Annotated in this window: 193 protein-coding genes, 4 tRNA genes, 2 pseudogenes and 2 riboswitches (1 of these 201 cut by a window edge); of the genes and pseudogenes, 108 read left to right on the top strand and 91 right to left on the bottom strand. The window is 65.2% G+C overall.

Features of this window, described 5'->3' with window-relative positions:
- The 21 genes from G7Y54_RS07025 to G7Y54_RS06925 all read left to right on the top strand — a co-directional run.
- Window positions 1-985: the 3' portion of a nucleotidyltransferase family protein gene (locus tag G7Y54_RS07025; RefSeq protein ID WP_165078584.1), read on the top strand. It extends 143 nt beyond the left edge of the window; the window shows 985 of its 1128 coding nt (coding positions 144-1128); its start codon lies off the left edge, out of view; the stop codon is at window positions 983-985.
- Window positions 975-2084 carry a hypothetical protein gene (locus tag G7Y54_RS07020; RefSeq protein ID WP_165078583.1) on the top strand — a complete coding sequence of 370 codons (1110 nt, stop codon included), beginning with the start codon at window positions 975-977 and terminating at the stop codon, window positions 2082-2084. Before G7Y54_RS07025 ends, G7Y54_RS07020 begins: the two co-directional genes overlap by 11 nt.
- A gap of 38 nt (window positions 2085-2122) precedes the next feature.
- On the top strand, window positions 2123-2602 hold the full coding sequence (locus tag G7Y54_RS07015; RefSeq protein ID WP_165078582.1) for a PqqD family protein: 480 nt from the start codon (window positions 2123-2125) through the stop codon (window positions 2600-2602).
- 62 nt (window positions 2603-2664) lie between these two features.
- Complete coding sequence (locus G7Y54_RS07010) at window positions 2665-3702, top strand: glycosyltransferase family 2 protein (protein WP_165078581.1); 1038 nt, start codon at window positions 2665-2667, stop codon at window positions 3700-3702.
- Between the two features lie 182 nt (window positions 3703-3884).
- Window positions 3885-5720, top strand: coding sequence for a rhamnan synthesis F family protein (locus G7Y54_RS07005; RefSeq protein WP_165078580.1), 1836 nt, complete (start codon window positions 3885-3887; stop codon window positions 5718-5720).
- Window positions 5721-5845: 125 nt separating this feature from the next.
- Window positions 5846-6826, top strand: a complete 981-nt coding sequence (locus G7Y54_RS07000) for a methyltransferase domain-containing protein (RefSeq protein WP_165078579.1) — start codon at window positions 5846-5848, stop codon at window positions 6824-6826.
- A gap of 85 nt (window positions 6827-6911) precedes the next feature.
- A complete protein-coding gene (locus G7Y54_RS06995; RefSeq protein ID WP_165078578.1) occupies window positions 6912-7994 on the top strand; it encodes a glycosyltransferase family 2 protein in 1083 nt (360 codons plus the stop codon).
- Window positions 7995-8015: 21 nt separating this feature from the next.
- Window positions 8016-9281: a glycosyltransferase gene (locus tag G7Y54_RS06990; protein WP_165078577.1), complete on the top strand. Its 1266-nt coding sequence runs from the start codon at window positions 8016-8018 to the stop codon at window positions 9279-9281.
- Window positions 9282-9620: 339 nt separating this feature from the next.
- Window positions 9621-10850 carry a glycosyltransferase gene (locus G7Y54_RS06985; RefSeq protein ID WP_165078576.1) on the top strand — a complete coding sequence of 410 codons (1230 nt, stop codon included), beginning with the start codon at window positions 9621-9623 and terminating at the stop codon, window positions 10848-10850.
- 184 nt (window positions 10851-11034) lie between these two features.
- The gene (gene asnB, locus G7Y54_RS06980) at window positions 11035-12831 is read left to right on the top strand and encodes an asparagine synthase (glutamine-hydrolyzing) (RefSeq protein WP_165078575.1); all 1797 of its coding nucleotides are present in this window, start codon (window positions 11035-11037) and stop codon (window positions 12829-12831) included.
- A 34-nt stretch (window positions 12832-12865) separates the two neighbouring features.
- Window positions 12866-14293 carry a glycosyltransferase gene (locus G7Y54_RS06975; RefSeq protein ID WP_165078574.1) on the top strand — a complete coding sequence of 476 codons (1428 nt, stop codon included), beginning with the start codon at window positions 12866-12868 and terminating at the stop codon, window positions 14291-14293.
- A 15-nt stretch (window positions 14294-14308) separates the two neighbouring features.
- Window positions 14309-15283, top strand: a complete 975-nt coding sequence (locus G7Y54_RS06970) for an FkbM family methyltransferase (protein WP_165078573.1) — start codon at window positions 14309-14311, stop codon at window positions 15281-15283.
- A 37-nt stretch (window positions 15284-15320) separates the two neighbouring features.
- Window positions 15321-16310, top strand: a complete 990-nt coding sequence (locus G7Y54_RS06965) for a radical SAM protein (RefSeq protein ID WP_165078572.1) — start codon at window positions 15321-15323, stop codon at window positions 16308-16310.
- The gene (locus G7Y54_RS06960; RefSeq protein ID WP_165078571.1) at window positions 16307-17110 is read left to right on the top strand and encodes a class I SAM-dependent methyltransferase; all 804 of its coding nucleotides are present in this window, start codon (window positions 16307-16309) and stop codon (window positions 17108-17110) included. Before G7Y54_RS06965 ends, G7Y54_RS06960 begins: the two co-directional genes overlap by 4 nt.
- 294 nt (window positions 17111-17404) lie before the next feature.
- Entirely contained in the window at window positions 17405-18535 is a 1131-nt protein-coding gene (locus tag G7Y54_RS06955; RefSeq protein WP_165078570.1) for an FkbM family methyltransferase, read from the top strand.
- A 176-nt stretch (window positions 18536-18711) separates the two neighbouring features.
- Complete coding sequence (locus G7Y54_RS06950) at window positions 18712-19395, top strand: glycosyltransferase family A protein (protein WP_165078569.1); 684 nt, start codon at window positions 18712-18714, stop codon at window positions 19393-19395.
- A gap of 88 nt (window positions 19396-19483) precedes the next feature.
- A complete protein-coding gene (locus tag G7Y54_RS06945; RefSeq protein ID WP_241159403.1) occupies window positions 19484-21427 on the top strand; it encodes an ABC transporter ATP-binding protein in 1944 nt (647 codons plus the stop codon).
- A complete protein-coding gene (locus tag G7Y54_RS06940; protein WP_165078568.1) occupies window positions 21400-22233 on the top strand; it encodes a glycosyltransferase family A protein in 834 nt (277 codons plus the stop codon). Before G7Y54_RS06945 ends, G7Y54_RS06940 begins: the two co-directional genes overlap by 28 nt.
- A complete protein-coding gene (locus G7Y54_RS06935; protein WP_165078567.1) occupies window positions 22233-23381 on the top strand; it encodes a glycosyltransferase family 4 protein in 1149 nt (382 codons plus the stop codon). Before G7Y54_RS06940 ends, G7Y54_RS06935 begins: the two co-directional genes overlap by 1 nt.
- A gap of 110 nt (window positions 23382-23491) precedes the next feature.
- Entirely contained in the window at window positions 23492-23953 is a 462-nt protein-coding gene (locus G7Y54_RS06930) for a transcriptional repressor (RefSeq protein WP_165078566.1), read from the top strand.
- A 228-nt stretch (window positions 23954-24181) separates the two neighbouring features.
- Window positions 24182-24361 carry a FeoB-associated Cys-rich membrane protein gene (locus G7Y54_RS06925; protein ID WP_165078565.1) on the top strand — a complete coding sequence of 60 codons (180 nt, stop codon included), beginning with the start codon at window positions 24182-24184 and terminating at the stop codon, window positions 24359-24361.
- A gap of 367 nt (window positions 24362-24728) precedes the next feature.
- Here G7Y54_RS06925 and G7Y54_RS06920 read toward each other — a convergent pair whose 3' ends face one another.
- Window positions 24729-25034: a Dabb family protein gene (locus G7Y54_RS06920; RefSeq protein ID WP_165078564.1), complete on the bottom strand. Its 306-nt coding sequence runs from the start codon at window positions 25032-25034 to the stop codon at window positions 24729-24731.
- 41 nt (window positions 25035-25075) lie between these two features.
- Window positions 25076-26911 carry a translational GTPase TypA gene (gene typA / locus G7Y54_RS06915; RefSeq protein ID WP_165078563.1) on the bottom strand — a complete coding sequence of 612 codons (1836 nt, stop codon included), beginning with the start codon at window positions 26909-26911 and terminating at the stop codon, window positions 25076-25078.
- A 278-nt stretch (window positions 26912-27189) separates the two neighbouring features.
- Here typA and glpQ point away from each other — a divergent pair, with 278 nt between their 5' ends.
- Entirely contained in the window at window positions 27190-28572 is a 1383-nt protein-coding gene (glpQ, locus tag G7Y54_RS06910; protein ID WP_165078562.1) for a glycerophosphodiester phosphodiesterase, read from the top strand.
- A 505-nt stretch (window positions 28573-29077) separates the two neighbouring features.
- Here glpQ and G7Y54_RS06905 read toward each other — a convergent pair.
- The 6 genes from G7Y54_RS06905 to G7Y54_RS06880 form a co-directional block, all read right to left on the bottom strand.
- The gene (locus G7Y54_RS06905) at window positions 29078-29812 is read right to left on the bottom strand and encodes an NTP transferase domain-containing protein (protein WP_165078561.1); all 735 of its coding nucleotides are present in this window, start codon (window positions 29810-29812) and stop codon (window positions 29078-29080) included.
- A complete protein-coding gene (locus tag G7Y54_RS06900; protein ID WP_165078560.1) occupies window positions 29809-31455 on the bottom strand; it encodes a cytidine 5'-phosphate N-acetylneuraminic acid synthetase in 1647 nt (548 codons plus the stop codon). Before G7Y54_RS06900 ends, G7Y54_RS06905 begins: the two co-directional genes overlap by 4 nt.
- An 18-nt stretch (window positions 31456-31473) precedes the next feature.
- Complete coding sequence (locus tag G7Y54_RS06895) at window positions 31474-32661, bottom strand: DegT/DnrJ/EryC1/StrS family aminotransferase (protein WP_165078559.1); 1188 nt, start codon at window positions 32659-32661, stop codon at window positions 31474-31476.
- Between the two features lie 30 nt (window positions 32662-32691).
- Window positions 32692-33774 (bottom strand): iron-containing alcohol dehydrogenase family protein, encoded by a 1083-nt coding sequence (locus tag G7Y54_RS06890; protein ID WP_165078558.1) that lies wholly within the window; start codon window positions 33772-33774, stop codon window positions 32692-32694.
- A 92-nt stretch (window positions 33775-33866) separates the two neighbouring features.
- Complete coding sequence (locus tag G7Y54_RS06885; RefSeq protein WP_165078557.1) at window positions 33867-34745, bottom strand: DMT family transporter; 879 nt, start codon at window positions 34743-34745, stop codon at window positions 33867-33869.
- 189 nt (window positions 34746-34934) lie between these two features.
- On the bottom strand, window positions 34935-35663 hold the full coding sequence (locus G7Y54_RS06880; RefSeq protein WP_165078556.1) for a septal ring lytic transglycosylase RlpA family protein: 729 nt from the start codon (window positions 35661-35663) through the stop codon (window positions 34935-34937).
- A 569-nt stretch (window positions 35664-36232) separates the two neighbouring features.
- Between G7Y54_RS06880 and G7Y54_RS06875 the strand changes: the two genes are divergently transcribed.
- From G7Y54_RS06875 to eno, 6 genes are all read left to right on the top strand, one after another.
- Window positions 36233-36778, top strand: coding sequence for a cyclin-dependent kinase inhibitor 3 family protein (locus G7Y54_RS06875; RefSeq protein ID WP_165078555.1), 546 nt, complete (start codon window positions 36233-36235; stop codon window positions 36776-36778).
- A gap of 71 nt (window positions 36779-36849) precedes the next feature.
- Window positions 36850-37671: a hypothetical protein gene (locus G7Y54_RS06870; protein WP_165078554.1), complete on the top strand. Its 822-nt coding sequence runs from the start codon at window positions 36850-36852 to the stop codon at window positions 37669-37671.
- Between the two features lie 180 nt (window positions 37672-37851).
- Complete coding sequence (locus G7Y54_RS06865; protein WP_165078553.1) at window positions 37852-38664, top strand: hypothetical protein; 813 nt, start codon at window positions 37852-37854, stop codon at window positions 38662-38664.
- Window positions 38665-38821: 157 nt separating this feature from the next.
- Window positions 38822-40129, top strand: coding sequence for an RsmB/NOP family class I SAM-dependent RNA methyltransferase (locus G7Y54_RS06860; protein ID WP_165078552.1), 1308 nt, complete (start codon window positions 38822-38824; stop codon window positions 40127-40129).
- A 69-nt stretch (window positions 40130-40198) separates the two neighbouring features.
- The gene (locus G7Y54_RS06855) at window positions 40199-41023 is read left to right on the top strand and encodes a type III pantothenate kinase (RefSeq protein WP_165078551.1); all 825 of its coding nucleotides are present in this window, start codon (window positions 40199-40201) and stop codon (window positions 41021-41023) included.
- 2 nt (window positions 41024-41025) lie between these two features.
- Window positions 41026-42321, top strand: a complete 1296-nt coding sequence (gene eno / locus G7Y54_RS06850; protein ID WP_165078550.1) for a phosphopyruvate hydratase — start codon at window positions 41026-41028, stop codon at window positions 42319-42321.
- A 188-nt stretch (window positions 42322-42509) separates the two neighbouring features.
- Here the strand turns inward: eno and G7Y54_RS06845 are convergent, their stop codons facing one another.
- Window positions 42510-42776, bottom strand: a complete 267-nt coding sequence (locus tag G7Y54_RS06845; protein WP_165078549.1) for an RNA-binding protein — start codon at window positions 42774-42776, stop codon at window positions 42510-42512.
- A gap of 392 nt (window positions 42777-43168) precedes the next feature.
- Between G7Y54_RS06845 and G7Y54_RS06840 the strand changes: the two genes are divergently transcribed.
- Together G7Y54_RS06840 and G7Y54_RS06835 are read left to right on the top strand one after the other, a co-directional pair.
- Window positions 43169-44131, top strand: a complete 963-nt coding sequence (locus tag G7Y54_RS06840; protein ID WP_165078548.1) for a spidroin-2 — start codon at window positions 43169-43171, stop codon at window positions 44129-44131.
- A gap of 14 nt (window positions 44132-44145) precedes the next feature.
- A complete protein-coding gene (locus G7Y54_RS06835; protein WP_165078547.1) occupies window positions 44146-44712 on the top strand; it encodes a protoporphyrinogen oxidase in 567 nt (188 codons plus the stop codon).
- A 351-nt stretch (window positions 44713-45063) separates the two neighbouring features.
- Here the strand turns inward: G7Y54_RS06835 and thiC are convergent, their stop codons facing one another.
- On the bottom strand, window positions 45064-46359 hold the full coding sequence (thiC, locus tag G7Y54_RS06830; RefSeq protein WP_165078546.1) for a phosphomethylpyrimidine synthase ThiC: 1296 nt from the start codon (window positions 46357-46359) through the stop codon (window positions 45064-45066).
- Between the two features lie 51 nt (window positions 46360-46410).
- Window positions 46411-46539: riboswitch (TPP riboswitch) on the bottom strand.
- Between the two features lie 38 nt (window positions 46540-46577).
- A complete protein-coding gene (locus G7Y54_RS06825; protein ID WP_241159402.1) occupies window positions 46578-47387 on the bottom strand; it encodes a YgjP-like metallopeptidase domain-containing protein in 810 nt (269 codons plus the stop codon).
- A gap of 171 nt (window positions 47388-47558) precedes the next feature.
- Between G7Y54_RS06825 and G7Y54_RS06820 the strand changes: the two genes are divergently transcribed.
- Both G7Y54_RS06820 and rbr read left to right on the top strand, forming a co-directional pair.
- Window positions 47559-48023 carry a FlxA-like family protein gene (locus G7Y54_RS06820; RefSeq protein WP_165078544.1) on the top strand — a complete coding sequence of 155 codons (465 nt, stop codon included), beginning with the start codon at window positions 47559-47561 and terminating at the stop codon, window positions 48021-48023.
- Between the two features lie 142 nt (window positions 48024-48165).
- Window positions 48166-48741 carry a rubrerythrin gene (gene rbr, locus G7Y54_RS06815; protein ID WP_165078543.1) on the top strand — a complete coding sequence of 192 codons (576 nt, stop codon included), beginning with the start codon at window positions 48166-48168 and terminating at the stop codon, window positions 48739-48741.
- A 355-nt stretch (window positions 48742-49096) separates the two neighbouring features.
- Here the strand turns inward: rbr and G7Y54_RS06810 are convergent, their stop codons facing one another.
- The gene (locus tag G7Y54_RS06810; protein ID WP_165078542.1) at window positions 49097-49960 is read right to left on the bottom strand and encodes a neutral zinc metallopeptidase; all 864 of its coding nucleotides are present in this window, start codon (window positions 49958-49960) and stop codon (window positions 49097-49099) included.
- A 169-nt stretch (window positions 49961-50129) separates the two neighbouring features.
- Here G7Y54_RS06810 and G7Y54_RS06805 point away from each other — a divergent pair, with 169 nt between their 5' ends.
- Genes G7Y54_RS06805 through purN form a run of 3 tightly spaced genes read left to right on the top strand, consistent with a single transcriptional unit; the run spans window position 50130 to window position 53847 of the window.
- Window positions 50130-51635: a leucyl aminopeptidase gene (locus G7Y54_RS06805; protein WP_165078541.1), complete on the top strand. Its 1506-nt coding sequence runs from the start codon at window positions 50130-50132 to the stop codon at window positions 51633-51635.
- Complete coding sequence (cobA, locus tag G7Y54_RS06800; protein ID WP_165078677.1) at window positions 51635-53161, top strand: uroporphyrinogen-III C-methyltransferase; 1527 nt, start codon at window positions 51635-51637, stop codon at window positions 53159-53161. Before G7Y54_RS06805 ends, cobA begins: the two co-directional genes overlap by 1 nt.
- A gap of 11 nt (window positions 53162-53172) precedes the next feature.
- Complete coding sequence (purN, locus tag G7Y54_RS06795; protein ID WP_165078540.1) at window positions 53173-53847, top strand: phosphoribosylglycinamide formyltransferase; 675 nt, start codon at window positions 53173-53175, stop codon at window positions 53845-53847.
- A gap of 123 nt (window positions 53848-53970) precedes the next feature.
- Here purN and G7Y54_RS06790 read toward each other — a convergent pair whose 3' ends face one another.
- Together G7Y54_RS06790 and G7Y54_RS12635 are read right to left on the bottom strand one after the other, a co-directional pair.
- Complete coding sequence (locus tag G7Y54_RS06790) at window positions 53971-55188, bottom strand: MvaI/BcnI family restriction endonuclease (protein WP_165078539.1); 1218 nt, start codon at window positions 55186-55188, stop codon at window positions 53971-53973.
- A gap of 151 nt (window positions 55189-55339) precedes the next feature.
- A complete protein-coding gene (locus G7Y54_RS12635; RefSeq protein WP_241159401.1) occupies window positions 55340-55702 on the bottom strand; it encodes a helix-turn-helix transcriptional regulator in 363 nt (120 codons plus the stop codon).
- A gap of 834 nt (window positions 55703-56536) precedes the next feature.
- Here G7Y54_RS12635 and dcm point away from each other — a divergent pair.
- Entirely contained in the window at window positions 56537-58099 is a 1563-nt protein-coding gene (gene dcm / locus G7Y54_RS06775; protein ID WP_165078537.1) for a DNA (cytosine-5-)-methyltransferase, read from the top strand.
- 369 nt (window positions 58100-58468) lie between these two features.
- Here dcm and G7Y54_RS06770 read toward each other — a convergent pair whose 3' ends face one another.
- Both G7Y54_RS06770 and G7Y54_RS06765 read right to left on the bottom strand, forming a co-directional pair.
- On the bottom strand, window positions 58469-59020 hold the full coding sequence (locus tag G7Y54_RS06770; RefSeq protein WP_165078536.1) for a GNAT family N-acetyltransferase: 552 nt from the start codon (window positions 59018-59020) through the stop codon (window positions 58469-58471).
- Between the two features lie 91 nt (window positions 59021-59111).
- A complete protein-coding gene (locus tag G7Y54_RS06765; protein ID WP_165078535.1) occupies window positions 59112-60821 on the bottom strand; it encodes a 30S ribosomal protein S1 in 1710 nt (569 codons plus the stop codon).
- Window positions 60822-60931: 110 nt separating this feature from the next.
- Window positions 60932-61233: riboswitch (cobalamin riboswitch) on the top strand.
- Window positions 61234-61276: 43 nt separating this feature from the next.
- Between G7Y54_RS06765 and G7Y54_RS06760 the strand changes: the two genes are divergently transcribed.
- Window positions 61277-62209 carry a sirohydrochlorin cobaltochelatase gene (locus G7Y54_RS06760; protein WP_165078534.1) on the top strand — a complete coding sequence of 311 codons (933 nt, stop codon included), beginning with the start codon at window positions 61277-61279 and terminating at the stop codon, window positions 62207-62209.
- Between the two features lie 42 nt (window positions 62210-62251).
- Here the strand turns inward: G7Y54_RS06760 and G7Y54_RS06755 are convergent, their stop codons facing one another.
- The 3 genes from G7Y54_RS06755 to G7Y54_RS06745 are packed head-to-tail and all read right to left on the bottom strand — an operon-like array spanning window position 62252 to window position 64011.
- Entirely contained in the window at window positions 62252-62446 is a 195-nt protein-coding gene (locus G7Y54_RS06755; RefSeq protein ID WP_165078533.1) for a hypothetical protein, read from the bottom strand.
- A gap of 49 nt (window positions 62447-62495) precedes the next feature.
- Window positions 62496-63005: a hypothetical protein gene (locus tag G7Y54_RS06750; RefSeq protein ID WP_165078532.1), complete on the bottom strand. Its 510-nt coding sequence runs from the start codon at window positions 63003-63005 to the stop codon at window positions 62496-62498.
- 49 nt (window positions 63006-63054) lie between these two features.
- The gene (locus tag G7Y54_RS06745; protein WP_165078531.1) at window positions 63055-64011 is read right to left on the bottom strand and encodes a DUF362 domain-containing protein; all 957 of its coding nucleotides are present in this window, start codon (window positions 64009-64011) and stop codon (window positions 63055-63057) included.
- A 104-nt stretch (window positions 64012-64115) separates the two neighbouring features.
- Between G7Y54_RS06745 and G7Y54_RS06740 the strand changes: the two genes are divergently transcribed.
- The gene (locus tag G7Y54_RS06740; protein WP_165078530.1) at window positions 64116-65753 is read left to right on the top strand and encodes an NFACT RNA binding domain-containing protein; all 1638 of its coding nucleotides are present in this window, start codon (window positions 64116-64118) and stop codon (window positions 65751-65753) included.
- 9 nt (window positions 65754-65762) lie between these two features.
- Here the strand turns inward: G7Y54_RS06740 and G7Y54_RS06735 are convergent, their stop codons facing one another.
- From G7Y54_RS06735 to G7Y54_RS06710, 6 genes are all read right to left on the bottom strand, one after another.
- Window positions 65763-66722, bottom strand: coding sequence for a carbohydrate kinase family protein (locus G7Y54_RS06735; protein ID WP_165078529.1), 960 nt, complete (start codon window positions 66720-66722; stop codon window positions 65763-65765).
- A gap of 80 nt (window positions 66723-66802) precedes the next feature.
- Window positions 66803-67174: a divalent cation tolerance protein CutA gene (cutA, locus tag G7Y54_RS06730; RefSeq protein WP_165078528.1), complete on the bottom strand. Its 372-nt coding sequence runs from the start codon at window positions 67172-67174 to the stop codon at window positions 66803-66805.
- The gene (locus G7Y54_RS06725; protein ID WP_165078527.1) at window positions 67171-69936 is read right to left on the bottom strand and encodes a response regulator; all 2766 of its coding nucleotides are present in this window, start codon (window positions 69934-69936) and stop codon (window positions 67171-67173) included. Before G7Y54_RS06725 ends, cutA begins: the two co-directional genes overlap by 4 nt.
- A 2-nt stretch (window positions 69937-69938) precedes the next feature.
- Window positions 69939-70289, bottom strand: a complete 351-nt coding sequence (locus tag G7Y54_RS06720; protein ID WP_165078526.1) for an Hpt domain-containing protein — start codon at window positions 70287-70289, stop codon at window positions 69939-69941.
- Window positions 70290-70295: 6 nt separating this feature from the next.
- Complete coding sequence (locus G7Y54_RS06715) at window positions 70296-71417, bottom strand: HD domain-containing phosphohydrolase (RefSeq protein ID WP_165078525.1); 1122 nt, start codon at window positions 71415-71417, stop codon at window positions 70296-70298.
- Window positions 71418-71850: 433 nt separating this feature from the next.
- Complete coding sequence (locus G7Y54_RS06710; protein WP_165078524.1) at window positions 71851-72261, bottom strand: hypothetical protein; 411 nt, start codon at window positions 72259-72261, stop codon at window positions 71851-71853.
- A 162-nt stretch (window positions 72262-72423) separates the two neighbouring features.
- Here G7Y54_RS06710 and G7Y54_RS06705 point away from each other — a divergent pair, with 162 nt between their 5' ends.
- From G7Y54_RS06705 to G7Y54_RS06695, 3 genes are read left to right on the top strand one after another with little or no spacing between them, the layout of a single operon-like run.
- Window positions 72424-73710 (top strand): IMP cyclohydrolase, encoded by a 1287-nt coding sequence (locus G7Y54_RS06705; protein ID WP_165078523.1) that lies wholly within the window; start codon window positions 72424-72426, stop codon window positions 73708-73710.
- A gap of 13 nt (window positions 73711-73723) precedes the next feature.
- The gene (locus G7Y54_RS06700; protein WP_165078522.1) at window positions 73724-75304 is read left to right on the top strand and encodes a cobyrinate a,c-diamide synthase; all 1581 of its coding nucleotides are present in this window, start codon (window positions 73724-73726) and stop codon (window positions 75302-75304) included.
- 11 nt (window positions 75305-75315) lie between these two features.
- Window positions 75316-76599: a glycosyltransferase family 2 protein gene (locus tag G7Y54_RS06695; RefSeq protein ID WP_165078521.1), complete on the top strand. Its 1284-nt coding sequence runs from the start codon at window positions 75316-75318 to the stop codon at window positions 76597-76599.
- Here G7Y54_RS06695 and G7Y54_RS06690 read toward each other — a convergent pair.
- The 15 genes from G7Y54_RS06690 to G7Y54_RS06620 all read right to left on the bottom strand — a co-directional run bounded on the left by G7Y54_RS06690 (window position 76520) and on the right by G7Y54_RS06620 (window position 97433).
- Window positions 76520-77872, bottom strand: a complete 1353-nt coding sequence (locus G7Y54_RS06690) for an McrC family protein (protein WP_165078520.1) — start codon at window positions 77870-77872, stop codon at window positions 76520-76522. The two genes, G7Y54_RS06695 and G7Y54_RS06690, sit on opposite strands and share 80 nt — an antisense overlap.
- On the bottom strand, window positions 77862-80021 hold the full coding sequence (locus G7Y54_RS06685; protein ID WP_206214919.1) for an AAA family ATPase: 2160 nt from the start codon (window positions 80019-80021) through the stop codon (window positions 77862-77864). The genes G7Y54_RS06690 and G7Y54_RS06685 overlap by 11 nt, the downstream gene beginning before the upstream one ends.
- A gap of 82 nt (window positions 80022-80103) precedes the next feature.
- Window positions 80104-81207, bottom strand: coding sequence for a TRAP transporter substrate-binding protein (locus tag G7Y54_RS06680; protein ID WP_165078519.1), 1104 nt, complete (start codon window positions 81205-81207; stop codon window positions 80104-80106).
- 86 nt (window positions 81208-81293) lie between these two features.
- On the bottom strand, window positions 81294-82598 hold the full coding sequence (locus tag G7Y54_RS06675; RefSeq protein ID WP_165078518.1) for a TRAP transporter large permease: 1305 nt from the start codon (window positions 82596-82598) through the stop codon (window positions 81294-81296).
- Window positions 82598-83155 carry a TRAP transporter small permease gene (locus G7Y54_RS06670; protein ID WP_165078517.1) on the bottom strand — a complete coding sequence of 186 codons (558 nt, stop codon included), beginning with the start codon at window positions 83153-83155 and terminating at the stop codon, window positions 82598-82600. The genes G7Y54_RS06675 and G7Y54_RS06670 overlap by 1 nt, the downstream gene beginning before the upstream one ends.
- Window positions 83156-83278: 123 nt before the next feature.
- Complete coding sequence (locus G7Y54_RS06665) at window positions 83279-84283, bottom strand: TRAP transporter substrate-binding protein (protein ID WP_165078516.1); 1005 nt, start codon at window positions 84281-84283, stop codon at window positions 83279-83281.
- A gap of 113 nt (window positions 84284-84396) precedes the next feature.
- The gene (locus tag G7Y54_RS12755) at window positions 84397-87537 is read right to left on the bottom strand and encodes an NAD(P)(+) transhydrogenase (Re/Si-specific) subunit beta (RefSeq protein WP_165078515.1); all 3141 of its coding nucleotides are present in this window, start codon (window positions 87535-87537) and stop codon (window positions 84397-84399) included.
- Between the two features lie 49 nt (window positions 87538-87586).
- Window positions 87587-87868: an NAD(P) transhydrogenase subunit alpha gene (locus G7Y54_RS06655; RefSeq protein WP_165078514.1), complete on the bottom strand. Its 282-nt coding sequence runs from the start codon at window positions 87866-87868 to the stop codon at window positions 87587-87589.
- Window positions 87869-87964: 96 nt separating this feature from the next.
- Window positions 87965-89134, bottom strand: coding sequence for an NAD(P) transhydrogenase subunit alpha (locus G7Y54_RS06650; RefSeq protein ID WP_165078513.1), 1170 nt, complete (start codon window positions 89132-89134; stop codon window positions 87965-87967).
- A 76-nt stretch (window positions 89135-89210) separates the two neighbouring features.
- Window positions 89211-90587: an aminotransferase class III-fold pyridoxal phosphate-dependent enzyme gene (locus tag G7Y54_RS06645; protein ID WP_165078512.1), complete on the bottom strand. Its 1377-nt coding sequence runs from the start codon at window positions 90585-90587 to the stop codon at window positions 89211-89213.
- 383 nt (window positions 90588-90970) lie between these two features.
- Entirely contained in the window at window positions 90971-92608 is a 1638-nt protein-coding gene (locus G7Y54_RS06640; RefSeq protein ID WP_165078511.1) for a lactate permease LctP family transporter, read from the bottom strand.
- A 325-nt stretch (window positions 92609-92933) separates the two neighbouring features.
- On the bottom strand, window positions 92934-94064 hold the full coding sequence (locus tag G7Y54_RS06635; protein ID WP_165078510.1) for an MFS transporter: 1131 nt from the start codon (window positions 94062-94064) through the stop codon (window positions 92934-92936).
- A gap of 176 nt (window positions 94065-94240) precedes the next feature.
- A complete protein-coding gene (locus G7Y54_RS06630; protein WP_165078509.1) occupies window positions 94241-95317 on the bottom strand; it encodes a BMP family ABC transporter substrate-binding protein in 1077 nt (358 codons plus the stop codon).
- A 39-nt stretch (window positions 95318-95356) separates the two neighbouring features.
- Window positions 95357-96040 (bottom strand): hypothetical protein, encoded by a 684-nt coding sequence (locus G7Y54_RS06625; RefSeq protein WP_165078508.1) that lies wholly within the window; start codon window positions 96038-96040, stop codon window positions 95357-95359.
- 85 nt (window positions 96041-96125) lie between these two features.
- Window positions 96126-97433 (bottom strand): amidohydrolase, encoded by a 1308-nt coding sequence (locus G7Y54_RS06620; protein ID WP_165078507.1) that lies wholly within the window; start codon window positions 97431-97433, stop codon window positions 96126-96128.
- Between the two features lie 27 nt (window positions 97434-97460).
- Between G7Y54_RS06620 and G7Y54_RS06615 the strand changes: the two genes are divergently transcribed.
- A complete protein-coding gene (locus G7Y54_RS06615) occupies window positions 97461-98321 on the top strand; it encodes an alpha/beta hydrolase (RefSeq protein ID WP_165078506.1) in 861 nt (286 codons plus the stop codon).
- A 19-nt stretch (window positions 98322-98340) separates the two neighbouring features.
- On the opposite strand, the pseudogene G7Y54_RS06610 reads toward G7Y54_RS06615, so the two are convergent.
- The 10 genes and pseudogenes from G7Y54_RS06610 to G7Y54_RS06565 all read right to left on the bottom strand — a co-directional run.
- A pseudogene (locus G7Y54_RS06610) lies at window positions 98341-98847 on the bottom strand (metallophosphoesterase family protein); the annotation flags it as partial.
- Window positions 98848-98859: 12 nt separating this feature from the next.
- Window positions 98860-99024, bottom strand: coding sequence for a metallophosphoesterase (locus G7Y54_RS06605; protein WP_165078504.1), 165 nt, complete (start codon window positions 99022-99024; stop codon window positions 98860-98862).
- A 144-nt stretch (window positions 99025-99168) separates the two neighbouring features.
- Window positions 99169-99843: a protein phosphatase CheZ gene (locus G7Y54_RS06600; RefSeq protein WP_165078503.1), complete on the bottom strand. Its 675-nt coding sequence runs from the start codon at window positions 99841-99843 to the stop codon at window positions 99169-99171.
- 55 nt (window positions 99844-99898) lie between these two features.
- Window positions 99899-100885: a tol-pal system protein YbgF gene (ybgF, locus tag G7Y54_RS06595; RefSeq protein ID WP_165078502.1), complete on the bottom strand. Its 987-nt coding sequence runs from the start codon at window positions 100883-100885 to the stop codon at window positions 99899-99901.
- 11 nt (window positions 100886-100896) lie between these two features.
- Window positions 100897-101097: a PLDc N-terminal domain-containing protein gene (locus G7Y54_RS06590; protein WP_165078501.1), complete on the bottom strand. Its 201-nt coding sequence runs from the start codon at window positions 101095-101097 to the stop codon at window positions 100897-100899.
- A complete protein-coding gene (gene lspA, locus G7Y54_RS06585; protein WP_165078500.1) occupies window positions 101094-101618 on the bottom strand; it encodes a signal peptidase II in 525 nt (174 codons plus the stop codon). Before lspA ends, G7Y54_RS06590 begins: the two co-directional genes overlap by 4 nt.
- Complete coding sequence (gene ileS / locus G7Y54_RS06580) at window positions 101615-104440, bottom strand: isoleucine--tRNA ligase (RefSeq protein WP_165078499.1); 2826 nt, start codon at window positions 104438-104440, stop codon at window positions 101615-101617. Before ileS ends, lspA begins: the two co-directional genes overlap by 4 nt.
- Before the next feature lie 192 nt (window positions 104441-104632).
- Window positions 104633-105508, bottom strand: coding sequence for an MBL fold metallo-hydrolase (locus G7Y54_RS06575; RefSeq protein ID WP_165078498.1), 876 nt, complete (start codon window positions 105506-105508; stop codon window positions 104633-104635).
- Between the two features lie 141 nt (window positions 105509-105649).
- The gene (locus tag G7Y54_RS06570) at window positions 105650-106090 is read right to left on the bottom strand and encodes an HNH endonuclease (RefSeq protein WP_165078497.1); all 441 of its coding nucleotides are present in this window, start codon (window positions 106088-106090) and stop codon (window positions 105650-105652) included.
- 103 nt (window positions 106091-106193) lie between these two features.
- Window positions 106194-106484 carry a thioredoxin family protein gene (locus G7Y54_RS06565; RefSeq protein ID WP_165078496.1) on the bottom strand — a complete coding sequence of 97 codons (291 nt, stop codon included), beginning with the start codon at window positions 106482-106484 and terminating at the stop codon, window positions 106194-106196.
- Window positions 106485-106760: 276 nt separating this feature from the next.
- Between G7Y54_RS06565 and G7Y54_RS06560 the strand changes: the two genes are divergently transcribed.
- Both G7Y54_RS06560 and G7Y54_RS06555 read left to right on the top strand, forming a co-directional pair.
- Window positions 106761-107381 carry a DUF6198 family protein gene (locus G7Y54_RS06560; RefSeq protein ID WP_165078495.1) on the top strand — a complete coding sequence of 207 codons (621 nt, stop codon included), beginning with the start codon at window positions 106761-106763 and terminating at the stop codon, window positions 107379-107381.
- A 209-nt stretch (window positions 107382-107590) separates the two neighbouring features.
- Window positions 107591-108064, top strand: a complete 474-nt coding sequence (locus G7Y54_RS06555) for a hypothetical protein (RefSeq protein ID WP_165078494.1) — start codon at window positions 107591-107593, stop codon at window positions 108062-108064.
- A 9-nt stretch (window positions 108065-108073) separates the two neighbouring features.
- On the opposite strand, the gene G7Y54_RS06550 is transcribed toward G7Y54_RS06555, so the two are convergent.
- The gene (locus G7Y54_RS06550; RefSeq protein WP_165080207.1) at window positions 108074-108592 is read right to left on the bottom strand and encodes a hypothetical protein; all 519 of its coding nucleotides are present in this window, start codon (window positions 108590-108592) and stop codon (window positions 108074-108076) included.
- Window positions 108593-108669: 77 nt separating this feature from the next.
- Between G7Y54_RS06550 and G7Y54_RS06545 the strand changes: the two genes are divergently transcribed.
- Both G7Y54_RS06545 and G7Y54_RS06540 read left to right on the top strand, forming a co-directional pair.
- The gene (locus G7Y54_RS06545; RefSeq protein ID WP_165078492.1) at window positions 108670-108927 is read left to right on the top strand and encodes a ribbon-helix-helix protein, CopG family; all 258 of its coding nucleotides are present in this window, start codon (window positions 108670-108672) and stop codon (window positions 108925-108927) included.
- Window positions 108924-109217 (top strand): type II toxin-antitoxin system RelE/ParE family toxin, encoded by a 294-nt coding sequence (locus G7Y54_RS06540; protein ID WP_165078491.1) that lies wholly within the window; start codon window positions 108924-108926, stop codon window positions 109215-109217. Before G7Y54_RS06545 ends, G7Y54_RS06540 begins: the two co-directional genes overlap by 4 nt.
- Window positions 109218-109237: 20 nt before the next feature.
- On the opposite strand, the gene G7Y54_RS06535 is transcribed toward G7Y54_RS06540, so the two are convergent.
- Together G7Y54_RS06535 and G7Y54_RS06530 are read right to left on the bottom strand one after the other, a co-directional pair.
- Window positions 109238-109480: a hypothetical protein gene (locus tag G7Y54_RS06535; RefSeq protein WP_165078490.1), complete on the bottom strand. Its 243-nt coding sequence runs from the start codon at window positions 109478-109480 to the stop codon at window positions 109238-109240.
- A gap of 486 nt (window positions 109481-109966) precedes the next feature.
- Window positions 109967-110422 carry a helix-turn-helix transcriptional regulator gene (locus tag G7Y54_RS06530; protein WP_165078489.1) on the bottom strand — a complete coding sequence of 152 codons (456 nt, stop codon included), beginning with the start codon at window positions 110420-110422 and terminating at the stop codon, window positions 109967-109969.
- Window positions 110423-110811: 389 nt separating this feature from the next.
- On the opposite strand from G7Y54_RS06530, the gene G7Y54_RS06525 reads away from it, so the two are divergent.
- The 11 genes and pseudogenes from G7Y54_RS06525 to G7Y54_RS06475 all read left to right on the top strand — a co-directional run.
- Window positions 110812-113751, top strand: a complete 2940-nt coding sequence (locus G7Y54_RS06525; RefSeq protein WP_165078488.1) for a glycosyltransferase — start codon at window positions 110812-110814, stop codon at window positions 113749-113751.
- The gene (locus tag G7Y54_RS06520; RefSeq protein ID WP_165078487.1) at window positions 113739-114149 is read left to right on the top strand and encodes an FdtA/QdtA family cupin domain-containing protein; all 411 of its coding nucleotides are present in this window, start codon (window positions 113739-113741) and stop codon (window positions 114147-114149) included. Before G7Y54_RS06525 ends, G7Y54_RS06520 begins: the two co-directional genes overlap by 13 nt.
- Window positions 114130-114561 (top strand): acyltransferase, encoded by a 432-nt coding sequence (locus G7Y54_RS12750; protein ID WP_206214918.1) that lies wholly within the window; start codon window positions 114130-114132, stop codon window positions 114559-114561. Before G7Y54_RS06520 ends, G7Y54_RS12750 begins: the two co-directional genes overlap by 20 nt.
- Window positions 114561-115733, top strand: coding sequence for a DegT/DnrJ/EryC1/StrS family aminotransferase (locus G7Y54_RS06510; protein WP_165078485.1), 1173 nt, complete (start codon window positions 114561-114563; stop codon window positions 115731-115733). Before G7Y54_RS12750 ends, G7Y54_RS06510 begins: the two co-directional genes overlap by 1 nt.
- The gene (locus G7Y54_RS06505; RefSeq protein ID WP_165078484.1) at window positions 115717-116664 is read left to right on the top strand and encodes a glycosyltransferase; all 948 of its coding nucleotides are present in this window, start codon (window positions 115717-115719) and stop codon (window positions 116662-116664) included. The genes G7Y54_RS06510 and G7Y54_RS06505 overlap by 17 nt, the downstream gene beginning before the upstream one ends.
- A complete protein-coding gene (locus tag G7Y54_RS06500; RefSeq protein WP_165078483.1) occupies window positions 116636-117199 on the top strand; it encodes a hypothetical protein in 564 nt (187 codons plus the stop codon). Before G7Y54_RS06505 ends, G7Y54_RS06500 begins: the two co-directional genes overlap by 29 nt.
- Window positions 117200-117212: 13 nt before the next feature.
- Entirely contained in the window at window positions 117213-118478 is a 1266-nt protein-coding gene (locus G7Y54_RS06495) for a hypothetical protein (protein WP_165078482.1), read from the top strand.
- Window positions 118460-118882, top strand: coding sequence for an adenylyltransferase/cytidyltransferase family protein (locus G7Y54_RS06490; RefSeq protein WP_165078481.1), 423 nt, complete (start codon window positions 118460-118462; stop codon window positions 118880-118882). The genes G7Y54_RS06495 and G7Y54_RS06490 overlap by 19 nt, the downstream gene beginning before the upstream one ends.
- Complete coding sequence (locus G7Y54_RS06485) at window positions 118879-119583, top strand: class I SAM-dependent methyltransferase (protein WP_165078480.1); 705 nt, start codon at window positions 118879-118881, stop codon at window positions 119581-119583. The genes G7Y54_RS06490 and G7Y54_RS06485 overlap by 4 nt, the downstream gene beginning before the upstream one ends.
- Window positions 119580-121709: a glycosyltransferase family 2 protein gene (locus G7Y54_RS06480; protein WP_165078479.1), complete on the top strand. Its 2130-nt coding sequence runs from the start codon at window positions 119580-119582 to the stop codon at window positions 121707-121709. Before G7Y54_RS06485 ends, G7Y54_RS06480 begins: the two co-directional genes overlap by 4 nt.
- A 193-nt stretch (window positions 121710-121902) precedes the next feature.
- Window positions 121903-122221: pseudogene (locus G7Y54_RS06475) on the top strand (transposase); the annotation flags it as partial.
- 93 nt (window positions 122222-122314) lie between these two features.
- Here G7Y54_RS06475 and G7Y54_RS06470 read toward each other — a convergent pair.
- The 3 genes from G7Y54_RS06470 to G7Y54_RS06460 all read right to left on the bottom strand — a co-directional run bounded on the left by G7Y54_RS06470 (window position 122315) and on the right by G7Y54_RS06460 (window position 124194).
- Window positions 122315-122391: transfer RNA gene (locus G7Y54_RS06470), tRNA-Pro, on the bottom strand.
- A 74-nt stretch (window positions 122392-122465) separates the two neighbouring features.
- Window positions 122466-122690 carry a hypothetical protein gene (locus G7Y54_RS06465; protein WP_165078477.1) on the bottom strand — a complete coding sequence of 75 codons (225 nt, stop codon included), beginning with the start codon at window positions 122688-122690 and terminating at the stop codon, window positions 122466-122468.
- A gap of 25 nt (window positions 122691-122715) precedes the next feature.
- Entirely contained in the window at window positions 122716-124194 is a 1479-nt protein-coding gene (locus G7Y54_RS06460; RefSeq protein ID WP_165078476.1) for a M23 family metallopeptidase, read from the bottom strand.
- Window positions 124195-124500: 306 nt separating this feature from the next.
- Here G7Y54_RS06460 and G7Y54_RS06455 point away from each other — a divergent pair, with 306 nt between their 5' ends.
- The 13 genes from G7Y54_RS06455 (at window position 124501) to G7Y54_RS06395 (ending at window position 141900) form a co-directional block, all read left to right on the top strand.
- Window positions 124501-125886 carry a helix-turn-helix domain-containing protein gene (locus G7Y54_RS06455; RefSeq protein WP_165078475.1) on the top strand — a complete coding sequence of 462 codons (1386 nt, stop codon included), beginning with the start codon at window positions 124501-124503 and terminating at the stop codon, window positions 125884-125886.
- Between the two features lie 153 nt (window positions 125887-126039).
- Window positions 126040-127191 carry a DNA polymerase III subunit beta gene (gene dnaN, locus G7Y54_RS06450; RefSeq protein WP_165078474.1) on the top strand — a complete coding sequence of 384 codons (1152 nt, stop codon included), beginning with the start codon at window positions 126040-126042 and terminating at the stop codon, window positions 127189-127191.
- Between the two features lie 58 nt (window positions 127192-127249).
- The gene (gene gyrB, locus G7Y54_RS06445) at window positions 127250-129709 is read left to right on the top strand and encodes a DNA topoisomerase (ATP-hydrolyzing) subunit B (protein ID WP_165078473.1); all 2460 of its coding nucleotides are present in this window, start codon (window positions 127250-127252) and stop codon (window positions 129707-129709) included.
- An 18-nt stretch (window positions 129710-129727) separates the two neighbouring features.
- Window positions 129728-130072: a hypothetical protein gene (locus G7Y54_RS06440; RefSeq protein ID WP_165078472.1), complete on the top strand. Its 345-nt coding sequence runs from the start codon at window positions 129728-129730 to the stop codon at window positions 130070-130072.
- An 84-nt stretch (window positions 130073-130156) separates the two neighbouring features.
- A complete protein-coding gene (gene gyrA, locus G7Y54_RS06435; RefSeq protein ID WP_206214922.1) occupies window positions 130157-132673 on the top strand; it encodes a DNA gyrase subunit A in 2517 nt (838 codons plus the stop codon).
- Complete coding sequence (locus G7Y54_RS06430) at window positions 132666-133493, top strand: tetratricopeptide repeat protein (RefSeq protein WP_165078470.1); 828 nt, start codon at window positions 132666-132668, stop codon at window positions 133491-133493. Before gyrA ends, G7Y54_RS06430 begins: the two co-directional genes overlap by 8 nt.
- Before the next feature lie 125 nt (window positions 133494-133618).
- Entirely contained in the window at window positions 133619-135013 is a 1395-nt protein-coding gene (gene purF, locus G7Y54_RS06425; RefSeq protein WP_165078469.1) for an amidophosphoribosyltransferase, read from the top strand.
- A complete protein-coding gene (gene hisS / locus G7Y54_RS06420; RefSeq protein ID WP_165078468.1) occupies window positions 135010-136308 on the top strand; it encodes a histidine--tRNA ligase in 1299 nt (432 codons plus the stop codon). Before purF ends, hisS begins: the two co-directional genes overlap by 4 nt.
- Window positions 136309-136311: 3 nt before the next feature.
- Window positions 136312-138186: an aspartate--tRNA ligase gene (gene aspS, locus G7Y54_RS06415; protein WP_165078467.1), complete on the top strand. Its 1875-nt coding sequence runs from the start codon at window positions 136312-136314 to the stop codon at window positions 138184-138186.
- Window positions 138187-138192: 6 nt separating this feature from the next.
- On the top strand, window positions 138193-138711 hold the full coding sequence (gene def, locus G7Y54_RS06410) for a peptide deformylase (RefSeq protein WP_165078466.1): 519 nt from the start codon (window positions 138193-138195) through the stop codon (window positions 138709-138711).
- Window positions 138684-139694, top strand: a complete 1011-nt coding sequence (gene fmt / locus G7Y54_RS06405) for a methionyl-tRNA formyltransferase (RefSeq protein WP_165078465.1) — start codon at window positions 138684-138686, stop codon at window positions 139692-139694. Before def ends, fmt begins: the two co-directional genes overlap by 28 nt.
- Window positions 139695-139696: 2 nt before the next feature.
- Entirely contained in the window at window positions 139697-140524 is an 828-nt protein-coding gene (locus G7Y54_RS06400; RefSeq protein ID WP_165078464.1) for a DUF116 domain-containing protein, read from the top strand.
- Window positions 140521-141900 (top strand): transcription antitermination factor NusB, encoded by a 1380-nt coding sequence (locus G7Y54_RS06395; RefSeq protein ID WP_165078463.1) that lies wholly within the window; start codon window positions 140521-140523, stop codon window positions 141898-141900. The genes G7Y54_RS06400 and G7Y54_RS06395 overlap by 4 nt, the downstream gene beginning before the upstream one ends.
- 48 nt (window positions 141901-141948) lie before the next feature.
- On the opposite strand, the gene G7Y54_RS06390 is transcribed toward G7Y54_RS06395, so the two are convergent.
- Complete coding sequence (locus tag G7Y54_RS06390; RefSeq protein WP_165078462.1) at window positions 141949-142872, bottom strand: ParB/RepB/Spo0J family partition protein; 924 nt, start codon at window positions 142870-142872, stop codon at window positions 141949-141951.
- Window positions 142873-143131: 259 nt separating this feature from the next.
- Here G7Y54_RS06390 and G7Y54_RS06385 point away from each other — a divergent pair, with 259 nt between their 5' ends.
- Window positions 143132-143521: a hypothetical protein gene (locus G7Y54_RS06385; RefSeq protein WP_165078461.1), complete on the top strand. Its 390-nt coding sequence runs from the start codon at window positions 143132-143134 to the stop codon at window positions 143519-143521.
- Here G7Y54_RS06385 and G7Y54_RS06380 read toward each other — a convergent pair.
- Window positions 143488-144309: a ParA family protein gene (locus G7Y54_RS06380; RefSeq protein WP_165078460.1), complete on the bottom strand. Its 822-nt coding sequence runs from the start codon at window positions 144307-144309 to the stop codon at window positions 143488-143490. The two genes, G7Y54_RS06385 and G7Y54_RS06380, sit on opposite strands and share 34 nt — an antisense overlap.
- Before the next feature lie 413 nt (window positions 144310-144722).
- Here G7Y54_RS06380 and G7Y54_RS06375 point away from each other — a divergent pair, with 413 nt between their 5' ends.
- A complete protein-coding gene (locus G7Y54_RS06375) occupies window positions 144723-145532 on the top strand; it encodes a thioredoxin domain-containing protein (RefSeq protein WP_165078459.1) in 810 nt (269 codons plus the stop codon).
- Window positions 145533-145752: 220 nt separating this feature from the next.
- On the opposite strand, the gene G7Y54_RS06370 is transcribed toward G7Y54_RS06375, so the two are convergent.
- Both G7Y54_RS06370 and G7Y54_RS06365 read right to left on the bottom strand, forming a co-directional pair.
- Window positions 145753-146349, bottom strand: coding sequence for a MerR family transcriptional regulator (locus tag G7Y54_RS06370; protein WP_165078458.1), 597 nt, complete (start codon window positions 146347-146349; stop codon window positions 145753-145755).
- A gap of 271 nt (window positions 146350-146620) precedes the next feature.
- Window positions 146621-147121: a C40 family peptidase gene (locus tag G7Y54_RS06365; protein ID WP_165078457.1), complete on the bottom strand. Its 501-nt coding sequence runs from the start codon at window positions 147119-147121 to the stop codon at window positions 146621-146623.
- A 364-nt stretch (window positions 147122-147485) separates the two neighbouring features.
- On the opposite strand from G7Y54_RS06365, the gene G7Y54_RS06360 reads away from it, so the two are divergent.
- Window positions 147486-147761, top strand: coding sequence for a hypothetical protein (locus tag G7Y54_RS06360; protein WP_165078456.1), 276 nt, complete (start codon window positions 147486-147488; stop codon window positions 147759-147761).
- A 263-nt stretch (window positions 147762-148024) separates the two neighbouring features.
- Here G7Y54_RS06360 and ahcY read toward each other — a convergent pair whose 3' ends face one another.
- Entirely contained in the window at window positions 148025-149446 is a 1422-nt protein-coding gene (ahcY, locus tag G7Y54_RS06355; RefSeq protein ID WP_165078455.1) for an adenosylhomocysteinase, read from the bottom strand.
- 49 nt (window positions 149447-149495) lie between these two features.
- Window positions 149496-150419 carry a metalloregulator ArsR/SmtB family transcription factor gene (locus G7Y54_RS06350; protein WP_165078454.1) on the bottom strand — a complete coding sequence of 308 codons (924 nt, stop codon included), beginning with the start codon at window positions 150417-150419 and terminating at the stop codon, window positions 149496-149498.
- A 201-nt stretch (window positions 150420-150620) separates the two neighbouring features.
- Here G7Y54_RS06350 and G7Y54_RS06345 point away from each other — a divergent pair, with 201 nt between their 5' ends.
- The 6 genes from G7Y54_RS06345 to amrA all read left to right on the top strand — a co-directional run bounded on the left by G7Y54_RS06345 (window position 150621) and on the right by amrA (window position 156056).
- Entirely contained in the window at window positions 150621-151127 is a 507-nt protein-coding gene (locus G7Y54_RS06345) for a DUF721 domain-containing protein (protein ID WP_241159400.1), read from the top strand.
- A gap of 488 nt (window positions 151128-151615) precedes the next feature.
- A complete protein-coding gene (locus G7Y54_RS06340; RefSeq protein ID WP_241159399.1) occupies window positions 151616-151987 on the top strand; it encodes a hypothetical protein in 372 nt (123 codons plus the stop codon).
- Window positions 151988-152429: 442 nt separating this feature from the next.
- A complete protein-coding gene (gene dsrA / locus G7Y54_RS06335) occupies window positions 152430-153743 on the top strand; it encodes a dissimilatory-type sulfite reductase subunit alpha (RefSeq protein WP_165078452.1) in 1314 nt (437 codons plus the stop codon).
- Between the two features lie 21 nt (window positions 153744-153764).
- Window positions 153765-154910, top strand: coding sequence for a dissimilatory-type sulfite reductase subunit beta (dsrB, locus tag G7Y54_RS06330; RefSeq protein WP_165078451.1), 1146 nt, complete (start codon window positions 153765-153767; stop codon window positions 154908-154910).
- A 57-nt stretch (window positions 154911-154967) separates the two neighbouring features.
- Window positions 154968-155216, top strand: a complete 249-nt coding sequence (locus G7Y54_RS12605; RefSeq protein WP_165078450.1) for a dissimilatory sulfite reductase D family protein — start codon at window positions 154968-154970, stop codon at window positions 155214-155216.
- Window positions 155217-155456: 240 nt separating this feature from the next.
- The gene (gene amrA / locus G7Y54_RS06320; RefSeq protein ID WP_165078449.1) at window positions 155457-156056 is read left to right on the top strand and encodes an AmmeMemoRadiSam system protein A; all 600 of its coding nucleotides are present in this window, start codon (window positions 155457-155459) and stop codon (window positions 156054-156056) included.
- 55 nt (window positions 156057-156111) lie between these two features.
- Here amrA and G7Y54_RS06315 read toward each other — a convergent pair whose 3' ends face one another.
- Window positions 156112-157065 (bottom strand): polysaccharide deacetylase family protein, encoded by a 954-nt coding sequence (locus G7Y54_RS06315; RefSeq protein ID WP_165078448.1) that lies wholly within the window; start codon window positions 157063-157065, stop codon window positions 156112-156114.
- Between the two features lie 200 nt (window positions 157066-157265).
- Between G7Y54_RS06315 and G7Y54_RS06310 the strand changes: the two genes are divergently transcribed.
- Window positions 157266-157341: transfer RNA gene (locus G7Y54_RS06310), tRNA-Val, on the top strand.
- A gap of 49 nt (window positions 157342-157390) precedes the next feature.
- Window positions 157391-157467: transfer RNA gene (locus G7Y54_RS06305), tRNA-Asp, on the top strand.
- 159 nt (window positions 157468-157626) lie between these two features.
- Here G7Y54_RS06305 and G7Y54_RS06300 read toward each other — a convergent pair.
- Together G7Y54_RS06300 and G7Y54_RS06295 are read right to left on the bottom strand one after the other, a co-directional pair.
- Window positions 157627-158214, bottom strand: coding sequence for a methyltransferase domain-containing protein (locus tag G7Y54_RS06300; protein ID WP_346773631.1), 588 nt, complete (start codon window positions 158212-158214; stop codon window positions 157627-157629).
- 385 nt (window positions 158215-158599) lie between these two features.
- On the bottom strand, window positions 158600-160009 hold the full coding sequence (locus G7Y54_RS06295) for a BPL-N domain-containing protein (RefSeq protein WP_165078446.1): 1410 nt from the start codon (window positions 160007-160009) through the stop codon (window positions 158600-158602).
- A 36-nt stretch (window positions 160010-160045) separates the two neighbouring features.
- Between G7Y54_RS06295 and G7Y54_RS06290 the strand changes: the two genes are divergently transcribed.
- A complete protein-coding gene (locus G7Y54_RS06290) occupies window positions 160046-162739 on the top strand; it encodes a valine--tRNA ligase (protein WP_165078445.1) in 2694 nt (897 codons plus the stop codon).
- Between the two features lie 364 nt (window positions 162740-163103).
- The gene (locus G7Y54_RS06285; RefSeq protein ID WP_165078444.1) at window positions 163104-164813 is read left to right on the top strand and encodes an FAD-dependent oxidoreductase; all 1710 of its coding nucleotides are present in this window, start codon (window positions 163104-163106) and stop codon (window positions 164811-164813) included.
- Window positions 164814-164877: 64 nt separating this feature from the next.
- On the opposite strand, the gene G7Y54_RS06280 is transcribed toward G7Y54_RS06285, so the two are convergent.
- Window positions 164878-165153, bottom strand: a complete 276-nt coding sequence (locus G7Y54_RS06280) for a helix-turn-helix transcriptional regulator (protein ID WP_165078443.1) — start codon at window positions 165151-165153, stop codon at window positions 164878-164880.
- An 86-nt stretch (window positions 165154-165239) separates the two neighbouring features.
- Between G7Y54_RS06280 and G7Y54_RS06275 the strand changes: the two genes are divergently transcribed.
- Complete coding sequence (locus G7Y54_RS06275) at window positions 165240-166016, top strand: class I SAM-dependent methyltransferase (RefSeq protein WP_165078442.1); 777 nt, start codon at window positions 165240-165242, stop codon at window positions 166014-166016.
- Between the two features lie 54 nt (window positions 166017-166070).
- On the opposite strand, the gene G7Y54_RS06270 is transcribed toward G7Y54_RS06275, so the two are convergent.
- The 5 genes from G7Y54_RS06270 to G7Y54_RS06250 form a co-directional block, all read right to left on the bottom strand.
- Entirely contained in the window at window positions 166071-167285 is a 1215-nt protein-coding gene (locus G7Y54_RS06270; RefSeq protein ID WP_165078441.1) for an acetate kinase, read from the bottom strand.
- 85 nt (window positions 167286-167370) lie between these two features.
- Entirely contained in the window at window positions 167371-169488 is a 2118-nt protein-coding gene (pta, locus tag G7Y54_RS06265; RefSeq protein WP_165078440.1) for a phosphate acetyltransferase, read from the bottom strand.
- 254 nt (window positions 169489-169742) lie between these two features.
- Window positions 169743-173297, bottom strand: a complete 3555-nt coding sequence (gene nifJ / locus G7Y54_RS06260) for a pyruvate:ferredoxin (flavodoxin) oxidoreductase (RefSeq protein ID WP_165078439.1) — start codon at window positions 173295-173297, stop codon at window positions 169743-169745.
- A 321-nt stretch (window positions 173298-173618) separates the two neighbouring features.
- The gene (locus G7Y54_RS06255) at window positions 173619-174776 is read right to left on the bottom strand and encodes an MFS transporter (protein ID WP_165078438.1); all 1158 of its coding nucleotides are present in this window, start codon (window positions 174774-174776) and stop codon (window positions 173619-173621) included.
- A 90-nt stretch (window positions 174777-174866) separates the two neighbouring features.
- A complete protein-coding gene (locus G7Y54_RS06250; RefSeq protein WP_165078437.1) occupies window positions 174867-176072 on the bottom strand; it encodes a transglycosylase SLT domain-containing protein in 1206 nt (401 codons plus the stop codon).
- Between the two features lie 252 nt (window positions 176073-176324).
- Between G7Y54_RS06250 and G7Y54_RS06245 the strand changes: the two genes are divergently transcribed.
- From G7Y54_RS06245 to G7Y54_RS06235, 3 genes are read left to right on the top strand one after another with little or no spacing between them, the layout of a single operon-like run.
- The gene (locus G7Y54_RS06245; protein WP_165078436.1) at window positions 176325-177332 is read left to right on the top strand and encodes a tRNA-dihydrouridine synthase family protein; all 1008 of its coding nucleotides are present in this window, start codon (window positions 176325-176327) and stop codon (window positions 177330-177332) included.
- A gap of 31 nt (window positions 177333-177363) precedes the next feature.
- Window positions 177364-178224, top strand: a complete 861-nt coding sequence (ispH, locus tag G7Y54_RS06240; protein ID WP_165078435.1) for a 4-hydroxy-3-methylbut-2-enyl diphosphate reductase — start codon at window positions 177364-177366, stop codon at window positions 178222-178224.
- A 40-nt stretch (window positions 178225-178264) separates the two neighbouring features.
- Complete coding sequence (locus G7Y54_RS06235; protein ID WP_165078434.1) at window positions 178265-179305, top strand: chemotaxis protein; 1041 nt, start codon at window positions 178265-178267, stop codon at window positions 179303-179305.
- A 41-nt stretch (window positions 179306-179346) separates the two neighbouring features.
- Here G7Y54_RS06235 and G7Y54_RS06230 read toward each other — a convergent pair whose 3' ends face one another.
- The 5 genes from G7Y54_RS06230 to sfsA all read right to left on the bottom strand — a co-directional run bounded on the left by G7Y54_RS06230 (window position 179347) and on the right by sfsA (window position 186560).
- Entirely contained in the window at window positions 179347-182472 is a 3126-nt protein-coding gene (locus G7Y54_RS06230) for an efflux RND transporter permease subunit (protein ID WP_277424351.1), read from the bottom strand.
- A gap of 1 nt (window position 182473) precedes the next feature.
- Window positions 182474-183637 (bottom strand): efflux RND transporter periplasmic adaptor subunit, encoded by a 1164-nt coding sequence (locus G7Y54_RS06225; protein WP_165078433.1) that lies wholly within the window; start codon window positions 183635-183637, stop codon window positions 182474-182476.
- A gap of 230 nt (window positions 183638-183867) precedes the next feature.
- The gene (locus G7Y54_RS06220; protein ID WP_165078432.1) at window positions 183868-184308 is read right to left on the bottom strand and encodes an EamA family transporter; all 441 of its coding nucleotides are present in this window, start codon (window positions 184306-184308) and stop codon (window positions 183868-183870) included.
- 63 nt (window positions 184309-184371) lie between these two features.
- The gene (locus G7Y54_RS06215; protein WP_165078431.1) at window positions 184372-185673 is read right to left on the bottom strand and encodes a phenylacetate--CoA ligase; all 1302 of its coding nucleotides are present in this window, start codon (window positions 185671-185673) and stop codon (window positions 184372-184374) included.
- A gap of 44 nt (window positions 185674-185717) precedes the next feature.
- A complete protein-coding gene (sfsA, locus tag G7Y54_RS06210) occupies window positions 185718-186560 on the bottom strand; it encodes a DNA/RNA nuclease SfsA (RefSeq protein WP_165078430.1) in 843 nt (280 codons plus the stop codon).
- Window positions 186561-186636: 76 nt separating this feature from the next.
- On the opposite strand from sfsA, the gene G7Y54_RS06205 reads away from it, so the two are divergent.
- Window positions 186637-187818: a pyridoxal phosphate-dependent aminotransferase gene (locus G7Y54_RS06205; protein ID WP_165078429.1), complete on the top strand. Its 1182-nt coding sequence runs from the start codon at window positions 186637-186639 to the stop codon at window positions 187816-187818.
- A 10-nt stretch (window positions 187819-187828) separates the two neighbouring features.
- Here G7Y54_RS06205 and G7Y54_RS06200 read toward each other — a convergent pair whose 3' ends face one another.
- The 8 genes from G7Y54_RS06200 to G7Y54_RS06165 form a co-directional block, all read right to left on the bottom strand.
- The gene (locus tag G7Y54_RS06200) at window positions 187829-188986 is read right to left on the bottom strand and encodes an FkbM family methyltransferase (protein WP_165078428.1); all 1158 of its coding nucleotides are present in this window, start codon (window positions 188984-188986) and stop codon (window positions 187829-187831) included.
- Window positions 188983-189414 (bottom strand): DVU_2496 family lipoprotein, encoded by a 432-nt coding sequence (locus G7Y54_RS06195; protein WP_165078427.1) that lies wholly within the window; start codon window positions 189412-189414, stop codon window positions 188983-188985. Before G7Y54_RS06195 ends, G7Y54_RS06200 begins: the two co-directional genes overlap by 4 nt.
- Window positions 189407-190264: a zinc metalloprotease HtpX gene (locus tag G7Y54_RS06190; protein ID WP_165078426.1), complete on the bottom strand. Its 858-nt coding sequence runs from the start codon at window positions 190262-190264 to the stop codon at window positions 189407-189409. The genes G7Y54_RS06195 and G7Y54_RS06190 overlap by 8 nt, the downstream gene beginning before the upstream one ends.
- Before the next feature lie 104 nt (window positions 190265-190368).
- Window positions 190369-192375 carry an asparagine synthase (glutamine-hydrolyzing) gene (gene asnB, locus G7Y54_RS06185; RefSeq protein ID WP_165078425.1) on the bottom strand — a complete coding sequence of 669 codons (2007 nt, stop codon included), beginning with the start codon at window positions 192373-192375 and terminating at the stop codon, window positions 190369-190371.
- Window positions 192363-193754 carry a glycosyltransferase family 4 protein gene (locus G7Y54_RS06180; RefSeq protein WP_165078424.1) on the bottom strand — a complete coding sequence of 464 codons (1392 nt, stop codon included), beginning with the start codon at window positions 193752-193754 and terminating at the stop codon, window positions 192363-192365. Before G7Y54_RS06180 ends, asnB (G7Y54_RS06185) begins: the two co-directional genes overlap by 13 nt.
- Window positions 193751-194905: a glycosyl transferase family 1 gene (locus tag G7Y54_RS06175; protein WP_206214917.1), complete on the bottom strand. Its 1155-nt coding sequence runs from the start codon at window positions 194903-194905 to the stop codon at window positions 193751-193753. Before G7Y54_RS06175 ends, G7Y54_RS06180 begins: the two co-directional genes overlap by 4 nt.
- Window positions 194902-196236 carry a glycosyltransferase family 4 protein gene (locus tag G7Y54_RS06170; protein WP_165078423.1) on the bottom strand — a complete coding sequence of 445 codons (1335 nt, stop codon included), beginning with the start codon at window positions 196234-196236 and terminating at the stop codon, window positions 194902-194904. Before G7Y54_RS06170 ends, G7Y54_RS06175 begins: the two co-directional genes overlap by 4 nt.
- 8 nt (window positions 196237-196244) lie before the next feature.
- Entirely contained in the window at window positions 196245-197534 is a 1290-nt protein-coding gene (locus G7Y54_RS06165) for an aminotransferase class I/II-fold pyridoxal phosphate-dependent enzyme (protein ID WP_165078422.1), read from the bottom strand.
- A 282-nt stretch (window positions 197535-197816) separates the two neighbouring features.
- Here G7Y54_RS06165 and G7Y54_RS06160 point away from each other — a divergent pair, with 282 nt between their 5' ends.
- From G7Y54_RS06160 to G7Y54_RS06110, 11 genes are all read left to right on the top strand, one after another.
- A complete protein-coding gene (locus G7Y54_RS06160; RefSeq protein WP_165078421.1) occupies window positions 197817-201176 on the top strand; it encodes an acyltransferase domain-containing protein in 3360 nt (1119 codons plus the stop codon).
- Between the two features lie 84 nt (window positions 201177-201260).
- Window positions 201261-202778: a TolC family protein gene (locus G7Y54_RS06155; protein WP_165078420.1), complete on the top strand. Its 1518-nt coding sequence runs from the start codon at window positions 201261-201263 to the stop codon at window positions 202776-202778.
- A complete protein-coding gene (locus G7Y54_RS06150; protein WP_165078419.1) occupies window positions 202778-203719 on the top strand; it encodes an efflux RND transporter periplasmic adaptor subunit in 942 nt (313 codons plus the stop codon). The genes G7Y54_RS06155 and G7Y54_RS06150 overlap by 1 nt, the downstream gene beginning before the upstream one ends.
- Complete coding sequence (locus tag G7Y54_RS06145) at window positions 203716-205176, top strand: oligosaccharide flippase family protein (protein WP_165078418.1); 1461 nt, start codon at window positions 203716-203718, stop codon at window positions 205174-205176. The genes G7Y54_RS06150 and G7Y54_RS06145 overlap by 4 nt, the downstream gene beginning before the upstream one ends.
- A 9-nt stretch (window positions 205177-205185) precedes the next feature.
- Window positions 205186-206163, top strand: coding sequence for a 4Fe-4S dicluster domain-containing protein (locus tag G7Y54_RS06140; protein WP_165078417.1), 978 nt, complete (start codon window positions 205186-205188; stop codon window positions 206161-206163).
- A complete protein-coding gene (locus G7Y54_RS06135; RefSeq protein WP_165078416.1) occupies window positions 206160-206633 on the top strand; it encodes a FeS-binding protein in 474 nt (157 codons plus the stop codon). The genes G7Y54_RS06140 and G7Y54_RS06135 overlap by 4 nt, the downstream gene beginning before the upstream one ends.
- A gap of 107 nt (window positions 206634-206740) precedes the next feature.
- On the top strand, window positions 206741-207751 hold the full coding sequence (locus G7Y54_RS06130) for an SMP-30/gluconolactonase/LRE family protein (RefSeq protein ID WP_165078415.1): 1011 nt from the start codon (window positions 206741-206743) through the stop codon (window positions 207749-207751).
- Between the two features lie 694 nt (window positions 207752-208445).
- A complete protein-coding gene (locus G7Y54_RS06125; protein WP_165079279.1) occupies window positions 208446-208844 on the top strand; it encodes a cytochrome c3 family protein in 399 nt (132 codons plus the stop codon).
- Between the two features lie 175 nt (window positions 208845-209019).
- Complete coding sequence (locus tag G7Y54_RS06120) at window positions 209020-210930, top strand: hypothetical protein (protein ID WP_165079278.1); 1911 nt, start codon at window positions 209020-209022, stop codon at window positions 210928-210930.
- A gap of 237 nt (window positions 210931-211167) precedes the next feature.
- Window positions 211168-211428, top strand: a complete 261-nt coding sequence (locus G7Y54_RS06115; protein ID WP_165080204.1) for a hypothetical protein — start codon at window positions 211168-211170, stop codon at window positions 211426-211428.
- The gene (locus G7Y54_RS06110) at window positions 211425-212156 is read left to right on the top strand and encodes a ubiquinone/menaquinone biosynthesis methyltransferase (RefSeq protein WP_165079277.1); all 732 of its coding nucleotides are present in this window, start codon (window positions 211425-211427) and stop codon (window positions 212154-212156) included. Before G7Y54_RS06115 ends, G7Y54_RS06110 begins: the two co-directional genes overlap by 4 nt.
- A 5-nt stretch (window positions 212157-212161) precedes the next feature.
- On the opposite strand, the gene G7Y54_RS06105 is transcribed toward G7Y54_RS06110, so the two are convergent.
- A complete protein-coding gene (locus G7Y54_RS06105; protein WP_165079276.1) occupies window positions 212162-212356 on the bottom strand; it encodes a DUF2065 family protein in 195 nt (64 codons plus the stop codon).
- A gap of 69 nt (window positions 212357-212425) precedes the next feature.
- Here G7Y54_RS06105 and G7Y54_RS06100 point away from each other — a divergent pair, with 69 nt between their 5' ends.
- From G7Y54_RS06100 to G7Y54_RS06070, 7 genes are all read left to right on the top strand, one after another.
- Complete coding sequence (locus G7Y54_RS06100; protein WP_165079275.1) at window positions 212426-213739, top strand: nucleotide sugar dehydrogenase; 1314 nt, start codon at window positions 212426-212428, stop codon at window positions 213737-213739.
- Between the two features lies 1 nt (window position 213740).
- Window positions 213741-214502 carry a futalosine hydrolase gene (gene mqnB, locus G7Y54_RS06095; protein WP_241159459.1) on the top strand — a complete coding sequence of 254 codons (762 nt, stop codon included), beginning with the start codon at window positions 213741-213743 and terminating at the stop codon, window positions 214500-214502.
- Window positions 214503-214543: 41 nt separating this feature from the next.
- On the top strand, window positions 214544-215515 hold the full coding sequence (locus G7Y54_RS06090) for a polyprenyl synthetase family protein (protein ID WP_165079273.1): 972 nt from the start codon (window positions 214544-214546) through the stop codon (window positions 215513-215515).
- A gap of 55 nt (window positions 215516-215570) precedes the next feature.
- Window positions 215571-218570, top strand: coding sequence for an AIR synthase-related protein (locus tag G7Y54_RS06085; protein ID WP_165079272.1), 3000 nt, complete (start codon window positions 215571-215573; stop codon window positions 218568-218570).
- Between the two features lie 135 nt (window positions 218571-218705).
- Entirely contained in the window at window positions 218706-219650 is a 945-nt protein-coding gene (locus G7Y54_RS06080) for a DNA adenine methylase (RefSeq protein WP_165079271.1), read from the top strand.
- 104 nt (window positions 219651-219754) lie between these two features.
- Window positions 219755-220636: a type II restriction endonuclease gene (locus G7Y54_RS06075; protein WP_165079270.1), complete on the top strand. Its 882-nt coding sequence runs from the start codon at window positions 219755-219757 to the stop codon at window positions 220634-220636.
- Window positions 220636-221382 (top strand): DNA methyltransferase, encoded by a 747-nt coding sequence (locus tag G7Y54_RS06070; RefSeq protein WP_165079269.1) that lies wholly within the window; start codon window positions 220636-220638, stop codon window positions 221380-221382. Before G7Y54_RS06075 ends, G7Y54_RS06070 begins: the two co-directional genes overlap by 1 nt.
- Window positions 221383-221610: 228 nt before the next feature.
- Here G7Y54_RS06070 and galE read toward each other — a convergent pair whose 3' ends face one another.
- Both galE and G7Y54_RS06060 read right to left on the bottom strand, forming a co-directional pair.
- Window positions 221611-222597: a UDP-glucose 4-epimerase GalE gene (gene galE, locus G7Y54_RS06065; protein ID WP_165079268.1), complete on the bottom strand. Its 987-nt coding sequence runs from the start codon at window positions 222595-222597 to the stop codon at window positions 221611-221613.
- Window positions 222598-222668: 71 nt separating this feature from the next.
- A complete protein-coding gene (locus tag G7Y54_RS06060) occupies window positions 222669-223340 on the bottom strand; it encodes an adenylate kinase (RefSeq protein ID WP_165079267.1) in 672 nt (223 codons plus the stop codon).
- Window positions 223341-223556: 216 nt separating this feature from the next.
- Between G7Y54_RS06060 and G7Y54_RS06055 the strand changes: the two genes are divergently transcribed.
- Window positions 223557-225062 (top strand): TRAM domain-containing protein, encoded by a 1506-nt coding sequence (locus tag G7Y54_RS06055; protein WP_165079266.1) that lies wholly within the window; start codon window positions 223557-223559, stop codon window positions 225060-225062.
- A gap of 243 nt (window positions 225063-225305) precedes the next feature.
- Window positions 225306-225382: transfer RNA gene (locus G7Y54_RS06050), tRNA-Met, on the top strand.
- Window positions 225383-225580: 198 nt separating this feature from the next.
- Here G7Y54_RS06050 and G7Y54_RS06045 read toward each other — a convergent pair.
- The 4 genes from G7Y54_RS06045 to G7Y54_RS06030 all read right to left on the bottom strand — a co-directional run bounded on the left by G7Y54_RS06045 (window position 225581) and on the right by G7Y54_RS06030 (window position 228166).
- Window positions 225581-226741 carry a GNAT family N-acetyltransferase gene (locus G7Y54_RS06045; RefSeq protein WP_165079265.1) on the bottom strand — a complete coding sequence of 387 codons (1161 nt, stop codon included), beginning with the start codon at window positions 226739-226741 and terminating at the stop codon, window positions 225581-225583.
- The gene (locus tag G7Y54_RS06040; RefSeq protein ID WP_165079261.1) at window positions 226738-226899 is read right to left on the bottom strand and encodes a hypothetical protein; all 162 of its coding nucleotides are present in this window, start codon (window positions 226897-226899) and stop codon (window positions 226738-226740) included. Before G7Y54_RS06040 ends, G7Y54_RS06045 begins: the two co-directional genes overlap by 4 nt.
- A complete protein-coding gene (locus G7Y54_RS06035) occupies window positions 226883-227074 on the bottom strand; it encodes a Com family DNA-binding transcriptional regulator (RefSeq protein WP_165079264.1) in 192 nt (63 codons plus the stop codon). Before G7Y54_RS06035 ends, G7Y54_RS06040 begins: the two co-directional genes overlap by 17 nt.
- 177 nt (window positions 227075-227251) lie before the next feature.
- Entirely contained in the window at window positions 227252-228166 is a 915-nt protein-coding gene (locus G7Y54_RS06030) for a site-specific integrase (RefSeq protein WP_165079263.1), read from the bottom strand.
- Window positions 228167-228337: the final 171 nt, after the last annotated feature.

The following is a 228337-nucleotide window of genomic DNA, read 5'->3' as shown; positions in this document are numbered from 1 at the left end:
GCAATGCGACATCGAGGCCATGGGCTCGAGCAAGAGCATCCTGCTCGCCTATGCCCGGCGCGAGCACCCCGAGCTCGTCTTTTCCGATTACGCGGGCCCGCGCATCGACGGGCTCATCCGCTTCTTCCATTTCGCCAACACCAAGACGCTCGCCCACTTCTCCAGGATCGGCAAGGCGCTGAACCAGGCCGGCATCCCCATCCTGCTCTTCAAGGGCGCGGCCATGCGGGCGCTTAGGCCCGAGCTTCCCCGCCCCATGGGCGACGCGGACATCCTCATCCCGGCCGAACGCATCGACGAGGCCACGCGCATCGGCGAGGGCCTCGGCTACCTGCACACCCGCGAAGAGTCGAAACACGCGGTGGACTTCCACACCGAGGCAGAAAGCGCCGTGGACGTGCATCACTCCATCTTCGACCCGGACCGGGACTACACGGCCTTCCACCAAGGCCTCTTCGACCGCGCGAAGCCGGTCACGGTGTTCGGGGTGGACGTGCTGCTGCCCTCGCGCGAAGACCTCTGCTTCCTGGTCATGGCCAACCTGACCAAGAACCTGCGCGAACACACCACCCTGCACAGCATCTACTTTTCGCTTGAAGACTGCGCGTGGCTCCAGCGCGACAGCCCCCTCAACTGGGACATCGTGCGCGAGGACGCCGTGGCGAGCGGCCACGAGGTGGAGACGAGCCTCGCCGCGGCCTTCATGAACGCGGCCGTGCCCGGTCTCTTCCCCGAGCCCGAAGAGCTCTTCCCCGAGCTTCGCGGCATCGAGGACTTCTGCAACCTCGTCATCTTCGACGAGGACTATTTCCTGCCGCGCCAGCGCCATTGCCAGGCCATCCGCGTGGTGGACCTCAAGAACGAGCCGTGGCGCCACGGCAGCCGCATCCTCAAGTTCCTGCTGCTGAAAAAACTGCGCGGATACCCGGCCTTCGTGCGCTGGTACCTCGCCCACAAGAGGGGGATCGTGAGCCATGCGTTTTGACGGAGTCCCGCGCGGCGTCCGGCAGCAGGCCTATGCCGTCCTTCGGGAGCGCGCGCGCCGCTGCGCCCCCGAGCCCATCGTCAGGTTCATCGACTGCGGCACGCGCATGGTGCGCCTCATCTGCCATTCCGCCGCCTTCCTGCGCCATGTGGAACGGCAGATGACGTGCTCCCTGCGCGAGGAGGCGGCCGCCTTTGACGCCACCCTCGTCATCTGGCAGGAGCGCAGCGTGGCCGACACGGCCTTTGCGCTCACGCGGGTGCTGGATGGGCCCCTGTACCGCAAGCTGCGCGTGGCGCGCCTTGCCGGCAGCACGGCCGCGCCGGAAGCACAGCAGGTTTTCGACGAATCCCTCCTGCGCCACTGGTGGCTTCTGGACGTTGAGCCCGGCGACCGCAGCCTCTCGGCCTACGACCCGGAAAGCAACACCTATTATTATGCGGTCGAGGATCTCGACCCCGAAGAGATCATCCGGCGCGGGCACATCTTCGTGCAGACCCTCTTCCGCATCTGCAACGTGCCCGGGAGCAGCCTGGCGCACGGGGCCGTGGTGGGCCTGAACGGAGCGGGCGTGCTCTTCTGCGCCTTCGGCTACAGGGGCAAGTCCACCCTGTCGGTGCATGCGCTGCTGGACGGCTTTGAATACGTCTCGGACGACTATCTCATCCTCGGGCGCAAGCCCGGCGACGACCTGCGCGCATGGCCCATCTATTCCATCATCGCGCTGGCGCCGCGCGCCTACCAGGCCATGTACGACAGTTTCCGCGGCAAGTTCCTTTCCAACAATGCCCGCAAAGACAAGTACATGTTCAACATCGCGGCCTACCACGACCAGTTCCGCCGGGCCTATCCCGTGAAGCTCGCCATGTTCCCCAATATCTGCGACTGCCAGGAACCTTCCATTGAGGAAGGCTACCGGGAACTGGCCATCGAGGAGCTCGCCTTCTCCACCCTCAACAACACCGGCAACCTCAGGGACGCGCTCACCATCGGCAAGCTTTACGACTTTGTGCGCGACCTGCCCTTCTACCGCTTCAACCTCTCCCGCAATATCGCGCGCAACACCCGCTGCCTGCGGGAATTTCTGGAAAGACGCTAGCCCCGAACGCAAGCCACCCCAAAAAAAGGAGAACGCCTATGGCCACCTATGCCCTGAATGAAAGCAAGATGTTCAGCGATATCGCCGACGGCATCGCCATCATCATCAATTCCGAGACCGGCATCTACTATGGCATGAACAGCCTGGGCACGGCCGTCTTCGACGCGCTCATGGCCGGCGCCTCCGCCGAGGCCGTGCTCGCCGCGCTCAAGGCGCTGCCCGGCGCCCCGGCGGACATGGACGCGCGCCTCACGGCCTTTGTGGACAAGCTGAAGGAATTTGACATCGTCCTCGATGGCAATGACGGCGCCGGCGCCGTGGAGGTGAGCATCGACGCCCCGGTGGCCGAGGCGGATGAATTCGCCCTCATGGTGGAGGAATACAACGACGCCCAGGAGCTGCTCCTCGCCGACCCCATCCACGAAGTGAAGGAAGATACCGGCTGGCAGCCGGACAAGGACGCCCTCGAAACGGACGAGGCGACCGTCCAGCAAAAAGAGTCCAAGCTGGAGCAGTAGCCGGGCTCCGGGTTCCCGTTGGGCCCGGGCCCTGCAGGAGCGCCCGGCGGCATGGGTGGATGATGGCAAACAGCCAGAAAGTCTCGGTCATAGTCCCCGTCCATAACACGGAGAAGTGGCTCCCGCGCTGCCTGGACTGCCTCAGCCACCAGGCGCTGCCGGGGCTGGAAATTCTCTGTATCGACGATGCCTCCACGGATGGCTCGTGGGACATCCTTCAGGCATATGCGCGAAAAGACCCGCGCTTCCGCCTGTTGCGCAACGCCGTCAACGAAGGCGCGGGCGCCAGCAGGAACCGCGGGCTCGATGCGGCCCGCGGGGAATATGTGGGCTTCGTGGACAGCGATGATTTCGTGTTCCTCTCGTTTTACAAGCTGCTCTATGAGGCGGCGCGGGGTGCCGATATCGTCAAGGGGGACATCTGGGGCTTCGACAACGAAAAGGAAGAGGTGCGCCCGAGGCCGCACTATAGCCTCAATGCGCTGGTCCGGGAAAACAGGAACTGGTTCTCCATCGGCTTCACCTCGGCCATTTTCAAGAGGGAGCTTATCAAGCGCCACGGCATCCGCTTTCCCGAGCAAATGCAGACCATGGAAGACCCCTGCTTCACCATCGACTGCGTGCTCAAGGCCAATGCTGTCAACGTGGTCGATGACGCCATCTATGTATATGCGGAAAATCCGCACTCGGTCACCTGCACCATTCAGGGCGCCACGGTGGCGGCCGCGACCATGCGGGCCTGCCTCCTTATCGGGGAGATGGTCAAGAACGCCGGGGTCTCGACGCAGCACATGCCGGTCATCGCCTTCCTGGCGCAGATGCTTCAGGGCGTCGCCCTGGTGCCCGACGCCACGGATGAGGACATCCGGCCCCTCACGGACATGCTCACCGGGCTGTATGAAGCCTCGGGGCTGCAGCAGGAATTTCTGTATTCCTGCACCCGATCCCTGCGCAAAAAAATTTTTGCCATCAATGCCAGAAATGAATTTTTCCTGCGCCATGAGAATGAAATGACGCAAAGCGTCGAGAGCCAGATGCACCGACTGCGCCGCGTGCAGATGCTCAAGACGACGATGCGCAGGCCGGGGCGCCCGGGCTAGGCGGGCCGAAGCATCTGAAGCTCCCCGGGGCGCCGGGCTTTGCGACGGCCCACGCCTGGAACGGCCTCAGGCAAACGATGGCGCCCGGCCATCTCCTGCGGGGCCTTCTTCCTCCGGCCCGGGAAACGATACCCGTTTTTCCCGGAGTGCCGGCAGCCAGATGTACGCCAGCCGCGGCGTACATGAAACACCGGGATACAGGACGGAACGGCATGGGCATAACGGCCACGGCTTCATCACCCTCATCCAAAAGCCGCCGCGCGCGGCGCCCCCGGCGGCTTCTCCTGTTTGTCCACTACAACAAGTGGGGCAACCTGGCGGATTATGTCGTCTACCTGTTGAAGCGGGTGCGCAAGGTCTATGCCCGCATCGTCTTCATCTCCAACAGCCCGCTCTCCGAAGAGGCGCGGCGCATAGTGGCCGGCCTGTGCGACGAGGTGCGTGAGCGGGAAAATACGGGCTTTGATTTTTATGCCTGGAAGGTCGCCCTCGACCATGAGGGGCCAGAGGGGCTCGCCCGCCATGACAGCGTGACCCTGATGAACGACACCTGCTTTGGGCCGCTCTTCGAACTTGAGGCCGTGCATCGCGAGATGGAGGCCCGGGGCGCGGACTTCTGGGGCCTCACCAACCACCGCGAAGAACTGGGCGATGACCCCCTGGCGACCGACGGGCGCATCCCCGAGCACATCCAGTCCTATTTTTTGTGTTTTAACAAGAAGACGGCCCTTTCGGCGCCCTTTGCCGATTTCTGGCGCGCTGTGGAACCCGAAACGGGGGTGGAGGCGTGCATCAGGAAATATGAAACCCAGCTGACGCCCTATCTCTGCCGGCATGGCTTTAAGCCGGCAGTTCTCTGCGACGCGGCAAGGGAGGAAGCCGAAGTTTCCAATGTCACCACCCAGGAACCGGGCTATCTGCTCCAGAAGAAAAACCCCCTTCTCAAGGTCAAGGCCTTTTTCACCTACAATCCGCCGGAAACAAGGTATCTCTTTCCGCTGATCCGGCAGCATTCCCGCTATCCTGTTTCCCTGATCCGTGACCACCTCGGGCGGCTGGTTTCGCCGGAGGTCTCCGTCCATATCGTGTCGCATGACCTCCCGAAAAAGAAGCGGGCGCGGGCGAAGCCACCAAGGCAGCGCATCGCCATCCATATCCATGTCTTCTATCCCGACATTCTGCGCCAAATCTTGACGCGCATCACGGAACGGCTCCGGGCCCGGGCGGATATTTTCCTCACCACCGACAGCGAAGCCAAGGCGGCGGAATGCAGGGAAATGCTCGCAAAGGAGTTTCCGGGGCTGAACCTTCGCAAGCTCGTGGTCTGCGAAAACCTGGGCCGCGATGTCTGGCCATGGCTGCAGGTGGCGCCGGAGCTTGCAGGGTATGACATGGCCTGCCACCTCCACACCAAGAAGGCCCCCACCGCAAACCGGCTTTTCGGGGAATTGTGGCTGGACGAACTGCTTGAGAGCCTGCTGGACCGGTTTGAGGACATTGAGGACGCCTTTGCGCGCCAGCCAGGACTGGGCATCGTGATTCCCGATATCCCCTCGGGCTTCAGGTTTCCCCCGCTCCCGTATTCCTATGAGCAGGACCAGGACATGAAAAAGCTTCTCCCAAAGGTATGGGCGCGTATCGGCTGCACCCGCGAGGTGGATTTTCCCAATCTGTCGATGCTGGTGTTCTCTTATGGCAACATGTTCTGGTATCGACCGGCCGCGCTGGCGCCCCTCTGGCAAACACCCTGGGCACGGCGCGACATTCCCGAAGAGCCCCTGCCCACCAACGGCACCCTGCTGCATGCGCTGGAGCGTCTCCCCGTCTATGTGGCCTGGGACCAGGGATATGACTACCGTATTTCGCGGCAGCTTGAGACGCAGCCCTCCGGCTTCCAGAACGAGCGGGCTTTCGGTGAGTATCGCAGGCTGCATGCCCAGGCGGCAAGCCGCAGCACAAAGCCCGCCACGCTGGAGCTGCTGCGCGCAAAGATGCGGCGCCGTCTTTCCCCCAAATAGCAACACAGGGAAACTGCCGCCGCTCCAGAGGCTCCCCCGGGGCGGCCACTGGGTGCGCGCCCCGCATGCGCCTTCCCATTGCTCCATGGCCAGGGACAGGGGCACCAACACAGCTGGAAATAGCCATGTATGAATCCCGACCTTCCCTTCGCGCCTATACAAAATCCTTGCTCAAGCCCTCCGAGACGGGCATTGAAATTGGCGGCGGCTACAATCCCCTTGCCACAAGAAAGGAAGGCTATTCCATCTATTCCATTGATCACGCGACAAGGGAAGAGCTGGTTGAAAAATATAAAAACGATGGCAATGTCAGGCACCTGCTGGACAACATCCAGCATGTGGATGCCGTGGATAACGGCAGGGAATTTCGGGATCTCCTCGGGCTCGATCGCGGCGTCGACTATATTGTGGGCATCCATAACTTTGAGCACATCCCCAATCCCATCCGCTTCTTGCAGAGATGTGAGAACGCGCTGGCCGACAAGGGCAAAATCTGCCTCGTCATTCCTGACCGGCGTGGGACCTTCGACTACTATCGGCCCTACTCGACCATAGGCCAATGGATGGAGGCCTATAAAGAAAACCATGCCATCCATTCCTTTTCCTCCTTATATAACTATTACGCCTATGCGACCGACGGCAATGGCGACTACGGAACAGTAAACTTCCTTCGCCCTCCCCATGTGGTCCATGAACTCGTTGAGGATCTTTACACGCAAGACGCGTATAATGACGCCCACGGTTTTGTATATACTCCCGCAAGTTTTGCCTTTTTAATTTCCTATATTCAAAAGATCGGATTGACCACCCTGGGCGTCGACAGGATTCTCGTTCCCGAAAACAGCAATTTTGAATTTTTGGCGATCTTGAAGAAAAATATTGAAACAAAGCCGGAAATGCTCAAGGAATATGCCATAAACATGGTGGGCGAGAACATCAACCACCGGCGGGACTTTCGCCAGGCGCCCGCGGCAGCCCCCGCGCCGCGGGTGCCCTTGCGCCGGCAGGTGTATGAACGCATCCGGGCCTCGCATCCCGTGGCGGCCAAAGTCCTGTATCCTCTCGGCAAGGTCATGTGGCGCATGTACAAGAAGGTAAAGCCGTAGCCGGCGCGCAGCGGGCGGCAGAAAACCCTCCTCCAGCCTCTAAAAAATGTATCGCTCTCGGTGCTGAAGAAGTTTTGGGGCCTGTATGCAGCCGCATGTTTCCCTCATTATTCCCGTCCATAACGCGGAGCCCTTTCTGGAGCGCTGTCTCGACAGTGCCGCCGCGCAAACCGAGCCAGAGCTTGAAATCATCTGCGTGGACGACGCCTCCACGGACGCCAGCGCCGCCATGCTGGACGCGCGCGCCGGGGCCGACAGCCGCTTCCGCGTGGTGCACCGGCCGGTCAATGGCGGCGAATCCGCCGCGCGGAATCACGGTGTCGCCCTCGCGCGTGGCGAGTACCTTGCCTTCCTCGACCACGACGACATGCTCGAGCCGGACGCGTGCCGGCTGCTCTACGAGGCGGCAAGGGCAACCGGCGCCGACATCGTGCGCGGCCGGGTGAAGACCGTTGATTATGAGGGCCAGGCGAGCCTTTCGCCCTTGCAGTTGCACAAGGACATCCATGACACTAGCCGCTTTTTTTTCAATATTGACTGGTGGAGCGCCATCTACCGCGCGGGCCTCGTGCAGGGCAAACTGCGTTTTGACGAGAGCTATGCCCTCGGCGCGGACATGGTCTTTCTCACCGAAGCGCTGATCGCCACACCCCGGCTCCGCTGTGTCGATGATCTTGTCTATACACATTTTTTACTGCCGGACAGCGGCGCATCGCTCACCCTTTCGCAGGAAAAAATCCGGTCCACCATTGCTTCACGGCTGCGCATCGTCGAGCTGCTGCACGGGGCCCATATTGATGTCGCCGACCCGGATGGCTACATATATAAACTCTGGCAATGCTTCGAGAATGGCGTTGATGTACTGTATAACAGGTGCAGGGACAGCGAAAGCCGCGCTCTCTGCTGCGACTACCTCTATGCCCTAAAAAATATCCACCGCTATCCACAGGCCTTATTGGAAGCACTCAAAAAGAATTTTGAACCGCTCTTCCCCTTCTTTGCCCGGGACGGCAAAGATTTTCTGCTGACCATCGTAAAACAGTATGCCGACCTTCATTCGGGTGCCGGCTCCTCGGCCATGGTGCGAGGCAAATTGCGTTGCCTGGCCGCGCAGGCGCTGGCCGCAGGACGCCCGCAGAAACGGGGGCGTGGGCCAGCCCCGGCGTGATGCGGCGAGGAAATTCCTTCCATGAGCCAGCGGCAGCCCCGCTGGCTTCAACTCGGGTATTCCACCATGCCATTGAAAATTTGTCTGCATATCTCCACATTCAATCCCGGCGGGGCAGAACGGCAGATCGTCAATCTCGCGCGCGAACTCGCCGGCCGGGGGCAGCGGGTGACGCTGCTCCACGAGCAAAAAGATGTGCAAAAGACGCATTATCTTGATGCCATCCGCGAAAAGGGGGTGGAGCTTGTCTATGCCTTTGCCCCGGACTTTCTCAAGCAGGGCATCATGCAATCCCGGCGCCGCCCTGAATTTTTCGGGAATATTCCTGCCGCGCGCTCCATACGGATGGTCATCCTCTATCTGGCGGGAGCCCTGGCCCAGCTCAAGCCCGATATCGTCCATTCGTATCTCGACCTGACAAATTGCACAGGTGGCTGCGCCGCCTTTCTGGCTGAGGCGCCTGTGCACCTGGCCTCGTTCCGCAATGTGGACCCCCGCACAGGCCGCTTCCCCTGGGCCGACCTCACCCTGCCGCTCTACCGGTATCTCCTGGCCAATACCTCACAGTATTTCGAGGCCAATTCAAGAGCCGGCGTGCTGCATTATGCCCGCTGGCTCGATATCGACCCCGGGAGCATCGCCTACACGCCCAACGGCATCGACCCGTCCGTTTATATGTCCCCGGGCGCCGGTTCGCCCCGGGAACTGCGCGAGGCTTTGGCACTGCCCCCGGCAGCGCCCATTGTCATGACGCTCGCGCGGTTCTCCCAGGAAAAATCCCCCGAGGCCATGCTGGATATCTTCGCGCGTGTGCATGCCGCACACCCCGAAGCGCACTATGTCATCGCCGGCTCCGGGATGACCGATGACGGAGAAATGGGCGCCATGGTGCGCGAGCGCGGGCTCGAGGGCACGGTGCACCTGCTTGGCGTGCGCAGCGATGTGGCGCCCCTTTTATCCTGCGCCGACGTGTTTCTGCTGCCCTCAAGGGTGGAGGGCTTTCCCAATGCCATTATGGAGGCCATGACGGCAGGGGTGCCCGTGGTGGCCAGCAATGTGGGCGGCGTCCCCGACCTCGTGCGCCACGGCGAAGACGGCTTCCTGCATGAGGCCGGGGATGTGGAAGGCATGGCCGAAAGCGTGCGGAGGCTCCTGGCCGATACGGAAACGCGCACGCGGCTCGGCAACGGCGGACGCCAGAGGATCTTGGAGGAGTTCAGCCTGCAAAAACTGGGCGACCGTGTCCTTGCCAGGTATGCGGAGCTCCTTGAAAAATCCGGCCGCTGATGCTATATAGGTGGCTGGATTCGCATAAAATGCTGCCCTGATGCGCCCATAAACCAGGATTTTCCGTTGGAAACGGCGGGGGCACTCCGCATCCCGCAGGTGGAGAAGCAGCGGGCGGGTAGCAGCAAGGCCGCATTCCAGCGGGATGTTTTGGCAGCGTGCCCGGGCAGTTTTCTGGTTGGGCCCTGCGGCGAAAACAGGGCTCCGCGCGGTTTCCCAACAGCAATTGAGCCGCCCGACAACGGTGCGCCCGGGGCCGGCTGGCCGCCCTCCTGCGGTTCTCCACCGCACTGTCGCAAAGCGTCGGCATCAGGCAAGCCTCACTGACGAGTGGCCCAAGTGTCCTTAAGCGTCTGTCTTTACATCTCCACCTTCCTGCCGGGAGGCGCCGAGCGGCAGATGGTGAACCTCGCCGGCGAACTGGGCCGGCGCGGGCACCATGTGGTGTTGCTCCATGCGCAAAAGGACATGCGGCAGGCGCATTACCTGGAGGCCCTTGGGGAAAGCGGCGTCGAGATCGTCAATGTGATGTCGCCGGACTTTCTCAAGCAAGGCATACGCCTCTCCCGGGAGCATGCCGATTTTTTCGGCCATATCCCGGCGCCGCACACGCTGAAGACCGGGATACTTTTCCTTGCGGGGGCCTTTGCCCGCTTCCGGCCCCATGTCGTCCATTCCTATCTCGACGCGCCCAACTGCGCAGCGGGCTGCGCCGCCGTCCTGGCCGGCGTGCCCGCGCACCTGGCATCCTTTCGCAATGTTGACCCGCAAACCCTCGCCCGTGACTTCGCGGAGCTTACGCGCCGGATGTACCGCTACCTGATTGACCGTGCCTCCCCGCACTTTGAGGCCAACTCCAGGGCTGGCGCGCTCCACTATGCCCGCTGGCTCGCTATCGACCCCGAGCTGGTCGCCTATGCCCCCAACGGCATAGACCCGGCCCTCACCCCCGGGCGCCCAAGGCAGGAAGCCGGCGAACTGCGCAAGGCATTGGGCTTGCCGCCGGCTTCTCCCATCGTGCTGACTCTCGCGCGGTTTTCCGAAGAAAAGTCCCCGGCTGCCATGCTCGATATTTTTAGCCGCCTCCTTCCCCAGCAGCCGGACTGTCATTATCTTATTGCCGGCACAAAGATGACCGATGAGGACGAAATGGGCGCCATGGTGCGCGCGGCCGGCCTTGAGGGGCGGGTGCACCTGCTCGGTGTGCAGAACGATGTGGCGGCGCTGCTCTCCGCCGCTGATGTCTTCCTCCTGCCTTCCCGGCTGGAGGGCTTCCCCAATGCCATCATGGAGGCCATGGCAGCGGGCCTCCCGGTGGTGGCGAGCAATGTGGGCGGCATTCCGGACCTCGTGCGCCACGGACAGGAGGGTTTTCTGCACGAAGCAGGGGACGTGGACGCCATGGCGGCAAGCGTGCTGGCCCTGCTGGACGACGCCGCCTTGCGGGCCCGTCTCGGCGCCGCCGGGCGGCAAAGAATAACGGAGGAGTTCAGCCTGAAGAAACTGGGCGACCGTGTGCTCCAAAGATACGAGACGCTGCTCGCCGAGGCGCCCTGCAAGGGATGCTGAAGCGCCGCGCCTGCCACCGGCGTTACAGGCCTGGTCCAAAAACTGCGTTTCCTTCCCCGCCGTTCCCCAACAGTTTTTTGGAAGACTTCCACCCCTATCTGCGGTAAAGAGGATACGGCCGCCAACGCGGGCCCCATGCTCCGGCCGCGGCTCTGCATACGAGTCATTGTCATAAGGAATGCGCATGTGCGGTATCACCGGGTTCTATAATCTTGCAGGTATCCTGCCCTCCCTTGAAAACGCCGAGGGCATCCTTGCGCGCATGACGCGCGTGCTAGCCCACCGAGGCCCCGACGGCGAGGGCCTGTGGCTGGACGCGGACGCCGGCATCGCCCTCGGGCACAGGCGCCTCTCCATCCGCGACACCAGCCTGGCCGGCGCGCAGCCCATGCGCTCCCACGACGGCCGCTATGTGCTCACCTACAATGGCGAGATCTACAATGCGGAGGACCTGCGCCGGGAGGTTGAGGCCGCTGCCGGGCAGACCATCCCGTGGCGCGGCCGCTCGGATACGGAGGTCTTTCTCGAGGCCTGCGCCGTGCTCGGCGTGGGCCGCGCCCTTGAGCAAAGCATCGGCATGTTCGCCTTTGGCCTTTGGGACGCCAGGGAGCGTACACTTATCCTCGGCCGCGACCGCTTTGGCATCAAGCCGCTCTACTGGGCCGTGTGCGACAACCAGCTGCTTTTCGGCTCCGAGCTCAAGGCGCTTCACCAGCACCCGGATTTCCATCCCGACATCGACCGGCACATGCTGGCGGCCTTTTTCCGCAGCGGCTACCTGCCGCCGCCCCTGACCCTGTTTTCCGGGGTTCACCAGCTCAAGCCCGGCCACCTGCTCCGCGTCCGCCCAGGCGACGCCCCGCAGGAAGAAGAATGGTGGAGCGCCCGCAAGGTGGCGCTCGCCGGGGTGGCAAACCGCGTGCGTGACCACCGCGGGGCTCTGGACGAGCTGCACGCCCTCTTGCGGGACGCGGTCTCCCGCCGCCTGGTGTCCGATGTGCCCATCGGCGCCTTCCTCTCCGGGGGCATCGACTCCTCCCTCGTGGTCGCCCTCATGCAGGAGGCTTCCCCCACCCCGGTGCGTACCTACAGTATCGGCTTCGAGCAGGCGGAACTCAATGAGGCTCCCTATGCCAAGGCCATAGCCGAGGCCCTGGGCACGGTGCATACGGAACTTTATGTCACCGGCGAGGACGCCATCAGGCTCATTCCCCAATTGCCACACATCTATGACGGCCCCTTTGCGGACAGCTCGCAGATGCCCACGTTTTTCCTCTCGCAACTGACAAGACGTGACGTTACCGTGGCCCTGTCCGGCGACGGTGGTGACGAACTCTTTGGCGGCTATGCGCAGGCAGGCTGTACGCTCCCGCGCAAAATCCCCGTGGGGCTCAGCCGCTCCGTCTTCTACCAGCGCAACCACTTCGGCCGCTGGATGGGATTGAACCCCGTGCCCGGGGGAAGGGCGCCTTCGGCCTACTTCGTTCAGGGCATTGCGGACAGCATGCTGGAGAACGACGCGGAGCTTACCCAGCTCATCGACACCGAGCATTATCTGCCCGGCGACATCCTGACCAAGGTGGATCGCGCCTCCATGGCTGTCTCCCTTGAGGTACGCCCGCCTCTGCTCGACCACCGCATCTATGCGCTTGCCTGGCGCATGCCGCCCGAGCTCAGGCGCGCCTGCGGCAAGGGCAAGTGGCCCCTGCGGCACATCCTTGACCACTATGTTTCCCCCGTGCTGACGGATCGCCCCAAGCAGGGCTTTGGCTGCCCGCTCCTGCTCTGGCTGCGCGGGCCTTTGCGCGAGTGGGCGGAGAGTCTGCTGGCGCCCGACCGCCTGCGCAGGGAAGGCTGGCTGAACCCGGATGCGGTGGCCCGGATGTGGAGGGATACCCTCGCGGGCAAGGTATATGTGGATGGAATTTGGGCCGCATTGATGTTCCAGGCCTGGCGGGAAGCCCAGGCCGGCGCCGAATGATTCAGGGACATTCCCGGGATTTGCAGGCGATTGTATGCAATTTCCGCGCTTGAGGGACGCCATGCTCTCTTATGCTGACATTTCTGGGTTGGTAAAGGACTTGCCAAGTATCGCCATTATAAGCAACCTTCCTGCTGGCCCTTTTGAACGCCTTGCTGCTTCCTTTGAAAAAATTGGGGCAAATATTTTTCTTTTTAATTTAACAAGAAAAATAAAAGCACAGTCGTATTTTGACTCTTCTATAACCAATCGTGTGACCATTCACGACAAAGGAAAAGACTATTTATATAAGTTTACAGTATTACAAAATTTATTTATTAAAAAACATCCCCATATTAAATCTGAATATGAATATTTTTTTACAGCCGGTGATCTTCATGTTCCGCTCGCGTCAGATGCCGGCTTTCAAAAGTGCGATTTGGTCTTGCTGGGGCATTTCGGCTTGCTCATCGATGCCGACAAGATCTCCTCGACGCTGGCCCATAAGCAGACGATTTTACTCAGCTGCACCGCCAATCCTTTTACCGGGTTTTGCTCATGCACGGCGGGGTGTACAAAATGGCAGGATGTCGGCTGCCAGGACTGCCCCATACTCGGGAAAAGCAGTGATAATAAAGACAATTGCGCCACTGTCTTCCAGCGTAAAAAACTCGGATACGCCGCTGCCCGCAATTTTACGGTCGTCACTCCTTCCAGATGGCTTGGTCGCGAGATAGGACAAAGCATTTTAGGAAGGCAGTTTCCCCGCGCGGTCATCCCCACCGATGTCAGGCTGGATGTCTATCGCCCCAAGCCGCGCGCCGTGGCCCGCAAGGCGCTGGGCCTTCCCGATGACCGGCCCATCCTCCTTACCGGCAGCGCGGGCTTGCGCAAGAACAAGGGCGGCCAGGTCCTGTGCGAGGCCTTGCGGCAGCTTGAAGGCACCTGGGAGGGTCAGCCCCCCCGCGTCCTGTTTTTCGGCTCGGACGCCCCCTTTCTCGCCCGCCTGCAAGGCTCCGGGCTTGAGGCCCAGTCCCTGGGCTGGGTGGACGACGTGCACACCCTTGCCGACATCTACGCCGCGGCGGACGTGTTCGTAAGCCCCTCGTTCCAGGACAACCTGCCGAATACGGTCAACGAGTCGCTCTCCTGCGGAACGCCGGTCATCTGTTTTGACCGCTTCAGCTCGGAAGACGTGGTCATTGACGGGGTGACGGGTTTTCTGGCACGACATCCGGGGCTGCCGCTCTCGCCGGAGGGGGAACTCATCCAGCCCGCGCCCTATGAACCCGGGCCGGGCCAGTGCAGCAGCCTGGCCGACAAGATCCGCGAGTTTTTCGCCCTGCCGGGCTGGCGCCGCGAGGCCATGGCCTGGGAATGCCGGCGCCTGGCCGAGGCCACCTTCAACCCGGCCCTTGTGGCGGGGCGCTATCTCCAGATGTTCCGCCACATGGCGGCCCTCTCCCATATCCCCCTGCCCTGAACACGGGAAGCTGTCATGGACATGCGTGAACGGATGCAACAGGCCCTCATTGCGGCGCAAAGGGCCGGCGAGCGCAAAAACTTCCACGAGGTGGCGCAAAAGCGCGGCCCCGAGGCTCACCAGGCAGACCTCAAGGGCCTTTACCGTGGCCTTGCGCCCGAGGCGGCGCGGCATCTCGATGCCATCATTGGACGCCGGCAAAAACTTCTTGACCCCGCGGTCAGGAGCTACCGGGACCTGTACCAGGGCGAGGACTGGGAGGCCTTCACGCGCTACGAAGCCTTTACCAAGGAAATCGTCCCCAACAACGGCGCCTTCCGCTACAAGGACTTCCTGCTGCCCATCCGGGAATTCACCCCCGCGGTCTTTCTCTACGAGCATGGGCTCTCCGCCTTGAGGACGCTGGACGGCATGGGGGACAGCGTGATCATCGACGGCGGGGGCGCGCACGGCGATTCGCTGCTGGTCTTCCGGAAATACCTGCGCAATCCCATCCATTCCTTTGAACCGCACCCGGGCATGCGCGCGCTTCTCCGGGAGACATTGCGCCTCAATGCCGGCCTGCTGGGCGATGCTGTGACCGTCGTGGATCAGGCATTGGCGGATACGACCGGCACCCGCGTCTTCATGACCGACAACGGCAGCAGCAGCCAGATCGACCCGGGCCTCACAAGCGGGGTGGAAGCGGAGACGGTCACGCTGGATGACTATGTTGCCCGGCACGGCTTGCGGGTAGGCCTTGTGAAGCTCGATATCGAGGGCCATGAGCAGCACTTCCTCCGCGGGGCGGTACAGACCCTGAAAACCCAGAAGCCCCGCCTCATCATCAGCAATTATCACAGCTACGAGGATTTCTTCCACATCAAGACCTTCATCGAGCAGCTGGACTGCGGCTACGAGTTTGACTTTTTTAAAGGCGTCGATGCAAGCGTGTGGGCGTCAATCATGCTGTTGTGCGAAGTGCCCCGGGCGGGGCAGCCGCGGAACTGACAGGCGGCCCTGAGTGGCCGGGGGCATGGGGGATGCCATGGAAATTGAAGCGCTGAAAAAAAAGTACGCCATACCGCAACCTTTTTTTAGCCGATATTTTGAACGCAATGCGGAGATGCGCCTCGGCCTGCATCAGCTGGAATTCATGCTCTGGAAACGGGGGCATTTCATCCCTCCCCCCAAGAAAAAGCTCATGGAAAAAACCTTCCTGCAGGAGGAAATAGAAAATTTTTACATCAGGCGCCAAATCAACCTGCCGCAATTGCAATTCGCGGTGACGACACGCTGCACCCTGCGCTGCAAGAACTGCAACGCCTATAGCCCGCGCTTCGGCCACGGGACGCCCCATGTGGAACTGGCGCCCGAAGACTTCGCCCGCGATCTGCGCGCGCTTGAGGGAGCCGTGAACTCCGTGCGCCGCTTCATGCTCCTGGGGGGCGAGCCCCTGGCTTACGGACGGTTTGCGGAGATACTTGCGCTTGCGGCCGCAAGCCCCCTGTTCCGCGTTGTGGAGGTGGTGACCAACGGCACCCTCCCGCCCTCCGAAGCGGTGTTGCGCGTCGCCGCGGCCCACCGTGACAAGATCTACTTCCACGTCAGCAACTATGCGGTCAATCCCGCGCTCCTGCCGCGCCTGCGCCATGAGGAGCTCTTCGCCTGCCTGAAGGAGCGCGCCATCCCCCACCAGATGGCGCGGGACGTGGCCTGGTCGGCTGAACCCCCCATGAGCCCGACGGCCGCCGACCCGGAGCCAACCCGGAAAAATTTTGGCCTATGCTGGATGAAGCGGACCCTTGAGGCCAAAAACGGCCGGATCGCCGTTTGCCCCAAGGCTTCTTCGGCCTATGAACTGGGCATGGTCCCGGCGGCCGCTCCGGGTGAAGTGGTTGATTTGCGCGGCCCTTCTGATGTATGGGAACAGTTCGCCGAATTCTATTCCAGGCCGTATTTTGAAGTGTGCCGGCATTGTGTGCGCCCGGAAGGCGATGTGATGCCCGCCGAGCAATTGCCGGGAGGTGCGGCATGAGCCAGCGCGCGGAATTTTTGCGGGAAAAGATCCGCAGGAGCCGGGGAGCCGGGGAATCCATCCCTGACCTCTACGGCGAACTCAGGAAGCTCGTCCATGAGCAGCGCCTCTGGCAAAAGACCGCCCGGGCAGTGGAAAATATCCTGCACGCGCCTGACTCCGGTTACGGGGAGCTCGCCCTGCTCTGCGACCGCTATGGCTGCAACAAGGGCTCGCTCAGCAAATCCGGCAAGCACCATCCGTATTATCCCATGCCGCCGCATACCTACACGGAAGTGTATGAGGCGCTGTTTGCGCCCATCCGCTTAACGGCGCGCCATATCTTTGAATGCGGCGTGGGTACGGATAACCCCGGGCAGCACGGCAATTTCGGCAATGGCTACAAAGCGGGCGCCTCCTTGCGCGTATGGCGCGACTTTTTCCCCCACGCCGAGATCTGGGGCGCCGATATAGACCGCACCGCACTTTTTCAAGAACCGCGCATCCATACAGCATGGATGGACCAAACCTCTCCGGAAGCGGTACAGGCCTTTTTTGCAAATGCCGGCGTGGATACCTTCGACATCATGATCGACGACGGGCTGCATACATATGAAGCGGCCAGTTGCCTTTTCGATCACGCCGAGCCGTACCTTCGTGCCGGTGGCCTCTATGTCATTGAAGATTTAACGCCACAATTTATGCATAAATTTCAGCAGTATATATGTAGAAGAACTGGCTTTGTCATTAAATATTTCGTGATGGAAACGCCCGATTGCTGGGAGAACAATCTCATTATCCTCAGGAAACTGCAGGGATGAGCGGCTGTTCCCGCCTGGAGGAGGGCGCGCCCCTAGCGCTTTCGGAACGCGCGGGGGCGCTGTTGAACGGGGCAACAGGCCCAAATGGTGAGCGGGCTGACCCCGCCTGCCGGGGATGAACTTTGGTCACTCCCCAAAGGGCGGCAGCCCGCTTTCGGCGCCATGACCGGGTCCGGCGCCTCCGGGATGAATGAGGCCGGCCCTGAAAATCCACGGGCTTGCCAGCCTCATGCGGAAAATTCTGGATGATGGCCGCAAGGAAAGGGTCACACATTCCTGTTTTGTGAGGAGATCATGGTAAAGCGCATATGCAGGACGATGATATTTCTGGCTTCCCTGATGATTTGGGACTCAAAACGCCGCATAAATTTTAGAAAAAAATATTTTTCCTTTCTGGACGCGTTGGGCCAGCTCCGCTCTTCCCAGGAAGAACTCCGCGCACAAAACGCCCACCTGCAAAAACTTGAGAAGCAATTCGCCGAATTGGAAAAGCAATATGCCGAGATCGGGCAGTACTCGCAAATCCCCCTTTTCAATTGGCGTAAGAGAGCGTTCTATGAGAGGATGAAAAAAAGATACACTTTATCGGAGGCCGAGCATAAAGCCAATGAGGCTGCCCTTTTTTCGGGCCTGAGCCACGAGGCTGCGGAGAACCTGCGGAAGATTCTGGACAGGCTTTGGCGGCTTGGCAATATGTATCTCTGCACCACCTTTTCCGATGTCTTTGTAACACAGGAAGAAAGGGACGCCATCACGGCATATGAATGGTTCGAACGAAAGATACGCCATATCGACGATTATTATGAATATGAGGGCATTAAGCTGCCCATTAATTATTTTGATCCCAGTGCCTTTCCTGGCTTTCACGGCCTGGAGCGGATTCAGGGGAGAGTCCCAACGGAGGGGGCTCTCATTAATGTGGGCGGCCTTTACGGCGAAACGATTGCCATATTCCGCAAGTTTTTCCCCAATCCAATTATTTGTTTTGAAGCGGGAAAAGTAAGTTGTGAAATCATCCAAAAAACTCTCGCACTGAACGATATTCACGATGTAAGGGTTGAGAATATTGCCCTGACAGATCATCCAGGCGTCCAGCCCTCAGTTGTCTTCCAAGGTCCTAATATGTCACCAGACGAGAAAACAACCTGTGACACCTTGGATAACTACATTTCACGAACGGGAGATTCCGTCAGTTTAATCCATATCGATGTAGAAGGTTGGGAAATGGCGATGCTCAAGGGTGCCCTGAAGACCATCACCACCCAGCGTCCCATCCTTATCATCTCCATTTACCACTCCTACGAGGATCTTTATGGCATCAAGCCATATATAGAAAGCCTGAACTTGGGTTATAAATTTAACTTTTACCAGCCAATTACAAAATATCTTGGCTCCGAAATCATGCTCTTTTGTGAACCAGAGTAGCCACTTTGAGGTCGAATTCTTGGTGCATAAAAAATTAGGGAAATTTGTGGAGGGGCTTTATTCGTGCATGATTGATAAGCCCCGCTTAAACATGTAGCCCTATCCCCTGTGCCGATCATCAAATCGGTTTCGCTCTCATATTTCTCCTATGGCTGTCGTTCCCAGTGGGAGTATATATGTCACTCCACCTATCAATCATCATCCCCTGCCGCAACGGAACGAACTATCTGGCCGAGGCGGTCACAAGCGTGCGCCAACAGGCGCTTGACACCCCCCTCGAGATCATCGTGGTGGACGACGGCTCCACGGACGCCACGGCAAAGCTCGCGCGCTCGCTCGGCTGCACGGTGGTGTCCATCCCGCATTCCGGGCTTTCCGCCGCCAGGAACGCGGGGCTTGCCCGCGCTGGGGGGGACTTCATCCTCTTTCTCGACCATGACGACCGCCTGCGCCCCGTGGCGCTCCAGGCCCTGCTGGAGGCGCTGGACGCGGCCGAAGACGCCGACATGGTGCTTGCCCGGGCGCAGGACTTCGTCTCCCCGGAGCTGTGCGAGGAAGAAAAACGAAAAATCGCCGTGCGGCCCGAGCCCTATCACGGGCTCATGTCCGGCGCCATGCTGTTCCGGCGCCCGGTGTTCGGGCGGGTAAAGGGCTTTGACGAGGCCCGCGCCACGGCGCAGACCCTGGACTTTCTCCAGCAGGCGCAGCAGGCGGGCCTTGCCATGCGGAAAATCGAGCCGATTACTGTGGACAGGCGCCTGCACCTCACCAACATGGGCAGGACCATGCAGCACCAGGAAGGCCGGGACCACGCGAGCCTTTTGCGGGAGCGGCTCCGCGCCGCAAAACGGAGGATCTGACCTGAAAGCCCTTTTCGCCCGCTGCTTCGCCGATTATCTGCGCGTCTACCGCATCCTGCCGCCGGCCCTGAAGCGGGAGACGGTCTTCGTGTTCTTCGGCGTCTTTGTCCAGGCCCTGCTGGAGGTGGGCGCCATTCTCGCCATGTCGCTCGTGGCCATGAGCGTGGCCGCGCCGGAGCGCCTGCTCGGGCATCCGGCCACGCAGCTTCTCCTGGCCCAGGTGCCGGCCCTGAACTTCCTTGGGGAGGACCTCAGGCGCGTGGCGCTGGCCTGCGCCGTGCTCTCGGCCGCCCTCATCGCCGCCAAGAACGCGGTGTCGGCCCTTGTCACCCACCAGACCAACGTGCTCGGCGAGCGCATCGCGCTCTTCGCCGGGGATGTCATCTTCCACAACTTTCTCTACAGCCCCTATATCCGCCACCTCTCCGGCGACAGCAACATCATGTTCAACGCGCTCACGCGCCGGGCGGAGCTCGGACGGCTCATGGTGCACCTCATGGCCGTGTACAGCTACGCGCTGGTGTCGCTCGTCATGACGCTCGCCCTCCTTGTCTTTACCCCGGGGCCGGTGCTGGTGGTCATGGGCGGCATCATGATCATCGCCGTGCTCCTCTACCGGCGCCTGCGCACGCTCATGGACAGCGCGGGCCGCGAGTCCAACGCGCGCAGCAGCGACGAGAGCCGGGCCACCCTGAACGCCATGCGCGGCATCCGCGAACTGCTCATCTACCGCCAGCAGGAAGTGTTTTATTCCAAGTTCGAGACCGCCTGCATCGAGGGCGCCCCGCCCCGCGCCTTCCTCAGCATCGCGCCCACCATGCCCACGTGGATCCTGGAGTCGGCGGGCTTCATCGCCATCGTGGCGGCCATGGGCGTCATGTGGGGCCTCCTGGACGCGCCGCTGCCCCAGATCGCGGGCGTGCTCACCATCATCATCCTCATCGCCTGGCGCGTGCTGCCCCTCTTCAACCGCTCGTTGAGCGCGCTTGTCATCGTGCGCGGCACGCGGCCCGGCGCCATGGAGTGCCTCGACAAGGTGGAGGAGGCCCTCGGCGAGACCGACGCCGCCCGCGTCGAGCCCGCCCCGGACTTCGCCCTGCACGAGGGCATCACCCTTGAGGATGCGGCCTTCCGCTATCCGCGCGCCGAGCACGATTCCCTGAGCGGCATCAGCTTCACCATCCCCTGCGGCGCGCGCGTGGGCATCATTGGCCAGTCCGGCGCGGGCAAGAGCACGCTCGCCGCCATCCTGAGCGGCCTTGTGGAGCCCTCCTCCGGCGCCTTCCTCGTGGACGGCCAGCCCCTGAGCCCCGAGGGCCGCGCCGCCTATTGCGAGCGCATCGGCTATGTGCCGCAAAATCCCTATATCCTCGCGGGCAGCATCGCGGAAAACGTGGCCTTCAGCCAGTGGGGCAAGCCCTGGGACGAGGAGCGCGTGGTCCGCGCCTGCCGCATGGCCTCGCTGGACGTGGCCTTTGAGCGCGGCATCGAAAGCGGCCTCGGCGAAGGCGGCGCCGGCCTTTCGGGCGGCCAGATGCAGCGCGTGGCCATCGCGCGCGCCCTCTACGCCGAGCCCGCGGTGCTCATCCTCGACGAGGCCACGAGCGCCCTCGACAGCGGCGTGGAAGCCGGCATCATGAACACCATCTTCGCGTTGCCGGCCGGCATCACCACCATCATCATCGCCCACCGCCTGAGCACGGTGGAGCGCTGCGACACGCTCTTCTGGATCGAGGACGGCCGCCTTCACGCCGTGGGCACACCGGCGGAAATCCTCCCCGCCTACAAGGCCAGCCTCGCGGAAGCGGCAGCCCGCAAGGCCGCTGAGGAAGCGGAAGAAAAAGCGGGAGAAACGCAGGCCGCGGAGGAGCGACAAGAGACCGGGACGCCGGGCACGGCGCCTGCGTCGCCCGACGCGCGGAACCCGGAAGCCGCCCAACCGGCGGCCGGGCGCACGCCAGCCCCTGAAACAACGCCCGCGGAAGAGAAAGCCCCGGAGGAAGCGTGCTCTCCATCATCCTCGTCACGGTAGACCGCCCGCTGGCGACCGAGCGCTTCCTCCTCAGCCTCACGCACCAGACCTGCGCGGACTTCGAGGTGGTGCTCATGTACGCGCCCGGGCTCGACCCCTCCGTGGCCGAGGGCATGTGCCGCAAGTTCCCGGGCTTGCGCATCCGCGCCTATCCCTCGCCGGACACCTGCCTCTCGCGCTCGCGCAATGCCGGGCTCGCGCGCATAAAGGGCGACTGCTTCGCCATCGCCGACGACGATTGCGTCTACACGCCAGAGGTGGCGGCGCGGGTGCTCACGGCTTTCCGGCACCATCCTGGGCTCGGCGTGCTCATGGGCAGCTCCCTCTCCCTCGACCCGGGGCCCCTCCCCGAGGGCGAGCAGCCCCTGCCCCTCCCCGAGTGGCGGCTGTTCACCGGCTGCCCGAGCTATGTGCAGTTTTACCGCACGGCCGTCACGGCCGTGGTGGACGGCTTTGACGAGAGCCTCGGCGTGGGCTGCGGCACGCCCTGGCAGTCCGGCGAGGAGACGGATTTCGCCCTGCGCGCCGTCCGGGCCGGCTTCGCGGCCGCGCGCGTGCCCGGGGTCGTGGTGCTGCACCCCGCAACCACGCCCGCGGGGCCGGCCATGCGCCGCAAGATCCGCGTCTATGCCCGGGGCCGCATGCGCCTCTTGCGCAAGCACGGCTGCTCGCCGGGCTTCGTGGCGCTCAATGTGCTCTACCCCCTGCTCGTGCTGCCGCTGGAATGCCTCTCCGCGGCCGTGGTCCGCGCGCGCTACCGGCTGTGCATGTTTTTCGAGCGCTTCCTGAGCCTCTGGCGCCACTGATGGACATCGCCGTCATCACCCGCGAATTTTCGCCGCTCACCCGCAACGGCGGCATCGGCACGGCCGTGGGCAACCTCTGCCACGCCCTGCGGACCAAGGGCCACCGCCTCACCGTCTACTATACGGGGCGCCCGGGGCCGCGCCTTTTGCCCTTTGCGGCGGCGCTGCGCAGGGAGGGCATGGGCTTCAGGCCGGTCATCGCGCCCCTGGGGCTCTTGTTGCACGATTCGCTGCGCCGCAGCAGGGCCGCGGCCGCCGCCCTCGCCGGCACAAGGCACGACTGCTACCTTTTCCATGACTTCATGGCCGACGGCTGGGCCTTCCTGCGCGAGCGCCCGTGCGGCGGCGCGCCCTGCGGCATGGTGACGCACGGCAGCGCGCAGTGGGTGGACGAGGGTAACGGCCAGCTTGCGAGCGGCGGCCCCCGGGCCCGGCTCTACGACATGGAGCGCCAGTGCTGCGAAGAGGCGGATTTTCTGGTCAGCCCGAGCGCCTATTTGCTCGGCTGGATGCGGGAGCGCGGCTGGCGCCTCCCCGGGCAAAGCCATGTCATCCCCAATTTCACCGCGCCCCTGGGCGCCGTGCCGCCGCGCCGGCCGCAAGAGACGGCCCCGCCGCGCGAGCTCGTCTTTTTCGGGCGCCTTGAGGAGCGCAAGGGCCTGCGCGTCTTTTGCGAGGCCCTGCGGCTGCTCCCGCCGGAACTGCTCGCCGGGCGCGAAGTGACCTTTCTCGGGCGCGAGGGCGGCTATACGCCGGAGCAGGTGCGGGCGTGGCTTGCGCCGCTGACGCAGGCCGGCGTGACGCCCACTTTCCACACCGGCCTTGATGCCGGCGCGGCGCGCGCCTATCTCTGCGGGGCCGGGCGGCTCGCGGTCATGCCCTCCCTGCGGGAGAACTCGCCCTGCGTGGTCAGCGAGTGCCTGGAAAGCGGCATTCCCTTTCTCGCCTCGTCCTGCGGGGGCGGCCCCGAGCTCGCCCGCCCCGAAGACGGCGCCTGCTTCGTGGCCCCGGATGCGGCCGAGCTGGCCGCGCGCCTCGGCCAGGTTCTTGCGAACGGCGCGCCCGGCCGCGCCCTGCCGCGCCACGCCCCGCAAGACCTGCTCGCCGCGTGGGAGCGCCTGCTGGCCGGGGTCGCGGGCCGGGGCTGAAGCCCCGGATTTTCCCTCGACCTTTTGCCGCCCCTTTGGCATCCTGAAGCCGGAGCCCCCGCCGGCGCACCGCGCCTGGCATGAGCCCACGCCAAAGGATCGGAGCAGCCATGACCACACCCGCCACGCCCCTGGACGCGTTTCTCGACTTCATGAACCGGCGCGGGCTCAACACCACGGCCCAGCGCCGCACCATCGCCCAGGCCTTTTTCGAGCTGCCCGGGCACCATTCGCTGGAAGAGTTTTACCAGTATGTCCTCAAGCAGGATGCGGGCATCGGCCAGACCACGGTCTACCGCACCCTGAAGCTCCTCTGCGACGCGGGCCTCGCCACGGAAATCCAGTTCAGCGACAATATCACCCGCTACGAGGTGGCGCGGCCCAAGAGCCACCACGACCACCTCGTGTGCCTCGGCTGCGGCGCCATTGTGGAGATCTGCGACCCGCGCATCGAAAAGCTCCAGCGCGAGCTCGCCGAGGCCGAGGGCTTCAGCCTCACCGGCCACCTGCACAACATGTACGGCTATTGCCGCGCCTGCCGGGAAAAACAGGCCGCGGAAAAACCCGCCTGAACGGCCGCGTCAGGAGGCACACAGCCCCCGCCGGGATGGAGTCACCCGGCGTCTTTCCCCAGCCGCCATAAAAATTGACATTCATTTTCATTTCGTGCAGGATGCAGTCAGCGCTGCGGACCTGCGCCTCTGCGGCCTGCCCGCTGAGGGATATCCCCTGACCTGCGCCCGGCCGCTGTGCCCGGCCGGCGCACACTATTTCCCAAGCGCTCAAGCAAGGAAGGAGCAATGAATATCCAGCTGGCTATCGTCATCATCTGTGTGGCCGTGGCCGCCCTCTTCATGGGGCGCCGCTTTCTGCGCGCCGTTAAAAGCAAGGCCTGCCCGGGCTGCTCCAAGACCAACTGCTGCGACCCCGCCGCCTGCCCGGAGCGGAAACAGATCGAGGAGCTGCGCCCGCGCCGCTAAAGGCGCCCGCTTAAATGCCAAGGCGCGCCGCCGCAAAACGCGGTGCGCGCCTTGGGAGCGCCCCCGTGAAGCGGGGCCGAACCTTTCTTATTGGCTGTGTTATACAAGGCAGTTGACAGATTATTCCTTCATTCCGTCTGGAGCGAAGCGGAAGACGGGTGCTGGTGCCGGAAGAATCCTAAAAAATAAGATTTTTCGGGGCTGGCAAGGAAGATAAAAATTTCCGAAGGGAGTGTACTTCAGTACTCGACCGAGGAAATTTTTCTCTGACGCGGCCAGCGCCGAAAAGGCTGTTTTTGACGGATAATTTCGGCGTTACCCCCGCAGCACAGGCGCACTGTCAACTCACTGGTATAACAAAGCCTTCTTATTCCACCGAATAGTCGAGGGCGTTGCGCGAGGAGGCCACGGCCTTGACCTGTTCCGCGAACTGGAGATGCACCGGGTCCTCGGCATAGGCCTTGAGCGCGGCCATGTCGTCATGCGAGGACTGGAGCACCACCTGCGCGGGCACCGTGCTCGTGGGCTGGATGAGGCAGGAGACCTCCACCGAGCGCACGGACGGCATGCCGTGCAGCATGGCCGACGCGTTGACGAGGTGCTGGGCGTTTTCGGCCGCGCTGCGGCCATGGGCGTGTTCCTTGAGCGTCCACCAGACGATGTGCCGGATCATGGCATCCTCCTGTTTTGAGCCGCAATGGCGGCGGATGTGGCTCAGGCCTTGCCCTTGGCGGCGCGGCCCGCGGCCTGATAGCGCTTGAGCGCGGAGAGCTCGTTCTTGCGCAGCCGGATGGACTTGGGCGTCACCTCCACCTGCTCGTCCTCGCGCACGAAGTGCAGCGCGCGCTCGAGGGTCATGCGGCGCACGGGCGTCAGGATGACGTTCTCGTCCTTGCCGGCCGCGCGCAAATTGGTGAGCTTCTTTTCCTTGGTGGCGTTGACATCGATGTCATTGTCGCGGTTGTGCTCGCCCACGATCATGCCCTCGTACACCGGGTCGCCCGGCTCCACGAAGAGGCTGCCGCGCGGCTCGAGATTGAAGAGCGCGTAGGCCACGGCCGAGCCCGGCCTGTCGGCCACGATGGAGCCGGTGAAGCGCGTGGGGAAGTCGCCGCGCCACTCCTCGTAGCCTTCCAGATACGAATTCATGATGCCCGTGCCCTTGGTGTCGGTGAGGAATTCGTCGCGGTAGCCGATGAGCCCGCGCGAGGGCACGGAAAACTCAAGGCGCACCCGGCCGGTGCCGCTGTTGGCGCAGTTGAGCAGCCGCCCCTTGCGCTGGGCCAGCTTGTCCGTGACCACGCCCATGAAGACCTCGTCGCAGTCCACATAGAGGTGTTCCATGGGCTCGAGCGTCTTGCCGCCGGCATCCTTCTTGAGGATGACCTCCGGCCGACCCACCGAGAGCTCGAAGCCCTCGCGGCGCATGGTCTCGATGAGGATGGCCATCTGGAACTCGCCGCGGCCCTTGACGAGATAGGCGTCCCTGTCCGGCGTTTCCTCCACGCGGATGGCCACGTTGCGCAGGCTCTCGCGCACGAGGCGGTCCTGGATGGCGCGGCTCTGCACGATCTTGCCCTCGCGGCCGGCCAGCGGCGAGGTGTTGATGCCGAAGCGCATGGCGACGGTGGGCTCGTCCACGCGGATGCGCGGGAGCGCCGCCGGCGCCTCGCGCGTGCAGATGGTGTCGCCGATGGTGACATCCTCGATGCCGGCGAGTACCACGATGTCCCCGGGCTGGGCGCGCTCCACGTCGGAAAGGGTCACGCCATCATAGACCTGGAGCCGGCTCACGCGCAGGGGGCGGGGGGCGCCGTCCTCGCCGATGCAGGCCAGCGCCTCTTTGGCGTGGACCGAGCCGTGCATGATGCGGCCCACGGCGAGGCGCCCGAGATAGTCGGAATAGTCGAGATCGGCCACCAGCATCTGGAAGGGCTCGTCCGGGTCGTGGTCCGGCCCGGGGATGGACTCGAGGATGGTCTCGAAGAGCGGGGTCAGGTCCTTGCGCTCGTCCTCGAGGCCGCGCATGGCCACGCCGTCGCGTCCGATGGCGTAGAGCACGGGAAATTCCAGCTGCTCCTCGTTGGCGCCCAAGTCAATGAAGAGGTCATAGACCTCGTTGAGCACTTCCTGCGGGCGCGCGTCCTTGCGGTCGATCTTGTTGATGACCACGATGACGGGCAGCCCGGCCTCCAGCGTCTTGCGCAGCACAAAGCGCGTCTGCGGCAGCGGCCCCTCGGAAGCGTCCACGAGCAGGATGGCGCCGGTCGCCATGGAGAGCGAGCGCTCCACCTCGCCGCCGAAATCCGCGTGGCCCGGCGTGTCGATGATGTTGATCTTGACGCCGTTCCAGTTGACGGCGCAGTTCTTGGCGGCAATGGTGATGCCGCGCTCGCGCTCGAGGTCCATGTTGTCCATGACGCGGTCGTCCACCTGCTGGTCGGCGCGGAAGACGCCGCTCTGGCGGAAGAGCGCGTCCACGAGGGTGGTCTTGCCGTGGTCGACATGGGCGATGATGGCGACATTGCGGAGGGAGGCGTTGCGTTCCATGAAGTGTCCCGGGAAATGAGAGGAAGGAGGCGCCCCGGGCGCGAAATCCGGGGCCGGAGCCCAGTGCGGGGCGCGCCCGCAAGGCCGCGTTTTTTCTAGCCGCGCGCCAGCCCGAAGTCAACCGCAAGGCCGCGGCCGCGCAAAAAAAGCATTGCCGCGCAACGCCGCTTTCGCCTATGCTGGGGGCAGGCCCGCCGGCGACGCGTATCAGTGCCGCGCGGCCGGGCCGCGTCCCCACCGCTCCCCCCTTTTCCCCGGCACTTGCCAGGAGGTGTTCCATGCCCATGCCCCCGGCCCCGAAACTTTTGCAGCGCATTCTTTTCCCGACGCTGCTCCTCGGCCTCTTCTGCGCGCCCGCGCTCGCCGCCGACGCGCCCGCCATGCCCGACAAAACGGCGTCCGACCTCGCCAAGATCCAGGCCGCCTTCGCCATCAACGCCAAGGACGCGCCCGAGGCCGCTGTCACCTATCCGGCCACGCCGCAAAACGCCCCGGCGGAAACGCCCGCCGCGCCCTGCCCTGCGGCCACGCCCGCGGCCGGCGCTGCCCCCGCCCCGGCCGTTGAGCAGGCCGCCCCGGCCCCGGCAGCCGCCCCGGCCGTGGCGGCGCCCGCCGAACTGGCCCCGGCCGCTCCGGACAGCGCCAAGGAGGAGGCCGCCTTCATCGCCAACGCCGAGGACGCGCCGGCGGCCGCCATCACCTACAAGCCGGCGGTGGCCGCCCACCGCGGCGCCAGCGGCTATGTGCCCGAGCACACCCTGCCCGCCAAGACCATGGCCTATGCCCTCGGGCCGGACTTCATCGAGCAGGATGTCATCATGAGCAAGGACGGCGTGCTCATGATCATGCATGACCCGGTCCTCGACACCACCACCGACGTGGCCAGGAAGTTCCCGGACCGCGCGCGCAAGGACGGCAGCTTCTACGCCGTGGACTTCACCTATCCCGAGCTGCGCAGCCTCACCGTGACCGAGCGCTTCAACCCCAAGACCGGCAAGCCGGTCTTCGCGGGCCGCTTCCCCGGCGATTCGGGCATCGGCTTCCAGATCCCCACCCTTGAGGAAGAGCTCAAGCTCATCCAGGGCCTGAACAAGTCCACGGGCGGCAATGTGGGCGTCTATGTGGAAGTGAAGGAGCCCGCCTTCTACGCCCGCGAGGGCAAGGACATCACGGGCGCGGTCATCGCCATGCTGGACAAGTACGGCTACAACAGCCCGGAGGCCAGGTCCATCCTCCAGATCTTCGACTATGACGCGGTGCGCGACGCGCGCATGAAGGGCTGGAAGGGCGACCTCGCCATGCTCGTCCTGCGCGGCGGGCAGCACCTCACGGACGACAAGGCCGTGCACGAGTGGCTGCTCACGCCCGAAGGCATTGCGGAAGTCTCCCGCTACGCCACCATCTACGCGCCCTGGTTCTCGCACCTCGCCGTGCCCACCGAGGACGGCAAGGGCTACAAGGTGAGCAACCTCGCCGACCTCGCGCGCCAGCACGGCATGAAGGTCCATTCCTGGACGCACCGCCGCGACGCGCCCTTCAAGGGCTTCAAGGATTCGCGCCAGTCGCTGGACACGGCCTTCAAGGAGATCAAGCTCGACGGCCTGTTCTCCGACTTCCCCGGCGATGTGGTGCACTACCTCAAGGAGCAGGGCTTGCGCTAAGTCCCGCCCATCCCCGCTAAAACGACGCCCCGCCCCGGGTTTCCGGCGGCGGGGCTTTTTTGCGGGCGTGCTGTTGCGGTGTGGCTGCGGGGTTGCGGAAAGGCTTTGTTCTGCTTGCGAGGGGGTGATGTTGCTGTGCCGCTTGAGTAATGCCGAAATTATCCGTCAAAAACAGCCTTGCTTCAGCCGTTGCGACGAAGGAAGCTACGGATGAAGACAGCAGTTAGTTATCGCAGCAGCCAGTCAACGGAACCGCTGTCGCTCTCCGTAAGGCTCGCAGACTCGCCAACGGCTAGCGCTTCGCTGCTGGCTGCGTCAGAAAAAAATTTCCTCGGTCGAGTACTTAAGTACACTCCCTTCGGAAATTTTTGTCTTCCTTGCCAGCAGCGAAAAATCTTATTTTTTAGGATTCTTCCGGCACCAGCACCCGTCTTCCGCTTCGCTCCAGACGGACTTAAGGAACATCTGCCAACGATTTTGGGTAGCCTAACTTGCAAGAAAGCATTTAAACTGCGCCCTGCTCCCCGTCGCACGCGTCAATGATCTCCCGCGCGTCCATGGCAGGCGAAAGCGGCAGGAGCGCCAGCCGCCGAAAATCCTCCGCGCTGTCCACGTCCAGCTTGAGGTCCGGGCGGCGCAGCCACGGTTCCTCGGGATCGAAGGTCGCAATGCGGTAGCTTCCGGCATTGTCCCAGATGTAGTTCAGGCAATGCTCGCGCTGGGAGGGGAGCTTCGCCCGGCTGTCCAGCTCGTCCAGCAACTCGCGCGACAGGATCTCGGCCCCCAGCCCGTCGGGCCACAGGTTGCCGCGCGGGATGTGGTTATAGGCGTACTCGCAGCCGCCCTTGCGGTAAAACTCCACCAGCCGGTCCACGGCCTCGCCCCAGATGCAGGGATTGTCGGCGCAGACGCGCACCACGAGGCCGGCGTCCGCCTGCTTGGCGGCTTGCGTGAAGCGGGCGAGCACATCTTCTTCCGGGCCGGCCATGACCGGCACGCCCAGGCGTTCAAGGTGCTCGTAGAGCACGCGGTCGAGCTTTGTATCCGGCACGGCCACGATAAGCCCGTCCAGCCGCCGCGCCCGGGAAAGGCGCTGCGTCACCCAGTCGATGATCGGCGTTCCGCGCAAGGTGAGCAGGGATTTCAGCGGCAGCCGGCTCGAGCCGAGCCTCGCCTGCACGATGGCCACCACCTTGACTCCCTGCCTTGGGCCTCCCGTTGCGGCCGCGCTTGCGCTCATGCGCCCTCCTTTTCCAGCTGGTCTTCCATGAGGCCCACCACGCGCGCCTTGTTGGCCGTGAAGTCGAGCCGGTTTTGCCGCTCCCAGTAGCGGGCGCGCCGCTCCTGCTTGAGCAGGGCGAGAAACACATTGCGGATGCGCGTGTCGCCCACCCTGGAGAGCACACCCGCGAAGGCGAAGCCGTTGCGAGGCCGGGCGAAGGTATGCCGCGCCTCGCGCTCGTGGTGGGCGAGCACCATGCCGGGCACGCGCATATGCGCGAGCTCGTAGACCGTGCGGCCGGCCGAGCAGATGGCGAGGTCCGCGCCCTCCATCATCCGGCTCATGACGTTGGTGGCCCAGGTGAATTCGAGCAACGGGTTTTCCAGCTGCCGCACATGGGCTTCCATCTTTTCCTTGTGGGCGTAGCCCGGGCCGGCCACCACGCGGATGGCGATGCCGTAGGCGCGGCAGATGGGCTCGATGATGTCGAGCACGCGGCGCGTGACGTCGTCATGGTCCGTTCCGCCGAAGGTCAGAAGCACCGTGCGCACCCCGGGCCTCAGCGGGTTGCGCCGGGCATTGAGGAATTCGTCGCGCAGGCAGAAATAGTCGGGCCCGCAGCGCACGCGCTCCGTGCTTTCGCTGCTCTCATAGAGGGCGTTGATGACAAGGTCGGCCAGCGCCGCGCCCGGCCCCTCGTCCTCAAAGTTCACGCAGCGCACGCCGCCTGCGGCCAGGCGCTCCATATAGGCGGCCTTGGTGTCGAGGATGTCGTTGACCACGAGGTCGGGCCGCAAGGCGAGCACCGTGTCGGCGAGGTCTTCCCCGCCCTGACGCACCACGCGGTAATCCTTGCGGGCCACGCTCTCCACGGCGAGCTCGCTCTCGCGCGTGCAGACAAAGGTGATCTTGTGGCTCGTGATCTCGTGCGCCAGCATGAGCGCGCGGAAGATATGCCCCATGCCGATGGCCGGGTAGCCGGCCACCACGAAGACCACGTGCCGGCGCTCCAGCAGGCGCTCGCAGATCCACCAGTCCTGGTAGTTCTGGATCTCGATGGCCCGCTCGTCGAGGAAGTAGGGGATGACGCGGCCGGGCTGCGCCGGCACCACGGCCTCGCCCGCGCCGCGCAACAGCGCGAGCCTCATGATGATGAGCGCGCGGCTCTCCACGAGGTAGCTTTTCCCGCCGTCCTCGCCGCCCGCGCCCTCGATGAGGCTCTCCATGGAGTCCCCGTGCTCGCGCCAGATGCGCTGGCGCACGCCGCGCACGGTGACGAGGCTGTCCGCCCCGGCCTCGCGGTAGCGCCGCCACGTGTCCTCCATGTCCACCCAAGTGAGGAGGGGGCAGGAGGCGCGCAGGATGAGGCAATGCTCGTACTCGCGGGCGAGCCCTTCGAGCAGGCCGCGCATCTCGGCCACGATGTCGAGGCTTTTGAAACGCAGGTCGCGGTTCCATGCGTGGCGCACGCCCGCGCGCTCGCAGATGAGCGAGATTTCCTGGCTGTCGGTGAGGACAATGATGTCCTCGCCGGGCGCGCAGGCCCGCGCCGTGTTGATGGCCCGCTCCATGAGCGTCACCCCGGCCAGCCTCTTCACGAGCTGATCGGGGATGACCGCGTTCTTCTTGATGGCCGGGATGACGATGCAGCGCTCTTTCATGCCGCGTCATCCGGCCGCTCAGTCCAAGGCCGCGAGCACTTCCCGGGCAGAGGCCAGCATGTAGTCGAGCTCGGCGTCGCTCATCCAGTGCTGGAAGGGGAAGGAGACCATGGTGTCGAAGAAGGTGTCGGCCTCGGGGCAGTTGGCCTCGCCGAAGCCCAGACGGCGGTAAAAGTCATACCTGTCGAGCGGGATGTACTGCACCACGCATTTCACGCCCTTTTCGTCGTGCATGGCGCGGATGAAGCGGTCGCGCGCCTCCGGGCCCTTGGTCATGCGCGCCACGAGCAGGTGGTAATTGTGGCGCCGCGTCTCCACGCGGTGGAACTGGAGCTCAGGGAAGTCCGCGAGGCCGTCGATGAAGCGCAGGGCGCGGGCCCGCTTTTCGTCGTTGATGGCGTCGATGCGCTTCAAAAGCTGGATGCCGAGCGCGCATTCCACTTCGCCGAGACAATAGTTGTTGGGCATGAGCAGGTCGTCCCCGAGGGTGGGGATGTCCACATTGCCCATGGCCGGCTTCCAGTAGTCCGGCCGCTCGAAGGGGTACGCGCAGTGCCCGTTGTGGCGCAGGGCCGGCACGATGGCGCAGGCTTCGGGGTCGGCCACATAGAGCATGCCGCCTTCGCCCAGGGTGGTGAGGTTCTTGTGGGAATGGAAGGAGAAAATGGCCATGTCGCCGAAGCTGCCCGCCTTTTGGCCGGCCACCTCCGCGCCGATGGCCTGGGCCGCGTCCTCGATGCAGATGAGGCCGCGCTCGCGGCAGAGGGCCATGATGGCCGGCATGTCGGCCACATAGCCGTAGAGGTGCACCACCACCACGGCCTTGGTGCGCGGGGTGAGCGCCTTCTCGATGGTCTCTGCCGTGACCACGCGGGTGAGCGGGTCGATGTCCGCCCAGGCGGGCGTGGCGCCCTTTTTCAGGTAGGGATAGGCCGAGGCCGTAAAGGTGTGCGAGGGGATGACCACCTCGTCCCCGGGCTTGAAACGGCAGAGCTGGGCCGACATCTCCAGCGCCGCGCAGCCGTTCATGGTGGTGAAGCAGGTGCCCTCGGCGACACCCTGGTAACGGGCGAAGGCCGCCTCGAACTCGCGCATGTAGTGCCCCTGGGTCAGGGGGTCGGCATGGCGCATGGCCTCCACCACGGCCGCGATCTCGTCCTCGGTGTAGCGGATGGCGCGGCCGCTGAAATTGATCTTGAGATCCATGGCAGTTCTCCGTGCCGCGGCGACCTGCGGCTACATGCGCTTGAAGCGCTCGATGACGTTCTCGCGCGTGAGTATCTCGCGGTACCTGGGCCCGAGCTTGTTGATGAGCGGCTTTTCGTGGACGATGCTCGCCTCATAGAGGGCATTGTACTGCTCGTCCGTGAGGTTCTTGCAGATGCCCGTGGGCAGGTCGATCTTCTGCCGGGCCATCATCTCGCGGAACACCTTGTACGGCTCGGGATAGATGTCTTCCAAAACCGAGAGCGCGTAGCAGTTGGCGATGCCGTGGTGCATGTGCAAAACCATGCTGAGGCCGGCCGAAAGCGGATGCACCACGCCCACGAAGCCCGCGGCCATGCCGCCGAGATAGGAGGCGATCATCAGAAGCTCGCGGTTATGGTCGCTCATCATGTCTTCGGAGAGGAAGACGCGCTTGCAGAGGTCGATGGCTTTCTCGGAGAGCGAATCCACCACGGTGTTGCGATAGGCGCCGTCCAGGCTCTCGAAGCAGTGCATGAAGGTGTCGATGCCGGTGTAAAAATACTGGTTGCGGGGCACCGTGGCCGTGAGGCGCGGGTCGAGGAGCACCTGGTCGAACATGGTGTAGTCGCTGTTCATGCCGAGCTTCAGGTTTTTCTCCTCGTTGCAGATGATGCCCGTGCGCGAGGTCTCGGAGCCGGTGCCCGAGATGGTGGGCACGGCCACCTTGTAGGGCGCGGGGTTCTTCACGAGCTCCCAGCCCTGGTAGTCCGCGGCCTTGCCCGGATTGGTGAGCAAATTGCCCACGCACTTGCAGGTGTCCATGGTGGAGCCGCCGCCGAAGGCCAGAAGGGCGCAGGGCTTGCGCCCGGCGAGAAAGGCCTTCACGCGGTCGGTGTAGCCGTCCACGCTGTCCGTGGTGGGCTCCTCCGTGGTGTCCACATAGACCACCTCGTCCCATTCCCGGATGGGGAGCTGCTCGCGGAAATTGGTGTTCTCGAAATAATGGTCGAGGAACCAGACGGCCGGGGCGCCCCGCATGGCCTCGCGGCGCGGGGCGAGGATGTCCTGAAGCTGGGCGAGGGCGCCGTCGCCAATCATATAATAGCCCACGTTCTTGGCGTTGCGGTACATGGATGACTCTCCTTGCGGGCCCCATATCTGTGTTTGGGCCCGGTGTTGTTGCCCGAACATACGGCATGGGCGGGCAGCAGGCAAGCGGCTGTTCAGGCGCCCTGCCGCCGGCGCGGGGCCAGCATGACGAGGAGCACGGCCCCGGTGATGAGCGCCACCCCCGCGGCCAGCGGCAGGGTGAAAGGCTCCCCGAAAACGAGGATGCCTACGGCCACGGCGGTGAGCGGCTCCATGACGCCGAGCACCGAAGTCAAGGTGGAGCCGATGCGCCTGATGGCGAGGATGAGGGTCAGGTTGGAAAACACCGCCGTCACCAGCGCGAGCAGGGTGGCCGAGAGGAGCTCGGGGCCCGTGTCGAGCCACTGGAGCGAGCCGCGCATAAGCCCGTCGGCCAAGGCGATGAGCGCCCCGAAAGCCATGATGTAGAAGGTCATGACAAGGCCGCCCAGGTTGGGGATGCGCGCCACCTGGAGGCCAATCATGTAGAGCCCGTTGGAGAGCCCGGACAACAGCCCGAGGCACACCCCCCAGAAGCTCACGGTGGCGGCGCCCGCTTGCGGCCCGGCCACGCTGAGCAGGGCCACGCCGCCGAGGGCCAGCGCCACGGCGAGGCCCACGTTCCAGTAAAAGCGCTCGTGGAAAAAGGCGATCATGATGAGCATGACCATGACGGGATAGAGAAACTGGATGGTGGCCGCGATGCCGCTCGGGAGATGGTAGAAGGACTCGAAGAAAAAGAGTACCGCCACCATGTAGGCGAGGCTCAGGCCGGCGAGCTTGCACAGGTCGATGCCGCGCAGGGCGAAGCGCTCGCCCTTGAGGCGCAGGATTGGCCAGAGCACCAGCGCCGCGATGCTGAAACGGTAGACGAGCGCCGTCTGCACCGAGATGCCGGCCCGGAGCAGGGGCAGGGAAAAGAGCGGGATGAGCCCGAAGGCCGCGGAAGATAGCAAGCCGTAGAGAAAGCCCATCTGGCCTCCGTGCGCCGGGTACGGGGGGCGCCGCAGCCGGCCCGTTCAGTGACGGCCCACTCCCTCCCGGGCGCGCCGCGACTCTACCCGAAGGCGCGGCAAAAGGCCACCGCCCCGGCAGGCGCCGGAACAGTGGCCTTGGCTGAATTTTTCTTTATGCCCTGTATGAAGCTGACTGGGTGATGCGTGTCAGCGCGTGCTGTCCAACACCACCTCGGCTTCGGGGTGCGCCTGGCGCAGGGCCTCGTGCATGGCGGCTGCGTCGGCGAAAGCGCGGAAGGGGCCCACCTTGCTGGCGCCACCGTGGGCGCCGTAGCGGATAAAATAGGCCTGGTCCGCCTTGAGCGGGGTGCCGGTCTCGTCGCTCACCACCTCGAGGTCCACGCGGCCCACGCCGCGCTTGCCGAGGTTGATCTGCTGCGCCGCGGCATACGAGAGGTCGATGATCCGGCCGCGCACAAAGGGGCCGCGGTCGGTCACGCAGACCATGACGCTCTTGCCGTTGTCCTGGTCCGTGACCTTGACCACCGTGCCCATGGGCAGGGTGCGGTGCGCGGCCGTGAAGGTATACATATCGTAGGAAAGGCCGCTTGCGGTGGCCTTGTTGTGGAAGTCGGGGCCGTACCAGGATGCCTTGCCGGAAAGCAGGTCGCCCTGCTGGGCGCGCTGGAGCCAGAGGTCGCGGTCGTCAGCGCCCTTTTTCGCCACGGATTTGTGGCGGCTCTCTTTTTTCGCGCTCTTGGCGCCGTGTTTGCCCTTGGCGGCCTTGGCCGGTTTCTTCACGGCCTTGGCCTGCGCCTGGCTGACAGTTTTCCGGTTCTTGGCCTGGGCGGATGCCGCCTGAGCGGCGGAAGGGAGAGCGATGCACAGGCAGAGCGCGAGCGCCGTCCCGATGGAAAGCCAGCGAAGATACTTCATGACACTTCCTTGGTTGGCGTTATGAGGCTGCGCGGAGGGAACCCGCGCGGGCCGCGCCCGCGGCCCTGACCCCCCGGAATTTCGCTGGCGGGCCCAGCGCCTCTGCGCGCCGGCTGCGCCTTTTCGGGAGGATGCCTTTTCCTCGTCACTTGAACCATAACCCGGCAAAAGAAGCGGTGTCAAACCGGCGGCGACGCCGCTGCTTACTTGAACATACTGGATTTACAGAATATTTTTCTTTCACACTCCTGCCACCAACCCGCCCATTCCCTTGGCGGGCATGGGCTTGCCCGGGATTTGCGTAAAAAAGTGAAGAAACTGGCGGCCGACGGGCTGCGAAAAATTTTTCTCCTGTATTTTCGGCTACTAAGCGAAAAAATTTCTGGAATTCCTAAATTTCTTCCGTTTCGGGGCCCCTTTTCCCAGCCTCTTTGCTAGGATGAGTTTGTTTCCGTCAAAGAAGGGACCGCGTGGGGGACAACTCCATATGGGAGCAGGGCCGGCCCCGTGAGCGCGCGGCCCCCGATTCGCGCCCCCAGCGTAACCCGCTGCCACAAAAAGGAGGATGCATGCCCCAGCAAAACAGCCTCTTGCGCATCACTTCCCCGGCCTCGTGCCCGCAACTCGGCCTCTCCATCTGCCCGGGCAAGGTCGACCCGTGGGCCTATTCAGGCCCCTGCGCCCGCAACCTCGGCGAGGACGTGGAAACCGTCCGCCAATGGGGGGCCGCGCACATCGTCACCCTGCTCGAGCCGGACGAGCTTGAGTATTTGCAGGTCACGGGCCTCGGCGAGGAAGTCCGCAAGGCGGGCATGGCCTGGCATCACTGGCCGGTGATGGACGGCAGCGCCCTGCGCACGCGGCATGGCGCGCGGGCCGACCCGTGGCGGGAGGAATGCGCGCTCCTGCTCCGGGCCCTCGAGCGCGGGGAAAAAATCTTCATCCACTGCCGCGGCGGCCTCGGCAGGACGGGCACCCTTGCCGCGCGCCTGCTCATGGGGCGCGGACTTGAGCCGGAGGCCGCCATCCGCGAGGTGCGCGCCGCGCGCCCGGGGGCCATCGAGACAGAAGAGCAGGAGGACTATCTGCGCCACAAGGCGTGGCTGGGCAGGTGAGCCTGCGCGCGTGGTGAAGGGCTGGAGAGAGGAGCGAACCCACAACCGTGCCCCGGCACAAGGGAGACCTGATGAACGGGAAGAACGCGGAACTGAAGAAGGTCTGTGAAGAGATCTTCAAGGACATGGAGCAAAAAAATACCCGGCTGGGGGAAAAAAGCTACGGCTTCCATTTCACCTACAGCCCGGAGAAAAGCTGGCGCCCCGACACGCGGGTCCTGCTGCTGACGCTCAACCCGCAGTCCTGGGACGCGCGGGAGAGGCGGCACAAGACGATCCTTCCGTCCTCTCCGTGGCCGAAAGACAATGACTATCTCGACAGGGAAAATATCTTTCCCCTCAAGAACGACATCCTCACCATCCTCGCAGAAATCGGCCGCTCCCGCACGGGCCGGAAACTTGCAGCAAGCTGCGAGGATGCGGAGCTGAAGCAGTTCGTCGATGGCAACGTGGCGCTGGCGAGCTATGTGCCGTTCCGCACACCGTCCGGCAGCCCGAAAGACCTGCCTCGGGAAATGAAGCGTTTTGCAAAAGAACACTACTGGAACAGGATCCTGCCCGTGTGGCAGCCCGAACTGGTCATCGCCACCGGCACCTTCCCCTTTGACGGGATACGGGGTATCCTCTCGAAGCTGGCAGGACAAAAGGCCGCAGTGGAAGAAAGAAAGGTCAGCGGCTACCAGGCCCCGGGGACCGGCCCGCGCTGCCGGGGGACGTACCGGGCCTGCAAGTTCGCCTTTCCCTCCGGGAAACACACGCGGCTCCTCGGCGTGCCCCACCCCGCTGCCCGCTACGGCCTGTACGGCTTTCCCACCCGGGATGGGAGATACGGCGAGGGGAACGCGCCCATTCAAAAATTCCTGCGGGAGGAGCTGGAAAAAATCCCCTCTTGACGGTTCTTTCCGCCGCCTTTCCTGAAGACGGCGATGCGGCGGGCGCCCGCAGCGGGCCCGGTGAAAGCTGCGCCGCGCAAGGCCTGGAACGGAACACGGCGTCCGCGGCCATGGGGCCGGGACGCTCGCAACAGAAAAAAATTCTCCCCATAGCCGTGCCAAGTGCACAAAGGAGACTCGATGAACGACGCCAAAGAGCTGATTTCGTGCTGCTGGGACAGTTTCGAGGAAATGAAAAAATTTTACCAACAGCATCGGGAATCCTGCACAGGCTTCAATTTCAGCTACAGCCCGAAGAAAAGCTGGGACGCCATGCCCAGTGTGCTGCTGCTGACCTATCATCCGGCGCCGCACAAGAATGAAAGCCCTGAAAATCCGCAGCCGGCTCCCGACAGACCGTGGCCTGGGGACAATGAGCTTTTCAAGCCCGATCCTTGGCCGAATTCGCTTTTCCCGGTGCGGCTCCTGACCATGGCGGCGGAAATTGCCTTACGAAAAGAAGGTATCGACTACACAGCGTCCATGGATAACACGGCACTTGAAAAATTTGTCAATCACAACATGGTCGTTGCCAGCTTTATCCCTTTCCGTACTACGGAACCGAATAAAGAAGATATACATTTCTCAAAAGAACAGTACTGGGGCCAAATATTACGGATCTGGCAACCAAAAGTGATTCTTGCCGCAGGCGACAAGCCCTTTGCTTTTGTACAGGATGTCCTCAAGGGTCTTGGATTCGCTGCCCCCCAGGAACAGCTCATACCCGTCAATACATTTCCCTCAGACGCAATTCATGGCCCATGCACCATGGATTACAAATATAGAGTATGCAGGTGTACAGGCCAGCATCGACATCCCATTCATCTCCTTGGTGTCCCCAGTCCGAGCGCTCGCGGTTTCTGCGGCTATCCCCGGAGAAGCCGGCCTTTCCCCAAGGGGCCGGCGCCCATACAGGAATTCCTGAAAACGGAGTTGGAGCACATCGACATCTGACGGCCTTCCACTGGCAGCCCGGGAGGAAATGCCTCCAATCTTCTGCAAATCCCAGGCATTAACGCCAAAGTACAACGAGTTAACGGCCCGGGGACATCGTTTGGTGTGCCCCGGGCCTCCCGCTGACTTTCGGCCGCTTCCCGGCTATGCTCGCGCCATGGCCGCCCCACACTCCGAAGCCCCGGGCCGCTCCTTCCGGCTTGTCTGCGAGCCCAGCGCCATCCCCCGGGTGGAGGCGCTGTTGCGCGCGCAGGGCTATGCCTTCGAGCCCGAGCCCTTTTCGCCCTTCTGCCGGCGCCTTCTGGCCGAGCCCGTGCCGCTCGGCCGCTCGCTGGCGGCCTTTTTCGGCTACATCTACATCCAGGACCGCTCCTCCATGCTGCCGCCGCTGGCGCTCGCGCCCGGGGCCGGCGCCGCCGCGCTCGACATGTGCGCGAGCCCGGGCAGCAAGAGCGGCTTTCTCGCGCAGCTCGTGGGCGAGGGCGGCTTCGTGCTCGCCAACGAGCCCAATACGGCGAGGCTCGCCACCCTGCGCGCCAACTTGCAGGCCTGCAACCTTATCCAGGCGGCCACCTGCGCCTTCCCGGGCGAGCGGCTGCCCCTGCGCCCGGGCTCGTGGGGCCGCATCCTCCTCGACCCGCCCTGTTCCGGCTGGGGCACGGCGGAGAAGCACCCGGCAACCCTCAAGCTCTGGCGCGAGGACAAGGTGGGCCCGCTCGTGAGCCTCCAGCGGCGGCTCCTCCGGCAGGCCGCCACCCTGCTCGCCCCGGGCGGCCGCCTGCTCTACTCCACCTGCACCACCAACGAGGCGGAAAACGAGGCCCAGGTGCGCTTCGCCGAAGACGAGCTGGGCCTTCTCCGCGTGCCGCTCGCGCCCTTTCCCGGCTTCACCTTTGAGGAGCTGCCCGGCGGCGAGGGCACCCTGCGCGTGGACGGCGCCCGCTCCGGCGCCCAGGGCTTCTACCTCGCCCTGTTGCGCGCGCCCGAAGACGGGCCCGCGCGGGAGGCGCCCCCGCCCGCTGCACAACCGCCGGCCCGGCGGCGACCGGCCGCGCCCGGCGTGCCCGTCCCCCCCATGGCCCTCGCCGGCCCCTGCTGCGACCCGGGGCTCCTGCCCGCGGGCTCTGTGCTCGACTTCGGCGGCACGGCGCGCTTTGTGCCCGGGGCCGCGCCTGCCTTGCTGCCGCCCGGCTTCGGCTGGCAGGCCGCGCCGCTCGGCCGCATGGACGGCGCCGGAGCCTTCGCGCCCGCCCCGCGCCTGCGCCGCCTTGTACCCGGCGGTCCCGGCGGGGAGCCCGGCGCACAGTCCCTCGTGCTGGAGGAGGTGGCCGAGGTGGAGGCCCTGCTGCAGGGCCGCGCCCTCCAGACCGGCCTTGCCGGCCGCGAGGCCGCGCTCTGGTGGCGCGACCTCCCGCTCGGCTGCATCGGGCTGCGCCAAGGCCGGGCGCTCGCCGCGTTCCGCTAGGCGGCCGCGCTTGCCTGTGCCCGGAGAATCCGGCATACTGTCCCCGCGCTGAAGGCGGCGGAGGTATCCATGCGGGCGGCACTTCTCCTGTTCGATGTGGGCAATACGTCCATCAAGGTGGGCATGGCCGACGAGAGCCATGTGCTCGCCGCCTACACCCTCCCCGCCGCCACGGGCCAGACGGCCGACAGCCTCGGGCTCACCCTGCTCTCCCTGCTCGGGCATGCGGGCGTGGCGCGGGCCTCGCTTGCGGCCTGCGTGGCCTCCTCGGTGGTGCCGGCGCTCGACCCGCTGCTCGCCGAGGCCGTGGCCCGCTTTGTGGGCTGCCCGCTCCTGCGGGCCGTGGACGATCTCCCGGTGCCGCTCGAAAACCGCTACGAGCGCCCGGCCGAAGTGGGCGCCGACCGCCTGGTGGCGGCCTATGCGGCCAGGCGCCAGTTTCCCGAAGCGGCGTCCCTCGTGGTGGCCGATTTCGGCACCGCCCTCACCCTCGACTGCGTGAGCGGCGAGGCCTACCTTGGCGGGCTCATCTTTCCCGGGCCCGCCACGGCCATGGCCGCGCTCTCGAGCCACGCCGCCAAGCTCCCGCCGGTGAGCATGGACGTGAGCGCCGAGGAGCCCACCCCGGGCCGCGACACGGTGACGAGCATCCGCCACGGGCTTTTCTTCGGCTATGTGAGCATCAGCGAGGGCCTTTGCGGCCGCCTCGGGCGGCAGATGCCCGGCCCGGTGACGACGGTCGCCACAGGGGGCTTCGCCGCCGCCATCGCCCAGGCGAGCCCGGTATTTGACGCGGTTTTGCCGCAGCTCCTCCTCGAGGGGCTGAGGCGCCTTTACTATGAAGATCAGGCGTGTGACGCCAGCAAATCCGGCCCGGCCGGCAAAAAGGAGTAGCCATGAGCACCATTGTCTCCGTCCATGGCCGCGAGATTCTTGACTCGCGCGGCAATCCCACCGTGGAAGTGGAAGTTTCCCTGGAGTCGGGCATCAACGCCCGCGCGGCCGTGCCCTCGGGCGCGTCCACCGGCAGCCGCGAAGCGCTCGAAATGCGCGACGGCGACAAGAAACGCTATGGCGGCAAGGGCGTCACCCGCGCCGTCGAGCACGTGAACAACGAGATCGCCCAGGCCCTCGTGGGCATGGACGCCCTGCGCCAGGTGCAGGTCGACAACACCCTCATCGACCTCGACGGCACGGACAACAAGTCCCGCCTCGGCGCCAACGCCATGCTCGGCGCCTCCATGGCCTGCGCGCGCGCCGCGGCCACCTTCCTCGGCCTGCCGCTCTACAAGTACATCGGCGGCATCAACGCCAAGGTCCTGCCCGCGCCCATGATGAACATCATCAACGGCGGCGCCCACGCGCCCAACAATCTCGACATCCAGGAATTCATGATCATGCCGCTCGGCGCCATGAGCTTCCGCGACTCGCTGCGCATGGGCGCGGAGATTTTCCACACGCTGGCCGCCATCCTCAAGGCCGACGGCCATGTGACCAGCGTGGGCGACGAGGGCGGCTTCGCCCCCAACCTCAAGAACCATGACGAGGCCTTCAGCTACATCATCCGCGCCATCGAGGAGGCCGGCTACAATCCCGGCGGCGAGGTGGCGCTGGCCATCGACGCGGCCTCGTCCGAGTTCTACAAGGACGGCAAGTACGTCTGCGAGGGCAAGAGCTTCACCAGCGCCGAGATGGCCGAATGGCTCGCCGAGTTCACGCGCAAGTACCCGCTCATCTCCATCGAGGACGGCATGGCCGAAAACGACTGGGACGGCTGGAGCCTTCTGACCTCCACCCTCGGCGAGAACGTGCAGCTCGTGGGCGACGACCTCTTCGTGACCAATCCCTCCATCCTCGCCGAGGGCATCGCCGCCGGGGTCGCCAACTCCATCCTCATCAAGCTGAACCAGATCGGCACCGTCACCGAGACCCTCGACACCATCGAGATGGCCAAGGAGGCGGCCTACACCACCGTTGTCTCCCACCGCTCGGGCGAGACGGAAGACAGCTTCATCGCCGACCTCGCCGTGGGCGTCAACGCCGGCCAGATCAAGACCGGCTCCCTCTCCCGCTCCGACCGCATGAGCAAGTACAACCAGCTTTTGCGCATCGAGGAGGAGCTGGGCGACGACGCCGAGTTCTTCGGCCCCATGCTGGCCGAATACTACGCCCTCGGGCACGGCGACGCCTAGGCGAAAGAAACGGGCAACGACAGCGAAACGCGGCGGGGCGCCAGCCCCGCCGCGTTTTTGCGCGCGGAGGACAGGGGGAGAAGCGTGGCGCGCCTTTTGGCGCGAGGGCGCAAAAAAGCCCCGGGGCTTGGCCTCCGGGGCGGAAAATCATGCGCGGCCCTCAGGGCTCGCGCGGCGCGTGTGCGCTTTTAGTAGCGGGGAGGACGCGGGGCCCGGGGTTTGGCTTCGTTGACGCGCAGGGTACGGCCCCCGAAGCTGACGTTATCCAGCGCTTCGATGGCGGCATCGGCGTCGCCGTCTTCCATTTCCACAAAGCCGAAGCCGCGGGCGCGGCCCGTTTCCCTGTCGCTGACGAGCTTGACGCTCAGGACATTGCCGTACTCGGAAAACAGATCCTGCACCTGCTCCTCGGTGGCCGACCAGGGAAGGTTCCCCACATAGATGGACTTGGACATGAAACACCCTCGCAAAAAACCAAAAATTTCCCGCGTTGCCACCCGGCAAAACATTTCGCCGGAACGCGGCCCGTTGCGAGGACAAGACCACGCTTTGCGGGGATTGTCAACGCCATGGCGCCAACAACTTGATATTTTATACCTTTTTTCGCCGCTTCCCTACAAAAAGAGTTGGATTTCAAAATGTGAAAAATCAGGCATTTATCCCGCGCAGCGGTACATAAAGCCCATGGGCCACAAAAAAGCCCGCAAAGAGGGAACAACGCGGTGTTCTCCAGTTTATGCTGCACCAGCGGTTGAGAGCTTTTCCTTAAGCCCGTCTGGAGCGCAGCAGAAGACGAGTCCCGGGGCGCCCCTTGCGCGCGCCGGGCGCCCGGGCTACAAGGGCTGGCATGACCCCCGACACGGCCCTGATCTTCTGGCACTGGGGCGCCAGCCTGCTCGGCATCGCGGCCAATGCCGCCGCCACGCTGCCCCTCATGGCGGCGCTCGCCCTCATCCTCGGGCGGCGCGGGCATGCCGCCTTCTGCCTTGGCGGGGGCGCATCCCTCGCCGGCCTCGGCCTTGCGCTTTCGGCCGCGTGGCCCACGCTCGTCATCGGCGACGCCCTCGCCCAGCTCTCCCAGGTGCCGGGCGCGCCGCTCGCGCGGCGCCTCGGCGCCTTTTTCACGCCGGCCGGCGCGGGCATCAGCCTGGGCGTGGCCCTGTGGTGCGGCGGCATCCTCTGCGCGTGGATCGGCCGGCGCGCCTGTCTGCGCAAGGGCGCCAGCCTGCCCCCGGGGACGGACAGCTACAGCGCCCGGGCCATCCGCCTGCCGCTTGCGGCGCTGTTCGCCGCCGCTGGCTGCGCGCTGGCGGCATTCGCGCTCCGCAACTGGCCTTTCGCCGGGCTGCCGCCCGGGATGGACTTCTCACGCGCGGCCGGCGCCGTGCTCAAGCATGCCTGCCGCGCCTATTTCACGGCCTTCAGCTCCGGCGGCGCCGTGGGGCTCATAGTGGCAGCCCTTGTGGCGCGCCGGGGCTGGCGCGCCGCCCCGCTCAGCGCCGCAGAGGCCGCTGGCGCCGTGCGCTGGTGCGCCGTGTGGGCCGTGGCCGGGGCCGTGCCGCAGCTCCTCGAGCGCTGGGGCGTGGCCTTGGGGCTCTTGCTGCGCAGGGGGAGCGCCCTCCCCGGCGAGACGCACGCGGCGCTCTTCCAGCTGGCGGCGCTCTGCCTGCTCACGCTCGCCGTCGCGGCGTGGGCGGCTATACTCGCGGCCCGCGCGCCGCTGGGGCGCCTTGCGCTGGCGCCGGCCGGCCTCGGGCTCCTCATCCTTTCCGCAAGCGCCCCGTGGGCGCTCCGCCTGCTTGTCACCTGAACCGTGGAGTGACCATGCCCAGAACCGCTTTTGCCGCCCTTCTGCTGCTGCTCCTGTTCAGCCTCCCCGGTGGGGCGGCTGCGCAAAACGCCGAAACGCCCGCCACACAGACCCCAGACACATCCGCGCAAGGCACACCGGGCGAGCGCAGCTTCAGCCGCTTCGCCGCGCAGCTCCCCCCGGGGTGGGACGGCGAGGAACGCACGGGCTTCAGCAGCGGCGCGCCCGAGGAATACATGCTCGTGCTCGGCGTGCAGGACGAGGCGGCCGAGCGCTTTCTCGCGCAGGTGAGCGTATTCGTGCTGCCCAACCGCAAGGGGAGCACGGCCCGGGACTTCGCGCGCGGGATGGCCGAACTTCAGGGCGACGCCACGGAACCGCGCGAGGAGGGCCGCTTCTGGATCTTCGAGGGCGAGCCGCGCACCCAGGCCCTGCGCGGGCGCGCCACCACCCGCGTCGCCGCCACGCCGGAGCGCCTGCTCATCCTCATCACGCAGGACCCGGAAAATCTCGGTGGCAAAGAGGTCGCGGCCAGCCTGCGCGGCCTGGACGACGAGACGCGCGCCCTGCTCGGCCGCTGACAGCTCATAAGGTTGAAGTATACTGGGCAGTTGAGGGATATTCCTTAAATCCGTCTGGAGCGAAGCGGAAGACGGGTGCTCGTGCCGGAAGAATCCTAAAAAATAAGATTTTTTGCTGCTGGCAAGGAAGATAAAAATTTCCGAAGGGAGTGTACTTAAGTACTCGACCGAGGAAATTTTTCTCTGACGCGGCCAGCAGCAAAAAGGCTGTTTTTGACGGATAATTTCGGCATTACAGATGCAGCACAGGCACACCGCCAACTCAAAAGTATAACAAAGCCGCTCATACAGCAGCGGCCGCCGCGCCTGTACGGGACGCAGCGGCCGCCAGTTTCGGAGATTTCCCTCTGCTTAGCCCTTCTTGGCCTTGGTCTCCCGCAACATCTTGACCGCGCAGAACTTGCCGCACATGGCGCAGACCTCCTCGCCCTTGTGCGGCTCGCGCCGCTTGGCGAGCTGTTCCGGGTCGATGGCGGCTTTCGCCATGCCGTCCCAGTCCAGCGCCCTGCGCGCCGCGTTCATGGCCTTTTCGCGCGCCACGGCGCCCGGCCGCCCCAGCGCCACCTCGCCCACCTGCGCGGCCACGCGCGAGGCCATGACCCCGGCGGCCACATCCGCGGCATCGGGCAGGGTCAGGTGCTCGGCCGGCGTGAGGTAGCAGAGGAAATCCACCCCGGCCTCCACGCCGAGCGCGCCGCCGATGGCCCCGGCGATGTGGTCGTAGCCGGGCGCGCTGTCGCAGCAGAGCGGCCCCAGCACATAGAGCGGCGCCCCGTGGGTGAGGCGCTTGATGCCCTCTATCTGCGTGCGCACCTGGTTGAGCGGCACATGGCCCGGCCCCTCGATCATGCACTGCACGCCGCGCTCGAGCGCGCGCCTCGCGAGGACGCCGAGGTTGATGACCTCCTCCCACTGGGCCGCGTCGCCCGCGTCCGCGCCGGCGCCGGGCCGCAGGCCGTCGCCCAGCGAGAGCACGAGATTGTGCTTGAGGCTGATGTCGATGAGGCGGTCGAACTCTTCCAGCAGCGGGTTTTCCCGGTCATTTTCCAGCATCCAGCGCGCCAGCATGGAGCCGCCGCGCGAGACGATGCCCATCTCGCGGCCGCCCGCCACGGCAAGCTCGGCCCCGCGCCGCGAGAGCCCGCAATGCACGGTGACAAAGTCCACGCCCTGCCGGGCCTGTTTCTCGATTTCCGCGAAGAGGTCGTCCGGCTTCATGGAGGCGATGTCGCGCCCGGCGTCGAGGAGCTGCTGGCCCACCGCGTACATGGGCACCGTGCCGAGCGGCAGCTGCCACGCGGCGAGCATTTCCCGCCGGATGGCGTCGAGGTCGCCCGCGATGGAGAGGTCCATGATGGTGTCGGCGCCGGCCCTGGCCGCGGCGGCGATCTTGGCGCGCTCGGTCTCCATGCAGGAGCTCAAGGGCGAGGTGCCGAGATTGGCGTTGACCTTCACCCGCGCGGGCTGGCCCACGAGGATGGGCCGAAGCCCCGGGTGGGCGGGATTGCCCAAAAAGGCCATGGTGCCCGCGTCCAGCGCCTCGAGGATGAGGGCCGTATCAAGGGCCTCCTCGCGGGCGAGCATGGCGAGATGCCGCTCGCACAGCCCGGCCAGCGCCGCGTTTTTGGATAACAGAGTTGATGCCATGATGCCTCCGGCGATTGCGACGCAGGGCGCAAAAAAAGACCGGAACCTGCGGGAATCCGGTCTGCGCTTCCCTCCGGCAGTGCGAACTGCGTCAGGTTCACAGGGTCTGGGGCATGTCCCCACTCTCAGCCGCCTTGCCAGCGCCACGCGCGGGCCTGTTCGGCTCCCCTAGCTCGGGCGTTTATAGCGGTTTGCGTGCGGCCTGTAAAGGGAGGGCGTCAGCCGCGCGGGGGCGCGTCCTGCGGCAGGGCCCAGAAGGGGAGCTCGCGCCAGGCGCGGGAAAGCCCGCGCTCGAGCCGGGCCCAGTCGGGCGAGACGCGCGCGAGCTCGGCGCGGTAGGCCGGGGAATGATCCATGTGGCGCAGGTGGCAGAGCTCGTGGAAACAGAGGTGATCGAGCAGCGGCGGGGGGAGGAGGAGCGCGCGCCAGTTGAGCTGGATATGGGGCTCGGTCGCGCCGCCGCGCCCGCGTGAGCAGCTTCCCCAGCGGGAGCGCTGGTCGCGCACCGAGACCGCCGGCGGCGCGAAACCATGCGCCCGCGCCAGCGCCTCCACATGCGGCGGCAAGAGACGGTTCGCCTCGGCCCGGCACCAGCGGCCGAGGGCCTGCGCGCCAAGGGCGAGGTCGTCGGTGGCGCCGAAGAGGCGCAGATCTTCCCCAAGTTCCAGCAGGAGCACGCGGCGGCTTCCCGCGCCCAGACGCACGAGGGACGCGGCCCCGGCGCTGGCCGCGCGGCCGGCGGCGAAATCTCCGCCGGCGACCACCGAAAGCTCCCGGCCGGCCAGCGGCAGCGCGATCTTCTCGGGCAGCGCGGGCTTGGGGCGCGAGGCGGCGAAGCGCGGCCAGGCGCGCTCAAGCCAGGGGAGGAAGTCGGGCACCAGCGCCCGCGCGCGGGCGAGCGGCCACGCGGCCGGGATGACGAGCGAAAGCGCGCCCCGGGGCGAGAGGGACAGCCGCGGGCGGCGGCTTTTGGCCGAGCGGCGCACCGTTGCCGTGAGCACTTCGCCGCTCGCGAGCACAAAGGGCACGTTTTCTTCCGCTTTCGGGGCTGGGGCAACCATGCCGCCATGCTGCCACAGGCGCGGGTTCCGGTAAAGCGCGGCAACGCGCTCCCTGCAAACGGCACGATTCCTGCTTCTTCCCTGCCTACGACACGCCGGACGGGCAATTCCTGCCGGGCCAGCCATCGGGAGAAAAGCATGGAAATCAGCGGAGCCTACAGTTCAAACGCCCTCTGGAACCTCGACGCCGTGAGCGCGGTGGACGGGGAAAGAAGTTCCACGAGCCGCGGCTCGCGCTCAGGCTCCGGCGACACGGCGGAAATTTCCGACGAGGCGAAGCGCCTCTACTCCGAAATGATCCACAAATACGACCAGCCTTCCTCCACCAGCGCCTCGCAGGACGGCGGCGATGACGGCCAGTCCGGCGGTGAAGGCGCGCCCGCCGGGGGCGGAGGCGGCGCGGGTGGGGCTTCCTCCTCGTCGGGCAATGATGCCGAAAGCATCCGCAAGCAGATCCAGGCCCTGAAAAGCCAGCTCATGAGCCTGACCTCCAACCTCACGGGCGGCGCGGCGGACGCGGGCGTGACCGGCAAGATCGACGCCCTCCAGTCCCAGATAGCGGCCCTGGAGGCACAGCTCAACGAAATGGAGCAGGCGGGCTAGCGGCTTCGCCGCCCTCCTTTCGCCCGCAACGCGAACCCGTTTGACAGAAACGCCGCTGCTGCGCTAGGGTAGCTTCAATGTGGCGCGGAAACTCCGCCGCCGAAGCACTACAACCTGGCCAGCCAGCTGACCGGAGGTTCGCATGAAGTCGCTCAAGGGCTCCCAGACCGAAAAAAATATCCTCATCGCCTTTTCCGGCGAGTCCCAGGCCCGCAACCGCTACACCTTCTACGCCTCGCAGGCCAAGAAGGAAGGCTTCCACTTTGTGAGCAAGATCTTTGAGGAGACGGCCTACCAGGAAAAGGAACACGCCGAGCGCCTGTTCAAGCTGCTCGAGGGCGGCCAGCTCGAGATTTCCGGCACCTTCCCGGCCGGCGTCATCGCCGACACCTATTCCAACCTGATCGAGTCCGCGGCGGGCGAGCATGAGGAATACACCAAGATGTATCCCGACTTCGCCACCATCGCCGAGAACGAAGGCTTCTACGCGGTCTCCACGGCCATGCGCAACATCCTCATCGCGGAAAACTACCACGAGAAGCGCTTCCTCGACCTCGCCAACAAGATCAAGACCAACACCATGTTCTCCAATCCCGAGCCCACGGTGTGGCGCTGCCTCAACTGCGGCTGCATCGTGGAAGGCAAGGACGCCCCGGACGTGTGCCCGGCCTGTCTGCATCCCAAGGGCTGGTTCGTGCGCCTGGACATCAAGTTCTAGGGCCTGCATTTCCTGATACAAAACCCCCCGCTTGCTCCTCACGGAACGGCGGGGGTTTTTGCTTGGATCTCGAGAAAAGGCAGTCTGCCCTACGCCGTGGCAGTGTTAATTCCTTAATTCCGTCTGGAGCGTAGCGACAGACGGGGGCTGGTGCCGGAAGAATCCAAAAAATAAGATTTTTTGGTGCTTGCAAGGAAGATAAAAATTTTCGCAGGGAGTGTACTTAAGTACTCGACCAAGAAAATTTTTCTCTGACGCAGCAAGCACCAAAAAGGCTGTTTTTGACGGATAATTTCGGCATTGCGCACGCCGCACTCCCCCTCAGTCAGGCGGCGGGGAACAGCCCGCCGCTTCCCTAATCTATCCCTTTAAACGTATTGCACTGGCCCGGGTCGCCGCTGTCAAAGCCGCGCCGGAACCAGGCGAGCCGCTGCGCCGAGGTGCCGTGGGTGAAGCTGTCCGGCACCACGCGGCCCATGCTCTGCCGCTGGAGGCGGTCGTCGCCGATGGCGCTCGCCGTGTTGAGCGCTTCCTCGAGGTCGCCGGACTCGAGGATGCCCTGCTCCTCCATATACCTGCCCCAGACGCCCGCAAAGCAGTCGGCCTGAAGCTCCATCATCACCGAGAGCCGGTTGGCCGCAGCCTGCGACGCCCCGGACTGCTGGCGGCGCACCTCCTGGGCGATGCCGAGCTCGTTCTGCACATGGTGGCCCACCTCGTGCGCCAGCACATAGCCCAGGGCGAAGTCCCCGCCGCCGCCGAGTTTGCGCTCCATGTCGCCGTAAAAGGCGAGGTCGATGTAGACGTTCTGGTCGGCCGGGCAATAGAAGGGCCCCATGGCGCTCTGGCCGTAGCCGCAGGCCGTGTCCGTGCTGTCGCTGAAGAGCACCAGCGTGGGCGGGTCGTAGCGCTTGCCCGAGGCGCGGAAGATCCTGTCCCAGGTGTCCTCGGTGCTCTTGAGCGTCACCGAGGCGAAGCGCGCGAGCTCGTCATCCCCTGAACGGGTCCCGGCCGGGCGCGGGGAGCTCACCTGGGCAACATCCCCGCCCAAGCCGCCCAGAAGCGGCGTTAGGTCATAGCCGTAATAGCCGGCCACCAGCACCACGAGCAGGAGGATGGCCCCCGCCTTGCCGCCGATGGGCATGCCCCGGAAGGCCATGGGCGACCTGCCGCGCCGGTCTTCCACGTGCGAGCTTTGCTGCTGATTTTGCCAGCGCATGCGCGTTCCTCCTGCTTGTGCCGCTGTCCGGCCGCCAAATCCTAGCCGGGGCGGCGCGAAAGCGCAAGCCGGCGCCCGCACCCTTGGCGGCGCCCTCGCTTGGCACCCCCCGGGCTTTTGTGTAGAGTCGTGCGTCGGCGCGCCGCTTCGCGCCCAAGGAGGGCTTGCCATGGAAGTGCGGTTTCAGAATCTCGGCCCCGAGCACTGGAAGGGTGACGTGCTCCTGGCCTTCGCCTGCGAAGGCGAGGAGCTGTTGCAGGAGCACCCGGAGCTCGACAAGGCCGCGCCCTGGCTCGCCGTGGCGCCCGCCATGCGTGACTTCAAGCCCAGGGAAGGGGCGCTGGCCCTGCTTCACGGCCACCCCGAGCTCGCCATCCCGCGCGTGCTCGCCATCGGCCTCGGCAAGCGCGAGGACGTGACGCCGGAGCGCATCCGCAAGGCCGTGGCCAGTGCCGTGCAGCGCTGCCGCGCCCTGGGGGTGACTTCCATCCTGTTGCCCGAGCCGCAGCTCGGGCGCCTGCCGGGCGGCCGGGAGCGCCTGGTGGAGGAATGCGTCTGCGCGGCGCTGCTCGCCCTCTACCGCTTCGACAGCCTGAAAAAGGCGCCCACGGACGAAAATCCAGCGCCGGAATGGCTGGCGCTGGGCTTTGACGGCGAGAGCGTGCCCGACGGCGGCCATGCCGCGGCGCGCCGGGGCGAGAGCGCGGCCTGGGCCGTATCTCTCGCGCGGGACCTCGCCAATATGCCGGGCAATCTCCTCTCGCCGGCGCTGCTGGCCGAGCGCGCCGCCAGCGTTGCCGAGGAAAGCGGCCTCGCCTGCGAGATTCTCGACGAGGACGCCCTGGCCCGCGAGGGGCTCGACTGCCTGCGCGCCGTGGGGCAGGGCTCCACGCGGCCGCCGCGCCTCGTCGTGCTCGAATACGCGCCCGCCGGCCACGAGCAGGAAAAGCCGCTCATCCTCGTGGGCAAGGGCATCACCTTTGATTCCGGGGGCCTGTGCCTCAAGCCCGCGGCCAACATGTACCAGATGAAGTGCGACATGAGCGGCGCCGCGGCCGTGCTCGCCGCCATGGCCGCGCTGGCCCGGGAGGGCGCGCCCCGCCGCGTGGTGGGCCTTCTCGCCTGCGCGGAGAACATGCCCGACGGCGGCGCCTTCCGGCCCGGGGATGTGGTGACGGCGGCCAATGGCGACAGCGTGGAGGTCATCAATACCGACGCCGAGGGGCGGCTCGCCCTTTGCGACGCGCTGGCCTGGGCGCAAAAGCGCTGGACGCCCGCGGCCATCGTGGACATCGCCACGCTCACCGGCGCCTGCGCCGTGGCGCTGGGCACAGGGCTCGCGGGCCTGTTCTGCGACGACGACGGCCTTGCCGAACGCCTGGCCGCCGCCGGGGCCGTGGCCGGGGAAAATTACTGGCGCCTCCCGCTCTGGCAGCCCTATGCGGAGCAGTTGAAAAGCGAAGTGGCGGACATCAAGCACACGGCCGGCCGCGAGGGCGGGGCCATCACGGCGGCGCTCTTCCTGCGCCACTTTGTGCGCGAGGGCGAACTGTGGGCGCATCTCGACATCGCCGGCGTGGACTGGAACGCCAGGACCACGCCGCTCTGCCCCGAGGGGGCCTCGGGCTTCGGGGCGCGCACCCTGCTCGAGCTTATGCGCGGGGGCATCCAGTGATGCTCGTCTACCTGCTCGGCGCCGGCCCCGGCGACCCGGGCCTGCTCACGCTCAAGGCCCGCGACGCGCTCGCCCGCGCGGATGTTGTCGTCTATGACGCGCTCGCCAATCCCGGGCTGCTGGACCACGCCCGGCCGGACGCCGAGCGCATCTACGTGGGGAAAATAGCGGACAAGCACGCCCTGCCCCAGCACGAGATCAACGCCCTTCTCGTGCGCAAGGCCAGGGAGGGCGGCGGCAAGGTGGTGGCGCGCCTCAAGGGGGGCGACCCCTACATCTTCGGGCGCGGCGGCGAGGAAGCCGAGGCGCTGGTGGCCGCGGGCGTGCCCTTTGAGGAGGTGCCCGGCGTGACGAGCGCCATCGCGGCCCCGGCCTATGCGGGCATCCCGCTCACGCACCGCGATTTCGCCTCTTCCGTGACCATCATCACCGGGCACGAAAGCCCCGACAAGCCGGGCTCGGTGCACAACTGGGAGGCGCTCGCCAAGAGCGCCTCGACCCTCGTCTTTGTCATGGGCATGAAGAACCTGCCCGACATCGCGGCCAACCTCATCAAGGCCGGCTTGGCGGCGGACACGCCGGCGGCCCTCGTCTATCGGGGCACCACCCCGCGCCAGCGCTCCCTCGTGGCGCCCCTGGGGGACTTGCCGCGCGAGGCCGTGGCCCAGTGCTTCAGCAATCCCTCGGTCATCGTGGTGGGCAAGGTGGCCGAGTTGCACGCGAGCCTGGACTGGTTCGGCAAGAAGCCCCTGCTCGGCCGCCGCGTGGTGGTGACACGCGCGCGGGAGCAGGCAAGCGGCCTCGCGGCGCGGCTCGCGGAGCTGGGGGCCGAGGTTATCCAGTTCCCCACCATCGAAATCAGCGAGCCCCAGACCTATGCCCCGCTGGACGCGGCCATCGCAGGGCTCGGCGGCTATGACTGGCTCATCTTCACCTCGGTCAACGGGGTGCGCCATTTCTGGAAGCGGCTTCAGGCCGCAGGGGGGGATAGCCGCGCGCTCGGGGGTCTGCGCGTGGCGGCCATCGGCCCGGCTACCGCCGAGGCGCTGGTGAGCCGGGGCATTATGGCGGACTTTGTGCCGCCCAAGTACCAGGCCGAGGACGTGGCCCAAGGGCTGAAAGCCGCTGCGGGCAAGGAGATCGCCGGCATGCGCTTCCTTTTGCCGCGCGCCCGCGAGGCGCGGGAGGTGCTGCCGGAGGAGCTGCGCAAGGCCGGCGCGGTGGTGGACGTGGTGGCCGCCTATGTGACCGTGCCCGCGGCCGGCCGCAAGGACGAGGTGCTCGGCCTGCTCGAGGGCGGCCAGCTCGATTGCGTGAGCTTCGGCTCCTCCTCCACGGTGGAGAATTTCCTCGCGCTCGTGCCCGGGGAACTGCTCCGGGCGCACCCGGAAACCGTGCTCGCGGCCATCGGCCCGGTTACGGCCCGCACCCTCGAGCGGCACGGACTCAAGGCCGCGGTGATGCCGCAGGACTACACCATCCCGGCCTTGGCGGACGCCATCGCCGCGCACTTCGACACCCCCTGAGCGGAGCCGCCATGCCCCTGAAAATCGCCATCCTCGCCTCGGGCAGCGGCACCAACGCTCAGGCCATGATCGACAAGGCCAGAGCCGGCGTGCTTGACGTGGACATCCGCCTTGTCGTGAGCAACCGCCCGGGAGCGGGCGTGCTCGAGCGCGCGGCAAAGGCCGGGGTGCCCAGCATGGTGCTGGACCATACGGAATACCCCGCCCGGGAGGCCCACGATGCGGCCATGGTGGAGGCCCTCAAGGCGAGCGGCGCCGAATACATCGTGCTCGCCGGCTATATGCGCATCCTCACCCCGGTCTTTCTGGAGGCCTTCGCCGGGCGCGTGCTCAATATCCACCCCGCGCTTTTGCCGAGCTTTCCCGGAGCGCATGGCGGCGCGGACGCGCTGGCCTACGGCGTCAAGCTTACGGGCTGCAGCGTGCATTTTGTGGAAGAGGAGATGGACGCGGGCCCGCTCATCATCCAGGCCGCGGTACCGGTCAATGCCGGCGAGCCGCTGGAAACGCTCATGCCGCGCATCCACGCGCTGGAGCACCGCATCTATCCCCAGGCCCTGCAATGGCTGGCAGAGGGCCGCATCCGCCGCGATGGCCGGCAGGTGTACCTTGCGCCGGGAAGCGCCAAACGCGTACGCCAAGACGGCGACTGGCTCGTCTGGCCCCCACTGGAAGAGGGGTTTTAGGGGCTGGCTGTTCCGGATGGGTACCTGTGGTGATGGCTCCACCACCACGGCTTCAAGGGACCCCTGTCGCTCTCAGCAGCCCCCGGGATGCGCCTCCGTGTCCGGGGCGCATGCTTGGCTACCCTAATTAATCGTGTATGCACTTACGCGTGGGAAAAGCAAGCCCCATGCGCGTCGTGCAATCTTGAATAGATAATTGTCTCCGTGTCCATCAGGCCTGCATAAGCTGAGGTCAATAACGATGTCGCCCTGGGCGAGCAGTACATCCATTTGAGAAATTACGGGAGACTTTGTATGGAGCACTTTCCTGCAACGGAAATATTCCCATCCACCTTCCTTTCGAGATTCCATTTCGAGCCAGAAGGTTTCATGATGCTTTTCTAGCACTCTTGCATGGAGCCTTTCCAGTCGCCACGCAACAACAGGCACAATACCCCGTTGAGGTGCTGAGTAGTTCAGCTCAAGGAGGCCCTGGGCAAGGTTCACAGCCAAGACCAATCCTTGGCGATTAGGCTGGATTGCAGTGACCCTCACCTGAAGCGTCTTCGCGGCATATCCTGGCTGAACATAGCCATATTCTTCAACTATGTCTCGACCACGCTTTAGGCGGCTGATATCCCAATCAGGGGCAAAGGAACGAAGAACCCCGGGCAGGTTAGGGCGCCTTGTTGTTTTTATCTCGATTCCTTTATAATCAGGTGCTTGGCTAGAATTCATGTGTATCCCAAGGAGGGACTCAACTGACCTGCCAACACCTGTATCAGCCACTACCTCAGCACGTTGCCAGCTTGACAATTTTTCTCGAATTATTCCCAGTAATTCATGACTCGTGGCATTCATCACACCAATAAAGCTATGAAGAAATTCCTTTATTGGATTTTGGCTGTGGGCGATACAACAAGCATGTATATCAATTTTTGTAATATTAATTACATATAAAGTATCTCCATAGACAATAATTAAGAGTATATCATTTGGAAGAGCGAACCCAGTTTTCCTTAAATTATGAAACCATATACGGGGATCCCCGTTCTTTGTACACGGGCGATATAGAGAGGCTTGCGTTTGTACCATCCCACATTCTGAAAGAAAGCAGGCAGGGAGAACCTTTTTTCCCGTAACTCCTTGGGGCTGCAAATCATAATCGTGTATTCCGCAAGCGTGAAGGTGGGTTCGTACAGGATGTGTTGCATCCAATATGGATTTGGTATAGCCCGTTTCTGTGATATGAATTGTCGAAAACTGGACTGCATGAGATACGAGATAATGCACATTTCTGGCTTCGAGCTCATTATAACAACGCATATGCCATGGCTTTGTTTCTTGATGACAAAACGACATAAAATCCTCCACTTTTGTTCAAGATGAATTAGATCGAAATTCATCAGGATTAATACGATGGATATTTATATCTTATACGCAATCCAATTTAAAAATACATATTATATTTTATTTTCTATATGAAAAAATACCCTATGTTTCTCCCAATCCACTAACGAACACCCTCATGGGGGGATAAAAGGGCACCAAGCTCCATATCAAGTGCATCCGCAATTCTTTTTGCGTTGCTTAGGGAAATACTGCGTTCAGCTCTCTCAATCATTCCTATATAGGTACGATTGAGTCCGGCCGTGGCCCCAAGGGCATCTTGAGAAAGACCCTTGGATTTCCTTGCTGCGCGGACATTCTTCCCAAATGTTCTCACAATGGCGTCTATTCTTGGCATCTTCGCGGCCTTTTCTAGTGAAAAGTAAATATCGTTTTTTTGCTTTTTCAACATACTAGTCGTGGCAATTAAGAAATTAATGGACGCCACCAGCTCAAAAAAATATTCTCCCCAATGCCTCCGGGGCATGGTAGTGCGGGCATTCAAATTTGGCTAGCCCAAACGGCTGCCCCAGCCCCGTTAAGCATGCCGCCCGATAAGGCAGGTTGGGAAAAATTACGTCTCGACAAGCAACTGTGAACTATTTTCTGCCTATTTCATGGTGGCTATCATGCTATCAAGAAATCACAAAAATTTTATATATATTTACACACATTTTATTTTTCATTAATTAAGAATTGTAGAGTCCAGTCAATATCCTACAAGCAGTACCCTCGACATAGTCAAGTAGTATTAGACATGCATAATGATAACCATCCACATATACATGGAATAATTAAATGCCAGATAACCTTAGCATAGAAAAACGTCACAAGGTGATGTCCTCTATATCATCAAAGGACACAACTCCAGAAAGAATTGTGCGAGAGTTCCTTTTCTCCAGAGGACTGCGCTTTAGGCTCCATTGCAGGAATCTCCCGGGCAGCCCCGATGTGGTCATCCCGCGCTTCAAGAGTATTGTCTTTGTTGATGGTTGCTTTTGGCATGGGCATGAGGGATGCAAATACTTTAGGTTTCCCAGAACCCATGCTATGTATTGGCGCGCCAAGATACTCCAAAACCGGGAACGGGACGTAAAAGTTGATGCATTACTCAAGGGAGCAGGCTGGAAAGTTTATCGCGTCTGGGAATGCGGAGTTACTGAGCCTGACCAGCGGTCCCGGACATTGGAGCGCCTATTCACAGGAATTATAAACTATAGGCTCGGTATGGACATAAGATAGGAAAAGACCTGCGCTGCCCCTGGACTTCCTCCCTACCTTGATTTATATTTATGCAATAGCAGTTGGCAAGGAGTCATGCATGAAACATATCGAACTATTTGCTGGGTGCGGTGGGCTTTGTCTAGGCCTAAAGAAGGCAGGTTTTGATTTGTTCTTCGCCAATGAACTTTCCCCTATGGCGGCAGAAACTTTTGCCTATAATCTTTTGGGTGAGGACCTTTCCGCGCCCGGGGGAAATACCCCACACACCATATGGATAAAAAGCTCCTTTCCTTCCGGCGACAAACGGAGATTGCGGGAGGACCCACGCACGTACCCTGACAACTGGGATAATTGTGGTATTTTGCCGGATGGGTCAAATATTTCGGGCAGCCTTCTCATTGGAAACATTAACTCGCTGCTTGAATGGCTAGAAGGCCACCCGCAAGTGGCACACACCCTGAGGAATACGGAGATTGACCTGATGGCTGGGGGGCCGCCATGTCAATCATTCAGCCTTGCAGGTCTTAGGGAAAAGAACAATGAAAAAAACCTCTTGCCATGGTCTTTTGCGAGATTGGCCGCAATCATTAGGCCCCAGACTATTCTACTTGAAAATGTGACGGGAATCCTGAGGCCATTTTCCGAAAACGGGGAAAAGTATTACGCATGGCTTGAGGTTTCCAAGGCTTTTGCCTCTATTGGGTATGTGCCCCTTCCGCTTCATGTTAATGCAAAATATGTAGGTGTTGCGCAAAACAGGCCTAGATTTATCCTTGTTGGAGTTCGCGAAGATATTTTTACCCAGCTAGCTGGCAACTTTAATCCTGCAGAACGCTTCCTGTTTAGGAGTTCCCAAGATTTTTACGCGTCTATTAAGAAAAATAGAAGCGTTACACTGAGTGACATAACGATCCACGATCTAAACAAGGAGGATCCCACATTATGGAACGCATTTCAAAATAGCTTCCTTTCTTCATTAGCAAAGCGTAAATCAAATTATGTTTCTGTAAAAGAGGCTATTGGCGACCTTGAAGAGATGCCCTCTAAAAATGACACCAAGTATGTAAAATATATAAATGAAACTTTCTCTGACTGCCTCGCCTTCCATCCACAACGCATAACTGGGCTAGAAAAAATTAATGTGACGCATCGGGTAATGAGGCGATACAGAATTTATCAAATACTTTCTAGCCAAAAAAAACTCGTCCAAAAGCAGGTTCAAGAAATTATTTCTGGAAAAAGAGAAAATTTGTCTCAAGAAGTATGGAACGATTTGTGCGGCTACAAGTTTCTCATGGAAGATGGTAATATGAACATGTTTTCAACAATAAATGAATTAGAGGATTTTATCAAGAATCATAAAACAAGAAAACAAGTCCAGAAAGCTCTTCTCCCAGAAGAACCTGCTCCAGCGGCCTTGTCCATCCCTGACGATGCCTGTCACTACAAGGAAATACGCACTTTGACAGTTAGAGAGATGGCAAGGATACAATCTTTCCCTGATTCATTCTGTTTTCGCTCCAAGACCACTACAGGTGGCCTCAACCGCCGCTATGAAGTCCCAATATATACGCAAATTGGCAACGCAGTTCCTGTCCTGCTGGCCTATGCGCTTGGGACCTGCATGAATACACTTCTTAAGCGCATAAACCATGGCTAGCCCCTTAATGCCTATCCATAGCAGCACAGTGATGGTGTACCGCCTATAAACGATGAGAGACTAAGCCAAGGATGCTGATGGGCGCCATACGTGGGTGGAAAACGCGCACGGGGAGGAATTTACTGGAGGGCTATGCGATAAGCCGCTGTTTTTGCGAATGCCACGGAACATCTGGACGGGAGGCAATAGGGACTGGATGCCACAAAAATGCGCATGAGGTTTCCCACATGGGGTGGAGTAATGGGCCATGAGCCCCCATATAAGGTGATTCCCCTCCCTGCTCTTCCACTGCCAAGGAGAAGAATCGCCTGCTCATTAAATCTCCCACAAAGATGACGGGATTACTTTGTATGTATGGCCTATTCTCGCTTATTCAGAATCTCCAGGTTCCGCCTTCTCCACCCCCAGCTCATAAAACACCCGCCGATAGCCCGCGTCCAGGGCTCGGCGCGTCTCGATAAATCCCAAGCGGCCGTAAAAAGCCTGGGCTTCGGTCATGACCTCATTGGTGTAGAGCTTGAGGCGGCGGCAGCCCAAGGTCTTCGCGCGGTGCAGGGCAAAGTCCACCAGCGTCCGGCCATAGCCCCGGCCCTGGGCGTCGCGGCTCACGGCCAGCACTTCCAGCGACAGGGCGCCGTCGGCGCCGGGCACGAGCACGATGCAGGCCCGGATGCGCAGGGCCGTGGCATCGCGGGCCGTCCCCGCAGCAGCTTGCCCGTCCTCTTCCCCGCCATCCTCCAGCACGAAAGCCTGCCCGGCCCTTATGTAGACGCCGTAATCATCCAGCATGGGATACGGCTTGCGGTCCATGCGCGGCAGATAGACGCCGAAGGCGTCCATGACCACAGCTTCCACGGCCTCCCGGTCGCGCACCGCCGCCGCGCGGATGCGCCACGGCCTTTCGCCCTGCTCTCGGTCCATCTGCTCCACCCCCTGAAAGCCTTTCCTTCCGCCCATGCAAAAAGGGCAGCCCGAAGGCTGCCCTCTCGTATCCCTTTTTCCCGCAGCGGGGCTAGTCCTCGCTGTTCTCCTGCGCGGCGGCCTTGAGCAGGTCGCCCAGGCTCTGGCCGCTTTCCTGCGGGCCGGCGTGGAATTCCTTGGGCTTGCGGCGCTCCTCCTCGTCCTTGATCTGCTTGATGGAGAGGCCGAGGCGGCGCTCCTCCGCGCTGACGTGGATGACCTTGGCCTGGATCTCCTGGCCTTCCTTGAAGGCCTCGGCCGGGGTCTTGAGCTTCTTGCCCGAGAGCTCGGACACGTGCACCAGGCCCTCGATGCCTTCCTCCACCTCCACGAAGAGGCCGAAGTCGGTGATATTGGTCACCGTGCCCTTGATGGTGCAGCCCACGGGATAGGTATCCGGCACATGGGCCCAGGGGTCGTCGGCGAGCTGCTTGATGCCCAGGGTGAACTTCTCGTTGCCCTGGTCCACCACGAGCACCTTGGCCTGCACCACGTCACCCACCTTGTAGAGCTCGTTGGGGTGGCGCACCTTCTTGGTCCACGAGATGTCCGACACATGGATGAGGCCGTCGATGCCGTCCTCGATGCCGATGAACATGCCGAACTCGGTGATGTTTTTGATGACGCCCTCAAGCACCGTGCCCTCGGGATAGCGCTCGGCCACGAGCTCCCACGGGTTGGGCCTAACCTGCTTCATGCCGAGGCTGATGCGCTTCTTCTCGCCGTCCACGCCGAGGATGACCACCTCAACCTCGTCGCCGGTGTGCACCATCTGGGAGGGATGGCGCAGCTTGCGCGTCCACGACATTTCGGAGATGTGCACAAGGCCCTCGACGCCAGGCTCCAGCTCCACAAAGGCGCCGTAGTCCACAAGGTTGGTGACCTTGCCGTTGATGCGCGCGCCCTGCGGGAAGCGGGCGGAGATGTCCTGCCACGGGTCGGGCACGAGCTGCTTGAGGCCCAGGGAGACCTTGTTGGTCTCGCGGTCAAAGGAGAGCACCTTGAGGGTCAGGTCCTGGCCCATGGTGATCATTTCCTTGGGGTGGCGGATGCGCTTCCAGCTCATGTCCGTGATGTGGAGCAGGCCGTCGAGGCCGCCGAGGTCCACAAAGACGCCGTACTCGGTGATGTTCTTGGCCTTGCCGTTGACCACCTGGCCCTCGGCGAGGGTCTTGAGCAGTTCGGCGCGCTTGGCGTCGCGCTCCTCCTCGAGGAGCACGCGGCGCGAGACGATGACATTGCTGCGCCGGCGGTTGATCTTGAGCACGCGGAACTCGAACTCCTGGTTGACCAGGGCGTCCATGTCCGGCACGGGACGCAAATCGACGTGGGAACCGGGCAGGAAGGCCTCAACGCCCCCGATGTTCACCGTGTAGCCGCCCTTGATGCGGCGCACGATATGCCCCTTGATGACCTTGTTGTTCTCCTGCACGTCCTCGAGCTGGTCGAAGACCTGCATGCGCTTGGCCTTTTCAAAGGAGAGCGTGATGGTGCCGTCCTGCTCGTTCTTGCGGACCACATAGACATCCACCCTGTCGCCCACCTTGACGCCCACATTGCCCGCCGCGTCGCGGAACTCGGCCGTGGGGATCTGGCCCTCGGACTTGAAGCCCACGTCCACGAGCACATTGTCGTCGTTGACGCGGACGATCTCGCCCTTGGTGATGGAGCCTTCTTCAAGATCGCCAAAATCGGGGTTGAGGTAGTCCTCGAGGGCGGCGCCGAAATCGATTTCGTCGTGCCCGGTTTCCTTGTCTGCCATAATTGCCTTGCCTCCAAACAACCGATGGATTTCCCCGCATGCACCGCGAGGGACTGGCACCATAGACGAAAGCGCGAAAAAGCGCAAGGAATTTCGCGTCAGGCGCCCGGAAAGGCGTTGACATTTTTGGCCTGAAGAGGTAAGGGCGCGGGATTGCGGGGAATTCCGTGCAAATCGGAAACAGTCGCGCTGCGGTAAGAGGGCACGGCGCTTCCTCGCCGTCCGGCCAGCTCCTGCGGCCCGGTCATGAGGCCAGGTTCTGCGGGATGGCCCGGACGGCGCGACAGCCAGTCGGCACACGGGCGAAAGCCCGGCCCCTTGGGGGCTGCCGGTGAAGGCGAAGCAATGGCGGGGCGCATCCCAGGCTCCATATCCCTCAAGTCCGAAACCCGCCAGGCCGCCGGAGTGTCCGGCGCGCCCCTCACGCCCTTTCAACGCACGATTGGAGGCCGTCCATGTCTTGTGCCCGTTCCTTCCCGCCCCGCCTTTTTGCCTTTCCGCCCGTCGCAGCCCTTGTGGGCGCCCTGTTCCTCTGCCTGAGCCTCGCCGCGCCGGCCGGCGCCGCTGACAAGGCCCCGCGTGAGGGCATCCTGCTCGTGGCCTTCGGCACCAGCGTGCCCGAGGCCGAAGCCGCCTTCAAGGCCACGGACAAGGCCTTCAAGGCCGCATGGCCCGACTCGCCGGTGGTCTGGGCCTATACCTCGCAGATCATCCGCAAGAAGCTCGCCAAAGAGGGGCGCCCGGTGGGCGGCATCGCCGCCGGCCTTGCCCAGCTTGCGCGCGACGGCGTGGATGTCGTGCGCGTGCAGTCGCTGCATGTCATGGCCGGGGAGGAATTCGCGGCGCTGGCGCGGGCCGTGCTGCTGGATGTGGCCAAGCATCCCGGCCGCTTCAAGGCCGTCTATCTGGGGCGCCCGCTGCTGGAATCGCGCGCCGACGCGCAGGATGTGGCCAAGGACGTGCTCGGGGCGCTGGCCGGCCGGCGCCAGCCGGGCGACGCGCTGGTGCTCATGGGCCACGGGCAGGAGAAAGGCCGCGCCGACCTTGTGCTGGAGGGCACGCGCTCCGCCTTCCAGGCGAGCGACCCGCTGGTCTTCATCGCCACCGTGGAGGGCAGCCGCAGCTTTGACGAGCTTCTGGCCGAGCTGCGCGCGCACAAGGTGCGCCGCGTGTGGCTCCAGCCGCTGATGCTGGTGGCGGGCGACCATGCCCGCAACGACCTTGCCGGGGAGGAGGAAGATTCCTGGGCTTCGCGGCTCAGGGCCGCGGGCTTCGAGGTGGAGGCCAATCTCGTGGGCCTCGGCGAAGTGCCCGGCATTGCGGAGCGCTTTGTGGAGCATGCCAGGGAGAGCAAGGACGACCTCACCCGCGAGCCGAGGAAGGAGTAGGCGGCGTCCCCCGAGCTTCAGGCCCCTGGGGGGCCTCCCCGCTCAGGCCCCCCTGTGTCCGAAAGGCAGGCTGGTGTTGCCCGTGCGCCGCGCATGGGCATCCAGCACCCCCAAAAGGCCGCGCACAAAGTCCCGATCCTCGGGCGCTATCAGCTTGTGGTGGCTGTTGATGCCGAATGAGGCCGTGCCCCGGCGCGTCAGTTCCACGAGGTCGGCCAGGATTTTTTCCCTTGGCAAAAGTTTTCTGCGTTCCCAGTCGATGAAATCATAATCTGTATTATTACAATCAGTTACACACCCCCCCCGCGTTGCCGGAAGAAATCGTGATGCCGCTTTCTTCCAGCATTTCCCGCAAGGGGGAGGCTATGGAGTTGAAGGGCGGCACAAAGACCGGCAGGAGGCGGTCCCCGAAATACTGTCTCAATCGCCGGAACACCGCGAGGATTTCCCGGCACTGGTCGGGCCCTGCGTATTCCGGCGGGAATTCGCTCTTGCCGCCCACGCGGGCGCGGTTTTCATGGCGCAGCCCGTGGACGGCCACCGGGAGGCCCGACACCCCGACCACGTTCAAGATGAGGGGCCCCTTCTCCGGAAAGTTCCGGGGCTCCACGGCCAGCAGGGCCGGAATCTTCGTTTTTGCAAGCAGTTCGCAGACAAAGCGCAGCCGCCGCCAGCCCCGCAGGAGCAAAACAGGATGCCACGGCCGGATGCAGGAGATGTCGTCATCCCGCCACCAGACGGTCAGGTCCGGCCGCGCTGCCAACGCCCTTTCAAGTTCCCTGAACTGTGCGTCCATAGTGCTCTCTGAAGGTTTTGCCGTTGGGGTTGGTTGGGAGCTGCGCCCTTCACCCCCGCAACACCGCCCAGACGCGGCGGCAGAGGCTCTTGACGAGGCGTCCGGGCCTGAAGGATGTGTGCTTGAGCGTGGCGGGCACGATGAAGCCCTTCACGCGGCACTCGCCAGGGCTTAGGAGTGGATAGGCGGCTTCCGGCCGGGCGGCCGCGTCCCCGGCCGCGGCGCGACGCCCGAGGGCCGCTTCCAGCGGTGGTATCGGCGCGCCCAAAAGCTCGCGCAGGGCCGTATCCAGCGCGGGCGCGGATACGCTCGCGCCCACGAGGCCGAGGGCGAAGGGCTCGCCCCGGGAAGGCCCGGTGACGTGCATGGCCGTGACGCCGTCGGCAAGCGCCGCCACCGGGGGCAGCGCCGCCCAGAGCGCGGCCAGGGCGTCGGCAAAGAGCGCCGGCTCGCGCCCCTCGCGCGCATGCACGAGCGCCTTGCGCAGGCCCGGCACGCAGCCGAAGCAGTTCTTGACCGCGAGCGTCAGTTCCATCTGGCTGTGCGCCTTGACCTTGGCCGCGGAGAGCACAAGGTCGGCCTCCAGCGCCCGGCGCGAGACCCGGAAGGGTAGCCGTGTCCCGTCCGGCAGTTTGAGCTCCACGCGCGCGGCCCTGTCACGGGGCGCCACGGCGAGGCCCAGGGGCCGCAAGGCCGCGGTGAGGCCGATGGCCTCGGCCACGGAGACGGCGCGGCCAAAGCCCGGCGAATCCGCCACCTCCACGCGGGCGCCATGCCCGAGCAGCCATGCGCAGGCCGCGGCCACCACCTGCGGATGCGTGCAGGCGAGCGGCTTGGCCATGAGCAGATTGGGCTTGACGAGCACGCGGCCGCCCGGGGCTACGGCCAGGCCCGAGGCGTCCAGCACGCGGAACACCGCCTCGCGCACCACGGGCGCCTCATAGCTTGCGCAGCGGAGCAGGCCCACGGGAACGGCGGGGGCGGAAGGAGGGGGAGCGGACAGCATGGACAGAGCCTATGCCGTCCCGCGGGCGCCTGTAAAGCCTCCGGGCGCACCCGGCAGCGTTCCCGCGCCTTGTTCCCCGGGCGGCGCCGCGCTAGACTGGCGCCATGGACGCCCATCTCTTCCGCCGCTTTTGCGAGGCAGCCGAGCCGCGGCTCCTCGGGAACCGCATCGAGAAACTGCAGGAGGCCGGCCCGGGCCTGCTTGTCCTGAGCCTCTACGGCAACGGGCAAAAGCGCCAGTTCTGCCTGCGCCATGACCGCAAGGAGCCGTTCTGCTTTTTCGCGGCCTCCCGCCTCACGGCCGGGGCCGCGCCCCCGGCCGCCGTCATGCGCCTGCGCAAGTATGCGGTGGGGCGGCGCATCGCGGCCATGGTGGCGCAATTCTGGCAGCGCCGGCTCTGGCTCCTGCTTGCCGGCAACCCGGAAAAGGAAGGCGGCGCGCTCCCGGCCGGCTTTGCCCTCTGGCTTTTGCTCGACCTGCGCGAGGGCGCGAGCCTCCACTTCCAGCCGCCGGAAGGCGACGAACGCGCCGCCTCCGCCTTCCCCCTGCCACCCGTGCCGGACGCGCCGCAATGGCCCGGCCCCGCGCAGCTTCAGGACGCGCTCGGCCACTGGCGGGACTGGCCCGTACTCACCCCGGCCCTGCGCCGCAGCCTCGCGCACATGGAAGAACCCGACCAGTGGGCGCTCATGGAGGACCTGCGCGCCGGCGGCGGGGACGTGTTCCTGTACACGGACGCCGGGGCCGGCGAAACGGGCTCCGCGCCCGTGCTCGCGGTCTCGGCGTGGCCCCTGCCTCCCGAACTCGGAAAAGGATTGGTTGAGGAGGCGGGCGAAGATGTGCTCGCCCTCACCGAGCGGGCGGCAGCCTCGCTGGTGCTGGGGCGCCTCGCCGAGGCCGGCGAGGCCGAGCGCGCGAAGCCCGTGCACCGGCGTTTGCGCAAGGTGGGGAAGCTGCTGGAAAAACTCGACGAGGAGGAGCGGCGGCTCAAGGCCATGACGAGCCGGCAGGCGGACGCGCTGGCGCTCTCGGCAAACCTCTGGCGCTGGCAGGCGGACGCGCGCGCCGAATGGGTGGAAGTGCCGGACGAAACGGGCGGGGACGGCGAGCCGCGCCGCATCCGGCTGGACGCGCGCCATGACATCCGCGCCAATATGGAGCGGCTCTTCCATGCCGCCAAGCGGGGCAAGCGCGGGCTCGAAATGCTTGAACCCCGGCGCGCGGCCCTGCTGGAGGAGGCTGAAAACCTGAGGCAGGCTCTTGGCGAGGGGGGCGAGGCGCTCCCCGCTGCCGCTGGCGAGGGTGCCACCGCCCCCGCCGCTCCTGTGGCGGCGCGAATCCTCCCGCGCGAACTGCCCAAGCGGGTGCAGGCCTTTGTCAGTGAGGACGGCTTTTTGCTTTTGCGCGGCCGCGACGCCCGGGGCAACCAGGCCCTCTTGCGCAAGGCCGCGCCCGGGGACATCTGGCTGCACGCCGAGGGCGCCCCGGGCGCGCATGTGCTCATCCGGCGCGCCCATGCCGGGCAGGAGGTGCCGGAGCGCACGCTGGAACAGGCCGGATGCCTTGCGGCCAGCAAGAGCTGGCGGCGCGACGCGGCGAGCGCGCGCATCCTCTATGCCGAGGCGCGCCATGTGCGCCCCCTGCGCGGGGCCGCGCCCGGCACGGTGCGCATGGACAAGATCTTCGCCACGCGCGAGGTGGCCCTAGACCCGGAACTGGAATCGCGCCTCGCCCACTCCTGAAGCGTGGCCCTACCAGGCGACGATGAGCTCCGCGGGCCACGCGCCGAAAGCCGCCTCATAGCGCTTTTGGAACTCGCGCGGCGTGTAGCGGTGCTCCTGCGTACCCATGCGCTCGATGGCGAAGCTCGCGCTCACGGAGCCGAGGCGCGCGGCCTCGGGCATGGCAAGCCCGGCGGCCAGCCCCTTGATGAGGCCCGCGCGCTGGGCATCGCCCGCGCCCGTGGGGTCCACCACGCGCTCCACGGGCACCGAGGCCACGCGCACGTCCGTGCCGTCCGCGCCGCGCACGCGGCAGCCCGCGGCGCCGAGGGTGGTCACGAGCCACAGGGTGCGGCCGAGCAGTTCGTCCTCGCTCATGCCCGTGGCCTTGCAGATCATGTTCAGTTCGTAATCATTGGTGATGCAGGCGAAGGAGCCCTCGATGGCCGCCCGGAGGTCGCTGCCCGAGAGCACGGGGAGCTGCTGGCCCGGGTCGAAGATATAGGGCACGCCGTGCTCGCGGAAAAAGGCGGGCAGGCGGCACATGTCCTCCACATTGCCGGGCGAGATGATGGCGATGTCCTTGTCCGCGTCCAGATCCGGGAAGCTGTAGTCGGAGGGCACGTTCATGGCGCCGGGATAGAAGCCCGTGATCTGGTTGCTGTTCATGTCCGTGGTGATGTAGCAGAGCGCCGTGAACACGGCCGGGTCGCGGCGGATGCCGTCCAGCGGCAGGCCGAGTTCCCGCAGGCGCGCGGCATAGGCGTCGAAATCGCGGCCCGCCGAGGACACGATGACCGGCTTCTCGCCGAGCAGGGCCAGCGAATAGGCGATATTGCCGGCACAGCCGCCGTTGCGCTCCTCCATGCGATCCACCATGAAGCTCACATTGAGCATGTGCAGCTTGTCCATGAGGATGTGATCCTGAAAGTTGCCGGGAAAGGTCATGATGCGGTCAAAGGCCAGGGAGCCGGAAACATAGATGGACATGGATGCCTCGCTGATGTGTTGGGCGGCCACGCACCGCCTGTTGCAATGCTTTGGGGATACCCCGGCGCTTCCCGGGACGTTCAGGGCTTGGGGCCTGTGCTGTTCCCGCCGATCCAGCGCACGAAGGGCGCGTGCCCGGCCGCCACAGGCAGCCCGAGCACGCAGGGCACCACATGCGGATGCGCCGCCGCGACCGCCGCGCAAAAAGCCTCGAAGGCCGGGGCCGCCACCTGCGCGAACAGGATGCGCTCCCGCGCCTCGCGAACCTCGCCCTGCCAGCGGTAGACCGAGCGCGCGCCGTCCACCACGTTGACGCCCGCGGCAAGCCCGCGTTCCACCAGAAGCCTGGCCAGGGCGAAGGCCGCCTCGCCGTCGCCGGCCTCGTCCGGCACGGTCACATACGCGAGCAGCACCTCGGGCGCGGTTCCAGCCACGCCTTCCGGGCCGCTCATGCCGCCGTCTCCGGGGCCGGCCTCCTGCCGCCGCGGATCTTTTCTTCCATGAGCCGGTACATGGCCTGCACGTCCAGCGGCTTGGCGAGGTGGCCGTCCATGCCGGCGGCGAGCGCCGCGGTCACATCGTCGTCAAAGGCGTTGGCCGTCATGGCGAGGATGGGGACGGTCTGCGCGTCCGGCCGGGGGAGCGCGCGGATGGCGCGGGTGGCCTCGTGGCCGTCCATCTCGGGCATCTGCACGTCCATGAGGATGCAGGCATAGGTGCCCGGCGCCGAAGCCTGGAACTTCTCCACGGCCTCGCGGCCGTTGGCGGCCACGTCCACCGTGGCGCCCACCATGTCGAGAAATTCGCAGGCGATTTCCTGGTTGAACTCGTTGTCCTCGGCGAGCAGGAGGCGGCAATCGCTGAAATCGAAGCGGCCCATGCCGCCCTTTTCCGCGGGCGCCTCCGGGGCCGGACCGGGGGCCGGCGCTGTCTGCCGGGTGGCGTCTCCGGCGGGGGCTACGGCCGCCTGCGCCTCCCCGGCAAGAGCCTGGGGGGCGTCCCCGCGCGCGGCCGCGCGGCGCGTCACCGTGCACAGGGTGTGGTAAAGGCTGGAGGCGAAGAAGGGCTTGGGGATGAAGGCGTCCACGCCCACGGCGCGGGCCTCCTCCTCGATGACGCTGTAATCGTAGGCCGAGGCGAGAATGAGGATGATGTGCGAGGCCCCGATCTCCGCGCGGATGCGGCGGGCCAGCTCCTTGCCGTCCATCTCCGGCATTTTCCAGTCGATGACGCAGATGTCGAAGTCCTCGCCCTTGTCATGCGCCTCGTGGAGCACGCGCAGGGCGTCGTTTCCGTTGAGCGTCCAGCTCACGGTCATGCCCATCTTGTCGAGCAAAAGGTCGGCGTGCTCGCAGGTGCCCTGGTCGTCGTCCACCACCAGCACGCGCAAGGGGCCGAGCTCGCAGCGCTCGCCCTCGGCGGCGCCTTCCGCCACGCGGAAGGGCAGCTCCACGGTGAATTCCGTGCCCTTGCCCTCCTCGCTCTCCACCTGGATGGTGCCGCCGAGCAGGGTGATGAGGTTCTGCGTGATGGCCATGCCGAGGCCCGTGCCGCCGAAGCGGGCCGCCGTCGCCGCCGAGGCCTGCTCGAAGGGCCGGTACAGGCGCTCAAGGGCCTCGCGGTTCATGCCGATGCCCGTGTCGCGCACGACGAACTGGAGGCGCACCGACGTGTCGCGGGCCATGACCTCGCACACCGTGAGCGCCACCGTGCCGCCGGACGGCGTGAACTTGATGGAGTTGGACAGCAGGTTGAGGAGGATCTGGTTGAGCCTGAGCGCGTCGCCCACAAGGTGTTCGGGCACTTCGTCGTGCACGAGGATGTCGAAATTGAGGCCGCGCGCCTCCACCTGCGGCATGACGAGGGTGGCGAGCGAGCGCAGCGACTCCTTGAGGTCGAAGGGCTCGCGGTTGATGGAGAGCTTGCCTTCCTCGATCTTGGCCATGTCGAGCACATCGTTGATCAGGCCCAGCAGGTGGCGCGACGAGAGCGCGATCTTGCCGAGGCAGTCCTCCACGCGCGCGGGGTTGTCCATGTGGCTGAGCGCGATGGTGGTCATGCCGATGATGGCGTTCATGGGCGTGCGGATCTCGTGGCTCATGTGCGAGAGGAAGCTGCTCTTGGCGGAATTGGCCGCGCGCGCGTTCTGGAGCGCGTCGTTGAGCGCCTGCCGGCTTCGGATGGCCTCGGTCTGGTCGTTGAGCACGAGGATGGTGCGCTGGAAGGTGTCGCCCACCCAGATGGGATAGACGCGCACCTTGAAGAAGCGGCCGCCCGAGGGGAGCCTGAGCTCCATGGCCGCGTCTTCCCCGGGGTAGAGGGTGACATCCTGCTCCGAGGGGTGGCGGCTGTGGAACTGGAGCACCAGCCCCTTGAGCCACTCGGCCACGGGCGCCTCGAAGAGGCCGTAGAGCCGCTCCGGCTCCTCCCGCAATTCGGCGGCCGGGATGCCGAGGATGCGCCCGCTGTTGACGCTCACATAGTCGAGGGCGCCCGCGCCGTCCGCAATGAGGAAGACCTCGTCGATATTCTCGCCGAGCAGCCGGAAGAGCCGCTCCTGGTAGGCCACCTCGGCCATGCGCGCGCTTTCGAGGCGGTGGGTGTACATGATGAGCAAAAGGATCATCACGCCCACCACGAAGGTGACGAGAACAGCAGCATTGCGGATGCGGTTCATGTCCTCCACGAGGGCCAGGGCGCGCGCCTCGGCGCCGGCGGTGATCTCCCGGAGGATGGTGTCCACCATGCGGAAGCGCGGCAGCACGATGCGGGCGTAGTCGCGCTCCACCTCCTCGGGGTCGTCCTTGCCCACACTGGCGGCCACGAAGTCGCGGCGCACGTGGCGCAATTCCGCAAGCGCCTCCACAAGCGCGGTGAGCTGGCTCTCGTTGCCGCGGAACTTGTCGCGGATGCGCGCGATGGCCTCGTCGCCGACGCGCGCCTGCCCGGCCAGGAAGGAGTTGATCTCGGCCGCGCCCACGCCGGGGCGCCCCACGAAGAGCGGGAGCGAGCGGCTGAGCTCACCAAGGCGCGTGCGCAGTTGCGTGGCCTCGCCCGAAACGATGAACGGATACTGGTAGAGCAGGTCGGTGATGGCGCCCAGGCGGTGCAGCGCAAGGGCGGTGAAGGCCATATAGGCCACGGTGACGCAATAGAGAAAGGGCAGAAGCCACTTGCGCAGGGGCGCGGAGGCCCGGGGATGGCTATGCGTCAAGTTCAGCCCCGGAGCACGGCGCAGACGCGGTCGTATTCTTCCTGAAGCTCGGGCATCATGTCCTTGGCGCCGGGCCAGTCGCCCGCGCGCATCTTGGCCTCCTGGGCTACGGCCAGCGCCTGCATGTGGTCGCAGCCGATGCTGCCGCAGACGCTCTTGAGCGTGTGCACGGCCGCGGCGGCGGCAGCCGCGTCGTCAGCGGCCACTGCCGCGGCCAGGGCCGCATAGCTCTTTTCCTCGAGAAAGCGGCCGAAATAGCGCTCGAGCATGCCGGCATTGCCCATGAAGCGCTCGAGCGCGCCGTCCACATTGATCCCCGCGGCCTTGAGCCGCTCCTTGCGAGTCGCATCCATGAACGTTCACCTTGTCTGGGTCTGTGTATGGGTGTGCGTATGCGCGCCGCGCGCATACAGGTCGCGGATGGCGGGCGCGATGTCGCGGAAATATTCCATGAGCACGGGGTTGAAGGCCCCGCAGCGGCCGTTGACGATCATGTCCACCGCGTCCATGTGCTCGAAGGGCGGCTTGTAGACGCGCTGGCTCACCAGGGCGTCGTACACGTCGGCCACGCCCACGATCTGCGCGTAGATGGGGATGTCGTCCCCGGCGAGGCCGTCGGGGTAGCCCTTGCCGTCCCAGCGCTCGTGGTGGTGGCGCGCGATGAGCCTCGCGTAATCGTAGAAGGGCAGGCCCTTGAGCTGCGGGATCTGGGTCAGCATCTCGTCGCCGCTCACCGTGTGCCGCTGCATGGTGGCGAACTCTTCGGGCGTGAGCCTTGCGGGCTTGTTGAGGATGGCGTCCGGCACGGAGATCTTGCCCACGTCGTGCAGGATGGCCGCGAGCGCGATCTGGCGGATCTCCTCCTTGGAAAACTGCTCGCGCAGGGGGGTCTCCTCGAGCAGCAGGCGCGTGATGTCATGGATGCGGCGCACATGCTCGCCGGACTCCCCGCTGCGGAACTCCGTGGCCGTGGCCAGGGCCTCGATCATGCCCATGTTGAGGTTCTGGAGCTGCTGGTTCTGCTCGCGCAGTTCCTCGGTCTGCTCGGCCACCACGTCGGCGAGGTGGTTGCGCGCGGCGAAGAGCTCCATGACCGAATTGACGCGCCGAAGCACGATGGGCGGCGTGATGGGCTTGGAGATGACATCCATGACCCCGAGGTCGTAGGCCTGCTTGATGACCTCGCTGTCGCTCTCGCCGGTGATGAGGAAGACCGGGATGCGCTCGGGCACATGGCGTTCGGCCAGCCGCTCCAGCATGGCCATGCCGTCCATGACCGGCATCATCACATCGAGGAGGATGGCGCAGACCTCGGCCTCGTGGCCGGCGAGCAGGTCGAGGCCCTGCTGGCCGTTCTCGGCCTGAAGGATGGCGTGCTCGGCCTCGAAGATCATGGAGAGGATGTCGCGGTTCAGCTCGTCGTCATCCACGATGAGCATGGTATTGGGGGCGCCCTGGCGGCGCGTGAAAGACGTTTGCATGGCGAGGCCCGTGCGGGGTTGGCGACGGCGCGGCGCCGTCCATTCTTGCAAGGGAGAACCCACAACCTGTCCCGGGCAGCCTAGCGGATTTTGCCCGCTTCAGCAACAGTGCGGGGGCCGGGCGGGGCGCTTGGGGAGAGATGGACTGCAGTGAAGTTGTCCGCCCTTCCTTCATTCCGTCTGGACCGAAGCGGAAGACGGGTGCTGGTGTCGGAAGAATCCTAAAAAATAAGATTCTTCGGTGCTTGCAAGGAAGATAAAAATTTCCGAAGGGAGTGTACTTAAGTACTCGACCGAGGAAATTTTTCTCTGACGCAGCAAGCAGCGAAGAGGCTGTTTTTGACGGATGATTTCGGCATTAACCAAGCGGCACAGGCAGGGCGCCAATGCAAAACCAGGCAAACTGCATTGCTCCCCCTGTGCAGACCCGGCCTCAGCGGTCCTTGGGGCCTTCGGCGCCCTTGTCCCCCCTGAGCGGGCGGAAGCTCAGCACCCGGCAGGGCGGGGCCGCGGGCGTTTCGTCACGCTCCAGCACGAAGTCCGCGGGCGCGGGGCCTTCCGGCGCGGGCGCGGGCGCCGCCCCGGGCTGCGCGCCGCCACGGGCCTGCCCCCGTGCACCCCCGCGATCTTCGGGCGGCCGCCGCTGCTCGCGCCAGCAATAGTTGAAGAGCTGGTTTTTCCAGCGCTTGGCCTGGATGAGCGAAAAAACCAGCGCCCCCTCCTCCCAGCGCTTCGTGGGCTCGAAACGGCTCGTCAGGGTGGCGTACTTGCTCCAGAGCGACATGAGCGAGGCTTCGTCCAGGGCGTCCAGCTGCCGCGCGAGCTTGAGCAAAAGTTTTTCCATGCGCCGGGCACCTCCCCTTGTGTGGCCTTCCCGTCGCCTTCTTGTAGAGGTTCGCGCGGGGCTCGTCAACGCGCCCGCTGGCGCCCCGCCGGCTTTCGTGCTAGGGTGGCGCCTTCCCGCGCGGCCCCTCCCCACGCCGCGCCCAGCGCACGGAGACCCACCATGCCCGACCTCAAAGCCATGTATTCCACCATCCGCAAGGATGCCTTCCCGGACACCATGACCATCCTCCTCGGCGACGAGCGCCTGGTCTATGAAAAGCGCACATGGGCCCTCGATAACGAGGAAAAGGGCCTGCGCTACGGCGAAAACCCGGACCAGCCCGCCGCCCTTTACGCCCTGAAGGAAGGCTCGCCCACGCTCGGCGGCCTTTCCTGGCGCGGCCCAAAGCACGGCATCGTCTCGCGCATGGACGAGGCGCAGATGATCCAGGCCGGCAAGCATCCCGGCAAGACCAACCTCACGGACGTGGACAACGGCGCCAACATCCTGCAATACCTCACCGAGCGCCCGGCCGCGGTCATTCTCAAGCACAACAACCCCTGCGGCGCGGCCTGGGTGGCGGAGGGCGAGGGCGGCGTGGCCGAGGCCGTCACCCGCGCCTACTGGAGCGACCGCATTGCGGCTTTCGGCGGCGCGGTGGTGGTCAACCGGCCGCTCACCAAGGCCGCCGCCGAGACCATCGCGGCCAGCTACTTCGAGGTGGTGGCCGCGCCGGCCTTCGAGGAGGGCGCCGTGGACATCCTCAAGGGCCGCAAGAACCTGCGCATCATGGAGCTGCCGGGCCTCGGGCGCCTTGAGGAGCTCACGGGCTCGGCGTGGCTCGACATCAAGAGCCTCGCCGACGGCGGCATCATCGTCCAGAAATCCTTCCAGAACCGCATCCTCACGGATGCGGACTTCCTGCCGGCCACGGCGCGCACCAAGGACGGCGTGGAGGTCGTGGCGCGCGCGCCCGACCACAAGGAGCTTTCCGACCTGCGCTTCGCCTGGGCGGTGGAGGCGGGCGTCACTTCCAACTCGGTCATTTTCGCCCGCGACGGCGCGACGGTCGCCATCGGCACCGGCGAGCAGGACCGCGTGGGCTGCGTGGAGCTCACCATCCACAAGGCCATGACCAAGTATGCGGACAGCCTCGCCTTCCGCGAATGCGGCCTCTCGCTCTACGAGCTTGAGCAAAAGGCCGCCGGCGATCCGGCCCTTGAGGAAAAGCTCACTGACATCCGCACGCGCACCCGCGAGGCGCGCGGGGGGCTCCCCGGCTCGCGCCTCGTGTCGGACGGCTTCTTCCCCTTCCGCGACGGCGTGGATGTGGCCATCGCCCAGGGCGTCACCGCCATCGCCCAGCCCGGCGGCTCCCTGCGCGACGCCGAGGTCATCATGGCCTGCAACGAGGCCGTCCCGCAGGTGGCCATGGTCTTCACCGGCCAGCGGTCCTTCAAGCATTAGGCAAGGCGGCCGCATGGATGCCACGCCGCCGAAAAAGGCCGGCCCCACGCGCTTCCCGCGCCTCTGCGTGAGCGCCGCGTCCGGCGGCGGCGGCAAGACCCTCCTCTGCCTCGGGCTCGCGCGGGCCATTTGCGGGGTGGGGCTTTCCGTCAAGTCCTTCAAGAAGGGGCCGGACTATATCGACGCGGCGTGGCTCGGCCGGGCCGCCGAAGGCGCGGGGGGCACGCCGGCCACCAATCTCGACCCCTTTTTTCTCGACGGGCCGGAGCTCGTCCGGCTCTTCGCGCGGTCCATGGAAGCAGGGGGGGAAGCTGCGGGCACTGCGTCCGCGCCAGCCGGCGCGCCCCGCCTGGGCCTCATCGAGGGCAACCGCGGCCTCTATGACGGGCTGGATACGGCCGGCTCCTGTTCCACGGCGCGGCTCGCGCGCATCCTCGACTGCCCGCTGCTGCTCTGCCTCAATGCCGCCAAGATGACGCGCACCGCGGTCGCGTTGTTGTCGGGCCTTATAGGTTTCGAGCCCGGCTTGCGCTTTTGCGGGGTGGTGTTCAACCGCGTGGGCTCGCCCCGGCACGAGGCCGCGCTCCGGCGCATGGTGGAGGCCCATCTCGAGCTCCCCGTGCTCGGCGCCCTGCCGCGCCTTGGGCGCGACCCACTCCCCGAACGGCACATGGGCATCACCAGCACCGGGGGCAGCCTCAGCGCGGAAGCCGATGCGCTTCTGGATGAGCTCGCGACACTCGTGCGCGCGCATGTGGATGTGGACGCGGTGCTGGCTGCGGCACGGGGCGCGCCGCCGCTGCCCGGCGTGGAGGCCGAAAACGCGGGGGAAACAGCTTCGCGGTGCGCGATGGCGCCTCACATTTCAGGCCCCTCCGGGGCCCCGGCCGGCGCCCCGGAATCCCCAAAAATCCGCCCGCGCATCGGCTATGCGCGCGACGCGGCCTTCTGGTTCTACTATCCCGAAAACCTCGCCGCGCTCACCGATGCCGGCGCAGAGCTCGTGCCACTGGCCTTGGTGGACGCGCCGGAGAGCGAGGCGCCCCTGTGGGACACGCTGGACGGCCTCTATCTCGGCGGCGGCTTTCCCGAGGATTACCTGCCGCAACTTTCCGGCTCGCCGCTGCTTGCGCGCGTAGCGGCCCTCGCCCGCGCCGGCCTTCCCGTCTATGCGGAGTGCGGCGGCCTCATCCTGCTCTCGCGCGGCATGGAGCGGGACGGCACGTTCTGGCCGCTCGGGGGCGTCTTGCCCCTCCGCGCCGTGTGGACGCCCAGGCCGCAGGGCCTCGGCTATGTGGAGGGGACGGTCAGGGCCGCAAATCCCTTCTTTCCCGTGGGGCTCGTGCTGCGCGGCCATGAGTTTCACTATTCGCGCTGCGCGCGCGAGGCGGGCGCGCCCCTGCCGGCGCTGGAGCTTTCCCGCGGGAGCGGCACGGGCGAGCCGGCAGCCAAGGGGAAACAAGCTGGAGACGGCGTCGTCAGTGGGAACACATGGGGCGCCTATACCCACATTTTCGCGCCGGCCGTGGCGTGCTGGGCGCCCAACTTCGTGGCAGCCGCGGCGGCGTGGCGCGGGGCCCGCGGGCAGCGCTGAAAGGAGGCGGCATGCGCGTTTCCGTCATCATCCCGGCCTGGAACCTCGTGGAGCTCACGCGCGCCTGCCTGCGCTCGCTGGCCGCGCACAGCGCCGGCGCCGCCCTTGAAGTGCTTGTGGTGGACAACGGCTCCACGGACGCCACGCCCGAGGCGTTACCGCCGCTGGGGCGCGAGCTCTTCGGCGCAGCCTTCCGCCTGCTGCGCATGGAGGAGAACCTGGGTTTCGCGCGCGCCTGCAATGCCGGGGCGCGGGCGGCCTCAGGCGAGATGCTCTTCTTCCTCAACAACGACACCCTGTGCACCGAGGGCTGGCTCCCTCCCCTGCTCGGCGCCTTCAAGGGCCGCGTGGGCGCCGTTGGCCCGCGCCTGCTCTATCCCGACGGGCGGCTCCAGCATTGCGGCATTACGTTTTCGCCCTTTTTCCGCGTGGGGCACCTTTATGAGTCCTTCCCTGGCGACCATCCCGTGATAAACCGCCCCCGGCCGCTCCAGGCCATCACCGGCGCGGCCCTCATGCTGCCGGCGCAGCTCTTCAGGGAGGCGGGGGGCTTTTTCGAGGGCTACCGCAACGGCTATGAGGACATGGACCTCTGCCTCAACCTCATGGCACAGGGCCGCAAGCTCGCCGTTGCGCCGGAGAGCCGCATCATCCACCACACCAGCGCCACGCCGGGACGCTTCGTGCACGACACAGCCAATGGCGAACTCCTCATGCGCCGCCACGGGAAACACCTGAAGCCAGACCTGCACCTGCTCGGGCGGCTGGACGGCTACGCCATGCGGCTCGACGCCGGCCTCTCCTGCTGGCTGGAGCTCCCGGAAGGCCCCGCGCGGGAGCTGGCGGCCGCAACGGCGCAGGCGGACGGCGACGCCGTTGCGGAAGCGCTTACACGCGAACCGCTGTGGCGCGGCGGCTGGCTCAGGCTCATGGAACTGCGCGAGGCCGAGGGCCGGCCGCACGAGGCGCTTGCCGCCGGCATGCGGGGCTTGCGCTTCTTCCCCGCGCCGGAGCTTGCGGCCCGCCTGCAGGCGCTCACGCAGCCGCAAGGCGAGCTTGCGGAATTTGCAAAGGACGCGGCCGCCATTGCCGCGGGCATCGCCCCGCCGACGGATCCTGCCCGCATCGCCGCCAACCGCGCGCGCCTCAAGGCCGCGCGCCGTGAGGCCTACAGCCGCGGCGACACCGCGCTTGCGGAAGTACTTTCAGGCGCACTCAGCGGCCAGCCGCGGCCGGAAAGTGCGCTGATTGCAGGGAAGCCAGGAGGGCCGGAATGCCCGCCTGCGGATGCTTGAGGTCAAGAAACACAACATCGAGCGTCACACCGTCCCCGGAACAGAAACTGCGGGCCACCGTAAAGCCCGCATGCGGGTCGATCCTCATATCCCGGGCCTGGGGATAGAGCAGGACCACTCTTTTTGCCGCATATTTTTTCCCATAGGCATACATCTGGTACAGATCCGCCTGGGCGACACCGAAGTTGGGGGCACCGGGCTCAACGATTTTCCACTTTGTATCCAGCACAAGGACGGTCTCGCCGCCTGCGGCGTCGGAGAGGACGATGTCGGGCCGCAGCGCCCCCAGGCGCCGGCCCGCGTCTTCAAAAAGGCTGTGGCGGCAGTCCTGAAGGCGCACCTTCATGCGGTTTCCGCAATGCTTTCGCACCAGCGCGGCGATATGGCTTTCAAACAGTTTTTCCATGGGGAACAGCAAGGAGAGCGCCACATGCGGCCCGGCAAAGGGCGTAAGGGCCTTGCGCTGCAAAAAGACGCGGCACCAGGGCAGCAGACGGGAATACGCCGCCATGGTGCGGTCATCCCGGCAGGCGGCAAAATCCTTTTCCACGGCGGAGGAAAGGTTCACGCCGTCAAAGGCGCCCAGCAACTGAATGGCCCGCCTGCGGTTGCGCGCGGTGCGGCTCAGGGTGCGCAAACGCGCAAGGGTGGTCTTGATCAGGCGGTTTTCCGGCCTGTCCGCAGTGAACTCGTCATGCCGCAGGAAGAAGCGATCCCTGCGGACGAGGTTGTGGCGAAGATGCTGCGCATGCAGGAGCTTGCCCTTGTACACTCGCTCATTCCATTCAACGCTCCGATAGGCGGAGCGCAGCCCCTGGGCCACGAGCCTCGCCGCCTCGTCGAGGAACATGCCGATAAAGATCTCCAGCAGGTCGCAGTGCTGCGCCGCCAGACGCGAAAAGGAAAACAGCTTGCAGGGCGGATCTTCCACAACCCGCAGCATCTTGAGAAAGATTTTTCTGGCCGCGTCGCGCCCCGCATCATCAGGCGAAAGGCCCGCGATCTTTGGCAGGATCTCAATGACCGTGCCGTCATCAAGGCTGATGAGGCCCACATGGTTGCGGGCGGTGAGGATCTCGCCGACACCGCGGCGCGCCGAAAGCCCCATCACCTCAAGGCCGTCGGCCACGCCCTGCGGCCCGGGCGCGAGGATGAAGGCCTTAAGCGCGCTGAACGCCGGTTCCGGCAGCGAGGTATATCCCGGCACCTGCGTTGCGCAGGTCAGGCCCTCATACTCGCAGATGGCAATCCGCGCCGCGTGTTTAGTGCTCATCGGCCGCGGCGGCGTCTGGCCTTTCGGAATCAGCCTGCCCCGGTGCGGCGTCTTCGCCTGCGCCGTTGGCGAGGCCCAGATACCTGTACGCCACAGGATTCTCAAAGGCGTCAGGATCGATGCTGTAACGCGTGCCGTCCGCATCGGGATGCTGGCCGAAAAGCTCCTTGCTCTCATTGAGCTCATCTATGAATTTCACGTCGTCCGGCTGCGTTTTTTGGTTGTCGCCCAGCACGAGCCGGATCTTTTCATAATCGTTGTAAAAATACTCCTGCAGCAGGGGCAGGACGGCGTTTTTCATGATCGCCGCCAGCGCGGCCATGTCCGCATTTTCCTTCAGGCCCAGAAAGGCCGCGTGGCCGAGCACATGATCCCGGTCCAGCAGGACCTCGATGCGACGGTTGAGCAGGTCGAGCAGCTTGTCGATGCGGATGCCTGCGACTCTCGTTCCCTCGAGGAGCTTTGGCTCGGGGGGGATTTCAACGAAGCTGAAACGCCGCCGCAAGGCCGCATCCATGAGCGCAATGGAGCGGTCCGCCGTATTCATGGTACCGATGATATACACATTGCCCGGCACGCCGAAAGAGTCGCCGCTATAGGGCAGGTGGACGCGCTTTTCCTCTTTTGCACCCAGGCGCTTGCTTTCTTCAATGAGCGTCATGAGCTCGCCAAAGATTTTTGCCATGTTGCCGCGGTTGATCTCATCAATGATGAAGACGAAGTTTTGCCGCTCCTGATGTGCAGGCTGTCCGGCGGGTTCACCCATGCCGATCATCGCCAGTATCTCGGCCACAGGGATGGACAGCTTGTAAAGCGTTGAAAGCGTAAGCACCTTGTCGCCGTTACGGTGATAGATGTTCTCCCGAATATCCTTCGCGAGCCACCGAACCTCGCGCAACCGCTTGTAACTTCCATATTCGTCATGCCATTCCGGCTCGCCCTTAACGACGCCCACAGCGTCCACGACCTTGTGGGAATAACAGGAAAGGACAATATCCCCTGGCTGCATCCGATTATAAAAGGCATCAAGGGCCGCCCTGCCGCCGTCCTTATACTCGGTCTGTTCAGAAATGTTCGGCCCATAGCCGTCCCAGCCGATACGGATATGCCCATTATCCAGACAATCCCTGCGCGTGGGATTGTCCCCTGTCCGCTCCAGCGATATTTTCCAGACAGTGGGGTTGGGGGCCAGCTCCAGCCCCTGCGCCTGCCCTGTCACCGAAATGGTTTCTGCAGCCCGGCAAAAGGCCTTGAAAACACCCTCGCGGATCTCATACGAGAGCTCGCCTTCATTGGCCCCGTCTTCATCGGCCAGCCGCGGGCGCAAGCCCTCGATGAACTCTTCATATTCATAGGACTGATGAAAAGTGATAAAGCAGATGCGCCCCTTGTCCTTGTGCTCGCGGTATCGGCGTACAACATCGCCATATTCTTCAGCCTCGATTTCTTTCAAAGGCTTGCTTTCAGCGATGGCGACCGCATACTGCACCGTCTTGTAGGTTTTGCCCGTGCCCGGGGAACCATAGAGAATGATATTCTTGGGGAGAGAAAACGTGGAGTGAGTCACATCTGGCATAGGGATATCCTCTGGTTGTGACTGAATGAAGGGAACATCCTGAAGCTGTTCTCCCGTAATATAGTCTTTATGGTTTTCAAATATTTTTTTTAGTGCAGAGTTATTTCCCTCGGGGTTAAACTTTTCATTAATTTCTCTATTACTCTCAGTAGCTTTATAACCATTGCTATATAGAGGAATTTTAAGATTCTTCCAATGATTCAGTCTATTTTCAAATTTTGGTAACAACCAATAATCTTCCCTCCCAGGCTTATGCAGCTGTGCGAGGGTGTCGTGAACGTCTGTCTGAGATGCCTCCTTCTTTTTCCCTTCCTTCATCTTCTTTTCAGTTACAACTTTATATACGAGTCGCATCTGACGCAGGAGCTGTAAAAAAAGGACTCTTGCCTCGTCGTTTTGGAAAAATGGCTCTTTGTCTTGAATACAGGGAAGGAGTTTATTCATATCTGGCCTATCACTGTCAGATATTTCAATGAAGGGCCACGTATCCAATTGCTCTTGGATATACCGAAGTTGCTCATTCGAGCAGCCTTCAAGCCCCAGTATTCGCACTTCTTCCTGCGTCAGCATCATCGCCTTTCCTGCTCCCCCATAGAGACCAAGAAGCCGAAGGGCACCCCCTTCGGCTTCCAGGCACTCACGTCAATGCGTGCAGCTACTTCTTTTCCGGCCGTTTTTCCGCCTTCTCCGCCTTGTCCTGCGCAGGCTCCCAGAGGGGCAGGCCGCAGGCTTCCAGATAGGCGTTGATGGCCTCGCGGCCCCCCACGCTCTCGGCCGTTTCGGGCCAGACCTCGCGCAGGGCGAGGTCGCGCCAGGGGCTTTCGTCCTCCACGGTGGTGATCCTTACGCCCTCGGCCTTGAGCGCCGTCTTGGCCATGGCGTTCATTTCCTTCTGGTACTGGAGCGAGAGCTCCTGCACATGCTGGCCTGCCTCCACAAGGATCTTGCGGTCGGCCTCGGAGAGGGCGTCAAAAACGCCGGCGCCGATGACGAGCGGCTGGAGATTGTAGAGGTAGTGGAGCTCGGTGATGTATTTCTGGCCCGCGTCATGGAACTTCATGGCCCTGAAGCCGCTGTAGTCATAGCACTGGCCGTCCACGAGGCCGTTCTTGAGCGCGTTGCGCGTCATGGGCCACGCCACGGGCATGGGGATGGCCCCAAAGGCCCGGTAGGTCTTGATCATCACGAGGCTCTGGGGCACGCGGATGCGCAGACCCTGCATGTCGTCCGGGCTCGCGATGGCGCGGCGGCTGTTGGAAGGATAGCGGTAGCCGTAATACGTCCAGGCGAGGATGCGCAGGCCGGCCTTTTCCGCATAGCTGTTGAGCAGGTCGGCTGCCTTGCCCGTGGTGCCGCGCACCACGGCCTCCTCGTTGGGGAAGAGATAGGGCAGCGTCACCACGCCGAGGCCGCGCACCATGGGCGCGAGATTGCCCACGCCGCCGAGCATCATGCCGAGCTTGCCGGTCTGCACGCGGTGGAACTGGAAGGTCTCGTCCGCGTCGAGGCCGCCGCTGTAGGAGAGCTTGATGTTGATCTTCCCCTTGCTGGCCCGGGTCACATAGTTCTTGAAGGCCAGCCCGAGCATGCCCATTTCGGAGTCTTCGGGGTCGCCGATGGCGAAGGTGATGGTCACGGTGCCGTCGGCGGTGGTCACGGCCTTGGCGGCTGTCTTGCCGCCGGCGGCCGCGTGGGCACTAAGGGGCGCCCCCAGAAAGAGCAGGGCCAGGAGAAGGGGCAGGAAAACTTTGGTACGCATGCAAACCTCGCGCGGATGGATTCGGAAAGATGGGTTCAAGCAGAAAGGAGGGCGGCGGGAAAACCCGCCGCCCTCCCTGCACAGGCTTACGGTGCGGCCACGGTCATCATGTTCGGCAGGAACATGACGAGGCTCGGGAAGGCCACAAGGATGACGATGGCCAAAAGGTTGGCGAAGACCATGGGCAAGGCCATGAGCGAGATGATCTCCAGCGACTGGTTGGAGATGCCCGAGGCGATGAACATGTTTTCGCCAAGCGGTGGCGTGGAGAAGCCGATGCCGCAGCAGCAGATGAGGATGAGGCCGAAGTGGATGGGGTCGACCCCGTAGGCCGTCATGATGGGGAGCAACACCGGCGTCACCAGCATGATGATGGCCAGCGTCTCCATGAACATGCCGAGGAAGACGAGCAGCACCACCACGAAGAGCCACACCATGTACACGTTGTTGGTGAAGCTCAGGACCCAGTTGGCGAGCTCCACGGGGATGCGGTACGAGGTGAGCAGGTAGCCGAAGGCCGTGGCCGTGAACACGAGCACGAGCACGCGGCCCGTGAGCCACGAGGTGGTGTTCAGCGAGGCCATGAAGGCTTTGAACTTGAGCTCGCGGTGGATGAAGATGCCCACGAAGAGCGTGTAGAAAATGGCCACGATGGCGGCTTCGGTGGGCGTGAAGAGGCCCGCGTAGATGCCGCCGAGGATGATGAGCGGCGCCAGGATGGACCAGAAGCCGTCTTTAATGGTGTGCAAAAGGTGCCGGAGCGACCAGGAATCGCCGCCCAGGTTGAGCCTGCGGCACTTGAAGAAGTGGAGCAGGCAGAGCGAGAATGCGATGAGGAAGCCGGGGATGAAGCCCGCCATGAACATCTTGGAGATGCTCACCTGCCCGGTGACGCCGTAGATGACCATGGGGATGCTCGGCGGGATGATGATGCCGATGCCGCCCGCCGTGGCCGTGGTGGCGGCCGCGTAGGCCGTGTTGTAGCCGCGCTTGGTCATGGCCGGGATCATGAGCATGCCGACTGCCGCCGTGGTGGCCGGGCCGGAGCCGGAAATGGCGCCGAAAAACACGCAGGAGAGCACGGTCGAGATGGCGAGGCCGCCGGGGATGGGGCCCACAAAGGCCTCGGCGACGGCCACAAGTCTTCGTGATATGCCTGATGCCTCCATGAGCGCGCCCGCGAGCACGAAGGCTGGCAAGGCCATGAGCGGGAAGGCCGTGAGCGAGGCGAAGGCCCGCTCGATCATCATCGAGAGGTCGATGTCGAGGATGATGAAGCAGACCATGGTGCCCACGCCGAGGGCGACCATGATGGGGCAGCCAATCAGCAGAAGAACGAAGAAAACGGCGAAGAGCAGGCCGCCGATGCCGAGGGGGGAGAGCGCTTCCATCAGGCAGCTCCTCCTTCCTTGCCGCTGTCTTCAAGCAGGGCGCTCTGGCTCTGCTTCACCGCCTCCTGGTCCGGGTCGGCGATTTCCTGCTTGAGGATGAACTTGATGTAGTTCACCTGCAGGATGCGGATGGCCATGAGCGTGAAGCTCAGCGGAAAGACCAGGTAAATATAGCCCATGTCCCAGTCAAGCGCCGGGGTGGCGTAGGGAAATTCGCGCAGGTCCAGCACCGCGAGGTAGCCCTGCCAGGCCATGATGAGGCTGAAGGCCAGCCAGATCATGTCGCTGATGAAGAGCAGGAGGTTCGCCACCCACTTGGGGGCCTTGGCGAACTGGAGCGTGACGCGGTTGAGCGCGCACAGCCGGGTGGCGTAGCAGGCGCCGAAGAGGATGAACCAGATGAAGGCGAAGCGCGCGATCTCCTCCGTCCAGGGGAGCGAGGCGTCCAGGAAGCGGAGGATGATTTGGATGAAAACGACGACGACGAAAAAGACCAGCAAAAACTGGCAGAGATAGCTTTCAAAGTGGTCCATGAAAGCCAGGACAAACTTCTTCACGCCGAACCCCCCAGGCTGTCAGCCGGGCGGCCCCGGCATCTGTTGCCAATGTGCGCGTGAATGGCGGCATGGCCGCAAAGCGGCCGGGCCCCGCAAGGAGCCCGGCCGCCGGGAATGGTGAGCCTAGTTCTGCCAGGGCTCCTTGCCCATGGCCTTCAGGTATTCGTTGATGGCGTCCTTGCCGCCCACAAAGTCGGCCATTTCGGGCCACACCTTGTCATAGGCGGCCTTCTTCCAGGCTTCCTCGTCCTCAAGCATGTCGACCACGAGGCCGCCCGCGATGAGGGCGTCCTTGGCGGCCTGGGCGTATTCCTTCTGGTACTTGAGCACGGCTTCCTGCGCGAACATGCCGCCGTCCACAAAGATCTTCTGGAGCTCGGGCTTGGTCTTCTTGTAGACGCGCTCGCTCATGACCAGCGGCTGGAGCTGGTAGGTATAGTGCACCTCGGTGAGGTACTTCTGGTTGGCTTCGTTGAACTTCATGGCCTTGAAGCCGATGTAGCCGTAGCACTGGCCGTCCACCACGCCCTGCTGGAGAGCGGTGAAAGTCTCGGCCCAAGAGATGGGGGTCGGGCTGCCGCCGAAGGCCTTGTAGGCGGCGATGAGCACGGCGCTCTGCGGCACACGGAACTTGAGGTCCTTGATGTCGTCGAGCTTCTTGATGGGATGCTTGGAGTTGGAGATGTAGCGGAAGTCGGTGTAGGTCCAGCAGAGGATGCGGAAGCCGGCCTTGGTGGCGTAGCTGTTCAGCAGCTCGGCGGGCTTGCCGTTGGTTCCCTTCACCACTTCGTCAAGGTTCTCGAAGAGGTAGGGCAGGGTCAAAAGGCCCAGCTTCTTCTCGAAGGGCACGAGGTTGGCGATGCCCCCCACGGCGAAGGGCAGGGTGCCCTTCTGCACATTGCGGAAGGCTTCGCTCTCGTCGCCGAGGGCGCCGGCGAAGAAGAGGTCGATCTGCACTTCGCCCTTGGTCTCTTTCTCCACATAGGCCTTGAAGGCCAGCGCGGCCACGCCCTGCTCGGAATCCTCGGGGTCGCCCACGGCGACCTTGTAGTTCACCGCCGCCTGGGCGGAGACGGTGAGCGCGAACAGGAACGCCAGCGTCAGGACACACAATTTCTTGAAGCTCATACACCCTCCTGAAGTCAATGATGGAAATCCCCTACTACTCTGCCTTCCGACTAGCATTTTTTTTCACAGCTATCAAGCCTCATGCCCCGGAACGGCAGCTTCCCCCATTCCTCCTAGCCGCGCAGCATGGCGAGCAGCTTGTCCAGGCTCGCGGCCGCGTCGCCCAGCATCATGACCACGCCAGGCTTGCTGTAAAGCGGGTTTTCCACGCCCGCGTAGCCCGGCTTTTCGTCATAGTTGCAGATGATGACGCCCTTGGCCTTGTCCACGTCAAGGATAGGCATGCCGTAGATGGGCGTGCCCTCGGCCGTGTTGGCCGCGGGGTTGACCACGTCGTTGGCGCCCACGATGACCACGAGGTCGGCCTCGGGGAAGAGCGGATTCACCGTATCCATCTCCAAGAGGTGCTCGTAGTCCACATTGGCCTCGGCGAGGAGCACGTTCATGTGCCCGGGCATGCGGCCGGCGACCGGGTGGATGGCATAATCCACCTTGGCGCCATTGGCCTCCAGCGCGTCGGCGAGCTGCTTCACCTTGTGCTGCGCCTGCGCCAAGGCCATGCCGTAGCCGGGCACGATGATGACGCGCCTGGCATTTTTCAGCATGGCCGCGGCGTCGCCAGCGCCGGCCGGGGCGGCGGAGCCCGCAGCGGCATCGGCAGCCGCCGGAGCCGCCCCGCCCTCGGGCGTGGCGCCCTGCGCGAGATCCACGAGGCGCCCCACGGTCTTGGCCGCGTCGCCGAACATGAGGATGGCGCCCGGCTTGGAGTAGAGCGGATTCTCCACGCCGGCATAGCCGGGCTTTCCGTCATAGTTGCAGACGATGACGCCCTTGGCCTTGTCCACATCGAGGATGGGCATGCCGTAGATGGGCGTGCCCTCGGCCGTGTTGGCCGCCGGGTTCACCACATCATTGGCGCCCACGATGACCACGAGGTCCGCCTCCGGAAAGAGCGGGTTCACCGTGTCCATCTCGAGCAGGTGCTCGTAATCCACATTGGCCTCGGCGAGCAGCACGTTCATGTGGCCGGGCATGCGGCCGGCCACGGGATGGATGGCATAATCCACCTTGGCGCCGTTGGCCTCAAGCGCGTCGGCGAGCTGCTTGACTTTGTGCTGCGCCTGCGCCAGCGCCATGCCGTAGCCGGGCACGATGATCACGCGCTTGGCGTTCTTCAGCATGTCAGCGGCGCGGGCCTCGTCGCTTGCTCCGGAAGCCGCGCCCGCCGCGGGGGCGGCAGCGGCCGGGGCCTTCACGTCGCCCTTGGCGAGATCCACGAGGTGGGCCACGGTCTTGGCGGCGTCGCCAAGGCGCATGTGCACGCCTTCCTTCTTGTAGAGCGGGTTGGGCACGCCGGCATAGCCGGGCTTTTCATCATAGTTGCAGACAATGACGCCCTTGGCCTTGTCCACATCCAGGATGGGCATGCCGTAGATGGGCGTGCCCTCGGCCGTATTGGCCGCGGGGTTCACCACGTCGTTGGCGCCCACGATGACCACGAGGTCGGCCTCGGGGAAGAGCGGATTGACCGTCTCCATCTCCAAAAGGTGCTCGTAGTCCACATTGGCCTCGGCGAGCAGCACGTTCATGTGCCCGGGCATGCGGCCGGCAACGGGATGGATGGCATAATCCACCTTTGCGCCATTGGCCTCCAGCGCTTCGGCGAGCTGCTTGACCTGATGCTGCGCCTGCGCCAAGGCCATGCCGTAGCCGGGCACGATGATGACGCGCTTCGCCTCATGCAGCAGTTTGGAGAGCGCGGCGTCGTCGTCGCCAGCGGTCGGAGTGGCGGCGCCGGCAGCGGCGGGGGCCGCCACATTGCCCTTGGCGAGGTCCACGAGGTGCGCCACGGTCTTGGCCGCGTCGCCAAGGCGCATGTGCACGCCCTGCTTCTTGTAGAGCGGGTTGGGCACGCCCGCATAGCCGGGCTTTTCGTCGTAGTTGCAGACGATGATTCCCTTGGCCTTGTCCACATCAAGAATCGGCATCCCGTAGATGGGCGTGCCCTCGGCCGTGTTGGCGGCAGGGTTCACCACGTCGTTGGCGCCCACGATGACCACCGCGTCCGCCTCGGGGAAGAGCGGGTTCACGGTGTCCATTTCGAGCAGGTGCTCATACTCCACATTGGCCTCGGCGAGAAGCACGTTCATGTGGCCGGGCATACGGCCCGCCACCGGGTGGATGGCGTAATCCACCTTGGCGCCGTTGGCCTCCAGCGCGTCGGCCAGCTGCTTGACCTGGTGCTGCGCCTGCGCCAAGGCCATGCCGTAGCCGGGCACGATGATGACGCGATTGGCCCCGCGCAGGAGCTTCGCTATCTCGGCGTCGTCATTGGCCTCGGCGTCGGCGGCAGGAGCCGCGGCAGCGCCCGAGGGCCCGGCCGGGGACTTGGGCGCGGCCGGAGCGGCGGCGGCAGGGGCCGCGCCCGGCTTCTTGCCCGCCACCGAGGACTCGCCCAGAAGGATGGGCATGAGCCGGCGGTTCATGGCCTTGCACATGACGCGGGTGAGCATGTAGCCCGCCGAGCCGATGATGCCGCCCACGGCGATGAGCAGCGGGTCGGCCACGGCAAAGCCCGCGATGGCGCAGGAGATGCCGCCCATGGAGTTGAGCAGCGAAATGGTGATGGGCATGTCCGCGCCGCCCACGCGCAGGGTGAAGACCACGCCGAAGAGCGCGCCGGTCACGAACATGAGGCCGATCATCAGCCAAGGCAGGAAGTCGGGCGCGATGTTGTAGATGACCAGCGCCACGCCCATGATGCCGAGGAGGATATTGACGATGCGACTGTGGTTGGGCAGCACGATGGGCCGTTGCGGGAGCACCTGGTGCAGCTTGCCCGCGGCCACGAAGGAGCCGGCGATGGTGGTCATGCCCGAGCACAGGGCGAGGCAGGCGTCGATGCGGTGGAAGGCCGATTCCGGCCCCACGTCCACCAGCATGATGAGGCCAACCAGCGCGGCCGCGCCGCCGCCGAAGCCGTGGAGAAAGGCCACGAGCTGCGGCATCTGGATCATCTTCACCTTGTTGGAGAGGAAGAGGCCGAAGGCCATGCCCGCGGCGATGGCCACCCAGAGCGTGACCGAGCCGAAGGAATCGTCCCTGAGCATGGTGATGAGGATGGCGAGGGCCATGGCCAAGGCGGCGATGGCGTTGCCCCGGACGGCGGTCTTGACGTTGCTCATCAGGTGCAGCCCGTAGAGGATGGCAACGGCGAGCACCGTGGCAATGATGTAATAGGCGAAAGAGCTCATGCGCGGAGTGTCTCCCTGGGATTGTGGCGGCGGGCGCGGGGCTTGTGGCCTAGCGCTTCTTGCCGGCGATCATCTTCAGCATCTTGTTCGTGATGTCGAAGCCGCCGAAGACATTGGTGATGGCGAGCGCGATGGCGACGCCGCCGAAGAACGCGCCCAGCGGTGTCGTGGCGAGGTGCGTGGCCGTGAGCGCGCCCAGGATGATGACGCCGTCAAGGGCGTTCATGCTCGACATGAGCGGCGTGTGCAACAGGCTCGGGATATGGCTCAGCACCTTGTAGCCGATGACGAGGGCGGCGATAAAGACCAGGATGAGGATGAACGTGGTCAAGGGGATGCCTCCGCGAATGCGAAAGGGTGGTGCCGGACGGCGGATACGAGAAGGGCGCGCCGCCCCGTCGGGAAGCGCGCCCTTGCCAATGCGGTGCTACACGCCGGCTTCCTTGGCCCCGGCGTGGACGATCTCCTTGTTGATGGTGGTCAGCGAGGAGGCCACGATGGGGTCGTTGCGGTCGAGCTCGATCTTGCCGTCCTTGGTGAGGTAGGCAAGCAGGTTGTAGATGTTGTTGGCGAACATCCAGGTGGAGCTGGTGGGCATCATGCCCGGGATGTTCTTGATGCCGCTGACGGTCACGCCGTCCACCACGACTTCCTCGCCGGCCTTGGTGACGGCGCAGTTGCCGCCTTGGTCGATGGCGATGTCAACGATGACCGAGCCGGGCTTCATGGACTTGACCATCTCCTCGGTGATGAGCACCGGGGCGAGCTTGCCGGGGATGAGGGCCGTGAGGATAATGACGTCGGCGTCCTTCACCACGGGCTTGATGGCCTCGATCTCCTTCTTCAGCCATTCTTCCGGCAGGCGCTGGGCATAGCCGCCCTCGCCGATGGCCACTTCCTTCGGCACGCCGGTGTCCACGGACTTGGCGCCCAGGCTGCGGGCCTGCTCGGCGGCGTCGGGGCGGATGTCGATGGCGGTCACTTCGGCGCCGAGGCGCTTGGCGGTGGCCACGGCCTGGAGGCCGGCCACGCCCGTGCCGATGACCACGACCTTGGCGGGCTTGATGACGCCCACGGCCGTGCCGATCATGGGCATGAACTTGGCGAGGTAGCTCGCGGCCATGAGCACGCCCTTGTAGCCGGCCACGGTGCTCATGGAGGTGAGGGCGTCCATGCTCTGGGCGCGGGAGATGCGCGGGATGCCGTCAAGGGTGATGCTGATGCAGCCCGTGTCGCGCAGCTTGCGCATGGGCTCTTTGTTCACCGGGGCGGCGGGGTGCAGGAAGGTGATGAGGTACTGGCCGTCGCGGAGCATGTCGCTCTCGTGCATGCCTTCCTTCTCGTTGAACAGCGGCTCTTTCACCTTGAGGATGACGTCGGCCTTGTCGAAGATGTCCTTGGCGCGCTCCACGATGGTGGCGCCCGCGGCCTTGTACTGGTCGTCGGAGAAGAACGAGCCCTCGCCCGCGCCCGCCTGCACGAGCACGACGGCGCCGTCGTCCACCATCTTCTTCACGGTCTCGGGGGTGGACGACACGCGGCGCTCGCCGGGCATGATTTCCGTGGGCACGCCGATGGTCATACCGGTAAATTTCATGGGAATGGCTCCTTGCAAATCTTGCTGGTGCATGGTGAAAGGCCGGGCGCCCGAAGGCCCCGGCCCGCCGGAACAACTAGGCCTTGACCACCTTGAAGGCGTTGTCGAGCGCCTTGAGGATCTCGTCGAGCTCCACCGTGGTGGTGATGAGCGCCGGGGCGAGGCAGATGGTGTTGTTGAACTCGCGGAAGCTGCGGCTCGTCTTGCCGATGATGACGCCCTGCTTCATGCACTCGGCCACCACGGCGCCGGCCACAGCCTCGGACACGGGCTCGCGGGTGGCGCGGTCCTTGACGAGCTCGAGGCCGCAGAAGAGGCCCTTGCCGCGCACGTCGCCGATGATCTCGTACTTCTTCTCCAGCTCCTTGAGGCCGTTCAGGAGGTACTCGCCCATCTTGACCACGTTGTCGAGCACGTTGTGCTCTTCCATGTAGCAGAGGTTGGCGTAGCCCGCGGCCGGCCCGGAGGTGCAGCCGCCGAAGGTGCTGATGTCGCGGAAATAGCCCTCGCGGTCGGAGGGGTCGGCGATGAAGTCCTGGAAGACTTCCTCGGTCGTCACCGTGCAGGAGATGGGCGCGTAGCCCGCGGCCACGCCCTTGGCCATGGTCACGATGTCGGGCTTGACGTTGAAGTGCTGGTAGCCGAACCACTTGCCGGTGCGGCCGAGCCCGCAGACCACTTCGTCGATGATGAGCAGAAGGCCGTACTTCTTGCAGATCTCGCTGATGGTCTCAAAATAGCCGTCCGGGGGCACGATGACGCCGCCGCCGGCGGTGATGGGCTCGAGGATGACCGCGCCCACGGTGTCCGGGTCTTCGGCCTGCACCACTTTCTCAAGCTCGAGGGCGAACTTTTCGCCGAGGTTGGTGGTGCCGGCCGGATAGGGCGAGCGGTAGACCGAGCACGCCGGGAATTCCACGAAGCCCGGGGTGAAGGGGCCGTACTGCATCTTGCGCTCTTCCTGGCCGCAGGCGGAGAGCGTGGTGATGGTGGTGCCGTGGTAGTCGCGGTTGCGGTAGATGATCTTGTACTTCTTGCCGCCGTGCTTGAGCTGCGAGATCTGGCGCACGATCTTGAAGGCCTTTTCATTGGCCTCGGAGCCGGAATTGGAGAGGTAGACGCGGGAGAGGCCCGGCATCTTCTCGATCAGCTTCTTGGAGAAGCGGATGGTGGGGATGTTGCCGTAGCCGTTGGCGAAGTAGCAGAGCTCCTTGATCTGGTCGCTCACGGCCTTCACCAGGGTCTCGTTGCCGTAGCCCAGGTTGACCGTCCAGACGCCGCCGGAGACCGCATCCAGGTATTGCTTGCCGTTGATGTCCGTGACCCGCATGCCTTCGCCCTTGACAAAGATGATGGGATCGGACTTTTCATAGACCTTGTGCTGGGTGAGATGATGCCAGACGTACTTCTTGTCGTCCGCGATCAGCTCGGCGGCGTTGAAGGACTGCGCCATTTCTTCCTCCGATTGAGTGCTTGGCGCCGCAGGGGATGCCCGACCGGCACATCCGGGGGCGGCGTCGGATTCCGCATGGTATAAGCCCGGCGGTACCCTCCCGGACCACAGGGCCGTGCCTGAAATAGCAAGCCTTGTGCCAGATGGCACAGGCTCATTTTGACAAGTGATTTCACTGAGTTGTACGCGCGCCTTCTTTCCCGGAAGGCCCCGCCGCCCAAATTTCAAACCGCTTCAGACTCAAAATAGCGCCTGAAGCTGAACCGAATTCGACTTACAATCCATTTTTGATTCACCCTCCTCCACCGGGTCTGCCTGAACGAAAGAGGCCCGCCCCGCAGAAGCGGAACGGGCCTCCTTGTGCGAAGGTGCGGTGCCCCAGCCTAGCGCAGCATCCAGGCGAGCGGCCCGGCCTGGAGCCAGGTGAGCGCGCAGAGCAGGAGCGTCATGCCGATGCTGTGCAAAATGGTGAAGCGGAAGAGGTTGCCCTCCTCGCCCACCATGCCCGTGGCCGCGGTGGCCACGGAGAGGGACTGCGGCGAGATCATCTTGGCCGTGGTGCCGCCCGAGGCGTTGGCCGCCACGGCGAGGTCGGGGTTCATGCCCACGGCCACGGCGGTGTCGCGCTGCATGCCGCCGAAGAGCGCGCAGGAGGACGTGTCCGACCCGGTGAGGAACACGCCGAGCCAGCCCAAAATGGGCGCGAAGAAGGGGAAGAAGCCGCCCGTGAGCGTGAAGGCCAGGCCCAGGGTGGCGCTCATGCCCGAATAGTTCATGAGGTACGCGAGCCCGAGGATCAGGGCGATGGTAATGATGGGCAGGATGAGCTGGCGGATGGTGCGGAAGAAGCAGGCAATGGCGCGCCCGAAGCCGTAGCGCGGCATGAGCGGCACGGACACGAGGCCGGAGAGCAAAATGGCCGTGCCGCCCGCCGAGAGCCAGTTGAAGGTGTACTTGGCCGCGTAGACCGCGTTCTCCTTGACGATGGGCGCGGTCTTGAGCACCTCGCCGTCAAGGCCGGGCCAGCCGAAGGTGAAGATGGCGCCGGGCACGCTGTTGAGCACCTTCTTGAACTCGGGGAGCCCCCAGAAGAACACGAAGACCGCGAGCACCAGATAGGGCCCCCAGGCGCGCATGACCACGGCCGCGGGGGAGCCGTCGCCCTCAAGCTTGGAGTCGCCCTCGCCGGGGAAGCGGTAGGTCTGCTTCGGCCGCCAGACCTTGAGCAGCAGCCCCAGGCCCACGATGGTGGCGATGGCCGAGCCGATGTCCGGCAGGGTCGGGCCGTGGAAGTTGGAGAGCAAGAATTCCATGCCCGCGAAGCACACGCCCGAGACCACGATGGCCGGGAAGACCTCCATGCTGCGCCTGAAGCCGCACATGGTCACGCAGACCCACATGGGCACGATGAGCGCGAGCAGGGAAAGCTGGCGGCCGGCGATGGAGCTCACGGACATGAGGTCGAGCCCGGACACGGACGCCGCCACGATGATGGGCACGCCGATGGCGCCGAAGGCCACGGGCGCGGTGTTGGCGATGAGCGCGATGCCCGCGCCCCAGAGCGGCGTGAAGCCGAGGCCCACCAGCATGGCCGCGGCGATGGCCACGGGCGTGCCGAAGCCGGCCGTGCCCTCGATGAAGCAGCTGAAGGCATAGGCGATGAGCAGGGCCTGGAGGCGCCGGTCATCGGTGAGGCGCGCCAGCGAATCCTTGATGATCTCGAACTCGCCCGACTCAACGGTCATGTTGTAGACCCACACCGCCGTGACCACGATCCAGACGATGGGGAAGAGGCCGAAGGCCGCGCCCATGAGCGTGGAGCTCACGGCGAGGCCCACGGGCATGTCCCACACGGCCACGGCCACGATGAGCGCGCCGATGAGGCCGGCCGCCGCCGCGATATGGCCCTTGGCCTTGCGCACGGCCAGCATGTAAAAGAGGATGAGGAGCGGGATGGCCGCCACACAGGCCGAGCCCACGGTGCTCCCGCCCACGGTGATGTAATTCTGGATCCACGGCATAGAAGTCCAACCTTTCTCTCAAATGTGCGGGGAACCCTGGTTCCCGAAAAACAGCGTCCGGCCGGCGCCAGGAAAGCCCATCCGGGCTGTGCCCCGGGCGCGCGCCGACGCCCCCTCCGTGCCGCAGCATACGGGACGCGCCCGGCCAGAGCCAAGCAATTCCCGCATTTGGGCCGCGAATAGTTATTGAAAATTCAATAAATATTCAAAATCCGCCGCGCAGACACCCAAGCCGGTGCATGCGGTCTGGTCTTTTCCGCAAAACTACGAAAGGGGGAAGTACCCCCTGCCGGCCCGCGCCTGACAGCGGCGAGGCTTCTTCCCCCTACCTGAAGCGGACGCTGCCGCACGTGAGCGCCGCGCACACCATGAGCGGCACGAGCATGGCGGTCTCGAGGCCGAAATGCTGGGCGAGCCAGCCGAGGCTCGGCGGCACCACGAGGAGGCCGCCATAGCCCAGAAGCGAGACCAGAGCGCTGGCGCTGGCCGGCGGCAGGGAGCCGTGCGCGCCGGCGCGGCTGATGACGATGGGCATGATCGGCGAGAGCCCGAGGCCCATGAGGGCGAAGCCCCCGAGGCAGAGCCACGGCAGCGGCGAGAGCAGCACGAGGCCGAGCCCGGCGAAGGCGAGGAGGCCGCCGGCGAGCAGCAGGGCGAAATCCCCGAAGCGCTCGCGCAGCCGGTCTTCGGTGAGGCGGGCGAAGGCCATGGGCGCGGAGAGCGCGCCGAAACACAGGGCCGCGGTGCCCGCGTCGGCGCCCTTCACGTCCTTGAGGAGCAGGCCGCCCCATTCCGCCGAGGCGCCCTCGGCGATAAAGGCGCCCAGGGCCATGAGGCCGCAAAAAATGATGAAGAAGGGGATCTTCCCCAGGGCTTTTTTCGTTTCCCGCGCGCGCACGTCGGGCAGGAGATGGCGCCCGGAGAGGAAGACCGGGGGCGTGAGCAGCAGAGAAATACTGAGAAAATTGGAAAAAATCCCTAGGCCGGCATAGGCGAAGGCCGAACCGCTCATGGAGCCCAGGAAGCCGCCGATGCTGTAGCAGGCGTGCAGCGTCGCCATGCGGGAACGATGGGTGACGCGCTCGAGCAGCATGCCCTGCACATTCATGCAGACATCGAAGATCGCGGTGGCGAGCCCGAAGCCCACGGCCACGCAGCAGAGGCTGAAAAAATCGGGCGCGAGGGCGATGCCGGTCAGCGCAAGCAAGAGCCCGACCGCCGCCCCCACGAGCATGATGCGCGAGGGGAGCCGCTTCAGGAGCAGGGGCGCGCCCAGAAAACCCGCGATGGACCCCACGCCGAACACCAGGAGCACGAGGCCCAGCTCCGCGTCATTGATGCCCGCGTGCGCCTTGATGGCCGGGATGCGGGCCGTGAACTGCCCGTAAGCGGCGCCGGCGCAGACAAAGAAAAACAGGCAGCTGTAAAAGTTCCTGGCCGGCCGGGAGTCATCCATCGTTTTTTCTCAAGGCTCTGCTATACCTGCGAGTGGGGGTGGGGCTGTGCGGCTTTCTAATGCATTGTATAACTGAGCTTTTCTCAAAGCGCCGTTGCGCCGAGGGCAGCACAGTCCCCATTCCCGACATGGGCGCGCATGCGTCATTTTTTCAGGCTCCGGGGCCGCTGCGGTCCCTACAGGCAGTCGCAGAGGGTGCGCGCTCGCAGGGAATGCAGGCGGATGGAGCCGTTTATCAGCTCGCGGCGCAACTCGCCCACGCGGCGCCCGATGCTTTCGGGGATGCTCCCCGGCACGCCCTTGCCGGCTGCCGCGAGGAAGGCCGGAAGGCCGGCCACGTCCACGCCCCCGTTGGCGAGGTCATAGACCACGATCTCCTTGCCGCGGAAGTGCGGGGACGCCGCCGAGGCCGCGATCTCATACACGGCCTTGTCCGCCCGCTTGACGATGGAGAGGAGCACGTGCCCGGGAAAGGCGGAACTCTGGTCCGTGTCCAGCCCGACGAGGCAGGCGCCCGCCGCCTTGAGCCGCCCAAGCGCCTGGGGATTGCCCGCGCCCGCGGCCAGCGCCACCACGTCCGCGCCGGCCCCGAGCAGCCCCGCGGTCTTGGCGGCGGCTGTTTCGCCGTCCGTGAAGGAGCCGACAACGGCCTGCACCACGCGCACATCCGGCGCGGCGAGCTGCGCGCCCTCGGCAAAGCCGCTGAAGAGCGAGCGCATGGCCGGCGTGTCCTCCCCGGAGAGCCAGCCTATCACCCGCTGCTCATTGATGCCCGGGAGCCGCGCGCTCGTCAGCAGGGCCGCGGCCGCGCCGGCCAGAAAGGCCCCCTGCTCGTCCGCAAAGGTCACGGACATGATGTTGGGCGCGCGCACGCCCGCGTCGATGCAGCCGAACATGGTGCGCCGGAAATTGGCCGCATTGTCGCGCAGGGCCTCGTGCAGCCCGTCCGAGGCCACGAGCACGAGGTCGGCCCCGGCAGCGGCCTTGCGCAGGGCTTCGGCCTGGCCCTCCCCTTTCGGGGCGTAGACCACCGAGGTCTGCATGCCGAAATCCCGGGCCGCGCGCTCAAGCCCGGCGAGAAGCAGGTCGTTCCACGGCGAGGCCTGCTCATGCTCGAGCAGCAGGACCGCCCGCAGCGGGGCCGTGCGCGGCGCGGCATCCGCGCCGGCTGCCGGGGCCGGCAGGAGCAACGCCAGCAGGAGGAGACACCAGAGCGACAGGGAGAAATGCCGGGGATGGGACTGCGTCTTCATGAGACTCTTGGGGGTACGGATGAAAAGGGGCAATGACCCTTAAATGGTCATCACGCCGCCGGGCTTCTTGGTCTTTTCCGGGGCGGTTTTGGGCGCGGGGGCCGGCTTGGGAGTTGGCGCCGGCGCCGGTGCAGCCTTGGCCGGGGGCTCCTGCTTCCCGGGCGCGGCGAGGGCGTACTGCCGCGCCGTCTGCTCCATGGCGGCACGCCCCACCACGAGCCAGCGGCCGCCCACCTTGCGCAGGGCGAGCCAGCTCGTGAGTCGCGCCGGCGTGGTGACCTTGGCGATGGCCGCCTCCTCCCCGAGCTCCACCACCGTGGCGTCGCGCAGGGCCTGCGCAACCCAGGGGCAATCCGGGGTGTCGGCCGCGCGGCAGCGGGCCATGAGCTCGCCCGTGCTCACGCCGCGGGTGAAGTCCGCCTCCATCTGGGCCTTCATGTCCAGCGCGCCGGAGAGCATCTGGTCCACATTGCCGAGGCGGAAGAGCCGCCCCAGCGAGCCCAGGGCGCGCAGGGCCGGGTCGTCCTCGGCGAGGTTCCTGACATGGTTCTCGGCATAGGCCGTCATGTCCATGCCCGCCAGAAAGGCCGCGCTGTCATTGGCGTCCAGCGCCTTGGCGAGGCCGTCGAGGGCCTTTTGCGGGCCGCTTTGCGACATGCAGGCACAGAGCAGCACGACCGCGACACAGGCGCATGCCAGCCGGGCAAAACCTTTCCTCTCCATTTCCTGCTCCTTGTATTCAATGGGGCCATGGGGCACCCCCCATACTAGGCGCGCGGGCCCCCGCCGTCCAGCCCGGGGAACCGCGTCAGGCCAGCACGAAGTCGCGCAGGGCGCGCACCTCACGCCGCAAGGCATCATAATCAAAGCGGGTGAAGCGCCCGTCGCGGTAGAGCACTTCCCCGCCCACCATGGTGAGGCGCACCTCGTGCCCCGTGGCCGCGTACACGAGGTGAGAGACCGGCGCGTACATGGGCTGGAGATTGGGCTCCGCAAGGTCGAGGGCGATCAAGTCCGCGGCCATGCCCGGCGCGAGGGCCCCCACATGCGGCTGGCGCAGGGCCTGGGCGCCGCCGAGGGTGGCCATGTCGAGCACGGCCTGCGCGGGCACGCTGGCCGGGTCGCCGCTGACGAGCTTGTGGAGCAGGGCCGCGCGGCCCATCTCCTGAAACAGGTTGCACTGGTTGTTGCTGGCCGGGCCGTCCGTGCCGAGGGCCACGGCGAGCCCGCGCCGGAGCATGGCGGCCACGGGCGCGGCCCCGGAGGCGAGCTTCATGTTGGAGGAAGGATTGTGCGCGATGGCGGCGCCGCTCGCGGCCAGAAGGTCGAGCTCGGCTTCGGTGACGTCCACCACATGGGCGAAGGTGCACTTCGCGTCGAGCACGCCGAGGCCGCGGCAGTATTCCAGCGGGCGCAGCCCGTGCTCGGCCAGGCAGCGCTCGGTCTCGCCGCGGGTCTCGGCGAGGTGCATGTGGAGGAGGAGGTCGAGCTCGAGGGCGAGGTCGCGGCAGGCGGCGATGATCTTGGGCGTGGTGGTGTAGACGCTGTGGCAGTTGACGGCCACGGAAATGCGCTCGTGCCCGGCATAGCGTTCGGCCAGTTCGCGCGTGGCCGCAAGCGCCGCGCCCGCGTCCGGGCAGGCGGCCGAGGGAAAGCCGAAGACCGCCTCGCCGCCAACGCAGCGCAGGCCGGCCTCTTCCGCCGCCTCGAGCACCGCGCCCTCGAAGAGATACATGTCCATTGCGGCCGTGGTGCCGGTGCGCAGCATCTCCGCAAAGCCGAGCAGGCTGCCTGTGCGCACGATGTCCGCCGTGAGGCGCGCCTCCACCGGGAAGATGCGGCCGGTGAGCCATTCCATGAGCGGCATGTCGTCCGCTAGGCCGCGCAGGAAGGTCATGGCCGCGTGCGAATGGGCGTTGACGAGCCCCGGCAGAACGAGCATGTTGCCGAGGTCCAGGCGCTCGACCGGCTGCCAGCGGGCGTCGAGCTCGCCGGCCGGGCCAACATCAAGGATGACGCCGCCCGAGATGGCGAGCGCCCCGGGGGCGAGGATGCGCCGCTCCGCGTCCTGGGTGACGAGCACGCCCGCGTGGACAAGGGTCTGGCACTCAGGCATGGGCGCTCCTTTGCGCTGGAGGTGGGGATGACGGACGGGACGCACAGCCGGGTGGGCGCCGCAGTTTCCGCCCCCGATGCGGGCCGGCCCCGCGCCCTGCTCTTCCACGGGCTTGCGGGCACGCCCTTGGAGGTCGCGCCCGTGGCGCGGGCGCTCAAGGCCGGGGGCATCGCCGCGCACACGCCGCTTCTGCCCGGCCACGGCACCACGCCCGAGGCGTATCTGGCCTCATCGTTCGGCGAATGGCGGGCCTTCGCCCGCGCGCAATACCGGCGCCTTGTCGCTGAGGGGCCGCTGCTTTTGGGCGGCTATTCGCTGGGCGGCATCCTCGCCCTCGACATCGCCGAAAACGCCGCCGAGGCTGGGCTCCCCGCGCCGGCCGGCCTGCTCCTTCTGGCGACGCCGCTGTGGTTCGGCGCGTGGCGCCCCGGTTTACGCCTGCGCGGGCCCGGGAGCTGGCGCTTCCGCCTTCTGCCGCTCACTGCGCGGCTCTGGCCCGTGCTCCGCGTGCCGCCGCGCAGCGCGGAGGCCCGCTCCGTGGCCCCGTGGCAGGGCCACGAAGAGGTCGCTTCCCTGCGCCATTTTGCGGAGCTCGATCGCGCGCTCAAAAGCATCCGCCGCCGCCTCGGCCTTGTGCGGGCGCCGCTCTGCGTTATCCAGTTGCGCCACGACGCGAGCTGCCCGCCCGGCCACGCCGCATGGCTACTCACGCATTGCGTTTCAGCGGAGGCGGAGCTTCATCTCCTGCGCACAAAAAGCCCGCATGGCGGGCACCTCCCCACCACGCACGCGGAAAGCCGGGAGCGCGTGGCGCAACTCGCCCGCGCTTTTGCGCGGCGCTGCCTCAAAACGCCTGACTTTCCGGCATTGCGGAACCGGGCTTCCTGATCTTTTCCCCCAAGCCCGCTCACACCCGGGCAGTTTTCAGGATAGTCCCCAGTTGGGTCTTGATCCTTTCCTCAAAATCCAATGCGGCGATTTTTTGCAGGGTCGCCTCTATGGGGCACTGATAGGACTTGAGTTCCACTCTGCCGTCCTGCCAAACGGCATAACTGGCCCTTGGCTCGCCCGAGCGCGATTGGCCGATGCTCCCCGGGTTGAGCACGATGCGGCCGTTGATTTCCCGCATATACGGTATGTGGCTGTGCCCGCAGACAAGGATGTCACAATGGAGGAGGTCAACGGCGCTCGCCATGCTTTCCTCAGTCCACTTGCCATAAAACGTATCAAAGACCGTCGCATGGGTCAGGTGAAAGATTTTCTTGTCCCGCGCCACCTGTATTTGCAACGGAAGTTTGCTTAAAAACTCCTTTTGGCTTCCATCTATCACCCGCGACGTATATTTTCGGGTCACGGTCGATAATTCGCGGTATTTTTCGCTCCATTTGCTGTCGTCATCATGAGCGACCGCATAGTCGTGGTTCCCCTAGATGATGATGGAGGCCTTCGCCGCCACATCCGCGATGACCTCGCCGGGCTCGGGGCCATAGTTGACGAGATCCCCCAGCACCCACAATTCGTCACAGGGTTCAGGAAAGGCCCGCCACGCATCGTAATTGCCATGGATGTCAGAAACGATGGCGATTTTCATGGGCGTTCCCTCCCTGCCATTACGGGCGCGCCCGCACGGAAACGGAAAAGCGCCCGGAAGAGCCTCCGCTCCCGACTGTCGGCCCCGGCGTACGCGGGTTGCCGTCCCTGTCGTGCCCTGTGGGCGCCCGGCCCGCGATTGGCCCTAGAAGCCCAGTTGGGCGAGCATGTCGTCGATGGCGGCCTGCGAAACGCCGTTTTTGTCCGGGCCCTTGAGCTCGGAGCCGCCGGATTTTTCGCTGCCGCCCCGGGCCTCGCCGCCGGCCTTGGCTTCCGTCTGCCTGCGGCTTTCGCGGAAGTCGGCGACGGCCTGGCGCGCCTCGTCCTGCAGGGTCCGCGCGTCCTTGGCCGGGTCCTTTTCCGCGCCGTCCATGACAAGGCCCGAGGCCACATAGAGGTCCACCACCTGCCGCTCGATGCCGTTGAGCGCGGTCACCACCTTCTTGATGCGCTGGCCAGTGATGTCCTGGAAGCTCAGGGTGGTGAGCAGGGTGGTGAGGTCGGCCCCGAGCTCGTCGTTGATGGCCGCGAGCCGCGCCATGCCGGCGCCCTCGCCCGCGGCCGCGATGAGGGTGGCGCTCTCGGCCTGGAGGTCAAGGTGCTTTTCCACGATCTCCATGATGCTCATGGCCGCGGCTTCGGTGTCCCTCAGCACTTCGTGGAGCTGGGCCGAGGCCTCGTGAAACAGCGCGTCCGTGGCCGGGGCCGCGCCCTCCGCCGCCGAGGCGGTGGAGATCTGCTGGTAGATGTCCTTGAGGCCCTGACGCATGTCCGCGCTCAGCTGCCTGTAGACCGCTTCCTGCCCTTTCTCTTCCGACATGACTCTTTACCCCTGTAACGGCGTTTCCCGAAGCGCCGTGATCCTCTCGCGCCGCCTAGCTGTTGGTCTTGAGAAAACTCCTGGCCCGCGCCGCTTCCGGCGAGTTGGGATACTTGCTGATGACTTCCTGCATGCGCGCCTTGGCCGCGGCCGCCTGGCCTATCTTGCTGAAGCTGATGCCCTGCTTCAGGTAGGCGCCGGGCGCGCTCGACGACTTGGGATACTGCTTGATCACCTTGTCATAGGCGAGCGCCGCGTCCGCAAACTGGTTGCGCTGGAAATAGCATTCCGCAAGATAGTATTGCGCTTCCGCGGCCTGGCTGTGGTCCTTGTAATTCTTGAGGAAATCCGTGAAGGAGCGCTGCGCCTCCTCATACTTGCGCGCATTGTAGGCATTGACGCCCGCATCGAAAAGCGCAAGCGAGATGTCCTTTTGCGGCACTTGGGCCACGGGCTTGGGGTCGGCCTGGCCCCATGTGGAGCCCGAAGGCGCCTGGGCGGGGATGCTGCCCGCGCTGCCGTCCGCCGGGAGGCCGTAGCTCCCGGTGGCGGCGGCCCCCGTGGCGCCGGCGGCGCCCGCTGCCCCGGCCGCGGCGAGGCCGCCCATGGGCACAGGCGGTTGCGCCTGCGAGGCCGCGCCGTCCGCGGGTGTGGCGGCCGTGGCGGGCTGCGCCATCACCGGCTGCGCCATGGCCGGCGCGCTCGAGGCCGCGCTCATGGGCTCGCCGAGGTCGAGGTTCATGGCCATGGTGGTGTTCACCTGCCGCAGGGCCGCGTCATGCCGGCGCACCCTGTCCACCAGGGCGCGCGCGCCGCCCGCGTTGTTGAGGTCGTCCATCTGGCCCTTGAGCGTGTTGAGCTCCTGCCGCATGGCCTGCATCTGGTTCCATGTGTCGGCCTGGTTGGGCTGGAGCTGGCGCAGCTGGGCGTCATGCTGCTGCACCCGCTGCTCGAGGTTCTGGCTGCCCTGCGTGGCGCAGCCGCCAAGAAGGAGCGCGCCCAGCCCGAGGGCGAGAAAACGGAAAGCGCCCGTGCTCTTCATCGTTGCCTCCGTCAGATTTTGGCAAGGGCCTTTTTGCGGCCCGTGAATATATAGACGATACCGCCGATGACCGGCACAAACACCACCAGCACGAGCCAGAGGGCGCGCGCCTGGGGCGTGGGGAAGTCGTGGTTCCAGATATGCCAGATGCTCCAGAAGGTGGGGAGCATGGGTAGCCAGACCACCACGGCGTGCCACCAGGCGAAGCTCATGCCCGCTTCCCCCCCCCTGCCGGGGCGCCCTTGCGCCGCTCGGCCCGCCACACGGCGAGACAGGCGCAGGCCGCGCCCACGCAAATGCCCATGTCCGCCACGTTGAAGGCCGGCCAGTGCCAGCCCCGCCAGTAGACATCCAGAAAATCCACCACCGCGCGGAAGCGCAGCCTGTCGATGAGGTTGCCGAGCGCGCCGCCGAGGATGAGCCCCAGGCCCACGAGCAGCAGGGGCTGGCGCGTGTTGCGCGCGAGCACCGCGATGGCCCAGACGGAGACGAGCGTCGCCGCCAGGAAGAGCCAGAACTGCCACTCGATGTCCGAGCGGTTGAGAAAGCCGAAGGCCGCGCCCCGGTTGCGGATGTTCACGAGGTCGAAAAACCCGGGGATAACGACGACCGGCCTGTGCTCGGGGATGGTGGCCATGACGAGCCACTTGCTCGCCTGGTCGAGCACGAGCAGGGCCCCCGCGGAGCCGGACAAGAGGCCCCAGCGGAAGGCCGCGCCGCGGCCCCCGCTCATGCGCCGGCCCCCTCAAGCCCGCGCACAACGGCCGCGCAGCGCGGGCAGAGCGTGGGATGGGCCGGGTCGCTGCCCAAATCTTCGTGATAGATCCAGCAGCGCTCGCACTTTTCGCCGCGGGCCTTTTCCACGCTCACGGCAAGGCCCTCCACGCCGGGCTCGCGCCAGGCGCCCTCGGGCGCGTCCGCAAGGCGCCCCAGCTCAAGCTGCGAGACGATGCACACGGCCCGGAGGTCCGTGCCGAGTCCTTCCAGCCGCTCGCGCACATCGTCGGCGAGCCAGAGCGTGACCCGCGTGTCCAGCGAGTGCCCCACGTCGCCCTCGCGCCGCAGCGGCTCGATGGCCGCGGTGACGGCGCCGCGCACGGCGAGCAGGGTCATCCAGTCGTCGCGCACGCCGTCGGGGAGGAGATACGGCGCGGTGTCCACGGGCTGGAGCGCGAAGACCGTCTTTTCCGGGCCGCGCAGGCTCTCGGGCAGGCAGCCGAAGATCTCGTCCGCCGTGAAGGAGAAGATGGGCGCCATGTCGCGCAAAAGCAGGCGCAGGATGTGCCACAGCGCGCTCTGCGCCGAGCGGCGCTCGCGGCTTTCCGGCGCCGAGGCATAGAGCCGGTCTTTGAGGATGTCGAGGTACACCGCCGAGAGGTCGGTGACGCAATAGTTGTGCAGCCCGTGGAAGACCTTGTGGAACTCGAAGTCCAGATAGGCCTCCCGCAGGCGCTCGTGCAGCCGCGCCGCCACGTCGAGGGCGAAGCGGTCCAGCGGCAGCAGCGCCTCGGGCGCCATGAGGTTGCCCTTGTCGAGGCCGTCCAGGTTGCCGAGCAGGAAGCGGCAGGTGTTGCGGATGCGCCGGTAGGCGTCCACCAGGCGGCGCAGGATCTCGTCCGAGATGCGGATGTCCTCGCGGTAGTCCACGGAGGAGGCCCAGAGGCGCAAAATCTCGGCCCCGAACTTGTCGATGAGCTCCTGCGGGGCGATGACATTGCCCACGGACTTGGACATCTTGCGGCCGTTGCCGTCCACCACGTAGCCATGCGTGAGCACCGCGCGGTAGGGCGCGGCCCCGCGCACGCCCTCGGCGATGAGCAGCGAGCTGTGGAACCAGCCGCGATGCTGGTCCGAGCCTTCCAGATAGAGGTCCGCGGGGAAGCGCAGCTCGGGCCGGGCCTCCAGCACGGCCGCGAAGCTCGTGCCGGAATCGAACCAGACATCGAGGATGTCCGTTTCCTTGCGCCAGTGCCGGGCGCCGCACTTGGGGCACTTGAGGCCTTCGGGCACGATGTCCTCGAGCGGCGCGGCGTACCAGTAGTCGCAGCCCGTGGGCCACTCGGCGAAGCGGGCGCAGATGGCGCGCATCCAGTTGGGGTCGTTCCAGGCCTCGCCGCAATCCTCGCAGATGAGGGCCAGGATGGGCACGCCCCACTGCCGCTGGCGCGAGATGCACCAGTCCGGCCTGAACTCGATCATGTTGTGGATGCGCTCGCGGCCCCAGGCCGGTATCCAGCGCACATCGTTGTCGATGGCGGCCAGCGCCCGCGCCCTGAGGTCGTTTTTTTCCATGCTGATGAACCACTGCGTCGTCGCCCGGAAGATGACCGGCTTCTTGCAGCGCCAGCAATGCGGATAGGAATGCGAGAGCCTGGCCTGGGCCATGAGCGCGCCCTCTGCCTCGAGGCGCTCGATGACCCTGGGATTGGCCTCGAAGACATTGAGCCCGGCGAAATACTCCACCGCGGGCAGGAAGCGGCCGGCGTCGTCCAGCGGTGAATACACCTCGAGGCCGTACTTGAGGCCCACCTCATAGTCTTCGCGGCCGTGGCCCGGCGCGGTGTGGACGCAGCCCGTGCCCGCGTCCAGCGTCACGTGCTGCCCGAGAATGAGCGGCGAGTTACGGTCATAAAAGGGGTGGCGGGCGACAAGGCCCTCCAGCTCGGCGCCCCGGGCTCGGCCCACGATGCGCGGAGCCGCCCAGCCGAAGGTCGCGGCGCACGCGGGCAAGAGCTCCTCGGCGAGCACATACTGGCCGTCCCCGGCCTCCACGAGCACATAGTCGAACTCGGGATGCAGGCAGACAGCCTCGTTGGCCGGCAGCGTCCAGGGCGTGGTCGTCCAGATGACCACGGCGGCGCGCCCGGGGTCGGCCCCGGGAAAGACTTGGGCGAGCTTCGCGTCCGGCAGGGCGAAGCGCACATAGACCGAGGGCGAGGTGTGGTCGCCGTATTCCACCTCGGCCTCGGCGAGCGCGGTATGGCAGGAGCAGCACCAGTAAATGGGCTTCTTGGCGCGGCTCACGCCGCCCTGGGCCACGAAGGTGGCGAGATTGTCGGCCGTGGCCGCCTCATAGGCCGGCAGCATGCTGAGGTACGGGTGCTCCCAGTCGGCGAGCACGCCCAGGCGCTTGAACTCCGCGCGCTGGATGTCGATCCAGCTTTCGGCATAGCTGCGGCAGCGGCGGCGCACGTCCAGCACGGGGAGGGTCTTGCCCTCGGCCTTGAGCTCCTGCTCCACCTTGTGCTCGATGGGCAGGCCATGGCAGTCCCAGCCGGGCACATAGCGCGAGGCCCAGCCTTGCATGTTGCGCGACTTGACCACCATGTCCTTCAGGATCTTGTTGAGCGCCGTGCCCATGTGGATATGCCCGTTGGCATAGGGCGGGCCGTCATGGAGCACATAGTCGCCCTTCGCCCCCGACGCGGCCACCATGGCTTCCCGGGCGTGGATGGCCTCCCAGTGGCGGAGCATTTCCGGCTCGCGCACGGTGAGATTGGCCTTCATGGGAAAGCCGGTCCTGGGAAGGTTGAGGGTCTTCTTGTAATCGCTCATGCCGACTCCCGCGCTGTTGGGCCACCCGCGGCCCGTATCCACAAAAGGCGCCCGGCCGGGAGAGCGGACGGGCGTAAGGTCAGGGCGCGCAAAACCGGCCTAGTTTGGGCAATGCGGCGCACAAAGTCAAGGCGCGGCCATGGCGCCGCTCCGGGGGCGCGCGGCGCAGGCGGCCCCGGAGGGGGTGGGGCGTCAGCGCGGCTGCCGCATGGCGAAGCCCCCGCCCTCGAGCTTGCGCACGTCGCTCACCATGGGGAAGTGCATGCCCGCGAACAGGGAGCGCTCCTGCGCGGCGCGCTCGAGGAGGCGCTTGCGCGCGGCCGCGGCCTTTTCGCCGTCCATGTCGTAGGCGGTGCTGAGATCGGGCCGGGGGAGCTGCACGGGCGCGATATGGAGGATGTCGCCCGCGATGGTCATCTTCTCGGTGCCCGAGGTGATGTCATAGGCCGTGTGGCCCGGCGTGTGGCCCGAGGCGTCCACGGCCGTGACCCCGGGCAGGAGCTCGTCGCCGTAGTTGAACCGCCTAACCTTGTAGGCCGCGGCCACCTTCTTCGCGAGGTCGACGGCGGCCTCGCCCCGGTTGACGCCGCCCCCGTCGACCCAGGCCTCGTATTCCGGCGCGGAGATCCAGAGCGTGGCATTGGGATAGACCGGCCGGCCGTTATCCAAAAGGCCGCCGATGTGGTCCATGTCCATGTGCGTGAGCAGGATGTCGGTGATGTCGTCCTCGGCGATGCCGTTTTCATGCAAGAGGTCGGCGGTGTGGCCCTCGACCTTGTGTTCCTTGCCCCAGCCCGCGTCCACGAGCACCTGCCGGCCGTCCTTCTTGAAGTAGAAGGTCTGGTCCACGGCAGGGACGGGGCCGTTCTGGAACACGCCCGCGAATTCCGGAGCCTTTTCCGCAAGGCCGGGCAAGAGCCGCGGGCCCATGGTCACGTCGGCGTCGCGGATGGCCATCACGTCGAGGTCGCCCACGCTGTAATGGTCGACGCCGTCCTCGGCCACGGCAGGGCCGGCCGCAAGGAAAACGACCACAAGGACGACGCAGAGTTTCGGCAAGAGTCGCATGATGGTTCCCCTTGATAGAGATGAGGAAAAAGAAGGAGCCGGCGTGCCGGCGCAAGCCGCGCCGACGCCATCAGGCTGCCAGCCTAAAGGAGCCGGAGATGGGGGTCAAGGAGCGTTCAGGGGCGTGGTCGGCCGCCCAGGCTATGCCCCGGCCAGGCGCAAGGGAAAGATCCACACCTTGCGCCCGGCGCCGTCGGCGCCCGGCTCCTCCCGCTGGAAGGGCTCGCCGGCAGCCTCGAGGCGCCCGCGATAGGTGTAGCGGCCCTCGGTGTGGACTTCAAAATAATAGCCGGGCAAGCCACCCCGCATACATTCGCAGAGGCGCCTGTTGCCGCCCTTTTTCAGCTCCTGGTCGCCGGCCTTGCCGCTGCCCGTGTAGTAGAGCACGCCGTCCTTCCATGCGCCGCCCGTATGCCGCGGGTCAACATAATTGCTCACGACGACGAGCACGTGGAATGCGGAAGAATAGCGCACCCCGCCCTCGCAGGCGCACCTGAACGCGGTGTAGAGCGTCCTGTTGCTGATGACCTCGCCCACGGCGAAGGGGCAGGAGAAAGAAGGAGCCATGACGCGCGTGCTCATGGGGCGCCTCCCGTGCCGGGACGCCGCGTGCCGCAGCGCATGCGCCCCGGCATGCGGGAGTTCCCGGACGACGTGAAGCTGTCGCGGGACTTGCGGGAAGCGGTCAATACGACTGGACCTTGGCGAGCAGCTCGTTGCCGTCGATCTCGCCGCTGTAGCGCCACACTTCCGTGCCGTTAAGGTAGATGATGAAGGTCGGCACGCCGTCGACCCGGGCCTCCTGCGCGGCGGCCTTGTTCTGGTCGATATCGAGCTGCACCACGGGAATGTCCTTCCCGAGGCGTTCCCTCACCTCGGCCACCACCGGCATCATCTTCTGGCAATGCGGGCACCAGCTCGCAAAAAATTCCACCAGGACGACCCGGGCTTCCTTGGTCATTTGCGCGTAGTTCATCGTTTGCTCCCACTGTTCCACTGTTAAAGGCCAAAGGCCAGCACCGTGTTCCGGCCTAGCCAGCGGAAGGTTTTTTGTCAACCGAAGCCCATGCGCACGCCCGGAGCCACGGATACCCGGGCGGGACGCCCGCTGTATATGGCATGCGCAGCCCGGCTCCAGCCGGTCTTTCGGCGCCACGGCGCCCCCTCCTTGCCATCGGCGCCCAATGTTTATACGCTTCACGGATTAACGACCGCATTTTTCAAAAAGCGCGGCGAGGGGCCCCTTTTTCCCATGATCATGCGCCTTTGTGTGTTTTTCGCCGGTCTTGGCTGCGTGGCCTTCGGGGTGGCCGTCACCACCAAGGCCCTTCTGGGCACCACGCCCATCGCGGCCATCCCCTACTCCATGTCCCTGATCCTGCCCTCCGTCAGCTTCGGCGCCTGCGTCATCGTGTTCAACCTGCTGCTCATCGCGGCGGAGTGGCTGCTCCTGCGCGGCAGGATCCGCTTCTGGGCCATCTTTCTCCAGGCCTTCCTGGCCTGCATCTTCGGCACCTGCGTGGACGGCTCCATGTTCGTGCTGCTCGGCTTTGACCCGCACAGCTATCTTTCGCGCCTCTTGTGGGTGGCCGGGGGCTCCCTGCTCATCGGGGTGGGCGCCTTCCTCACCATCCGGGCGAATATCGCGGTGCTGCCCTACGACGCTTTCGTGCTCGCGCTCGCCACGGCCACGGCGCGGGATTTCGGGCGCCTGCGCATGCTCTGCGATGTCTGCATGAGCGCGCTGGCGCTTGTGCTCTGCTGGCTTGTGCTCAATGACCTCGCCGGCGTGCGCGAGGGCACCATCCTCGCGAGCCTTTTGACGAGCCCGGTGATCCGCCTCTTGATGCGGCTTGGCAAAAAGCCGGCTTAAAAAGCAAAAGTGCCGCGCCATTCACCACGGCCCCCGGGAATTTCTGGAGGAAAAACCGGGGTGCTCCCCCTGAATGAGGGACGCCCGGGTTGTGCGCCGGCAGGTGGACGCCACGGGAGGATATTTATAAACTGCTCCAAACAAGGGCCCGGGCGGCCCCCCTCATCCGGCCATGACCGTAAACGCGCACTCTTCTCAAGGAAGTCATCGTGATAGCGTTCCAGAACTTTCTCATTGATGCCATGTATCTTCTGGCCGCATTTCTCTGGTGGAAATCTGCCACGGCCGCCCCTGAATCCGAGCAGTCCAAAAATGAGAGCCTGAGACGCGCCTACAGGGAGCTGGACACCGCCATAGAGCTGGTTTACACCTGCTTCGACCCCAGGCTTTTGACATCCGATTCCCCCTTTAATCCACATGTGACCGGGGCGGCACTTTTCAACGCCAGCGCCGCACTGTGCACCGCGGTTGCGGTATTTCTCCAGTTCATCAGGGATGCCATGAACCCATGGTGCGATGACCAGTCGATCATCGTGCTGGTGATGGTGATATTCCTGATGGTCATCTTCCTCTTTCCGTTTTTCAAGTACTTTTTTAGCCGCTGGGCCCTGGATGTCGAAAAGGTTGTCGAAAAAGATGTCAAAAAAAGTGAAGCGGAAATTGAAAAAGAGGAGGACAAATAGCGGAGAGTTTTAAAGCGCCGCTTCGTCTTTCCACGTCCATGGCCTCGCGGGGAATATCCATGCCATTTGCTGGCACAGGGAGCCCGGGCGCGACGGCCTCCGCCTCGCTATGCGGACCCTGAGCGTCTTCAGGTTCGCCCCCTTCCGCCTGGTTTTCGTCCTGTCCCGTGCCCGCAGGCCCCGTGACCGATGGGGACAAGTCCGCCTGTCCACCGGCAAGGAGCGCTTCCGGCACCGCATTTTCATCCGCATGGCTTTCCAGCGGGGCGGCCAGAGGGTGGCCAGTTGCTTGATGCAGGAGGTCTTGCCGCATCCCGTGGGGCCGGAGACGCAGAGCGGGTCGAGGAACCAGACCACGAGGTCACGGCTGGCCTCATGGAAGATGCAGCCGGGGTCGATGGCCGGCGTGGAGCTGGTGGGCGCGGCGTAGTCCTTCACGAGTGCGCCGCTTTTCTGGCCGCTGAATACTTGCCCTGCGTCCGGTTCAACGGGTCGCAGGGCGGCGAGTCCTTCATGGATCATGTTCATAGTGGTCTCGATACGCAGACAGCCTCTGTTTGACGGGTGGCTGCCTGCGGGGGTAGGGTTTCAGGGTGGAGGTTACTATGGCTCAGACGCAGATTTCCTTAGATACGGCCATTTTGGATCAACTGGATGCAACGGCCGCATCGCTCTCGCTTTCCCGCGAGGAAGCCCTGCGGGAAGCTATCGTCAATTATTGCGCGTATGAGGGCTGGTTCAGGGCCAAGGTTGAGGAAGGCGAGCGAGACTACCGGGCAGGCCGATACGTTTCGCAGGAAGAGGCCACGCGTCTTGCCGAGGAGCGTCGGAAGAAGCTTTTGGCTATGGCAGAACAGCAATGAAGGTTGTTTGGACTGCTTCAGCCTTATCTGAACGTGACAAGCTGATTTTCTTCATCGCCAAAGATAATCTCACAGCCGCCCTTGAGATAGATGACCGCCTCACCAGCACGGCGGACTCATTGGGCCAATTTCCTTTTCGTGGCAAGCTGGGCCGTGAAAGCAATTCCAGAGAGCTGGTCGTACATAGGAACTATCTCCTTGTTTACGGCGTGGATACAGACGCTGGTATTATCTATATCAAAGCTGTCCTCCATACTTCCCAGCAATACCCACCCGAGGACATCGGCTAGAAAGCCCCGAAAAAGCTGATCTACCTCCCCAGTTCCATCTCGAAGGGATTTTCCCAAAAGCCGCCGCGCACCTCGGTGTCGTCGGAGCCCTCGCCGATACGGATGAACCGGAAATCCCCATCCGGCAGTTCCGCAATAAGCTTCTCGATGAAATCCACTTCCGGGAAATGCACCGGGGCGCCCGAGTACCACTTGAGGTAGTTCCCGTACCACCCCTCCCCCTCGCAAAAGTCGCAAAAAATTTGCGGGCTTGCGATAAACATCCGTACAATCTCCGACCCCTTATGGGAAATGCTTTTCCAGGATTGAAGCCTGGCGGCTTCTCGCCACACGAGACGCGAAATACACGGCTTCGTTTCCGGCTGCCGCGCATATCCGGGTCTCGCCATTTGGGCTGAAATCAAATGACGGCACTCTCTAAGGAGGCTGCGCGCCAAGAAACCCCGTCAGGTAGCTGGCAGAATGTCCGTTTCTTGGGCGCCAAGCCGGAAGCCTGGGCTGGAAGACCGCGCCAGCTGAGATTGACCCGCTCGCACTGGGAAAGCCTGCGGCCATTCTCCTTGGCTGCCCGGAAAACGGGAGGCATTGATGGAGGGTGGGAGGGCCCCGCCGGCGCAACCCGGCGGGCGCCAGATGAAGCTGGCAGGGGTATAGGGAGGTGTGGGGTGCGCGCGTCCTGAAAGGAAAGGATACACGCCTTATGCCGGGCCAGCATGAATGCCCCGCCCTTCCTCTTGAATCGCGATATTTTAATTTTTTTTGTTGAAGAGGAGCTCGTTCCAGCGCAAGGAGAGAGCATTAAAGAAATCACCTACGTCTGCACCTGTTGCCTTGACCAAGGCGAGGGCCGTCATGATTCCCGGGTCCTGCCGGCCACTCTCCACACCATTGATGTTTCGCAGATTGTAGCCCGCAGCCTTGGCCATTGCCGTTTGCGAAACAGCCGCCGCCACCCTTGCCTGGACCAGGAACAGGCCAAAGAGCGATTTTTGGCCCTCCTTCATCTGTGGCATCTCGTACGAAATCGTAACGTGGCCCATCGGCGACAGGCTGTGCGGCAAGCCGGGGAGGCATTCGTCCGCGAGCTTCTGCATGAAGGCCCCCGGTTCGGCCCCGATGGCGGCGAGCAGCCTCAAGGCCAGGTTGACCCCGGGCTGCTGTTCGCCCTTCTCGATGCGTTGCAGATTTCGGATATGGTAGCTCATTTTGAGCGCCAAGCCCCAGAGCGAAATATCCGCCGCCGTTCGCCATTCGCGAAAAAGCTTCCCGAAAAAGCACGTGGACGCCTGCATAATTTCAGGGTTGCCCAAAAAAAGGGCAACGCATACTGGTATATTGACCTACGGTGAATATTTCATATATGTTGCCTTGGGACTGTCCAAAAGGCGCTCCTTCAGGCTCGTGCCCAGGGCTGCGGTATCGGTGAAGATTTTATGGCGCTCGCCGGGAAAGCCCTGGCGCCACTCGGGAAGACGATGGGCGGGCAGAATTTTCTGTCCGCAACAGGAGAGCCCCTATAAACGCATGCGAACGTCAACCATCTTCCATATAGGAAAACCTGTCAGCTAACCATTCATTATAACTCCATATTTCTATGCGAAACCATGAATCCTCCCTCATTATCCCTGTATATAATAAATGGGAGCTGACGCGAAAATGCCTGAAAAGCATTGCCGAAAATACGGATTTATCCAAAATACAGGTTATCGTTGTAGATAACGCTTCCTCCGATGCCACAGCCAGGGGCTGCCCTTTTCTGGGCAAACAGCTTTTTGGTGATTCCTTCACCTATATTCGCAACGAGGCAAATCGCAATTTCGCAGGCGCGTGCAACCAGGGGGCCCACGCAGCCCGGGGCGAGTTCCTCATCTTCCTCAACAATGACACCGAAGTACAGGCGGGCTGGTACGAGCCCCTGATTGGCGACTTCACCACGTATCCCGACATCGCCGCCACGGGGCCGCTCCTGGTCTACCCCCAGGAAACGCCCCTCGGGCGCACGGTGCAGCATCTGGGGATCTTCATTTCCCCGGCGTACACACTGGGCCATCTTTACGAGGGCATCCCGGCCGCGAGCCCCCTGGCCCGCAAACGGCGTTTCTTCCAGGCTATCACCGGCGCCTGTCTCGTCGTCAGGAAATCCCTGTTTCAGGAGGCAGGCGCCTTTGACGAAGGTTTCATCAACGGCTTTGAAGACGTGGACCTGTGCGCGCGCCTGGGCCAGAAGGGCTACCGCATGACCGTCAACCCTGACGCCCTCGTCATCCATCACGAAAGCCAGACCCACGGGCGCCATGCGCATGAGGAGGAAAATTCCAGGCGTCTCGTGGGAAAAAGCCTGCTCCTGCTCACCCCCGACTGGCATCTTCTCACGCAGAATGACGGCCTGTTTCTCGATGTCACTGAATGGCTCACCTACTGCCCCATGCTGCCCGAAAGGACGGCCGCCAGGCTGGACGCACTGGCGAGGGAGGCCGGGCTTGCGCGGATAAAGGAACTGCTGGTCGGCTATCCCTTCTGGCAGGCCGGCTGGGAACGTGCCATCGCCCACGCGCCCACGCCCCGGGAGCAGGGCGGGCTTTTCGAGATGTACTTAAAATTGTTCCATACTCCGCGCACGGCCGCCGCGGCCTATGACCTCGGAAAACAGACCGGCAATGCCGGGCTGTGCAGCACGAGCGAGAGCATATTGCGCTCTTATGCAGACGACACTCCCGAGACCTTCCTGGAGCGCGCCCGGGGGTCCGCGGACTGGTGCCGCAAGCTGGGCCTCACCGAAATGTTGGAACGCCATGAGGCATGGATAAAGAATTACGAAAATTTCACCCGGGTTGAATATCCGCGTTTTGCGAAAAATCTTTTGCGAATCGCGGAAGATACCGGCCTCTCCCTGCCGCCCAACGATCCACGGGCCTATGCGCTCTGGGTCTTCGGCCGTGAACTGCCGGAACAGAAACTCGCCAGCCGGGAAAGGGCAGGGGGCGCCTTTTCCCTCCTGATGCCGGTATATGCCCCGAAGCCGGCCCACCTCCGCGCCGCCCTCGATTCCGTCCTTGCCCAGACACACCACGACTGGGAGCTGTGTATCGCCGACGATGCCTCCCCGGGCACGGAAACGGCGGCCATCATCCGCGAATACATGGAAAAGGACGCCCGCATCCGCGCCGTCTTCCGCGAGCGCAACGGCCGCATAGCCGCGGCCACCAATTCCGCGCTGGAAATGGCGGCACATCCGTGGGCCGTCCTCATGGACCAGGATGACCTGCTCACACCGGATGCCCTCGCCGTCATGGCCCGGGCCATCGAGGCCAACCAGGAGGGCATGCTCTTCTATTCCGACGAGGACAAAATCAACGACGCGGGCAGCCTTTTCAACCCCCATTTCAAGAACAGCGCCTGGGACTGGGAATTGCTCTCCGCGCAGAACTTCGTCTGCCACCTTGGCGTGTACAGGACGGACCGCCTGCGCGCCATCGGCGGCTTCCGGCCTGGGTTTGAGGGCGCCCAGGACCACGACATGCTGCTGCGCTATGTGACGGGCCTTGACGGGAGCCGGCTCGTCCATGTGCCGCATGTGCTCTACCACTGGCGCGCGCACGAGGGCAGCACGGCAGGAAGCATCAACGCCAAGGCCTATGCCCTCGACAATGCGCGCAAGGCCGTCCAGCAATGGCTTGACAGCACCTCCCCGGGCGCTCGCGCCGAAGACGCCCCTGTGGCGCAGTGGGTGCGGGTGCGCTATCCGGCACCGGCCGCAAGACCTTCTGCCAGCATTATCTGCGAGATCCCCTCGCGGGACTTCGACCTCGCCGCCCACGCCAGGGCGCTTGCAAAACAGGCCGGCTGGCCGCATGAGCTCATCTACACATGCGCGGCCGAAGACCGTGATTTCTGGGAAGCCACGCTGGAGGGGTTGCAGGCCGCGGGCCTTCCCGTCCTGCTCAGGGCTGCCGGGGCCCCCCACGCCATCAACGCGGCGGCGGACGCGGCCAGCGGCGAGATCCTGGGTTTCGTGACACCGCACGCCGTCGCCACAAGCCAGGACTGGCTTGAAGAAACCGTCTCCGCGCTCTGGCGCCCGGGCATCGGCGCGGTGGGGGGAAAGACCGTGCTCCGGGCCGCGCGCGCCATTGCGCATGCCGGTTACATGGCAGACGCCAGCGGGAGGATGGGCCCCCTGTTTGGCCTGGCAGGGGCCGAAGCCCTCGTGCATTTCGGGTGGAACTGGCTGCCAAGAACGGTGGACGCCCTCGACGGCCTGTTTCTCTTCACCCGCGCGGAAGATTTCAGGAATGCCGGGGGGCTGGATGTCTCCATGGGCTCCTGGGCCCTGCAGGACTATTGCCTGCGCCTCGGGCAGCGTGGCAGGCGCTCGGTCTGGTGGCCCTTTGCCACCCTGTTTGTCGCCGGCCCGCCGAAAAGCCTGATGAGCCGCGCCCCCGCCGCCTTTGCGGCACACTGGGATGGGCGGCTGCGCGCCTTCAACAAAAACCTGCGCATCGACGGCAAAGGCTTTTCGCTATGTACCGCCTAGAACATTTTGCCATCCATGGCGACCATGCGGGCAGCCTCGTCGCCCTGGAGAAGGGCCTTGATTTCAGTTTCGATATCAAGCGCATCTACTATATCTGGGGCACTGTCCGGGATGCCATTCGGGGGCGGCATGCGCACCGCAATCTCAAGCAGGTGATCATCTGCCTCGCGGGCAGCTGTGACTTTACGCTCGATGACGGGCGCGAGCGCGTCACCTACCATCTGGACAGCCCCTCCACTGGGCTCTATGTGGAAAATTTCGTCTGGCGTGAGTTCACGAATTTTTCGCAAGGCTGTATCGTCATGGTGCTCGCCTCAGAACACTATGACACGACCGACTATATCAGGAGCTATGAAGAATTTATGGAGTTGTGCAAAAGTGATTCACAATCTTTCTGATGTACAAACCACTGCCATTGGCGAAGATACTTGCGTCTGGCAGTTTTGCGTCATCCTCCCGGGGGCGCGCATCGGCGCGCGCTGCAATATCGCCAGCCACTGCTTCATTGAAAATGATGTGGTCATCGGCAATGGCGTGACGATAAAATGCGGGGTGCAGCTTTGGGACGGCACGCGCGTGGAGGATGACGTCTTCATCGGCCCCAACGCGACCTTTTGCAACGACAGGCACCCGAAATCGCGCAACCGCCACTGGACGCTGGAGGGCATCCATATCGGGCGCGGGGCCGCCATAGGGGCCAACGCGACCATCCTGCCGGGCGTGACCATCGGTGAAAACGCCGTCATCGGGGCGGCCAGCATCGTCACGAAGGATGTGCCCGCGGGCCTGACGGTGAAGGGGAAATACTGATGGTGCTCCATGGCGCCAAAAATGCGGGCTGCGATGTGGCGGGCGTCCAAGCGCACGGGGCGCAGCGTGCAGACCTTTCGGTGAAATATCTCGACCTGCGCAAAATCAACGAACGCATCCGCCACGACATCGCCGGGCGCCTGGACAGCATCCTCGACGACGGCCGCTATATCGGCGGCCCGTGGAACGAGCGCTTTTGCCGGAATTTCGCCGCTTACTGCGGCACAAGCTATGCCGTGGGCGTGGGCAACGGCCTTGACGCCCTGCGCATCCTGCTGCAGGCGTCCGGGCTCGGGGCGGGCGACGAAGTCCTGGTGCCGGCCAATACCTTCATCGCCACCATCCTGGCCATCAGCCAGGCAGGGTGCGTGCCCGTATTGGTCGAGCCGGACCCGGAAACCTTCAACATCGCCCCGGAAAACCTCGAGGCCGCCCTGACGCCGCGCACGAGGGCCATCATGGCCGTGCATCTCTATGGCCGCGCGGCGCCCATGGACGCCCTGCGGGACTTTGCCGTGAGCCACGGCCTGAAGCTCTTTGAGGATGCGGCGCAGGCCCACGGTGCCCTGCTGGCGGGGCGCCGCGCCGGCAACCTTTCCGACGCCGCCGGCTTTTCGTTCTATCCCGGCAAGAACCTCGGCTGCCTGGGCGATGGCGGCATGATCACGACCAATGACCCGCAGCTCGCCGAGGCCGCGGCAATGATCGCCAATTACGGCTCAAGGGAGAAATACGTCCACCAGCGCAAGGGCTGCAACTCGCGCCTTGATGACTTTCAGGCCGCGGTGCTGGACCGCAAACTGGAGGATCTTGACCGGGACAATGCCATCCGCCGCGAGATCGCGGGCCTCTATGCCGCCAGGATCACCAATCCGCTCGTGGCGCTGCCGGCGATGCCCACGAACGCCGAGGAGCATGTCTGGCATATCTATGCCGTGCGCGTTGCCGGGCGTGACGCATTCCGGCGGCACATGGAGCGCCTGGGGGTGGAGACCCTTGTGCACTATCCCACGCCTCCGCATCGCCAGCGGGCTTTCGCGGAGTTCGCGGGCCTCTCCCTGCCCGTCACGGAGGCCATCCACAGGGAGGTCGTTTCCCTGCCGCTCCATCCCGTCATGACGGAAGCCGAAATCGAAAAAGTCGTGGAGGCCGCCAATGCCTGGCAAGGATAAACTGCTCTCGGTGTGTTGCCTCGGCTACAGGCACGCGCCGTACATCCGGGACTGCATCACCTCCATCTGGCAGGACAGTTGGCCGCATATCGAAATCGTCGCCATGGATGACGGCTCCGGGGACGGCAGCGTTGAACTGCTCAAGGAGCTCCAGAGCCAAAGCCCCTGTCCTTTCCTCGTGCTTGAACAGGAAAATTCCGGAAACGTACCGGCGAACTTCAACCGGCTGCTCAAGGCCAGCCATGGGGAGTTTGTCCTGTTCACCTCCCTTGACGACATGCAGATACCCGGGGCTCTCGAGGCGCGGATGGAGCGCCTGCTCGAAGACGGGCATCGCGTGTTCGCCGCGCACACAAAGGCCTTTGCGCTCGGGGAGGACAAAAAGCTGAGGCCGGAGGAGACGCCCCTGGCGGGCAAGTCCCCGGATGCCGCAGGCCTGCTGGAGTTGGAACGCACCTTGTTCCATTCGTTCTACATTCAGGGGGCCGTGTTCCGCAGGAGCGCCGTTGAGGCGGTCAACGGCTTCAGCGAAACCATGATCGGCGACGACATCGTCCTGCGCACAAAGCTTCTCTTTCATATCCTTGCCCATCCGGGACTGACTTTTTCCCTGATCGACGAGCCCGGCTTCATCTACCGGCGCCACGCGGGCAATATTTCCAGAAATGTCATGCGCCAACTGGAGCTCGCCTTTCAGTATTGGGAGAGGTTCTGGCAGGGCAAGCCTTACCCCGCCATGATGAAGTGCTGGTTGCTGGAAGGGCTCAATGTGGTCCCCTACAAAGACATCCTGCGGGCCTTCACCTTGACGGGGCACGCATCGCGATTTCTTCTGGACACGGACATCCAGGAGGCGCTGCGTCTCAGCGCGGCCCGGTCCCTGCTCAACGGGGGTGAAACCCATGCCCATAGAGCTGCCGCCGCAATTTGACCCTGCCCATAGCCGCGGGATGACGCCCTGTCTCCCCCGGGCCGGCGCAATGTTGCAAGGGGAGCTTGAGCGGCATGGCAGGCACGCAGGCGCCCCGCAAAACGGCTGCCACCTGGCCGGCCTTGCGGAAGGGAAGATCGCGGACAGCTTCGGCCGTGTCTGTTCGGCCCACAATTTCGCGCATCAGGACAACTTCGGCCCACATCTTACCTCCATGGCGGAGATACTGGAGCCCGGTGGATATTTCCTGGCCGTTATCCCTGATAAAAACTTCACTTTCGACTCTTTCCGCCCGCTCACGACCTTGACCGGCACGCCCGCGACCCCGCCGCAAACGACGCACAGGCTGCGCACGGCCATGAGCTCCCGCGTTAACACGCACAACAATGCCGGCAGGCAGTGGTTGTGCCGGCATGGCCAATCAAAACTCGCAACGACGTATAGGACGCCCTTCCTGCGGAATACGTTTATGGCCTTTTCAAAAAAGCAGAATGCCTATCTTCCTCAGGGGAAAAGAATGTCCCACACGCTGTAAGGGGGCCCCTAGAATGGCACCGTGGTCAACCATCCACAAGAAGTATCATTACGCATTTCAGCGCCTGCAGGGAAAATATCGGCGGAAAGAGAAAATACGTGTGGGCTTCTCCGTTATTTTTGAGAGCATCTTCCCCCTGCAGCATGTTTTTGAGTTGATGCGCGAGAGCGAAATGTTTGAACCCTTCCTCATCGCCGTGCCCGACATCTCGCGGGGCACCGAGCAGCTGCTGACGGCATATATCCGCACCTGCGCCTCTCTGCAGGCCCAGTATCCGGGTGCCGAGCTGCTTCGTACCTACACCCCGCGCGATGCGTCTTTTATTCAAGACATCGTTTCAACCTGCGACATGTATTGCCCGTCCATCCCCTATGACGGGATGGTGCCACCGCCCTATCGGCATGGGCAGTTTTGGGCAAAGGGCGTGCCGGTTTTCTACACCCCCTACGGGCCATGCGTTTCCCGGGCATCCGAGGAATTTATCCGAAACACCCCTTTCTTCGCGAATTTTTGGCGATTTTACGCCCAGGCGAAAAGAGAAATGGATGCGTTGCCTTTGGCGAATATCCGTTTAAGCGGTTTTGCCAAGCTGGACAAAATGGCTGAAATTTCCAAAAAGCCGTCGCCGCGAAAAAAGATCATCATCGCCCCTCACCATACAATCTTTAAAAATCACAACAGCATCACGTATGGCCATTTCTTCCACTATGCGGAGTTGATAGCCCGGCTGCCCGCCCTCTTTCCGCACGCGGATTTCGTTTTCCGGCCTCATCCGCTCCTGGTGCAAAATCTCCATCGCCATTCCGCATGGGGGAGGAAAAAAACCACTGCCTGGCTTGACGCATTGAGACGGCACAGCAACGTGGAAATCCAGGAAGGCGGGGAATACCTGACCACTTTCGTTGAGTCGGACGCCCTGATCCATGACTGCGGCTCGTTCATTGCGGAATATCTTTTTACGGGAAATCCCTGCTGTTACATGTGGGATACGGAATCCGACGTTTTTGCGCAATTCAGCGAACTGGGAAAAGAATGTTTAGAAGCGCACTATATAGCTAAAAAGGAAGCGGGTATCCTAAATTTTATTGATACTGTACTCATGGAAGGCCGGGATGACCTTCTTGAGAAAAGAAGAAATATTGAGCAGAGATTGAAACATAATTATCCTCATTGTTCGCAATATATCGTCGATGATATAAAAAATGCAATAATCGATGCGCAGAGAACCTTCCCGATAATGATTAACGAAAGAGAGAGCGAATGCAGCCGCGAATATTGACCGTCGGCGTCTTCGACTATTTCCACTATGGTCATGTGCGCCTCTTTAATCAAATAAAAAGTCTCTATCCGCGTTCACATCTCATAGTTGCCGTGCAGGATGAGGACTCTATCCTCAAGTATAAGCCGGATGCGATCATTTTTTATTCCACCGAGGTCCGCTGTGAGCTGGTGCGCGCGTTGCGGCTGGTGGATGAGGTGATCACCTACAAAAATGTGGCCGACATTGTCCGCGAGGCGGATTTCGACATTTTCGCCGTGGGGGAGGATCAGGACCACCCCGGTTTCCGGCGGGCCATCGGGTATTGCCGCCGGCAGGGACGTGAAATCCTGCGGCTTTCCCGCACCCCGAACATCAGCTCCACCACGTTGAAAGAAAATTTTACCTGCAAGGGGGACGCATGATCGACTACACCAGCATCAGGGCGTTCTGGGAATCCCGGAGCCGGCGAGCCACAGAACGCCCCGAAAGCCTCGTTAATTTTGAGGAGGACGGGCTGCGCCTGAGAGAAAAGGTCGCGGGCGAAACCCGCGCTGTCATGCCCTTGCTCGAACTTGGTCCCGGCGTCAGGATACTTGACATGGGCGCCGGCTACGGCCAATGGGCGTTGCGTTTCGCGCCGTCAGCGAGAAGCGTGACAGCGGTGGATTACCAGCAGAATTTTCTGGAACGCGGTCGTGAGAGCGCCGAAAAAGCGCATCTGCACAACATCGAATTTGTCCAAAGTCCCGTGGAAGCCTATATCCCCGACAACACTTTCGACCGCATCTTCTTTTCCGGCATTTTTGTCCATCTTGCGGATGACCTCATCCGGCGTATGCTGGCCAATGTGCTGCCGGCCTTGCACGTGGACGGCCTTGTCATCCTGCGCGAGCCGACCAGCATCCTGCAGGACAGCTATATGCTGGATCGTATCTATTCCAAAGCCCTGGATTGCGAGTATTCCGCACTCTACAGGACCGCCTCCCAATTCAAAACTCTGTTCGCAGATTTTGGGCTGTCATGCCGCAAAGAAGGCCAGATTTTTCCCGAGGGTTCTTCCCAAAACAAGTTTCCCGAGACAAGGCTTCGTTATTATACTTTTGGAAAACGTGAAGAACGATGAAGCTTTCCATCATCCTCCCCTGCTATAACGTCGGCGAAACGCTCCGGCGTTGCCTGGATTCCATCCTGATGCAACGCATAAACTTCAGCTGCGAAATCATCGCCGTTGACGACGGCTCCACGGACGGGACGCCGGACATCCTGCGGGAGTATGCCGGCCGTGACGCGCGGCTCGTGGTGCTCACCAACGAAAGCAACCTCGGAAACGCCCTGGCATTCAAGAGAGGGGCCGAAGCTTCGCGGGGCAATTACCTCTGCGTGCTGGACGGCGATGACTACTACACCGTTCGCGACAAGCTCCAGCGCCAGGCGGATTTTCTGGACGGCGACACTGAAGGAAACTACGCGGCCGTCTCCCATAAATACCTGACCGTGCTCCCCGACGGGTGCATAGAGAGCGACCCCAGGCTTTTCGCCCCGGCGTGCGAGCACACCTATTTCGAGTTCCTCAAGCATAGTTTCTACTGCCACACGTCGACGATGATGTACCGCAACGTCTTCAAGAACCGGGAAATCCCCATTCTGCAGACGCAGCGCGGCGATACCATCAGAACGCTCATAGCAATGAACGCCACCTGCGGGCGCGTGAAAGTTCTTGATTTCGTGGGCTCTGTCTATACCTTGAACCCAAAGGGCATCTGGTCCTCGCTGGATGCAGAAGAAAAGAAAAAACTGGACATCGCCACATGGAAGTCGTGCCTGAGGCATGTGGAAAGCCAGCGGGAAAAAGCGATCATCGGCGAGGTGGTCAAGTGCCTTGAGCGGCAGCAGGCGGCAGCGGAGACAAAAAAAACGGCATGGCCGGTTCCGGCGCTGCTCGCCCACCTCGCCACTGGCTGGGCGAACATCCTTGCCTTCAGGGAGAGAGACCTGGCATTTCGCAAGCTCTATACGTCCGATTTTATCGACAGTTTTTGCGAATCCCTCGGGTTTATCACGAAAACCCGGCTGGAAATCGCGCCGGCAGCCAAGCCTGACGCGAAACATGTGGCGTTTGTCATATCTGCGTTGAACAAAACAGGGGGCGGGGTCTACCAGGAAATCCTCGAGCTTGTAACCATGCTCGGCGGCAGAAAGATTGCCCTTTTTCTTACCGACATGACGGGCATGGAGGAATTCACGGAAGCCATGAAGGAAGATTGGGGCGCCTTCCGTGATGTCACCTTCACCTTCTTAAAGAACATACCGGCCCCCTTGCCCGCCCTCATGGAGAGGATCGCTGCCTTCAATCCCGGAAAGATTTATTGGTATTGCGGACATAACAACACCTTGGCGGATGCGGCCCTTCAGGACTATGGCGCGAAAAATATCGTTCCTTTCTCGTTTGATCACGGGTTTTCGCTTGGGCTGTCCAATACCAACATTGATCTCTTCATCGCCAAAACGCCCAAGGACTACAAACTGCTTTCGGAAAGATTCGGCGACAGGGTCATCTACATCCCCTGCTGGAGTGTGGCCCCCAAAACGACAATCAACTACGCCCCCCTGGGCGGTCATGAAAAGCTGACCACAGCCACCGCCGCGGCCCGTTTTTACAAGTATGAGGGCGACATCCTCGGAAACTTCGTGCACTTTATCCTCTGCCTGCTCCAGGCCACAGGCGGAAAACATATCCATTACGGGCCGCTGCCGGAAGAAATCAGGCAGCGGCTTGCACGGGCCATGAAAAGGAACGGCGTAGCGGAGCACCGCTTTTGTCATGTGGAGTGGGCCAACAATCTCCCGGATTCCATGTTGTCCCGCGAGGTCGACCTTTTCATCTCGCCGTTCCCCATAAGCAGTATAAAGCTAAATTTACAATGCATGGCCGCCGGTATCCCGATGTTGGTCTATGCTGGTGGCCTGACAAGGATAGAGCAGAATGATTTTCTTTATCCCGAGGTCCTGAAATGGCGGACGCGAAAAGAATTTTTCGATATCGTCACGTCACTGACCCGGGAGAAACTGGCCGCGCTTTCGGCAACGGGAGTGCAGTATTTCAAAACACACAATGACCTCTCGGCGGCGTTGCCCTATGTTCTTTTTGACAGGTGCCGCGAGGCTGTACCCATCCCGCCTCCCTTTATTGACAACCATATCATTGATATAAATGAAGTGAGAGAGCTCATGGGGTTGAGCTCCCCATGAGCCGCATTCCCTAAAAAGATCCATCAAAACTATCGATTTGAAGCAGATTTTTCTGCCGGGCAGCTCTTCTTCAGTATCTGGAACATGTGGGCTATGGGAGAAGCCTCATCACAGGGAGGGGCGTTGATGCGGGCGGCAACCTTTTGCCGAGGGACACCTGTCGGGCCGTCGGTAGTGTCGTGAGCGAAGGCCCCTCATGCCCATCATTGAGGAGCGCGTCGAGCCGGCAGCATCCTCTCCACGGACATGTTCCGGGCATATACTCCCCTGGATGCAGGCGATTTCCACCATCACAGGCGTGAACATTCAACGTTATTTGCCAAACAAGGAAACCATGTCAACAGGATAGAAAATTTTTGGCACCAGGCAAAGCGGTATCAGCTCAAGTTCAACGGCATTGGCCTGAACACTTTTACTGGTTCCTCGCAGAGAGCGAATGGCGCTTTAATGGTGGCACTCGTAAGGCGCCCTTAATCCAGCTAACTTCTTGGATTAAAGACGCAAAACATTAACCCTGGCGAGGACAGCCCCAAATTCGTGTTTTTGAAAAAAATTTCCTAACGCAGAAAGGGGTTACGGTTTTCACCGTAACCCCTTGGAATTTCTGGTCGGGATGAAAGGATTTGAACCTTCGACCCCTTGAACCCCATTCAAGTGCGCTCCCAGACTGCGCTACATCCCGACGCCCGTCTGTCCTACGCGCCGGCGGCGCGCCTGTCAAGAGTTTTCTCCGTTGAAGCGCTGCCTCCCGCTCCCTCACGACCATGTGCTCACCACGAGGCCGGAATCATACATGTTCTCCGCGGCGGCGCGGAACTGGTGCTCCGTGAAGGACTGCACGCTGGCCATGGAATCGAGCTGCGGCACCGCTGCGGTCACGTCAGTGACGATGCTCGGCGCATAGGAGATGCCGAGGCTGTCGCGCGGCGGCGTGTCCTGCACCACATTCAATCCACCCCACAAGGGATCGAGCGCGATCATGGCCGTTCTCCTCCCGTATCTTCAGCTAGCCCCGCCGCTTTTGGGCGCGGCGCTGGCGGCGCGGCTGCGTTTTTTGCGGCGCGGCCGGCGGGGACGCCTCCACCTGCGGCGCCTCGGGCACCAGGCTGTCGACGGTATACTCGCCCAAAGGACGCCGCCCTTCAAGATAGTCGCGCGCGGCCGCCACGGTCTTGCCGAACTGGGCCATGTTCCTGCGCGAGACAGGCTCCCCGCGGGGATTGATGGCCTTGGCCGGGTTGATGAAGGTGCCGTTCTGGCGCAGGCGGAAATCGAGGTGCGGCCCGGTGGAAAGCCCGGTGCTGCCCACAAAGCCGATGACCTGCCCCTGGCGCACGCGCTGGCCCTGCTTGAGGCCGCGCGCATAGCCGGAAAGATGGGCGTACATGGATTCGAGGCCGGCCGCATGCTTGATGATGACCTGGTTGCCGTAGCCGCCGGCCCAGCCGCGCCTGGTGACCACGCCCTCGCCCACGGCCTTGACCGGCGTGCCCGTGGGCGCGGCATAGTCCACGCCGAGGTGCGCCCGCCGCGAGCCGAGGATGGGGTGGCGCCGGCTGTGCGTGAAGCGCGAGGTGAGGCGCGTGAAGGCCAACGGCGCCTGCAGGAGCGTCTTGTGCAGGTTCTCGCCCTTGCTGTTGTAATGCTGGGGGCGGCCCTGCCCGTCCCGGAACAGGAAGGCCTCGTAGGTCTTGCCCTTGTTGGTGAAGCTGGCGGCCAGCATGCGGCCGTAGCCCTTGTATTCGCCCTCGCGGTAGCGCTTTTCCACGAGCACGCGGAAGCTGTCGCCCTCCTGAAGGTCGCGGATGAAGTTCACCTCCGCGCCGAAGAGCTCGGCGAGGCGCAGGGCGAGCTGCGGGCTTTCGCCGATGTCGGCCACGGCCTGGAAGAGGTTGTCGTCGATGACGCCCTCGGCCGTCGTGAGCAGGGTGACATACTCGATGGGCTCCACGCGTGCCTGGGGGGCCTCGTCCCCCTCCACCACGAGGCGCCGGCGCCCGTCGATCTCGTACTCGAAGCGCTTGACCCGGCCGGAGTCCGGGTCCGTCACCACCACATAGGGCTGGCCCTCACGGAAGGAGCGCAGGGAGAACACGCGCCGGGCCGCGCTCACGTATTGCTGGATGCCGTCGTCCGCCGCATTGCCGAGCACCTTGGCGATGGTGTCGCCCTTTTCCACCACGCCGTGCGTCACGGACCCGTCCTCGGCAGTGCCGGGGGGACCGCCGGGAGCGCTGCCGGAAGGGCTCTCCGCGACATCCTTGTGACGGAAGCCCGGGGCGTGCTCGGCGATTGTCGCCACCACAGCGCGGGCCGCGGCTTCGGCGTCAGCGGTGGTTGGAGGCGCGGCGGTGGGCGCGGCTTCGGGGGCGCTCGCCTCCTGCTGCTCAGGCCCTCCCGAGGAGAAGAGGTCCTCCTTATGGGCGAAAAAGCCCCCCGCAAGCAGGGCCAGCGCGGCGATGGCCAAAAGTAGGCGTTTTTGCATGGTCACGGCCGTTCTATATATCGGAGCCCGCGCCCATGTCCAGTTGCGGGCCATCTTTCGCAACCCTGCCCTAACTGTGCCGGGTGACGGACAAAGGGCGCCTTTTCCACAGCCCGGGCCGCGCTTCCAGCCGTGCCGGCGCACGCCTCAGAAAAGCGCCCCCTGTGGAAAAGTCTTGTTTCCGGCGCTTTTTTGTGCTATTTACCGCTGTTCGCGCAGGTGCCGGAAGGGGCTTCCGGCTGCTGATTTCGACGCGATTCGGGCAGGTGTTCGGTGGCCTGCCGGGGCCGCGCCAACGGGCATGCCATGCTGACTGTGGAAGAGCTGAAACAGGGCTTGCGCCCGCTGCTTTCGGGCGAGACCGGGTCTCTCGCAACGGCTGATGCCGTTGCGGCTTCCGGGGCTGCTCCGTCCGGGCCGGCCGCCTGGTTCGACGCACTGGCCCTGCGCCTGGAGGACGGCCGCCTCGTGGTGGGCTTTCCGCACAGCTATTTCGCCCGCTGGTTTTGCGCCCACAAACAGGCCGGCTTTGAACGCGCGCTGGCCCGCTGTTTTCCCGAAATGCCAGGCATCCGCTATGAAGAGGCGCCTCGCGCCCCGGCGGGGCTTTTCACGGCCCGGGAGGGCGAAGGGACCGCGCGAGACCCGGAAACAGGAATTTCGGCCCCGGATGAAACTGCGCCGGACGCAGATATTCCGGGTGAAGACGCTTTCGGGCGCTTCATCGTCAACGCCAAAAACGCCTTCCCCTTGGCCACGGCCAAAAAAGCCGCGGCCGAGGGCGCGCCGGCGGGCGGGGCCGCGCTCGTGTTTTGCGGCAAGAGCGGCACCGGCAAGACGCAGCTGCTCACGGCCATGGCGGCCACGCTGGCGCGCCGCCTGGGGCGGGCCCCCGTCACCCTGTGCGGCGCGGCAAAATTTTGCGGCGGCCTCGGCGAAGGCGCCGCGGGCCCTGTGCAGGGCCGGGCGGAACGCTTCTGGCACGGCTGCCACGCCCTCCTGCTGGACGACATGCAGGACCTGGCCGGCGAACCGCGCTGGCAGCGCAGCCTCGCGGCCCTCATGGACGGGCGGCCGGCCGGGCGCCTGCTCGTGTTCGCCCATGCGGGGCCGGCCCGGGAGCTCGCCCGCCTCGAGGCGCGGCTGCGCAGCCGCCTCGAAAGCGGCCTCGTGCTGGAACTGCTGGAGCCCGATCTCGACGTGCGCCTGCGCTATCTCCAGCGCGCCGTGCGCGAGCGCGAGCTCCCGCTCACGCGCGAGCAGCTGCTCTATCTCGCGCAGCGCTGTGTGCAGTTCAGCCTGCTCCAGGGCCTGTTGCGCAAGGTGGAGGCTTTTGCCCAGCTCAATGGCCGCGCTCCCCTGCAGGCGGATCTTGAGAACATCGTGCGCACCGGGGGCAGCGTGCGCCCGGCGGGCTGCCGCGAGATCGTGGGCTTTGTGGCGCGGGGCTTCAACCTCAGGGCCGAGGATGTGCTCGGCACGCGCCGCCGGCCGGACCTCGTGCTCGCCCGCCAGGTGGCCATGTATCTCTGCCGGCGCAAGCTCGGGCTCTCGTATCCCGAGCTCGGCCGCGCCTTCGGCGGCCGCGACCACAGCACGGTCATCCATGCGGTGAAGAAAATTCGCAAATTGCTGGAAACGGACAAAGTTGTGCACACCATGGTGACAGAGCTGGAAAATACGGTGCCCTGAGCGTCCCAAAGTGCGCGCCACGCCACCGACGCGCCCCTCGCTGTGCGCCCCGTGCGCAGGCAGTGCGCGAGAATGGCCGGAAATTTTCCCGCTTTTTCAACAGGCTGCCGCAGTTAAGCACAAAGGTACACCTTCAATAACAAGGACAATCATATGAAACTTGCCGTAAACAAAGAGCAGATCATCGAGGGCCTGCAAAAGGCTGCGGCCATCATCCCCTCCAAGGCGGGCGCCGCCTACCTGCGCTCCATCTGGCTCCGCGCCGGCGAGGACGGGCTTTCGCTCATGAGCACGGACGCCAATATCGAGTTTACCGGCACCTATCCCGCCGAGGTGGCGGAGCCGGGCCTCGTCGGCGTGCAGGGCCGCTCCTTCGTGGACCTTGTGCGCCAGCTGCCCTCGGGCGTGCTCCACCTGAGCCTCGACGATTCCGGCACCCTGCTCCTCGAGCAGGGGCGGCGCTCCTACCGCCTGCCGGTGAACGGGCCCGAGTGGTTCCAGAACTTTTCCGAATTTCCCGAGGAGAACGCGGTCATCTGGTCGGCAGACATCCTTTCCGGCCTGCTCGACCGCGTGAGCTTCTGCATCAGCGACGACGACGCCATGGACGCCATCGCCTGCCTGTGCCTCAAGCCCCGGGGCGAGGGCCGCATCGACGTGTGCGGCCTCAACGGGCACCAGTTCGCGCTCGTCACCATCACCCATGACGAGCTCGCCAGCCGCCTCCCCGAAGCCGGCGTGCTCATCCAGAAAAAGTATCTCCCCGACATCCGCAAGTGGCTCGGCGAGGACGAGATCGAGCTCAACCTCACGGACAAGCGCTTTTACCTGCGCCGGCTCGACCGCGCCGAGACCCTGAGCCTGCCCCGCGCGCTCCACGATTATCCCGACTACACGGTCTTCATGGCCCGCCTCGAGGACGACGGCGCGAGCCGGCTCGACCTTGACCGCAAGGAGGGGATGGACGCCCTCGGACGCATCCTTATCTTTAATACGGAAAGCGACCGCTGCGTCTATTTCGACCTCGCCCGGGACGAGGCGCGCCTCTCCGCCCAGGGCGCCGACGTGGGCTCGGCGCAGGAGAGCCTGGAAGTGCGCTATGATGGCAGCATCAGCCGCATCGCCTTCCCCACGCGCAACCTCATGGACGTGTTCTCGCACTTCGTTTCGCCGCGCGTGGACATGACCCTCACCGGCCCGGAGGGGCCCTGCGGCATCCGCGGCGCGGAAGACCCGGACTATACGGTCATCATCATGCCCATGAAGGTTTCCGAGGCGGCCTATTATTCCGAGGACGACGTGTAGGCCGGCCGCCCGGTTTTTTGGTTTACGCCGCTTTTGTTTCGCCCTGAAGGAAAGAACCATGTCGCAAAGCCAGCTCCCCGCCACGCCCGGCACGCCCGCCGCCCCCCAAGCCCCGGGCGCCTCCGGCTACAACGCCTCGTCCATCACCATCCTCGAGGGCCTTTCGGCCGTGCGCAAGCGCCCGGCCATGTATATCGGCTCCACGGACGCGCGCGGGCTCCATCATCTCGTGTACGAGGTGGTGGACAATTCCATCGACGAGGCCATGGCCGGCTATTGCACGAAGATCACCGTCACCCTGCATGCGGACAATTCCGTCACCGTGCGCGACGACGGCCGCGGCATCCCGGTGGACATCCATCCCAAGGAGGGCGTGCCCGCGGTGCAGGTGGTGATGACCAAGCTCCACGCGGGCGGCAAGTTCGACAACACGAGCTACAAGGTCTCGGGGGGCCTGCATGGGGTGGGCGTGTCCTGCGTCAACGCCCTTTCCGAGGAGCTTACCGTCACCGTGCGCCGCGAGGGGCGGCGCTACCGGCAGCACTATTCGCGCGGCGTGCCGCAGGATGCGCTCGCCGTCATCGGCGAGGGCGTGGAGGGCCACGGCACCACGGTGCGCTTCAAGCCGGACGAAGAGATCTTCGAGGTCCTGGAATTTTCCTTCGAGACCCTGAAAAAGCGCTTCGAGGAGCTGGCCTATCTCAACAGCGGGCTCACCATCGAGTGCATTGACGAGCGCACCGGCGAGAGCCACATTTTCCACGCCGAGGGGGGCATCCGGCAATTCGTGGGCGACCTCAATTCCGGCGAGCAGGGCATCCACCCGGTCATATCCGGTGACGGCGTGGTGGACAGCGTGAGCGTGGATTTCGCCCTGCAGTATAACGCGGGCTACAAGGAAAACATCCTCACCTTCGCCAACAATATCCGCACCAAGGAAGGCGGCACCCATCTCGTGGGCTTCCGCACGGCGCTCACCAGGGCCATCAACGGCTATATCAAGGGCCAGCCGGACCTTGTGAAAAAGCTCAAGAACACGGCCCTTTCCGGCGACGACGTGCGCGAGGGCCTGACGGCCGTGGTCAGCGTCAAGCTGCCGCAGCCGCAGTTCGAGGGCCAGACCAAGACCAAGCTCGGCAACTCCGAGGTGGCGGGGCTCGTGGCCGGCCTCACCTATGACCGGCTGAACGTGTTTTTTGAAGAAAACCCCCGCGACGTGCGCCTGATCATCGACAAGGCGCTGGACGCGGCCCGCGCCCGCGACGCGGCCCGGCGCGCCAAGGAGCTCGTGCGCCGCAAGGGCGCGCTCTCCGACAATTCGCTGCCCGGCAAGCTCGCCGACTGCCAGAGCAAGGACCCGGGCGAGTCGGAGCTCTTCATCGTGGAGGGCGATTCGGCCGGCGGCTCGGCCAAGCAGGGCCGCAACCCCAAGATCCAGGCCATCCTCCCCCTGCGCGGCAAGATACTCAACACCGAGCGCACCCGTTTTGACCGCATGCTGGCCAACAAGGAAGTCAAGGCGCTCATCACCGCCATGGGCGCGGGCATCGGCGAGGAAGACACGGACCTCGACAAGCTGCGCTACCACAAGATCATCATCATGACCGATGCGGACGTGGACGGCGCGCACATCCGCACCCTGCTTTTGACTTTCTTCTTCCGCCAGTACCAGGAGATGGTCGAGCGCGGCTTCGTCTACATCGCGCAGCCGCCGCTTTACCGCGTGCACAACGCGCGCATGGAAAAATTCATCAAGGACGACGCCGAGCTCAACGCCTTCCTCCTCTCGCGCGTGAGTGAGGACGTGAGCGTGGTGGCGCCCAACGGCAAGACCTTCGCGGGCAAGGAACTCATCGGGCTCATGCGCCGCATCGAGACCCTCGAGCAGCGCGTGGCCGAGGCCGAAAGCGGCGGCATGCCGCGCGACCTCTTCCTCGCGCTCGTCACCTACCCCACGCGGGTGGACAGGGAGACGCTGGAAGAGCTGCTCGAGAGGGGCGAGAGCGAATTCACCGAATGGCTCAACAAGAACGGCTATTTGCTCACCCTCGAGCGCGAACGCAGCGAAGAGGACGACGAAGTCAGGCTCTTCGCCAATTTTGAGAACGCGGGCAGCCACCATACGCGGCGGGGCATGGAGTTTTTCGCCTCAAGGCTTTACCGCCGCACGTGGCAGCTCTTTACCGAGCTGCGCGAGGAATGCGGCGGCCTTGCCTTCACCCTTGTGCGCAAGGACGGCGAGGCCAGCGTGGACGATGTCTTCCGCCTGCTCGCGCAGGTGCTGGACGAGGCGCGCAAGGGCATCAATATCCAGCGCTACAAGGGCCTTGGCGAGATGAACCCGGAACAGCTCTGGACGACCACCATGAACCCGGAAAACCGCGTCCTGCTCCAGGTGTCCGTGGAGGACGCGCTCTCGGCCTCCGAGGCCTTCGAGGAGCTCATGGGCGACCGCGTGGAGCCGAGGCGCGAATTTATCGAGCGCAACGCGCTTTCCGTGCAGGACCTCGACATCTAGCGGGCAGGGAGAAAGCACATGGCCGAGCAGCATGACGACGCGCGGCAGGTGGCGGAAAGCGCCCCGCCGAAAAGGCCTACCGGCTGGCTTTCCTGGGTGGTGGCCGTGGCGGGCTGGCTCATCTGCGCCGGGTTCTGCCTCTGGCTGACCATCGCCCTCGAGGCGTGGCCCTATGCCTATGAGGTGTTTTTCCCGGCGATTTTGCTCATCCTGTTCTGCAATATCCTGGTCTTCCTCTTTGTGGCCACGCGCTGGGCAAGCCAGGCCAGGCGGCTTTTCGGGGCCGTGGCCCGCGTGTGCGTGGGCGAGGGGCTCTTGCTCCTCCTCATGTACGCGGCCGGCCGCTACGGCATCGGCGGCTAAAGCGCCCTTTTCCATCCACCGTCATCTCCCTGCGAGGGCAGCGTGGCAGACAGCGAACAGTATCCGGCGGAAACGCATCCGCGCATCAATATCGAAAAGGAATTGCGCCAGTCCTACCTGGAGTATTCGCTTTCGGTCATCATCGGCCGCGCCATCCCGGACGCGCGCGATGGCCTGAAGCCCGTGCACCGGCGCATCATGTACGCGCAGCACGAGCTCGGCAACAGCTACAACCGGCCGCACAAGAAGTCCGCGCGCATCGTGGGCGATGTCATCGGCAAGTATCACCCGCACGGCGATTCGGCGGTCTATGACGCGCTCGTGCGCATGGCGCAGGATTTTTCCATGCGCGACCCGCTGGTGGACGGGCAGGGCAATTTCGGCTCCATCGACGGCGACTCGGCCGCGGCCATGCGCTACACCGAAGTCCGCCTCTCGCGCCTCGCGCAGGAATTTCTCGGCGACCTCGACAAGAACACCGTTGACTTCAGGCCGAACTACGACAACACGCTGGAAGAGCCCACGGTGCTGCCCGCCAAGGTGCCCAACCTTTTGCTCAACGGCTCCTCGGGCATCGCCGTGGGCATGGCCACCAATATCCCGCCGCACAACCTGGGCGAGCTGTGCGGGGCCCTGCTCCTGCTGCTCGAAAACCCGCAGGCCACGGTGGACGAGCTCATGGAGATCGTGCGCGGGCCGGACTTCCCCACCGCGGGCTCGGTCTATGCCGGCAAGGGCCTTGCCGACGCCTACCGCACCGGGCGGGGCACCGTGAAGGTGCGCGGCAAGACCGTCATCGAGGAGCGCAAGAAGGGCCTGCAATCGGTCATCATCACCGAGATTCCCTTCGGGCTCAACAAGTCCTCGCTGGTGGAAAAGATCGCGGCGCTCGTCAATGACCGCAAGCTCGACGGCATTGCGGACTTGCGCGACGAATCCGACCGCAAGGGCATCCGCATCGTCATCGACCTGAAGCGCGGCACCATCCCGGATATCGTCATCAACGCGCTCTACAAGTTCACGCCGCTGGAATCGAGCTTCGGCATCAACATGCTGGCCGTGGCCGACAACCGCCCGGTTTTGCTCAACCTCAAGAGCGCGCTCACCTGCTTCATTGACCACCGCCGCGAGGTGGTCATCCGGCGCACGCGCTTTGACCTTGAAAAGGCCGAGGCCCGGGCCCACATCCTCGAGGGCCTGCGCATCGCCATCGACCATATCGACGAGGTGGTGGCGCTCATCCGCGCCTCGGCCACGCCCGAGGAGGCGCGGCTCGGCCTCATGCGCGCCTTTGACCTTTCCGAGATACAGGCGCGCGCCATCCTCGACATGCGCCTGCAACGCCTCACCGGGCTCCAGCGCGAGGAACTGCTCGCCGAGTACCAGGAATTGCTCAAGAAGATCGAGTTCTTCCGCTCGGTGCTGGAAAATCCCGAGGTGTTGCGCGGCGAGATGGAGCGCGAGATCCGCGAGGTGAGCGAGGCCTTCGCCACGCCGCGGAAGACGGAGATCCTGCGCGAGCCGCTTTCCGGCATCGAGATGGAAGACCTCATCCCGGACGAGGAAGTGGTCATCACGCTCTCGCGGCGCGGCTACATGAAGCGCACCAATCTCGAGAACTACCAGCAGCAGAAGCGCGGCGGCAAGGGCATCGCCGCGGTGCACACGTCCGAAGACGATTATGTGCAGGAATTCCTCGTCACCTCCAACCACCAGTACCTCTGCCTCTTCACCAACAAGGGGCGCATGCACCAGCTCAAGGTGCACCAGGTGCCCGAGGGCAGCCGCACGGCCAAGGGCGTGCATATCAACAACCTCCTCCCGCTGGAGGAGGGCGAGTGGGTGACCACGGTGCTGGCCTTGCGCGAGTTCGCCGAGGACAAGTACTTCCTCTTCGTGACCAAGCGCGGCATGGTCAAGCGCTCCTCGGCGTCGCTCTACGCGCGCTGCCGGCGCAGCGGGCTCATGGCCGTGGGCCTGCGCGAGGATGACGAGCTCGTGGTGGTGCGCCCCATCCGCGACGACGAGCATGTGGTGCTGGCCACGGCGGACGGCCTCGCCATCCGCTTCTCCTGCGCGGACATCCGGCCCATGGGACGCACGGCCACGGGCGTCAAGGGCGTGGCCCTCAGGCGGCACGACAGCGTGGTTGCCTGCGTGGTGCTGAAAGACACCGACCAGACCACGGAGATCATGTCCATTTCCGCCAACGGCTACGGCAAGCGCACGCGCGTGGATCTCTACCGGGTGCAGTCGCGCGGCGGCAAGGGCGTCATCAATTTCAAGGTCACGGGCAAGACCGGGCCTGTGGTGGGCGCCATGCCCGTGCGCGAGCGCGACGGCCTCATCCTGCTCACCTCGGCCAACAAGGTGGTCCGCATCGGCGTGGACGAGGTGGGCAGCAAGGGCCGCGCCACCATGGGCGTGATGCTGGTGCGCCTTGACGAGGGCGCGCGCGTGGTGGGCTTCGACCGCGTGGACGACGGGGGCCAGCAGGGCCCGGGCATGGTCGAGGACGAGGAGGTGGCCGGCGCCGTGGCCGCCGAGGACGCGGCTCTGGCGGGCGATGCTTCGGCGGACGACGGGGAAACGGATGCCTGAGCGGCGGCTCGCGGCCCTCGCGCTCCTGTGCCTTCTGGCGCTTGCGGGCGTGTCGTGTGACCGCGGGCAGATCCTGGCCGACGACCTCGCGGACGCGCGCGCGGCCGTGGCCGAGCGCAACTGGCCCCTTGCCGAGCGCCTTCTGGAGCGCTATCTCCGGGAGGAGACGAGGGACGCCGAGCGTCGCGGCCCCGAGGCCGAACGCCGCTGGGAGGCCTGGCAGCTTTTGTTGCAGGTGCTCAATTCCGCCGGGCCCGAGTCGCGCGCGAGCCTTGAAGTGCTGGAGGCCATGCGCGCGGAATACGAGGACGACGACGGCCGCATGGCCGACATTTTGGAGCACATGGGCCTTGCCTGCGAGCGCCTGCGCCGCTATGACCAGGCGGCCGGGGCCTGGGCGGCCTATACGGGCCTGGCCGGCATCGGCGGGGCGCGCAGGGTGGAGGGCTTCCGCCATCTCGCGGCCATGCAGTTCATCCGGCGGCGCTTCGAGGCCGGGGAGGAAAGCCTGGCCCAGTGTCTCGCGCTGCCCCTGCCGGACCATGACAAGATCCGCTGCATGCTCGACCTCGCGGACCAGAACATGGCCCGCGAGCGCTGGCAGGAAGTGGCGGACCTGTGCCAGCAGATTTTGGACAGCGGCCCGGACGAGGAAGTGCGCGGGCAGGCCGGCTATCTCCTCGCCGACGCGCTGGAGCAGCTCGGGCGCCACAAGGAGGCCCTCGCCCAGTTCGAGGCGGCGCGCGACGCCTACCCGAACCCGGCGGTCATGGACAACCGCATCGCGCACTTGCGCAAGACACTGAAGAACGGCCAATAAGGGAAGTTTTTGCCAAAGAGTGCGGAGAATTTCGGCGTTCAGAAAAGCGCGGGAACCGCACCAGCAGGACAAAAGTACAACCATCGCCAACAACGCCCAACGAACCAACGGGAACACAAAGCACGATGATACGGCATGAATGCGGCCTTTTCGGCATCTACGGCCACGACGACGCGGCCAAGCTCGCCTATTTCGGGCTCTACGCCCAGCAGCACCGCGGCCAGGAAAGCGCGGGCATCGTCACGGTGGACGCGGACGGCATGCACGACCACAAGAGCATGGGCCTCGTGCCCGATGTCTTTTCCGAGGAGGTGCTGCGGCGCCTCACCGGGCGCACGGCCATCGGCCATGTGCGCTACTCCACCACGGGCGGCGCCTCGCAGCGCAACGCGCAGCCCTTCATCGCCCGCTTCCAGGGGCAGGACATCGCGCTCGCGCACAACGGCAACCTCGTCAATGCGGCGGAGCTTCGGGCCGAGCTCGAAAACGAGGGCGCCATCTTCTCCACGGGCAATGACAGCGAGGTCTTCATGCACCTCCTCGTGCGCTCGCTGCGCCACAAGGACCTGCCCGAGGCCGTGGCCGAGGCCTGCTCGCGCCTTAAAGGCGCCTATTGCTTCCTTATCCTCTGTGGCGGCACGCTCATCGCCGTGCGCGACCCCCACGGCTTCCACCCGCTGGCGCTGGGGCGGCTCGACGGCGCGCCGGTGTTCGCCTCCGAGACCTGCGCCTTCGACCTTCTCGAGGCCGACTACGAGCGCGCCGTTGAGCCCGGCGAGATGATCGTGGTGGACGCCATGGGCGAGCACTCGAGCCGCCTGCCGGGCCCGCATCCGGCCAGGCCGCGCCAGTGCATCTTCGAGCTCGTCTATTTCGCCCGGCCCGACTCCTACGTGTTCAACGAGCAGGTCTATGTCTGCCGCAAGCAGATGGGCTGGCAGCTGGCGCACGAGTCCACGCCGGACGTGGACTTCATCATGCCCTTCCCGGATTCCGGCGTGTATTCGGCGGTGGGCTTCGCCCAGTGCGCGGAGCTCCCCTACGAGCACGCCATGATCCGCAACCACTATGTGGGCCGCACCTTCATCCAGCCCACGCAGAGCATGCGCAATTTCGGCGTCCGCGTGAAGATCAACCCGGTGCGCGCCATGATCGAGGGCAAGCGCATCTGCATCGTGGACGACTCCATCGTGCGCGGCACCACCATGATGACCCGCGTGAAAAAGCTGCGCGAGCTCGGCGCCAAGGAGGTGCATATCCGCATCTCGAGCCCGCCGGTGAAATTCCCCTGCCACTACGGCGTGGACTTTTCCTCGCGCGGGGAGCTCATCGCGGCCCAGTGCGAGATGGACGAGATCATCCGGCGCCTCGATGTGGATTCGCTGCATTACCTCAGCATCGACGGCCTGTTGCGCTCGGTCATGCACTCGGACGACTTCTGCCTCGCCTGTTTCAACGGCGACTATGCGGTGCCCTGCGAGGGCTGCGCCAAGTTTTCGCTGGAGGGGAAGCGGTCATGAGCGAAGGGCGCGATATCAGCCGCATCAAGGGCTTTGCGGACCTCTTCCCGCCGGAGAGCACGGCCTTCACCCGCATGGAGGCCTGCGGGCGCGAGATCTTCGGTCGTTACGGCTTTGCGGAATTGCGCACGCCGCTCCTCGAGTTCACGGGCCTCTTCCAGCGCTCCATCGGCGCGGAGACGGACGTGGTGCAAAAGGAGATGTATACCTTCCCCGACCGCAAGGGCCGTTCCATGACCTTGCGGCCCGAGGCCACGGCCGGTGTCATGCGCGCCTGCATCGAGGCCGGGCTGGCGGACGGCAGGAGCGGCGGCCCGCATCGCTTCTTCACCATGGGGCCCATGTTCCGCTACGAGCGGCCGCAAAAGGGACGCATGCGCCAGTTCCACCAGATCAACTGCGAATGCCTCGGCACCGAGAGCCCCTTTGCGGACGCCGAGCTCATCGCCATGCTCTGGCGCTTTTTGAGGGAGCTTGGCATCCGGGACCTCACGCTCAAGCTCAATTCCCTGGGCTGCGCCAAGTGCCGCCCGGCCTATATGGAGGCCCTGCGCGAGTATCTCGCCAATGTGGACGAAACGGCCCTTTGCGAGGACTGCCGGCGCCGCAGGGAGAGCAATCCCCTGCGTGTGCTCGATTGCAAGCACGAAGGCTGCCGCACCCTCACCGAGGGCGCGCCGCGCCTTATCGACCACAATTGCCAAGAGTGCGGCAACCATTATGACACCGTGCTGCAGCTGCTCTCCAAGGAAGGCATCAAGCCCCAGATCGACCACCGCCTCGTGCGCGGCCTTGACTATTATTGCCGCACCACCTTCGAGGTGGTGAGCAACCATATCGGCGCGCAGACGGCCGTGGCCGGCGGCGGCCGTTATGACGGGCTCACCGCCCAGCTTGGCGGGCCGGACGCCCCGGGCGTGGGCTTTGCCTGCGGCATGGAGCGGCTCGCCCTGCTGCTGCCCGATGCGGAGCCCGCCGTGCCGGACTGCTTCCTGATGGCCCCGGGCAAAACGGGCCGCGAGCAGTGCTTCTCCCTCGCCGAGGCCCTGCGCAAGGAGGGCCTTGCCTGCGTGCTCGAGTATTCCGGTGGCACCTTCAAGAGCCTCATGCGCAAGGCCGCCAAGAGTGGCGCGCGCTATTGCTGCATCATCGGCCCGGACGAGGCCGCTGAAGGGCGCGTTACCCTCCGAAACATGGAAAACGGCGAGCAGGCGACCCTGCCGCAGGCCAAAGCCCCGGCCCGGCTCGCCGACCTTTGCGCCCAGACACCTTCCAGCCCGAACAACAACGGATAAGCCATGGACAAGATCCAGGAATCGCAGGACCTCCAGCAGGAGCACGGCAAGTTCATCACCGGCCTCGGCGGCTGGAAGCGCAGCCACGATTGCGGCAGCCTCAGCGCGGCCGACATCGGCGCCGAGGTCTGCCTCATGGGCTGGGTGCAGTACCGCCGCGACCACGGGGGCCTCATCTTCGTTGACCTTCGCGATCGCGCCGGCCTCACCCAGGTGGTCTTCAGCCCGGACATCGCGCCCAAGGCCCACGAAAACGCCCATATCCTGCGCAGCGAATACGTCATTGCGGTCAAGGGCAAGGTGCGCCATCGTCCCGAGGGCATGGTGAACCCCAACATGCCCACCGGCGAGATCGAGGTCGTGGTCAACGACTGGAAGCTGCTCAACACTTCCAAGACTCCGCCTTTCCCCATTGAGGACCGCGCCGACGCGGGCGAGAACCTGCGCCTCGCCAACCGCGCCCTTGACTTGCGCCGGCCGCGCATGCAGTCCGCATTGCGCTTGCGGCACAAGGTCGCGCAGGCCATGCGCCGCTATCTCGACGGCGAGGGTTTTGTGGAGGTGGAAACGCCGGTGCTCACCAAGTCCACGCCCGAGGGGGCGCGCGACTTCCTCGTGCCGAGCCGCCTCAATCCCGGCGAATTCTACGCCCTGCCGCAGTCGCCGCAGCTCTTCAAGCAACTGCTCATGGTGGCCGGCTTTGACCGCTATTTCCAGATCGTGCGCTGCTTCCGCGACGAGGACCTGCGGGCCGACCGCCAGCCGGAATTCACGCAGGTCGACCTTGAAATGAGCTTTGTGGACGAAGACGCTGTCATGAGCGTGGCCGAAGGGCTCATGAAGGCCGTGTTCAAGGCCGCGCTCGGCCGCGAGCTTGACCCGCCCTTCCCGCGCATGACGTGGGAGGAGGCCATGGCCCGCTATGGCGTGGACAAGCCGGACACGCGCTTCGGGCTGGAGCTGCACGACATCACGGAGCATGTGCGCGGCTCGGGCTTCAAGCTCTTCAGCCAGGCGAAGCTCGTCAAGGCCATGCGCGTGCCGGGCGGCGAAAGCCTCACCCGCAAGGAGATCGACGAGCTCACGGACTTTGTGCGCATTTACGGCGCCCAGGGCCTTGCATGGATCAAGATTCGCGAGAACGAGTGGCAGTCGCCCATCGCCAAGTTCCTGTCGGAAAAGGAGCGTGAGGCCATCGCCCGCGAGCTCGGCCTCGAAGTGGGTGACATCGTGTTCTTCCAGGCCGGGGAGCCGGCCATGGTCAACGCGGCCCTGGGCAACCTGCGCGTCCGGCTTGGCCAGCAGCTCGGGCTCATCCCCGAAGACAGCTTCAACTTCCTCTGGGTGACAGAATTCCCGCTCTTTGAGTATGACGAGGAAGAAAAGCGCTATGTGGCCTGCCACCATCCCTTCACCTCGCCAGCCGAGGGGCACGAGGCACTCATGACGACGGACCCCGGGGCCACGCGCGCCCGGGCCTATGACCTCGTGCTCAACGGCAACGAGGTGGGCGGCGGCTCCATCCGCATCCACCGGGCCGAGGCCCAGCGTGCCATGTTCAAGGCCCTTGGCTTCACGCCCGAGTCTGCCGAGGCGCAGTTCGGCTTCCTCCTGCAGGCGCTGGAGCAGGGCGCGCCGCCGCATGGCGGTCTTGCGTTCGGGCTGGACAGGCTGGTTATGCTGCTTTCGGGCGCCTCCAGCATCCGCGATGTCATCGCCTTCCCCAAGACGCAGAAGGCCACCTGTCTCCTCACCCAGGCGCCCTCGCCCGTTTCGGCCGCGCAATTGCGCGAGCTGGGCTTGCGCCTGCGCGAGGCCGCCAGGCAGGAGCAGAAGGCCGAAGCCGCGGCGGGAAGCTTCACCCGCGCGGAGGCGTGAGCCGCCATGCTGCTCGATATCGTCACCTATCCCGACCCGCGCCTCAAGGAGAAGTGCGCGCAGGTGGAGGAGATCACCGACGAGGTCCGCCAGCTCGCCGCGGACATGACCGAGACCATGTATGCCGCCCCCGGCGTGGGGCTCGCCGCGCCGCAGGTGGGGCGCTCGCTGCGGATGCTTGTCATGGACCCCGGCGTGCAGGAGGGCGAGCGCTCACCTCGTGTGCTCATCAATCCCGAGCTCGAGCCCATGGGCGAGGTCATCACGAGCGAGCAGGAAGGCTGCCTCTCGGTGCCACTGAGCTACCGCGCGGACGTGCCCCGCTGGAGCAAGGTGCGCCTCAAGGCCACCGCCCTTGACGGCACGCCCATTGACGAGGAGCTGGAGGGCTTTCCCGCAGTGGTGCTCCAGCACGAGGTGGACCACCTCAACGGCACGCTCTTCATCGACCGCGTAAGCCACCTCAGGCGCACCCTCTATGACAGCAAGGTCAAGAAATGGCTCAAGCGCAAGACTGCCGGATAGTCTTCATGGGCACCCCGGGCTTTGCCGCGGAGGTGCTGGAAAAGCTCGCGCAGTGGCCGGGCGGCCGCGTGGTTGGGGTCTATACCCAGCCGGACAGGCCGCGCGGCCGTGGCATGAAGCTTGCGCCATCGCCGGTAAAGGAGCTTGCGGAACGGCTCGGCCTCGAAGTGCGCCAGCCTGTAAACTTCAAGAGCGATGAAGACCGCCGCGCGCTTGCGGAACTTGGGCCCGACATCATCGTGGCCGCGGCCTACGGGCTTCTCCTGCCCAAGGCCGTGCTCGACGCGGCGCGCGTGGCACCCCTCAACGTGCATGCCTCGCTCCTGCCGCTCTATCGCGGGGCCGCGCCCATCCAGCGCTGCATCATGGAAAACTGCTCGCCGGACGCCGTGACCGGCGTCTCCATCATGCACATGGAGCCGAGCCTCGACACCGGCCCGGTCTACGCCACCCGCGCTGTGCCCATCGGCTGCTGCCATGCGGGCGAGCTCACCGAGGCGCTGGCCCGGGCCGGGGCGGAACTCTTGGTGGAAACGCTGCCCGGCATCCTTGCCGGCACCGTGACCGCAATTCCGCAGGACCATGCAAAAGCCACGCATGCGGCCAAGCTCCTGAAAGAGCACGGCCGCATTGACTGGTCGCTCCCGGCGGCGCGGGTGGACGCGCACGTTCGCGGCGTCACGCCGGCGCCGGGGGCGCGCACCCGGATGGAATGCAGGGGCGCCGCCGAGCCGCTGGAGGTGCGCATTGTGCGCGGGCATGTGGCATCTGCGGAGTGTCCGGCAGCCTGCGGGCTTGTTCCCGGGAAGGTGGTCTCGCTCCCTGAGGGGCTAGGCATCGTCTGCGGCGAAGGTATGTATATCCTCGATGTGGTGCGCCCCAGCGGCCGCAAGGACATGGCCGGCCCCGCCTTCGCCCACGGATACGCGCCGCTGCGCGCCCTCCAGCCCGAAGCGCCGGAGCCCCCGGAGGGCGCGGCCTGACCATGTGGCCGGCCAAGTCGCCGCATTCGCTGCCGCCTGCGCAGTATGGCGGGGGCCGCAAGCGCATCTTCATCGGCCTCATGGTGGCGAGCTGCGTCGCGGTGTGTCTTGCGCTTTTCGCCTTTCTCGTCCTGCCGTGGCTGCTGCCCGGCGTGACCGCCTCCTGGCTGCCGCTCCTGAGCGTGGGCCTGGGCCTTGCGGGCATCATCCTGCTGGCGTGGCTCTGCGCCAGCCTCATCTTCCATATCTATACTGGCAGGCGGCTCCCCGGCATCCCCTGGGTGCGGCACGTGCTGCTCAGGCTCTTCCTGCCCTTCATGGAGAGCCTGGGGCGCATCTGCGGCATAGGGCGCACGGCGGTGCGCCGCTCCTTCGTAAAGGTCAACAATGAACTTGTCCTTGCCGAGGGCATCCGCGTGCCCGCGCGTGACCTGCTCTTGCTCCTGCCGCATTGCGTGCAGAACAGCCGCTGCAAGCACCGCATCTCCCCGCAACCTGACAACTGCCAGCGTTGCGGCGCCTGCCAGATAGGCCCCCTGCTCGACCTGCGCGACAGGCTCGGCTTCCGTTTTGCGCTTGCCACAGGTGGGACCATCGCGCGCCGCATCGTTGTGGAGTGCCGGCCGCGGTGCATCATTGCGGTGGCCTGCGAGCGCGACCTTGTTTCCGGCATACAGGACAGCTACCCGCTGCCAGTCTTCGGCGTCCTCAACGAGCGGCCGCACGGCCCCTGCCGCGATACGCTCGTGCCGCTGACGGCTGTGGAGGACGCGCTTTCGCGCTTCCTGTTGCCTGCGTCCGGCGCGCCCGCCAACGCGGAGCACGCATGAGCGGGAGAGCATGCGGCCGCCGCGCGAGTGGGCATGGCGCGGAAGCGGCCCCTTCCGTTGCGCGCGAACTGGCGTTGCGGTCGCTTGCGCTCGTGGATGAGGGCACGCCCGTACAGGCGGCGGTTGACAGCGTTCTTGGCGCACTCCCCGCGCCGCTTCGCGAGCGCCGCCTCGCCTCAGAGCTTGTCTATGGCTGCGCGCGGGAGCGCATCCGCACAGGGGCCATCTTGGCGCGGCTCCTGCGCAAGCCGGAAGGGCTGCCCCGGCCCCTGCGCCACATTCTCGCCATCGCCATCCACAGCCTGCTCTTTCAGGCGGGCATCCCTGCGCATGCTGCCATTTCCGAAGCTGTGAAGCAGGCAGACAGGCGCTATGGCGCGCGGCTCGCGCGCGTGGCCAATGGCGTTTTGCGCTCGCTGCAGCGCCTGGGTGACGCCCCGCTGGAACAGGCGTGGTATGAAGACGCCCGGGACCAACCCGCTGTACGGCAATGGCGCGCCGCCTGCCGTTTCTGGAGCCTGCCCGAAAGCATTGCGGATCTCTGGCGGGATGCCTACGGCGAGGAAGTGGCGCTTGCGCTCATGCGGCGCAGTTTTCAGCGCCCGTGGACAGGCATCCGTATCAATGCGCGACATGCACAGGCAGCGGCCCTGCGTGATGCGCTCGCCGCCGCGGTGCCAGATGCGCAACGCGCATCTCTCGGCGCCTGGGGCATGGCCTTTGCTCCCGGGGCGCTCCCGGAAGAAGTTCTTGGCCAAACGCTTGCACAGTTGCGGGGTTCCGGGCTCCTGTCTTTTCAATCCGCCGGTTCGCAAGCCGTGCTTGCCGAACTGGGGCTCGATGCCTGGCGGGAACCGGTGTGGGACGCCTGCGCCGGCGTTGGCGGCAAGTCCTTGGCGCTGCTCGAGGCAGGCGTGCCTGTGCGCCTCGCCACCGACACCTCATGGGCCCGGCTTTCTCGCCTTGCCATGGAAGGCGCGCCGCACGGTTCGCCGCCTTTGCTGCTTGCGCTTGCGGATGCGGCGAAGCCGCCCGTGGGGCGCTGGGGCGGGCATATCCTCGTCGATGCCCCCTGCAGCGGCCTGGGTGTGCTGGCCCGTCGCCCGGACATCCGCTTTCCGGGGCGGCGCGGCAAGGAGATGTTGCGGGCCTGGCCGCAAACGCAAACCCGCATCCTTGCCGCGCTCGCAGCACGCCTCCGGCACGGGCGCGAGCTCGCCTACCTCACCTGCACGCTCAACCCGCAGGAAAATGAGGGAGTGGTCGCCGCCCTGCTGGAACGTGAGCAAGGGCTGGAGCTCGTGCGCTCGTGGACGACGCCCATGGAGCATCCGTGGCTGGAAGGCATGTACGGCGCACTGCTGCACCGGCGCTGAAGCGTAGTGGTGCGCAAGTGCAGGAAGGTTTTGCCCCTCCACATTCCTTTAGCCGGCTTCTTGTCTGTCCAGGCCCAGTCGGGCGAGCAGGGTTGCAAGGTCCTCCGGGCTCGTATAGGCGAAGGTGATGCGCCCTTTTCTCTGCGTGCCGCTGATGCGCACCTGACGGTCAAGGGCGCTGGACAAGCGCTCGCGCAGGTCTTCAAGGGGCTGCGCAAGTGGCTTGCGCGCGGCTGCGGACTTGCGCTCTTTACCCGCGGAATCTTCGGCCACCGCTTCCCACGGATAGGCGCCCGTATCCCGCAGGTGGGCGACAGCCTCTTCGGCCTCGCGCACGGTCATGCCGGTGAGGATGATGCGCTGGCGCAGGGCTTCGGCCGCCTCCCCGGGCCCGACACCCACGAGGCAACGCCCATGCCCGGCGCTGATGCGTCCTTCCCGCAAATCGGCAAGCGCGGCTTCCCCGAGCTGGAGCAGGCGCAGTGCATTGGCGACCGCGGGCCGGCTGCGGCCAAGACGCGCGGCAAGCTCCTCCTGGGTGATGCCCAGGGTTGTGCGCAGGGCGTTGAGGGCCTCGGCCTCCTCAACGGGGTTCAGGTCTTCGCGTTGCAGATTCTCGATGAGCGCGGCGGCCATGGCTTCCTGCTCGTCCATGGCGCGCACATAGACCGGCACCTCGCTGAGGCCCGCTTTTTCGGCTGCCCGCCAGCGGCGCTCGCCGGCGACGATCTGGAAGCGCTCCCCGCCCTCCAGGGGGCGAACAAGCAAGGGCTGGATGATGCCCTGCTGGCGGATGGAGTCCGCCAGTTCCGCCAGCGCCTCCTCGGTAAAGGTGCGCCGCGGTTGGGCCGGGTTGGCCACAAGGGCGGTGAGGGGCAAGGTGCGGGGCGGTTCCGCAGGTGTGCGTTGTTGCGCAGAGCCCTCGAACAGGGCGTCAAGCCCGCGGCCCAATCCCCGTGCGTTCGTCGCCATGACCACTCCCCTCTTGCTTGCAGCGTGTTGCCTGATAGATGGTGCCTGAGGCCAGCGCCTGCGCATTCCCGGGCGTCAGCCATTAAGCGCAATGCGCCAGCCTTGAAAGCGCAGACATGGCGCTCCAGATTCATTTTGCCTTTTTTCGGCCCGCAGGGTAGAACTCGCATTCAACCCATGGAGCCCCACGCCAGAACATGCGCAATGCGCTGCCAACGCAGCCCCAGCGCGTACCCACGCCTCTTCCGCAGGAGCCGCCATGAAAGACAAGATCCGTTATCTCACCGATGCCCATGGCACCATTGTCGCGGTGCAGCTCCCCGTCGCCCTGTGGGAAAAGCTCAAGCCGGTTCTGGAGGCCCAAGCCCCTGTGGATACTTCGCCGGAGCCCCTGGCGCCCGAACCCATGGGTGGCTTTGCGGATTTTTTGCGCTTTTGGGATTTCCACTATCCCTATGACCCGGCGGTGAGCTGCCCGCATTGCGGAACCCACGTGGAGGACTGGCGCACCGCGCCCGGCCACCCCTTCCGCCTTGCCAACGCCAACCTTGGTGGGCTGCTCGTATTCCATTGCCAGTCGTGCGGCGCCACCATCCGCCAGAAGCATTTTCGCGATCATGTGGCGCTGGAGTCCACGCCACGGGGCTGAGCCTGCGGCGTTGCGCCCCTGCGCGAGGGCCGGCGCAAGACCACTTCCTTGGCAAGGCCAAGATACGCCTCAGCGCCCTTGGACTTGATATCATAATGGATGATGGATTTGCCGTGACTCGGGGCTTCCGAGAGGCGCACATTGCGCGGGATGACGGTTTCAAAAAGATGGTCGGGGAAGCAGCGGCGCACCTCGTTCTTGACCTCGCGCGTGAGCCGGTTGCGAATGTCATACATGGTGAGCACCACGCCGAGCAGGTCAAGCCCCGGGTTGAGGCGCTTCCTCACCTGCTCGTAGGTTTGCAGCAGCTTGACGATACCCTCAAGGGCGAAGAATTCGCACTGCAGGGGAATGAGCAGCTCGCGCGAGGCGCAGAGCGCATTGAGCGTGAGTAAGCCGAGTGAGGGCGGGCAATCGAGGATGATGTATTCATAGTCGTCATGGACGCGCTTGAGGCATTCATCCAGGAAGAACTCGCGCGCCATCTTGTCCACCAGCTCCAGCTCGACGGCCACGAGGTTGGTGCTCGCCGGCAGCAGGTCAAGAAAGGGCGTGCGACAGGGCACGATGCACTCGCGCACGTTTCCCGGCGTGTAGAAGGTGGAATAGAGGTCGCCCTTCAAGTCTTCCTGATTGAACCCGAGCCCGCTGGTGCTGTTGGCCTGAGGGTCGCAATCCACCAGAAGCACCTTTTTTTCCATGACGGCCAGGGCCGCGCTCAGATTGATGGCGGTGGTAGTTTTGCCAACGCCGCCCTTCTGGTTGGCAATGGAAATGATGCGCGCCATGAATGTTCCTTCTTATGCTCGTCATGCCCCGCCTGTTACCCGCTGGCAGCAGGCAGGGAGCATTTTTTTTAGCGTAAGCGGTGAAGCGGGTTTCTGTGCGCCAGTGATGTTTCACATGAAACATTGTGCTTGAGCTTGGGGGGCACAGAAAAAATCCAAGTTAAGCGGGAACTCCTGCCATGTTTCACGTGAAACATGATGGAGAGGGTATCCGTCATGCCCGTGATGGGTTGTAAAAAAGGCGCGGCCTGGAGTCAAGCCGGCAGTGCGCGGAGGGCTTTGGCAGGGAGTGGGCCCACCGGGGCTTGCGTCCATGGCTGCTTCAGGCTAAAAACATTGAAAATTCTGGCGCGTCATGGCGTTGCAGCACGGTGGCGCAGCTTCGTTTGGACAACATTCACGGGGTGAAAAATATGAAAATGCCGCTTCATTTCCTGTGTACCCTCGCTCTTGGCGCCGTGCTCGCGCTCCCGCCAGCGGGCAGTGTCCACGCTGCTGAACAGGCGGCGGACCCGGCTCTCGCTGCCGCACTGGAGACACTTTTGCGCGAACGGCCGGAGCTTGTGCTGGATGTCTTGCGGCGCAACAGCGAGGCCGTGCTGGACATCGCGCAGCAGGGCTCCAACCTGAGGCGCAAGCATAATCTTGAACTGCAGTGGCGCAAGGATATGCAGACGCCCAAGAGCGTCAAGCTGGAGGGACGGCCGGTGCGCGGCAAGAGCGATGCAAAGGTGCGGATCGTGGCCTTTTCTGATTTTACCTGCCATTTTTGCGAGCAGGCCTCCAGAAATGTGGACGCCCTGCGCAAGACCTATGGCGACGATGTGAGCCTGGTCTTCAAGCACCTGCCGCTTGATGAAAAAGGCCCGGGCGGCATCGCCTCGGCGTATTTCATCGCCATCGCCCAGCAGGATGAGGGCAAGGCCTGGGAATTCCATGACCTCATGTTCGCCAACCGTGACCGCCTGCTTGCCGAAGGCGAGCCCTTCATCAAGGAAAGCGCGCAAAAACTGGGCGTGGACATGAAGCGGCTTGGCAAGGATGTGCGCGGCAAAAAAGTCACGGACATCATGGCTGAAGACCAGAAAGAAGCGCAGAAGCTCGGTGTGGAAGGGACGCCCTATTTTCTCGTGAATGACCTTGTGGTGCGCGGGGCGCTGCCGCTGGATCTTTTCCGCGAGGCTGTGGAAATGGCGGCAAGCGGAAAGAAGAATGCGCAATAGGCTTGCGGCAAGCAAGCCGTAGTGTACGGCTTGCCGCAATGCGAAACGCCCGGCGCAGCATGACGCCGGGCGTTTTTTCACGGAAAATCAGGATGATGACTGGAGAGATGGGGAGGGCCTGTGTGCTCCCGGCAGCTGACGCACCGGGCCGCAATGCTGATTGACAGTGAAAAAGTGGTCTGCAAAGGGCTGGGAAAGACTGCCTGCCAAGCCGCCATGGTCAGTTGGCAGCGCTATCCTGCGCGGCCATCCCGCGCTGGCGCATGAGCCTCTGCATCCATGTCCGCAACTGTTCGAGGTCTTCCTGCTGCGTTTTTTCGGAATTTTGCAAGAGCAGGCGCAGGGTTTCCAGGTCGTTGCGCAGGCGTTCCTGCTCCTGTCCGATGTCGGAGCTTGCACCGCTCTGTTGCGGGACGCGCTCCAAAAAGAGGCGCATGAGCTCGGCGATGAGCTCGAGGGCGTGGGTCTGGCGCTCGAGCAGGTGCAGGGCTCCCGCCGAAAGCAGGCTCTGGGCCGCACTGTCCACCGGGGCGCACTCGCGCTCATTGCTGAGGGCGAGCGCATTGCGGGGAAAGCGGGCATCCAGCGCGACCTCGACAGCAGCTGCCGTACGGGACTTTTGCATCTCCTCAAGGATGGCCGCGACCACATCAAGGGTCTCCTTGCGGTAGCGGCGCCTGCGCCCCTCGCCAACGCTGGGGATAAAGGCCGCGAAGCGCTTGCAATAGTAGCGCGTGGTGGATTCGGGCAGGGAAAAATGGCGCGAAATATCAGCAATGCTCAACAGGCTGTCATCGGCCAGCGGCGCGTTGCTCATGGGTGCCCCCTTTGCGCGTCGAAGCGCCATGCCGGCGCATGGCGCATAGCATCTCAAGATTTTTTAGAAGTAGGGCATGCCGGTAAAAAAAGCAAGCCCGCAATGATGCGGGCAAGCTGCGGCAATGCGCGAGGGGGTGGCGCAACGGCGGGGCTGGCGTAAAACAGGGATTGGCGACAGGGCGATGGGGCCCGAGGATTAGAGGACGCAAGCGGCAAGGCCGATGCGCGCACGCTTGGCCAGTACTGCAGGCCATTGCCGCGAACCCGCCTCAGTGCACGACGCGGCGCACAGCAATGAGCTTGCTTTTCCAGTAGGGCACATTCAGGCTTTCCATGCGCACGCGCTCGCCCTTGCGCGGGCTGTGGATGAAGGAGCCACCCCCGGCATAGATGCCGGTATGCAGCCCACGCGGGCTATTCCCTGTACGGAAGACAACGATGTCGCCAGCCCTTGGGCGCGCCTTGGGCACGGCATGCCCGGTCTTGGCCTGGTCCGTGGTGATACGCGGCACGCTGACGCCGTGCTGGCGATAGGCCCACCAGATGAGGCCCGAGCAGTCAAAGCCCTTTTGGGGGGAGGCGCCCCCAGAGCGATACTGCTTGCCCATCTGGCTGTAGGCGGTCTTCACCACCTTATGCGCCTTGACCGGGGCGGGGCCGTTGTCGGCTGTCCTTTGCCCGAAAAAACCGCAGCCCCCAAGCAGGAGCAAGCCGATCAGGAGCGGCGCATAGCGCAGCGAACGAAGAGGCACCAGCATAAAACAGCGCATGACACTTCCGCACAGGCTTGTGTGCTCTACAAGAAACATCCAAAAGGAGGCCTTCCTCCCTCTTATCGGCGCATGCGGCAAAAACTTGAGCCATGCCCGGCGCCACTGCGCTGGCGGGAGAGTCGCAACGCGCAATGCGGTAGACATGGGGCTGGAATGATACGGAGAGAGTTGACGGAGGGGCCATTGGCTGGGGCGTGGCCGGAGCGCAATGCGTTTTCGGGAGAAATATCCACAGCGAAGGGTGTGAAAAAACAGGCAGCGGCAGCGGGGGAGTGCCTTGAACGCATGGGGGCTGCCTTGCGTTGCGCAAGGAAACACGCTATGCAGAAAAAAATCCCATGCTACAGAGGCGCAGGCGGCTATGAGCAAGAGTCCCGTAACAGTCAGAGGCTATGTGACGAGCCTCCCCCGTGCGGTGGACGCGCGGCAGGCGAGCGTGGCCATTGTCCAGGATGGCACGGAGTACCGCATCCTCCCGCGCGGGGCCGGTGTTGACCTTGATGATGAAGTCAATGTGGCCGTAGAGGCCACGGGCCTCGTGGAGGAAGCGCCGGACGGCGTCCTCTATCTGGCCGTGCGCGGCTACAAAGCCCTGGAAGACGCCGCCGGCGAGGACGCGGCCTGGGGCGACGAGTAGGGCATTTCGCAAGGCGCCGCATGCGGCCTCGTGCGGCGCTCTCGCCTCGCGCCTGCGGGAAAGGCTTTCCCGGGGCCCCGCGTTCGCGCGTTCGCGCAAGGATCTGCACCCTGCCTGACGGCGGGCTCCTCCTGAGTTGTCAGGCGCTTTCGGTACAGCGGCGCTACATTCTTCCCCCTCCTTAATGTATACTTAACATATTAAGGAAGGCCGGAACGGCGCCCACGCGCCGCCCCGGCCTCGCTGCCGGTTTTCCGTTTCGCTCAATAGCGGTACATTTCGTTCTTGTAGGGGCCTTCCACCTTGACGCCGATATATTCGGCCTGCTCGGGCGTGAGCTTGGTCAGCTTGGCGCCGAGGCGCGCGAGGTGCAGGCGCGCCACCTCCTCGTCGAGCTCCTTGGGCAGGGTGTAGACGCGGTTTTCGAGCTTCTCGGTGGCCAGCTTGATCTGCGCGAGGGTCTGGTTGGTGAAGCTGTTGGACATGACGAAGCTGGCATGCCCGGTGGCGCAGCCAAGGTTGACGAGGCGCCCCTCGGCCAGCACGATGATGCTGCGCCCGGACTTGAGCGTCCACTTGTCCACCTGCGGCTTGATGTTGACCTTGGTCACGCCGGGGGTGCGCTCGAGGTAGGCCATGTCGATCTCGTTGTCGAAGTGGCCGATGTTGCAGACAATGGCCTCGTCCTTCATGCCTTCCATGTGCTCGCCAGTGATGACGTGGTAATTGCCCGTGCAGGTGACGAAGATGTCGCCCTCGGCCAGCGCGTCCTCCACGGTGACGACCTCAAAGCCCTCCATGGCGGCCTGCAGCGCGCAGATGGGGTCGATCTCGGTGACGAGCACGCGCGCGCCAAAGCCGCGCATGGACTGGGCGCAGCCCTTGCCCACGTCGCCGTAGCCGCACACGACCACCACCTTGCCGGCCACCATGATGTCCGTGGCGCGCTTGATGCCGTCGGCCAGCGACTCGCGGCAGCCGTAGAGATTGTCGAACTTGGACTTGGTGACGGAATCGTTCACGTTGATGGCCGGGAAGAGCAGCTTGTCCTCCTTCTCCAGCTGGTAGAGCCGGTGCACGCCCGTGGTGGTCTCTTCCGACACGCCCTTGACCACGGCCGCCACCTTCTGCCAGTGGCGCGGCTCTTCCTTGAAGCGCAGCTTCAGGCGGTCGAGCACGCACTGGAGCTCCTTGTTGTCGGTCTTCTGCTCGAGCAGCGAGGGATCGTTCTCGGCCTCCACGCCCTTGTGGATGAGCAGGGTCGCGTCGCCGCCGTCGTCCACGATGAGGTCGGGCCCGGAGCCGTCCGGCCAGGTGAGGGCCATTTCCGTGCACCACCAGTAATCTTCAAGGGTCTCGCCCTTCCAGGCGAACACCGCGGCGAGGCCCATGTCGGCCACGGCCGCGGCCGCATGATCCTGGGTGGAAAAAATGTTGCACGAGGCCCAGCGGATGTCGGCGCCAAGGGCGTGCAGGGTCTTGATGAGCATGGCCGTCTGGATGGTCATGTGCAGGGAGCCGGAGAGCTTCAGCCCCTTGAGCGGCTTGGACGGGCCGTATTTGCGGATGCACTCCATGAGGCCGGGCATCTCGCGCTCGGAGAGCTGCATCTCCTTGCGGCCGAAGTCGGCGAGCTTGATGTCCGCCACCTTGTAGGGCAGGGATAGGTCGAGGGCTTTGGTCATGGTCAACTCCTTTGCGGGTTGGATTGATGGCAGGGAAGGTGGGCGCCCCTCAGCGGGCCGTCGCCGTCATGAGCAGCAGGGTGAGGCCGCGGCCCACGGGCTCGCGCCGGGCCTGCGCCGGGGCAAAGCCGGCGCGGTCGAGCGCGGCGAGCAGCTTGTCCTCGTCGAAGCCCAGCCAGTGGTCGCCATAGCGGCTGCGCATGGTCTCGTCGTTGTGGCTCAAAAAATCGGCCAGGAAGAGCGTGCCGCCGGGCGACATGATACGGCGCGCCTCGGCGAGGCCTTCGGCCGGGACGGGCAGGTGGTGGAGCACAAGGTTGATGCAGGCAAAGTCCGCCTCCTGGTCGCGCAGGGGCAGGTGGCTTAGCTCGCCGATGCGCAGCGAGACCTTGCCGCGCGCCAGCTCCTCGTCGTGGAAGCGGCGCCGGCAGAGGTCGAGCATGCGCGCGGAGCCGTCCACCCCGATAACGGTGCCGGCGTCGGGCAGGAGGCGGTGGAGCACCGCCCCTGTGCCGCAGCCAAGGTCGACAGCGGTGCCGCAGCCGGCGGGCAGCGCCGCGCTCACGATGCCGGCAAGGTCGAGCGGCCCCAGGACCTCGCGGTTGAGCTCGTCCCAGTCTTCAGCGATGGCATTGAAAAACTGGCGTGTCTCCCGGGCACGCTCCTCCAGTACCTGAGCGGCGAGGCTGAGGTCGGCGCGCATGGCGGCGTCCGCCGGCACGAAGGGCAGCACCGTACGCAAAAAGGCGAGCCTGGGACCGCTGGCCGGGGCGGAATAAAAGACCCACAGCCCGTCACGGCGCGAGGCCAAAAGGCCCGCTTCGGCGAGGATCTTGAGATGCCGCGACACGCGTGACTGCCCCATGCCGAGGATGCGGACAAGCTCATTGACCGAAAGCTCATAATGGAGAAGGATATGCACGAGCCGCAGGCGCGTGGCGTCGGAAAGGGCTTTGATCGGGAGCAGGTCCATGAGGCATCCTTGGGGCGACTATATCCGCGTGGGCGCATACATATGCGTTTTTCCTGATATGGTCAAGCGGGCAGCCCGGGCGCCCCGCCAGCGCGGGGGCGCCTGATGGCGCGCTGGCACGGTGATGCCGGGGTGGGGCGGAGCCGGCGCGCGCGGCCGTGGCGCGTCCGGGAGAGGGGCGCCCCTGCAAAGGCGGAACCCTTGGGAGAGAGTCTCCGCGCCCTGCTCGCGGCCATGGGCGGCACTCCCGGGCGCGCCGGCCTGCAGAAACTGTGGGACAACTGGGAAGCGGCGCTCGGCGCGGAGCTGGCGGAGCTGGCCCGGCCGCTCGGGCACCGCGATGGCCGCAAAAAGGAAGAGAGCGGGAGCCACGGGCGCGAAGGCGTGGGCGCCGTGCTCCTGCTCGGGGCCGAGGACGCCATGCTTCTGCAGGAGCTGCGCTTTCGCGCCGAGGAGATCCTTGCCCGGGTCAATGGTTTTCTCGGGCAGGCCTACTTCAGCGAGGTGCTGGTGCAGCTCCCGCTGGGGCGCCCCGAACCTGTGCGCAGCAGACGGGAGCAGAGCCGGGCGGAGCGGCGCGCGGAATTGGATGCCCCTGTACAAGCCCCGAGCGGCATCTTTTTGGAGAGCATGGACAGCGCTTCGCCGGTGGCGCGCTGTTATGCCCGCTTTGCAGCCATAAGGGCAGGCAAGCCCGGGCAGGAATGAAGGAAGCGAGGCTATCCGCGAAAAATGTTCAATACTTGATGGTTAGCGAATGTTTAGACATTTTCTGTAAAGGAACACATTAAAACCGCAATGCGAACTTTAACTTGAAGTCAGAACAAGGCTGCGCAGCCAAAAGGGTAACTTAACCTATTGGGTTTCAAGAGTTTTCAAGAACGACTCGCCAGGTTCAAGCTCGTGGGAGGAAGCGGCGCCTCAGCGAAAATCCGATGGAGAGAGCGCCTGAATACGGGTATCGGCTGCTGAAATGCGGGGTGCATTGAATCAAATAACGTGGCGTATCAATAGGTTAGTCTGTAAAAATGCCTGCTGGCTGCGTTTTTGCTGTCTGGTTGCTGCGATTTCTTGACAAGGTTTTGGGCCGGTGCTAGCGTTCTGCCACTGGAACGGCGCCGGCGTCCCTGGTCTTTCGGCGCGGGACGGAGCCGGGAAGCGCCCCGGCACGGGGCGGCGCAAGCGGGGAGGTCATTGTGCAGAAATCCATGGACGATATTTGCCTGAAACATGACAACGGTGAAGACCTCCGCTTCCGTGGCCGCCTGTTTTCCGAGTGCTCCTGGTACGACGAGGAGTCCGGCACGCTCACCCGCCAGCAGCTCTATGTGACGGACACGCGTGAGCAGGTATACTACATCGTGCGCTCGCGCGGCCATGAGCGCACCCGCCACGCCTACCGACTCTCCGTGCGCGGAGAGACCTGCGTCATCCACAACGGCGCCACTGAGATGGTGCTCCAGTTCGACATGCTCATGCTCGCTGTGCGCGGCCTCTGCGGGCTTGACGACGGCGCCACACCCTCCCTCGAGATGGTGGAAGACCTGCTCAAGGCCGCCAACGCCTGAGCTGCCGCAAAAATTTTCCTCCTTTGCCTGTGGGCGCCGCCATCCGCGGCGCCCTCCTTTTTTGTCCGGTTTTCAAGCCTTACGCAGGTGTGTTCTCCGGGAGGGTGCGCCATGGCCCGCCAATGCGGCACCTTGGGCATGGCGCACGCCACTGTCTCCATTCCGGGAAAAATCGGGCACAAAGTATTGTCAGGCTCGAATATTTCAGGTATACATAGGCCTGACCGCGTTGTGGCCTTTGGGGCCTAGTCCCGGCTCGCCCGGCTTTTCCTGTTTCGGGGGTTCTCCCGGCGCGGGTTGAGCGCACGGGCGCGCCCCCCGCACCCCGCATGGCCGGGGGCGTGAACCAGCGGGCGCACCGGCGAGCCGGAACCGCGCCGCAAGCAGTGGCGGCCGCCGTTTGGCGCGGCGGCATGACGCAAACCATAGTGGAGGTATGGCAATGGCGAAATATCCGACTCCCATGTTGGACGAGCTTGAAAGCGGCCCCTGGCCGAGCTTCGTGTCCGACATCAAACAGGAAGCGGCCAATCGTAAGGCCAATCCCAAAAATCTGGACTACCAGATCCCGGTGGACTGCCTTGAAGACCTGCTCGGCCAGGTGGAGCTCTCCTACAAGGAAAAGGAGACCCACTGGAAGCACGGCGGCATCGTGGGCGTGTTCGGCTACGGCGGCGGCGTCATCGGCCGTTATTCCGACCAGCCCGAAATGTTCCCCGGCGTGGCGGCCTTCCACACCATGCGCGTGGCCCAGCCCTCCGGCAAGTACTATGACTCCAAGTTCCTGCGCACCCTCTGCGACATCTGGGACCTGCGCGGCTCCGGCCTGACCAACATGCACGGCTCCACGGGCGACATCGTGCTCCTCGGCACGCAGACCCCGCAGCTCGAAGAGATCTTCTGGCAGCTCACCCACGAGATGAAGAACGACCTCGGCGGCTCCGGCTCCAACCTGCGCACGCCCGCGGCCTGCCTTGGCATGTCCCGCTGCGAGTTCGCCTGCTACAATACGCAGGACATGTGCTACCAGCTCACCATGGACTATCAGGACGAGCTGCACCGCCCGGCCTTCCCCTACAAGTTCAAGTTCAAGTTCGACGGCTGCCCCAACGGCTGCGTCTGCGCCATGGCCCGCTCCGACTTCGCCGTCATCGGCACATGGAAGGACGACATCAAGATCGACCAGGAGAAGGTCAAGGCCTACGTCGCCGGCGAGATCAAGCCCAACGCGGGCGCCCATGCCGGCCGTGACTGGGGCAAGTTCGACATTGAGAAGGAAGTCATCGCCCGCTGCCCCACCAAGTGCATGAAGTGGGACGGCAGCAAGCTCTCCATCAAGACCTCCGACTGCGTGCGCTGCATGCACTGCATCAACACCATGCCCCAGGCCCTGCACATCGGCGATGAGCGCGGCGCCTGCATCCTGGTCGGCGCCAAGGCCCCGGTCGTGGACGGCGCGCAGATGGGCTCGGTGCTCATTCCTTTCATCTCCTGTGAAGAGCCCTACGATGACATCAAGGAAGTCATCGAAAAGATCTGGGACTGGTGGATGGAAGAAGGCAAGAACCGCGAGCGCGTGGGCGAGACCATGAAGCGCCTCTCCTTCCAGAAGCTGCTCGAGGCCACCGAGACCCCGGCCATGCCCTGCCAGGTCAAGAATCCGCGCACCAACCCCTTCATCTTCTTCAAGGAAAGTGAAGTGCCCGGCGGCTGGACGCATGACCTCGCCGCTTACCGTCAACGCCATCAGCGCTAGCCGCCAAAGGGGGACACAGACATGGCATTCATCTCTACGGGGTACGATCCCAAGAAACCCATGGAAGGCCGCATCTCCGACATCGGCCCTCACAAGTACAGCGACTACTTCCCGCCGGTCATCGCCAAGAACTTCGGCAAGTGGGTCTATCATGAGATCCTCGAGCCCGGCGTGCTCCTGCATGTGGCCGAGAGCGGCGACAAGGTCTACACCGTGCGCTGCGGCGGCTCGCGTACCATGTCCATCACGCATATCCGCGAGATCTGCGACATCGCCGACAAGTACTGCGACGGCTACGTCCGCTGGACCACGCGCAACAACATCGAATTCATGGTGAAGGACGAAGCCACCATGAAGGCCCTGCGCGACGACCTCAACTCCCGCAAGTTCGAGGGCGGCTCGCAGAAGTTCCCGGTGGGCGGCACGGGCGCCTGTATCTGCAACATGATCCACACCCAGGGCTGGATCCACTGCCACACCCCGGCCACCGACGCCTCCGGCCCGGTGAAGGCCGTCATGGACGCCCTCTTTGACGGCTTCGTGCACATGCGCATGCCCGCGCCGGTGCGCGTGGCCCTTGCCTGCTGCATCAACATGTGCGGCGCCGTGCACTGCTCGGACATCGGCCTTGTGGGCATCCACCGCAAGCCGCCGATGATCGACACCGCCTGGGTCGACCAGCTCTGCGAGATTCCGCTGGCCGTGGCCGCCTGCCCCACCGCCGCCGTGCGCCCCACCAAGGTGGAGTTTGACGGCAAGAAGGTGAACTCCGTGGCCATCAAGGAAGACCGCTGCATGTACTGCGGCAACTGCTACACCATGTGCCCCGCGCTCCCCATCGCCGACGGCGAGAGCGACGGCATCGCCATCATGGTGGGCGGCAAGGTCTCCAACCGCATCACCTGGCCCAAGTTCTCCAAGGTCGTGGTGGCCTTCATCCCCAACGAGCCGCCGCGCTGGCCCACCCTCACCAAGACGGTGCGCCACATCATCGATGTCTACTCGGCCAATGCCGAGAAGTACGAGCGCCTGGGCGACTGGGCGGAGCGCATCGGCTGGGAGGAGTTCTTCAGGCTGACCGGCCTTGAGTTCTCCGAGCACCTCATCGACGACTTCCGCGAATCCGCCTACTACAGCTGGCGCCAGAGCACCCAGTTCAAGTTCTAGGCATTCCCTGCGGCCCGGCCTCCACGGCCGGGCCGCTTTTTCAGCAGGAGAGATACCATGGCCGACGTTACGGAACAGCAAAAAGAGACCGTTGTGGACTTCCTCAAGGGCAAGTCCGCCGCCAAGTCCAAGTTTTACTTCAATGACTTCGTGGCCCTTTTCCCGGACATGAAGCCCCGCGAAGTGAAGAAGATCCTCACTGCCCTGGTGAATGACCAGGTGCTGGAGTTCTGGTCTTCCGGCTCCACCACCATGTACGGCCTCAAGGGCGCGGGCAAGCAGAGCCACGCCGAGGGCGAAGACTAGGCGTACCAACGCTTGCTGCGCCTGCATGGCGGACGCAGACATGGCGAATCAAGAGGTGCCGCAACCCATGGTTGTGGCATTTCTTTTTTGTGCCTTGGTGGTCCGGGCATTGCTGTTGCGGCCGCTGAAGGAGTGTGGGAAGCTCCTGCCGTCCTTGGCGCGGCCACCCGTTCCGGAAAGCAGCGGTGCAGGCCCGCGCGACCTGACACGCTGACCGCACTGCGGTCTTGGGGAGGCAAGATGGGGCTTTCATTCGATCTTGACGCAACGGAAAAGGCGTGGCTCCGCACGCTTGCGCGGCAGTCCATTGCGCTTGCGGTGGGCGCGGCGCCCGTGATGCCCGGGGTGACAAGCCTCACGGAGGCTTTGTCCAGCCCTGAGGCCCCGAACGGAGAGGAGCACCCGGTGCTCCGGCGGCCGCTCGGCGCCTTTGTGACCATCACCCTTGGCGGAAACCTGCGCGGCTGCATCGGCACCATCGTGGGCCGGGAGCCGCTGGAGGAGAATGTCTGGCGAATGGCGCGGGCCGCTGCGCTGGAAGATCCGCGCTTCCCGCCGCTCACGGCCCGCGAGTGGGAGCGGGCAGAGCTTGAAATCTCTGTGCTGGACGAGCTCACGCCCTGCCCGGACCCTGGGCTCGTGGAAGTGGGCCGCCATGGCGTTGCCCTGCAATATGCCGGCAGGACCGGCGTCTTCCTGCCGCAGGTGCCGGTGGAACAGGGTTGGAGCAGGGAGGCCTATCTTGACCACCTTTGCGTCAAGGCCGGTGTGCCTGTGGGCGCGTGGCGGCTGCCGCAAGCGCGTCTCTTCTGGTATGAGGCGCAGGTCTTCCCGGCCTGAGGCAGGGGCGGAAAGAGCGCGGAGCCTGCACTTGCGTTGCGGAATGAGGGGGCGCCTAGATTTCCGCGGCGGCGCGGGAATCGTCGGCCGCGTGGGCGTCGTCGATGTCGTCAAGCGGCGTTGTGGTGACGGAGCTCCCGCGCAACGGCTGCGGCGGGGCTGTTCGCGCGATGGTGGCGTTCCACGGCCGGCTGCAGCGGGCCAGGGGCAGGGCGGGCTCGCTCGCCTGCATGCGGCGGTGCTGCACGGCCAGCTCGGGCGCGGGGAAGGGCGCCCTGGGGTGGCGCGTCATGAGCAGGCCCGGCTCCGGGTCGAGCGCGGCGGCCAGGTAGTCGCTCACGGTGACGAAGCGGCGGCAGCCCCCGGCCAGCAGGTTGGCGATGATGCGCGGCAGGTCGTCTACCGTGCTCTTGTGCGTGTCGTGAAAGAGAAAGATGCCGCGCAGCTCGCCATCGTCGTACTGGGTGCCACGGGTGGTGCGCAGCTTGGCATAATCGGCGGGCAGGTGCTTCCAGTCATGGCTGTCCATGGACCAGAGGATGACGCCGACGCCAAGGTTCTGTGCAATCTCGAGTGTATGCGCGTCAAAATTGCCGTAGGGCGGCCGGAGATAGGCCGGGCTTGCCCCGAGAGCGCGCAACATTGAGTCGGTGGCGCTGATCTCCTGCTCCTGCGCTTCGGGCGCCAGAGTCCGCAAATTGGGATGCGACCAGGAATGGTTGCCCACTTCGTGCCCTTCCGCAATGATGCGCCGCACCATGGCGGGGTTGCGCTCCGCATTGCCGCCCAGAAGGAAGAAGGTGGCCGGGATGCCGTAGCCGGCAAGCATGTCGAGCAGGTGGCCGGTGTACCGGGAGGGGCCGTCATCGAAGGTGAGGGCGCAGAGGTTCTCGCTCATGCGCTGGTCCATGATGCGGTTGCCGTCGATGACCGCCGCCGGTGCCTCGGCGGGGAGCAGGGGAAGAAAGGCCAGGGCCAGGATGAGACCCCATGCGCGCGTGGTCGTCATGTCCATTCCTTGCATCCGTGTGGCGCAAAGAACTAACACCGCCCGCGCCCAACGGCAAGTCGCTGCCGGGGTCTTTGCGCGGGCGGGAAAAATTTTTCAAGGAGTTCCAGCAGCTTGGAAAAAATATTTCGTAAAAATTTTTTTACGGATATTTTGCCTTGACGCATGAGCCCAAGTGGAATAAACCAATTGCTCCGGGAGGGCAGTTAGCTCAGCTGGTAGAGCACCGCCTTCACACGGCGGGGGCCACAGGTTCAAGTCCTGTACTGCCCACCACCACTCGCCCGGCCCGGCGCCAACCCCGCATTGCGGGGCGGGCCATCACGGAGCGGTAGTTAAGACGGTTATAACGCCGGCCTGTCACGCCGGAGGCCGAGGGTTCGAGTCCCTTCCGCTCCGCCAGCCCCCACCTCCCCTTGCGGGAGACCGATATTCGCCCCCGATTCCCTGCGGAACCGGGGGCGTTTGTTTTCGCCGCCTGCGCGTCGGCCTGGGGACGCAGGGCAGCCGTGGCCTGGCAGCCACAGGCGGGGGCGCGCACTCGCCACGGACGCATGGGAGTCAGGATTTCGTGAGGCAGAGGATGCAGTCTGCGGGGGCATGCGCGTCAAGCTTCATGCGCATGCGCTCATCCTGGGTAAACTCCGAACAGGGGAGGCCGCTACGGAACAAGATCTCGGGGAAAAAATCATGCTCGTGAAAATGATCAAGAAAATCATGGCCATAGCGGCGAAGATGATCATGCCAGCCGTAGAGGCGCTTCCGATCTTCGGGGTCAGTGACGGTGGCATCGAAAAGTGAGGCCCTGTCAGGAAAGTAGGGAAAGCTGAAGATGCAGACGCCCCCCTTGCGGAGAACACGCATGCTTTCACGTAAGCATGCCATGTCATCTTCCACATGCTCGATGACGTGATTGTGCAGGACAAGATCAAATGAAGCATCAGGAAAAGAAAGCTGGAGCACATCCTCCCGAACGATGTTTGACGAGGGAATAAAGGGGAAATTCTGCGGGTCAAGATCAGCGGCGGTATAGTCGATATCCAAGGAGGCAAGGAACTTGTAAAGTGAATTTTCAGGCGCTATATGCAATACTGTAACTCTCTCTCTCTCTCTCTCTCTCTCTCTCTCTCTCTCAGGCCAGAAATACATTTTTCATAGAGAAAACGTAATGCCCTGTGACGCTCCATGGAGGCGCACATGGGGCAAAGCGCGGTCTCAACAGTAAGGTTTTTCGGTGAAACAACAAGGCGCTTGCAGAATGGACAATAAAACGCGGGCCCGTCGGGCTTACGCTGTCGGGCGAGGATAGCCTCCGGGATCTTGACGTCCATCATGTACTCCTCTGTGACTGCTGGTTGAAAAGAGTTTCAGTCTGGGCATGCGTGCGGAGCCCGCATGGCTGTGGCCTGCCTGCGGCAGCCACGAACATGCCGAAGGCCTCCGTATCATAGGGTGAGGAAAGCAAGTGTGTCAAAGTCGCATGGGTCGGGCCGGCGTCTAAAGCGTCCGATAAAAGCGTCAGGGGCGCGCTGCCTCATTGCGCGTTGGAAGCGTGGCACGCGGGGGGGCTGGCGGCGCCTTCGAATGGGCCGGCAAGCGCCTGCGCCGTATAAATGCCCTCCTCGGCCATCTGGAGCAGCTCTTCCGCAAGGCCGCCGCCGCGCATGGGGTGGCCGAACAGGGCCGCGCGCTGATGCGCGAGGCCGCGGGCGTCCACGGCGTGCGGCAGCGTGGGCGAGAGCAGGTCGGAAAGGCGGCTCGCCATGAGCCACGACTCGGCGCCGTCCGCGAACAGGTCGAGCAGGCTGTCGAAGCGCGGGCCCAGTCGCCTCCAGAGGCGGTCCAGCGCTGCACGGGCGGCGTTGCGCTCCGCGCCCTCCGCAGGGGCTTCGGCCACTTCCGCAAGTTCCGCAAAGGCCGCCATGAGGTTGTTGCAGGCCATGCCGGGCAGCCCGGCGCGCCAGCCCAAGAGCCATGAGGTGCGCCGGAAAAAGAGGCGCTGCGTGACGCCAAGCTCGAGCAGGGCGCGGATGCGGGCGCAGGCGCGGCGCGCCGAGGCCGCCGGGCCCACTCCCCCGGCGGAAGGCAACGGAGCATCGCAGTCCAGCTCCCACGCGGGTACGGCCCGGGCGCGAGCAACCGCAATGCCGAAGCCGCCGAGGATGCGGGCGAGCCACGCATTGGCCGCCGGGCTTTCCGGCGTCTCGAGGTGCGAATAACTGAGCAGGTAGCGGCCCGCCTCGAAGCTGCCGCACACGGCAAGGGGCTGGCCCTCGAGGAAGTCCGGCGAGAGGTCCACGCCGTAGCAGTTGCGCCAGGTCTCCAGCACCCGGGCGGAAATGCCGGCAAGGGGTAGGTCGGCGAGCCAGAGGTCGGCGTCGGGGCCGACGCTCGTGGCGAGCACGGTCACGTCGGGCGCGCCGCTTTCCGGCGCGAAGCGGCCGGGCCACCATACGGGCAGCGACACATGCCCCGGCGCCGTCCCGGAAGGGTCGCCCTCCGCGTCCCCCGTCCTGGCGAGCAGGTGCCCGGAGATGAGGTGCTGGAAGCGCCGCACATAGGGCGCGCGCGTCCATGGGCAGAGGCCGAGCGGGGCTTCATCGGGGCGTGCTCGGGCCCCTTGCGCCTCCGCAGCGGGGCTCAGTGCGAGGCCGGCGCCGCCGCAAAAGCCGAGGTAGGCGCCGCCCTCGCGCACGAAGTCCCGCACGGCCGCGCGGCCGGCCCTGCCCAGCAAGGCCGCCTTGCGGCCCGCGCTGCCCCCGGGCACCAGCAGGAGGCGGGCGCGCCCGTGGTGCCCCGGCTTGCCAGAAAGCGCGCCATCGGCTATTTCTTTAGCCTTGACCAGCCGCGAGGGCACGCCCAGGGCGCGCAGGGCGCGCCAGGCCATGAGGCCCCAGATGTGGGAGGCATCCCACAGGATGTGGACGCTGCTTTCGCGCTGCATGGCGCACTATTGCCGCCTTTTCACGGAGAATGCAAGATGGCGGAGACGCTCCCCAAGGGCTATGAGCCTAAGGACGTGGAACGCCGGTGGCGCAGCCACTGGGAAGAAAGCGGGACTTTCACCCCGAGCCCGGACGCCCCGGGCGAGCCGTATTCCATCGTCATCCCCCCGCCCAACGTGACCGGCGCCCTGCATATCGGCCACGCCCTCAACCTCACGCTCATCGACGTGCTCTGCCGCCACGCGCGCCAGAAGGGCAAGAACGTGCTCTGGATACCGGGCACGGACCATGCCGGCATCTCCACGCAGAACGTGGTGGAGCGCGCGCTGGCCAAGGAAGGCAAGAGCCGCAAGGACCTCGGCCGCGAGGCCTTCGTGGAGCGCGTGTGGCAGTGGCGCGCCGACTACGGGCACCGCATCCTTGAGCAGATCGCGGCGCTGGGCTGCTCGGTGGACTGGTCGCGCCTGCGCTTCACGCTGGATGACGGCCTGTCCGCGGCCGTGCGCAAGGTCTTCGTGCAGCTCTACAACGAGGGTCTCATCTACCGCGGCGACTATATCATCAACTGGTGCTCGCGCTGCCACACCGCGCTCGCGGACGACGAGGTGGAGCACGAGGACCAGCCCGGCCGCCTCTGGAAGGTTGCCTACAAGCTCGCCGACGGCGACGGCGAGATCGTCATCGCCACGACCCGGCCCGAGACCATCCCCGGCGACACGGCCGTCTGCGTGCATCCCGAGGACGAGCGCTATGCCGGCCTTGTGGGGCGCCGCGTGGTCGTCCCCGTGCTCGGCCGCGAGATCCCGGTCATCGCGGACAGCTATGTGGACCGCCAGTTCGGCACGGGCGCGCTCAAGGTGACGCCCTCGCACGACCACAACGACTGGCTGCTCGGCCAGCGCCACGGGCTGGAATTTCTCCAGGTCATCGACGAAGACGGCCGCATGAAGCCGGAGTCGGGCCCCTATGCGGGCCTGGCCAAGGATGAGGCCCGCAAGCGCATTGTGGAGGACATTGCGGAGGCCGGCCTCGCCCGCGGCGAGGAGGAGCTGAACCACGCCGTGGGCCGCTGCTACCGCTGCCACACCGTGGTCGAGCCGCATGTGTCGCGCCAGTGGTTCGTGGCCACCACCAAGATGGCGCCGGCCGCGCGCGCCGCCGTGCCCGCGCTCACGCGCCTCTTCCCCGAGACGTGGCTCAAGACCTATTATCACTGGCTGGACACCATCCGCGACTGGTGCATCAGCCGCCAGATCTGGTGGGGGCACCGCATCCCAGCGTGGACCTGCCAGCGGTGCGGCGAGCTCATCGTGGCCGAGACCGCGCCGGAGACCTGCCCGCGCTGCGGAAGCCACGACCTAACGCAGGACGAGGACGTGCTCGACACATGGTTCTCGTCCGCGCTCTGGCCCTTCTCCACCCTGGGCTGGCCGGAAATGACGCCCGAGCTCAAGCGCTGGTACCCCACCAGCGTGCTCGTGACGGGCTTCGACATCCTCTTTTTCTGGGTGGCCCGCATGATGATGATGGGCCAGCACTTCCTCGGCGAGCCGCCCTTCCGCGACATCTACCTCCATGCGCTCGTGCGCGACGCGCAGGGGCAGAAGATGTCCAAGTCCAAGGGCAACGGCATCGACCCCTTGGCCATGATCGAAAAATACGGGTGCGACGCATTGCGCTTCACGCTCACGGCCTTCGCGGCCATGGGGCGCGACATCCGCCTCTCGGAGGAGCGCATCGAGGGCTACCGCCACTTCGTCAACAAGCTCTGGAACGCGGCGCGCTTCGTGCTCATGAACCTGCCCGAGACGGCGCCCGCGCCCGTGGACCTCTCCGGCCCGGTGAGCCTGCACGAGGCGTGGATACTGGACCGGCTCGAGGCCGTGAAGCTGGACATGGACCAGGCGCTGGAGGACTACCGCTTCAACGACGCCGCGCAATGCGGTTACAAGTTCCTCTGGAACGAGTTTTGCGACTGGTACCTTGAGCTTTCCAAGCCGGACATGGCCTCGGAGGACCCGGCGGTCCGCGCCCGGGCGCAATATGTGCTCTGGCTGACCCTGCGCGAGATTTTGCTGCTGCTTCACCCCATCATGCCCTTTGTGACGGCCGAGATCTGGCAGGCGCTCCCCGTGCCCGCGGGCGACGCGCCCACGGACATCGCGCTTGAGGCCTACCCGCCGGCGCGGCCCGGCTGCGTGCGCCCGGGCGAGGCGCGGGCCATGGAATTCGTGCAGGGCGTCATCGTGGCCGTGCGCACCATCAAGGCCGAGCTCGGCATCAGCCCCACGCGCAAGGTGCGCCTTTTGCTGCACCCGGCGGACGAGGCGCAGGCCCGCATCCTCGAGCAAAACCGCGTCTGCATCGAGACGCTGGCTCGCCTCGAGGAGCTTGTCATCGACGCAGGCCAGCCCGCGCCCAAGGCGGCCGCCTCGGCCGTGGCCGGCGGCTGCCAGGTCATCGTGCCGCTGGCCGGCGCCGTGGACCTTGCGGACGAGCTGGCGCGCCTCGACAAGGAGCTCGCCAAGCTGGAAAAAGACATGGTCGAGGTGAACCGCAAGCTGCGCAACGAGAGCTTTGTGAGCCGCGCCCCCGCGGAAGTGGTGGCGCGCGAGCGCGAGCGCGCCGAAAAGATCACCGACGCGCGCGACAAGCTGGCCGCGCGGCGCGAGCTTTTTACGGAAGCCCTTGCGGAAAGCCGGGAAGCCGAGGGGAATCCCGCAAACTGACCGCAATGCGTGAATTGCGAGCCGTGCCTTTAGAGCAGCGCTGCCTATACGAAAGGGGCGCCTTAGTCCTGGGGGTAGGGACATCCCATGCTCCGTCTGGAGCGAAGCGGAAGACGGATGCTGGTGCCGGAAGAATCCTAAAAAATAAGATTTTTCGGTGCTGGCAAGGAAGATAAAAATTTCCGCAGGGAGTGTACTTAAGTACTCGACCAAGGAAATTTTTCTCTGACGCAGCCAGCACCGAAAAGGCTGTTTTTGACGGATAATTTCGGCATTACGGATGCAGCAGGACACGCGGCTGCACAGCGTAATTCCATGTGTCTGCACAACAATGCCTACAAAATCCAAGCCAAGGGAGGACTCAATGGCGGAAAAGATCCTGATCATCGGCGGCGTTGCGCTGGGGCCCAAGGCGGCCGCCCGCTGCAAGCGCCTTGCGCCGGATGCCGAAGTGACCCTTGTGGACGAGAATACCTTTATTTCTTACGGCGGCTGCGGCATCCCCTACTATGTGTCCGCCGAGGTGCAGAACCTTGACGAGCTGCGGGCCACCAATGCCGGCGTGGTGCGCGACCCGGAATTTTTCCGCGCGCTCAAGGGCGTCAACGTGCTCACGCGCACGCGCGCCGTCTCCATCGACCGCAAGCTCAAGACCGTGCTCGTGCAGAAGCTGGACGAGAACCGCGAGGAAGTGCTGCCCTATGACAAGCTCGTGCTCGCCACCGGCGCCACCCCGCGCATGCCTGACGTGGAAGGGGCCAAGCTGGGCCACGTGCTCTCGCTGACGCGCCTGGAGGCGGCCCGCACCATCCGCGAGGCCTGCGAGGCGCGCAAGGTGAACGAGGCCGTCATCGTGGGCGGTGGCTTCATCGGCCTCGAGGCGGCCGTGGCGCTGGCCGACATGTGGGGCGTGAAGGTGAGCGTGGTCGAGATGATGGACCAGATCCTCCCCGGCGCGCTCTCGCACACGCTGGCGCTCATGGCGCAGCACGAGTGCGAGGCCAACAAGGTCTCGGTCTACACCTCGGAGAAGGTCGTTCGCCTCGAGGGCGAGAACGGCCTCGTCACCAAGGTCATCACCGACAAGCGCGAGCTCCCGGCGCAACTCGTCATCTTCGCGGCCGGCTTCATCCCCAACGGCCAGCTCGCCAAGGCCGCCGGCCTTGAGGTGGCGCCCTTCGGCGGCATCCTCGTGGACGACCATTTGCGCACCAATGACCCGCTCATCTACGCGGGCGGCGACTGCGCGGCCGTGCGCAACATCATCACCGGCAAGCCGGGCTACATCCCCATGGGCAGCGAGGCCAACCGCCAGGGCCGGGTCATCGGCTCCAACCTGGCCGGCGTGGACGCCACCTTCCCCGGCTATGTGGGCACCTGGGCGGTGAAGCTCTTCGGCATGTCCTTCTGTGGCACGGGCTTCACGCCCGCCAAGGCGCGCGCCGCGGGCTTCGACGCCGTGGGCGTGGCCATCGAGCAGCTGGACCGGGCGCATTTCTACCCGGAAAAGAAGATGATGAGCCTCGAGATCGTGGTGGAGAAGGGCACGCGCCGCGTGCTCGGCCTGCAGGGCGCCTGCGTGGACGGCGACGCGCTCAAGGCCCGCATCGACGCCGTGGCCGGCGTGCTCCAGTACGCCAGGCCCGTGCTCGAGGACATCTCCAACCTCGAGGTCGCCTACGCGCCGCCCTTCGCCGCGGCCATGGACGCGGTGAACACGGTGGCCAACGTGGCGGACAACGTGCTCTCCGGGCGCTTCCGGCCCGTCACGGGCGACGAGTTCATGGAACTCTGGAAGCACCGCAAGGAAAACAACATCTTCTTCATGGACACGCGCCCGCCCAAGGCCGGCAAGGCCATCCAGGACCGCGAGCCCGACTGGCACTCCATCCCGCTGGAAGAGCTCAAGGCCCGCATGGGCGAAATCCCGCGCGACCGGCCCGTGGCCCTCATCTGCAACTCGGGCCTGCGCGCCTATGAGAGCCTGCTCATCCTCGCCAATAACGGCATCACCGATACGGTGAACTCCATGGGCGGGATGCAGGCCGTGAACAAGATGGGCCTCAAGCCGTAGAGCCCGTCCCCTCACCCCGCGTACCAAGCCCCGCCAGGAGCGCCGTCCGGCCTTCTGGCGGGGCTCAGTTTTTGGGGCAAGTCCCCGGCGCCCGGTGCTCCTTTCCCGCCGCCTCCACCATGGCGTCCACAAGCTCGCCTGGCCGCACATTGAGCGCCGAGGCGAGCACCACGAGCATGTCGAGATTGGGCACGCTCCTGCCCCCTTCCAGCGCCGAAATAAAGCCCTTGCTCACGCCCATGCTGTCGGCGAGCTGCTGCTGCGACAAGCCCGCCAGGGCCCGATAGCGCCTGACGATGCCGGGCATGTGCTTTTTGGCGATGCGCTCTTCATTTTCCATGCCCTCTCATAACGCTTGCCAATTTGCCTCCGAGTAGTTATGACTACTCGAAGGAGCCAGAGTGGTGTGCATTGCAGGGGGAGAAGATGAAGAGTTTACGGGACAGGGTGAAGGCGCTGGCAGAGAAGCGTGCCCGGAAACCTGTACAAGATGTGCCCAAGACTCCCCTTGAAGTATGCATAAAACAATGGTCTCCGGCCCTCCTCGCCCATGATGTAACAGTCGCAAACAAGATAGAACATAACAAATGGCAACCGGCATTGCAGGCGCTATGCAACAAACCGGGGGTCGATATCCTCGAGATTGGCTCACGCAGCGTCATCTTCGGCGGGGGTCAAAGAGCGGTTTTCCCTCAAGCAAACTATACGGGTTTTGATATTTATCCCGGGGTGGGTGTCGATGTGGTTGGCGACGCACACATGCTCTCTTCCTACTTTACGAAGAAATTTGACCTGATCCTTTCTCTGGCTGTTTTTGAACACCTCGCGATGCCGTGGATAGCCGCGCAGGAAATTGCAAAACTCCTCAAAGTCGGCGGCTATGTGTTCATAGAAACCCATTATTCGTATTCAAGCCATGAACGTCCCTGGCATTTTTTCCAGTTCAGCGAAGAGGCATTGAAAGTGCTGTTTTCCGAAAAAATGGGCTTCAGGTGCATTGAGGCCGGGGTGAGCAATCCCATTGTGGGCTTTTTTTCGGAATACGCCAGTCCGTATTTGCGATATCAACCTGTAGGGGGCCTCTATTGCCATAGTGCCTACCTTGGACAAAAAATCGCCGATATGCCTTTTTCCTGGGACAGTGTCAGGGATGTTGCCGAGTGGCTCCCGACACACTACCCCAAAAAAACTGAGAATCCATAAAAAGGCGGCTCCCTGAGGGAGCCGCCTTCATATCTGAACTTGTCTCGAAGAGTTCTATCTCTTTTCCACCACCTTCACGGTCGCTTCGGCGATTTCCAGCTCCTCGTCGGTGGGGATCACCAAGACGCGGATGCGGCTGTCCGGCGCGGAGATGGTGCGGGCGCCGGGCTTGCGGGTGTCGTTTTCCTTGGCGTCCAGCCTGATGCCCACGCTCTCGAGGTTTTCGCACACCTTTTCGCGCACGATGGGGTCGTTCTCGCCGATGCCGGCCGTGAACACGATGGCGTCCGGCTTGCCGTCCAAAAGGAAGATATAGGCGCCGAGCATCTTGCGGATGCTGCGCACGAGCATTTCCAGCGCCAGCCTGGCGCGCTCGTTGCCCTTCTCGATTTCCGCGTGGACATCGCGCATGTCCGTGAAGCCGCAGATGCCCAGGAGGCCCGACTTCTTGTTCATGATGGTGTCCACTTCCGGCGCGGTGTAGCCCTTTTTCTCCTGCAGGAAGGGCACGATGGCCGGGTCGATGCTGCCGCAGCGCGTGCCCATGATGAGGCCTTCCAGCGGCGTCAGGCCCATGCTCGTGTCATAGCACTTGCCGTGCTTCACGCAGGTCATGGACGAGCCGTTGCCAAGGTGCATGGTGACGGAATTGAGCTCGTCCAGCGGCTTGCCGAGGTATTCGGCCGTCTTGCGCGCGATGTACTTGTGCGAGGTGCCGTGGAAGCCGTAGCGGCGGAGCTGGAGCTCCTCGTAATACTCATAGGGGAGCGCGTACATGTAGGCGTCCGGCGGCATGCCCATGCCGAAGGCCGTGTCGAACACCGCCACATTGGGCACGCCCGGGAAGAGCTTTTCCGCCACCTCGATGCCCATGAGGTTGGCCGGGTTGTGCAGGGGCCCGAGCAGGAAGCACTCCTTGATGACATCCTTGACGTGCCGGTCCACGAGCACGGGCTGGGTGATGGCCTCGCCGCCGTGGAGCACGCGGTGGCCGATGGCGTGGATCTCGCCCTTGTCCTTGATGACGCCCACATCCGGGTCGGTGAGGAGCGCGATGACGAGCTCCATGGCCTCCACATGGGTGGGGAAGTCCTCGTCGCGGATGATCTTATTCTCACGGTCGGTGCCAGGCGCGATCTTGTGCGTCAGGCGGCCGTTCTGCTGGCCGATGCGCTCGGCGATGCCGGAGCAGAGCACGGTCTTGGTGTCCATTTCCAGAAGCTGGTACTTGCACGAGGAAGAGCCAGCGTTGATGACCAGAACTTTCATCCCTCACTCCCTTTGACGTGTCCGCCACATGCGGCCCCGGCCGGGCCCCATGCCCGGCCGGAAGATGGTTGTTGCGCGTTTTTGCTTATTTCTTGGCGTTCTTCTTGTCCGCTGCCGCCTGCACGGCCGTGATGGCCACCGTGTTCACGATGTCGGGCACCGTGCAGCCGCGCGAGAGGTCGTTGACCGGCTTGTTGAGGCCCTGGAGCACCGGGCCGATGGCGATGGCCTGCGCGGCCCGCTGCACGGCCTTGTAGGTGTTGTTGCCGGTGTTGAGGTCCGGGAAGATGAACACGGTCGCCCGGCCGGCCACCTGGCTGTCGGGCATCTTGGTCCTGGCGACGATGGGGTCGATGGCCGCGTCATACTGGAGCGGGCCCTCGAGCGCGAGGTCCGGGGCCATTTCCTTGGCGATCTTGGTGGCTTCCACCACCACGTCCACGTCCGCGCCCTTGCCGGACGTGCCCGTGGAGTAGGAGAGCATGGCCACGCGCGGGTCGATGCCGAACACCTTGGCCGTATGCGCCGAGGCGATGGCGATCTCGGCGAGCTGCTGCGCCGTGGGGTTGGGGTTCACCGCGCAGTCGCCGAACACGAGCACGCGGTCCTTGAGGCACATGAGGAACACGGACGAGACCACCGAGAAGCCGGGCCTCGTCTTGATGAACTCAAAGGCCGGGCGGATGGTGTGCGCCGTGGTGTTCACCGCGCCGGAGACCATGCCGTCCGCGTCGTCGAGCTTGACCATCATGGTGGCGTAATAGGTGGCGTCGCTCATGATGTCGCGCGCCTGCTCGGGCGTGATGCCCTTGGCCTTGCGCAGCTCGTAGTAGGTCTCGGCGTACTTGTCGAAATCCGCGGCCTTCACCGGGTCGATGAGGCGCGCCCCGGCCACGTCGAGGCCCAGGGAGCGAGCTTTCGCGTGGATGGCGTCGATGTCGCCCAAGAGGGTGATGTCGGCCACCTCGCGGCGGAGCAGGATGTCCGTGGCGCGCAGGATGCGCTCGTCCAGCCCCTCGGCGAGCACGATGCGCATCTTGTCGCTCTTGGCGCGCTCGATGAGCTCGAACTCGAACATCATGGGCGTCATGCGGCCGCTGCGCTGGCCGGAGAGCAGGCGGTTGGCGATCTCCTTGCCGTTGACGTGGTGCTCGTAGAGGCCGAGCACGGTGTTGATCTTGCGGGTGTCGTCCGGCTCGATGAGGCCGTAGATCTCCTGCAGGGCCGTGATGGTGCGGTAGGTGTGCGCCTTGGTGAGCAGGATGGGCAGCGGCGCGCCGCTCCAGCCCTCGATGAGCTTGCGCACCGAGGCCGGGGGCTCGAGCCCGCCCGTGAGCAGCACGCCCGCGATGTCCGGCGTGGCCGAGGAGAGGCGCGAGGCAATGGCCGCGAGCAGGATGTCCGTGCGGTCGCCGGGGGTGATGATGAGCTGGTCTTTCTCGATATAATTGAGGAAATTGTCGATGTGCATGGCCGCCACGAGGTAGTCGCCCACGAGGGCGTCCAGGCGGTTGCCGCCGAAGAGCACCTCGGCGTCGAGGCCCTTCTTCACGTCGTTCATGGTGGCGCGGCCCAGCGAGGGGTCGTTGGGCACGGCGTAGACGAGGGCGTTCTTGTCGTCCTTGCCGAGGCTCTTGCGCAGTTCGTCCAGCTCGGTCTGGGAGAGGCTCGAGCGGTTGATGATGGTGGCGATGATATCGATGGCGTAGGGCTCCAGCGCCTCGAGGGTGAGGTGCAGGGAATCGCTGATGTCCTTGGCCGTCACATTGTCGCCGCTCGTCACGAGCATCACAGGCGCGCCCAGGTTGGCCGCGATCTCGGCGTTGAGCTCGAACTCGAACACCGGGTCTTTCCCGAGAAAGTCCGTGCCGATGCAGAGCACGAAATCGTGCAGTTCCAGGATTTTCTTGAACTTCTGGATGATGTTCTCCAGAAGCAGGTTGCGCGAGCCCTGGTTGATGATGTCGCGGGCCTCGGCGTGGGTGTAGGCGAAGGTGTCGGAATAGTCCATGTTCAGCTTGAAGTGCTGGAGCATGAGGTTGATGTCCGGGTCGCGGTCGTCCAGCTGCGGCTCGTTGATGATGGGGCGGAAGATGGCCACGTTGCGCATGGTGCGCGTGAGCATCTGCATGGCGCCCAGGGCGATGGCGCTCTTGCCCGTGGTGGGCCCGGTGGCGGTGATGTACAGGGCGTTGTGTTTCATGGAACCTCCTTGCGGACGGGACGCGCCGGGGCCTTTCAGCGCCCGGTGCCGCCTGCCGCCCGGCCCGCCAGGGTCTCACCCTGCCGGGGCAAAAGCGCGAAAACCGGCTGCGCGGGGCTTCGCGCGCCCGTGCCCGGTTTTCGGAGTGCTGTGCCGGCGTCCCCCCATGGGGCGCGGCCATACGCCGCGCCCCTGAAGGGCTTTGCCCGCCCGGGCCCCGCAGGGGCCCGGTAACGGGGACAGGAGTTTTCGCCTTACGCCTCTTCCTTGCCGGGCCAGGTGCCGGGGAAGGGCAGGTCGGCCAGCTGCTTGTAGAGGGCGTAGCGCTGGGCATAGGCCTCGGCGAGATCCTGCTTGAGCACCTTGGAGATCTCGGGCCGGGTCTTGTCCAGCGAGGCATAGCGGTTCTCGCCTTCCAGGAAGGCCGTGAAGTCGCCCGTGGGCGCCTTGCTGTCGAGCTGGAAGGGGTTCTTCTGTTCCTTGGTGGCGAGGTCCGGGTTGTAGCGATAGAGCGGCCAGTAGCCGATCTGCACGGCCGTCTTGGCCTCGAGCATGCTCATGCCCATGCCCTTCTTGAGGCCCTGGTTGATGCAGGGGGCGTAGGCGATGATGAGCGAGGGGCCCTTGTAGGCCTCGGCCTCGCGGAAGGCCTTGAGGGTCTGCTGCATGTCGGCGCCCATGGCGATGGAGGCCACATACACATAGCCGTAGGTCATGGCCATGCGGCCGAGGTCCTTCTTGCCGGTGCGCTTGCCCGCGGCCGCGAACTGCGCCACCGCGCCGAGCGGCGTGGCCTTGGAGGACTGGCCGCCGGTGTTGGAATACACCTCGGTGTCCATGAGCAGCACGTTGATGTCCGCGCCGCTGGCGAGCACATGGTCGAGGCCGCCGTAGCCGATGTCATAGCCCCAGCCGTCGCCGCCGAAGATCCAGACGCTCTTCTTGGTGTAGAGGTCGTCCATGTCCCAGAGGTCCGCGGCCAGCGGGCTGTCAAAGCCGTCGAGACGGCCCATGATCATCTCGCCGTACTTGCGGGAGCCCTCGGCGTCGTCCTTGTTGTCGAGCCAGCCCTGGAGGGCTTCCTTGAGCTCGGGCGAGGCGGCCTTGTCCTCGAGGGCGGCCTTGACGATGGAGGCGAGGCGGTTGCGGCGCGAGAGGTAGGCCTCCTCGATGCCGTAGCCGTATTCGGCCGCGTCCTCAAAGAGGGAGTTGCCCCAGGCCGGGCCGAAGCCGTCCTTGCGGTTGGCGCAGTAGGGCGTGGTCGGCGAGGAGGCGCCCCAGATGGAGGAGCAGCCCGTGGCGTTGGCCACGAGCATCCGCTCGCCGAAGAGCTGGGTGAGCACCTTGACATACGGCGTCTCGCCGCAGCCGCCGCAGGCGCCCGAGAACTCCTGCAGGGGCTGCTGGAGCTGCGAGCCCTTCACCGTGTCGCGCGGCAGGATGTCGTCCTTGAGGGAAACGTGCTCTTCCGCAAACTCGAGGTTGGCTTTCTGCGCGGCGAGCTGGGTGGCCAGCGGCTCCATGACGAGGGCCTTCTCCTTGGCAGGGCACACATTGGCGCAGGAGCCGCAGCCGAGGCAGTCCTCGGGGTAGACCTGGATGCGCAGCTTGAGGCCCTTGAGATCCTTGCCGATGGCGTCCTTGGTGACGAAGGTCGCGGGCGCGTCCTTGAGCTCCTCCTCGGTGGCGAGGATGGGCCGGATGGCCGCGTGCGGGCACACGAAGGAGCACTGGAAGCACTGGATGCAGTTGCCCACCTGCCATTCGGGGATCTTGATGGCCACGCCGCGCTTTTCGCAGGCCGCCGTGCCCACGGGCATGAAGCCCGCCGGGTCCATGGCGGAGACGGGCAGCTTGTCGCCCTGCTGGGCCAGGATGGGCCGCACGATGTCGCGGACGTATTCGTCGTCATGCGGATGCGTGACAACGGCGCCCTCGGTGGTGTCGGCCCAGGACTCGGGATACTTGATCTCCTCGAGGGCCGCGGCGCTCTTCTCCACGGCGGCGATGTTCATGTTGACGACCTTGTCGCCCTTGAGGCCGTAGGTCTTCTTGATGGAGGCCTTGAGCAGGTCCACGGCCTGCTCGAAGGGGATGACGTTGGCGAGCTTGAAGAAGACCGTCTGCATGATCATGTTGATCCTGCCGCCGAGGCCCACTTCCTGCGCCACCTTCACGGCGTCGATGTTGTAGAACTTGAGCTTCTTGCGGGCGATCTTGCGCTTCATGGCCGCGGGAAGCTGCTTTTCCATGTCCTCGAGGGTCCAGTTGGAGTTGAGAACGAAGGTCGCGCCGTCCTTGATGCCCTCGAGCAGGTCGTACTCGGTGACATAGGCCTGCTTGTGGCAGGCGATGTAGTCGGCCTGGGTGATGAGGTAGGCGGCGGTGATGGGCTTCTTGCCGAAGCGCAGGTGCGAGACCGTGAGGCCGCCGGACTTCTTGGAGTCATAGGCGAAATAGGCCTGGGCGTAGAGGTCCGTGTTGTCGCCGATGATCTTCACGGCCTGCTTGTTGGCGCCCACGGTGCCGTCGGAGCCGAAGCCGAAGAACTTGCACTGCACGGTGCCGGCGGCCACGGTGTCCAGCTCCTCGTCCACTTCCAGCGAAAGGTGGGTCACGTCGTCGGTGATGCCCACGGTAAAGTGGTTCTTGGGCTGGAGCGACTTCATGTTGTCGAACACGGCCTTGGCCATGCCGGGCGTGAAGTCCTTGGAGCCCAAGCCGTAGCGGCCGCCCACGATGGTCGGGGCCTCGCCCTTTTCGAGGAAGGCGGTGCACACGTCCTGGTAGAGCGGCTCGCCCTGGGCGCCGCGCTCCTTGGTGCGGTCGAGCACGGTGAGGCAGGTGACGCTGGCCGGGATGGCGCGCATGAGGTGCTCGGCGGAGAAGGGCCGGAACAGGCGCACTTTCACAAGGCCCACGCGCTCGCCCAGCTTCTCGTTGAGGTAGTTGACCGTCTCCTCGATGACCTCACAGGACGAACCCATGCTGATGATCACGCGGTCGGCCTCGGGGTGGCCCACATAGTCGAAGAGGTGGTAGCGGCGCCCGGTGATGGACTCCACCTTCTTCATGTTCTCGGCCACGATGGCGGGCACGGCGTCATAATAGAGGTTGCAGGCCTCGCAGTTCTGGAAATAGATGTCCGGGTTCTGCGCGGTGCCGCGGATGCTCGGGTGCTCGGGGTTCATGGCCGCGGCGCGGAACTCGGCCACCTTGTCCCAGTTCACGAGGCCCGGGATGTCCTTGTAGTCGATGACCTCGATCTTCTGCACTTCGTGCGAGGTGCGGAAGCCGTCAAAGAAGTGGCAGAAGGGCAGGCTGGAATCAATGGCCGAGAGATGCGCCACGAGAGCGAGGTCCATGCACTCCTGCACCGAGGCGGAGCAGAGGAAGTTGAAGCCGGTCTGGCGGCAGGCCATGACATCCTGGTGGTCGCCGAAGATGGAGAGCGCGTGGCTCGCGAGCGCGCGCGCCGACACATGGAAGACGCCGGGGAGCAGCTCGCCGGCGATCTTGTACATGTTCGGGATCATGAGCAGAAGGCCCTGCGAGGCCGTGTAGGTGGAGGTCAGGCTGCCGCCGGCGAGCATGCCGTGCACCGCGCCGGCCGCGCCCGCCTCGGACTGCATCTCGCGCACCGTGACCTTCTCGCCGAGGACGTTGACCTGCCCGTGGGCGGCCAGCTCGTCCATGACCTCGCCCATGACCGAGGAAGGCGTGATGGGATAGATGGCCGCCGTTTCCGACAGCGCGTAGGCAATATGCGCGGTGGCGTTATTGCCGTCCATGGTTTTCATTTTCGCCATCTTGAGTCCTCCTTGGCGCTCGCGCGCCGCTGGTTTGCCGAAACCTTCCCCGGGCGCCCCACTGCGGAGCGGCCGGCAATTTCCTTCGCCCGCCGCCGTGGCGGCCGGTTGTGCCTGAAATTTTGCCAAAGCATAGCCCATTTGCCCCCTAGCGTCCAGCTCAAGCCCGCCGGCGCGGGCGCGGCCGGCCAACATCCCGGGGAGTGGGCCGGGGGAATGGGCCAAGGGAATGCGGAAACCCCTAGCACAAAATTGATTGATTGAACAGTCAAATTTGCGCGTGGGGAAGGCCGGGGCGCACATTTTTTTCGCCCGCGCCCTTTAATCCCCGGGATTGCCCGGATAGCGCCGCCAGAACCAGACGAGCACCCCGGCGCAGACAAGGGCCATGGGCACGCCGAGCAGCGCCGGCGAAAGCAGGCCATAGCCGTGGCGGATGAGCTCGCCCCCAAGATAGGCCGAACAGGCGTTGGACATGTTGAAGGCGATCTGGATGCCCGCGCCGCCCAATATCTCGCCGCCGCGCGAATAGCGCACGATGAGGTACTGCATGGGGCCGCCCAGCCCGAAGAGCGCGGCCGTGCCCAGAAAGACCAGGGGCACGGCCACGGGCGCCCAGGCGCTGCAAAAGTAGATGCCGAGCAAAATGGGCACGATGCTCATGGCCGTGCAGGCCGAGACCAGCGCCGGCCGGAAGCGGTCGGCGAGGCGCCCGCAGAGGAGGCCGCCAGTGAACATGCCGAGGCCCGCCAGCACCATGACCCACTTCATGTCGTCGGCGGGGATGCGCGTCACCTGCTGCAGGATGGGCTCCATGTAGCTGTACCAGCAATAGACGCTGCCCTGGCCGAGAAAGGTGGCCGCGAAGATGAGCCACGGCGCGGGCCACCTGAGGAAGCGCACCTGCCGCCTCAGGCTCTGCTCCTTGGGCGCCGGGGCGGCCGGCACGCAGCCGAGGATGCCCGCGAAGGCGATGGCGCCCCACAGGGCCGCGAGCACGAAGGTGAGCCGCCAGGAAAAGACATTGGTGAGCCACGTTACGGCCGGCACGCCGAGCACGTTGGCCACGGTCATGCCCGTCACCATGATGGCCACGGCCGTGGCCTTGTAGCCCGGCGGCACGAGCTGCACGGCCACGATGGCGCCGACGCCGAAATAGGCGCCGTGGGGCAGCCCGGCGAGAAAGCGCGCGCAGATGAGGCTCACATAGCCGGGCGCCAGGGCGGCAAGGCCGTTGCCGAGCACGATGAGGCAGCAGAGGCCGAGCAGGATGTGCTTGAGCGGATGCTTGCGGAAAAAAAGCGGGAGCGGCGCGCCGAGGCTCACGCCGAGGGCGTATGCGGAGATGAAGTCCCCGGCCTGGGGGATGGTGACATCCATGTCATGGGCCAGCGGCGAGAGGATGCCCATCATGGAAAATTCGGCCACGCCCAGGGCAAAGGTGCCGCAGGCGAGCGCGAGAAGCCCGGAACTCTTCATGGCGCCATCCCCCTCGTGCATGCGCGATGGGGCAGGCTAACCCGGCGGGAGGAAAAAGAAAAGGGCGCCTTTTAGGGGGCGCCCGGGGATTCAGTTGAGCTTCGCCGGCAGGTCGAGCTGCGCGGCGTAGTGGTGCTTCATGCGCCGCACCTTGGCCACATAGGCGCGGGTCTCGCGCACGGGCAGCCGCCGCGTGAGGTCTTCGTAAAGCTCGTCCGGGCTCATGGCGTTGATGCGCGCCACGGCCTCCTCGCTCGTCGCGCCATAGAGGCGCAGGAAGCGGTTGGGCCCCATGTTGTAGGCCGCGACAGTGCAGTACTCGCGCGAAAGGGGGTCGGTCACGTTCTGGAAATAGCGGGTGAGCAGGATGTGGAGATAGGCCGTGCCGTAGCGGATGTTGATCTCGGGCACGCGCAGGTCGTCGAAGCCGATGTCGCCGCGCCGCCCGTAGAGGAAGCGGTGCACCTCGCCGCTGGCCGTGCTCGGCAGAAGCTGCATGAGCCCCATGGCCGACTTGCCGCTCACGAGGGTGGGGGAAAAGTCGCTCTCGCTGTGGATGATGGCGTAGATGAGCGCGGTGTTGAGGTTGTAGCGGCGCGCGAAGTTTTCCACCAGCTCCTGGTAGCGGTGGGCCTTGGCCGAGGCCTCGCCGGAGGCGAAGGCCCGGGGCGAGGGCGTCGCGGGCGCGGTCAGCACGGAGGGTACGGCGGGGGCCGTCACGCGGGCGGATGCCGGGGGCAGGGGCCGGTAGGCCGCCATGAGGCCGCCGGTATCCTGCCAGCGCAGGGGGCGCCCCTCCATGTCCAGGGCGTCGCTGGCGCGGAAGGGCTCCACCGCGAGGAGCTGCGGCGCCGAGGCGCCGTCAAGGGCCACCAGCGGCGCGAGGGCGGCGTCGTCCGCGCCCCGGGCGCCTTCACCCTCGAAGCCGAAGAGCGGCGCGGCGGAGGCCATGCTCAGGCGGATGCCCTCGGGCTCGAAGCTGATGAATTCCCCGTTGCGGCGCTGCGCGAGCATGTCGCACACCGTCCGCGCGGCGGCGAGGGTAGCCTCGCCGGGGCCGGAGTCCGCGTCCCGCACGGGCCGGCGCACGGCCCACACATGCCTGCCGTCGCCCGCCTGGAAGATGGGCGCGGGCATATCCTGCGCCTGGAGGCTCACCACCTGGGCGCTGGCCCGCCGCCGGATCTCGAAGCCCTCGCCCCGCGGCGCGAAGCCCGACAACAGGCCGAGGAGCAGGGCGCTCCCCGCGCCCGCGAGGCAGAGCGAACTGAGGACAAGGGTCTTGCGGCGTTGCATGGTGCCTTCCTTTTATCACAGGTTGCGGTGAAACGTCACCGCCTGATGCGGGGCCTTCCGGCCCGGCGCTGCTGGGGACACCGAAGACGCAGCAATTTTCTTGCCATCCTGAAAAATGCTATGATGCAAGGAGGTTATTAACAGGTTTTTTCCCGCTGTTCCCTCTATGGTCAAAAAAAGGACGCCAGCGCGGAAGGGGCGGCAAAAAAGCCGTGGCGTCTTGGCCCCCCCGCTGCTATGCTCGGGCCGGCCATGCGTAAACGCTTTTTTTTGCCCGCCGCCCCGGCCGGCGCCGCCTCGCCGCTCCCTTTCGCGGCCGACGCCCCGTGGCTCGCGCCGCTCGCCGGCTACAGCGACCTTCCCTTCCGCCTCCTCTGCCGCCACTACGGCGCGGCCGTCTGCGTGACCGAGATGGTCAGCGCCAAGGGCCTTATCTACAAAAGCCCGGGCACCGGCGAACTGCTCATGAGCCTGCCCGAGGATCAGCCCCTCGTGGTCCAGCTTTTCGGGGCCGAGCCGGAAGTGCTGGCCGAGGCCGTGCTCACCCTGCGCAGGGCCGGCTATGCCTGGTTCGACTGCAACATGGGCTGCTCGGTGCCCAAGGTGATGCGCCAGGGCTCGGGCGCGGCCCTTCTGGGCGACCTTGAACGGGCGCTCGCCTGCGCCCGGGCCATGATCCGGGCGACCCCGGGGCGCGTGGGCTTCAAGCTGCGCCTCGGACTCGACCGCGACCGCCTCGTCATGCCGGACCTCGCCCTGCGCCTCGAGGACGCCGGCGCCGCGTGGCTCACCCTGCACCCGCGCACGGCCCGGCAGGGCTTTGGCGGCAGCGCCGACTGGGAGGCCATCGCGCGCCTCGCGCAGCGCCTCTCCATCCCGCTCCTGGCGAGCGGCGACCTTTTGAGCGCGGAGGACGGCATCCGCTGCCTCGCCGAGACCGGGGCCACGGGCCTCATGTACGCGCGCGGCGCCCTGCATGACCCGGCCGTCTTCGGCGCGCATCTCGCCCTCCTGCGCGGGGAGGCGCCGGCGCAGCCCGAGGCGGCGTCCCTGCGCGCCATGATCCGCCTGCATGTGCGGCTCGCGCGCGAGCATGCGGGGGGTGACGGCGCGCTCTGGAAGATGCGCTCGCTGGTGCCGCGCTATGTGCGGTTTTTGCCCGGGGTGCGGGTCTTGCGCCAACGCCTGTGCCGCTGTACTGATTGGCAGGATCTGGAAACGGCGCTGGACGAATTTCTCGACGGCGAGGGCCTTTCCTGACCATCCCTGCCACCCGAGCCCGGAGCCCCGCATGGACGTTCTTCGCGCAAAAACCGCCGGCTTCTGCATGGGCGTGAGCCTCGCCCTGCAAAACCTCGAAAACGCGCTGGCAAGGCAAGGCGCGGACGCGCCGGCCCCGAAGCGCATCTGCACCTTGGGGCCCATCATCCATAATCCGCAGGTGCTCGAGCATTTCGCGGGCCGCGGCGTGGCCTGCGTGGCGAGCGCGGACGAGCTCGGGGCCGGCGACCATGTGCTCATCCGCGCCCACGGCCTCCCCCGGGAGGAGGAGGCGCGCGTGCGCGCGAGCGGCGCCAGCGTGGAGGACGCCACCTGCCCGCGCGTCAAGGGCGCGCAGCTTGCCATCGCCCGCGCCACGCGGGACGGGGCCTCCCTCCTGCTCTTCGGCGAGGCGGAGCACCCCGAGGTGCGGGGCCTCGTTTCCTACGCGGCCGGCGAGGCGCGGGTCTTCGGCAGCCTCGACGAGCTCATGGCGCTCTCCCTCTCGCCCGGCGAACCCCATGTGCTCGCCTCGCAGACCACGCAGGACCGCGACGCCTTCGCGGCCATCGAGGCCTGGCTTCGCGGGCGCCTTCCCGGGCTCACGGTGCTGAACACCATCTGCGGGGCCACGCGCGAGCGGCAGGAAGAGGCGCGCGAGATCGCGGGCCGGGTGGACGTGATGGTGGTGGTGGGCGGCCGGGAGAGCGGCAACACGCGCCGCCTCGCCGCGCTGGCGGCGCAGGCCGGGGTGGAGACCTTCCATGTGGAGCACGCCGGGGAGCTTTCCGCCAAAAGATTTGCGACAAAATCCCGCGCAGGTCTAACGGCTGGCGCATCCACGCCGAAAAGCCTTATTGACGCGGCCGAGGAATGGCTGGCGTCGCTCTAGCCTTTTAGCGGGCGCCCCGGGAGCACGGGACGGAGGCAGCATGGCCGAGATCACCAATATTCTGCTGGAATCCGGCACCAATGAGCTGGAAATGGTGGAATTTTACCTGGACGAGACGCTTGGGCCCGGGGACGCGCTGCTGGAGGGCCTCACGGCGCAGGCCGTGGGCGCGGACCAGGCCGCCAGCTATCGCGGCTATTACGGCGTCAACGTGGCCAAGGTGCTGGAGATCATCCGCATGCCCAAGGTCACGGAGCTGCCCGAGGTGCAGCACGAGAGCGTGCTCGGCGCCTTCAACCTTCGCTCGCGCATCATCCCGCTGGTCGACCTCACCCTCTGGCTCGGCAAGACGCCAGCCGCGCGCACCGAAGAGCCCAAGACCATCGTCACCGAGTTCAACAACGTGACCACGGCCTTCATGGTCTCGGGCGTGAACCGCATCCACCGCATCAGCTGGGAACAGGTGGACCAGCCCAATCCCTACATGGCCGCGGTGTCGAGCAACACCATCGTGGGCGTGGTCAAGCTCGAGGGGCGCATCATCTTCCTGCTCGACCTTGAGAAGGTGGTCGCCAACCTCAACCCCAAGCTCAGCCTCCGGCTCGACGACCTCGGCGACGACTGGGACGGCACCACGGGCTACCGCGCCCTGGTGGCGGACGATTCCGCGCTGGTGCGCGAGATGCAGCGCGACCTGCTCGAGCGCGCGGGCTTCAAGGTCATCGTCACCACCAACGGCCGCGAGGCCTGGGACTGCCTCACCAGTTTCCGCCGCCGCGTGGAGGAGGAAGGCCGGCCCTTGAGCGACTTCGTGCAGGTGGTGGTCTCGGACATCGAGATGCCCATGATGGACGGCCTCAACCTGACGAGCCGCATCAAGAACGACTCCATCCTCAAGCAGTTGCCGGTGCTGCTCTTCTCCTCGCTGATCACCGAAAAACTCCGCCACAAGGGCGTCAGCGTGGGCGCGGACGGCCAGATCTCCAAGCCCGAGGTGGGCACGCTCGCCAAGCGCGCCGCTGCCCTCATCCGCGAGCGCGGCCTCGCCGGCGACCATGCGCCCGCCGAGGGCGGCCAGTAAGGGCCTTTCGCCGGGCAAAAGCACCTGCCGGGTCGCAACTGTCAGTTTTGGGCTGTTGCGGCCCTTCTTTTGCGGTTTTTGATCTTGTGCGCCAGGCTGTGGACGCCGAGGAAGAACAGCGGCGTGAGAAAGAGCCCGAAAACCGTCGCTGACAGCACGCCGAAAACGACGGTCACCCCCACCAGGTTTTGCGCGCCCGAGCCCGCCCCCGAATTGAGGGCCAGCGGGGTGACGCCGAGCACGAAGGCGAGCGAGGTCATGACGATGGGCCGGAAGCGCCTGCGCACCGCCAGCATCAGTGCCTGGCGCACATTCCTGCCCGCCGCCAGCAGTTCCCGCGCGAACACAATAATCAGGATGGAGTTTTTTGCGGTAAGGCCCATGATGGCGATGACGCCGATCTGGAAATAGATGCCGTTGCTCATGCCGGCGAGCCAGATGGCGCAGGCCGCGCCCAGAAGGCCGCAGGGCATGCAGAGCAGCACCGCAAAGGGGATGCTCCAGCTTTCATACAGGGCGGCAAGGCAAAGAAAGACAGCCACAAGGGAGATGGCATAGAGCAGGGCCGTGGAGGAGCCGGATTCGCGCTCTTGCAGCGAGATGCCCGTCCAGGAGGTGCCGAAGCCGTCGGGCAGCTCCGTGGCCAGTTCCTGCATGGCGTCCATGGCGTTGCCACTGCTTTTGCCCGGGGCGGCTTCGCCGAGGATCTTGACGGCGGGAACACCCTGATAGCGCTCCAGGCGCGGCGAGCCCCGGCTCTCGTCAATGCTCGCGAAAACGGAAAGCGGCGCCATCTCCCCGTCGGCATTGCGCAGGCGATAGTGCGCCATGTCCCCGATGGACATGCGGAAGGGGGCGTCGGCCTGCATATAGACGCGCTTGGTCCGGCCACGGTCGGAAAAATCGTTGATATAGGCCGAGCCCCAATAGGCCGCCACGGCATCGTCCACCGTGCCCTTGTCCAGCCCGTGCGCCATGGCCTTTTCCACATCCACCCTGATGTCATACTGGAAAACATCCTCAAGGCCGCCGCCGCGGACATTGAACAGGTCGTCCCGCGCCCTGGCGCTTTCGAGCAGGGCATCGCGCGCGGCCATCAGCGCCTCGTGCCCACGGCCGTCCATGTCCATGAGCTCAAATTCAAAGCCCGCCGAATTGGCCATTTCGCGGATGGTCGCGGGACGGAAGAACACGACACTGCCTTGCGGCGTGTCCGCAAAGCGTTCGCGCAGGCGCCCGAGGATGGCGCCCACCTGCGCCTCGGGTGCCTGGCGTTCGTTCCAGTCCCGAAGGACGATATAGAGCTGCCCCACATTCTGGCCCGCGCCGAAAAACGAATAGCCCGCCACGGTGAGGACATTTTTCACCGTGGCTTTTTCGTGGGTCAGGATATGGTCGCGGATGTCGGCGAGCAGGGCTTCCGTGCGCTCCATGGAAGCTGTGGGCGGCAGTTGCACCATGCCATAAAAAGCCCCCTGGTCCTCGTCGGGCACGAAGGACGTGGGCAGCGCGGCAAAAAGATACACCGTGGCGAGCATTCCCGTGCCATAGGCCGCCCAGACAGGCCATTGCCGTTTCAGCGCGGCCCGCACGCCGCGGGCATAGCCGAGGGTCAGTTTTCCGAACTGGCGGTTGAACCAGGCGAAAGCCCTGCCAGGTCGGCCCCCGGGACGCAGGAACGAGGCGCACAGGGAGGGCGTGAAGGTCAGGGCCACCAGGGCCGAAAGCAGCATGGCGGAAACGATGGTGAGAGAAAACTGGCGGTAGATGATGCCTGCCGAGCCGGCCATGAAGGCCATGGGCGTAAAAATGGAGCCAATGACCAGCGCCACGCCCACGAGTGCGCCGCCGATCTCGCGCATGGAGGCCACGGTGGCGTCGAAGGGGGAAAGCCCCTGCGCATCCATCAGGCGCTCCACATTTTCCACCACCACGATGGCGTCATCCACCAAAAGGCCGATGGCGAGCACGATGCCGAACATGGTGAGGGTGTTGATGCTGAAGCCCGCGGCGGCCAGCACCGCGAAAGTGCCGAGCAGGACCACCGGGATGGCAAGCACGGGAATGAGCGTGGCGCGCACGTTTTGCAGAAAGAGAAAGATCACCCCGCAGACAAGGACGATGGCTTCAAGAAGGGTCTTGTAGACCTCGTGGATGGAAATTTCCACGAAGGGGGTGGTGTCATAGGTGATGACATAGCTCATGCCCGCGGGGAAGAAGGCCGCCAGTTCCTCAAGTTTCGCGCGGATGCGGCCTGCGGTCGCGAGGGCGTTGGCCCCCGGGGCCAGCCCGAAGATGAGCGAGGCGGCGTTGTGCCCGTTGATGCGGATGACCCGGCCCTCCCGTTCCGCACCAAGCTCCACCCGGGCCACGTCCCTGAGCCGCAGGGCCTGGCCGTCGCTGCCGCTTCTCAGGAGGATATTTTCAAATTCCTCCACGGTCCTGAGCCGTGACGAGGCGTTGACCATGACATTGATTTCCTGGCTGCCCGCGACGGGATACGCTGCCGTCTGGCCCGCCGTGCCCTGGGCGTTCTGCTGGCGCACGGCGGCCGCCACATCCGACGGGTTGAGCCTGTAGTGCGCCATGCGCAGGGGGTCGAGCCAGATGCGCATGGCGAACTGGGTCGTGACCGTCGTCACCTGGCCCACGCCGGGCACCCGGCTCAGGGGCTCCTGCAAATGCGTGGCGAGATAGTCGGCGAGGTCCGCGGAATCGAGGTTCGCCGTGGAAATGAGGGCCATGATCATCAGGATGCCCGCCGAGGACTTGGTCACGCGCACCCCGAGCCGCTGTACCTGTTCGGGCAGCATGGGCAGCGCCAGCTGCACCTTGTTCTGGATCTGCACCTGGGCGATGTCCACATCCGTGCCGTGCGCAAAGGTAAAGGCGAGGCTGGCCGTGCCCATGGCGTCGCTGGTGGATTCCATGTAGAGCAGCCCGTCGATGCCGCTGATCTGCTGCTCGATGACCTGGGTGACGGTGTCCTCCATGGTCTTGGCCGAGGCCCCGGGCCAGGAGGCCGTGACGATGACCTGCGGCAGGGCAATTTCGGGAAATTGCGCCACCGGGAGGCGCCAGAAGGCGAGGCCGCCCGCGAGCATCACGAGGATGGCGCCCACCCAGGCCACGATGGGGCGCCGGATGAAGAAACTCGAAATATCCATGCTAGCCTCCGGCTCCTTTGCGGGGTTCCCCCCTTACGAGACGCCCGTGCCGCGCGTTGTGCAGGCCCTCCACAAGCAGCAGCTCCCCCGCCTTGAGGCCGCCCGTGACCAGCCACTTCCCCTCATGGGCCGTTTGCAGATCCACATGGCGCTCCTCAAGGCGGAAGAGGCCCTCCTGTTCCGGCACCAGCACAAAGACCACGGGGCGGTTGCGGGTATCCCGGGCGACGCTGCGCTGGGGGATCACAAGGGCCTCCTCCAGCGTGCCCAGGGGCAGGCGCGCCCGCACAAACATGCCGGGCAGGAGCAGCCGCTGCGGGTTGTAGCAGCGGACGCGCGTTATGACAGTGCCGGTCGCCTCATCCACCTCCGCCTCGGAAAAGAGCAGTTCCCCGGTGAGCGTTTTGCCGCCGGGTGCCACAGGCGCCGCCCCGGCTTCAGGCAGGATGCGCGCAAGGGTTTTTGCGGCCTCACCGGGGCTATCCGTGCGCGCCGCCTCCTGAAGCACGGCCCTGTCCGCGGCGGAGACCGCTACATCCACATAGACCGGGTCAAGCTGGGTGATGACGGCAAGCGGCTCAGCCTGATTTTCTGCGAGCAGCGCGCCCTCTTTGACGAGCGACCTGCCGATGACCCCGGAAAACGGCGCTCGCACGGTGGCGTAGCCAAGCTCGATGGCGGCCTTTTCCACAAGCTCCCTGCTTGCCGCTATTTCGGCCTCCACCTCCCTGTAGGCGGCAATGGCGTCGTCGCGCTCCTTGAGGCGCACGGCGTGCTTTTGCGCGAGCAGGATGCAGCGCTCCATGTGCTTGCGGGCGGCCTCCTCCCGCGATTCGGCCCGGGCCAGCCTCGCGGTCGCTTCCTTGTAGGCGGCGAGGAAAGGCGCCTCGTCGATTTTGTAGAGCGGCTGCCCCCTGACGACTTCCTCCCCCTCCTCAAACAGCCTTTGGCGCAGGATGCCGCCCACCTGCGGCCGGACTTCCGCCATGCGGCGCGCCGTCACGCGCCCGGGAAATTCCCGGGTGAGCTCCACCCTTTCCGGCGTCAGGCGGCTATAGACCACAGTGGGTGCGCCAGCTGGCGCCGGGCCCGCGCTGTCGCACGCGGCCAGGGTGAGGGCCAGCCCGGAACACATGAGGGAGATGAACGCAGCAGGGAGCTTCATGGCCGATCCTTTCCTTTGCGGGGACGGCCGCGCGCGGAGCGAGCGCCGCCACGGGAAATTTTCCCGCAGGTTAGCACAGGCCGCGCGCTCTGCTGAAGGCCATAAAATCTTAATGCACTCTTAAGCCGGGATTAATGGCAAAGCCCGAGGAAGCACCCGCCATTGCGGGCGCAGGCGTGGGTGGGGAGCGGGGAGGTGGAGGAGGCAATCAGGCGGGACGCCCGCCGCCGCTACTCCTGCATGATGAGGAAGCTCCCGAGCAGGCAGAGGCAGATTCCCGCGAGCTGGCGCATATTCAGGTGCTCCCGGTAGAAAACGAGCCCGATGAAGAGCAGGAGCACGGCGAGCAGCACGTTCACGAGCAGCGAGGCCACGCTGATCTTCCAGCCCGTCCTGTATATAAAGATATAGCCCACTTCGAGGCCCACCATGGAGAGGCCGAGCACAAAGCCTGTCCAGTTCGTGTGCGCGAGCGAAGCGAGAAAATCCCTGTCCTTTTCAAACAGGAAATACGAGACGAAGGACAGGAAGGAGGCCGTGAGATAGGTGACCACCAGCACCGTCCACGGCGAACACCCCCGGGGGACGGACTTGGCCGAGAGATTGTAGAGGACGTTGGCGAAAACGACGAGCGCCAGCGGCCAGTAGAGCGCGAATGACGAAGAGGACATGGCCCACCCATGGTTGCTCGGCTGGGGGGCATGATGCCCCGCACCGCGAAAACCCCCCTGCCGCTAGCTCCCGTAGCGCCTGTCCAGCACGCGCTTGGACTTGCTGAAGGTGCGCGGCAGGCTGGCATAATCCGCCACTTTCACGTCCATGCGCGCGAGGATGCGGCTGCGCAGGCGCGCGGCCACGGCCTCGGCCAGCGCCGCGTCGCCGCCGGCAGTGGCGTCGCCGGCCCGCTCCACGGTGAGCGCGAGGTGGTCGACGCCGCGTTCATCGCGCGTGAGCTCGACCTGGTACTCGCCGCCGAGCTCGGGGAATTCCCCGATGACATCCATGATCTGCCCGGGGTAGATGTTCACCCCGCGATAGATGATCATGTCGTCCGAGCGGCCGAGGATGCGGTCATGCCTCGGCATGGCAAGCCCGCAGGCGCATTCGCCGGGGATGAGCCGCGTCAGGTCGTGCGTGCGGTAGCGGATGAGCGGCACGGCCTCCTTGCGGAGGCTCGTCACCACCATTTCCCCCACCTCGCCTTCGGGCACGGGCTCGAGGGTCCGCGGGTCGAGCACTTCGATGATGAAGAGGTCCGCCCAGTAGTGCAGCCCGTCATGCGCGTCGCAGTCGATGGCCGTGCCCGGCCCGTACATTTCCGTCATGCCCGCGATGTCGTAGCTCCCCTCGAGGCCCAGCTTCTCCTCGATGGCGAGGCGCATCTTCTCGCTGCGCGTCTCGGCGCCGCAGATGACCTTGCGCAGCCTGAGCTTCTTGGTGAGGCCCGCGCGCTCGGCCTCCTCGGCGAGCAGGAGCGCCATGGAGGCCGTGGCCCCGAAGCAGGTGGCGCCCATGTCGGCGAGGAGCTGGAGGTGCATCTCGAGGTTGCCCGGGCCCACCGGCACGGTGAGCATGCCGAAGAGCTCGCTCCCGAGCTGGAAACCCGCGCCCGCGGTCCACAGGCCGTAACCCACGGCCACCTGCATGCGGTCGGCCGGGGTGAGCCCGGCGAGCTCGTAGCAGCGCGCCATCTGGAGGCTGAAGGTCTCGGTGTCGGCCTTGGTGTAGGCGAGGATCTTGCGCTTGCCCGTGGTGCCGCTGGAGGCGTGGATGCGCACGATCTCTTCCTCGGGCACGCAGACGAGGGGCAGGGGATAGCCGCGGCGCAGGTCTTCCACGTCGGTGAGCGGCAGGCGCCTGAGGTCCTCGAGGCTCCTGATGTCCAGCGGCCCCACGCCGCAGCCGTCGAGGATGGCGCGGTATTGCGGGGATTTTTGCGCCTGGGCCAGTGTCCAGCGCAGGCCGTGGAGCTGGATCTCGCGCAGGCGTTCCGGGGAGTGGTCGGGGATGAAGCGGGAGCTTTTGGCGTCGGGCATGGCGGCTTCCGGGAGGTTGGGGGCCGGTGCGGAGAAAGCGCAGGCTATCCCGCTTTGGCGCCAAGGGCAAGGCGCGGCAAGAGGGGGAGCTCGCCCCCGAGGTCGATGCCGGCCGGCGTCACCACCGCGCGGAAGGGATACACCTCCACGCCCGCGGCCAGAGCCTCGGCGAAAAGCGCCGCATAGTCGGGGTCGATGAAGTCCGCCGGGGCGAAACAGCGGCCGTCGGGCCGCTGCACGAGGTAGAACATGGCCGCGCGTTCCCCCTGGGCCACGATGTCCATGAGCTCGCGCAAATGCTTGCGGCCGCGCTCGCTCGCCGCATCGGGGAAGCAGGCGGCGTCGTCCTCCACCATGGTCACGTTTTTGCACTCCACCCACAGCGGCGCAAGGCCCGGGCCGGTGAAAAGGCCGTCAAGGCGGCTCTGGCCACGTTTGGCCTCGCGCCGGAGCTGGGTATAGCCGGCCGCAAAGGGGAGGCGCCCCGCGCGGAAGGCCGCTTCCAGCATCCTGTTGGGCGTTGAGGTGTTGACGCCCACCCAGCAGCCGCGCCCCGTGGGGAGCGCCCCGGCGCGCGCGGCGGCTTCCATGGCGCAAGCGTCCTTTGCGCCGGGCGCGCCGCGCTCGGCGAGCCAGACCGCCTCCTGCGTATACGGGAGCTTGCGGCCCGGAGCGGCCGCCGGCGACACGAGCACCGGCGCCCCGGGCCGCGTGAGCCCGAGCATGGAGCCGGAATTGTTGCTGTGCGCCCAGATCGGGCCGTTCACGGTGTCCAGCTCCACGCTGAAGCGCTTGACCCGCCGCACGAAAGCCGCCACGCGGCACGAGGCCGCAAGCGGCAGGAGCGGCGCCGCCTGCCCGCGGCTTGCGCGTGCGTCATCCCGCATTTACACCCCCCGATGAAGCTGCTAAAAATACCGGCATCCGCGCGGCCTTGGCCGCCCATCCCCACAGGAGCCCGCCATGCAGATCGCCGAACGCCTGAGCCAGATCCAGCCTTCCCTGACCCTTGCCATCAACACCCGGGCGCAGGAGCTCAGGGCGCAGGGCGTGGCGGTGACGAGCCTCGCCGTGGGCGAGCCGGACTTTCCCACGCCCGGGCACATCAAGGAAGCGGCCAAGGCCGCCATTGACGCCAATTTCACCCGCTACACGGCCGTGGCCGGCATCCCGGAGCTCAGGCGCGCGGCCGGCCGCTATTTCGAGCGCCACTACGCGACCCCCGTGGCGCCGGAATCCATCATCATCGGCGCGGGCGGCAAGCAATGCCTCTACACCCTCATCCAGACCACCATCAACCCCGGCGACGAGGTGCTTATCCCGTCGCCCTACTGGGTGAGTTATCCCGACATGGTGCGGCTGGCGGGCGGCGTGCCCGTGACAGTGCATGCCGGCGCGGCCCAGGGCTTCAAGGTGACGCCGCTCATGCTCGAAAACGCGGTCACGGAAAAGACGCGCATGCTCATCTTGAACACGCCCAACAATCCCACGGGCGCGGTCTATGCCGACCGGGAATTCATGCAGATCATGCGCTGGGCGCTGGCGCGCAATATCTTCGTCCTCTCCGACGAGATCTATGACCAGCTTGTCTATCCGCCCGCGCAGATGACGAGCGCCATCACATGGTTCGCCCACTGCCCCGAGCTCGTGGCCGTGGCCAACGGCCTCGCCAAGAGCTACGCCATGACAGGCTGGCGCGTGGGCTTTCTGGCCGCGCACCCGGAAATCATCAAGAAGATGGCCATGCTCCAGGGGCACAGCCTCTCCAATGTCTGCTCCGTGGCGCAAAAGGCCGCGCTGGCCGCGCTGGAAGGACCGGACGACTGCGTCATCGAGATGCGCGAGGCCTTCCGCCGCCGCCGCGACCTCGCCATGGACATCGTGGCCCGCTGGCCCAGGGCCGTCTGCCCCAGGCCCGACGGCGCCTTCTACCTCTTTGTGGATGTGAGCGCGCTCTACGGCGGGGCCATCAACGATTCCACGGCCCTCTGTTCCTACCTGCTGGACGAGGCGCATGTGGCGCTCGTGCCCGGCGCGGCCTTTGGCGACGACAATTGCGTGCGCCTCTCCTATGCCGTGGCCGACGACACGCTCGCCGACGCCCTCGGCCGCGTGGGCGAGGCGCTTGCGAAGCTGGCGGGGTAGCGGAGCCCGTTCAGGCCCCCGGGGCCTCCGCATAAAGGATGGTGTCCGTGAAGCCGCAGGAGGCGTGCGCCACCTCGAGGCGGTAGTCCGGCACCAGGCTTTTCACGAAAAGCGGCAGGGCCACGAGGTCTTCCGGCTTGTGGTAGAGGCAGATGATGAGCCTCGGCCGAAAACGGCGGATGGTCTCTTCGGCGCCGCGCAGGGCGTCGAGTTCCGCGCCCTCCACGTCCAGCTTGATGCAGTCCACGCGCGAAAGCCCCTCCTCTCGCACCACCTCGTCGATGCTCACAAGCTCGCAACGTACCGTGCCTTCGCCGGCGCCCCCTTGATCCGCCCCTTGATCCGCGCAGATATGCGAGGAGTCGCGCAACGAGGCGAAGGCCGCCTGCCCCCGCTTTTCCGCAAGGCCCGCCGTGTGCAGCGTATACCACGGCCATTTCGCCAGCGCCCCGGCCGCCTTTTCCGCCATCCAGGGGATGGGCTCGAAGCCGTGGATTCGCCCTTCGGGGCCAACGGCCTCGGCAAAGGCCACCTGCGCGCCCACCATGTCCGACACGCCGCCGTCGATCATGATGTCGCCCGCCTTGGGGCGGATGCGCGGATGCTCGTATTCGGCGTGCGTGGTGACGGGCAGGTAACCCGCGTCGCCGGTGAGGATGGCCTTGACGCGCGCGGCGTAGGTGGTGCGGCTCGCCTCGTCGGCGAGCATGCCGCACACCTGCTCGAGCCGCGCCGCGTGGCGGGCGAAAAAGTCCGGCAGGGGCTTGCGCAGCCCGAAGGGCGGCTCGCGGAAGCCTTCCAGATAGAGCATGCCCCCGCCATAGGCGGCCATGAGGCGGCACACCGCGGCCAGCATCACCGGGTCGGGCACGAGAAAGACTTTCGGCCACTGGGGCGTGGTGCCGAGGCGCTCCACCCCGCGCAGCGGTATCTCCCGCGCCCTGGGGCCGGGCAGCGTGAGCCGGCGCGGCGCGCCCTCGGGAAGGTCGGGCACCACGATGAGCGGGATGTCCAGCTTGGGATACGCGGCGCAGAACTGCGCCACGAACCCGAGATGCTCGTGGCAGACGATGCAGCAGGCCTCCCGCACGGAGCGCGGCAGGCCCCAGGGCCTGAGCAGGGGCGCGGCGTTGAGGCGTTCCAGCAGGGGCAGTGCGTTGGCTGTCATCTTCCCTCCTCGCTTCCGTCGGCGCTCACCCAGTCGGCGAGGCGCGCCCGCCGGGCCAGCGCATAGGGGCTGGGGCCGCCGGCCTCGGCCGGCTGCACGAGCTCCGCGAAGCCGCCTTCAAGGCGGTAGACGCGCCAGTCGCCAGCCGGGAGGCGCCCGGCATCCTGCCCGGCCTGAAGGGCCCTTGCGGCGGTTTCGGGCGCGCAAAAGAGCGGAAATTCCCGCACCGAGGGGTCCAGCACCACGGCCGCGCCCCCGGCGAGGTCGACGATATAGTTGCCCGGCGCCACGACGTAGAGCGCGGCGCAGTCCTCCGGGGGAACCGGGGCTTGGAGGGGCGGCTCCTGACGGCCCCCGCCGCAGCCCGCGAGCGCGAGGGCAAGCGCAAGCGGCGCGGCCAGTTTGGCGCAGCGCAGCGGCCTAGCCATGCTCGGCCATGACGCGCAGGCGCTCGATGCGTTCCTCAAGCGGCGGGTGGGTGCTGAAGAGCTTGGCCACGCCGCCGTCGCGCCCGAAGAGCGGCGCCACGACGAACATCTCGGCCGTGCTCGGGTTGCCGGAGCGCATGGGGATGCTGCCGCTCGCCTGGCCGAGCTTGTAGAGCGCGCCGGCCAGCGCCAGGGGCTGCCCGCAGAGCCGGGCGCCGGTCTCGTCCGCGAGGAATTCGCGCGAGCGCGAGATGGCCATCTGGATGAGGCCGGCCGCCATGGGAGCCAGCAGGGCCAGCACCAGCGCGCCGATGGGGTTGCCGCCGCCCTCGCCGTCGCGGTGGCCGCCGAAGAGGGCCGTGAACTGGAAGATATTGGCCAGCGTCACGATGGCCGAGGCCATGACCCCGGCCACGGTCTGGATGAGGATGTCGCGGTTGACCACATGGCCCATTTCGTGGGCCACCACGCCGCGCAGCTCCGTGGGGGAGAGGAGGCGCAAAATGCCCTCGGTGACGGCGATGACGGCATGCGCGGGGTCGCGCCCGGTGGCGAAGGCGTTGGGCGCCTCCTCGGGGATGACGCAGACGCGGGGCTTCGGAACGCCCGCGTTGCGGGCGAGCTCGCCCACGATGTCGTGCAAATAGGGCGCCTCCTCGGGCGTCAATTCCCGCGCGTGGTACATGGAGAGCACGATCTTGTCCGAATACCAGTAACTGCCGACATTCATCACGATGGCGAGCCCGAAGGCGAGGATGACGCCGCTCCGGCCGCCGAGCAGGCCGCCGAGGACGATGATGATGCCGGAAAGCAGGGCCAGCAGGAACATGGTCTTGAGCTGGCTGGTCATGCGAGCCTCCTTGCGGGGGTGGATGGACTGCGGCGCCGGGCCGCTTCGGGGAATATAGGCACAGGCCGGCCCGTGGCAAGGCGCGACGGCGGAAGACGGGAGCCTCAGAACTCCGCCGGGTTGGCCCTAAGCCAGAGCTCAAGCACCATGAGCGTCCACAGGGGCTTGCGCAGGTCGGCCCGCCCGGCGCAGTGGGCCTCCACGAGGCGGCGCACCGCCGCCGGGTCGAACAGGCCCTGTTCTTTCAAGGCCCGCTCGCCGAGCAGCTCGTCCATGAGCGGCCTGAGCTTGCCCCTGAGCCATTCCGCCACCGGGATCTGGAAGCCGCGCTTGTTGCGGTGCAATATCTCCGGCGGCAACAGCCCGGCAAAGGCCTTCTTGAGCAGGTACTTGCGCTTGAACCCGTGGAGGCGCAGGCTCACGGGGAGCCTGGCGGCGAATTCGGCCACTTCGCGGTCGAGGAAGGGCGCGCGCACCTCCAGCGAGTGCAGCATGGAGCAGCGGTCCACCTTGACGAGGATGTCGTCGAGCATGAACTGGCGCACATACACATGGAAGGCGCGGGAGAGCGGCGCCGCAGCGCCCTTGGGCAGCCAGTGCCCGTACTGGGCGCGGGTGGGCGCGAACAGCGCCTCTGGCGCCAGCGCCGCCTCGCCGCCGTGGGCCGCGAGCCACGCCGGCGCCAGCACCTCGCGCTGCATGTCCGGCCCGAGCGCCGTGAGCATGGTCTGCACGCGCAGCCAGTCCGGCGCGGCCGCGCCGCGCAGGAAGGTCTCGCAGGCGAGGCGCGGATTGATATAGCCCGAGGATTCGGGCAAATGCCGCACGATGGGCTCGATGACCCCGCGCCTGAGCCATGCCGGGAGGGCATTGTACTTTTGCGCGATGCGGTAGCCGATGTAGTGCTCGTAGCCGGCCCAGAGCTCGTCCGCGCCGTCCCCGCCGAGGGCCACGGTGACGCGCTCGCGCGCCACGCCCGAGAGCAGCCAGGTGGGCGCGCAGGAGGCGTCGGCCATGGGCACGTCCATGCGGCTCACGATGCCGGGCAGCTCGTCGGCGCATTCTTCGGCCGAGAGGATGCGCTCATGATGCTCGGTGCCGAAGGCCGTGGCCGCGATGCGCGCATAGCGCGACTCGTCGTAGCTCGCCTCGGTAAAGCCGATGGAAAAGCTCATCACCGGCGTGGACGACTCGCGCGCCATGAGCCCGGCCACGATGGAGGAGTCGATGCCGCCCGACAGAAAGACCCCCAGCGGCACGTCGCTCACGAGGCGCCGGCGCACGGCCTGCGCCATGAGCCGTTCGAGCTCAAGGCAGAGCTCCGCCTCGTCAGCGGGCTGCCGGCCCGCGGGCATGGGCAGGTCCCAGTAGCGCACGGGCGCGGGCTCCGCGTCCTTTCCCGTCTCCACCATACAATAATGCGCGGGCTCGAGGCTTTTGACCTCGCTATACATGGTGCCGGGCGTGGGCACATATTCATACGCGAGGTAGCGCATGAGCGCCGCGGGGTCGAGATGGAAGCGGAAGGGCAGGAAGTCCGAGGGCGCGGCCCCTTCGGGCACGCCAGACGGCGCGGACGCGTTTGCGGGGAGCGGTCGCGCGAGCAGGGAGAGCGCGGAAAGCTCGGAGGCGAAGCAGAACACGCCGTTCTGGAGGGTGGAGAAAAAGGGCTTCTTGCCGAAGCGGTCACGCGCGCAGAAAAGGCGCCGCCTGGGACCGTCCCACACGGCAAAGGCGAACATGCCCTCGAGGCGCGAAAGGCACTCCTCGCCCCATGCGGCATAGGCCTCGAGCACCACTTCGGTGTCCGAGTCGGTGCGGAAGCGGGCGCCGCCGGCTTCGAGCTCGCGCCGAAGCTCGCGGAAATTGTAAATCTCGCCGTTGTGCACCACGCAGAAGCGGCCGTCCGCGCTCCGCATGGGCTGACTGCCCCCCGCGAGGTCGATGATGGAGAGGCGCCGGTGCCCGAGCGCCACCGGGCCCTCGCGCCAGAAGCCCTCGCCGTCGGGCCCGCGCGAGATCATGCTGTCGGTCATGGCCTTGAGCGCCCTGAGCGCGCCCGGCGCAAGGGCGCCGCCGTCAAGGCGCACCATGCCCGCTATACCGCACATGTGTCCGCTCCTTTGCGTCCGGCGTCCTTCCCCTGCTCCCGCCGCCAGTCTTCACAGGCCGTGCGGAAAAGGTGCGCCAGCCGGTCCGCGTTGGCCTCCGCGTCGAACATTTCCTTCGCCAGGCGCGCGCCCGCGCGCCCCATGGCCCGGGCGCGGGCAGGGTCCTCCGCGAGCTCCAGCACCGCGTCGGCGAGTGCTTCGGCATCGTCGGGGGGCACCGCAAGGCCGGTCACGCCGTGGCGGATGACCTCGGGGAGCGCGTTGACCGTGGTCCCCACCACCGGGAGGCCGTAGGCCATGGCCTCGATGACCGTGTTGGGGATGCCGTCGCGCCGGCCAGAGGCGTGCACCACGCAGGGCGCGAGAAAGATGTCGTGCCCGGCGAGCAGGCCCGGGAGCTCGTTGTGCGAGATGAGGCCCGGCATGTCCACATCCTGCGCGAGGCCGAGCTCGGTGCGCAGCCGGCGGAGCTGGTCTTCCATGTTGCCGAGGCCCATGACCTTGCCGCCCCCGCCGGCGAGGGTGAGGCGGAAGTCGAGCCCGCGCTGCTTGAGCAGGGCGCAGGCGCGCAGGAGTACGTCAAAGCCCTTGGTCACGTCGAAGCGGCCCACGGCCAGCAGGCGCAGCGGCCCGGGGAGGAAGCGGGCGGAACCGTCCGTCACCTCGGGGCCGGGCGCGGGCAGGGTGAGGCCGTTGTACACAAGGGCGGTCTTGCCCGCGGCCTCGCCGGCGCCGAAGGCCTCGATGCGGGCCTTGTCCGCGGCGTTGTTGGCCCGCACGAGCACCGCGGCCGCGAACTTGTCGGCGAGGTCCGGGTCGGCCGGGGCGAGATTGTCGCCGCGCGCGGCCGTGGCAAAGGGAAGATTCGCCACGCTCGCGGCCACCCAGGCCGCTGTGGCCGCGCCGCGCGGCCAAGGGGCGTACACAAGGTCGATGCCGCCCTCGCGGAACTCGCGCCCCAGCGAAAGGCCGGCCAGGAAGGCCCAGAGATTTTCGCCCAGCACTTCCCAGCTCTGCCAGCGGCGCCAGCAACTGCGGCGGAACAGGCGCCAGAGCCGCACGGGATGGGTGCACAGCTGGCGCAGAAGTTCGAGGCAGTAGCGCGGCAGCGCCCGGATGCCGCCCGGCCGCGCGTGGGCGCCCCGGGCCTGCATCTCATCGGAGCAGTGGCGGAGATTGCGGCCGTAGAGCGTGTGGACCGTGAGCGGCAGCCGCTCGCGCAGGGCCTCCACCTCGCGGAAAATAAAGGGCTGCGTGAAGAGCGGATACCAGAGCAGCACATAGGCCACATGGGGCAGGCCCGGCGGCAGGGGCGCCAGCCCCGGGTCGGCGCAGGCGCAGCCCGGCGCGGGCCTGGTGAGGCGCGGGAAAAGGCTCATGGCCGGCCCTCCCCGGCGGGGCGCTCCCAGGGGACGCCCGCGCGTTCCATGGCCGGCCTCGCGGTGCCGGCGGCGCGGTTTTCGCCCGTCGCGGGCGCCGTCCAGTCGCCGGAGTCGGCGGGGGCCTCATCCACGCGGAGTTCCCCGGCTTCGGCGTCGCGGCGCAATTCTTCGAGCGTGCGGAAGCGCAGGTCGAAGCTCTCGGCAAGCCAGTCCGCATAGGCGCACATCTTGTCGAGAAAGCGCGTGACCGTGGCCTCGTCCGGCACATGCGGGGCGCCGCCGGGGAAGAGCTCGGACGAATGCCAGGTGAGCGAGAGCACCCGGCCCCCGCGTGCGGCGTGGAGCAGGGTGGTGAGCTTGAGGAGCGCAAGCGGATGCTCCACCGGCAGGAGCGCCAGCGCCCCCCAGTGCCTGAGCCCGGCCTGCATGGCCGCGCCGGCCCCCGCGGGCAGCTCCCGCGAGAGCCCGGGCAGCCAGGGGAAGAGCGGCGTCACCGTGAGCGGCATCTCGAGGATACGGGCCCGGCCCGCGTCCACCCAGTAGGGATCGGCCGGGGCGTCGAAATGGTCGGGGCCGGCCACGCTGTCCTTGCCTCGGTGGAGCGGCCTGACCGAGGCGTCGCAGCGCACGCCGAGTTCGGCGAGGAGTGGCCAGAGCGGCGCGTGCAAGTCCCAGCGGCCCATGCGGAAGGAAGTCACGGGCGCGCCCTGAAAGACCTCGGCCGCCTGAAAAAGCGTGGCCAGCTTGGCGGCCATGCGCTCCCGCGGCACGGCCGCCGCCGGCACCCGCGTGAGCATGCCGCCGGGCGCGGCCGCCGCTTCGGGCGTGAGCGGGGGCGTGTTCCAGTGGTGGAGATGGGCGCCGATCTCCGCGCCGTGGTCGTCGCGCAAGCGGGCGAGCACCCGGCGGGAGGCCGCGTCCGTGAGGACGCTGTGCGCGCAGAACAGGGTGGGCCTCACCCCGCGCCCGAGCAGCGGGGCGAGCCGCATGAGCGCCGCCGTGTTGCGCACGCCCGGGGCGCGGCAGGCATAGCGGCCGCCGAAGAGCCCTTCCTCCTCCACGTCGAGGCTCAGGACGAGCGTCAGCGGGCGCTTCGCCCCCGGCTCCGGGGAGACGGGGGGGCGCGGGGCCGGCGCCCGGGCCGTCATGGCGCGCCCTCCGTCGCGGGGGCGGAAGCCTCCGCATAGAGATTGCGCAGGGCCGCGATATTGCGGGCGCGGTCGAACATGGCCTCCACCAAATCGCGGCCGGCGAGCGCCATGGCCCGGGCGCGGTCGCGGTCGGCCAGCAGGCGGCGCACGGCGCAGGCCAGCGCCGCGGGGTCGCGCTCAGGCACGAGCAGCCCGGTCTCGCCGTCGCGGATGACCTCGGCGATGCCGCAGACATCGGTGGCCACCACGGGCAGGCCCATGGACAGGGCCTCCATGATCACATTGGGGATGCCGTCGCGGTCGCCATTGCTGTGGACCACGCTCGGCACCACGAGCATGTCGTGGGTCTGCATGTAGCGGCGCAATTCGTCATGGGGCACGAAGCCCGGGAGGTCGACGCAGCTTTCGAGGCCGAGCCGGCGGATCTGGCGCACGAGGCGCCCGCGCCACGCGCCGTCGCCCACGAGGGTGAGGCGCATGGGCACGCGCTCGCGCCGAAGCCGGGCGAGCGCGGTGATGAGCTCGGGAAAGCCCTTGGTGCGGGCGAAGCGCCCCACGGCGAGCAGCCTGTAAGGCGGCTGCATGGGGAGCGCGCCGGGCTCGCGCTCGGTGAAGGTGAGGCTGTTGTAGACAAGGCGCACCTTGCCCTCGGCGTCGGGCGGGCAGAAGCGCGCAAGCCACGCCACGTTGGCCGCATTGTTGGTGCGGACGAAGAGCGCATCGCGCGATTTCTCGCGCAAGAGGCCGTCTTCGGGATAGATGTCGCCGGCGCGGCCCGTGAAGGCGAAGGGGATGCCGGTGAGGCGCGAGGCCACCCAGGCCGCCGTGGCCGGCCCGTTGGCCCAGGAGGAGTGGATGAGCGTCACGCCGTCGCGCGCGCAGTCCTCGGCGAGCAGGAAGCCGGCCATGAAGCACCAGAGGTTCTCGCCAAGCGCCTCCACATTGCGCATGCGGCGGAAAAAGCCCTCGCGCAGGAGCCGCCAGACGAGGCGCGGGCTCTTGCCAAGCGCGCGGAAAAAGGCCCCGAAGATGCGGAAAAACGCGGCCACGCCCATGCGCGTGACCGGCCCCGGGTATTCGCGCATCTCGCGCGAGCAGCCCTTGAGCGCCGCCCCGTACATGGTATAGACGCGGATATCGAGGCCGAGCTCGCCAAGCTCCACGACCTCGCGGAAGATGAAGGTCTCGGAGGAAAGGGGGAACCAGAGGAGGACGTAGGCGATGACGGGCGCGCCCACCGGGGGGGGCGCGGGCGCCGCGTCCGGGGCGCAGACGCCGGCAGCGCCGGTCGCCGTGGCACTGGCGGGGGGAATCTTTGGGGCGGGCATGCCGGCCTTCAGCTCGCGGCCCCCTGCGCCGCCTGGTATTCCGCCACCAGCGCCTTGGCCCGGGGCAACTCTTCGGCCACGGCGTCCACGGCGGCGCGCACATGCTCCTCGGTGTGCGAGGCGGAGATAAAGAAGCGAAGGCGCGCCGTGCCCTCCTTCACCGCCGGGAAGGAGATGGGCATAACATAGATGCCGCGCTTGAAGAGCGCCTGCGAGAGGAAGCCGGAGACGAGCGAATCGCCCACGATGACCGGGAGCACCGCATAGCCCTGGGCCGCGCCGGTATCAAGGCCCTTGCCCTGGGCGTAGTGCAGGAAATACTGGCTGATGTTCTGGAGGCGGTGCACGCGCTCCGGCTCGCGCAGCATGATCTCGAGCGCCTTGTGGCAGGCCGTGGCGATGACCGGCGGCATGCCCACGCTGAAGACGAAGCCCGGCGAGCCGTATTTAAGGAAGCGCACGAGCTCGGCGCGGCCGGCGATGAAGCCGCCGCAGCCGCACATGGACTTGGAGAGCGTGCTCATCCACATGTCCACGTCCGTGGGGTCGATGCCGAAATACTCGCGCACGCCGCGGCCCGTCTTGCCGAGCACGCCGAGGGAGTGGGCCTCGTCCACGAGGAGCATGCAGTCGTACTTTTTCTTGAGCTCGATGATGCGCGGCAGGTCCGGGATGTTGCCGTCCATGCTGAACAGGCCCTCGGTGACGATGACGGCGTAGCGGTGCTCCGCGCGGTGGGCCTTGAGCATCTCCTCGAGGGAGTCGCAGTCGTTGTGCTCGTAGGAATAGCGGGTGGCGCCGGAGAGGCGCGCCCCCTGCACGAGGGAATTGTGCGCGAGGCCGTCATGGAAAATGGCGTCGCGCGAGCCGAACATGAAGCCCAGAGTGGACACATTGGTGGCGTGGCCGCTCACATAGACGATGGCGTCCTCAACGTCGTAAAGGTCGGCGAAGGCGCGCTCGAGCTCGCGGTGCGGGGGCCTTTCGCCGCCCACAAGGCGGCTCGCGCCGGCCGAGGTGCCGTAGCGCGCCGCGGTTTCCGCCACGGCGGCCGTGATTTCGGGATGGGCATTGATGTCGAGATAGTCATAGGTGGAAAAATTGATATATTCCTTGCCGTTGATCAGGGTGGTGGCCTTGGCCGCCTGGTCGTGGCAGGCGAAGAGCGGATTTTCGAGGCCCATGCTTTCGGCGAGGTCCACCATGCGCTCGAAGGAGAGCTTGGAGCGCATGCGGTTGAAGCCGCCCTTGGCGTCTTGCTGCCCGGCCGCGTGCGCGGCGGAGTGCTCGTTCTTCATGCCTTTTCCCTTAAAAATGACTATGTGCGGCACGGGAGGCGCCCCGCGCACGATTTTTGTCGGGGAGCGCGGGGGGAAATACCCACGGCGATAGACGCTTTATGTCTAGCGCAAGCACTCCCGCAAGGCAAGCCCGTTGTGCCCGGAACGGCATCGCCGCACGCGTGCCGGGCCTTTCCGGGACGCCGGCCGCGCGCCCGGGCTGGACATGCGCCCGGATACGGCCTACGATTTTCCGCCGCGATTTTTCACCGCCAGGAAAATTTTGTGCAGGACCCGCCCATGCCCAGGGACGAACAGCCCAGCCCGCCCGACGCTTCCCGTGACCCGGCCGCCGTCCCCGGCGCCGCGCAGGACGTGGCGCTCGACGGCGTGCGTTATGCGCGCCTTTCCCAGAACGGGGCTTTCTGGCGGCTCGGCAGCCTGTCGCCGCTCTGGCGCGAGGAGGTGGCGGCCCTCCCGCCAGGGCCGGACGCCGAAGCGCTCAAGGGCCTCGCCTCCCGCGGGATCTGGCTCGCGCCCGAAACCCCGGCGCAGCCGCTGGCAGTCATGTGCTGCGGCCTGGGCTCCTTCTGGCCCGGCATGGGCCGCGAGCTCTACGACAACTTTCCCGCCGCGCGCGAAGGCATGGACCGCGTGGCCGCCCTCGCCGACTGGGACATCCTTGGCCTCATGGACGAGACCGACATGGAGGCCATCGGCAATACGCGGCGGCAAATCCCCTACCTGTTCCTCCTCGAATACGCGCAGTGGTGCCAGTTCGCCTCCCTGGGGCTCTCGCCGGCGCTCTTCTGCGGCCACAGCCTTGGGGAGCTCATCGCGCTCTCGCTCTCCGGCATCTACGGCCTTTCCGAAGCCTGGTACATCCTCGACACACGCGCCGAGCACATGGCCGAGCTCGAGGCTTCGTCCACGCGCGACACGGGCATGATGGCCGTGCATGCCGAAGCGGCCGTCATCGACGAGACCCTCGCCGCGTGGCCCGACCTCTATGTCTCCAACCGCAACACGCCGCGCCAGTTCATCCTGAGCGGCCCGCGTGAGGCCCTCAAGGAGGCGCGCGCCGCCTTGCGCAAGCGCCGGGTGCCCTCCATGGTGCTCAATGTGAGCCTCGCCTTCCACCATCCGGGCATGCGCATCCTGCGCGACCTCTCGCAGCGCAGGCTCGGGGCGCTCGAGATGCACGCGGCCAGGGTGCCCATGCTGAGCGGCATCACCGCGGGCTATTATCCCGGCGACCAGCCCTCCATCTGCCGCTATATCACCGATTTGGACGAGAACACCGTGGCCTGGACGGACTGCGTGGACGCCATGTGGCGGCGCGACGGCATCCGGCAATTCCTGGAGCTCGGGCCGCAGGACACGCTCTGTGGCCTCGTGGCCGACTGCGAGCCCCGCGCGCTCTGCCTTTCCGCGGGCCGCAAGGGCGCCGAGGTCACGGCCATGCGCGAGGCCTGCGCACGGCTCTACGCGCTCGGGCATCTCCCCCTCCCCGCCATCCGCCAGGTGGGCGCGCGGCTCCGGCCGGCGGAGGCAGGGGCGGCCCCGGGGCCCGCGCCCGAACCGGCGTCAGCGCCGGTGCCGCAAGCCGCCCCCGCCGAACCCTTTTTCGGGGAGGATGCGGAGAAGGCCCGGCAGGTGCTGGAGCTTCTGGCCGAGGCCTGCGGCCGGCCCGCGGCCGCGCTCAGGCCGGAGCAGGATTTGCGCTATGACCTCGCCCTGCGCTCCAGCCGCTTTCCGCTCCTCCTGCAGGAGGCGGAGCGCCGCCTCGGCGTGCATGCGGAATTTGAAGACCTGCTTCAGGTAAGCACCGTGGGCGACCTTGTGCGCGTCCTGCTGGGCCGCAAAAACTCGCCGGGCGTTCCGCAGGCAGGGAGCGCGCGGAGGCCCCCCCGGCGCGGGACTTTTGCGCCCCTGCTGCGCCTTGCGCCGCCCGCGGGCGACGGCGCCCCGCTTCCGCTCCTGCCGCTGGACCCGGGGGGCTCGGGCCCCGGCGTGGAGGCGGCCGGCGTCTATGTGCTCTGCGTGCTGGACGGGGAGCTTTTGCCGGAGCTTTGGAACGGCGCGGCCGCGTTCGGGGCCACGCTCGCCGTGCCGCAGGGCCTTGTGGCGGACTGCGCGCCGCTCCAAAAGGCCGGGAGCAGCGTCCTGCCGCTGGCGGAAGACGCCCTGAAAAGCTCCGGGGCGCTTGCCGAGGCGCTGGACGCCCTGCTGGCCGCCAAAGGCCGGCTGGATGGGATTCTTTTCGTGCCCGCAGCCGGGGCTTTGGCCGATGAGGACGCGGCGCCGGACGCGGATCTCGCCGTCGCCCTGGGCGCGTGGCGCGCCGGGCATGTGGGGGCCCGCCCATGGTTCGCCTGCCTGCGCCGCTTTCGCGCCACGAGGGAACAGGCGGAGGCCGTCCGTGCCGGCGGGGCGGGGGCGCCCCTCTCCGGCTGGATACAGGCCATGGCCGGCGCCGGGGCCGCGCCCGTCCTGGCGCTTTTGGACGACGGGCGCCCCCTGGGGCGCGACGCCCTCGGCGACCGCTGCGCCGCCGAGCTTTTCCGCGGCAAGGGCGAGACCGTCCTCTGGAGTGTTGCCGAAGAGGGGTTTCGCCCGGCGCACGCGCCCCTTGTGGACAGGCCCGAAATATCCGCGCCCGTGTACCCCGAGCCATGGGCGGGCTCGCAGCCCCCGCTTGCGGCGGAAAGCGGCCTTTTTCAGGGCGGCTGCCAGTTTTCCGCCTTTTCGGACCCGGCGCTGCTGCAGCATGGCGGCTGGAATCTCCCGGAGGGCGCGCCGTGGCTGCCTTTCTCCCGCGCGCTGCTGGCCCTCTTGCAGGGCGCGCGGCTGCTCCTGCCGTGGCTCACGGTGACGGGCTTTTCCGATGTGCGCTTTTTCGCGCCCCCCGCCCTTCCTCCGGGCATCACCCGCGAGGGCCGCGTGACCGCGCGCGGGCGGCCGTGGATCATGCACGACGGGGCCATGACGCGCATGTGCCGCACGGCCCTCGATATCCGCGAGCTCACGCCCAATGGCCGGCACACGGACACCTTCGCGCCCTTCGCCGAGGCCATGGCCCTTTTGGCCCCGGGCCCGCGGCCCGCGCCGCCGCTGGCCCCGCTGCCCGTTCCCCCCGGTGAGGGCGGCGCCCCCCTGCCGCTCCCTGCGCTCTATGCGCGCCTCGGCCTTGGGCCGGACTGGCGCCTCATCTCGGCGCTTGCGCCGCGCACCTTCACGGCGGATGGCGATGTGCTCGCCGTCCACACGGGCCTCCTCGCGCCCGGCACGGCCGCGGCCTTTCCCATTGCTCCGCAGGCGGATTGGGGCTATGCTTCCGCATTGCAGCTCACGGCCGCGGTCATGCAGGGCGCCCTTCTGGTGCTCAAGGCGGAAACTTCGGCCCCTGCGCCCGAGGCGGCGGTCCCGGCTCCGGGCTGGCGTTGTGAGGGCGTGGGCTATATCCGCTTCGGGCTTCCGGGGGCTGGCCCGGGGGCGGCCGAAGGCGCCCGCACGCTGGAGGTGCGCCGCACCTGGGATGACGGCGCCCGGGTGCGCTTTGACGCCCAGGTGTCCGGCCCCGCCGGGGAGACCCTGCTGACCGTGCACCATCTGGAGTTCGAGCGCCCGGCCACGCCCCGGCAGGCTGGCACCGCCTGAAGCGTGCGCGAGCGGGTCCCCCGCTGCGCCCAAGGCAGGCTGGGCTTGAACCATGGCCGCCTTCATGCGGCCCCAAGGATGTCCATGAAGCACATTTTTCCTGTATCCCGTGCCAAAGGTCGTGCAGCCGCCGGCAGCCGGCGCACCACGGCGGCCGGCCCGCGCCGCGCGGCGCCCCTCCTGCTGGTTCTCCTCCTCGCGCTGTTCGCCGTGGCCTGTTCCTCCAACAAGGCGGGCATGAAGTCGCCGGAGCTGCCGCCCAGGCACTGGCTGGACGAAGCCCCGGGCGTGCCCGTGGAGAACAAGCAGAAGCTGGAGGAGGCCGTCCCCAATCTCTACGACCCCGACAAGCGCTTCACCTTTGAGGATTGCGTCTTCCTCACCATCCAGCAGTCGCCCCTGCTCGTGAACAGCGCGGTGGAACTGGAAATCAACCGGCTCGCGCGCACCAACGCGGCGTGGAAGTATCTGCCCGAGCCGCGCATGACCCTCACCGTGTCCAACAACCTGACGCGCTACAACATGGACATGCGCAACACGCCGAGCGATTACGGGCGCACCAGGATGCGCACCAACTTCTACGCGCCCTTCCCCAACCCGGTGGCCACCTATTTTGAGAACAAGGTGCAGCAGGGCATGGTCAACGTGGCCATTTCCACGCACCGCAAGGCCGTGGGCGACGTGATTTACGAGCTTGCCCAGAGTTATCTCAGGCTGGAGGCGAAACGCCGCATCCTCGAGGCCCAAAAGAGCCTTTTGCCCCTGGGCGACAACCTTGTGGGCTACTGGCAGCAGGTGGAGGCGGTGGAGGGGCGCCAGGGCGTGGCGCTGGACGTGGCCCGGCAGGAACAGCGCGCCCGCGAACTCAACGTGGAAAAGTCCAGCCAGGAAGAAACCATCGACCGTACGCGCATCAAGCTCATCTCCGGGGTGCAGCCGGAGCAGCGCCTCAACGTGGACGCGGAGAGCGCCAATACCATCCTGGAAGGCTTCGACGGCCGCGCCCTCAAGTGGGAAGACCGCTGGACCACCACCGAGGACGACCTGCTCCTCCGCGCCCAGTTCAAGCTCGGCGACTACAACATCATGCTCGCCTGGGCGCAGTATGTGCCCAACATGTCGTTCTACGTCAACCACACGCCGCCGGCCGGCCAGTACCAGCCGCCCCACGGCCAGGAAGACTACTTCCTCCACTGGAACTTCGACTTCCCGCTGCTCGACTGGGGGCGGCGCTACCGCGGCGTGCAGACGGCGCGCATGAAGAAGGCCCAGGCCTTCCACGACATGGCGCGCAGGCGCACCGAGTATTCCTACAAATGGCTTCAGGCCGAGCAGCGCGTGAGTGTTGCCGAAACTGACCTCAAGCTGCAGAAGATCCGCCTCGACACCGCGGAAATGCGCTTCACCGAGGCGCGCATCGCCTTTGACGAGGGCACCGTGGAGCTGCCGGCCCTTGTCGAGCGTGAGGAAGCGGCCGTCAACGCGCGCATTTCCTACATCAAGTCAGAACTGGAACACAGGCTCGCCCAGCTCGAATGGATGTACCTGGCCACTGTGCTTCAGGAGCGCTTTCTCGGACCGCCCGCCAAGGAGATCCTCTGATGTATCGCGCAACCCTCCTTCCGCGCGGCCTCCTGTGGCCGCTGGCCGCGCTTGTGTGCGCGGCCTCCCTCTGGCTCGCCGGGGAGGCCCGCGCCGCGGAGGCCATCATCCTCACGGGCAAGGTGGTGACCACGGTCACGCGCGCCGTGCCCGTCCCCTTCAACTCCGTGGTGGACGAGGTGCTCGTGAAGCCCGGCGACGCCGTGGAAGACGGCTCGCCGCTTCTGCGCTACCACCTGCAGGACGAGGCCGAGCGCATCCTCCAGCGCGAAGTGACCACCGGCGCCGGCACCGAGGGCTCCAAGAGCCAGCTGCTGGACATGGAGCGCCAGCTCGCCCAGGTCACGGCGGAGCGCAACAAGGCCCGGCAGCTGGTGGCCTCGGGCCTGGGCTCCAAGCAGGCGCTGGCGCGGCTGGAAAGCAGTGTCGCCTCGGTGCGCGACCGTATCGCACTTTTGCAATCCACCATCCGCAAGACCGAGAGCAATTTCGCGGCGCGCCTCAAGGAGCTCTCGGGCTACTTCGGGCAGCCCATCAGGGAAGGGGAGGAGCTGCCCCGGACCCTCGTGCTCACCTCGCCCATCAAGGGCTATGTGCTGTCGCTTGCCTCGAACCTCAACCCGGGCAACCTCATGGCCGCCAATTCCGCGCCCATCCAGGTGGGGCAGCTCAACCCGGTGCTCATCCAGGTGCCGGTCTATGAGGCGGACGTGAACACCATCAAGGTGGGCGACAAGGCGCAGGTGGAGATCCCCTCCCTGGGCGACCGCAAGTTCACCGGCCTTGTGAGCGAGATCTCCTGGCTCTCCACGGACATGAACGTGGCAAACCCCTCCTATTACACGGTGGAGCTCACCGTGGCCAACCCCGACCTTGTGCTTAAGCCGGGCTTCAAGGCGGTGGTGCGCTTTGGCGGAGGCGGGCAAGCGGCCGCCAAATGAAGCTGAAGAGCATACCGCGGCGCCTCGGCTACATCCTGGGCGCCCAGTGGACGCGCGACCTCGCCTGGACCGCGTTCACCATCCTGCTCGCCCGGGCAAGCCCGGACATCCTCGGCCAGATCGTCCTTGCGCTGACCTTCGGCTACCTCGTCAAGACCGTGGCCGACGTGGGCCTCAACGACTTCCTCCTTTCCACCTTTGCCCGGCGCGAGGCGCGCCCGCGGGCGCTGCTCGGCGAGGTGAGCTGGCTCAAGCTCGCCGTGCTCGCGGCGGCGCTTGCGGTCACATGGCTCGTCACCGGCTGGCAGGGCTACAGCCCCGAGCTCCGGCTCGTGGTGCTCGCCATCGCCGCGGGCCTCGGGCTCGACGCCGTGGCCGACTCCTTTTTCAATCTCTGCCAGGCGCGCGGCCGGCAGGATGTGGAGATGCGCATCCGCGTGCCCTCGGCGCTCGCCGGCCTGGGCTACGGCATCCTGTGCGTGCTCGTGGGCGCGCCGCCGCTCGCCATCGCGCTTTTCAAGCCGCTGGAGGCCCTGCTCGCCATCGGCTTTTCGCTCGCCGCCCTCGGCCGCAACCCGCTTCGGGGCGTGGGCCTCGCCGGCATGGGGCACCTCGCCCGCCAGATGCGGCACGGCCTCATCTTCACGGGCATGGCGGCCTGCGCCATGTTCTACAACAAGGTCAACGTCATCTTCCTGAAAAACTACGGCGGCAATGCGGACGTGGGCGGCTACGGGGTGGCCTGGGAGACCGTGGAGGGCCTCTCGGTGCTCGTCTCGAGCGCGCTGCTCGGCAAGGTCATCTTTCCGCTGCTGGCGAAGCTCTGGCAGGAGAGCCGCGCGGCCTTCAGGCGCCTCGCCGGCCAGACGGCGCGGTCGCTCTGGGCCGCGTCGCTGCCCATCATCTTCCTCATCTGCGTGGAGAGCGACCGCTTCCTGCCCTTCATCTACGGGCCCGACTACGCCAGCGCCGTGACCGCGCAGCAATTGCTCACGCCCTGCCTCGCCACGGCCTTCCTGCACAATCTTGCGGCCTATGCCATGATCGGCATGCGCAAGCACACGCTGCTCTTCGGCTTCTACCTGAGCGGGCTTGTGGTCAACCTCATCTGCTGCTGCACCCTCATCCCGGCGAGCCCGCTCACGGGCGCGGCGCTTTCGCTGACCATCACCAAGGTCTGGGTGGCGGTGCTCACGGTGAGCTATTTCCAGTGGGCCGCCAGGCCCATGACAGCCGCACAGTGGCTGCTCATGGGCGCGTGCGCCGCACTCAGCGTGGGCCTGTGGTGGGGCGTGGGGCTCATGCTCCCGCGCGAAGCGGCCGAGCTCGCGGGCCTTGTGCCCCTGCTGGCGCTCTTCTGGCGCTGGCGGCCGCCGCCGCCCTTTGAGACGGCGCGGGAGCTCGAGGAAGACACGGGCGCCCGGCCCGGCATTGACGCTGGCGGCCCCACCGGCTAGGCTCCAAGCATGCACAGCCCCTTCCAGCCCCTGCGCCGCCGTTTTCTTCAGGGCGCGGCCGCCCTTGCGGCGGGCGCATTGGCCGCAGCTCCTGCACCGGCCCGCGCGGCGGCGGGGCCGGCCACCATGGCCACCGTCATCGACGTGGACGCCTGCAACGGCTGCGGGGCCTGCGTGAGCGCCTGCCGGGCGCGCAACCTCGCCCGGGTGCCGCTGCCCGTGCATCCCATCCCGCAGCCCTATCCGCCCTCGGTGCGCATCCAGGACTGGTCCGACCGGCGTGATGTCACCGATTGCCTCACGCCCTACAACTGGCTCTACATCCAGTCGTGCACCATCCGCACCGGCGGGGCCACGCGGCGGGTCTTCCTGCCGCGGCGCTGCATGCAGTGCGTGAACCCGCCCTGCGTCAACCTCTGCCCGGCCGGCGCCGCGCGCCAGCGGGCCACGGGCGCGGTCTATGTGGATGAAAATTTCTGCATCGGCGACGGCCGCTGTATCCGTTTCTGCCCGTGGATGATCCCGCGCCGGCAGTCGGGCGTGGGCATCTATCTCGACCTCGCGCCGCGCTATCTCGGCAATGGCCAGGTCTTCAAGTGCGACTATTGCCAGGACCTGCTGGCCGAGGGCCAGCCTCCGGCCTGCGTGAGCGCCTGCCCGCGCAAGGCGCAGCATTTCGGCCCCAGGGCCAAGATGTTCGCCCTGGCCGAAAAGCTCGCGGCCGAGCGCAAGGGCGACATCTATGGCCGCACCATCAACGGCGGCACCAATACCCTCTATGTGTCGGAGCTCACCTTCCGCGACATCGAGGTGGAATTGCTCAGGCAGGACCAGATCGGCGTGGGGCGCCCGAGCTTGCGCCCCCCCGGCGCGACCATGACGAAGGAGAATGACCTGCTCGGCTGGGTGCTGGCCGCGCCGCTGGCCGGGGCCGGGCTCGCGTGCCTGCGCCTCTGGCGCGACCGCCAGAAAGGACGGCGCCCATGAAAGACCGCGGCCCGCTCTTTTCCACCTTCATCCTCTTTCTCTGGAACGCGGCCGTGCTCACGGCCCTTGTGAGCGGCTTCGCGCACCTGCCCGTGGCCTACCGCTACGGGCTCATCGACACCTGGAACACCTCGCCCACGGTCATCCACTACTGGGCGGCGGCCGCGCTGCTCCTGCTGGCGGCCTATGCCGGGGTCATCTGGTTCGCGGAGAGCGCGGGCCGCTTCCGCCTGAGCCGCTGGGGGCGCCTGCGCTGCCTGCTCGTGACCCTGCTCGGCGTGAGCGGCCTCATCCTCATCCTGCACAACCTCGAGGATGTTTCCATCTACGGCGGCGCCTACGCCGGCTTCAAGCTCTGCCATCTCTTCTGCGCCGTGCTGTTCGCCGTCTTCCTGATCATCCGCGGCTCTCTGCGCTTATTGGGGCGCGGCCGCTGCGTCCTGCCGCTTTCCGGGGGCCGGCGCCGCTGACGGGCGCCCGGCATTTGAACGAAAAGGGCCATTGATTGCATATTTTGGTCCTTGCCGGGGCCCGGCCCCATGCTGATATATCCAAGACCGCACCTTCGGGGGAACCGATGAAGCTCTTCTGTGCCGCATTTTCCTGTCTCGTCCTGATCGCCTTTGCCCCCCCGGCCCGCGCCGCGGACGCCTTCAGCTACGAGGGCCGCGCGGCAACGCCGGCCCCCATCCCGCTCCCCGAGCAGGGCCTGCAAAGCGTGGAGGCCAGCCCGCTCAAGGTGGTGAACAGCGATCGCCACATCCTCGAGGGGGCGGTGTTCGACCGCGAGGGCAACCTCTATTTCTGCGATGTCACCGGCGGCAAGGTGCGGAAGCTCACGCCGGAAAACGAGCTCTCCGACCATGTGGTGCTGGACGGCCTCGCCCCGTGCGGGCTGGCCTTCGGGCCGGACGGCCGTCTCTTCATGGCGGTGAAAAACCCCGAGGGGAGCGCCGGCTCCATCCTCGCCGTTGCCGACGCCGGGGGGCGGCCCGAGGTCATCGTGGGCGCGGAGCAGGGGTATCTCCCCAATGACCTTGTCTTTGACGGCAAGGGCGGCCTCTATTTCAGCGACTGCAAGGGCTCGAGCACCGTCACTGGCGGCGGCATCGTCTACCGCGCGCCCGACGGCGCGCTCACCCTGGTCATCCCGGACATGGCGCAGGCCAACGGCGTGGCCCTCTCCCCGGACGATTCCGTCATCTGGGCCACGGAATACGCCCGCGAGCAGCTCCACAAGACCACGGTGAAGGACGCCACCAAGATCGTGCCCTTCCGCTCGCACATCCCCTACCGGTTCACCGGGCGCGGGCCGGACTCCATGCGCGTGGACGCGGACGGCAATGTCTATGTGGCCATGATGTCGCAGGGGCGCGTGCTCATCTTCAACCCCAACGGCTTCCCCATCGGGCAGATCCTGTTGCCCGGGCGGGACGAGGGGCAGAACCTGCTCTCCACGAGCCTCGCCATCCACCCGGAGAAAAAGGAAGTGCGCATCGTCTCGAGCAACCCGGCGGAGAGCGCCAGCGCCGACGCCGTGATCTTCACCGCGCCGGCCTTCGCCCCGGGTCTGAAGCTCGGAAAGTAAGTGGATTTTTCGCACGGTTTTTTGCGAGGTTACGTTATACAAAGCAGTTAAGAGACCTTCCTTAATTCCGTCTGGAGCGAAGCGGAAGACGGGTGCTGGTGCCGGAAGAATCCTAAAAAATAAGATTTTTCGGCGCTGGCGCGCTAGCCGTTGGCGAGGCTGCGAGCCTTGCGCCAGCCGTCGGCGAGCTTGCGAGCCATACGGATGGCGACAGCGGTTTCGTTGAATGATTGCCGCGTTACCTAACTGCTGTCTCCATCCGTAGCTTCCTGCGTCGCAACGGCTGGAGCACGGATAGCGACAGTGGCAGCGTTGGCTGACCAGCGCGGTAACTAACCGCTGTCTTCATCCGTAGCGTCCTTCGTCGCAACGGCTGAAGCAAGGAAGATAAAAATTTCCGAAGGGAGTGTACTTAAGTACTCGACCGAGGAAATTTTTCTCTGACGCAGCCAGCGCCGAAGCGCTAGCCGTTGGCGAGCTTGCGAGCCTTACGGATAGCGACAGCGGCTGGGTTGACGGGCTGCAGGGGTAACTGATTGCTGTCTCCATCCGTAGCTTCCTTCGTCGCAACGGCTGGAGCAAGGCTGTTTTTGACGGATAATTTCGGCATTACAGATGCAGCACAGCCGCATCACCAGCTCAAAAGTATAACAAAGCCTTCCACAAACGGCGCGACGCGCCCAAGGAGATGCCCATGCGGATCAGCCTCTTCCTCGCCGTGCTGGCCCTCTGCGCCTTCGGCGCCGTGAGCGCCCACGCCACGGCCACGCCGGCGGTGCCCGAAGGCCCCATCGAGTTCAAGGGCTCCAAGAAGACCGTCATGTTCCCGCATTCGGCCCACGCCAAGGTGGAGTGCGTGGTCTGCCACCACAAGGTCAACGGCGAGGCCAACTTCCAGAAGTGCGCCACCTCGGGCTGCCATGACGACCTCACCGCCAAGAAGGGCGAAAAGAGCCTCTACTTCGTGGTCCACAACAAGGGCGCCGACCTGCGCCACCAGACCTGCCTCGCCTGCCACACCAAGGTCGCCGAGGAAAAGCCGGACCTGAAGAAGGAACTGACGGGCTGCTCCAAGTCCAAGTGCCATCCCTAGGGGGCGGCGTTCAGGACGGCCCGGCGCCGGCCACTATTTGCGCCGCGCGGCATAAACTGATACAGTTTTTTGCCGTTCTCTAGAGCGACTGCCCGGCGCCTCGCAGGCCCGGGCAAGCCGCCCTGCGCCCGCCGCGTCCGCGCGGCCGCGTACGCACGCAAACCGCGAGGTTGCCATGGCCGCCCATAACGCCCCCGTTCCTGAAGAGAACGCGGAAGACATCATCGACCTCACCGAGCTCATCGAAAGGGGCGACGCCGCGCCCGCCGCCGACGCCGGCGCGCAGCCCGACAACGAAGATGCGGAAATAGAAGCCCTGCTCGCCCAGATGGACGCCAGCGACGGCGCGAGCTTCAGCAAGGGCCCGGCCGCGCCGCTGGACGGCCCGGCCCCCGGCGCCGCCCCGGTGGTCGACCCCAACGAGCAGCTCGACATGTCCGACATGGGCGACATCGACAACCTGCTGGCCTCGCTCGACATTCCGCCGCAGCCCCATGAAAGCGCCGCCACGGCGACGCCACCCCAGGCGCCCCCGGCTGCCGCGCCGCACGCCGCCATGCCGCAAGACCTTGACGCGGCCATGGACGAACTGCTCGGCGGGAGCGCGCCCACGCCGCCACCCGCCGCCCCCGCGAGCCCGGCGGCTGTGGCTGAAGCCTCAGACAGCATGTTGCAGGATCTCGACGCGGCCATGGACGAACTGCTCGGGGGCACAGCCCCAACGCCGCCCCCGCCGCCGGCCGCGCCCGCAGGCGCACCCAGCGTGGAAGACCTGCTTGCCGCCGCCACCATGCCGGCGGCGCCCAAGGCCGAAGCGCCGGCGGCGCCCGATCTGGAGGCGGATCTCGACGCCCTTCTCGGCGACCCGGCCCTTGCCCCGCAGCCCGCGCCGGCTTCCGTCCCCGCGCCTGGCGAGCCGGGCCTCGAGGCCGACCTCGCCAGCCTGCTCACCTCGCTGGACGCCGAAAAGGCGGCCGCGCCCCAAGCCCCGGCACCGGTTCCCGAGGCCGCCGCGCCCTCCTTCGAGGACCTGATGGCGGCGGCAGCGCCGCAAGCCGAGGCCGCCCCTGAGCCTGCGCCGGAACCGGCCCCGGAACCCGAGACCCCGGCCGCCGTGGTGGAACACGCCTCGATAGTGGAAGAAACGGCCCTCACCGTGGAGGCCGCGGCGCCCGAAACCGCGCCAGAGCCCGCGTCTGCGCCAGAACCTGCAGAAGACCTGGCGCCCATCGAAGCCGAATTTACCGAGATGCCGCCGGCGGACGAACCGGAGCTTCCGGGCGCCCCGGCCGAGGAGGCGCTGCCGCCCGAAGTCGAGGAGGCACCGCTGCCTGAAGTGGAGGCGCCCGCCGCCATGCCGGAGCCGAAGCTTGAGGCTGCCGCGGCAGCCCAAGCCGCGTTCGTGGCGCCCGCAGACGAGGCAGCCATGGGCGCAGAAGCCATGGCCGAGCCCGCGGATAGAGCGCCCGGGGAAGCTCCCGGTTTTGAAGAAGCGGCGCCCGAGCCCGAGGCGGCCGCACCGGAAGTGGCCCCCGAGCCCGAAGCGGCCGCGCCAGAAGCGGCTGCGGAACCCGAAACCGGCGCCGAGGCACAGGCGGCCCCCGAAGAACAGGCGGCGCCGGCTGCCGAAGCCGCCACCGTGCCGGCCTCGGCCCTGCTCGCCGCCACCGAGGATTTCGCCGCCCTGGCCGGCGCCCTCGGCGAGCGCCTGCGCCAGTGCGAGGCCGACCTCGCCGCCGCCCGCGCGCGCATCGAGGCGCTGGAACATTCCGCCGCCGATTCCGTCTCACTGGGCGACCTCCTGCGCGAGGGCAGCCCCCTGCACAACGGCTTTGCGGCGCTCATCGCCTCCTCGGTGGGGCAGGCGCTCAAGGATACGCCGCCGCCCGCGCACATGCCCGAAGGGCTCGAGGGCCGCCTCGCCACCCTCGAGACGCGGCAAAAAAGCCTGCTCGCGCGCATGGACGCCATCGAGGAACGGCTCGACAACCTCGAGCCCCGCTTCAACGAAGAGGTGGGCAAGGCGGCGGCCAGCGCCGTGGCGCGCATCCTGCGCGAAGAGATCAGCCGCCTCGCCGGGGGCTAGGGCCGGGGCGCCCGCTTGCCAAGCAGGCGCCGAACGCCTATGCTCGGCCGGCCCCGGGCTCGCCGCGGGGCGCCTCGGGCCTCGCTACGGCCGGGGCCAACATGCAACGACAAAAAGGGCGGGGGCTCTCGTTTCCGTTCTTTTCCCCGTCCAGGTGCGCGACCCGCTGTGGGTCCCGCGGCCATTCCCCAAGGACGGGTTTTTTCCCCGGTATATGCCGGGCGGATGGCACAAGCCGTGGACAAGGACAGCAGGGAAGCTCTTCAGGTCGCCAAGGAACTGACCGCCAAGTTCATCGAGACGCGCACGGTCTCGCCGGGAAATTTCGCGGAGATCTTCCCGGCGGTCTACGGCGTGGTGGCCCGGGCCATCGCCCAGTCCGGCGCGCAGGCCGCCGGCGCTGACGGGGCGGCCGGCGGCAATGTCCGCGAGGGCGCAAGCCTGCGCGGGGACGGCGCCCGCACGGCGCCCCGCCGCCCCGCCGGGGAGCGCGAATGAACGACGCGCAGGGGCTGCCGCAGCCGGGGGGCGGCCCGGGCCATGATGCCGCCGTCGCCGGCATGTTCGGCCGCATCGCCTCGTGGTATGACTTCCTGAACCGCCTTTTGAGCCTGGGCATCGACCAGCACTGGCGCCGCGTGCTCGCAAAGAGCGCAAGTCCCGGCGACGGCCTCGCCCTCGACCTCGCCGCCGGCACGCTGGACGTGGCGCTCGCCCTGCGCCGCGAGGCGCCCAAGGGCACGGTGGCGGCCTTGGATTTCTGCCCGCCCATGCTGGCCCGCGGGCGTCGCAAGCTCAAGGGGGCAAACCTCGCGCGCATCCTGCCCGTGGCGGCGGACGCGCGGCGCCTTCCCGTCCGGGATGGCGCGGCCCACTGCCTCACCATGGCCTTCGGCATCCGCAACATCGCGCCCCGCGGGGCGGCCTTCGCGGAGATGCTCCGCGTGCTCCGGCCCGGGGGCCGGGCCTGCATCCTGGAATTCGGCTCGGGCAGGGAGCGCATCTGGGGCGGCGTCTACAACGCCTACCTGAACCACCTGCTGCCGCTGGTGGGCAGGGCCTTTTCGCGCGACGGCGCCTACGGCTATCTCGCCGAGAGCATCCGCGCCTTCCCCACGGCGGAGGAGCTGGCAGGCGAGATGCGCGAGGCCGGCTTTGCGCGCGTGTGGTACAGGAAGCTCACTTCGGGCATCGTGTGCCTGCATGTGGGGGAAAAGGGCGCCTGACGGCGCTACGCGGCGAGCCAGACGAGGAAGAGCCCTGCCGCCATGGCGGCCATGCCGGCTGCGCGCAGGGCCGCGTCCGGCTCGCGCAGAAGGCGCCGCATGGCCCGGCGCATGCCGCCGGGAGTGAGCGCCCAGACAAGGCCCTCGAAAACCAGGGCCAGGCCCACGGCGCGGAGCAGGAGGGGCAAGTCGAGGTGCATGCCCCTTGGTGCGGGAAAATCCCGTTTTTGTAAAGCCCCGGGCGCCCAAAGCCCGGCAGGGGATGGGACATGATCACGTTTGAGGAACTGGAAGCGCGCAAGCGGCCGCTGGCCGTGGTGGGCCTCGGCTATGTGGGCCTGCCGCTCGCCGTGGCGCTCTCGCGCCATATGGATGTCATCGGCTTTGACATCAACGCCGCCCGCGTGGCCGAGCTCGCGGCCGGGCACGACCGCACCCGCGAGGTGGACGACGCGGCCCTCGCGGCTGCCCAGGTGCGCTACACGTCCGACCCGGCGGCCCTGGCCGAGGCCGCGGTCATCATCGTGGCCGTGCCCACGCCCATCGACCGGCACCGCTCCCCCGACCTCACGCCCGTGGTGGGCGCCAGCACCACCGTGGGCAAACACATGAGCAAGGGCTGCGTGGTCGTCTACGAATCCACGGTCTATCCGGGCCTCACCGAAGAGGTCTGCGTGCCCATCCTCGAGCGCGAGTCGGGCCTTGCGCTTGGCGCGGGCTTCACCGTGGGCTATTCGCCGGAGCGCATCAACCCCGGCGACAAGGTGCACACGCTTGCCACCATCACCAAGATCGTCTCCGGCTCGGACCCGGCCACGGCCGAGCTTCTGGCCAGGATTTACGGCTCCGTGGTGACGGCCGGCATCCACCGCGCCTCGAGCATCAAGGTGGCCGAGGCCGCCAAGGTCATCGAGAACACCCAGCGCGACCTCAACATCGCGCTCATGAACGAGCTCGCCATCATCTTCGACCGCATGGGCATCGACACCCTCGAGGTGCTGGAGGCCGCGGGCAGCAAGTGGAACTTCCTGCCCTTCCGGCCGGGCCTCGTGGGCGGCCACTGCATCGGCGTGGACCCCTACTACCTCACCTTCAAGGCCGAGGAGCTGGGCTTCCACCCCGAGGTCATCCTGGCAGGGCGCCGCATCAACGACAACATGGGCAAGTATGTGGCCGAATGCGCGGTCAAGCAGCTCATCCGGCGCGGGGCCAAGGTCAACGGCGCGCGCGTGGGCATCCTCGGCTTCACCTTCAAGGAGAACGTGCCCGACCTGCGCAATACCCGCGTGGTCGATGTCATCCGCGAGCTGGAGGATTACGGCGTCACCACCCTCGTCACCGACGCCGAGGCCGACGCGGACGAGGCCCTGCGCGAATACGGGCAGCGACTGGTGCCGCTTTCCGAGCTCAAGGACCTCGACGCCATCGTGCTCGCCGTGCCGCACAAGGCCTACGCGGCGCTGACGCCGGAAGACCTGCGCGCCCGCATGGCCGACCCTGAGCGCGGGGTGGTGCTGGACGTGAAGTCGCTCTATGACCCGGCGGCCATGCGCGAGGCCGGGGTGGAGTACTGGAGGCTCTAGGGTGCCGCAGGGAGCCCTGCTCGTCTGCGCGGCCACCGCTGCCGAACTGGCCGCCACGGCGCCCGGGCTTGCGCACCGGGAGGGCGAACTCGCCGAGCTCACGCCCGTGCCCGCGCGGCTCAAGGGGCGGCCGGCGCTCTTCTGCGTCACCGGCGTGGGGCCGGTCAACGCGTCCCTCGCCATGGGCTTCTGCTTCGGCCTCACCAGCGGAAGCGGCGGGGAGGACGGCCAGCCGGCCGGAGGTGGGCTGCGCATCGGCGCGGTGCTCAATGTGGGGCTTGCCGGCGCCTTTGACCTTGCAGCAACGCCCTTGCGCGCCCTGTGCCTCGTCGAGGAGGAAATCTGGCCCGAATACGGCCTCAATGACGGCAGTTCCGTCACAGCGCGGGCCTTCAGCCATCCCCAGTGGCGCAAGGCAGACGGCGCGCCCGAAGATGTGTATGACCGCGTAAGGCTGGCACCCGCGGGGGCGCTCGGCGCCCGCGAGCCCGCGCCCGGCGCCTTCCAGCCCCGGCGCTCGCTCACCGTGGCCGGGGTCAGCGCCAGCTTTGCCCGCGCGCGGGAGATGGCCAACCGCCACCGCGCGGAGCTCGAAAACATGGAGGGCTTCGCCGTGGCCTATGCCTGCGCCCGGGCCGGCGTGCCCTGCGTGGAGGTGCGGGCGGTCTCCAACAAGGTGGGCCCGCGCGCGGCGGACGAAAAGGACTTTCCCGGCGCGCTCGCCGCGCTGGCCGGCGTGCTGCCCGCGCTCGGGCTGGCCTGAGCAGCGGCCGTCTGGGGGGCGGCAAGGAGAACGGTGAAGCCATGGCTGAAACGCTTTTGAAGCAGCGCCTCGCAGAGGAGCTCCCGGCCGTGAACGCGGCCCTCGCCCGCGCGGCCGGCCGGCTGCCGGAGCCCGTGCGCCCTGTGGCGCGCCACATCCTCGAGGCCGGCGGCAAGCGCCTTAGGCCCTTCCTCACGGTTCTCATGGCGCGCCTTCTGGGCGATACGGGCGAACGCATCTATGACCTCGCCGTGACGATGGAAATGCTCCACGCGGCCACCCTGCTCCATGACGACGTGCTCGACGACGCGGCCAACAGGCGCGGCAAGCCGGCCGCGCATACGGAGTTCGGCGTGGCCCAGGCCATCCTGGCGGGTGACGCCCTGCTCTCCGGGGCCAACGCCCAGGTGGCGGCCTTTGGCGACCCGCGCCTGTGCCTTTGCTTCTCCAACGCCACCAGCGAGACCGCGGCCGGCGCGATACTGGAACTGGCGGCCCAGCGCCGGGTGGACGTGAGCGCGGAGGAATACGCGGCCATCGTGCGCGGCAAGACGGCGGCGCTCATCGCGGCCTCCTGCGAGCTCGGGGCGCTGGCGGCCAACGCCGGGCCCGACGCGGTGGCAGCGGCCGCGGCCTATGGCGAAAATCTCGGCATGGCCTTCCAGATCGTGGACGACGCGCTGGATTTCGCGCCCGAGGAGGAGACAGGCAAGCCCACGGGCGGCGATGTGCGCGAGGGCAAGCTCACGCCGCCCCTGCGCTTCTACCGGCTGGACCTTGCCGAAAACGAGCGCGCGGCCTTTGACGCGGCTTTCGTGTGCGGGCTCATGAGCGCGGCGGACGCGGCCGAGATCTCCCTGCGCGTGCGCGAGGGCGGCTTTGACCGCCGCGCCCGCGAGGAGGCCGGGGACTACCTCAAGGCCGCGCGGGCGGCGCTTTTGCGCCTGCCCGGCGGCCCGGAGCGCCGGGTGCTCATGGAAATGGCGGACTATGTCCGCGACCGCCGGCACTGAGAAGCAAAAATCCCGGGCCCACGCCGGGAACGGAAAAGCGAGCAAAGGAGGAGCCATGCTCTACCGTCTGGAAGCGGGGCCGAAGCCCGGCCTGGAGGACGTTCAGGGGCGCAAGGTGGCGGAGCGCATCCGCGCGGCCCTGGGCCTTGCCGTGGGGCAGGTGCGCCTTGTCAAGGTCTTCACCGCCGACGGCCTCACCGAGGCCCAGGCCTGCCGCCTGCTCGAGGACGCCGTCTGGCACGACCCCATCCTCCAGCGCGCGGCCCTGGGCACCCTCCCGCCGCTCGCGCCCCTGCCGGACTGGTATATCGAGGTCGGCTTCCGCCCCGGCGTGACCGACAACGAGGGCCGCACCGCGCGCGACACGGCCGCCATGGTGCTCGGCATCCCGCGCGAAAGCCTCGCCGTCTACACGGCGCTCCAGTACCGCATCCGCAACGACGCGGCCTCGCCGCTCGACCGGGAGCAGGTGGAGACCATCGCCCGCGACCTGCTCTGCAATACGCTCATCCAGCGCTTCCGCATCAAGAGCGCGGCCGAGTGGGCCAAGGAGCCGGACTTCCCGCCGCAGGCCGCCCGCGTGACGGGCGAGGCGCGCGCGGATGTGGCCGTGGTGCCGCTCTCCACCATGAGCGACGCGGAACTTCTGGCCGCCAGCCGCGCCAACACCTGGGCGCTCAACCTTGACGAGCTCCACGCCATCCGCGACCACTTCACAAGGCCCGACATCGCGGGCGCCCGCGCCGAGGCGGGCCTTCCCGCCGACCCCACGGACGTGGAGATGGAGGCCCTCGCGCAGACATGGTCCGAGCACTGCAAGCACAAGATCTTCGCCTCGGCCATCGACTATACGGACGAGGACACGGGGCGCCACGAGCGGGTGGACAACCTCTACAAGACCTGCATCCGCGACGCCACGGCCATCCTGCGCGAGCGCCTGGGCGACAGGGACTATTGCAAGTCCGTCTTCAAGGACAACGCGGGGGTCATCGCCTTCATCAACGGCTACGACGCCTGCATCAAGGTGGAGACGCACAACAGCCCCTCCGCGCTGGACCCCTACGGGGGCGCGCTCACGGGCATCGTGGGCGTCAACCGCGACCCCATGGGCACGGGCATGGGCGCGGAGCTCATCTGCAATACCGATGTTTTCTGCTTCGCCTCGCCCTTCTACGCCAAGGAGCTGCCGCCGCGCCTTTTGCACCCGCGCCGCGTGCTCGAGGGCGTGCGCGAGGGCGTTGAGCACGGCGGCAACAAGTCGGGCATCCCCACGGTCAACGGCTCCCTCGTCTTTGACGAGCGCTATCTCGGCAAGCCGCTGGTGTTTTGCGGCACCGTGGGCCTGCTGCCCACCGATGTCTGCGGCCGGCCAGGCTGGGAAAAGAAGGCGGAGCCCGGCGACGCGGTGGTCATGGTGGGCGGCCGCATCGGCAAGGACGGCATCCACGGCGCCACCTTCTCCTCGGAGGAGCTGCACGAGGGCTCGCCGGCCACGGCCGTGCAAATCGGCGACCCCATCACCCAGCGCAAGATGTACGACTTCCTGCTCAAGGCGCGCGACAAGGGGCTCTACAACGCCATCACGGACAACGGCGCGGGCGGGCTCTCCTCCTCGGTGGGCGAGATGGCCGAGGACACGGGCGGCTGCGTGCTGCACATCGACCGCGCGCCGCTCAAGTATGACGGGCTGCTCCCGTGGGAGGTGCTGCTCTCCGAGGCGCAGGAGCGCATGACCGTGGCCGTGCCGCCGGCGAAGCTCGACGAATTTCTCGAACTTGCGAAGCGCATGGACGTGGAGGCCACGGCGCTCGGGGAGTTCACCGAGTCGGGCGTGTTCGAGGTGCGCTATGCGGGCCGCACCGTGGCCCTGCTCGACATGGCCTTTCTCCATGACGGCGTGCCGCAGCTGCACCTCGAGGCCGTGTGGAAGCGCCCGGCCTTCCCCGACATCCGCATGGAGGGCGCGGGGGGCGACGAGGGCGCCTTCCTCAGGAAGATGCTTGGGCGCCTCAATATCTGCTCCAAGGAATACATCATCCGCCAGTATGACCACGAGGTGCGCGGCGGCAGCGTCATCAAGCCCCTGGTGGGCGCGCTGCGCGACGGCCCGGGCGACGCGGCCGTGCTGCGGCCGCTGCTGGAGTCGGACGCGGGCCTCGTGCTCAGCCACGGCATCTGCCCCAAGTTCAGCGACTATGACACCTATTGGATGATGGCCAACGCCATGGACGAGGCCATCCGCAACGCTGTGGCCGTGGGCGGCGACCCGGACGCGCTCGCCGGCGTGGACAACTTCTGCTGGTGCGACCCGGTGTGGACCGAGGCCAATGCCGAGGGCCGCTACAAGCTCGCCCAGCTCGTGCGCGCCTGTTGGGCCCTGCGCCAGTTCTCGCTGGCGTTCGGGCTGCCCTGTATCTCCGGCAAGGACTCCATGAAGAACGACTACCTCGGCGGCGGCGAGCGCATCTCCATCCCGCCCACGGTGCTCTTCTCGGTCATCGGCGTCATCCGAAATGTCACGGCCGCGCAGACCTCGGACTTCAAGCGCGAGGGCGACTTCATCTACCTGCTCGGTGGCACCTGGCGGGAGATGGCGGGGAGCGAGGCGGCTTCGGAGCTCGGCCTTTCCGGCGGCCTCGTGCCCCGGGTGGACGCGGCGAGCGCCCTTGCCCGCTACCGCGGCCTCCACGCGCTTATGGGCCAGCGCGCGCTCTCGGCCTGCCATGACTGCTCTGACGGCGGCCTCGCCGTGGCGCTTGCCGAAATGTGCATCGGCGGCCGCCTCGGCGCGGACATCGACCTCGACGCCGTGCCGGCCCTCGAGCCCATGAGCCGCTTCGAGCTGCTCTACAGCGAGAGCGCGAGCCGCCTTGTGGTGAGCGTGCGCCCCGACCTCGCGCCGCTCCTGGACGCGCTCGGCATGTGGCAGGTCTGCCGCCGCATCGGCACGGTGACGGGCACGGGCGCGCTCACCCTGAAAAGCGGCGACAGCACGGTGCTTGCAGAAAAGGTGGACGACCTCGCCCGGGCCTTCAAGGCCACGCTGGACTGGTAGGGAGCGCAAGACACAAATGAAAAGACCACGCAGTGACACGGAAGCTTGGCTTACCTAGCCTTGCAGAATGGCTTGCGCTCGGCATCCCATGTGACACACGCGACCTATTTCAGTCCAGCACAGGAACCGCAGCCTATGTACAACGACATCCTGAAACCATCAAAAAATTTCGTCTCCCAGGATAAAGGTGGCCGAAAGGCAAAACCCTTCTTAAAATGGGCTGGAGGCAAGGGACAACTTCTCAACGAAATCGCACACTATTATCCTTTTGAACAAAATAATATAAAAAAATACGCAGAACCTTTTGTTGGAGGGGGCGCCGTATTATTTGATATTTTAAACAAATATAAGTTAGAAGAAGTTTATGTTAGTGATATTAATTCTGAACTTATTAATACATATTGTGTAATCCGGGATAACGTAGAAAATTTGATAGCTAAACTCCATCTAATTGAAAAACAATTTCTCACTCTGAACCAACCTGATCGGAAAGAGTTTTTTATACAAAAAAGAAATTATTTTAATGAAATAAAAATCGGATCCTCATCACAAAACATAGAAAAATCAGCATTGATGATTTTTCTCAATAAGACATGTTTTAATGGGTTATTCCGTGTGAATAAAAAAGGTATATTCAATGTTCCATTTGGGGATTATAAATCTCCTCTCATTTGTGATGAAGATAACCTTCGGATTGTATCAGAAAAATTGCAAAATGTAACCATTATGTGCCAAGATTACAAGAGGTCTGCTGAATTTATAGACGATAAAACCTTTGTCTACTTTGACCCTCCTTATCGACCTCTGAACGCTACATCAAATTTTACAGGCTATACATATGCTTCATTTAATGATACAGAACAACAGAACCTTGCAAATTTTGTAAATAATTTGCATCAAAAAGGTGCAAAAATCGTCATTAGTAATTCTGATCCGAAGAATATAGATAAAAAAGATAATTTTTTTGATAAAATGTATTCGGCATATTCCATTAAGCGTGTAGCTGCCAACCGAATGATTAACTCTAATCGAAATTCGCGGGGGAAAATCAAAGAATTATTAATTTCAAATTTTGCATGAGTTTTACTTTTTACAATAAATTTCTCTCCTTCTGTTCTTTTATATTTTCGGAAGAGATGGCTAAAATATTTTTTATGCTAACTTTATCAAAAAGGAGAAGGTAGATGCACGAACGAGATTTTAACGCATGGTTTTCTGATTTTCGAAACAGTATTGCAGATTATGGGTATTATATCGACTTTGAAAAAGTCTACGCAAATGTTGATCAGGTAAAAGTTGAACTAAATATTCTTAATTCTCTCATTGGTTCAAAAAATATCGAAAAGGACTTTGAAAAACTGATTTTGAAATATCCTGAGACGCTAAAGTGTGTTCCCCTTCTCTTAGCGGTAAGGACAAATGAAATATACTGTCAGGATAAGGAAGGTGGACATTTATTCAACTTTGATATTAAGCATCTTCATAACTTTAGGTGCCTACCTGTCGAAATGTATGCTAATTTTATGAAAAAGACAGGATTATTTAATTTGCTGGAACATCATATAGTAAACAATTTAGTGGATTATGCCACAGGCGTCGAGACTGGCCTGGATTCAAATGGCCGTAAGAATCGTGGCGGCCACCTTATGGAAGATTTAGTGGAGGGCTTTATTGCAAAAGCGGGATTTACCAAAGGGCTAAATTACTTTAAAGAAATGTATATTCATCAAATAACAGATAAATGGAATATAGATCTTACAGCAATATCAAACTCAGGTAAAATGGAAAAACGATTCGATTTCGTCGTCAAAACGGATAACATGATTTACGGAATTGAAACTAATTTTTATGGGAGTGGCGGCAGCAAGCTCAATGAAACTGCCAGAAGCTATAAAACCTTGGCTTTGGAAGCCAACTTGATTAATGGTTTCACTTTTATCTGGTTTACTGACGGCAAAGGATGGCAGAGTGCCAAAAACAATCTTGAAGAAACATTTGACGTGATGCCTCATATCTACAATATAACAGATTTAGAAAATAATATTATCAAAAAGGTGATGATATAATGGCTCACCCCATACGCAAATGGGAACCAGAAAATTTTGAGCTGGAGGCAACAACACATTGGTCTTTTCCAAAGCGAGGAAATTGGGCCACACATGACGCAAAATGGCGGGGAAACTGGTCCCCATATATTCCGCGCAACATCCTCCTTAGGTACTCAAAAGAAAATGATTGGGTTCTTGACCAATTTTCTGGTGGTGGAACTACCCTCGTCGAAGCAAAATTGCTTAACAGAAATATAATAGGAGTAGATATTAACGATGCCGCACTGGCACGTTGTAGGGAAAAAGTTGACTTTGAACGTGATAGAGAGATGGGAAGTGTAGTCATCCGAAAGGGGGACGCACGAAATCTGGATTTTTTGGAGGATCGCAGCATCGACCTTATCTGTACCCATCCACCGTATGCCGACATCATTCAATATGGCGGCGATCCAGCTCAAGATCTCTCCTGTTTGAGTGGCAAAGCGTTCATGGATGAGATGAAAAAGGTGGCAGCAGAATGTTATAGAGTTTTAAAAACAGAAAAATTTTGTTGCCTCCTCATGGGCGATACGCGCAAAAAGGGACACATGATCCCCATGGCTTTCGAAGTCATGAAAATTTTTGAGGAAGCTGGATTTACCCTTAAAGAACTGATCATTAAAGAACAACATAATTGTAAAGCAACTGGTTATTGGAAAACAAATAGTATAAAATATAATTTTTTGCTTATCGCCCATGAATATCTTTTTGTTTTTAGGAAATGAAATTATCTTTCATTTCTTAACTAAGGTATAGAAAAATTGGTCATAAAAAATCCCTCTAATTCATACCAAGGTGGAGCCCTAATTACAATTTCATTAAATAACTAATCACATCATGGCCTTCTCTATGGCGGATATCACACAGTGCAACAGCGTCACGTGATAACCGCGGCAGGGAATGAGTTAGCCTCTTCTTACCTGCGCCTAAACAAGTACTATGAGAGGAGCCACTCAAGCTCCATAGCCCTGCGGATGCTTTCTGTGCCACTCCCAGGCGGAGGCGATGATGGCCTCGATGTCCAGCGTGGGGCGCCAGCCCAGAGCGCGCCCGGCGAGCTCCGCCGACGCCACGAGCCGGGCCGGGTCGCCGGCGCGGCGCGGCCCTTCGACCACGGGGATGGCGTGCCCGGTGACGCGGCGCGCGGCCTCGACCATCTCGCGCACGGAAAAGCCCTTGCCGTTGCCGAGGTTGCATACCAGGCTCCCGCCGCCGCGCTCAAGGTGCTCGAGGGCGCGCAGGTGCGCGTCCGCCAGGTCCATGACATCGATGTAATCGCGCACGCAGGTGCCGTCGGGCGTGGGGTAATCCGTGCCGAAGATGGAGATATGCGGGCGCCGGCCGAGCGGCACCTGAAGGATGAGCGGGATGAGGTGGCTTTCGGGCCGGTGGTCCTCGCCGATGGCGCCGCCGGGCCACGCGCCGCCCACGTTGAAATACCTCAGGCTCACGAAGCGCATGCCGTGGGCCAGCGCCGCCCAGTGCATGATGCGCTCCATGATGCGCTTGCTCTCGCCATAGGGGTTGGTGGGGGAAAGCGGCGCATCCTCGGGGATGGGCACGGCGTCCGGCTCGCCGTAGACCGCGGCGGAAGAGGAAAAAACGATGCGCCGGACCACGTGCCGCTGCATGGCCTCCAACAGGCGCTGCATGCCGAGGACATTGTTGTTGAAATAGTCGAGCGGCCGCTCCATGCTCTCGCCCACAAGGGAGCTGGCGGCAAAATGGAGCACCGCATCTATGCGATGGGCGGCGAAGACCGCATCCAAGGCGTCCGCGTCGCGGATGTCTATCTCATGGAGAGATGCCCCGGGCGCCACGGCCTCGCGGTGGCCGGTGAGGAAGTTGTCGGCCACCACCACCTCGCGCCCGGCCGCGAGCAGCGCGCGGACATTGTGCGAGCCGATATAGCCCGCGCCCCCGCAGACGAGTACGGCCATGCCTCCCCCCGCAAAAAAATACGCCGCACCGCGGCCCCGGGGAGGCGCACGGCGCGGCGCGATTTTTGCCGTTAATCCAGCTGCGCGAGCAGCGCTTCGCGGATGGCGTCGATGCTGCCCTCGCCGTCCAGCACGATGTACCTGGTCTTGCCGTCGCCCGCGAGGTCGCGGTAGAAGTAGGCTGCGGCCAGGGTGCCGTCCTTGGTGTCGTAATAAATGTCGTGGCGCTTGTTGATGGCGGCCTCGTCCTGGTCGTCATTGCGCAGCCCAAGCTCGCCGCCGCACACGCGGCACTTGTCGCCATTGGGCTTGATGGCCTCGATATAGATGTTGTTGGGGTGATTGTTGTTGTTCTTGCAGAGCCGGCGCCCCATGATGCGCTTTTTCGCGGTCTCGCGCGGCAGCTGGATCTCCACCACGTAGTCGAGGGGCATGCCTTCCTTCTGGAGGGCCTCCCAGAGCTTCCGCGCCTGCACCATGTTGCGCGGGAAGCCGTCGAGGAGCCAGCCCTTGCCGCCCTTGGTGCGCAGGGTCTCGAGCACCATGGGAATGGTGATGTCGTCGGGCACGAGGTCGCCGCGGTCGATATAGGCCTTGGCCTTCTTGCCGAGCTCGGTGCCGCCACCGATATGTTCGCGGAAGATGGCGCCGGACTCGATGTGCGCCAGGTCATACTTCTGCTTGAGCAGTTCGCCCTGGGTGCCCTTGCCGCTGCCGTTGGGGCCGAAAATGAGAATGTTCACCGGAATCTCCTCGGCAATAGTGTGGAGGCGAAACCGCATGCGCGGCTCCGCGGCGGAGCGCCGGGCCCTGGGAACGGCCCTGCCTATCCCTTACGGCTAGCCTGAAAGAGGGGTTCTGTCAATGCCCGGGCCGCGCCGGCGCTGCCATTGCGGGCGCCTCGGGCCCGGGGCCGGCGCCGCTGGCGCCGGGCGAAGCGTCGTGCTACGCTCGCGCTCATGCACGACTGTCTCGACCTTGTGCTTGACGGCCTGGCCCACGACGGGCGCGGCGTCGGCCACCTCAAGGATCCCGCGCGCCCGGGCGAGCGCGGGCTCACGGTCTTTGTGGCCGGGGGGCTGCCCGGCCAGACGGTCCGCTGCCGGGTGAAGGCCCGCAAGGCGCGCTTCTTGGAGGCGGAGCTTGTGGAGGTTCTGCGCCCGGCGGCGGACGCGGTGCCGCCGCTCTGCCCGCACGCGGGCGCCGGCCCGGGCGCCCCGGGCTGCGGCGGGTGCCCGCTCCAGGCCATGCCCTATGCGAGCCAGCTGGAATGGAAAACCCGGCTTGCGCGCGACGCCCTCGCCCGCATCGGCGGCCTTGATGCGGATGCGCTGGACGCGGCATGGGAGACGCCCCTCCCCTCGCCCAGCCTTGCCGGCTTCCGCAACCGCATGACCTTTGCCTTTGGCGCAGGGCCGGATGGCCTTGTGCTCGGCCAGCGGAGCCGGGGCGGCGCGGATGTGGTGCCGACGCCCGACTGTGCCCTTCCGCCTTCCGGGGGTCGCGAGCTTTTGGCAGTGGCACAGGAAGCCGCGGCCCAAAGCGGGCTCCCGGCGTGGCGCGCTTCGGAACGGCGCGGGAGTGGCAAGACCGGCGAGCGGGGCTTTTGGCGCTTTCTTGCATTGCGCCAAGGCTGGCTGCCCGGCGAAACGGAGGCGCGCTGGTGGGCGCTTTGCCTGACGAGCCCCGGGAACCGGACCGAACGCGCCGCCGTCCGCGCCATGGGGGAGCGCCTGCTCTCCTTGGGCGGCGCGAGCCGCATGGGCGGCTTCATCCATGAGGAACGCGGCCGGGATGACGCGCTGGCGAGCGGGGAGCGCCGCATCCTCTGCCTCGACGCCGAGGGTGCGGAAAACCCGGAAGCCGCACTCCTGCACCTACCGCTTGCGGGCCGCTCCTTCGCGCTGGATGCGGCCACCTTCTTTCAGGTCAACACCGGCGCGGCCGAACTGCTTGCCCGCACAGTGATGGGCATGGCCCCCCCGGGCGGCGGACGAGGCCTGCTTGATGTGTATTGCGGCGTGGGCGCGCCCGGGCAACTCCTCGCCCGTGACTATGGGGCGGTAGTAGGCATGGAGAGCGACCGCCGGGCCGTCGCCCTTGCCGCACGCAATGCGGCGGATGCGGGGCTGGGCGGCTGCCGCTATCTCACTGGCGATGCCGGGGCCCTCCTCAAGCGCCTTGCAGCCGGAGCGCCACTGCCGGGCCTCGGCAAAGGGCACACCCTCCCGACTTGGGGGACGGCCCTGCTCGATCCGCCCCGCGGCGGCCTTGCGCCGGCAGCGCTTGGCGCCCTGCTGCACCTTGCGCCGGAGCACATCCTGTATGTCTCCTGCAATCCGGCCACGCTCGCGCGCGATGCCGCGAAGCTCTCCACGGCCTACACCCTCCAACGCCTGGCGGCGGTTGACCTTTTCCCGCACACCCCCCATCTTGAATGTTGCAGCCTTTGGCGCCGCCGCTGAATTTAAACGATACGCGGACAGCACCCTGTCACGGAACGTTGTTTGCGGACGCTTTATTTTCCACGGTGTCCACCTGCATGCCCAAGTATTACCTCTCATTAACTCCCTGCCATAACTCCGCAACAGGCCTAACCCATGCAGGGAGTCACAACCGCTACCAAGTCAGCCCCTGAGCACCTCTCCCCTTCAGCAAATTTCCCCTTGACTCCCCTCATGCCAGCGTATATATCTACGAGCACATGCCGCGGGGTGGAGCAGTTCGGTAGCTCGTCGGGCTCATAACCCGAAGGTCGTAGGTTCAAATCCTGCCCCCGCAACCAATAAAATCAGGCACTTACGGTTTTCTAACCATAAGTGCCTTTTCATTTTTCTAACCTATTTCTAACCACGCCCCATTCCGCTGGAGCGGCCAAGCAATAAGCGGGCGCGCAAGTTGGCACCGTTTTGCGGATAAAATGGCACAAATCCAGCCGCAAAAAACCGCCGGGGGAAAAATTGGCCCGGCGGTTTTTTGTTTTTTAGACCTCCTGCTTTTCTCCTAAGTAGCGGAAGCCCTGAATGGCGCGGAAGTGACCGCCATAGCCCCAGCCCTTGCCGAGCGTTGCAATGCTGCCCGAGCGCGTCCGTGAGTTGGTTATGGACCGTGCGCTGCGGGCTTTGTTGCTCCCGTGCAGGAGTGCCGACACTTGTGTCCAGAGCGGCGAGCGGCGCAAGGCGCGGCACAGCCCGGGGTGTGAGGTGTTGAAAAGCGTGGGCATGGGCTTGCCAAAGCGGTTTTCTCCCGTGCGCCACATGCGGCACACCTCGTTGAGAAACGCCGTCCCGATGCCTATGCCCTGCCAGTCCGGGAGCACGACGAGCCGCGCGGCACGGGCCTCGATGCCGCCCTGGCGGGTGCTTACGGCAAGATGCGCCACAGGGACGCCCCCGGTAAAGGCCACATAACAGGTCGCCGCGACCATGTGCGGTGGCCTTAGATAGTGATGCGGCTCAAACAGGGGCCAGAAGTTCCAGCCTGTCTGGCATATTTCGAGCTCGACGGCTGGGCGTCGAAGGCGCCCCCGCGTCCAGCGGAAGCCCGCCCCGGCGGTATCAAATATCCAGTCGGGGCAAAGCCAGTCCACAATATCATAATGGCATGAGAGAAGCACCACCTGGGCGCCGGTGGCTCGCCATGCCTTGGCAAAGGCGCTCGCGCCTATTTTGGCGGTCTGGCGGTCCACAACGCTGGTAAATTCATCGACCACGGCCCGGGCCGGAGCCTCACAAATCAGGCGCGCGAGCGATGCCCGGAACTTCTGCCCGGTGGACAGGACGCGAAACGGCCTAAGCCATGCGGGCACGTCTCCAAGCCCTACGGCCGAAAGCGCGGCCGTGGCCTGCTGCCAGCTTCCACCGGCGCTTTCCGGCGCAATGGCGTCGATGATGGGCACGTCGGACGGCCAGCGCTCGGCCCCGCGCAGGGCGTCCTTGCCCCATATGCGCGCGCCGATGCTGGACTTGCCGGAGCCGGAAGGGCCGACCACTAGGCCGATCTGCCACGGGGCGGCCTCTGGCGTATCAATGGGAAGGTCTGCCTCGAGGTCAAAGCCGATGCCGTCGGCATTAAACAGGCTCTGGACGCACGCGGCGCGGTAGCTGTCATACGCCGGGGCCGGATGGTGGATGCGGATGATCATACGCGCACCACCTTGCACTTGTAGCCCTGGGCCTTGAGCCGCTCATAGACGATTTTATGCTCGGCCTCGTCTTTACAGATGACGATGACGCCGAACTGCTCGCGGTACTTGAAACCATTGGCCCCTAACATTTTCGGGGCATCAGTCTTGCCTGCCATTTTTCGGCTCCGAAAGGCCGTCATGCGGCGCGGAGCTGGGGCGCGTGGCCCGCAGGGTGTTGTAGGCCCCGCAGCGGGGGCACTTGTGAATGATATGGGCGTCGCGCGCCCAGCCCCGGGCCAGCAGCTTGTGGCACTGGCCATACCGAATTTCCTGTGTCGTATCCTCTCTCATGGCTCGTTGAGTGTTGCGCCCCGTGAAGTACCCGGCTAGACTGCTTGCGCCCTCCCAAAGGGTAAGCAGGCGGATACCTCGCGGACGTGAGACTGCCGTCCGTGGGGCCGTGGCGGCCCGGTGCAACGGGCCGTCGGTGGGGGCGCTCCCGCGCCCCCGCCTCTGCCAAAAAATTGCCTATCTGCTCAGGATGGCCCGGGCGCAACGCAGATCGAGCCAGTCGGCCCATGCCTGCATCATCTTGCGCCGTTCCTCTATCAGCTCCCCCCGTTGGTAGGCCGCGCGGACCTGATTGTGGTCCGTGTGCGCCAGTTGCCGTTCAATCACCTCCGAGGGCCAGCCCAGCTCGGAGAGTGTCGTCGCGGCCATTGCGCGACAGCCGTGCGGCGTCATGGTGGCGCCGTCATAGCCCAGTTGCCGGAGCGCATAGCCAAGACAGCGGGGCTTTTCCGGCAATGCCGTATCCCTGTGCCTAGGGAACATGTGGACATGGGCGCCGGTAATGCCGTGCAGCTCGCGCAGGACCTCCAGCGCCTGGCGGGAAAGCGGCACCATATGCGGGCGCTTCATCTTCATGCGCGCGCCGGGAATCCTCCACAAGGCCGCGTCCCATGAGACTTCGGCCCATTCCCCGGCCGCCAGTTCCCCGGGCCGTACAAAGGTCAGGGCGAGCAGCTTGAGCGACAGCGCGCGCTTGCGCGGGCGTAAACGCTCAAGGGCCGCCATGAAGGTGCCAATGGCCGTGGGGTCGGTGAGAGCGGCGCGCGGGTGCGATTTATGGGGCGTGAGCGCAAAGCCCAGATCGCGGGTCGGGTCGCTGATGACGAGGCCGCAGGCGATGCCATAGCGCATGGCCTGCGAAATATGGCTTTTTACCTTGCGGGCCGACGCAAAGGTGCCCTTTGCCTCGATGCGGCGCAAAATGCGCAAAATCATGGGCGGCGTGATTTTTTTGGGAGGCTTGTCGCCCAGCTTCGGCAGGACTTCGCGCTCAAGCCGCCGCCAGCACTCGGCGGCATACTTCGCCGAACCGCGCCCCAGATACCGCTCCCACCATTCCGCCAAGAGATCGCCGAATACCTTTATTTCCATAAGCCCTCCTTCTGGCTTAGAGGACTTATCGGTTCGTGACTTCCCCCAGCATGGGAGGCGTGAAGGGTGACGGGATTCGGAACATAATCGCCGGTGCTTGGTCGTCCAAGATATGGCGACGGAGCGTTAATCTTTACGGTGCCTTTTACGACCCCGACTACAGCGATGAAT

Source organism: Desulfovibrio sp. ZJ746 (assembly GCF_011039155.1).
GTDB lineage: Bacteria > Desulfobacterota > Desulfovibrionia > Desulfovibrionales > Desulfovibrionaceae > Desulfovibrio.
This window is presented reverse-complemented; position numbering and strand designations above follow the sequence as displayed.

Excerpts from the sequence above, each read along its gene's own strand:
- G7Y54_RS07020 (WP_165078583.1), top strand. The coding sequence starts at position 975 with ATGCGTTTTGACGGAGTCCCGCGCGGCGTCCGGCAGCAGGCCTATGCC.
- G7Y54_RS07015 (WP_165078582.1), top strand. The coding sequence starts at position 2,123 with ATGGCCACCTATGCCCTGAATGAAAGCAAGATGTTCAGCGATATCGCC.
- G7Y54_RS07010 (WP_165078581.1), top strand. The coding sequence starts at position 2,665 with ATGGCAAACAGCCAGAAAGTCTCGGTCATAGTCCCCGTCCATAACACG.
- G7Y54_RS07005 (WP_165078580.1), top strand. The coding sequence starts at position 3,885 with ATGAAACACCGGGATACAGGACGGAACGGCATGGGCATAACGGCCACG.
- G7Y54_RS07000 (WP_165078579.1), top strand. The coding sequence starts at position 5,846 with ATGTATGAATCCCGACCTTCCCTTCGCGCCTATACAAAATCCTTGCTC.
- G7Y54_RS06995 (WP_165078578.1), top strand. The coding sequence starts at position 6,912 with ATGCAGCCGCATGTTTCCCTCATTATTCCCGTCCATAACGCGGAGCCC.
- G7Y54_RS06990 (WP_165078577.1), top strand. The coding sequence starts at position 8,016 with ATGAGCCAGCGGCAGCCCCGCTGGCTTCAACTCGGGTATTCCACCATG.
- asnB (WP_165078575.1), top strand. The coding sequence starts at position 11,035 with ATGTGCGGTATCACCGGGTTCTATAATCTTGCAGGTATCCTGCCCTCC.
- G7Y54_RS06975 (WP_165078574.1), top strand. The coding sequence starts at position 12,866 with ATGCAATTTCCGCGCTTGAGGGACGCCATGCTCTCTTATGCTGACATT.
- G7Y54_RS06970 (WP_165078573.1), top strand. The coding sequence starts at position 14,309 with ATGGACATGCGTGAACGGATGCAACAGGCCCTCATTGCGGCGCAAAGG.
- G7Y54_RS06965 (WP_165078572.1), top strand. The coding sequence starts at position 15,321 with ATGGAAATTGAAGCGCTGAAAAAAAAGTACGCCATACCGCAACCTTTT.
- G7Y54_RS06960 (WP_165078571.1), top strand. The coding sequence starts at position 16,307 with ATGAGCCAGCGCGCGGAATTTTTGCGGGAAAAGATCCGCAGGAGCCGG.
- G7Y54_RS06955 (WP_165078570.1), top strand. The coding sequence starts at position 17,405 with ATGGTAAAGCGCATATGCAGGACGATGATATTTCTGGCTTCCCTGATG.
- G7Y54_RS06950 (WP_165078569.1), top strand. The coding sequence starts at position 18,712 with ATGTCACTCCACCTATCAATCATCATCCCCTGCCGCAACGGAACGAAC.
- G7Y54_RS06935 (WP_165078567.1), top strand. The coding sequence starts at position 22,233 with ATGGACATCGCCGTCATCACCCGCGAATTTTCGCCGCTCACCCGCAAC.
- G7Y54_RS06930 (WP_165078566.1), top strand. The coding sequence starts at position 23,492 with ATGACCACACCCGCCACGCCCCTGGACGCGTTTCTCGACTTCATGAAC.
- G7Y54_RS06925 (WP_165078565.1), top strand. The coding sequence starts at position 24,182 with ATGAATATCCAGCTGGCTATCGTCATCATCTGTGTGGCCGTGGCCGCC.
- G7Y54_RS06920 (WP_165078564.1), bottom strand. The coding sequence starts at position 25,034 with ATGATCCGGCACATCGTCTGGTGGACGCTCAAGGAACACGCCCATGGC.
- typA (WP_165078563.1), bottom strand. The coding sequence starts at position 26,911 with ATGGAACGCAACGCCTCCCTCCGCAATGTCGCCATCATCGCCCATGTC.
- glpQ (WP_165078562.1), top strand. The coding sequence starts at position 27,190 with ATGCCCATGCCCCCGGCCCCGAAACTTTTGCAGCGCATTCTTTTCCCG.
- G7Y54_RS06905 (WP_165078561.1), bottom strand. The coding sequence starts at position 29,812 with ATGAGCGCAAGCGCGGCCGCAACGGGAGGCCCAAGGCAGGGAGTCAAG.
- G7Y54_RS06900 (WP_165078560.1), bottom strand. The coding sequence starts at position 31,455 with ATGAAAGAGCGCTGCATCGTCATCCCGGCCATCAAGAAGAACGCGGTC.
- G7Y54_RS06895 (WP_165078559.1), bottom strand. The coding sequence starts at position 32,661 with ATGGATCTCAAGATCAATTTCAGCGGCCGCGCCATCCGCTACACCGAG.
- G7Y54_RS06890 (WP_165078558.1), bottom strand. The coding sequence starts at position 33,774 with ATGTACCGCAACGCCAAGAACGTGGGCTATTATATGATTGGCGACGGC.
- G7Y54_RS06885 (WP_165078557.1), bottom strand. The coding sequence starts at position 34,745 with ATGGGCTTTCTCTACGGCTTGCTATCTTCCGCGGCCTTCGGGCTCATC.
- G7Y54_RS06880 (WP_165078556.1), bottom strand. The coding sequence starts at position 35,663 with ATGAAGTATCTTCGCTGGCTTTCCATCGGGACGGCGCTCGCGCTCTGC.
- G7Y54_RS06875 (WP_165078555.1), top strand. The coding sequence starts at position 36,233 with ATGCCCCAGCAAAACAGCCTCTTGCGCATCACTTCCCCGGCCTCGTGC.
- G7Y54_RS06870 (WP_165078554.1), top strand. The coding sequence starts at position 36,850 with ATGAACGGGAAGAACGCGGAACTGAAGAAGGTCTGTGAAGAGATCTTC.
- G7Y54_RS06865 (WP_165078553.1), top strand. The coding sequence starts at position 37,852 with ATGAACGACGCCAAAGAGCTGATTTCGTGCTGCTGGGACAGTTTCGAG.
- G7Y54_RS06860 (WP_165078552.1), top strand. The coding sequence starts at position 38,822 with ATGGCCGCCCCACACTCCGAAGCCCCGGGCCGCTCCTTCCGGCTTGTC.
- G7Y54_RS06855 (WP_165078551.1), top strand. The coding sequence starts at position 40,199 with ATGCGGGCGGCACTTCTCCTGTTCGATGTGGGCAATACGTCCATCAAG.
- eno (WP_165078550.1), top strand. The coding sequence starts at position 41,026 with ATGAGCACCATTGTCTCCGTCCATGGCCGCGAGATTCTTGACTCGCGC.
- G7Y54_RS06845 (WP_165078549.1), bottom strand. The coding sequence starts at position 42,776 with ATGTCCAAGTCCATCTATGTGGGGAACCTTCCCTGGTCGGCCACCGAG.
- G7Y54_RS06840 (WP_165078548.1), top strand. The coding sequence starts at position 43,169 with ATGACCCCCGACACGGCCCTGATCTTCTGGCACTGGGGCGCCAGCCTG.
- G7Y54_RS06835 (WP_165078547.1), top strand. The coding sequence starts at position 44,146 with ATGCCCAGAACCGCTTTTGCCGCCCTTCTGCTGCTGCTCCTGTTCAGC.
- thiC (WP_165078546.1), bottom strand. The coding sequence starts at position 46,359 with ATGGCATCAACTCTGTTATCCAAAAACGCGGCGCTGGCCGGGCTGTGC.
- G7Y54_RS06820 (WP_165078544.1), top strand. The coding sequence starts at position 47,559 with ATGGAAATCAGCGGAGCCTACAGTTCAAACGCCCTCTGGAACCTCGAC.
- rbr (WP_165078543.1), top strand. The coding sequence starts at position 48,166 with ATGAAGTCGCTCAAGGGCTCCCAGACCGAAAAAAATATCCTCATCGCC.
- G7Y54_RS06810 (WP_165078542.1), bottom strand. The coding sequence starts at position 49,960 with ATGCGCTGGCAAAATCAGCAGCAAAGCTCGCACGTGGAAGACCGGCGC.
- G7Y54_RS06805 (WP_165078541.1), top strand. The coding sequence starts at position 50,130 with ATGGAAGTGCGGTTTCAGAATCTCGGCCCCGAGCACTGGAAGGGTGAC.
- cobA (WP_165078677.1), top strand. The coding sequence starts at position 51,635 with ATGCTCGTCTACCTGCTCGGCGCCGGCCCCGGCGACCCGGGCCTGCTC.
- purN (WP_165078540.1), top strand. The coding sequence starts at position 53,173 with ATGCCCCTGAAAATCGCCATCCTCGCCTCGGGCAGCGGCACCAACGCT.
- G7Y54_RS06790 (WP_165078539.1), bottom strand. The coding sequence starts at position 55,188 with ATGTCGTTTTGTCATCAAGAAACAAAGCCATGGCATATGCGTTGTTAT.
- G7Y54_RS12635 (WP_241159401.1), bottom strand. The coding sequence starts at position 55,702 with ATGCCCCGGAGGCATTGGGGAGAATATTTTTTTGAGCTGGTGGCGTCC.
- dcm (WP_165078537.1), top strand. The coding sequence starts at position 56,537 with ATGAAACATATCGAACTATTTGCTGGGTGCGGTGGGCTTTGTCTAGGC.
- G7Y54_RS06770 (WP_165078536.1), bottom strand. The coding sequence starts at position 59,020 with ATGGACCGAGAGCAGGGCGAAAGGCCGTGGCGCATCCGCGCGGCGGCG.
- G7Y54_RS06765 (WP_165078535.1), bottom strand. The coding sequence starts at position 60,821 with ATGGCAGACAAGGAAACCGGGCACGACGAAATCGATTTCGGCGCCGCC.
- G7Y54_RS06760 (WP_165078534.1), top strand. The coding sequence starts at position 61,277 with ATGTCTTGTGCCCGTTCCTTCCCGCCCCGCCTTTTTGCCTTTCCGCCC.
- G7Y54_RS06750 (WP_165078532.1), bottom strand. The coding sequence starts at position 63,005 with ATGGACGCACAGTTCAGGGAACTTGAAAGGGCGTTGGCAGCGCGGCCG.
- G7Y54_RS06745 (WP_165078531.1), bottom strand. The coding sequence starts at position 64,011 with ATGCTGTCCGCTCCCCCTCCTTCCGCCCCCGCCGTTCCCGTGGGCCTG.
- G7Y54_RS06740 (WP_165078530.1), top strand. The coding sequence starts at position 64,116 with ATGGACGCCCATCTCTTCCGCCGCTTTTGCGAGGCAGCCGAGCCGCGG.
- G7Y54_RS06735 (WP_165078529.1), bottom strand. The coding sequence starts at position 66,722 with ATGTCCATCTATGTTTCCGGCTCCCTGGCCTTTGACCGCATCATGACC.
- cutA (WP_165078528.1), bottom strand. The coding sequence starts at position 67,174 with ATGAGCGGCCCGGAAGGCGTGGCTGGAACCGCGCCCGAGGTGCTGCTC.
- G7Y54_RS06720 (WP_165078526.1), bottom strand. The coding sequence starts at position 70,289 with ATGGATGCGACTCGCAAGGAGCGGCTCAAGGCCGCGGGGATCAATGTG.
- G7Y54_RS06715 (WP_165078525.1), bottom strand. The coding sequence starts at position 71,417 with ATGCAAACGTCTTTCACGCGCCGCCAGGGCGCCCCCAATACCATGCTC.
- G7Y54_RS06710 (WP_165078524.1), bottom strand. The coding sequence starts at position 72,261 with ATGGAAAAACTTTTGCTCAAGCTCGCGCGGCAGCTGGACGCCCTGGAC.
- G7Y54_RS06705 (WP_165078523.1), top strand. The coding sequence starts at position 72,424 with ATGCCCGACCTCAAAGCCATGTATTCCACCATCCGCAAGGATGCCTTC.
- G7Y54_RS06700 (WP_165078522.1), top strand. The coding sequence starts at position 73,724 with ATGGATGCCACGCCGCCGAAAAAGGCCGGCCCCACGCGCTTCCCGCGC.
- G7Y54_RS06695 (WP_165078521.1), top strand. The coding sequence starts at position 75,316 with ATGCGCGTTTCCGTCATCATCCCGGCCTGGAACCTCGTGGAGCTCACG.
- G7Y54_RS06690 (WP_165078520.1), bottom strand. The coding sequence starts at position 77,872 with ATGAGCACTAAACACGCGGCGCGGATTGCCATCTGCGAGTATGAGGGC.
- G7Y54_RS06685 (WP_206214919.1), bottom strand. The coding sequence starts at position 80,021 with ATGATGCTGACGCAGGAAGAAGTGCGAATACTGGGGCTTGAAGGCTGC.
- G7Y54_RS06680 (WP_165078519.1), bottom strand. The coding sequence starts at position 81,207 with ATGCGTACCAAAGTTTTCCTGCCCCTTCTCCTGGCCCTGCTCTTTCTG.
- G7Y54_RS06675 (WP_165078518.1), bottom strand. The coding sequence starts at position 82,598 with ATGGAAGCGCTCTCCCCCCTCGGCATCGGCGGCCTGCTCTTCGCCGTT.
- G7Y54_RS06665 (WP_165078516.1), bottom strand. The coding sequence starts at position 84,283 with ATGAGCTTCAAGAAATTGTGTGTCCTGACGCTGGCGTTCCTGTTCGCG.
- G7Y54_RS12755 (WP_165078515.1), bottom strand. The coding sequence starts at position 87,537 with ATGAGCTCTTTCGCCTATTACATCATTGCCACGGTGCTCGCCGTTGCC.
- G7Y54_RS06650 (WP_165078513.1), bottom strand. The coding sequence starts at position 89,134 with ATGAAATTTACCGGTATGACCATCGGCGTGCCCACGGAAATCATGCCC.
- G7Y54_RS06645 (WP_165078512.1), bottom strand. The coding sequence starts at position 90,587 with ATGGCGCAGTCCTTCAACGCCGCCGAGCTGATCGCGGACGACAAGAAG.
- G7Y54_RS06640 (WP_165078511.1), bottom strand. The coding sequence starts at position 92,608 with ATGCCGTGGATCCAGAATTACATCACCGTGGGCGGGAGCACCGTGGGC.
- G7Y54_RS06635 (WP_165078510.1), bottom strand. The coding sequence starts at position 94,064 with ATGGATGACTCCCGGCCGGCCAGGAACTTTTACAGCTGCCTGTTTTTC.
- G7Y54_RS06630 (WP_165078509.1), bottom strand. The coding sequence starts at position 95,317 with ATGAAGACGCAGTCCCATCCCCGGCATTTCTCCCTGTCGCTCTGGTGT.
- G7Y54_RS06625 (WP_165078508.1), bottom strand. The coding sequence starts at position 96,040 with ATGGAGAGGAAAGGTTTTGCCCGGCTGGCATGCGCCTGTGTCGCGGTC.
- G7Y54_RS06620 (WP_165078507.1), bottom strand. The coding sequence starts at position 97,433 with ATGCCTGAGTGCCAGACCCTTGTCCACGCGGGCGTGCTCGTCACCCAG.
- G7Y54_RS06615 (WP_165078506.1), top strand. The coding sequence starts at position 97,461 with ATGACGGACGGGACGCACAGCCGGGTGGGCGCCGCAGTTTCCGCCCCC.
- G7Y54_RS06605 (WP_165078504.1), bottom strand. The coding sequence starts at position 99,024 with ATGAAAATCGCCATCGTTTCTGACATCCATGGCAATTACGATGCGTGG.
- G7Y54_RS06600 (WP_165078503.1), bottom strand. The coding sequence starts at position 99,843 with ATGTCGGAAGAGAAAGGGCAGGAAGCGGTCTACAGGCAGCTGAGCGCG.
- ybgF (WP_165078502.1), bottom strand. The coding sequence starts at position 100,885 with ATGAAGAGCACGGGCGCTTTCCGTTTTCTCGCCCTCGGGCTGGGCGCG.
- G7Y54_RS06590 (WP_165078501.1), bottom strand. The coding sequence starts at position 101,097 with ATGAGCTTCGCCTGGTGGCACGCCGTGGTGGTCTGGCTACCCATGCTC.
- lspA (WP_165078500.1), bottom strand. The coding sequence starts at position 101,618 with ATGAGCGGGGGCCGCGGCGCGGCCTTCCGCTGGGGCCTCTTGTCCGGC.
- ileS (WP_165078499.1), bottom strand. The coding sequence starts at position 104,440 with ATGAGCGATTACAAGAAGACCCTCAACCTTCCCAGGACCGGCTTTCCC.
- G7Y54_RS06575 (WP_165078498.1), bottom strand. The coding sequence starts at position 105,508 with ATGCGACTCTTGCCGAAACTCTGCGTCGTCCTTGTGGTCGTTTTCCTT.
- G7Y54_RS06570 (WP_165078497.1), bottom strand. The coding sequence starts at position 106,090 with ATGAGCACGCGCGTCATGGCTCCTTCTTTCTCCTGCCCCTTCGCCGTG.
- G7Y54_RS06565 (WP_165078496.1), bottom strand. The coding sequence starts at position 106,484 with ATGAACTACGCGCAAATGACCAAGGAAGCCCGGGTCGTCCTGGTGGAA.
- G7Y54_RS06560 (WP_165078495.1), top strand. The coding sequence starts at position 106,761 with ATGATCATGCGCCTTTGTGTGTTTTTCGCCGGTCTTGGCTGCGTGGCC.
- G7Y54_RS06550 (WP_165080207.1), bottom strand. The coding sequence starts at position 108,592 with ATGAACATGATCCATGAAGGACTCGCCGCCCTGCGACCCGTTGAACCG.
- G7Y54_RS06545 (WP_165078492.1), top strand. The coding sequence starts at position 108,670 with ATGGCTCAGACGCAGATTTCCTTAGATACGGCCATTTTGGATCAACTG.
- G7Y54_RS06540 (WP_165078491.1), top strand. The coding sequence starts at position 108,924 with ATGAAGGTTGTTTGGACTGCTTCAGCCTTATCTGAACGTGACAAGCTG.
- G7Y54_RS06535 (WP_165078490.1), bottom strand. The coding sequence starts at position 109,480 with ATGTTTATCGCAAGCCCGCAAATTTTTTGCGACTTTTGCGAGGGGGAG.
- G7Y54_RS06530 (WP_165078489.1), bottom strand. The coding sequence starts at position 110,422 with ATGAGCTACCATATCCGAAATCTGCAACGCATCGAGAAGGGCGAACAG.
- G7Y54_RS06525 (WP_165078488.1), top strand. The coding sequence starts at position 110,812 with ATGCGAAACCATGAATCCTCCCTCATTATCCCTGTATATAATAAATGG.
- G7Y54_RS06520 (WP_165078487.1), top strand. The coding sequence starts at position 113,739 with ATGTACCGCCTAGAACATTTTGCCATCCATGGCGACCATGCGGGCAGC.
- G7Y54_RS06510 (WP_165078485.1), top strand. The coding sequence starts at position 114,561 with ATGGTGCTCCATGGCGCCAAAAATGCGGGCTGCGATGTGGCGGGCGTC.
- G7Y54_RS06505 (WP_165078484.1), top strand. The coding sequence starts at position 115,717 with ATGCCTGGCAAGGATAAACTGCTCTCGGTGTGTTGCCTCGGCTACAGG.
- G7Y54_RS06500 (WP_165078483.1), top strand. The coding sequence starts at position 116,636 with ATGCCCATAGAGCTGCCGCCGCAATTTGACCCTGCCCATAGCCGCGGG.
- G7Y54_RS06495 (WP_165078482.1), top strand. The coding sequence starts at position 117,213 with ATGGCACCGTGGTCAACCATCCACAAGAAGTATCATTACGCATTTCAG.
- G7Y54_RS06490 (WP_165078481.1), top strand. The coding sequence starts at position 118,460 with ATGCAGCCGCGAATATTGACCGTCGGCGTCTTCGACTATTTCCACTAT.
- G7Y54_RS06485 (WP_165078480.1), top strand. The coding sequence starts at position 118,879 with ATGATCGACTACACCAGCATCAGGGCGTTCTGGGAATCCCGGAGCCGG.
- G7Y54_RS06480 (WP_165078479.1), top strand. The coding sequence starts at position 119,580 with ATGAAGCTTTCCATCATCCTCCCCTGCTATAACGTCGGCGAAACGCTC.
- G7Y54_RS06465 (WP_165078477.1), bottom strand. The coding sequence starts at position 122,690 with ATGATCGCGCTCGATCCCTTGTGGGGTGGATTGAATGTGGTGCAGGAC.
- G7Y54_RS06460 (WP_165078476.1), bottom strand. The coding sequence starts at position 124,194 with ATGCAAAAACGCCTACTTTTGGCCATCGCCGCGCTGGCCCTGCTTGCG.
- G7Y54_RS06455 (WP_165078475.1), top strand. The coding sequence starts at position 124,501 with ATGCTGACTGTGGAAGAGCTGAAACAGGGCTTGCGCCCGCTGCTTTCG.
- dnaN (WP_165078474.1), top strand. The coding sequence starts at position 126,040 with ATGAAACTTGCCGTAAACAAAGAGCAGATCATCGAGGGCCTGCAAAAG.
- gyrB (WP_165078473.1), top strand. The coding sequence starts at position 127,250 with ATGTCGCAAAGCCAGCTCCCCGCCACGCCCGGCACGCCCGCCGCCCCC.
- G7Y54_RS06440 (WP_165078472.1), top strand. The coding sequence starts at position 129,728 with ATGGCCGAGCAGCATGACGACGCGCGGCAGGTGGCGGAAAGCGCCCCG.
- G7Y54_RS06430 (WP_165078470.1), top strand. The coding sequence starts at position 132,666 with ATGCCTGAGCGGCGGCTCGCGGCCCTCGCGCTCCTGTGCCTTCTGGCG.
- purF (WP_165078469.1), top strand. The coding sequence starts at position 133,619 with ATGATACGGCATGAATGCGGCCTTTTCGGCATCTACGGCCACGACGAC.
- hisS (WP_165078468.1), top strand. The coding sequence starts at position 135,010 with ATGAGCGAAGGGCGCGATATCAGCCGCATCAAGGGCTTTGCGGACCTC.
- aspS (WP_165078467.1), top strand. The coding sequence starts at position 136,312 with ATGGACAAGATCCAGGAATCGCAGGACCTCCAGCAGGAGCACGGCAAG.
- def (WP_165078466.1), top strand. The coding sequence starts at position 138,193 with ATGCTGCTCGATATCGTCACCTATCCCGACCCGCGCCTCAAGGAGAAG.
- fmt (WP_165078465.1), top strand. The coding sequence starts at position 138,684 with ATGGCTCAAGCGCAAGACTGCCGGATAGTCTTCATGGGCACCCCGGGC.
- G7Y54_RS06400 (WP_165078464.1), top strand. The coding sequence starts at position 139,697 with ATGTGGCCGGCCAAGTCGCCGCATTCGCTGCCGCCTGCGCAGTATGGC.
- G7Y54_RS06395 (WP_165078463.1), top strand. The coding sequence starts at position 140,521 with ATGAGCGGGAGAGCATGCGGCCGCCGCGCGAGTGGGCATGGCGCGGAA.
- G7Y54_RS06390 (WP_165078462.1), bottom strand. The coding sequence starts at position 142,872 with ATGGCGACGAACGCACGGGGATTGGGCCGCGGGCTTGACGCCCTGTTC.
- G7Y54_RS06385 (WP_165078461.1), top strand. The coding sequence starts at position 143,132 with ATGAAAGACAAGATCCGTTATCTCACCGATGCCCATGGCACCATTGTC.
- G7Y54_RS06380 (WP_165078460.1), bottom strand. The coding sequence starts at position 144,309 with ATGGCGCGCATCATTTCCATTGCCAACCAGAAGGGCGGCGTTGGCAAA.
- G7Y54_RS06375 (WP_165078459.1), top strand. The coding sequence starts at position 144,723 with ATGAAAATGCCGCTTCATTTCCTGTGTACCCTCGCTCTTGGCGCCGTG.
- G7Y54_RS06370 (WP_165078458.1), bottom strand. The coding sequence starts at position 146,349 with ATGAGCAACGCGCCGCTGGCCGATGACAGCCTGTTGAGCATTGCTGAT.
- G7Y54_RS06365 (WP_165078457.1), bottom strand. The coding sequence starts at position 147,121 with ATGCGCTGTTTTATGCTGGTGCCTCTTCGTTCGCTGCGCTATGCGCCG.
- G7Y54_RS06360 (WP_165078456.1), top strand. The coding sequence starts at position 147,486 with ATGAGCAAGAGTCCCGTAACAGTCAGAGGCTATGTGACGAGCCTCCCC.
- ahcY (WP_165078455.1), bottom strand. The coding sequence starts at position 149,446 with ATGACCAAAGCCCTCGACCTATCCCTGCCCTACAAGGTGGCGGACATC.
- G7Y54_RS06350 (WP_165078454.1), bottom strand. The coding sequence starts at position 150,419 with ATGGACCTGCTCCCGATCAAAGCCCTTTCCGACGCCACGCGCCTGCGG.
- dsrA (WP_165078452.1), top strand. The coding sequence starts at position 152,430 with ATGGCGAAATATCCGACTCCCATGTTGGACGAGCTTGAAAGCGGCCCC.
- dsrB (WP_165078451.1), top strand. The coding sequence starts at position 153,765 with ATGGCATTCATCTCTACGGGGTACGATCCCAAGAAACCCATGGAAGGC.
- G7Y54_RS12605 (WP_165078450.1), top strand. The coding sequence starts at position 154,968 with ATGGCCGACGTTACGGAACAGCAAAAAGAGACCGTTGTGGACTTCCTC.
- amrA (WP_165078449.1), top strand. The coding sequence starts at position 155,457 with ATGGGGCTTTCATTCGATCTTGACGCAACGGAAAAGGCGTGGCTCCGC.
- G7Y54_RS06315 (WP_165078448.1), bottom strand. The coding sequence starts at position 157,065 with ATGACGACCACGCGCGCATGGGGTCTCATCCTGGCCCTGGCCTTTCTT.
- G7Y54_RS06300 (WP_346773631.1), bottom strand. The coding sequence starts at position 158,214 with ATGTATTTCTGGCCTGAGAGAGAGAGAGAGAGAGAGAGAGAGAGAGAG.
- G7Y54_RS06295 (WP_165078446.1), bottom strand. The coding sequence starts at position 160,009 with ATGCAGCGCGAAAGCAGCGTCCACATCCTGTGGGATGCCTCCCACATC.
- G7Y54_RS06290 (WP_165078445.1), top strand. The coding sequence starts at position 160,046 with ATGGCGGAGACGCTCCCCAAGGGCTATGAGCCTAAGGACGTGGAACGC.
- G7Y54_RS06285 (WP_165078444.1), top strand. The coding sequence starts at position 163,104 with ATGGCGGAAAAGATCCTGATCATCGGCGGCGTTGCGCTGGGGCCCAAG.
- G7Y54_RS06280 (WP_165078443.1), bottom strand. The coding sequence starts at position 165,153 with ATGGAAAATGAAGAGCGCATCGCCAAAAAGCACATGCCCGGCATCGTC.
- G7Y54_RS06275 (WP_165078442.1), top strand. The coding sequence starts at position 165,240 with ATGAAGAGTTTACGGGACAGGGTGAAGGCGCTGGCAGAGAAGCGTGCC.
- G7Y54_RS06270 (WP_165078441.1), bottom strand. The coding sequence starts at position 167,285 with ATGAAAGTTCTGGTCATCAACGCTGGCTCTTCCTCGTGCAAGTACCAG.
- pta (WP_165078440.1), bottom strand. The coding sequence starts at position 169,488 with ATGAAACACAACGCCCTGTACATCACCGCCACCGGGCCCACCACGGGC.
- nifJ (WP_165078439.1), bottom strand. The coding sequence starts at position 173,297 with ATGGCGAAAATGAAAACCATGGACGGCAATAACGCCACCGCGCATATT.
- G7Y54_RS06255 (WP_165078438.1), bottom strand. The coding sequence starts at position 174,776 with ATGAAGAGTTCCGGGCTTCTCGCGCTCGCCTGCGGCACCTTTGCCCTG.
- G7Y54_RS06250 (WP_165078437.1), bottom strand. The coding sequence starts at position 176,072 with ATGCAACGCCGCAAGACCCTTGTCCTCAGTTCGCTCTGCCTCGCGGGC.
- G7Y54_RS06245 (WP_165078436.1), top strand. The coding sequence starts at position 176,325 with ATGCGTAAACGCTTTTTTTTGCCCGCCGCCCCGGCCGGCGCCGCCTCG.
- ispH (WP_165078435.1), top strand. The coding sequence starts at position 177,364 with ATGGACGTTCTTCGCGCAAAAACCGCCGGCTTCTGCATGGGCGTGAGC.
- G7Y54_RS06235 (WP_165078434.1), top strand. The coding sequence starts at position 178,265 with ATGGCCGAGATCACCAATATTCTGCTGGAATCCGGCACCAATGAGCTG.
- G7Y54_RS06230 (WP_277424351.1), bottom strand. The coding sequence starts at position 182,472 with ATGGATATTTCGAGTTTCTTCATCCGGCGCCCCATCGTGGCCTGGGTG.
- G7Y54_RS06225 (WP_165078433.1), bottom strand. The coding sequence starts at position 183,637 with ATGAAGCTCCCTGCTGCGTTCATCTCCCTCATGTGTTCCGGGCTGGCC.
- G7Y54_RS06220 (WP_165078432.1), bottom strand. The coding sequence starts at position 184,308 with ATGTCCTCTTCGTCATTCGCGCTCTACTGGCCGCTGGCGCTCGTCGTT.
- G7Y54_RS06215 (WP_165078431.1), bottom strand. The coding sequence starts at position 185,673 with ATGCCCGACGCCAAAAGCTCCCGCTTCATCCCCGACCACTCCCCGGAA.
- sfsA (WP_165078430.1), bottom strand. The coding sequence starts at position 186,560 with ATGCGGGATGACGCACGCGCAAGCCGCGGGCAGGCGGCGCCGCTCCTG.
- G7Y54_RS06205 (WP_165078429.1), top strand. The coding sequence starts at position 186,637 with ATGCAGATCGCCGAACGCCTGAGCCAGATCCAGCCTTCCCTGACCCTT.
- G7Y54_RS06200 (WP_165078428.1), bottom strand. The coding sequence starts at position 188,986 with ATGACAGCCAACGCACTGCCCCTGCTGGAACGCCTCAACGCCGCGCCC.
- G7Y54_RS06195 (WP_165078427.1), bottom strand. The coding sequence starts at position 189,414 with ATGGCTAGGCCGCTGCGCTGCGCCAAACTGGCCGCGCCGCTTGCGCTT.
- G7Y54_RS06190 (WP_165078426.1), bottom strand. The coding sequence starts at position 190,264 with ATGACCAGCCAGCTCAAGACCATGTTCCTGCTGGCCCTGCTTTCCGGC.
- asnB (WP_165078425.1), bottom strand. The coding sequence starts at position 192,375 with ATGTGCGGTATAGCGGGCATGGTGCGCCTTGACGGCGGCGCCCTTGCG.
- G7Y54_RS06180 (WP_165078424.1), bottom strand. The coding sequence starts at position 193,754 with ATGAGCCTTTTCCCGCGCCTCACCAGGCCCGCGCCGGGCTGCGCCTGC.
- G7Y54_RS06175 (WP_206214917.1), bottom strand. The coding sequence starts at position 194,905 with ATGACGGCCCGGGCGCCGGCCCCGCGCCCCCCCGTCTCCCCGGAGCCG.
- G7Y54_RS06170 (WP_165078423.1), bottom strand. The coding sequence starts at position 196,236 with ATGCCCGCCCCAAAGATTCCCCCCGCCAGTGCCACGGCGACCGGCGCT.
- G7Y54_RS06165 (WP_165078422.1), bottom strand. The coding sequence starts at position 197,534 with ATGAAGAACGAGCACTCCGCCGCGCACGCGGCCGGGCAGCAAGACGCC.
- G7Y54_RS06160 (WP_165078421.1), top strand. The coding sequence starts at position 197,817 with ATGCCCAGGGACGAACAGCCCAGCCCGCCCGACGCTTCCCGTGACCCG.
- G7Y54_RS06155 (WP_165078420.1), top strand. The coding sequence starts at position 201,261 with ATGAAGCACATTTTTCCTGTATCCCGTGCCAAAGGTCGTGCAGCCGCC.
- G7Y54_RS06150 (WP_165078419.1), top strand. The coding sequence starts at position 202,778 with ATGTATCGCGCAACCCTCCTTCCGCGCGGCCTCCTGTGGCCGCTGGCC.
- G7Y54_RS06145 (WP_165078418.1), top strand. The coding sequence starts at position 203,716 with ATGAAGCTGAAGAGCATACCGCGGCGCCTCGGCTACATCCTGGGCGCC.
- G7Y54_RS06140 (WP_165078417.1), top strand. The coding sequence starts at position 205,186 with ATGCACAGCCCCTTCCAGCCCCTGCGCCGCCGTTTTCTTCAGGGCGCG.
- G7Y54_RS06135 (WP_165078416.1), top strand. The coding sequence starts at position 206,160 with ATGAAAGACCGCGGCCCGCTCTTTTCCACCTTCATCCTCTTTCTCTGG.
- G7Y54_RS06130 (WP_165078415.1), top strand. The coding sequence starts at position 206,741 with ATGAAGCTCTTCTGTGCCGCATTTTCCTGTCTCGTCCTGATCGCCTTT.
- G7Y54_RS06125 (WP_165079279.1), top strand. The coding sequence starts at position 208,446 with ATGCGGATCAGCCTCTTCCTCGCCGTGCTGGCCCTCTGCGCCTTCGGC.
- G7Y54_RS06120 (WP_165079278.1), top strand. The coding sequence starts at position 209,020 with ATGGCCGCCCATAACGCCCCCGTTCCTGAAGAGAACGCGGAAGACATC.
- G7Y54_RS06110 (WP_165079277.1), top strand. The coding sequence starts at position 211,425 with ATGAACGACGCGCAGGGGCTGCCGCAGCCGGGGGGCGGCCCGGGCCAT.
- G7Y54_RS06105 (WP_165079276.1), bottom strand. The coding sequence starts at position 212,356 with ATGCACCTCGACTTGCCCCTCCTGCTCCGCGCCGTGGGCCTGGCCCTG.
- G7Y54_RS06100 (WP_165079275.1), top strand. The coding sequence starts at position 212,426 with ATGATCACGTTTGAGGAACTGGAAGCGCGCAAGCGGCCGCTGGCCGTG.
- G7Y54_RS06090 (WP_165079273.1), top strand. The coding sequence starts at position 214,544 with ATGGCTGAAACGCTTTTGAAGCAGCGCCTCGCAGAGGAGCTCCCGGCC.
- G7Y54_RS06085 (WP_165079272.1), top strand. The coding sequence starts at position 215,571 with ATGCTCTACCGTCTGGAAGCGGGGCCGAAGCCCGGCCTGGAGGACGTT.
- G7Y54_RS06080 (WP_165079271.1), top strand. The coding sequence starts at position 218,706 with ATGTACAACGACATCCTGAAACCATCAAAAAATTTCGTCTCCCAGGAT.
- G7Y54_RS06075 (WP_165079270.1), top strand. The coding sequence starts at position 219,755 with ATGCACGAACGAGATTTTAACGCATGGTTTTCTGATTTTCGAAACAGT.
- G7Y54_RS06070 (WP_165079269.1), top strand. The coding sequence starts at position 220,636 with ATGGCTCACCCCATACGCAAATGGGAACCAGAAAATTTTGAGCTGGAG.
- galE (WP_165079268.1), bottom strand. The coding sequence starts at position 222,597 with ATGGCCGTACTCGTCTGCGGGGGCGCGGGCTATATCGGCTCGCACAAT.
- G7Y54_RS06055 (WP_165079266.1), top strand. The coding sequence starts at position 223,557 with ATGCACGACTGTCTCGACCTTGTGCTTGACGGCCTGGCCCACGACGGG.
- G7Y54_RS06045 (WP_165079265.1), bottom strand. The coding sequence starts at position 226,741 with ATGATCATCCGCATCCACCATCCGGCCCCGGCGTATGACAGCTACCGC.
- G7Y54_RS06040 (WP_165079261.1), bottom strand. The coding sequence starts at position 226,899 with ATGGCAGGCAAGACTGATGCCCCGAAAATGTTAGGGGCCAATGGTTTC.
- G7Y54_RS06035 (WP_165079264.1), bottom strand. The coding sequence starts at position 227,074 with ATGAGAGAGGATACGACACAGGAAATTCGGTATGGCCAGTGCCACAAG.
- G7Y54_RS06030 (WP_165079263.1), bottom strand. The coding sequence starts at position 228,166 with ATGGAAATAAAGGTATTCGGCGATCTCTTGGCGGAATGGTGGGAGCGG.